The 230686-nt window shown below is 69.9% G+C and carries 200 protein-coding genes, 1 tRNA gene and 4 pseudogenes (1 of these 205 cut by a window edge); 82 read left to right on the top strand and 123 right to left on the bottom strand.

Translation table 11 applies throughout. From position 1 onward, the window contains the following. The 3 genes from CAP_RS44035 to CAP_RS44030 form a co-directional block, all read right to left on the bottom strand. On the bottom strand, positions 1-516 hold the start of the coding sequence (locus CAP_RS44035) for a protein kinase domain-containing protein (protein ID WP_081864688.1). It extends 969 nt beyond the left edge of the window; 516 of the gene's 1485 nt are visible here — the first part of the coding sequence; its start codon is at positions 514-516; the stop codon falls past the left edge of the window. Positions 517-617: 101 nt separating this feature from the next. After that, positions 618-1424, bottom strand: coding sequence for a hypothetical protein (locus CAP_RS08815; RefSeq protein ID WP_044238432.1), 807 nt, complete (start codon positions 1422-1424; stop codon positions 618-620). A 123-nt stretch (positions 1425-1547) separates the two neighbouring features. Further along, positions 1548-4322 carry a serine/threonine-protein kinase gene (locus CAP_RS44030; protein WP_197041081.1) on the bottom strand — a complete coding sequence of 925 codons (2775 nt, stop codon included), beginning with the start codon at positions 4320-4322 and terminating at the stop codon, positions 1548-1550. Positions 4323-4531: 209 nt separating this feature from the next. On the opposite strand from CAP_RS44030, the gene CAP_RS08805 reads away from it, so the two are divergent. Further along, on the top strand, positions 4532-5167 hold the full coding sequence (locus tag CAP_RS08805; protein WP_197041080.1) for an RNA polymerase sigma factor: 636 nt from the start codon (positions 4532-4534) through the stop codon (positions 5165-5167). Positions 5168-5227: 60 nt separating this feature from the next. Here CAP_RS08805 and CAP_RS08800 read toward each other — a convergent pair whose 3' ends face one another. Beyond that, positions 5228-7573: an FG-GAP repeat domain-containing protein gene (locus CAP_RS08800; protein WP_197041079.1), complete on the bottom strand. Its 2346-nt coding sequence runs from the start codon at positions 7571-7573 to the stop codon at positions 5228-5230. Between the two features lie 288 nt (positions 7574-7861). Between CAP_RS08800 and CAP_RS08795 the strand changes: the two genes are divergently transcribed. Both CAP_RS08795 and CAP_RS08790 read left to right on the top strand, forming a co-directional pair. Continuing rightward, positions 7862-9100 (top strand): hypothetical protein, encoded by a 1239-nt coding sequence (locus CAP_RS08795; protein ID WP_044238427.1) that lies wholly within the window; start codon positions 7862-7864, stop codon positions 9098-9100. Between the two features lie 55 nt (positions 9101-9155). Then, positions 9156-9734: a HutD/Ves family protein gene (locus tag CAP_RS08790; protein ID WP_044238424.1), complete on the top strand. Its 579-nt coding sequence runs from the start codon at positions 9156-9158 to the stop codon at positions 9732-9734. A 9-nt stretch (positions 9735-9743) separates the two neighbouring features. On the opposite strand, the gene CAP_RS08785 is transcribed toward CAP_RS08790, so the two are convergent. From CAP_RS08785 to CAP_RS08755, 7 genes are all read right to left on the bottom strand, one after another. Further along, a complete protein-coding gene (locus CAP_RS08785; protein WP_044238422.1) occupies positions 9744-11375 on the bottom strand; it encodes a PPC domain-containing protein in 1632 nt (543 codons plus the stop codon). A gap of 141 nt (positions 11376-11516) precedes the next feature. Continuing rightward, positions 11517-12752 (bottom strand): glycoside hydrolase 5 family protein, encoded by a 1236-nt coding sequence (locus CAP_RS08780; protein ID WP_044238420.1) that lies wholly within the window; start codon positions 12750-12752, stop codon positions 11517-11519. 35 nt (positions 12753-12787) lie between these two features. After that, positions 12788-13756: a hypothetical protein gene (locus tag CAP_RS08775; protein ID WP_044238418.1), complete on the bottom strand. Its 969-nt coding sequence runs from the start codon at positions 13754-13756 to the stop codon at positions 12788-12790. Between the two features lies 1 nt (position 13757). Then, positions 13758-15281: a carboxypeptidase-like regulatory domain-containing protein gene (locus CAP_RS08770; protein WP_156040617.1), complete on the bottom strand. Its 1524-nt coding sequence runs from the start codon at positions 15279-15281 to the stop codon at positions 13758-13760. Positions 15282-15331: 50 nt separating this feature from the next. After that, positions 15332-17020 (bottom strand): serine/threonine-protein kinase, encoded by a 1689-nt coding sequence (locus CAP_RS54900; RefSeq protein WP_044238414.1) that lies wholly within the window; start codon positions 17018-17020, stop codon positions 15332-15334. Positions 17021-17220: 200 nt separating this feature from the next. Beyond that, entirely contained in the window at positions 17221-17592 is a 372-nt protein-coding gene (locus CAP_RS08760; protein WP_044238411.1) for a response regulator, read from the bottom strand. Then, positions 17589-19250 carry a DUF7125 family protein gene (locus CAP_RS08755; RefSeq protein WP_081864686.1) on the bottom strand — a complete coding sequence of 554 codons (1662 nt, stop codon included), beginning with the start codon at positions 19248-19250 and terminating at the stop codon, positions 17589-17591. Before CAP_RS08755 ends, CAP_RS08760 begins: the two co-directional genes overlap by 4 nt. 246 nt (positions 19251-19496) lie before the next feature. Here CAP_RS08755 and CAP_RS08750 point away from each other — a divergent pair, with 246 nt between their 5' ends. Beyond that, entirely contained in the window at positions 19497-20072 is a 576-nt protein-coding gene (locus CAP_RS08750) for a class I SAM-dependent methyltransferase (protein ID WP_044238408.1), read from the top strand. 18 nt (positions 20073-20090) lie between these two features. Next, on the top strand, positions 20091-20990 hold the full coding sequence (locus CAP_RS08745; protein ID WP_044238405.1) for a pirin family protein: 900 nt from the start codon (positions 20091-20093) through the stop codon (positions 20988-20990). 9 nt (positions 20991-20999) lie between these two features. Here CAP_RS08745 and CAP_RS08740 read toward each other — a convergent pair whose 3' ends face one another. Beyond that, positions 21000-21395, bottom strand: coding sequence for a hypothetical protein (locus CAP_RS08740; protein WP_156040616.1), 396 nt, complete (start codon positions 21393-21395; stop codon positions 21000-21002). Positions 21396-21498: 103 nt separating this feature from the next. After that, positions 21499-21591: pseudogene (locus CAP_RS47760) on the bottom strand (VOC family protein); the annotation flags it as partial. 303 nt (positions 21592-21894) lie between these two features. On the opposite strand from CAP_RS47760, the gene CAP_RS08735 reads away from it, so the two are divergent. The 3 genes from CAP_RS08735 to CAP_RS08725 all read left to right on the top strand — a co-directional run bounded on the left by CAP_RS08735 (position 21895) and on the right by CAP_RS08725 (position 24193). Then, the gene (locus CAP_RS08735; RefSeq protein ID WP_156040615.1) at positions 21895-22647 is read left to right on the top strand and encodes a hypothetical protein; all 753 of its coding nucleotides are present in this window, start codon (positions 21895-21897) and stop codon (positions 22645-22647) included. A gap of 119 nt (positions 22648-22766) precedes the next feature. Next, positions 22767-23369, top strand: a complete 603-nt coding sequence (locus tag CAP_RS08730; protein ID WP_044238396.1) for an ArsR/SmtB family transcription factor — start codon at positions 22767-22769, stop codon at positions 23367-23369. Continuing rightward, positions 23366-24193, top strand: coding sequence for an SRPBCC family protein (locus tag CAP_RS08725; RefSeq protein WP_044238393.1), 828 nt, complete (start codon positions 23366-23368; stop codon positions 24191-24193). Before CAP_RS08730 ends, CAP_RS08725 begins: the two co-directional genes overlap by 4 nt. Positions 24194-24211: 18 nt before the next feature. Here CAP_RS08725 and CAP_RS08720 read toward each other — a convergent pair whose 3' ends face one another. After that, complete coding sequence (locus CAP_RS08720; protein ID WP_044238390.1) at positions 24212-25144, bottom strand: aldo/keto reductase; 933 nt, start codon at positions 25142-25144, stop codon at positions 24212-24214. Beyond that, on the bottom strand, positions 25141-26058 hold the full coding sequence (locus tag CAP_RS44025) for a helix-turn-helix domain-containing protein (protein ID WP_052374523.1): 918 nt from the start codon (positions 26056-26058) through the stop codon (positions 25141-25143). Before CAP_RS44025 ends, CAP_RS08720 begins: the two co-directional genes overlap by 4 nt. A gap of 374 nt (positions 26059-26432) precedes the next feature. Here CAP_RS44025 and CAP_RS08710 point away from each other — a divergent pair, with 374 nt between their 5' ends. Further along, positions 26433-26870, top strand: coding sequence for a GFA family protein (locus CAP_RS08710; RefSeq protein WP_044238387.1), 438 nt, complete (start codon positions 26433-26435; stop codon positions 26868-26870). Positions 26871-26875: 5 nt separating this feature from the next. Here CAP_RS08710 and CAP_RS08705 read toward each other — a convergent pair whose 3' ends face one another. Then, positions 26876-27361, bottom strand: a complete 486-nt coding sequence (locus tag CAP_RS08705; RefSeq protein ID WP_044238384.1) for an outer membrane protein assembly factor BamB family protein — start codon at positions 27359-27361, stop codon at positions 26876-26878. Positions 27362-27504: 143 nt separating this feature from the next. Here CAP_RS08705 and CAP_RS08700 point away from each other — a divergent pair, with 143 nt between their 5' ends. Beyond that, on the top strand, positions 27505-27942 hold the full coding sequence (locus tag CAP_RS08700; protein ID WP_044238382.1) for a GFA family protein: 438 nt from the start codon (positions 27505-27507) through the stop codon (positions 27940-27942). A gap of 91 nt (positions 27943-28033) precedes the next feature. Then, entirely contained in the window at positions 28034-28483 is a 450-nt protein-coding gene (locus tag CAP_RS08695; RefSeq protein WP_044238379.1) for a GFA family protein, read from the top strand. Positions 28484-28511: 28 nt separating this feature from the next. On the opposite strand, the gene CAP_RS08690 is transcribed toward CAP_RS08695, so the two are convergent. From CAP_RS08690 to CAP_RS08680, 3 genes are all read right to left on the bottom strand, one after another. Beyond that, positions 28512-29012, bottom strand: coding sequence for an HNH endonuclease family protein (locus tag CAP_RS08690; RefSeq protein WP_231511228.1), 501 nt, complete (start codon positions 29010-29012; stop codon positions 28512-28514). Positions 29013-29179: 167 nt separating this feature from the next. Beyond that, positions 29180-30445 carry an AAA family ATPase gene (locus tag CAP_RS08685; RefSeq protein WP_044238373.1) on the bottom strand — a complete coding sequence of 422 codons (1266 nt, stop codon included), beginning with the start codon at positions 30443-30445 and terminating at the stop codon, positions 29180-29182. A 67-nt stretch (positions 30446-30512) separates the two neighbouring features. Then, entirely contained in the window at positions 30513-30854 is a 342-nt protein-coding gene (locus tag CAP_RS08680; protein ID WP_044238370.1) for a zinc-binding dehydrogenase, read from the bottom strand. Between the two features lie 115 nt (positions 30855-30969). Here CAP_RS08680 and CAP_RS08675 point away from each other — a divergent pair, with 115 nt between their 5' ends. Both CAP_RS08675 and CAP_RS08670 read left to right on the top strand, forming a co-directional pair. Beyond that, positions 30970-31683, top strand: coding sequence for a hypothetical protein (locus CAP_RS08675; RefSeq protein WP_044238367.1), 714 nt, complete (start codon positions 30970-30972; stop codon positions 31681-31683). Then, a complete protein-coding gene (locus CAP_RS08670) occupies positions 31680-32147 on the top strand; it encodes a hypothetical protein (RefSeq protein WP_156040614.1) in 468 nt (155 codons plus the stop codon). Before CAP_RS08675 ends, CAP_RS08670 begins: the two co-directional genes overlap by 4 nt. Before the next feature lie 237 nt (positions 32148-32384). On the opposite strand, the gene CAP_RS08665 is transcribed toward CAP_RS08670, so the two are convergent. Continuing rightward, positions 32385-33032, bottom strand: a complete 648-nt coding sequence (locus CAP_RS08665; RefSeq protein ID WP_044238361.1) for an NHL repeat-containing protein — start codon at positions 33030-33032, stop codon at positions 32385-32387. 278 nt (positions 33033-33310) lie between these two features. Next, positions 33311-34270 carry a LysR family transcriptional regulator gene (locus tag CAP_RS08660; protein WP_044238356.1) on the bottom strand — a complete coding sequence of 320 codons (960 nt, stop codon included), beginning with the start codon at positions 34268-34270 and terminating at the stop codon, positions 33311-33313. 126 nt (positions 34271-34396) lie between these two features. Between CAP_RS08660 and CAP_RS08655 the strand changes: the two genes are divergently transcribed. Continuing rightward, positions 34397-35092 carry an O-methyltransferase gene (locus tag CAP_RS08655; RefSeq protein ID WP_044238354.1) on the top strand — a complete coding sequence of 232 codons (696 nt, stop codon included), beginning with the start codon at positions 34397-34399 and terminating at the stop codon, positions 35090-35092. 70 nt (positions 35093-35162) lie between these two features. Here CAP_RS08655 and CAP_RS47755 read toward each other — a convergent pair whose 3' ends face one another. Both CAP_RS47755 and CAP_RS08645 read right to left on the bottom strand, forming a co-directional pair. Next, the gene (locus CAP_RS47755) at positions 35163-36998 is read right to left on the bottom strand and encodes a GMC oxidoreductase (protein WP_081864684.1); all 1836 of its coding nucleotides are present in this window, start codon (positions 36996-36998) and stop codon (positions 35163-35165) included. Positions 36999-37191: 193 nt separating this feature from the next. Further along, positions 37192-37854, bottom strand: coding sequence for a LysR family transcriptional regulator (locus CAP_RS08645; protein WP_044238351.1), 663 nt, complete (start codon positions 37852-37854; stop codon positions 37192-37194). A gap of 137 nt (positions 37855-37991) precedes the next feature. On the opposite strand from CAP_RS08645, the gene CAP_RS08640 reads away from it, so the two are divergent. The 9 genes from CAP_RS08640 (at position 37992) to CAP_RS08600 (ending at position 47175) form a co-directional block, all read left to right on the top strand. Beyond that, entirely contained in the window at positions 37992-38609 is a 618-nt protein-coding gene (locus CAP_RS08640; RefSeq protein ID WP_044238349.1) for an isochorismatase family protein, read from the top strand. 289 nt (positions 38610-38898) lie between these two features. Continuing rightward, positions 38899-39501: a TetR/AcrR family transcriptional regulator gene (locus CAP_RS08635; RefSeq protein ID WP_044238346.1), complete on the top strand. Its 603-nt coding sequence runs from the start codon at positions 38899-38901 to the stop codon at positions 39499-39501. Between the two features lie 100 nt (positions 39502-39601). Continuing rightward, positions 39602-39778: a hypothetical protein gene (locus CAP_RS50060; RefSeq protein ID WP_156040613.1), complete on the top strand. Its 177-nt coding sequence runs from the start codon at positions 39602-39604 to the stop codon at positions 39776-39778. Positions 39779-39782: 4 nt separating this feature from the next. Next, positions 39783-42284 (top strand): PEP/pyruvate-binding domain-containing protein, encoded by a 2502-nt coding sequence (locus CAP_RS08630; protein ID WP_231511220.1) that lies wholly within the window; start codon positions 39783-39785, stop codon positions 42282-42284. Next, positions 42277-43680, top strand: a complete 1404-nt coding sequence (locus CAP_RS08625) for an MFS transporter (protein ID WP_044238344.1) — start codon at positions 42277-42279, stop codon at positions 43678-43680. The genes CAP_RS08630 and CAP_RS08625 overlap by 8 nt, the downstream gene beginning before the upstream one ends. A gap of 63 nt (positions 43681-43743) precedes the next feature. Beyond that, positions 43744-44382 carry an NAD(P)-dependent oxidoreductase gene (locus CAP_RS08620; RefSeq protein WP_044238340.1) on the top strand — a complete coding sequence of 213 codons (639 nt, stop codon included), beginning with the start codon at positions 43744-43746 and terminating at the stop codon, positions 44380-44382. A 1109-nt stretch (positions 44383-45491) separates the two neighbouring features. Then, on the top strand, positions 45492-45842 hold the full coding sequence (locus CAP_RS08610; RefSeq protein ID WP_044238334.1) for a hypothetical protein: 351 nt from the start codon (positions 45492-45494) through the stop codon (positions 45840-45842). Then, the gene (locus CAP_RS08605; protein ID WP_052374520.1) at positions 45839-46417 is read left to right on the top strand and encodes an RNA polymerase sigma factor; all 579 of its coding nucleotides are present in this window, start codon (positions 45839-45841) and stop codon (positions 46415-46417) included. The genes CAP_RS08610 and CAP_RS08605 overlap by 4 nt, the downstream gene beginning before the upstream one ends. Next, positions 46414-47175, top strand: a complete 762-nt coding sequence (locus CAP_RS08600) for a ribonuclease H-like domain-containing protein (RefSeq protein WP_052374518.1) — start codon at positions 46414-46416, stop codon at positions 47173-47175. Before CAP_RS08605 ends, CAP_RS08600 begins: the two co-directional genes overlap by 4 nt. A gap of 865 nt (positions 47176-48040) precedes the next feature. Here the strand turns inward: CAP_RS08600 and CAP_RS50055 are convergent. Further along, positions 48041-48886 carry a hypothetical protein gene (locus CAP_RS50055; protein ID WP_156040612.1) on the bottom strand — a complete coding sequence of 282 codons (846 nt, stop codon included), beginning with the start codon at positions 48884-48886 and terminating at the stop codon, positions 48041-48043. Positions 48887-50268: 1382 nt separating this feature from the next. Between CAP_RS50055 and CAP_RS08590 the strand changes: the two genes are divergently transcribed. From CAP_RS08590 to CAP_RS08570, 7 genes are all read left to right on the top strand, one after another. Next, positions 50269-51282, top strand: coding sequence for an IS1 family transposase (locus CAP_RS08590; protein ID WP_269324148.1), 1014 nt, complete (start codon positions 50269-50271; stop codon positions 51280-51282). Between the two features lie 270 nt (positions 51283-51552). Beyond that, entirely contained in the window at positions 51553-52290 is a 738-nt protein-coding gene (locus tag CAP_RS50050; RefSeq protein WP_156040610.1) for a PIN-like domain-containing protein, read from the top strand. Between the two features lie 50 nt (positions 52291-52340). Beyond that, on the top strand, positions 52341-52781 hold the full coding sequence (locus tag CAP_RS53430; RefSeq protein ID WP_231511218.1) for a hypothetical protein: 441 nt from the start codon (positions 52341-52343) through the stop codon (positions 52779-52781). Positions 52782-53345: 564 nt separating this feature from the next. After that, positions 53346-53519: a hypothetical protein gene (locus CAP_RS50045; RefSeq protein WP_156040609.1), complete on the top strand. Its 174-nt coding sequence runs from the start codon at positions 53346-53348 to the stop codon at positions 53517-53519. Between the two features lie 222 nt (positions 53520-53741). Beyond that, positions 53742-54275, top strand: coding sequence for a hypothetical protein (locus tag CAP_RS08580; RefSeq protein WP_044238326.1), 534 nt, complete (start codon positions 53742-53744; stop codon positions 54273-54275). 403 nt (positions 54276-54678) lie between these two features. Beyond that, positions 54679-56184, top strand: coding sequence for a hypothetical protein (locus tag CAP_RS08575; RefSeq protein ID WP_052374513.1), 1506 nt, complete (start codon positions 54679-54681; stop codon positions 56182-56184). A 127-nt stretch (positions 56185-56311) separates the two neighbouring features. Further along, on the top strand, positions 56312-57745 hold the full coding sequence (locus CAP_RS08570) for an MFS transporter (RefSeq protein WP_044238324.1): 1434 nt from the start codon (positions 56312-56314) through the stop codon (positions 57743-57745). A 20-nt stretch (positions 57746-57765) separates the two neighbouring features. Here CAP_RS08570 and CAP_RS08565 read toward each other — a convergent pair whose 3' ends face one another. The 3 genes from CAP_RS08565 to CAP_RS08555 form a co-directional block, all read right to left on the bottom strand. After that, on the bottom strand, positions 57766-58740 hold the full coding sequence (locus tag CAP_RS08565; RefSeq protein WP_044238323.1) for a hypothetical protein: 975 nt from the start codon (positions 58738-58740) through the stop codon (positions 57766-57768). Between the two features lie 175 nt (positions 58741-58915). Further along, positions 58916-59740, bottom strand: a complete 825-nt coding sequence (locus tag CAP_RS08560) for a hypothetical protein (RefSeq protein WP_156040608.1) — start codon at positions 59738-59740, stop codon at positions 58916-58918. 167 nt (positions 59741-59907) lie between these two features. After that, positions 59908-60837 (bottom strand): fibro-slime domain-containing protein, encoded by a 930-nt coding sequence (locus tag CAP_RS08555; protein WP_081864682.1) that lies wholly within the window; start codon positions 60835-60837, stop codon positions 59908-59910. 542 nt (positions 60838-61379) lie between these two features. Here CAP_RS08555 and CAP_RS08550 point away from each other — a divergent pair. The 7 genes from CAP_RS08550 (at position 61380) to CAP_RS44020 (ending at position 70113) form a co-directional block, all read left to right on the top strand. Continuing rightward, positions 61380-62798 (top strand): family 2B encapsulin nanocompartment shell protein, encoded by a 1419-nt coding sequence (locus tag CAP_RS08550; protein WP_044238320.1) that lies wholly within the window; start codon positions 61380-61382, stop codon positions 62796-62798. A 129-nt stretch (positions 62799-62927) separates the two neighbouring features. Continuing rightward, positions 62928-64283: a family 2B encapsulin nanocompartment shell protein gene (locus CAP_RS08545; protein WP_044238541.1), complete on the top strand. Its 1356-nt coding sequence runs from the start codon at positions 62928-62930 to the stop codon at positions 64281-64283. Positions 64284-64464: 181 nt separating this feature from the next. Next, on the top strand, positions 64465-65649 hold the full coding sequence (locus CAP_RS08540) for a thiolase family protein (RefSeq protein WP_044238319.1): 1185 nt from the start codon (positions 64465-64467) through the stop codon (positions 65647-65649). 13 nt (positions 65650-65662) lie between these two features. Further along, positions 65663-66526, top strand: coding sequence for an MBL fold metallo-hydrolase (locus CAP_RS08535; RefSeq protein ID WP_044238537.1), 864 nt, complete (start codon positions 65663-65665; stop codon positions 66524-66526). Positions 66527-66551: 25 nt separating this feature from the next. Beyond that, positions 66552-67001, top strand: a complete 450-nt coding sequence (locus tag CAP_RS08530) for a hypothetical protein (protein ID WP_044238318.1) — start codon at positions 66552-66554, stop codon at positions 66999-67001. Then, the gene (locus tag CAP_RS08525; RefSeq protein WP_156040607.1) at positions 66998-68464 is read left to right on the top strand and encodes a hypothetical protein; all 1467 of its coding nucleotides are present in this window, start codon (positions 66998-67000) and stop codon (positions 68462-68464) included. The genes CAP_RS08530 and CAP_RS08525 overlap by 4 nt, the downstream gene beginning before the upstream one ends. 191 nt (positions 68465-68655) lie before the next feature. Then, positions 68656-70113 (top strand): Kelch repeat-containing protein, encoded by a 1458-nt coding sequence (locus CAP_RS44020; protein WP_052374511.1) that lies wholly within the window; start codon positions 68656-68658, stop codon positions 70111-70113. A 73-nt stretch (positions 70114-70186) separates the two neighbouring features. Here CAP_RS44020 and CAP_RS08515 read toward each other — a convergent pair whose 3' ends face one another. Next, complete coding sequence (locus CAP_RS08515) at positions 70187-71830, bottom strand: AMP-binding protein (RefSeq protein WP_044238316.1); 1644 nt, start codon at positions 71828-71830, stop codon at positions 70187-70189. A 144-nt stretch (positions 71831-71974) separates the two neighbouring features. Beyond that, complete coding sequence (locus CAP_RS08510) at positions 71975-73612, bottom strand: AbgT family transporter (protein WP_044238314.1); 1638 nt, start codon at positions 73610-73612, stop codon at positions 71975-71977. 185 nt (positions 73613-73797) lie between these two features. Between CAP_RS08510 and CAP_RS08505 the strand changes: the two genes are divergently transcribed. The 3 genes from CAP_RS08505 (at position 73798) to CAP_RS08495 (ending at position 76262) form a co-directional block, all read left to right on the top strand. Further along, a tRNA-Cys gene (locus tag CAP_RS08505) sits at positions 73798-73872 on the top strand. A 99-nt stretch (positions 73873-73971) separates the two neighbouring features. Beyond that, positions 73972-75606, top strand: coding sequence for a glycosyl hydrolase family 28-related protein (locus tag CAP_RS08500; protein WP_044238312.1), 1635 nt, complete (start codon positions 73972-73974; stop codon positions 75604-75606). A 194-nt stretch (positions 75607-75800) separates the two neighbouring features. Beyond that, entirely contained in the window at positions 75801-76262 is a 462-nt protein-coding gene (locus CAP_RS08495; protein ID WP_044238310.1) for a hypothetical protein, read from the top strand. A 48-nt stretch (positions 76263-76310) separates the two neighbouring features. On the opposite strand, the gene CAP_RS08490 is transcribed toward CAP_RS08495, so the two are convergent. After that, positions 76311-77201: an FHA domain-containing protein gene (locus CAP_RS08490; RefSeq protein ID WP_197041074.1), complete on the bottom strand. Its 891-nt coding sequence runs from the start codon at positions 77199-77201 to the stop codon at positions 76311-76313. 281 nt (positions 77202-77482) lie between these two features. On the opposite strand from CAP_RS08490, the gene CAP_RS08485 reads away from it, so the two are divergent. Next, the gene (locus CAP_RS08485) at positions 77483-80083 is read left to right on the top strand and encodes an SUMF1/EgtB/PvdO family nonheme iron enzyme (RefSeq protein ID WP_231511217.1); all 2601 of its coding nucleotides are present in this window, start codon (positions 77483-77485) and stop codon (positions 80081-80083) included. Here CAP_RS08485 and CAP_RS44015 read toward each other — a convergent pair whose 3' ends face one another. Both CAP_RS44015 and CAP_RS08475 read right to left on the bottom strand, forming a co-directional pair. Next, positions 80084-80731 carry a sugar phosphate isomerase family gene (locus tag CAP_RS44015; protein ID WP_052374507.1) on the bottom strand — a complete coding sequence of 216 codons (648 nt, stop codon included), beginning with the start codon at positions 80729-80731 and terminating at the stop codon, positions 80084-80086. It lies immediately after the preceding gene. Positions 80732-80965: 234 nt separating this feature from the next. Continuing rightward, positions 80966-81994, bottom strand: coding sequence for a hypothetical protein (locus CAP_RS08475; RefSeq protein WP_156040605.1), 1029 nt, complete (start codon positions 81992-81994; stop codon positions 80966-80968). A 96-nt stretch (positions 81995-82090) separates the two neighbouring features. On the opposite strand from CAP_RS08475, the gene CAP_RS08470 reads away from it, so the two are divergent. Next, the gene (locus tag CAP_RS08470) at positions 82091-83380 is read left to right on the top strand and encodes a class I SAM-dependent rRNA methyltransferase (RefSeq protein ID WP_044238303.1); all 1290 of its coding nucleotides are present in this window, start codon (positions 82091-82093) and stop codon (positions 83378-83380) included. A gap of 55 nt (positions 83381-83435) precedes the next feature. On the opposite strand, the gene CAP_RS08465 is transcribed toward CAP_RS08470, so the two are convergent. The 3 genes from CAP_RS08465 to rd form a co-directional block, all read right to left on the bottom strand. Beyond that, entirely contained in the window at positions 83436-84188 is a 753-nt protein-coding gene (locus CAP_RS08465) for an SDR family oxidoreductase (protein WP_044238300.1), read from the bottom strand. Positions 84189-84268: 80 nt separating this feature from the next. Further along, positions 84269-84847 (bottom strand): TetR/AcrR family transcriptional regulator, encoded by a 579-nt coding sequence (locus CAP_RS08460; RefSeq protein ID WP_044238295.1) that lies wholly within the window; start codon positions 84845-84847, stop codon positions 84269-84271. Between the two features lie 56 nt (positions 84848-84903). Then, positions 84904-85071, bottom strand: coding sequence for a rubredoxin (gene rd, locus CAP_RS47000; RefSeq protein WP_063748658.1), 168 nt, complete (start codon positions 85069-85071; stop codon positions 84904-84906). Positions 85072-85188: 117 nt separating this feature from the next. On the opposite strand from rd, the gene CAP_RS08455 reads away from it, so the two are divergent. Both CAP_RS08455 and CAP_RS08450 read left to right on the top strand, forming a co-directional pair. Further along, positions 85189-86202, top strand: coding sequence for a hypothetical protein (locus CAP_RS08455; protein WP_231511213.1), 1014 nt, complete (start codon positions 85189-85191; stop codon positions 86200-86202). A gap of 63 nt (positions 86203-86265) precedes the next feature. Next, positions 86266-87667, top strand: a pseudogene (locus CAP_RS08450) (MFS transporter). Positions 87668-87695: 28 nt separating this feature from the next. On the opposite strand, the gene CAP_RS08445 reads toward CAP_RS08450, so the two are convergent. Beyond that, positions 87696-88235: an MgtC/SapB family protein gene (locus CAP_RS08445; protein WP_044238529.1), complete on the bottom strand. Its 540-nt coding sequence runs from the start codon at positions 88233-88235 to the stop codon at positions 87696-87698. Between the two features lie 256 nt (positions 88236-88491). Here CAP_RS08445 and CAP_RS08440 point away from each other — a divergent pair, with 256 nt between their 5' ends. Next, the gene (locus CAP_RS08440; RefSeq protein ID WP_044238288.1) at positions 88492-88671 is read left to right on the top strand and encodes a DUF1328 family protein; all 180 of its coding nucleotides are present in this window, start codon (positions 88492-88494) and stop codon (positions 88669-88671) included. 76 nt (positions 88672-88747) lie between these two features. Here CAP_RS08440 and CAP_RS08435 read toward each other — a convergent pair whose 3' ends face one another. Beyond that, positions 88748-89782 carry an aldo/keto reductase gene (locus tag CAP_RS08435; RefSeq protein ID WP_044238285.1) on the bottom strand — a complete coding sequence of 345 codons (1035 nt, stop codon included), beginning with the start codon at positions 89780-89782 and terminating at the stop codon, positions 88748-88750. A gap of 141 nt (positions 89783-89923) precedes the next feature. Between CAP_RS08435 and CAP_RS08430 the strand changes: the two genes are divergently transcribed. From CAP_RS08430 to CAP_RS47750, 3 genes are all read left to right on the top strand, one after another. Continuing rightward, complete coding sequence (locus CAP_RS08430) at positions 89924-90430, top strand: DUF1993 domain-containing protein (protein ID WP_044238282.1); 507 nt, start codon at positions 89924-89926, stop codon at positions 90428-90430. Between the two features lie 116 nt (positions 90431-90546). Continuing rightward, a complete protein-coding gene (locus CAP_RS08425) occupies positions 90547-91059 on the top strand; it encodes a DUF1993 domain-containing protein (RefSeq protein WP_044238279.1) in 513 nt (170 codons plus the stop codon). A gap of 37 nt (positions 91060-91096) precedes the next feature. Continuing rightward, a complete protein-coding gene (locus CAP_RS47750; RefSeq protein ID WP_231511211.1) occupies positions 91097-91375 on the top strand; it encodes a hypothetical protein in 279 nt (92 codons plus the stop codon). Between the two features lie 103 nt (positions 91376-91478). Here the strand turns inward: CAP_RS47750 and CAP_RS08420 are convergent, their stop codons facing one another. From CAP_RS08420 to CAP_RS08400, 5 genes are all read right to left on the bottom strand, one after another. Further along, positions 91479-92285, bottom strand: coding sequence for a hypothetical protein (locus tag CAP_RS08420; RefSeq protein WP_044238276.1), 807 nt, complete (start codon positions 92283-92285; stop codon positions 91479-91481). A gap of 458 nt (positions 92286-92743) precedes the next feature. Further along, positions 92744-93085 carry a GFA family protein gene (locus CAP_RS08415; protein WP_044238273.1) on the bottom strand — a complete coding sequence of 114 codons (342 nt, stop codon included), beginning with the start codon at positions 93083-93085 and terminating at the stop codon, positions 92744-92746. Positions 93086-93167: 82 nt separating this feature from the next. Continuing rightward, positions 93168-94130, bottom strand: a complete 963-nt coding sequence (locus CAP_RS08410) for a hypothetical protein (RefSeq protein ID WP_156040604.1) — start codon at positions 94128-94130, stop codon at positions 93168-93170. A gap of 65 nt (positions 94131-94195) precedes the next feature. Beyond that, positions 94196-95662 (bottom strand): C39 family peptidase, encoded by a 1467-nt coding sequence (locus CAP_RS08405; RefSeq protein WP_044238267.1) that lies wholly within the window; start codon positions 95660-95662, stop codon positions 94196-94198. A 37-nt stretch (positions 95663-95699) separates the two neighbouring features. Next, positions 95700-96449 (bottom strand): hypothetical protein, encoded by a 750-nt coding sequence (locus CAP_RS08400; protein WP_044238264.1) that lies wholly within the window; start codon positions 96447-96449, stop codon positions 95700-95702. A gap of 252 nt (positions 96450-96701) precedes the next feature. Between CAP_RS08400 and CAP_RS44010 the strand changes: the two genes are divergently transcribed. Genes CAP_RS44010 through CAP_RS08380 form a run of 4 tightly spaced genes read left to right on the top strand, consistent with a single transcriptional unit; the run spans position 96702 to position 101119 of the window. Next, on the top strand, positions 96702-97298 hold the full coding sequence (locus CAP_RS44010) for a hypothetical protein (RefSeq protein ID WP_052374505.1): 597 nt from the start codon (positions 96702-96704) through the stop codon (positions 97296-97298). Positions 97299-97344: 46 nt separating this feature from the next. Next, complete coding sequence (locus CAP_RS08390; protein ID WP_044238261.1) at positions 97345-97986, top strand: LysM peptidoglycan-binding domain-containing protein; 642 nt, start codon at positions 97345-97347, stop codon at positions 97984-97986. Between the two features lie 18 nt (positions 97987-98004). Beyond that, positions 98005-98352: a hypothetical protein gene (locus CAP_RS50040; protein ID WP_044238259.1), complete on the top strand. Its 348-nt coding sequence runs from the start codon at positions 98005-98007 to the stop codon at positions 98350-98352. Between the two features lie 25 nt (positions 98353-98377). After that, positions 98378-101119, top strand: coding sequence for an N-acetylmuramoyl-L-alanine amidase (locus tag CAP_RS08380; protein WP_044238255.1), 2742 nt, complete (start codon positions 98378-98380; stop codon positions 101117-101119). Between the two features lie 109 nt (positions 101120-101228). Here CAP_RS08380 and CAP_RS08375 read toward each other — a convergent pair whose 3' ends face one another. From CAP_RS08375 to CAP_RS08365, 3 genes are all read right to left on the bottom strand, one after another. Continuing rightward, positions 101229-102761 (bottom strand): alpha/beta hydrolase, encoded by a 1533-nt coding sequence (locus tag CAP_RS08375; protein ID WP_081864678.1) that lies wholly within the window; start codon positions 102759-102761, stop codon positions 101229-101231. Between the two features lie 3 nt (positions 102762-102764). Continuing rightward, a complete protein-coding gene (locus tag CAP_RS08370; protein ID WP_044238253.1) occupies positions 102765-103367 on the bottom strand; it encodes a Uma2 family endonuclease in 603 nt (200 codons plus the stop codon). Positions 103368-103636: 269 nt separating this feature from the next. Next, the gene (locus CAP_RS08365) at positions 103637-103816 is read right to left on the bottom strand and encodes a hypothetical protein (protein ID WP_044238251.1); all 180 of its coding nucleotides are present in this window, start codon (positions 103814-103816) and stop codon (positions 103637-103639) included. Positions 103817-104365: 549 nt separating this feature from the next. On the opposite strand from CAP_RS08365, the gene CAP_RS08360 reads away from it, so the two are divergent. Further along, the gene (locus CAP_RS08360) at positions 104366-105205 is read left to right on the top strand and encodes a hypothetical protein (protein ID WP_044238249.1); all 840 of its coding nucleotides are present in this window, start codon (positions 104366-104368) and stop codon (positions 105203-105205) included. Positions 105206-105475: 270 nt separating this feature from the next. Here CAP_RS08360 and CAP_RS08355 read toward each other — a convergent pair whose 3' ends face one another. Continuing rightward, positions 105476-106510 carry a hypothetical protein gene (locus CAP_RS08355; protein WP_044238247.1) on the bottom strand — a complete coding sequence of 345 codons (1035 nt, stop codon included), beginning with the start codon at positions 106508-106510 and terminating at the stop codon, positions 105476-105478. Positions 106511-106627: 117 nt separating this feature from the next. Between CAP_RS08355 and CAP_RS08350 the strand changes: the two genes are divergently transcribed. The 7 genes from CAP_RS08350 (at position 106628) to CAP_RS44005 (ending at position 113142) form a co-directional block, all read left to right on the top strand. Continuing rightward, on the top strand, positions 106628-108220 hold the full coding sequence (locus CAP_RS08350; RefSeq protein ID WP_156040602.1) for a hypothetical protein: 1593 nt from the start codon (positions 106628-106630) through the stop codon (positions 108218-108220). 14 nt (positions 108221-108234) lie between these two features. Next, complete coding sequence (locus tag CAP_RS08345; RefSeq protein ID WP_044238243.1) at positions 108235-109095, top strand: hypothetical protein; 861 nt, start codon at positions 108235-108237, stop codon at positions 109093-109095. Continuing rightward, positions 109073-109804: a hypothetical protein gene (locus CAP_RS08340; RefSeq protein WP_044238242.1), complete on the top strand. Its 732-nt coding sequence runs from the start codon at positions 109073-109075 to the stop codon at positions 109802-109804. Before CAP_RS08345 ends, CAP_RS08340 begins: the two co-directional genes overlap by 23 nt. Positions 109805-109892: 88 nt before the next feature. After that, complete coding sequence (locus CAP_RS08335; RefSeq protein ID WP_044238240.1) at positions 109893-110879, top strand: hypothetical protein; 987 nt, start codon at positions 109893-109895, stop codon at positions 110877-110879. A 187-nt stretch (positions 110880-111066) separates the two neighbouring features. Continuing rightward, positions 111067-111579 carry a DUF1993 domain-containing protein gene (locus CAP_RS08330; protein WP_044238238.1) on the top strand — a complete coding sequence of 171 codons (513 nt, stop codon included), beginning with the start codon at positions 111067-111069 and terminating at the stop codon, positions 111577-111579. A 98-nt stretch (positions 111580-111677) separates the two neighbouring features. Continuing rightward, positions 111678-112190, top strand: coding sequence for a DUF1993 domain-containing protein (locus CAP_RS08325; protein WP_044238236.1), 513 nt, complete (start codon positions 111678-111680; stop codon positions 112188-112190). A 169-nt stretch (positions 112191-112359) separates the two neighbouring features. Then, positions 112360-113142, top strand: coding sequence for a hypothetical protein (locus CAP_RS44005; RefSeq protein ID WP_052374503.1), 783 nt, complete (start codon positions 112360-112362; stop codon positions 113140-113142). Positions 113143-113214: 72 nt separating this feature from the next. Here CAP_RS44005 and CAP_RS08315 read toward each other — a convergent pair whose 3' ends face one another. From CAP_RS08315 to CAP_RS08295, 5 genes are read right to left on the bottom strand one after another with little or no spacing between them, the layout of a single operon-like run. After that, positions 113215-114477, bottom strand: coding sequence for a hypothetical protein (locus CAP_RS08315; RefSeq protein ID WP_044238235.1), 1263 nt, complete (start codon positions 114475-114477; stop codon positions 113215-113217). Continuing rightward, positions 114474-115400, bottom strand: a complete 927-nt coding sequence (locus CAP_RS08310; RefSeq protein ID WP_052374501.1) for a hypothetical protein — start codon at positions 115398-115400, stop codon at positions 114474-114476. Before CAP_RS08310 ends, CAP_RS08315 begins: the two co-directional genes overlap by 4 nt. Then, positions 115397-116224 (bottom strand): hypothetical protein, encoded by an 828-nt coding sequence (locus CAP_RS08305; RefSeq protein ID WP_044238231.1) that lies wholly within the window; start codon positions 116222-116224, stop codon positions 115397-115399. The genes CAP_RS08310 and CAP_RS08305 overlap by 4 nt, the downstream gene beginning before the upstream one ends. Beyond that, positions 116199-117011 (bottom strand): ParA family protein, encoded by an 813-nt coding sequence (locus CAP_RS08300; RefSeq protein ID WP_044238227.1) that lies wholly within the window; start codon positions 117009-117011, stop codon positions 116199-116201. Before CAP_RS08300 ends, CAP_RS08305 begins: the two co-directional genes overlap by 26 nt. A gap of 12 nt (positions 117012-117023) precedes the next feature. Then, positions 117024-117440, bottom strand: coding sequence for a hypothetical protein (locus tag CAP_RS08295; protein WP_044238224.1), 417 nt, complete (start codon positions 117438-117440; stop codon positions 117024-117026). Positions 117441-117687: 247 nt separating this feature from the next. On the opposite strand from CAP_RS08295, the gene CAP_RS08290 reads away from it, so the two are divergent. Continuing rightward, positions 117688-120261 (top strand): CehA/McbA family metallohydrolase, encoded by a 2574-nt coding sequence (locus CAP_RS08290; protein ID WP_197041071.1) that lies wholly within the window; start codon positions 117688-117690, stop codon positions 120259-120261. Positions 120262-120326: 65 nt separating this feature from the next. Here the strand turns inward: CAP_RS08290 and CAP_RS08285 are convergent, their stop codons facing one another. Then, positions 120327-122246 (bottom strand): serine/threonine-protein kinase, encoded by a 1920-nt coding sequence (locus CAP_RS08285; protein WP_044238220.1) that lies wholly within the window; start codon positions 122244-122246, stop codon positions 120327-120329. 111 nt (positions 122247-122357) lie between these two features. On the opposite strand from CAP_RS08285, the gene CAP_RS08280 reads away from it, so the two are divergent. Further along, complete coding sequence (locus CAP_RS08280; protein WP_044238218.1) at positions 122358-123098, top strand: hypothetical protein; 741 nt, start codon at positions 122358-122360, stop codon at positions 123096-123098. Here the strand turns inward: CAP_RS08280 and CAP_RS08275 are convergent. Both CAP_RS08275 and CAP_RS08270 read right to left on the bottom strand, forming a co-directional pair. Beyond that, positions 123095-124372 carry an NHL repeat-containing protein gene (locus CAP_RS08275; RefSeq protein WP_044238216.1) on the bottom strand — a complete coding sequence of 426 codons (1278 nt, stop codon included), beginning with the start codon at positions 124370-124372 and terminating at the stop codon, positions 123095-123097. The two genes, CAP_RS08280 and CAP_RS08275, sit on opposite strands and share 4 nt — an antisense overlap. An 89-nt stretch (positions 124373-124461) precedes the next feature. Further along, positions 124462-125127, bottom strand: a complete 666-nt coding sequence (locus CAP_RS08270; RefSeq protein WP_052374495.1) for a TetR/AcrR family transcriptional regulator — start codon at positions 125125-125127, stop codon at positions 124462-124464. Between the two features lie 156 nt (positions 125128-125283). Between CAP_RS08270 and CAP_RS08265 the strand changes: the two genes are divergently transcribed. Both CAP_RS08265 and CAP_RS44000 read left to right on the top strand, forming a co-directional pair. Further along, a complete protein-coding gene (locus CAP_RS08265; protein WP_044238214.1) occupies positions 125284-126114 on the top strand; it encodes a metal-dependent hydrolase in 831 nt (276 codons plus the stop codon). An 88-nt stretch (positions 126115-126202) separates the two neighbouring features. Next, a complete protein-coding gene (locus CAP_RS44000; protein ID WP_197041070.1) occupies positions 126203-127231 on the top strand; it encodes a hypothetical protein in 1029 nt (342 codons plus the stop codon). Positions 127232-127344: 113 nt separating this feature from the next. On the opposite strand, the gene CAP_RS08255 is transcribed toward CAP_RS44000, so the two are convergent. From CAP_RS08255 to glgC, 5 genes are all read right to left on the bottom strand, one after another. Continuing rightward, complete coding sequence (locus tag CAP_RS08255) at positions 127345-127980, bottom strand: hypothetical protein (RefSeq protein ID WP_156040600.1); 636 nt, start codon at positions 127978-127980, stop codon at positions 127345-127347. 24 nt (positions 127981-128004) lie between these two features. Further along, on the bottom strand, positions 128005-128742 hold the full coding sequence (locus CAP_RS08250; protein WP_044238210.1) for an RsmE family RNA methyltransferase: 738 nt from the start codon (positions 128740-128742) through the stop codon (positions 128005-128007). Positions 128743-128755: 13 nt separating this feature from the next. Beyond that, on the bottom strand, positions 128756-129664 hold the full coding sequence (locus tag CAP_RS08245) for a 50S ribosomal protein L11 methyltransferase (RefSeq protein WP_044238206.1): 909 nt from the start codon (positions 129662-129664) through the stop codon (positions 128756-128758). 23 nt (positions 129665-129687) lie between these two features. Beyond that, the gene (locus CAP_RS08240) at positions 129688-130386 is read right to left on the bottom strand and encodes a metallophosphoesterase family protein (protein WP_044238204.1); all 699 of its coding nucleotides are present in this window, start codon (positions 130384-130386) and stop codon (positions 129688-129690) included. Positions 130387-130497: 111 nt separating this feature from the next. After that, a complete protein-coding gene (glgC, locus tag CAP_RS08235) occupies positions 130498-131760 on the bottom strand; it encodes a glucose-1-phosphate adenylyltransferase (protein ID WP_044238201.1) in 1263 nt (420 codons plus the stop codon). 348 nt (positions 131761-132108) lie between these two features. Here glgC and CAP_RS08230 point away from each other — a divergent pair, with 348 nt between their 5' ends. Then, on the top strand, positions 132109-132810 hold the full coding sequence (locus tag CAP_RS08230) for an NfeD family protein (RefSeq protein WP_044238198.1): 702 nt from the start codon (positions 132109-132111) through the stop codon (positions 132808-132810). 96 nt (positions 132811-132906) lie between these two features. Here the strand turns inward: CAP_RS08230 and CAP_RS08225 are convergent, their stop codons facing one another. Further along, complete coding sequence (locus tag CAP_RS08225) at positions 132907-133257, bottom strand: hypothetical protein (RefSeq protein WP_052374490.1); 351 nt, start codon at positions 133255-133257, stop codon at positions 132907-132909. Positions 133258-133363: 106 nt separating this feature from the next. After that, positions 133364-133708, bottom strand: coding sequence for a hypothetical protein (locus CAP_RS08220; protein WP_156040599.1), 345 nt, complete (start codon positions 133706-133708; stop codon positions 133364-133366). A gap of 233 nt (positions 133709-133941) precedes the next feature. On the opposite strand from CAP_RS08220, the gene CAP_RS08215 reads away from it, so the two are divergent. From CAP_RS08215 to CAP_RS08205, 3 genes are all read left to right on the top strand, one after another. After that, complete coding sequence (locus CAP_RS08215) at positions 133942-135843, top strand: chloride channel protein (protein ID WP_044238193.1); 1902 nt, start codon at positions 133942-133944, stop codon at positions 135841-135843. A 195-nt stretch (positions 135844-136038) separates the two neighbouring features. Beyond that, positions 136039-137451, top strand: coding sequence for a circularly permuted type 2 ATP-grasp protein (locus CAP_RS08210; protein ID WP_231511232.1), 1413 nt, complete (start codon positions 136039-136041; stop codon positions 137449-137451). Next, a complete protein-coding gene (locus tag CAP_RS08205) occupies positions 137448-138557 on the top strand; it encodes an alpha-E domain-containing protein (protein WP_063748657.1) in 1110 nt (369 codons plus the stop codon). The genes CAP_RS08210 and CAP_RS08205 overlap by 4 nt, the downstream gene beginning before the upstream one ends. Here the strand turns inward: CAP_RS08205 and CAP_RS08200 are convergent. Beyond that, a complete protein-coding gene (locus CAP_RS08200) occupies positions 138554-139042 on the bottom strand; it encodes a potassium channel family protein (protein ID WP_156040598.1) in 489 nt (162 codons plus the stop codon). The genes CAP_RS08205 and CAP_RS08200 overlap by 4 nt on opposite strands. Before the next feature lie 181 nt (positions 139043-139223). Here CAP_RS08200 and CAP_RS08195 point away from each other — a divergent pair, with 181 nt between their 5' ends. After that, positions 139224-142052, top strand: a complete 2829-nt coding sequence (locus tag CAP_RS08195) for a penicillin acylase family protein (protein ID WP_044238186.1) — start codon at positions 139224-139226, stop codon at positions 142050-142052. Between the two features lie 42 nt (positions 142053-142094). Here the strand turns inward: CAP_RS08195 and CAP_RS08190 are convergent, their stop codons facing one another. From CAP_RS08190 to CAP_RS08170, 5 genes are all read right to left on the bottom strand, one after another. After that, complete coding sequence (locus tag CAP_RS08190) at positions 142095-142937, bottom strand: AMP-binding protein (RefSeq protein WP_044238183.1); 843 nt, start codon at positions 142935-142937, stop codon at positions 142095-142097. Between the two features lie 205 nt (positions 142938-143142). Next, positions 143143-144456, bottom strand: a complete 1314-nt coding sequence (locus CAP_RS08185; protein ID WP_044238181.1) for an aminotransferase class V-fold PLP-dependent enzyme — start codon at positions 144454-144456, stop codon at positions 143143-143145. A 67-nt stretch (positions 144457-144523) separates the two neighbouring features. Next, entirely contained in the window at positions 144524-145783 is a 1260-nt protein-coding gene (locus CAP_RS08180; protein ID WP_044238180.1) for a putative porin, read from the bottom strand. A gap of 606 nt (positions 145784-146389) precedes the next feature. Then, positions 146390-148348 carry a D-arabinono-1,4-lactone oxidase gene (locus CAP_RS08175; protein WP_044238178.1) on the bottom strand — a complete coding sequence of 653 codons (1959 nt, stop codon included), beginning with the start codon at positions 148346-148348 and terminating at the stop codon, positions 146390-146392. A gap of 105 nt (positions 148349-148453) precedes the next feature. Next, positions 148454-149440 (bottom strand): hypothetical protein, encoded by a 987-nt coding sequence (locus tag CAP_RS08170; RefSeq protein ID WP_044238176.1) that lies wholly within the window; start codon positions 149438-149440, stop codon positions 148454-148456. Between the two features lie 541 nt (positions 149441-149981). On the opposite strand from CAP_RS08170, the gene CAP_RS08165 reads away from it, so the two are divergent. Further along, entirely contained in the window at positions 149982-150569 is a 588-nt protein-coding gene (locus CAP_RS08165) for a hypothetical protein (RefSeq protein WP_044238174.1), read from the top strand. Positions 150570-150799: 230 nt separating this feature from the next. On the opposite strand, the gene CAP_RS08160 is transcribed toward CAP_RS08165, so the two are convergent. The 13 genes from CAP_RS08160 to mdcA form a co-directional block, all read right to left on the bottom strand. Next, a complete protein-coding gene (locus CAP_RS08160; RefSeq protein ID WP_197041069.1) occupies positions 150800-151258 on the bottom strand; it encodes a hypothetical protein in 459 nt (152 codons plus the stop codon). A gap of 212 nt (positions 151259-151470) precedes the next feature. Then, a complete protein-coding gene (locus tag CAP_RS08155; RefSeq protein ID WP_156040596.1) occupies positions 151471-151983 on the bottom strand; it encodes a hypothetical protein in 513 nt (170 codons plus the stop codon). A 22-nt stretch (positions 151984-152005) separates the two neighbouring features. After that, positions 152006-152935, bottom strand: coding sequence for an RpnC/YadD family protein (locus CAP_RS08150; protein ID WP_044238168.1), 930 nt, complete (start codon positions 152933-152935; stop codon positions 152006-152008). 147 nt (positions 152936-153082) lie between these two features. Continuing rightward, the gene (locus CAP_RS08145) at positions 153083-153778 is read right to left on the bottom strand and encodes a hypothetical protein (RefSeq protein ID WP_044238166.1); all 696 of its coding nucleotides are present in this window, start codon (positions 153776-153778) and stop codon (positions 153083-153085) included. A gap of 47 nt (positions 153779-153825) precedes the next feature. Beyond that, entirely contained in the window at positions 153826-154296 is a 471-nt protein-coding gene (locus CAP_RS08140) for a hypothetical protein (protein ID WP_044238163.1), read from the bottom strand. A gap of 1104 nt (positions 154297-155400) precedes the next feature. Beyond that, a complete protein-coding gene (locus tag CAP_RS43995; RefSeq protein ID WP_052374488.1) occupies positions 155401-155823 on the bottom strand; it encodes a VOC family protein in 423 nt (140 codons plus the stop codon). A 10-nt stretch (positions 155824-155833) separates the two neighbouring features. Then, positions 155834-157399, bottom strand: coding sequence for a hypothetical protein (locus CAP_RS08130; protein WP_044238160.1), 1566 nt, complete (start codon positions 157397-157399; stop codon positions 155834-155836). Positions 157400-158201: 802 nt separating this feature from the next. After that, positions 158202-159002, bottom strand: coding sequence for a malonate decarboxylase holo-ACP synthase (locus CAP_RS08125; RefSeq protein WP_052374486.1), 801 nt, complete (start codon positions 159000-159002; stop codon positions 158202-158204). Continuing rightward, positions 158992-159909, bottom strand: coding sequence for a biotin-independent malonate decarboxylase subunit gamma (mdcE, locus tag CAP_RS08120; RefSeq protein ID WP_052374485.1), 918 nt, complete (start codon positions 159907-159909; stop codon positions 158992-158994). The genes CAP_RS08125 and mdcE overlap by 11 nt, the downstream gene beginning before the upstream one ends. Beyond that, positions 159899-160732: a biotin-independent malonate decarboxylase subunit beta gene (locus CAP_RS08115; protein ID WP_044238505.1), complete on the bottom strand. Its 834-nt coding sequence runs from the start codon at positions 160730-160732 to the stop codon at positions 159899-159901. Before CAP_RS08115 ends, mdcE begins: the two co-directional genes overlap by 11 nt. Positions 160733-160806: 74 nt before the next feature. Continuing rightward, positions 160807-161100, bottom strand: coding sequence for a malonate decarboxylase subunit delta (locus CAP_RS08110; protein ID WP_044238156.1), 294 nt, complete (start codon positions 161098-161100; stop codon positions 160807-160809). 29 nt (positions 161101-161129) lie between these two features. Further along, positions 161130-162047 carry a triphosphoribosyl-dephospho-CoA synthase gene (locus CAP_RS08105; protein WP_081864694.1) on the bottom strand — a complete coding sequence of 306 codons (918 nt, stop codon included), beginning with the start codon at positions 162045-162047 and terminating at the stop codon, positions 161130-161132. Positions 162048-162066: 19 nt separating this feature from the next. Next, entirely contained in the window at positions 162067-163707 is a 1641-nt protein-coding gene (gene mdcA / locus CAP_RS08100; protein ID WP_044238501.1) for a malonate decarboxylase subunit alpha, read from the bottom strand. 298 nt (positions 163708-164005) lie between these two features. Between mdcA and CAP_RS08095 the strand changes: the two genes are divergently transcribed. Continuing rightward, entirely contained in the window at positions 164006-164245 is a 240-nt protein-coding gene (locus CAP_RS08095) for a hypothetical protein (protein WP_044238153.1), read from the top strand. An 83-nt stretch (positions 164246-164328) separates the two neighbouring features. Here the strand turns inward: CAP_RS08095 and CAP_RS08090 are convergent, their stop codons facing one another. Next, positions 164329-165201, bottom strand: a complete 873-nt coding sequence (locus CAP_RS08090; protein WP_044238150.1) for an NmrA family NAD(P)-binding protein — start codon at positions 165199-165201, stop codon at positions 164329-164331. 157 nt (positions 165202-165358) lie between these two features. On the opposite strand from CAP_RS08090, the gene CAP_RS08085 reads away from it, so the two are divergent. Further along, a complete protein-coding gene (locus tag CAP_RS08085) occupies positions 165359-166396 on the top strand; it encodes an AraC family transcriptional regulator (protein ID WP_044238147.1) in 1038 nt (345 codons plus the stop codon). A gap of 37 nt (positions 166397-166433) precedes the next feature. Here the strand turns inward: CAP_RS08085 and CAP_RS08080 are convergent, their stop codons facing one another. From CAP_RS08080 to CAP_RS50025, 4 genes are read right to left on the bottom strand one after another with little or no spacing between them, the layout of a single operon-like run. Further along, positions 166434-166943 (bottom strand): hypothetical protein, encoded by a 510-nt coding sequence (locus tag CAP_RS08080; protein ID WP_044238145.1) that lies wholly within the window; start codon positions 166941-166943, stop codon positions 166434-166436. A 32-nt stretch (positions 166944-166975) separates the two neighbouring features. Beyond that, positions 166976-168784 carry a hypothetical protein gene (locus tag CAP_RS52065; protein WP_044238142.1) on the bottom strand — a complete coding sequence of 603 codons (1809 nt, stop codon included), beginning with the start codon at positions 168782-168784 and terminating at the stop codon, positions 166976-166978. 10 nt (positions 168785-168794) lie between these two features. Continuing rightward, entirely contained in the window at positions 168795-169328 is a 534-nt protein-coding gene (locus CAP_RS08070; protein WP_156040594.1) for a hypothetical protein, read from the bottom strand. 10 nt (positions 169329-169338) lie between these two features. Further along, positions 169339-170277: a hypothetical protein gene (locus CAP_RS50025; RefSeq protein ID WP_156040593.1), complete on the bottom strand. Its 939-nt coding sequence runs from the start codon at positions 170275-170277 to the stop codon at positions 169339-169341. A gap of 252 nt (positions 170278-170529) precedes the next feature. Between CAP_RS50025 and CAP_RS08055 the strand changes: the two genes are divergently transcribed. Next, complete coding sequence (locus CAP_RS08055) at positions 170530-171153, top strand: cytochrome P450 family protein (RefSeq protein ID WP_044238127.1); 624 nt, start codon at positions 170530-170532, stop codon at positions 171151-171153. 30 nt (positions 171154-171183) lie between these two features. Then, positions 171184-171369, top strand: a pseudogene (locus CAP_RS53420) (cytochrome P450); the annotation flags it as partial. A 7-nt stretch (positions 171370-171376) separates the two neighbouring features. Here CAP_RS53420 and CAP_RS08050 read toward each other — a convergent pair. Together CAP_RS08050 and CAP_RS08045 are read right to left on the bottom strand one after the other, a co-directional pair. Beyond that, on the bottom strand, positions 171377-172504 hold the full coding sequence (locus CAP_RS08050; protein ID WP_156040592.1) for an NHL repeat-containing protein: 1128 nt from the start codon (positions 172502-172504) through the stop codon (positions 171377-171379). Continuing rightward, positions 172501-173493 carry a hypothetical protein gene (locus tag CAP_RS08045; RefSeq protein ID WP_052374484.1) on the bottom strand — a complete coding sequence of 331 codons (993 nt, stop codon included), beginning with the start codon at positions 173491-173493 and terminating at the stop codon, positions 172501-172503. Before CAP_RS08045 ends, CAP_RS08050 begins: the two co-directional genes overlap by 4 nt. A 459-nt stretch (positions 173494-173952) precedes the next feature. Between CAP_RS08045 and CAP_RS08040 the strand changes: the two genes are divergently transcribed. Beyond that, positions 173953-176193 carry an autotransporter assembly complex protein TamA gene (locus CAP_RS08040; RefSeq protein ID WP_044238122.1) on the top strand — a complete coding sequence of 747 codons (2241 nt, stop codon included), beginning with the start codon at positions 173953-173955 and terminating at the stop codon, positions 176191-176193. 31 nt (positions 176194-176224) lie between these two features. Here the strand turns inward: CAP_RS08040 and CAP_RS08035 are convergent, their stop codons facing one another. The 27 genes from CAP_RS08035 to CAP_RS07905 form a co-directional block, all read right to left on the bottom strand. Continuing rightward, entirely contained in the window at positions 176225-177370 is a 1146-nt protein-coding gene (locus tag CAP_RS08035) for a hypothetical protein (protein ID WP_156040590.1), read from the bottom strand. A gap of 92 nt (positions 177371-177462) precedes the next feature. Beyond that, positions 177463-177762: a hypothetical protein gene (locus tag CAP_RS08030; RefSeq protein WP_197041067.1), complete on the bottom strand. Its 300-nt coding sequence runs from the start codon at positions 177760-177762 to the stop codon at positions 177463-177465. Between the two features lie 256 nt (positions 177763-178018). Beyond that, positions 178019-180376 (bottom strand): (Fe-S)-binding protein, encoded by a 2358-nt coding sequence (locus tag CAP_RS08025; protein ID WP_081864677.1) that lies wholly within the window; start codon positions 180374-180376, stop codon positions 178019-178021. 70 nt (positions 180377-180446) lie between these two features. After that, positions 180447-181013: a hypothetical protein gene (locus CAP_RS08020; RefSeq protein WP_197041066.1), complete on the bottom strand. Its 567-nt coding sequence runs from the start codon at positions 181011-181013 to the stop codon at positions 180447-180449. Positions 181014-181096: 83 nt separating this feature from the next. Beyond that, positions 181097-182230, bottom strand: a complete 1134-nt coding sequence (locus tag CAP_RS08015; RefSeq protein WP_231511208.1) for a PEGA domain-containing protein — start codon at positions 182228-182230, stop codon at positions 181097-181099. Positions 182231-182238: 8 nt separating this feature from the next. Next, entirely contained in the window at positions 182239-184452 is a 2214-nt protein-coding gene (locus tag CAP_RS08010; RefSeq protein WP_156040587.1) for a serine/threonine-protein kinase, read from the bottom strand. 355 nt (positions 184453-184807) lie between these two features. After that, positions 184808-188188, bottom strand: a complete 3381-nt coding sequence (locus CAP_RS08005) for a GAF domain-containing protein (RefSeq protein ID WP_044238106.1) — start codon at positions 188186-188188, stop codon at positions 184808-184810. 179 nt (positions 188189-188367) lie between these two features. Further along, positions 188368-189165 (bottom strand): lysophospholipid acyltransferase family protein, encoded by a 798-nt coding sequence (locus CAP_RS43990; RefSeq protein WP_052374481.1) that lies wholly within the window; start codon positions 189163-189165, stop codon positions 188368-188370. Between the two features lie 23 nt (positions 189166-189188). Further along, positions 189189-190088 (bottom strand): hypothetical protein, encoded by a 900-nt coding sequence (locus tag CAP_RS50020; RefSeq protein ID WP_156040586.1) that lies wholly within the window; start codon positions 190086-190088, stop codon positions 189189-189191. 128 nt (positions 190089-190216) lie between these two features. Beyond that, positions 190217-191662, bottom strand: coding sequence for an Asp-tRNA(Asn)/Glu-tRNA(Gln) amidotransferase subunit GatB (gene gatB, locus CAP_RS07985; protein WP_044238100.1), 1446 nt, complete (start codon positions 191660-191662; stop codon positions 190217-190219). An 11-nt stretch (positions 191663-191673) separates the two neighbouring features. Next, a complete protein-coding gene (locus CAP_RS07980; protein WP_052374478.1) occupies positions 191674-192348 on the bottom strand; it encodes a NuoI/complex I 23 kDa subunit family protein in 675 nt (224 codons plus the stop codon). 9 nt (positions 192349-192357) lie between these two features. Then, positions 192358-194124 (bottom strand): complex I subunit 1/NuoH family protein, encoded by a 1767-nt coding sequence (locus CAP_RS07975; protein WP_044238098.1) that lies wholly within the window; start codon positions 194122-194124, stop codon positions 192358-192360. Then, positions 194121-195794, bottom strand: coding sequence for an NADH-quinone oxidoreductase subunit G (locus CAP_RS07970; protein WP_052374477.1), 1674 nt, complete (start codon positions 195792-195794; stop codon positions 194121-194123). The genes CAP_RS07975 and CAP_RS07970 overlap by 4 nt, the downstream gene beginning before the upstream one ends. 22 nt (positions 195795-195816) lie before the next feature. After that, the gene (locus CAP_RS07965; RefSeq protein WP_044238095.1) at positions 195817-197031 is read right to left on the bottom strand and encodes an NADH-quinone oxidoreductase subunit D; all 1215 of its coding nucleotides are present in this window, start codon (positions 197029-197031) and stop codon (positions 195817-195819) included. Between the two features lie 3 nt (positions 197032-197034). Next, a complete protein-coding gene (locus CAP_RS07960; protein WP_044238092.1) occupies positions 197035-197643 on the bottom strand; it encodes an NADH-quinone oxidoreductase subunit C in 609 nt (202 codons plus the stop codon). Between the two features lie 4 nt (positions 197644-197647). Next, positions 197648-198226, bottom strand: a complete 579-nt coding sequence (locus CAP_RS07955) for an NADH-quinone oxidoreductase subunit B (RefSeq protein WP_044238090.1) — start codon at positions 198224-198226, stop codon at positions 197648-197650. Continuing rightward, positions 198214-198570 (bottom strand): NADH-quinone oxidoreductase subunit A, encoded by a 357-nt coding sequence (locus tag CAP_RS07950; protein WP_044238088.1) that lies wholly within the window; start codon positions 198568-198570, stop codon positions 198214-198216. The genes CAP_RS07955 and CAP_RS07950 overlap by 13 nt, the downstream gene beginning before the upstream one ends. Positions 198571-198731: 161 nt before the next feature. Next, positions 198732-199853, bottom strand: a complete 1122-nt coding sequence (locus tag CAP_RS07945; protein ID WP_044238086.1) for a tetratricopeptide repeat protein — start codon at positions 199851-199853, stop codon at positions 198732-198734. Positions 199854-200027: 174 nt separating this feature from the next. Then, positions 200028-202409: an AAA family ATPase gene (locus tag CAP_RS54895; RefSeq protein ID WP_044238084.1), complete on the bottom strand. Its 2382-nt coding sequence runs from the start codon at positions 202407-202409 to the stop codon at positions 200028-200030. Further along, positions 202406-202963 carry a hypothetical protein gene (locus tag CAP_RS07935; RefSeq protein ID WP_156040585.1) on the bottom strand — a complete coding sequence of 186 codons (558 nt, stop codon included), beginning with the start codon at positions 202961-202963 and terminating at the stop codon, positions 202406-202408. Before CAP_RS07935 ends, CAP_RS54895 begins: the two co-directional genes overlap by 4 nt. A gap of 2 nt (positions 202964-202965) precedes the next feature. Further along, positions 202966-204261 carry an AAA family ATPase gene (locus tag CAP_RS47740; RefSeq protein ID WP_081864676.1) on the bottom strand — a complete coding sequence of 432 codons (1296 nt, stop codon included), beginning with the start codon at positions 204259-204261 and terminating at the stop codon, positions 202966-202968. Between the two features lie 40 nt (positions 204262-204301). Next, on the bottom strand, positions 204302-207871 hold the full coding sequence (locus CAP_RS54890) for an AAA family ATPase (RefSeq protein ID WP_052374476.1): 3570 nt from the start codon (positions 207869-207871) through the stop codon (positions 204302-204304). 2 nt (positions 207872-207873) lie between these two features. Then, positions 207874-211650: an AAA family ATPase gene (locus CAP_RS54885; RefSeq protein WP_052374475.1), complete on the bottom strand. Its 3777-nt coding sequence runs from the start codon at positions 211648-211650 to the stop codon at positions 207874-207876. Positions 211651-211779: 129 nt separating this feature from the next. Beyond that, the gene (locus tag CAP_RS50015; protein WP_044238076.1) at positions 211780-211974 is read right to left on the bottom strand and encodes a hypothetical protein; all 195 of its coding nucleotides are present in this window, start codon (positions 211972-211974) and stop codon (positions 211780-211782) included. Next, on the bottom strand, positions 211926-212105 hold the full coding sequence (locus CAP_RS55665; RefSeq protein WP_370865971.1) for a polymorphic toxin type 44 domain-containing protein: 180 nt from the start codon (positions 212103-212105) through the stop codon (positions 211926-211928). The genes CAP_RS50015 and CAP_RS55665 overlap by 49 nt, the downstream gene beginning before the upstream one ends. Before the next feature lie 67 nt (positions 212106-212172). Continuing rightward, positions 212173-212523, bottom strand: coding sequence for a hypothetical protein (locus CAP_RS07910; protein ID WP_044238074.1), 351 nt, complete (start codon positions 212521-212523; stop codon positions 212173-212175). Positions 212524-212608: 85 nt separating this feature from the next. After that, on the bottom strand, positions 212609-213607 hold the full coding sequence (locus CAP_RS07905; RefSeq protein WP_044238073.1) for a polymorphic toxin type 44 domain-containing protein: 999 nt from the start codon (positions 213605-213607) through the stop codon (positions 212609-212611). A 312-nt stretch (positions 213608-213919) separates the two neighbouring features. On the opposite strand from CAP_RS07905, the gene CAP_RS07900 reads away from it, so the two are divergent. Both CAP_RS07900 and CAP_RS07895 read left to right on the top strand, forming a co-directional pair. Beyond that, on the top strand, positions 213920-214852 hold the full coding sequence (locus CAP_RS07900) for an ACP S-malonyltransferase (protein WP_081864674.1): 933 nt from the start codon (positions 213920-213922) through the stop codon (positions 214850-214852). Between the two features lie 261 nt (positions 214853-215113). Beyond that, on the top strand, positions 215114-215710 hold the full coding sequence (locus CAP_RS07895) for a superoxide dismutase (protein WP_044238069.1): 597 nt from the start codon (positions 215114-215116) through the stop codon (positions 215708-215710). 231 nt (positions 215711-215941) lie between these two features. Here the strand turns inward: CAP_RS07895 and CAP_RS07890 are convergent, their stop codons facing one another. From CAP_RS07890 to CAP_RS07880, 3 genes are read right to left on the bottom strand one after another with little or no spacing between them, the layout of a single operon-like run. Further along, positions 215942-216835 carry a LysR family transcriptional regulator gene (locus CAP_RS07890; RefSeq protein ID WP_044238067.1) on the bottom strand — a complete coding sequence of 298 codons (894 nt, stop codon included), beginning with the start codon at positions 216833-216835 and terminating at the stop codon, positions 215942-215944. A gap of 21 nt (positions 216836-216856) precedes the next feature. Next, a complete protein-coding gene (locus CAP_RS07885) occupies positions 216857-217651 on the bottom strand; it encodes a ferritin-like domain-containing protein (protein WP_063748656.1) in 795 nt (264 codons plus the stop codon). Beyond that, the gene (locus CAP_RS07880; protein WP_044238065.1) at positions 217651-217953 is read right to left on the bottom strand and encodes a hypothetical protein; all 303 of its coding nucleotides are present in this window, start codon (positions 217951-217953) and stop codon (positions 217651-217653) included. Before CAP_RS07880 ends, CAP_RS07885 begins: the two co-directional genes overlap by 1 nt. Positions 217954-218177: 224 nt before the next feature. On the opposite strand from CAP_RS07880, the gene CAP_RS07875 reads away from it, so the two are divergent. The 3 genes from CAP_RS07875 (at position 218178) to CAP_RS43975 (ending at position 221484) form a co-directional block, all read left to right on the top strand. After that, a complete protein-coding gene (locus CAP_RS07875) occupies positions 218178-219086 on the top strand; it encodes an ATP-grasp domain-containing protein (RefSeq protein ID WP_052374474.1) in 909 nt (302 codons plus the stop codon). A 143-nt stretch (positions 219087-219229) separates the two neighbouring features. Then, on the top strand, positions 219230-220255 hold the full coding sequence (locus CAP_RS07870; RefSeq protein ID WP_044238063.1) for a Yae1 family protein: 1026 nt from the start codon (positions 219230-219232) through the stop codon (positions 220253-220255). 119 nt (positions 220256-220374) lie between these two features. Continuing rightward, positions 220375-221484: a PP2C family protein-serine/threonine phosphatase gene (locus CAP_RS43975; protein ID WP_052374473.1), complete on the top strand. Its 1110-nt coding sequence runs from the start codon at positions 220375-220377 to the stop codon at positions 221482-221484. Positions 221485-221724: 240 nt separating this feature from the next. Here the strand turns inward: CAP_RS43975 and CAP_RS07860 are convergent, their stop codons facing one another. Together CAP_RS07860 and CAP_RS07855 are read right to left on the bottom strand one after the other, a co-directional pair. Next, positions 221725-222723 (bottom strand): alpha/beta hydrolase, encoded by a 999-nt coding sequence (locus tag CAP_RS07860; protein ID WP_044238061.1) that lies wholly within the window; start codon positions 222721-222723, stop codon positions 221725-221727. Then, a complete protein-coding gene (locus CAP_RS07855; RefSeq protein ID WP_044238059.1) occupies positions 222720-222917 on the bottom strand; it encodes a hypothetical protein in 198 nt (65 codons plus the stop codon). The genes CAP_RS07860 and CAP_RS07855 overlap by 4 nt, the downstream gene beginning before the upstream one ends. A 424-nt stretch (positions 222918-223341) precedes the next feature. Here CAP_RS07855 and CAP_RS07850 point away from each other — a divergent pair, with 424 nt between their 5' ends. Continuing rightward, positions 223342-223860, top strand: coding sequence for a hypothetical protein (locus tag CAP_RS07850; protein WP_044238057.1), 519 nt, complete (start codon positions 223342-223344; stop codon positions 223858-223860). A gap of 339 nt (positions 223861-224199) precedes the next feature. On the opposite strand, the gene CAP_RS07845 is transcribed toward CAP_RS07850, so the two are convergent. Further along, positions 224200-224577: a hypothetical protein gene (locus CAP_RS07845; protein WP_044238055.1), complete on the bottom strand. Its 378-nt coding sequence runs from the start codon at positions 224575-224577 to the stop codon at positions 224200-224202. A 235-nt stretch (positions 224578-224812) separates the two neighbouring features. Next, positions 224813-225220, bottom strand: a complete 408-nt coding sequence (locus CAP_RS07840; RefSeq protein WP_044238053.1) for a hypothetical protein — start codon at positions 225218-225220, stop codon at positions 224813-224815. A gap of 21 nt (positions 225221-225241) precedes the next feature. Between CAP_RS07840 and CAP_RS07835 the strand changes: the two genes are divergently transcribed. Next, entirely contained in the window at positions 225242-226498 is a 1257-nt protein-coding gene (locus tag CAP_RS07835; RefSeq protein ID WP_052374471.1) for an AAA family ATPase, read from the top strand. A gap of 312 nt (positions 226499-226810) precedes the next feature. On the opposite strand, the gene CAP_RS43970 is transcribed toward CAP_RS07835, so the two are convergent. Together CAP_RS43970 and CAP_RS52060 are read right to left on the bottom strand one after the other, a co-directional pair. Further along, entirely contained in the window at positions 226811-229327 is a 2517-nt protein-coding gene (locus CAP_RS43970) for a serine/threonine-protein kinase (protein ID WP_052374469.1), read from the bottom strand. A gap of 42 nt (positions 229328-229369) precedes the next feature. Further along, a pseudogene (locus tag CAP_RS52060) lies at positions 229370-230686 on the bottom strand (hypothetical protein); the annotation flags it as partial.

Raw genomic sequence — 230686 nt, 5'->3', positions numbered from 1 at the left:
GCCCGTCTCGTGCACGGCATCGAGCCCGGCGGCGAGCCGGCTGATGATGGTGAGCGCCCGGTGGAGCGGGATCTGGGCGCGGTGCAGCCAGTGCTCGGCCAGGATGTCGCGCACCGTCTGGCCGCGGACGTACTCCATCACGAAGAAGCACGCGCCTTCGTGCCTGCCGAAGGCATGGACCTGAACCACATGCGGGCTCCGGATCGAGGCGAGCGCGGCCGCCTCTTTGCGCAGCGCCTTGACCCACTCCAGATCGTTGCCCAGCTCGGGCGAGACGACCTTCAGCGCCACCTTGCGCCCGAGGCCCTCGTCCGAGGCGAGGTAGACGATGCCCATCCCCCCTCGGCCTATCTCGGCTTCCACGTGGTATCGCCCGTCGATGACGACCTTCGCGCCTTCAGCGCGACGGCCACGACAGCGCGGGCAAAAAGAACCCTCCAGCGGCCACGCCGGGATACTCGCGATGGCATCCAGCCCATGCACGGTGAACCCGCACCAGGTGCATTCGATCGTCATGGTTTACCCCCCCTTGGGCTACCATTCTGGTTTCACTGATGTAACGGAGCCAGTTCGGCACGGCAAGGGCGGCGGGCAAAACTCGGTTCACCCGGGTGTGCTCAGAGCATGAGCCGGTTCCCCGGCTGGACACGAACCAGCGTCACGGGCGGATCGCTCAGCCGGATTTCTTCGATGAAACTTCCGGAGACGTCTGCACCGTGGGATCCGACCACCACGGTAACGCCGCGCTCGTGAGGCACGACAACCTGGTCCTGCGGGACGAGCGCACCTTCGCCTCGGTTGGCCTCGATCTGCCGCACCCAGGCCTTCGTCGCTCCGCCGCGCAGCGTCACCCACGCCGACACCGGCGTGGCGAAGGTGGTGCCGTGCCCCGCCAGCACGTGCAGGGGAGCCCCTGCCACATGCGCCCCTCCTCCTTCGGACAGGTCTGCGCCTCCGTCCCAGGGGGGAGTGTAGATCCACGGCGCATCCGTCGGCGGGTGGTGCTCCACCGTGCCCTCGGGCGTCGAGACCCGCACCGTCCCGTGCGTAGGATCGAGCTGAAGGCGCGTCACCAGGACCTCGTTCGAGAGGAGCGAGATCGCGGCGCTGACCAGCCTGCCTTTTCCGTCGAGCGTGACCTGCTCCTCCACCCGTCGGCGCGCGCCGTTCTCCTCCTCGACCACGGTCTCACCCTGCAGCGACTCTCCGCCATCGGCGGCGACGACGCGCGTCATGCGCGCGGTGACGCCCGGCCCGGTGAAGTGCAGCACCTCGGACTGACCTCCGGTGACCTCCCCGGTGATGCTCTCATCGGCCACGGCCTCGGCGCAGCCCGCGAGCAGCAAGGAGGACGCTGCCAGGATCGCGGGCCTGCGGAGGCGCGCCCAGACGGAGACAGACGTGGACTTGAGGGAGGGGTCCATGGCGGTGGTTCCTTTCGCAGTCGGCTCCGCGGCGCGCCCCCCGGGGCGGTGTCGGGCCTCTCGATCGGATAGCTCCCGCGCGCGCTGGATGTGACAGACCCCAGCGCGATTTTTCGACGCGCTCTATCCCCTGCAGCCGAGCGCCCTGGAACGCCCGCGCGCCGCCTCTGCGGTGATGCTCCGCGGTCGCGCCGCTCCCCACCGGTGGAGCACCACACCGTAAGCTGCGCAGGCGCCCTCGCGGTCCCCCGTCTCTTCACGAAGCTGACCGAGCCACAGGTGCGTGCGCGTGTGCTCCACGGGGAAGTCGAGCGCCATGCAGCTCCGCGAAGCGCCCTCGAGCCAGCGGCTCGCCTCGGCGCTCTGCCCCCCGAGCCGGAACGTCCGACCCACCGCGGCGTCGATGGCCGTCTGGGGCCTGAACGGAGGGAGGGGCTCGAAGCGCGGCAGCGCCTTCAGCGCCTCGCGCGCGTCGGCCTCGTCCTCGACGAGCCCCGCGTAGCCGTGCAACCAGAGAAAGCTGCGCGACACCGGCGTGAGCCGCTCGGTCCAGCTACTGAGCCACGGCTCACGACGCGCGACGACGCCGCGTCGGTCGAGGAGGCCAGCGCGGCGCGCGATAAGGAGCAAGGGTGGGGTGGCGTCGCTCGCGAGGGCAGAGTCCTCGGCGCCCGGCGCGGGCTCCCAGGCGTCACGCCGATCCAGGAACCCGAGCGCGACCTCGCCGGCCTCCGCGGCACGCCCGCTCTCTTCGAGCGCGAGCGCGCGGAGCAGCGCGGCCCCACCACGCACGACCTGCTGCCGGCTCGACGAAGCCACCGCCCGTTCGAGCCCCCGGGCCGCGCTTTCCGCCGCCTCGAACTCACCCCCGAGCAGATCGGCGCGGATCCTGGCGATGAGCAGCATCTGCTGGAGGTCCGTGGCGATCGGGGCTGGCAGGCCCGCGAGCGCCTCCTCCCCCTGCCGCAGCGCCTCGCGCACGGTGGGGAGCGGTTGCCCACGAGAGGCCAGCGCGTTCGCGAACGAGGGGTACGTCGCGGCAGGCACCACGGAGGACGCGAGCAACCTCCGCGCCGAGCGCTCCGCTCCCTCGCAGTCTCCCAGGCTGGAGCGCACGAGGAGCTGGGTCTGCAGGCAGAGCGTGGCCCGCGGCGACTCTCCGATGCAGCGGTCGAGCACCGCCTGCGCCTCCTGGAACCGCCCCCGGTAGGCGTGGTAGGTGGCGATCGCCGCGAGCGCGCGCGCGAAGGCCGGATCGATCTGGAGCGCGTGCTCCAGGAAGCCGATCGCCTTGTCGAAGTCGGAGTAGTTGGCGGTCGCCGAGCCGAGCAGGAACCAGATCTGGGCGTCGCCTGGAGAGCGGTCCGCGAGCCGCTGGAGCCGCCGGATGGCGACTGCCCAGTCCGCGGGCTGGTTGCGCACCACCGGCTCCACCGCGTTCAGGAGCGCCTTCTCGCGCTCGCTGAGCGTGTGCGCCATCGCCTCCGCCCGGCGAAAATGCTCGCGCGGCCGCTCCACGTCCTTGGCCAGGATGAACGCGCTCAGGGCGAACTGCACGTGCACCGCCGTGAACGAGGGATCCAGCTCCAGCGCCCGGTGCAGCGACACGAACCAGCCTCCGCCGTTGCGAAACGCCGCGAGCGCTTCCCGGTACTGGGCAGCAGCCTCCGGCTTGACCGAGGCTGGAACCGGCAGGTCCGTCACCGCCGTCAACGCCGCCCCCGCGAGGGAGGTGGCGGGCGTGGTGGGACCAGGCGCCAGGGAGGGAGGCGCGGTGAGCGCGAGCGAGGCACCCTCGCGCGAGGAGCCGAGGTCGCGCAGGCCGAACGCCACCACCCCCGCGACCGCAGCCGCCCCGACGGCAGCCGCGACGATGCCCGCGAGCCCTCCCCAGCGCCTCGCTGCCGGCGTGGCGTCGAGGGCCCGCAGCACCGCTCCCGCGTCGGCGTAGCGCGCCGCGGCCTCCTTGCGCAGGCAGCGCAGCGCGACCCTCTCCAGGTCACGCTCCACCCCGGAGCGGATCGACGAGGGCGACGGGGGCTCGTCACGGTCGATGGCGATGATCAGCTCCACCAGGGTCGCCCCCACGAACGGCCGCCGCCCCGTGAGCAGCTCGTACAGCAGCACGCCGAACGAGAACACGTCGCTCCGGGCGTCCACCGGCCAGCCCTTGGCCTGCTCCGGCGACATGTACCCGGGTGTACCGAGGATGCGCCCCTCCGCCGTCTCGGTGGTGGAGAGCCCTCCAGGCATGGACTCGGCGCGGGCCACCTTGGCCAGCCCGAAATCCAGCAGCTTCACCTGCCCGTCGTCGGCGATCATCACGTTCTCGGGCTTCAGGTCCCGATGCACGACGCCCGCCGCGTGCGCCTTGGCGAGCGCCCTGGCGATCGCCCGGGCCACGCGCCGCACCTCCTCCCCTGGCAGGGCGCGACCTCTCACCGGCCGGCGCTCCAGCACCGCGCGCAGCGTCTCGCCCCGGATCAGCTCCATGGCGATGAACACCCAGCCATCCGCCTCGCCCACGTCGAAGATGGTGGCGATCCCCGGATCGCTCAGCGCTGCCGCCGAGCGCGCCTCCCGCAGGAAGCGCCGGCGCCGCCCTTCGTCCCCCGACCACGGGAGCACCTTGAGGGCGACGTCGCGACCCAGGGTCACGTCCTCGGCCGCGAACACCACCCCCATGCCGCCGCGCCCGAGCTCTCTCCGGAGCACGAAGCGACCCAGGGTCTCCCCCGGGCGAGGCATGTCCTCCGGTTGCTCGGGCCGCGTGGAGATCCGGGCCACCTCGGCCAGGAAGGGGTCGGGCGTGATCGAGCCTTCACTGTCGAGGTCCGACAGGTCTTCCTCGCCACTGTCTTCCGCTTCACCCCTGCGTGCCCGGGAGCCCTGGTCCATGAACGCTCGCAGCATATCGCGGTCGCCAGCGTCGGTCGGCAGAGAGCGCGGTGCCCTCGCCCGACCTGCCGTCGTTCTCCTGACATCCCGCGGGGATAGATGCCGCCCGGGGACCATGTGAACCCGACAGGTGGCGATCTGCGCGGCGGCCGGCCAAGATGGCCGGGCATCCACCCAGACGGACGCGGTTGACCGACTGACCTATGAACGTGCAGCAGAGGGAAGAGCTGGAGGCGGCCATCCGCGAGCGCGCCGAGCGCGGCGACACGACCGGCGCCACAGAGGTCGCGCTCCGCGGCTACGGCCGGGAGATCTTCGAGTTCCTGGCCGCCCTGCACCACAACGAGGACGACGCCTCGGAGGTCTTCTCCCTCTTCGCCGAGGGTGTCTGGCGCGGCCTGCCCCGCTTCGGCTGGCGCTCGTCCTTCCGCACGTGGGCTTACAGCGTCGCGCGCAAAGCCTCGCTGCGGTTCCGCCGCGATGCCCGGCGGCGCGCCGCGCGCCTGGGCCCCCTGCCGGAGTCCGCGCACCTCGAAGCGATCGTCGCCGAGGTGCGCACCCAGACCCAGTCGTGGCTCCAGACCGAGCGGAAGAACCGCTTCGCTGCCCTGCGAGAGTCGCTGCCGCCCGAGGACCAGACGCTGCTCCTCCTCCGCGTGGACCGCCAGCTCTCCTGGATCGATCTGGCGCGGGTCCTGCACGAGGACGACACCGCCCTGCTGGAGGGTGAGGACCTGAAGCGCGAGGCAGCCCGCCTCCGGAAGCGCTTCCAGCTCCTCAAGGAGAAGCTCTACGAGATGGGGCGCCGCGAGGGCCTCGTGCGCCGCGACGACGAGGAGCGTTGAAGACGCTCACGCCCGGCGGCGCTCAGGCCGGGTAGCGCGGACGAGGGGCGCCGACAGGGCTCACTCGGGGCAGATCTGCAGCGTGCCGGCGCCCTGGTTGTTCCCGGGGTGGCAGTCGGCAATGGTGCCGCTCGGGTCGACGACCACGAAGATGTTCCCGGTCCCGCTCACGGTGCCCGTGCACGAGACTTCCTCGCAGTCGCCCGGCATGAGGAGCGCCTGCGTCTCCGCGCTGCAGAGCACCGTCGTCGTCCCGGAGCCGTCGTTCGACTGCAGCTCCACGGTGACCCCGTCCTGCACCGGGTTGGTCCCGCGGTTGCACACCCGGGTCCTCAGCGTCAGGTCCCCGGCGCTACCGCTGCAGAGCGAGCCGGTGTCGGTGATCACCGCCGTCAGGTCGGCGACGTTGAGCACCCCGAGGTCCCCCTGCGTGTTCTGCCGGAAGTTGTTCATCCCGGGCTGCGTCCAGTTCGGCGCGACCTGGCTGGAGGAGGGGATGCGCGCGTCGTCGGTCACGTGCGTGACCGAGTAGGCGTGCTGGTTCCAGATGGGCCGCGAGGAAGCCCAGGCATCCTCGGGGTCGCGCAGGATCATGAACCCACCGCTCTGCGTCGCCGGCCCCGAGTTCGGGAAGAGCGGGTCCGTCGCCGGGCAGCCTGGCCCCGGGGAGCGCGCCACCACGATCTCCGTGGCGAAGTCGCCGTCCACGTCAGCGATGACGGGCAGCTCGAAGCCTGTCGAGTTGGAGGCCGGCGCGCTGAAGATCACGTTGCCGGTCTTGCCCTCGTAGACGCGGATGTAGCACTCGTCGCCGTACACGGCCTCGGCGTTGCCATCGCCGTTGAAGTCGAAGACCGACGACCCTGTGCCGCTCGATGAGAAGTCCTGCGAGAGCTGGGCCCAGAGCACCCCGTCGGGGAGCGACTCCATCCCCGGCGGCCGCTCGCACTTCCCTCCTGGCCGCTCTGCCGGGCTCTGGCCCCCGAGCGCCGCCACGCAATCGGGATCGTAGACCGCGTAGTACTGGTTCGCCGCCGCCGCGAACTCCACCTGCCCGTCGCCATCGAAGTCGCTCGCCGTGGGCGGGCCGCCATGCCCCCCGGGCTGACCTGCATCGTGGTGCAGCGCCACGGGACCCCACACCACCGTGCCGTCGATCGTCTGCACCCGGATCGTCCCCGAGCTGTTGGGGTTGAAGGTGGTGGTCTCGGCCGACACCACCACCACCTCGGGCAGCTCGTTCGGGAACGGGTGCCCCGCGATCTGCGAGTACTGACCGAGGTCGGCGATGGCCACGTGCCCGGCCTTCTGCGCCGTCGCATCGGGGACGAAGAAGCCCTTGGTCACCCACGCCGAAGCGCCCTGGTCCCAGCCAGCGACCCGATCGAAGCGCACCAGCTCCGGCATCCCGTCGAGGTCGACGTCGGCGATCGACGACATCACCCCGTGGCTCAGGTAGGCGAAGTCGCTGAAGGTGTTGAGCAAGCAGCCATCGGCGTCGAACACCATCTCATCGACGATGATCTCGGGCGACCCGTCGTCATTGATGTCCCAGATCCCGGGCCCGTAGTTCGCCTGGTTCGAGCTGAAGTTGACGAGGGTGTCGCCACCTGCGCTGCAGACCCTCCCGTACCAGCGCCGCGACAGCGTCGGCGTGCCACTTGCCGTATCGATCTCCAGCGCGTACAGGTTCAGGGGGACACCATTCCCCGAACCGCTGGTCCGGTGCATGCCCACGATCTCGGGGTGCCCACCCGTCGGCACGTCGCCGTCGAGGTCCCCGATGGCCCACTGCGTCCCGTACGCTGGCCGGTTCTCGTCCGTGGCGTCGTCCGCGCCGCCGATCCGCATCTGCTCCTCGCAGGTGCGGCCGTCGAAGACCCGGACCGTACCGATACGCGCCGACGCGATGTTCTGGAACGTCGTCATCACGATCGACGGCTGGAGCTTGCCGGGATCGTCGTCGAGGTTCAGGTCCGCCACGATCGGGGCCGTGTAGACGTAGATGGATTGCGCGGTCGGATCGCTGGGATCACTCGGCGCCATCCACTCGCATTGTACCGTCGGGCTCACGCCCTCGGGCACCTCCTGCCGCTGGCAGTCGGGATCGTTGATCACGTCCGGAGGAACGCCATAGGGGATGCAGTCCCCGTTCGCGTCGCAGTACGAGTCCCCGGGGCAGTCGTCGTAGGTCGCGCAGGTGCCCAGATCGGGGATGCAGGTGTCGTAGCGGCAGATGAAGGGCTGCGGACAGTTCTCACTGCTGCACGCGCCAGCCGCGCCGCTCCCTCCGTCGCCTCCTCCCTGCCCACCCTGGCCGGCCCCCCCGGTCCCACCCGTGCCGTCAGGCTGGGCGCCAGGAGAGGCGCTCCCCCCACCGTCCGAGCACGCGCCGTGAAGCAGCACGGCCAAGGGAAGGAACAGCACGGCCGTGGAACGAGCGCGAAGGTGGCGAGATAGCATCACTTTCAGCCTATCGAGAGGGCGCGCGTTGCGTCAACCAACCCCCCCCCGCGCGGGGCATCCCTGTCCGGTATGGCCGCGTGCGCCGCGTGTTGCATTTCGCGTCAACCGAACACCGTCACCGGGATGTCACCAAAGAACCCACCGTTTACACATAACGGCGTGATAATGCTGTTCGTAATGCATCGCGCTCGGTTCTTCGCTCTGCTGGTGCCTGCGCTCTTTACTGGGATGTATGCCTGCGCCGCAGCGACCGGCGGGACCGCGACCGGCGAACCCGGCAGTCCCCCGGGAGACGGCGGCGCCGGTGGCAACGACGGCTTCAGCGGGACGGGCGCAGGGACGACCACCACCGTGGAAGACGATGGCGGGATCCAGATCGACACCGACGCCGACTCCGGCGACCCGCCCCTCGAACCGGACTCCGCGTGTGCGGCCGCGGCAGAAGAAGCGACAGCGACCGCGCTCCCCGTCGACATCATCTGGATGGTCGACAACTCGTCGAGCATGGCGACTTCCGTCCAGCAGGTGCGGCTCGGCCTCAACGCCTTCGCTAACCTCATCGCCGCCAAGTCCCTCGACTACCGGGTCATCATGCTCTCGCTCCGCGGCAAGACGCAGCAAGGTAACCTGCACCCGATCTGCATCCCCCAGCCGCTCGCCGGGGATGACAACTGCGGCAACAGCCCGCGGTTCTTCCACTCGAACATGAACATCTACAGCACCCAGCCGCTCGAACAGTTCCTGGGTACGCTCGCGCAGACCAACGGCTACCAGCTCGGCCAGCAGCGCGGCGGTGAGCCCTGGGCCAGCCAGCTCAGGCCCGAGGCGACGAAGACCATCGTCGTCGTCACCGACGACAACGCCCGCCTCTCGGCCACGCAGTTCGAGAACTTCCCCGGCGGCCAGAACCCCTACAACAGCCTGACCCTGCCGCCCGGCATCCTCCATCCCTCCTGGAACGGCCTCTTCAACGACTACGTCTTCAGCGCCCTCTACGGCTGGGGCTCCGACAACGACCCCAGCGAGAGGTGTCACTTCCCGGATGCGTCGCAGCCTGCCAGCTCCGGGCCGACGTACACCACCCTGGTCAACAGCAGGCACGGCGTGCGCGCCAAGATCTGCGACGGCCAGGCCGCGTGGCAGCCCTTCTTCGATGCCGTCGCCCAGGCCGTGATCCAGACGGCGCAGCTCTCCTGCAACGTCACCATCCCCACGCCGAGCAGCGGCACCATCGACCCGACCAAGGTCAACGTGGCCTTCAGCGACGGCGACACGCAGACGGTGCTCAACCACGTGCCGAACGCTGCCGCCTGCGGGACGGGCGCCTCCTGGTACTACGACGACCCCGTGAACCCCACCCAGGTGATCCTCTGCCCCCAGGCCTGCGACGACGCCCAGCTCTCCATCGGCCCTGGCAAGACCGGCAAGATCGAGGTCCTGTTCGGCTGCGCCACGATCATCGAGTGACGTCTCCCTCGCCGCTAACCTCCGGCAGCGGTGGCGCACCCCCTCACGGGCCCCCATGAAGCTCACCTCGCTGCCTCAGGCCGCCTACCGCCGCATGCGCTGGAAGAACGGCCTCGGCTGGACCACCGAGCTTGCCGTGCACCCTGCTGGAGGCGCCCCCTTCGACTGGCGGGTGAGCATCGCCGAGGTCGACTCCGACTGTGACTTCTCGCCCTTTCCGGACCACGACCGCACGCTCCTCGTGCTGGACGGCGAGGGCATGGAGCTGCACTTCGACCAGGCTGCGCCGAGCTTGCTGCGCGGCAGAGGCAGCGCTGCCACGTTCTCCGGCGACTGGAGCGCCCGCTGCCGGCTCCTCGGGGGCCCCACCCGCGACTTCAACGTCATCACCCGGCGCGCTGTGTACACCCACGAGGCCGCCTTCCACCGCGAAGGAGACGCCGTCGCCCTCCTCCCGGCGCACGGGGACCTGTGGCTGATCCACGCGCTCGGTGGTGCCCTGCAGCTCGACGGCGCTCAGGCCATCGCGCCCGGCGACAGCCTCCTCCTGGAAGCCGACGCCGGTGAGGCGCGCCCCGTCTCCGTGCACGGAGGCGACCTCGTGCTCGTGCGCGTCTCCCGCACCGAGCGGTGACGCTCGCGCTCAGTCGACGGCGGCGGTGAGCGTGAACTCGCCTCCGGTATCGAAGCTGTATGCCGAGTCGATCACCAGGAAGTAGGTCCCTCCCGCCTGCGCCGTGAACACCAGGTGCTCTCCCACGTTCACGTTGGCCTCACCCGCCACGCAGCCGGCCAGCGTCGCGTTGCACACCGACGCGTCGCCCGGCCCGAACAGGTACACGTTGACGTCGAACGTCTCGGCCTCGGCCATCACGTCGAGCGTCTGCCCCGCCGCGAGGTCCACCTGGTAGACCACGTCGGGCCCTCCCTGCACCGCGAACCCCAGGCAGTCACCGTCCACCGGATCGGTCCCGTAGTCGTCCACCCCGCCCAGCGAGGTGCTGCTGCTCGTCCCGAGCGGCAAGGGCAGCGCCGTCGCGCAGGTGTCGTTCGGAGCCGGCATCGCGCACAGCGCAGGCTGCACGCACACCTCCCCTGCCGCACAGCCCGTCACCGGCAAGGACCTATCGACGCAATCGGGGTCCACGGCGCCGCACTCGCACGCGCACCCGGCGCCGTCGCCGTACCCTGCACCGCTGCACGTCCACTCCGGCGGAAAGATGGGCGCGCACACCCCCTTGGTCGACAGCCCGAAGAAGACCTCGTAACAGCGCTCGTACTGCGCGGCGTCGCAGTCTGCGTCCGAAAGGCAGAGCCCGCGGCACACCTCGTCGAAGCGCCCGTACCTGTCGCAGAGACCGTTCGCGAAGCTCCCGTCCACCGCGCAGAAGGCCGTGTTCGGGGGGCACGCCTCGCCGATGCCGACCGACGCCACCGCGCTCGGATCCTCGTAGCAGAGGTCGTCGGGATACCCCACGCTGCACACCCCTTCGGCGCACCCTTCCCGGGGATCGAAGGCGCTGCATGTGTCGAAGCACATCCCGCCGACGCACACCTGCTCGGCCTCGCACCCCTCGATGGGCAGCCCCCCGTCGGGCGCGCAATCGGCGTCGGGCGCCCCGCACATGCAATCGCAGACCGCGCCGTCCTCGTAGCGCTCCGCCGCGCACGTCCACCCGGGCGGCACGAACTTGTAGTCGATGCGCAGCTCGGGCACCGATAGGCATGCCCCGCCCGGCACCGGCGTCGACGCCAGCGTCTCATCGAGCGTCACCTCGACGAGCCGGAGCCCCGTCACTGTGGCCGCGAGGTCGAGCTCCGCGATGGGATCCCGGTCCAGGGTCAGCGTGCCTTCTGACTGGAAGAAGAACCGCTGCGACGTCTGCCCGTCGAAGTCCTCGGTGATGAGGATGCAGTTTGCGCACGTCCCGAAGTTGTCGTCCGGAGGGGCCGACAGATCGAAGGTCCCCGTCCGCGGTCCCATGAAATCGCTCGAGTTGTAGAACTGGAAGAAGAACTGGTCGGGCAGGTCGCCGCCAATCGAGGGGTCGACCGCCCCGAGGTAACCGGTCACCACGTCGTCCTGCAGGTCGAAGCGCAGATCCTTCACCGTGACGACCACGCAGCCGTCACCGCCGCCCGCCCCGCCCGCGCCTGCTTCGCCCCCCTGCCCTCCCTCGCCGTTCCCGTCGGACGGCTCGCCATCCCCACAGGCCAGTGCAGCCAGCGGCAGGAGACCCACCGCCACCCATCGAAACCAGGCCAGCTCGATCATACCGGGGTGTACCCATTCCCCGGTGGGCTGTAAAGCCAGCCAGGGACGCGGGGGTGCCCTGCCGCCATGCGACTCCGCACCCGGAGCGCGCCTCGGTGCCTCGACGCCCTCGACGCCCTCGACGCCCTCGACGCCTCGCGCTCAGTACCTGGTCTCGCAGGCGTGGGTGCTCGCGAACGCCTTCATGGCGTCGAGCTGCTCGGGCGTCGCCTCCTCGTAGTGCCACCCGAGCGCGCCGGCGTAACCATTGCCGTACCAGTCCCCGACCAGCTCCCCGTAAGAGACGCCCGACAGCCCCTGGAGCGGGAACTCCCCCATCACCACCGGCCTGTCGTCCACCCCGAACTCGGCTGGCGAATCCATGTACGGCCAGTAGGCATTGATCCAGTCGTACATGTGGAACTGATAGAAATCGACGTCCACGGCCGACCAGGCCTTCGCCCATTTCATCGCCGCGCCCCCGACTGTCACGAGCGCGCTGCTCTCCTCGCGCAGCACACCGATCACCTCGGCGACGAACGTCTCCATCTGCGCGTGCGTGACCACCGCGAGTTCCCCCATCGGATCGTACGTGTCGTCGCCGTAGGGGCTCGGACCCGTCATCGCCCACTCGGGCTCGTTGATGACATCCCAGGCCAGCAGCCGCTCGCTATGCGGGCTCGACGCGGCGGCACGGGCCAGCGGCCTCACCACATTCTCCAGGAGCATGGCGCGCTTCTGGGCGTCGACGACCATCGGCGTGATCCCGGGCACCCAGATCCCCGCCACGTCCCCGCTGGGCCGGAAGGCATCGAACGAGAAGAGGCAGGGCATCAGGTACACGTCAGCCTGCGCCGCGAGCTCCAGCGCCTTGTGGAGGTCGGCCACCGCGGTTCCGCCGAGCCCCGTGGGGTTGTCGCTGGCGTCGAAGGCGATCCCGTCGCCGCGGAAGTCGGGGAACACCCACCACCGGACCACGCTCCCGCCGTGATCGTGGATGTCCGCGAGCCGCGCCGCGTGCGATGCAGCGTCCGCGCTGACTCCCGCCTGCTGCCAGGCCGCGATGCCCCCGAAGTCGCCCCCGAAATACTGCCAGGCGTAGTTCACGCCGTACATGAAGCGGTGCTTGCACGCGAACGTGACCCCACCCCCGGGCGCCGGGCACGTGTCCTCGCAGACCTCGGCCTCGCCGCCCCCCTCACCGCCGTCACCACCGTGGCCACTGGACGGGGCGCCCGTGCCCACGCCCCCTGCGCCTCCCTCGCCCGTGCCCAACCCGTGCGTCCCCTCCCCCTCCCCCGAGGTGCACGCCACCAGGGCTGCGGCGACCGTCATGACAGCGCTGACGCGCAGCGCGCCGTGGTGCTTCGTCTCTCGGCTCTCTCCGCGCACGCTCATGGGCCCAGCGTAGCCCGGGTCCGCAGGCCGCGCCGTCAGAAGCTGCCGCGCATCAGCACCGCGCCACCACCTGGCAGCGGTGTGGCCCCGAAGCTCATGCGGCCCTGCTTCGGCGCTTCCTTCCCGCGGCTCAGGATCAGCAGCACCGTGCCCGTCGCCACGCCGGCGATGCCGACGCCCCAGCCCACGTAGTTCGCCACGAACAGCCCGCCGCTGTTGTCACGGATGTCGACGCCTTCCGGCGTACACACGTTGTTCGGGCACTCGTCCTTCAAGGTCGCGTTGCGCGAGAGCAGCAGGCCCCCCGTCACGCCGGCGACCACGGCCCCCGCCGCGCCCACGCCGAGCGCGATGAACCCAGCCGTGCGCATGCCGCTCGACCCCTCTCCCTCGCTGCTCCCGGGGGGCGCGACGGGCGGCAGGACCTCTCCGGGCGCGACCTCCAGCTCCTTCTTCTCGCTCTCCTTCAGCTCGACCACGAACTGCTGCTCCTTGCGCCCCGGCGCGCGCACCGTGAGGGTGTGGCGGCCTGGATCGATGGGCAGCGCTAGCCCCAGCGCGCTCTTCGCGAGCGTCACCCCGTCTCTCAGCACCTCCAGGTCGCCCGGAGCGCCGGCCGCCGCGCGGAGGGTCAGGTACGGCACCCGGGGCGCGATCGCCTCGATGCGCTCCCGCACCAGCGGGCGGCGCTCGTCGTCGGGCCCGAGGCGCTGCTCCACCTCCACGTAGAGCGCCCACGCCGTCGCGATGCGCGTGCGCTGCTCCTCGCACTCCGCCAGCCGGAACGCCGTCCCGGGGGCCGGGTCGAGGTCCTGGCTCTGCCGGAGCTTCGCGCAGGCGCTGTCCCAGTCTCCCTTGGCGGCGTCGGCCTTGGCGGCCTGGAACAGGGCCTCGGCGGCCGCCGGATCCCGCGGTGACTGGGCCGCCGCCGGGGTGACGGCGAGGGCACACGCCGCAGCGAAGCTCAGCGCGAACGCGCGCACGTGGCTCGAATGCAGGCGCATCTCACTCGACCACACGGAACTGGCCCTTGTAGAGCTCACTCATCGTGAAGAGGTGCCCATCCGTGTTTCGCTGGTGGATCACGTAGCTGTAACTCTGACCGACGTTGAGCTTCTCCGCGGTCCACATGGGTGAGGTGATGTCGGTCTCCGAGAACGCCTTCTTCTCGAGCAGCTCGCCATTGGCGCCGAACAGGTAGGCATCGCAGCTCGCCGCGGACGCCTCGAAGTACAGGGGGAACATGGGCGAGCCCTTGCTCAACGTGTCGACGCTCGTCGTCGGAAAGAGGAGGTCCCAGTCACTCGCGAGCCCGACCCCCTCGGCCAAGTTCACGTTCTTGTCCTTCACGGCGACCGTCGGGACACCGTTCCCTGGCACCGGCGCGCTGTCGTCGTCGTCGAAGGGGTACGTGACGATCGCGTACTCGCCCTGGGGCACCCGCTCGAACCTGAACGACTCATCCCCCGTGACGATGAGCTGCATCCCGGGCGGCACCGGGCCCACCAGCGCGGCGGGCTGCAGGATGCTCGTCGGGACCAAGGCCACGACCTGGGCCACGTTCGGGGCTCCCACGAGGAACGAATTCACCCGGAACGTCGGCGCATCCGACTCCGTGAAGTTCAGGACGATCCCGTCGCCGGGCGGTGCGGTGACCGTCAGGTCATCCACCGTGAGCCCCGTCGCATAGGCCTTGAGGAGCAGGTTCTCGGCGGGCAGATCGCGAAGGACGTAGTTCCCCTCCGCGTCTGCGATCGACATCCCCACGGCAGGTTTCCCGGCGCTCGCTCCTCCATCGGCGAGGAGCGCCACGACGATGGCGCCGGCCGCCCCCGACTTCGCCACGTTCCCGCTCACCATCCCTCCCTGGCGAACCTCCGTGGGGCGCTGCAGGGTGACCTCCGGGAACTGGATTTCACCCTGCTGCGTGGTCGTGAGCAGGTTCGCGCGGCTCGGGGGCTGAATCCAGGAGGGGTAGGGCAGGAACTCCGACGCCTCGACCACCACGTGGACGAACCCCTTGAGCGGTCTGCCCGTGGTCGCGTTGCGCTCGGCAGGTATCTGCGCGCGATAGAGGCCGCCGGGCTCCTCCGAAGCCTTCAGGGTGAGCGCGCGGTGGTTGCCCTCGGCGACGAACAGCACCCGAGCCCCCGAGACCGGGAGCTTGGCGCCGTTCGCCACGCCCGGGTACGTGGTCACGACCACGGTGGCCATCACCGGCTCGAAGCAGCCGAACGACCCATCTTCCACGGCCTCGCATACCTCGCCTTCGGGGCATGCCACCTCGCAGTTTCCCCCACCGCTTGCGGCTGTCACCACGCCGCTGCTGCCGCCGCTGCCTCCGCTGCCTCCCTCCCCGCTGCCCCCGTCCTCGTAGCCGCTCCAGTCGAGGACGAGCCCGCAACCGCCCAGCGCGAGCGTGCTCCCCACGACGAACGCCGTCAGCGCGCGGCGGGACGGGAAGGTCGACCTCGGGCCGGCAGTGAACCGCCGAGACATGGAGTGCACGGGACGTTCAGGGAGACGCATGGATTCTTCCTCGTGAAGCTCGCCCACCCAGGGCGTCCCTCGTGGAGACCTCAGAAGCGGCCATCGAACCCTGCTTTCGGCCTGGTGGTGGTCGCTGGCGGCGGCTCTGCCGGCTTCGACGTCGTCGGCGGCCGCGCCGTGGTCCCGGGAGCTGCAGGCCGCGGCTCGGGCGGCTTCCCCGACGCCTTCACGCTGGGCGCCACGCTGCCCGGCGTCGTCCCCTCGGGTGTCGCGGCGGCGCTCACCGTGCTCTCGGGCGGAGGGCTCCCCACCAGGGCGGCGCCTGCGGGTGACACGCTCACCGACGTCGCAGGCTCGCCCACCGGCGTCACTGCTCCCCCGGGAGCCCCGGGCGCAGTCTCGGACACCGGCGCGACGGAGCCGGACTGCGACGTCTCCTCGCCCCCGTCGCTGCTACCCAGCATCCGCGTCCCGAAGACGGCCGCCAGCGCCAGGCAGGACAGCGCACCGACCACGATCCCCACCGCGATCGCGCTCCTGCCGCGCCGCGGCGACGTCGTCCCCCCGAGATCGTTCGACCTCGCCGAGATCCCCACGGCGGCGATGGACGCCCCCTGCAGTGGCCGCAGCGCACCGGGTCCCTGCACCACCCCCGCAACGAGCGGCGCGGGCGTCGAGGACCCCGGCATGAGCGGCCCTGGGACCGACGGCAAGGCGGCCCGGTCTCCGGGCCCCGACGGCGTGCGCACCAGCTCCCCGGGCGACGACTGCATCGGCCCCGACTGCATCGGCCCCGACGGCGCAGGCACTGATGCCGACGGCACCGACGGCGACGGCATCACCCCGAACTGCGGCACGGACAGCACCGGACTCGACGCCCGCGCCCGCACCTCTCGCGCATGCCGCACGGCCTGCTGCATCGCGCTCGCGTCGGGCCAGCGCTGGTCGCGCGCGAAGGCGAGCGCCCTGTCGACCACCGCGCACACCTCGAGGGGCATCCCCGGCGCCACCTGCCCGAGCGGCGGCGCTTGCTTCGTCATCGACGCGAGCAGGAGCTTCTGCGCCGTGTCGCCGTCGTGTACCAGCCTCCCCGTGAGCAGCGAGAACATCGTCGCCCCTGCGGCCCAGAGATCGGTGCGCCCGTCGACCTCGCTCCAGCTCCCCATCGCCTGCTCCGGCGGCATGAACGCTGGCGTCCCCATCAGCGACCCCTCGCGCGTCTCTCGTCCCGACGCCTGCACCTCGCGGACCCGCGCGATGCCGAAGTCGAGCACCTTCAGCTCCCCGGCCATGGTGAGGAACAGGTTCTCGGGCTTCAGATCGCGGTGCACGATCCCCTTGCTGTGCGCCACGACGAGCAGTCCGAGGAGCGCGTCGGACATGGTCAGCACCTCGTCCACGCCGAGCCGCCCCTCCTGGCGCATCATCGCCATCCGGTCGAGCGTCGCCCCTTCCAGCAGCTCCATCACCAGGAAGACCGAGCCGTCCTCCGCCACGTCATCGTCGAGCACCCGCACCGCGCCCGGGTGGTCCACCCGGTTCGCCACGTAGCCCTCGCGCAGGAAGCGCTGGCGCACGTCGTCGTTCGCGCTGAACTCGAGGTGCAGCATCTTCACCGCGCCGCGCATGCCGTTGCGGTGACTCGCCTTGTACACGGCCGCCATCCCGCCGACGCCGATCAGCGAATCGAGCCGCCACTTCTCGCGCAAGATCTGGCCGACCCGAGCCTGCGCTCGTCTCGCGACCGACGTCTCCAGCTCCGGCGAGCTGCTCGTCATCGACGCACAGCCCCCTTCTCGGCGTGCAAGCAACCCATGGAACCGCAGATATAAACGGGGCCGCCGCTCCTGTCATCGCGCATGCAGGGAAGTCCCTACAGCCTCCCCGGAAACTCCCTCCCCGAGGGTTCCAGACCACAGACTGCCGCCGATCCCGCTCCCTCCGCGTTGAAAGCCTGCTCCGGCGCGCCGGCCGGTCGTCAGGCGCTCTCTGCTTCCGTGGGGCTGCCGATGAGCTTGTGGACGCCCTGGAGGAGCGCCGAGATGTTGAACGGCTTCTGGATGAACATCTGCCAGCCGGGGTTGGCCTCCCTCGGTTTGACGGCGCTCATCATGATCACCGGCAGGTGGCTGTAGCGCGCGTCGCCCCGGATCCTGCGCAGCAGCTCCAATCCGTCCATCACGGGCATCATGATGTCGAGCAGCATCAGGTCTGGCAGCCCCTGGGCCAGCTCCTTGAGGCACTCCGCGCCGTTGCTGCAGAGGCGCACCGCGTAGCCCTCCACCTCGAAGATGGCGGAGAGCGCATCGGCGATGTCGAACTCATCATCGACGATGAGAACCGTCTTCACGATCGCCTCCCGGCCACGCCGCGCGTCGGCCCCTTGCGCCCCCCCTTCGTCACCTTGCGCACGCTGGCGCTCTCCCTGCTGCCTTTCCGGGTGCGGCTCCGCGCGGGGCTCGCCTGCCGCCCGCGTTCCCTGCCCCTCGTGGCCCGCACCTCCTGCCCCGAGAGGATCGCCTCGGCGCTCTCGAACGACGGCGCCACCTCGATCCCTCGCGAGGTGATGTGGAACTCGCGCGCCGCGGCGTCGTAGTCGCTCTCCCGCATCTTGCGGATCGAGAGGATCCGGTGGAGCTGCGAGCGGACCTCCACGTTCCTGAGCACGAGGATGTTCTCCACCACCGCCGCGAGGTCCTCGTCGGGGAGCTTGATCTCGGTGCGGAACAGATCGGCCTCTTCGGCGAAGATGGTGGTCACGTCCAGGTTCCGCAGCTCGTGGGTGAGCGCCGCGAAGAAGCGCGGCAGTCGCTCAGGGTAGAATAGCGCGCTCTTGAAGCCTGCGAACCCATCGATGAACACCCGGAGCCTCTCGACCTTGCGCTCCCGGATGCGCTCGAGCAAACGTTCGGCCAGCTCATCGACGTAGTGCTCCAGGGGTGGCTGCCACTGCACCTCGATGAGCCCCTCCTGACAGTAGGATTCGAGGTCGATCCCCACGTCCCGAGCCTTCTCAAGGAGCCGCGGAGGCGTCTCGAAGAACCCGAAATACACCCCTGGCTGCCCCTGGCTGGCGCCGTGCGCCAGGAACTGCAACCCCAGGATGGTCTTCCCCACCCCTGGCGGCCCGAGCACCATCGTCGTGGAACCAGAGACGATGCCGCCGTGCGTCATCTCGTCGAGCTCGGGGATCCCGAACGGCATCCGGATCCGCTGCTCCCCGGCGCGGGACGGTGGCCTGTTGAACTGCACCTCGGTGCGCGGGTGGATGATCATCCCGTCGCGCCCGATCTCCATCTCGTGCCGCCCCGCCAGGCTCTCGCTCCCGCGGAACTTGTGCACCGTCAGCTCCCGGACCGCGCGCGGGCCCAGCAGTGAGTGGCTCAGCTCCAGCACCCCGTCGACCATGGTGTTCTCCGCCTGCGTCCGGCTCGGGCTCGTCGGCGTGAGCAAGAGCACTGTGCAATCGAGCAACCCGGTGAAGGCCTGCAGCTCCCGCAGGAACTTCTGGAAGCCGAGCGGCTTCTCTGCGTGCGCCTCCACGGCCTGGGTGCCGTCGATCACGGCGAGGGTCGCCTTGCTCTCCCGGATGAAGCGGCGCAGGAGATCCTGCAGCCCGTCCAGCCCCTGCTGCTCCAGCACCGAGAACGCGTTCACGAACTGGATCGAGGTCCCCACCCGGTCCGGCGCGAAGAAGCTCATCGGGCGGATGTGCAGGAGCATCCGCGCGTGCGACTCCGCGAGCAGCGTCACGTAGATCGCGCGCCCTCCCGTGCTCGCGTGGTGGAAGCAGAGCTGGTTGCCGAGCAGCGTCTTGCCCGACCCTGGCGGCCCCATCACGCTGTAGATCCCCCCCCGCAGGAAACCGCCGCAGAGGATGCTGTCCAGCCGATGGATCCCCGTGCTCAGGCGCGGCACGCCGTCCTCCTGCACCTCGCCTTCCCCGTCCCACCTCGCGCGCCGGCTCTCCTCGGTGCGCGGCTCCAGGTCCATGCTCGGTTCAACCATGGAACCACCTGCACGGCCGTCTCGACTGATTCACGCCTCTCTGACTCGATTGCCTTCGTCTCATCGTCGTGCTCGGGAGAGTCCTCTCCGCGGTTCACGCCTTCAGTCAGGTCGCGTCGCGGAGCGGGTCACGGGAGGACTGCGGTTGTGTGTGGGACGCTTTCGCAAGCGTTATGCCACCACACCGCACGGTACCTGTGAATCGACGTGACAGCACGCCAGCTCACCCTCCAACATCCCGCGCCCATGGATGACGACCGTATCCGGTGGAACGCGCGCTGGCGCGAGCGCGGCCAGGGGCACCCCGAGCCCGACCCCCCTTCGTCGCTGGTCACCGCGCGCGCCGACCTCCTGCCCACCCGCGGGCGCGCGCTGGACATCGCCGGTGGCGCAGGTCGGCACGCCTTGTGGCTCGCCCGGCGCGGCCTCGACGTCACCCTCGTGGACATCTCCGAGGTCGCCCTCGACCTCGCGCAGCGCGCCGCAGGGCAAGCCGGGCTACCGCTCCACACCCTCCAGCGTGACCTCGAACGCGAGCCGCTCCCCGAGGGCCCCTGGGATCTCATCCTCTGCTTCCATTACCTGCAACGATCCCTGTTCCCGCGGATCCCCGCCCTCCTCGCCCCGGGTGGCGTGTTCCTGATCGTGCACCAGACGCACGGAAACCTCCTCCGCCACGAGCGCCCCAGCGCGCGTTTCCTGCTCGCTGACGGCGAGCTCCCCACCCTCGTCGGGCTCGCCCTCCGGGAAGTGCACTACGAGGAGGGCTGGCTCGCCGAGGGCCGCCACGAGGCCGTGCTCCTCGCCACCAACCCGCCGTGACATCATGCCCGGCCCACCATGCTCCAGCAGGTCATCAACCCCCGAAACGCCGACATCGGCAACGGCTTCGCGGTCCGCCGCATCCTCCCCTTCCGCGCCCGCCGCATGGTCGGCCCCTTCATCTTCCTCGACCACGGCGGCCCCATCGACCTCCCACCCGACCGCCTCCGCGCCCTCGACGTCCTCCCCCACCCCCACATCGGCCTCTCCACCGTCAGCTACCTGTTCCGGGGAAAAATTACCCACCGCGACAGCACCGGCGTCGAGAAGGTCATCCGCCCTGGTGACGTGAACTGGATGACCGCGGCCCGCGGCATCTCCCACTCCGAGCGCTTCGAGGACCCCGACCCTGGCGACACCGGCACCTTCGAGATGGTCCAGAGCTGGTGCGCCATGCCCGAGGCCGACGAGGAGAACGCACCCAGCTTCTTCAACGTCCAGGCCTCCGACCTGCCGTTGGTCGAGGAGCGCGGCCTGTGGATGCGCCTCATCGCGGGCCACGCCTTCGGCCTCAAGAGCTCCGTCCCCGTCCTCTCGCCCACCTTCTACCTCCACGCCGAGGTCCAGCCAGGCGCCAAGGTCCCCCTTCCCCACGAGCACAGCGAGCGCGCCGTCTACATCGTCAAGGGCAGCGTCGAGACCGGAGGCCACACCTACACCGAGGGCCAGCTCCTCATCTTCGCTCCTGGCATCGCCTCGCGCGACACCCCCGCCCTCACTGCCACCGCCCCGAGCACCCTGATGCTCCTCGGCGGCGAGCCGCTCGGCGAGCGCTTCATCTGGTGGAACTTCGTCTCCTCGCGCAAGGAGCGCCTCGACCAGGCGAAGGCCGACTGGAGCCAGGGCCGCATCCCCCTCCCCCTCCACGACGACGCCGAGTTCATCCCCCTGCCCGAGGACCGGCTTCCCCCCCGCTGAAGCGCAGGCTCACGAGCCCCAGCGAATCTTCCAGCTCCCGTCCTCCTGCTGGCGGATCCCCTCGAAGAAGGTGTGGTGCGTGTCGATGCCCTCGAACCACTCGCTCTGGTGGCGCGTCTTCAGCTCCGTCGCCTCGATGGCAGCGATGAGGTCGCGCACCGTGAAGCGCTTGCCATCGGGGGCGCGGTGGCGCACCTCGTCGCCATAGCCACGCAGCCGGATCTCGGGCTCGTCGAAGGCCACCTGGTCCATCTCCTCCGGCGTGAGATCCCGGAGGTCGTCGTTCTCGAAGACCGAGGGGTGCAGCTTCAGAGACTTGATGGTCGCCGTGGGCGAGGCTTTCTGGTTCATGAGCCCCTCGGCGATCTGCTCCGTGGGCTCGCTCAGCCTGATGCGCAGGCTCATCGAGAGCCTGTTAAAGAACTCCAGAGACATCCGGACGGCTCCTCTCGCTCACTTCAGGAGGGAATGCTCAGGTCTGATAGATCTGGATGAAATTGCCGCAGGTGTCGTCCTTCTTCACGAAGCCGAGGACCTCCGTATAGAACTTCAGCGCCTTCTCCTGGTCGCTCACGAGAATGCTGCACAACTGGATCTTCATGGTCCCTCGCTGCTCGTGTGGCTCGCTTCGAGACCTGCGGCTCGACACCCCGCATCCCGCCAGTACGCTGCCCACCCCACGCGCACCGCACAGGACGGCCAGACCGCGGCGCCACCTTACTCGTTCTTGCGAGCCACGCAATCCAGTCTGAGCTGGCCGCAGAAGACCCGTCTACTTTCCAAGCAGTTTCAACCACCTGGAGGCTGATGTCTCGTTCGTCGACAGCGCCACCCTCCATGGGCACACTCCTCACGCACAGGACGCCGCGGCAGCTGCATTGCCACCGCAAAGGAGTTATCCATCATGAAATCATCCCTGAGTTCGGCAATCACCGGCATTGTTACTCTTGGCGTGAACCTGCTGTTCACCGCGGGTTGCGGCGGAGAAGCCCCGCGCGACACCGCGGAGGGCGTGGACATGCAAGCGTTCGCCTACCGCTACCTTCACGAAGAAGTGGACGACGCGACCTCGCAGCGCATCATGCAGCAGATTCGCGCCTTCTCGCCTGACGAATACAACGAGTTCCAGGATGCATTGCGAGAACTCCAGCCCCAAGTCGACGATGGCCTCGACTGGCTCGTGGATGAACTCCGCTACGAGGCTGACCTGCGGGGCATGAAGACCATCGACCTGACCCACGCCGACGCGCCAGAGGTCATGACAGCGATCAAGGCGCGCAGAGCGCTGGCGCAACCCGCGCAGGACTCTCTCGCTTGCGGTCCTCTTCAGGTATCTTGCCAGAGCGTCAAGTTCGGGGGCCACGCGCCGGGTGGCTCGTGCGGCTGGGGCTGCGTCAGCGCGTCCGGGAGTGACCGGACGTCCAACTCCCCCTGCGAGGATTTCGCCTGCGATCACAGGATCTGGTTCAACGGCCTCTCCCAGGTCGTGGATGGGAAGACCGCGGCCGCAGACTGCGTCATCCTGCATTACGGCGGCTTCGCCAGCCGTTATGCGAACGGACGCACGGAAGTCGTGGTCGGCGTGGAGGGTCCGCTCGTGTGCGGCATCCTCTTCGACGTGACCGGTGTGCTCCAGCGGGAGTTGCAAGTCTGGTGACCACGATCCGTTCGCGTCCCTCCCCCCCTCGACCCGCCTGAACCAGGACCCGTCGCCTTCCCCGGGGAACCCCGCGCGTCGTCCTTGACAATAAAAGTTGTCAACCTCAGGATGCCCCCGTGCTCGACGTCGAAGTCATCGAGGATCCAGCGGCGGCGACCGTCGCCCTCGACCCCGTCCGGAGCCGCTTGCTCTCCGAGCTGGCGACGCCGGCCTCCGCGGCCACGCTGGCCACGCGCCTCGGCATTGCGCGCCAGAAGATCAATTACCACCTGCGCACCCTCGAAGCGCATGGCCTGGTCAAGGTGGCCGACAAGCGCCAGTGGGGCGGACTCACCGAGCGCTTGCTGGTCGCCACCGCGGCGTCCTACGTCGTGTCCCCGGGCGCGCTCGGCCCTGCCGCCACCGACCCGGAGCGCACCGCAGACCGCCTCTCTGCGGGTTACCTCATCGCCCTCGCCGCCCGCGTCGTCCGCGAGGTGAGCGCCCTCTTCCGCGTCTCGCGGGCCGTCGACAAACGCTTGCCCACCCTCTCGCTGGACACCGAGATCCGCTTCCGCTCCCCCGCGGAGCGCGCCGCGTTCACCCGCGATCTCACCAGCGCCATCACCACCCTCGTCGCGCGCTACCACGACGACGCGGCCCCTGGTGGCCGGGCGCATCGCCTGGTCATCGTCGCTCACCCCTTGCCCACGAAACCCACCACCCAGGAACCCTCATGAGCGTGAAGAAAGAAGCGTCCGGACGCCGATCGGTCAAGGTCGAAGTCGAGGTCCCCGGCACCCCCGAGCAAGTCTGGCAAGCCATTGCCACAGGGCCCGGCATCTCCGCCTGGTTCGTCCCCACCGAGCTCGAAGAGCGCGAAGGCGGCGCCACCACCTCCCATTTCGGCCCCGGCATGGACTCCCACGCGGTCATCAAGACCTGGGAGCCCCCCCACCGCTTCACCGCCGAGGAGCGCGACATCGGCCCCGAGTCTCCTGTCGTGGCGACCGAGTGGATCGTCGAAGCGCGCTCCGGCAGCACCTGCGTCGTCCGCGTCGTGCATAGCCTCTTCACCGACACCGACGACTGGGACCGCCAGCTCGAGGGCTGGGAGTCCGGCTGGCCGGGCTTCTTCAAGATCCTCCGGCTCTACCTCACCCACTTCCGGGGCCAGCCGAACGCCACCTTCTACGTCCGCGGCGCCGCCTCCGGGCCTGCCCCCGAGGCCTGGCGCCACCTCCTCGAGCCCCTCGGCCTCGCGGGCGCCACCGCCGGCCAGCACTGGCGCGCCCCCGCGGGCGTCCCCCCGCTCGGCGGCACCATCGAGGAGGTCGTCGAAGGCGATCACAACATTCTCCTCCTCCGGCTCGACGCGCCCACCTCCGGTATCGGCTACTTCTTCGCCCACCCCATGGGCGGCCAGGTCTACATGGTGCTCGGCTTCTACCTCTACGGCGCCGACGCCGCCGCCACCGCCGCCCGCGACGAGCCCGCATGGAACGCCTGGCTGACCGAGCGCTTCAAGCCCGCCGCCGACGCCAACCTCTCCCCCACGGCCTGAGCCTCCCCGGGCCGCCGCTCAACCGCCCGCCCGCGCCTCGCGCGCCATGGCCTCCACCTCGTCCCGCGTCAGCCCGATCGCGCGCGCCGCCCAGTTCTCCTCCAGGTGCGCGATCGAGCTGGTCCCCGGGATCGGCAGCATCACCGGCGAGCGCGCCAGCAGCCACGCGAGCGCGATCTGCGCCGGCGTCGCCCCATGCCTCGCCGCGGCCCCATCGAGCGCCGGGTGCGCCTTGCCGAGGTTGCCAATCGCCAGCGGAAAGAAGGGCAGGTACGCGATGCCGCGCGCCTCGCAAGCGTCGAGCACCGCATCCGGCGCATCCACCTCCGCGTGCGTCGCCTGGGCCAGAGCCCCGAGCCCACCCCCCACATTGTAGAGGTTCTGCACCGCCACGATGGGTGTCCGCTCGAGCGCCTCCAGGAGCTCCGCCGTGCCCACGTTGCTGAGCGCGATGTGCCGGATCTTGCCCTCCTTCTGCAGCGCGATCATCCCGTCGAGCGACTCCCGGAAAGGCACGCCCGCGCCGGGCATGTAGCGGAAATGCACCACGTCGCACCGCTCCAGCCGCAGCGTGCGCAGGTCCTCCTCGCACCCCTCCCGCAGCTCCTCCGGCCGCGCGAACGGCACCCAGGACCTGTCCGGCAAGCGCTTGCCGCCGAGCTTCGTGGCGATGACCAGGTCCTCCGGATACGGATGCAGCGCCTCGGCGATGAGCCGGTTGGCCACGTGGGGACCGTAGAACCAGGCGGTGTCGATGAAATTGATGCCCAGCGCCACCACCCGCCGCAGCAGAGCGCGCGCGTGCTCGAGATCCTCGGGCTCGCCCCACACGTCCTTGCCGGGCAAGCGCATGGCCCCGTAGCCGAGGCGAACGACGTCGAGATCGCCGAGACGGACGGTGGCGGGCAGGGTGGCGAAACCGTGGTTCTTCTTCGAGAGATCGTCGCTCATGCCCGGGAAGGTAGCTGCGGCGCCCGGGCGCCACTTGGGCGATCCTGGCGCCGCATCGCGCGCGCGAACTTGCCGGGCGTCGTGCCGAGGATGCGGCGAAAGTGGCGGTAGAGCTGGCTCTCGTCATAGAGGCCCACCGCCTGCGCGGCGCTGGCGCCCGTCATCCCCGTCGAGAGCAGCTCCGCCGCGCGCGCCACGCGCAGGTGCGTCAGGTACTCGTACGGAGGCACCCCCAGCTCGGCGCGGAAGGCGCGCATCAGGTGGAACTTGTCGGCGCCCGCGTGGGCGGCGAGCGCGTCGAGGGTGACGGGCTCGGAGACGTGCGCGCGCAGGTAATCGCGGGCCAGGCGCACCGCCCGCGGGGCCCTCTCGCGCACCCGCACCTCGCCGCGCTCCGTGCACGTGGCGAGCACCTCCGTGAGCGTCTCCGTCACCAGCGCCTCCAGCTCCAGCGTGGCAGGCCCGCGCGCCGCCAGCGCCCCGTGCATGGCCATGGCGAGCGCCGTGGCCCTGGGCGCGCGCCCAGGCTCGACGGGCACGAAGTGCACCGGGCGACGGATACCGAGCAGGCCCGCGGCTTCCTCCACCATCTCCGACGTGAACCCGGCGCCCTGAAGCGTGACAGGGGCGTGCAAGCGCACGTCGCGGTGCACTTCACCGGGCTCCTTGAGCTTGAGAGCGCCGGCCGTGAACGTGCGCACGCCGCCCTGGTACCAGCCGTCGAAGGCGCCCTGCAGGATCACCACGACGCCGTAACGCTCCGAGTACGTGGTCAGCGGGCGTGACGCGTCCTCGAGGCGGAACATGCTGAGCCCCTCGATGCCCTCGGGCTGCCAGCGCTCGATGCGCGGCCCCTCGTCCCGCGAGCGCCGCCGCGCCGTCCCCACGACAGCCTGGGCAGAGCCGTGTCCCATGGCCTGACCATAGCCGACACCGGCCCCATCGACTTGGGCGATGTTGGCGGAAAGGCGCAGCGCTCCCCCGGCCACCGATCGATCCAGGCGGCCTGCGTGTGCGACGCATCGAAGCGCCAGACACACCTGCCCGACGTGCGTTCGTAGGCCACCACCACACCGCCCACGGCTGCGATCACCAGCGGGCTCACCACAGGAGGATTCCGGTACATGCGCGCCACCGTAGCCCGCCCCTCGTCCCCACGGACAGATCGCGGCCCTGACAATCCTGACATATCGCTGTCATCGACAGTCGTTAGCCTCCTTCTCCAGACTGCACGACGCACCAACGCGACCCACCAACGCGATTCACCAACGCACGAGGATCACCCCCCATGGAACAGCACACCGACGCCCCCCGCGCTGACAAGAAGAAGCACACCGGAAGCTGCCATTGCGGCAACCTCCGCTACGAGGCCATGATCGACCTGAGCGCGGGCGGCAGCGGCTGCAACTGCTCCATCTGCACCAAGCTGAACGGCATGTGGGCCTACATGAAGCCCCACGAGTTCACCCTGCTCTCCGGCGAAGACAGCCTCGGCGCCTACGCGTGGGGCAGCAAGGTCGGGGCGCGGCACTTCTGCAAGAACTGCGGCGTCCAGTGCTTCAGCCGCTGCAACCTGGAGTTCATGGGCGGCGACTTCGTGTCGGTCAACATGAACACCCTCGACGACATCGACCCGAGCACCGTGAAGCCCCACTTCTGGGACGGCCGCCACGACAACTGGCAAGCCGGCTCCCGCGACACCCCCTGGCCCATCTTCACCCCCTGACCCCGTCAGCGCCGGTCCGCCTGCGTCGCGCGCCCCGGCACCGCGACGGAGACCGGCATCGTTATCCCTGCCGCATGCGCCCCGTCGATGGGCTGCTGCCACATGAACGCGCCATTCTCCAGCACGAACGCGAAGAGCACCGTGTTGTGCGCGATCAGCACCTGCCCCGCCTCGATCAGCACCGTGGCCGTGTAGTACCCCACGTTCGCCCCGGTGGTCACCTCCTGCTGCCAGAGGTGCCGCCCCGTCAGGTAGTCGAGGCAATTGATCTCGGCGAGCCCGTCCGCGGCCCACATGCTGTCCACCATCTTCGCGCTCACGCAGATCACCCGCTGGTCCTCCACGTGGCACAGCGTCACCCCGTGATTGGCCCCCCTGCGCGTGGCCTCGAACGTCCATACCCGCCTCCCCGACGTGCGCTCGTAAGCCGTGACAAGACCGCCCACGGCCGTGATCACCAGCAGGCTTGCAGCAGGAGGATTCCGGTACATGCGCGCCACATTACCCCGCCCCCATCCTCCCCGGATAGACTCCCGCCGCCCCGACGACCCCGAGACCTCCCTGTCATCGGCGGTCGTCAGCATCCCTGAGCCGCACCACGCAACCACGCACGAACGCACGAGGACCGAACACCATGGCCCAGCACGCCGACGCCCCCCCCGCCGACAAGAAGAAGCACACCGGAAGCTGCCATTGCGGCAAAGTCCGCTTCGAGGTCCTCGCCGACCTGAGCGGCGGCGGCAACCGGTGTAACTGCACCCTCTGCACGAAGCTGAACGGCACCTGGGTCTACACCGCCCCCGCCGAGTTCACCCTCCTCAGCGACGAAGACACCTGCAGCACCTACGCGCAGCCTGGCCGCGCCGCGAAGCGCTACTTCTGCAAAGCGTGCGGCGTCCACCTCTTCGGCCGCGACCACCTCGAAGAGCTGGGCGGCGACTTCGTGGCCGTGAACCTGAACTGCTTCGACGACCTCGACCCGAGCACCGTGACCCCCCACCACTGGGACGGCCGCCACGACAACTGGGAGGGCGGCACCCGCGACACCCCCTGGCCCATCTTCACCACCTGACCCCCGCCCACTGACAATCCTGACACATCGCTGTCAGACCGAGCCGTTAAGCTCCTCCTCGTAACCCACGCACGAACGAGGAGCGCACCCCATGGACCAGCACGGCGACACCCCCCAGCCCACCGCCCCCGCAGCCAGGACCAAGCACCGCGGAAGCTGTCACTGCGGCAGCCTCCGCTACGAGGCCCTGATCGACGTGAGCGAGGGCGGCAGCCGCTGCAACTGCTCCATCTGCACCAAGCTGAACGGCATGTGGGCCTACGTGAAGCCCGACGAGCTCACCCTGCTCTCCAGCGAAGACACCCTGGGCACCTACGCATGGGGCGGCAAGACCGCGACGCGCTACTTCTGCAAGCAGTGCGGCATCCACTGCTTCGGCCGCGGCCACCTGGAGGAGATGGGCGGCGACTACGCCTCGGTCAACATGAACACCCTCGACGACCTCGAAGTCAGCACCGTGAAGCCTTACTTCTGGGACGGCCGCCACGACAACTGGCACGCTGGCTCCCGCGACACCCCCTGGCCCATCTTCACCACCTGACCCCCTCCCCACCCGGCGCCAGCCCTCGTTACAACTTCGCCTCTATCACCCCGAGCATCTCAGGGAGCTGCACGCTCCATTGTTTCATCCACGCCTGGAAGAACTCAGCACGCGCGGAGCGCCCGTACTGGTTCGGTGCCGCTTTCCGCTGACGATCACAAAAGGCCTTCCAGGCAAGCTCCCGCAGTTCGGGAAGGTCTCCTGAATTCAGACCGAGCGTCTTCTCGACATCCTCTTGCAACTTGGGATCATCGGACGTGATGAAGAGGCCCTTACGGGAGCCGCGGCGCTCGTACCGCAGGCGAGCGCAGGAGGCATTCACGGTCGGGTCGACGGTCAGCGCCGTCGACCCCTGGGCTGCGTCGCAGCTCGTCGTCCACCACCCCGAGCGCTGCCCACCGTCGCACGAGCCAAGGAGATTCTTCCACAAGAGGGCCTCCGAAGGCTTCGCCTTGATCGGCGTACGATGGGCAATTTTCATCGTGGGCTCACCAATCGCGTCACGGGTATCGGGGTCGATGCGACGCATGCAGAAGGCGCAAAGTCGCCCCTGCTCTCTCGCGAGAGCGGCGCGCACGCGACCTTTGTCGATCTGATCGAAAGCGGCCCGCGCACGCGCAGTCGTGGAGAGGTCTGTCGTGGGCGCGGCCCGCGTCTCCGTGACCGTCGCTGGCTCCGCAGCCTTCACGAGGTGCCTCACGGAGACACCTCAGGGGCGTCCTCCGGAGGCACGAGCTGCTGATAGAAAAAGACGTCAGGGTCCTCCCCCTCGATCATGGTGGATAGCTCGTGAATGAGACGGCGCGCCTCTTCGTGGCGGTCCGCATCGACGGCATCACGCAGCAGGTTCAACTTCGCCGCGATCTCGGGAGGCCGCCCCGGATCCGCGAAGGCCGCCTCCAGGATGCGGTTGGTGTCGCGTCGCCAGGTCCCGCGGTCCAGCGTCCGTAGCTCGAAACGCTCCAGAATGCGGACGTCCGCCGCGTGCAGCGAAGAGAGCACCTGGGGTGAGTGCGTGCTGACGATGAACTGGACCTGGGGGAACACCCGCCGCAGGCGCGGCATGATCTCACGCTGGAGACCTGGATGGAGATGTAGCTCGACCTCGTCGATCAAGACGACCGCAGGGCGCTCGAACGGCCTGGCCTCCTTCGGTGCCGCGAGCGCCATCCGCCGTGCGAGATCCCCTGCCAGCGCCAGCAGGCACTTCTCACCGTCCGAGAGCTGGGCGACGTCGAGCCGCACGCCGTTCACCTCGACGCTCATGCGCTGCGGCCGCCGCTCGATGCGGATCTTGCGGGCGTGGGGCAGGAGCGCCTCGATCGCCTCGCGCACGGCCGGCAGCGGTGACGGCGTGGCCACTTCTTCCCCGGAGACCTCCTGCTCATTGAGGATGTCTTCTTCTTCGCGAAACCATTCGAAGAAACCCCGGAAATTGCTCGCCCCGCCTTCGAGCGCGCCCTCGTAGGCGCTCAGGGCGTCGAACTCGTGGGGGGTGCGAATCCGGGCGGGGATGTCGAGTGCGCTCCGGTTCGTCGGGAAGTAAACGACGACCGGCAGGACGGGTGAGCCGCTCGCGATCGAGGCCTGCGCGGCCGCCACATGCGCCTGCAGCGCGTCGAGTGTTGTCGGCGCCCCGGGCGGGTGCCCTTGCAACGTCCTCGCCACGCTCCACTGGACCTCCTGCCCGCCGAGTTCCGCCGTCAGCGATAGGTGCGCTGTCGAGGCTCCGATCCTGACGTCGCGGTCCCGCAGCGCGATCTCTCTGGGCTCTTCGGGCTCTTCGGGCTTTCCCGAGCGGATACCCTCCACGAGGCAGGAGAGCAGAAGCGCAAGTGCATCGAGGAGCGAGGTCTTGCCGGCCCCGTTGACGCCAACGAGCGCGATGACATCCGACGAGAGGTCGAGATCGAGGCTCTTGAAGCCTCGATAATCTCGGATGGAGAGGCTGGTGAGCTTCATGGCGTTGCCGGCGTGAGCATATACATGAAGGGGTTCCGCAGGTCGTGGACGTACTCTCGGACAGCCCTCACGTCAGCACCACGATCTTCCCCCCCGCCCTGTTCTCCTCCATGCACCGGTGCGCCTCCGCGATCTCATCGAGCCGGAACGTCCTCCCGATCTGCACCCGCAGCGCCCCCTCCGCGACCTGCTGCACCAGCGCATCGAACGGCATCCTCATGAAATCCTCCACGTCCCCCGAGTAACTCGAATGCTCCTGGCGCGTGAACAGCTCCGACCGGTTCACCCCGAAGGCCTTCACCCGGATCAGCGCCTCCCCCACCCGCGGCACGGGCACCGGCACCTCCTCGATCTTCAGCACCTCCGGCCCGCCCGGCGCGCGAATCACCGCCGCTTTCATCGTCGCCATGACGCGAAGCCTAGCCTCGCCCGCGACCCTGCGGCCATTCCCATCCGGGCTCGCGCCCCCTGCCAGCCCAAGCCGCCTTTCATCCACCCCTGCACCTTCGGCTACGCTCCCCTCCATGACCTTCTGGCGCAGGTGGTTCGGCAAGCGCGACGCAGCCTCCTCGTCCCCTCCCGGCGCACGCCCTGCTCCCACGCCGCTCCAACCTCCACCCCTTCCGCGCCCCACCGTCCTCGACCCCGAGCCTCGCCTCGTCACCACCATCGTCGAGGGCCCTGGCGGCACCTCCGGCTTCTTCGAGCGCGCCTTCGACCCTGCCACCGGCACCGTCGAGCTGCGCTACGCCCACCGCGAAGACCTCCCCGCCTGGATGGACGGCGTCCCCGTCCCGCTCGTCCCGGGCAAGGGCATCCCCACCCACACCTACGTCACCCTGCGCGCCATGAAGCAGCTCGGCATCGGCATCGGCCAGGCACGCGCCTTCCGGCTCCGCGCCATCCACGAGGTCGCCTCCATCGTCCACCTCGACTGGCTCACCGCCCGTCATCCCGGCGTGCCCCTCGGCGAACTCGCCAGGCAAACCCACTCCTTCGCCTACGCGGAGACCCCGATCATCCAGTCCGGCCACCGCATCGTCTCCGCCCACGTCGACACCTCCCGCGCCACCCGCCGCCCCATCGGTGACCTCATGACCCACGACGAACGCATGGCCGCCGACCCCGCCGCCCTCCGCACCACCCACGACGCGGTCCTGGCCCGCCACCAGCGCACCCGCGACGACGTGATGCTCATCGGCTACGACCTCTACCTCGCCGTGGAGCCGCAACCGTGAGCCCCAGCGCCCCCCGCATGCTCCACCTCGTCTCGGCCGGCACCTTCTCCAGCCAGGCCGTGCAAGCGTTCCTCGACGACCTCCAGGACGACCTCCAGACCCGCGCCGACCTCCCCGAACTCACCCTCGTCGACGGCCGTACCGCGCTCGACGGCATCGACCTCACCGCCGCCCCCACCGTCCTCCTCAACGCCGACCGCGCCGAGGTCATGGATCTCCTCGCCCTCCACCCCCTCGCCGCCGCCGTCGAGAAGTACGCCCTCTTCGCCTGGTGGAAGCACCGCGGCACGCGCCCCGGCGCCTTCTGGCTCCATGGCCACCTCCCCGTGGCCCGGCGCCTCGGCCCCGACATCGTCGAGAGCCCGCTCTACCGCACCGATGCCCACGGCGCCTTCGGCTCCGAGCAGAGCCCCGGCCTCCCTGACCTCCTCGCCCGCTACCTCGCCGCCTTCACGCGCCCCTGACCGCCTCTGGCGACGACGTCAGTGGCGCTCTGCCTGCGCAGCCCGCCCTGGCACAGGCTCGCGCCCCACGTGGCCTCTCGCTGCGGCGGCGCTCCGCGTTTGCTCCCTGGGCCATTGGCCTCCCCGCTCTGCACGTCCTCTCCGAGGACCGCGTGCACCGGCGACACCGAAGCGGTGTTCGTCGGTGGTGCGCCATTGCGGGTATCGGCGGTGCCCTGAAGGCCGTTGCCGATGGCATCACTTGGCCACGCGCATCACCCTGCCGCCGCCGCTCTCGGTCCAGTAGATGTGGGTGTCGTCCTGCTCGATGGCACTGGTGATCCGCTGGCCGCTTTTGAGAACGATGGGGGGGTCGCCTCCGGTCTTGCTCTGCATGGCGGTGATGCCCCCTTCGCCCTCGGTCCAGTACACGTTCTCCTCGTCGACCACGATGTCGATCGGATCTTCCGCGTCGGCGATGGCGAAGGCGGCGCCGCCGCCTTCGCGGGGCGCCCGGGTGATCGCCCAGCCTTCGGCGTCTGCCGAGTAGATGTGGGATTCGTCGAGGGCGATGCCCAGAGGGCCCATCTGGTGGGCCACCTGCTGGGCAGGCATGCCGTTCAGGGGGATCCGGAACACGTGGCCCGCGAACTGGTCGGCGACGTAGACGGCACCATCCTCGACCACGATCTTCCAGGGCGCGAGGAAGCCGGTGTAGAGGGTCTCGGCAGGGCCGCCCGCGAGCGGTGCCCTGCGGAGGCTGCCGTCGGGGGCCTGGGAGGCCCAGTAGACGTGGGTGCCATCCACGGCGATGCCGACCGGCAGGTCCTCACCATCGTGGAGCACCTCGAGCACCTCGCTCTGCTTGGCGAAGCGGACCACCTGGCCTCCATCGTAGGTGGCCATGTAGACGTGAGGTGTCTTGGTCGACGACCACGTTGCCGCCACAGGCGGCGAGCACCAGCAGGGGCCACGTGGCGAGGTGCGCGAAATCAGCCTTGTTCATCCTGGTCTCTCCATGGTTCCAGGGCCACCGGTGCCGCTGGGTGGATTGGGAGCAGCGAACAGGATACCCGGTCCGCTCACTTGAAGGCGCGCATCACCCGGTGGCCGTCGGCCTCGGTCCAGTACCCGAGCGGACTTCCTTCACCCCCACGAGGGGCAGGGCGTTGTCCTGAGACACCTCAGCGCTTGTGGCGACGGTTTCGGTGGGTGGTCGAGGAGGAGCGCGGGCGGCCAGCGGCGGGCTGTAGTCTCGGGCCTACCTCTCGTGCGCTCTCGATCAGCGCTCGCACCACGGGCGCGTCGGCTTCCTTCGCGCGCCACGTGACGAATTCACTCAGGTTGATGTGGAGATCTTCGACAGGCCGCCACACCGCCGAGGTTGGCGGAACCAGGTCCGAGGCCTTCTCCGCGAGGAAGGTGACCGCGTCGCCGATCACGACCAGAGCCAGGAGCGCCTCCAGATCGAGCACCTCCGCCGTCCCGCGCAGCGTGACGCCTTGCGCGCGCGCAGCCGTGATGATGTCCGCGTGGAGGCTCGGGTAGAGCTGACGTGGCTGGAGCAGCACGCGCTCGCTCTCGAGATCTCGGAGCCGGATCTTCGCGAGCCGTGAGAGTCGATGCTCGCGGGAGAGAAGCAGCCCGAGTCGGTCACGGCTCATCTCCAGGTAGCTCAGGGCGTCGTCGCTGGGTGCGTAGGCACCGTAGCCGAAGGCAATCGTCCCCTGCCGCAACGCCGTCCACTGCTCGACGCTGCTCAGGGGGACGAGTTGCAGGCCCACACGGGGCGTTCGCTTTCGAAACGCCGCGACGAGGGAGGACAACACCCCCATGAAGGTCGCTCCCGTTTCAAAGCCGATGACCACGGTGCCGAGCTTGCCTTCGGCGACCCCCTTGGCTTCGTCGACGGCCGCGTCGACGCTCGCGAGGATTCCCTGAGCTCTCTCGGCAAAGAGCCGACCTGCGGCGGTGAGCTTGATCCCACGCCCCGCGGGCTCGAAGAGCGCGACGCCCATCTCCTCCTCGAGGTCCTTCATCTGCCGGCTCAGCGGAGACTGCGAGACGTGGAGCCTGGTGGCGGCCCGGCGGAAGCTCTGCTCCTCGGCGATCGTCACGAAGTAGCGCAGGTGTCGGAGTTCCATGGGCTCGAGACCGTTGCTATGAAGGTATCATAGGAGAGCAATCTAGGTCTTGGACGAATCGATGCGGGACACGTACCGTGGGCTTCCATGAACGCCATGAATTCGAATTCCCCGCGCCTGGTGGCAATGAATTCCCTCGAGCAAGGTCCTGTAGCCGACACGCTGCGCCGCCTTTTTCAGGAGGCGGAGGCCGCGGACGGCAAATTGATGGAGGAGCATTCGGCGCGGGGCGGCGCGCCTGAGGATTATGTGGGAGAGCTTGTGGAATCCGAGAAGAAGGATCTGCGAGGAACATACCGCGCATTCGCGGATCATTTCCTGAATGTGTCCCCGGAGTTCGGCCGCATGCTCTATCTCTGTGCCCGGGCCCGAAATGCTCAGCGTATCGTCGAATTCGGAACATCCATGGGCATCTCCGCAATCCATCTCGCCGCGGCGCTTCAGGACATGGGGCGCGGCGGAACGCTGATCGGCACGGAGCTCGAGCCTGGCAAGGTGCAACGCGCGCGCGCCAACATCGAGGCGGCAGGCCTGGGGGAACGCGTCGAGATCCGCGAAGGCGATGCCCGCGATACCTTGACCCAGCTTCCCGGCGAGGTCGACATGGTGCATCTGGATGGCGCCTTCACGCTCTACATGCCGATCCTCAAGCTCATCGAGCCTCACCTCAAGATCGGCGCCATGATCCTGGCGGAAAATGCGTACGAGCAGGCCGGCGACTACCTCGCCTACGTCCGAGATCCCTCCAGCGGCTATGGCTCCTTGCCTCTGCCCTTCGAACAGTGGCGTGGAAACGAGTTCACCGTCTATCTCGGGCGATAGGCGGCTCGTGCCAGCCATCTCCAGGGTCCATTACCCCCTCAGGTCTCGCTCGTTGGTTGCCGTGAAGGGTTCAAAGTCGCTGGGCGATGGCCTCCGCAATCATGATTGTCGTCACATTCGTCGGCGCCGAGACGATATCCGGCATGATCGAAGCATCGACGACGTGGAGGCGTTCCACGCCGCGCACCGCGCCATTCCTGTCCACCACCGCGGTCGGATCGCTGTCACTGCCCATGGGAACGGTGGAGGTCGGGTGGGAATAGCCGTCCACCTGCGCGAGGATCGCCTTCTCGAGCGCAGCGTCATCCTCCACGTCGACACCCGGCGCTATCTCGAACGCGATCGTATCGCTGAACGGCGCGGTGCGACCGATGCGGCGCGACAGCCGCACGGCCTCCTTCATGCGCCGAAGGTCGCTGGGATCGTCGAAGAAGTTGAATCGGATGAGCGGCATGACCCGCGGATCCCTGCTCGCGAGGCGGATCGACCCGTTCGACCTGGGCAGCGTCACGGCGCAGGCCAGCACGATCGCGCCGCCGGTCGGGCTTTGCGCCGGATCGAAGATGTGCGTGCCAGAGAGTTGCAGATCCAGCTCGTCGGGGCCGGCCTCGCTGGAGTTCGTCCAGATGATCGCGCCAGCAACTGGGGTCATGGCCCCGGCCTCGGGCTTCAGCGCGTAGACGTTGTAATAAAAGGGATGCTCCTTGAGCCGCTCGCCCACGGGAGCATCCACGACGACGGGGACACCAAGCGCCCGCAGGTGCGCTGACGGTCCGATGCCCGACCGCATGAGGATCGCGGGGCTGCCGTACGCGCCGGCAGAGAGGATCACCTGCCCGGCCGCAATGGTCTCCCCGCTCGCGAGGCGAATGCCGGTCGCGCGCCGTCCGTCATGCAGGACGGTGTCGACCTCTGCGCCACCCATGATCGTCAGGTTCGGCCGGCGCCGAACCTCTTCCGTCAAATACGCGATGCCGGTGTTGACCCGCTTCTCGTCGACGACGTTCAGCGGATAGGGCGAAACGCCGTCCTGCTCGGCGCCATTGAAGTCACTCACCCGCTTGAGGCCAACGGTTTCAGAAGCCAGCACGAAGGCGAATTGCCGGGAGTCATCGAGCAGGCGCTCGTCCGCCCCGACCTGCACGAACAACGGCGGCAGGCCGGTGAGATCACCGTGGAGCGGCGAAGCCATGGAATCGGTCGCGGCGAGGGCTCCCCTGTACTTGAGGGCGCAATCCTGCAGGTAGTCGTGGCCGATCAGCGGATCGACGACGGCTGGATCGGTCATCGAACGACCGGTGAAGGCAAGATCTACCCAGGGCGAGAAGACCACGCCCGCGATCGGCTTCGGGCCGCGCGACGCCTTCGTCAGCGCGGAAAGCGTGACGAGCGAGAGGCCGCCGCCCGCGGAATCGCCGACGATCGCGATCCGGTCGCAGCCGCTCTGGACCATGTAGCCCCATGCCCTCAGCGCCGCAGCCGGCGCGGCTGGCAGGGTCGCTTCAGGTGCCAGCGGATAGTCGATGACGAAGGCAGGGACGCCCCTGCGACTGACGATCTGGCTGACGAAACCGCGATAGGCCCTGGCATTGCCCTGCACATAGCCGCCGCCATGGATATAGAGAATCGCCTCGCCGGGGGTCGCCTCGCGCGGCCGCACCCACCAGCCATGAACGGCGTCGGTATCGACCTCTTCGAGCGTCACATCGTCCGTCAGCGGGCTGCCCGCGACGAAGGTGTCATAGACATCTCTCGGCGCGCCGGTGGCTCTCGCCCAGAAGGTGGCGAGCTGCTCGCGCAATGCCTTCTCACGTTCGCGCTCGATCGGTGAGACCCAGCTCACGGCCGCTTCGGTGAACTCATTTTGCAGCAATCCAGCGTTCTCGATCTTCGCGATGTTGCCCATTTCAGTGACTCCGGCACCGGCTTTATCGATCGGTACTCTCAAGGATCGCCGCCCGGCCGAGAAGTCACCGTGTTCTGGACTCAGCGTCCAGCAGGACGAACGCTGACGGGCCCTCCGCGGACGACTGTGCGCAGAGGCTCATCCTGGTTCGGCGTCCCGCGATGACACCCATCGGCTGCGACGCGCGCAGTCGCTACATCAGTACCGTCTTCGGAAGCTCGGCCGCCAGATGGTCGAGGAAGGCGCGAACCGATGGAAGCAATCCTTGCCTGTAAGGGATGAGCGCGGTGAGGGTGGAGTCTCCGGCGATCCAGCCAGGAAGCACGCGCTCCAGATGGCCCGACCGAACAGCGGATCGGCAGATGTAGCCGGGCAAAGCGACGATGCCGAGGCCTTTGATCGCGGCCTGCTGGAGGCCGACCATGTCGTCGCTCAGCAATCTCGGCGTCAACGGAACGACGATCTCATCCCGCTTCTGCCGCGCATGACGCAGGCGCCACACCGGTTCGACGCCAGCTCGCATCATGAACAGCGAGGGGTGGTTCTGGAGATCCTGGGGGCTCTTCGTACAGCGGACGGTCCCGGTCGGCTCGGTCAGGCGGTTGCGAATCGTGGTCTCGGCGAGTTCCGCTTCGCGGAGCATCACCACCGCATGACGATAAAAGTCCTCGCCCGCGTCGGTCATGCCGAACCGGCGCGAGGTGCGGTTGAGCAGCCGCACCCCAAGTTCGGATTCGAGCTGCTGGATGCGGTGGCTCAGCGTCGATTTGGGCACGCGGAGGGTTCGACCGGCCGCCGTGAATCCCCCGCGATCGACCACCTGGACGAAAAAGTAGAAATCGTTCAGATCGCGCATTCACCACACCTCATCGTCCATCACATCGGACGATGCGTTGCGTTTTCAAGACTTTTCGGTCAGGCGTCCAGCCCTTAGGTATTCCCCCGACACGAACCGTGCTCGTGATCGGAATCTGAAACCTGCTGGAGAACACCATGACGACCCGCACCTATGAACCGCTGAACCAGGACAACGCCGCTGTCATCCTGGTCGATCACCAGGTCAATCTCATGACCGGCGTGCGCGATTACGAGACTGGCGAGTTGAAGCACAATGTCGTGGTGCTGGCGAAGGCCGCGAGAGCCCTGGGCCTACCGATCGTCGCCACCAGCACCGCGCGCGACAGCCTGTGGGGACCGACCTTCCCGGAGCTGGTCGCGGCGCTGGACGGCATCGCGATCCTCGATCGTTCTTCGGTCAATGCCTACGATGACGCGCGCGTCGCCGCGGCGATCGAGGCCACCGGCCGCAAGAAGCTGATCTTCGCCGGCATCTCGCTCGAAGTCTGCGCGGGCTTCCCGGCCATGACTGCCGCGGCGCGCGGCCACGACGCCTATGTGGCGGTCGACGCTTCGGGCACGTTCAGCAAGACCAAGCACGACGTCAACTTGCTCCGTCTGAGCCAGGCTGGCGTCATCCTCTCCGACTACGCGACCCTCATGGTCGAGATCCTCAAAGACAACGCCCGGCCGGAAGCGGGCCCCGTCTACGACGCCCTCGACATGCCCTGGGCCAAGCTCGTCGGGCAGATCGTGGCCAGCTACGCCAGGTAAGTGTCGCGCCGGCGCGACCTCGCCCCCCGAGGGAGCCCCCCGAGGTCGACGGGTGCCCGTGGGCCGTGTCAGGCAGGCGCGGCTCACCTCCATCCCAACGCAAGCGCCCGGTGGTCGCCATCGTGACTGGGCGCTGCCCGAGGCCGTAGGAGGTCTGCTCGCACGCACTCGGAGGTTGACGATGGCGACGCGAGCGGAGCATGTGAACACCCCAACATTTGCGAAGTGCACAGCGCCCCGCTGCGTTCGCACTTGACCTTCCTGATGATAAATATCAGGATAGTTATTAATGGCTCGGCAGCGCAACATCACGGACGAGCAGATCCTTGAGCAGGCGCGCGCATGTTTCCTGGAGCACGGTGCCGGCATCTCGACGACCGTGATTGCCGAGCAGCTCGGCATCTCCCACGGAGTGCTCTTTCAGCGTTTCGGCACCAAGGAGCAGCTCTTGCGGGCCGCCCTCTTGCCGAGCCCGGAGCAGCCATGGCTCGAGCGCGCGCGCTCAGGCCCGGACGACCGCGACGTGCAGACCCAGCTCCGCGAACTCGCCATGGAGATCTCGGCGCACCTCGAGCGCATGGTGCCGTGCCTGGCGGTGCTCCGCTCCGCGGGCGTGCATGTCGATCCCGGGGTCGAGCGACCCGAGGACCTGCCGCCCGTCCGCGCGCGGCGTGAGGTCGCCGCATGGTTCGAGCGCGCCTTCACACGGGGGCTTTTGCGCCCGGTGCCGGCGGAGCACGCTGCCGACCTTTTCCTCGGCGCGCTGCACTTCCGGCCGTTTCACCAGCACCTCTCGCGTCAGCGCTTCGAACCCGCCGAGAACCGCGCCTACGTCGAGTTTGCCGTCGAGGTGCTCTGTCGAATGTTCGCGCCCGAAGCGAAGACCAGGTGATTCCAGAGTAACGTACCGACAGCGCCCGGCCGCCGCCCGCGGCCGAATGACGCTGCTGCGCCGGGTTCGATGCCTTCTGCCAAAGCGAAGGAGGACGCCGATGAACATGGATGTGATGGATCTGTTTGCTGTGGCCTCCGTGGTCTCTGCGGCCCAGGAGACTGGGCTCCTGCGGGCCCTCCACTCCGGGTCGAAAACAGCGCTCGCGTACAAGGAGGCGTTCGGTGGGCCCGCCGTGCCGCCCGGCGCCATTGGTGCCCTGCTGGCAAGGAGGTGACCCGGTGTCGGTCACACTCATCCATCGCTTGAGCAGCCTGTCCCGCGCTGATCTCGCCACGGCAGGCGGCAAGGGCGCGAATCTCGGGGAATTGATGCGGCTCGGGCTCAGCGTGCCGCCCGGGTTCGTGGTGAGCGCGCGAGCCTATGCGGAGCAAGCGCGCGAATGGGGGCTGGCCGAGCGCATCTCGGCGCACCTCGCTGTGAATCGCTGGGAGGCAGCGGCCTCGGAGGTGGCGGCGCTCTTCGAAAAAGGCGAGATGCTGCCGACGATCGAGAGCGCGGTTCGTGATGCCCATCGCGAGCTCGGCGCGTCCCGCGTCGCGGTGCGCTCCTCGGCGACGGCCGAAGACCTCGCGGATGCCTCGTTCGCGGGCCAGCACGAGACGTTCCTCGACGTGGCGGGGGAAGACGATCTCCTCCTCGCGCTGCGGCGCTGCTGGGCGTCGCTCTGGAGCCCGCGAGCCCTGCGCTACCGGGCGGCGCGCCATATCGATCACCTGGAGGTGAACATCGCCGTCGTCGTGCAACGCATGGTGCCGGCCGATTTCGCCGGGGTTCTGTTCACCGTCGATCCAGTCGTCCAGCGCGCCGACCGCATGCTCCTGGAACTCGCACCGGGCCTCGGCGAGGCCGTGGTCTCGGGTCACACGACAGGCGATGTGTACCGCCTGCGGCGCGAGCCTCTCGCCGGCCCCACGGGCTCGGGTGGCGAGGATGTCGCGGAGGATGTCGCGATCGAGGACCGCGACCGCCGCGAGGCCTCCCGTCCTGCCCCGAGCGATGCAATGGTGCTCGCGCTGGCACGCCTCGGGCTCCGCCTCGAGAACCATTTCGGTTGCCCTCAGGACGTGGAGTTCGCCTTCGAGGGCAGCACCATTCACCTCCTCCAGTCACGCCCGATCACCACGCTCTACGAGGCCGAGATCGAGCCCCTCCCGCCATCGCCAAAGCTCAACCGCATGCAGCAGAGGATGGTCGCGGCGAACGATGACGACAGGTTCCCCGTCGCCCCCAAGCCGCTCGATCAATGGGGCTTCCGGATGGTGATCCCAGCGCTCATCCACACGATGCGCTTCCTCGGGGCCGAGGTGGACGCGACCGAGGAGCGCGCGATGCTGGACCAGGTCTGGCGGGAGATGCTGGTGATGCCGCAGCCGCATCCCACCCTGCGGCTGCTCGGGCTGCCCGGGAAGGTCGCGGCCAGCCTGCGCCACGACTGGATGGCGTGGTGGGAGGCCGAGGCGTTCAAGCGCATCCAGGAGGCGTGCGCGCGGGTTGATATCCGCGCCCTCGACGACGCCGCGCTCCTCGGCCGCGCCGATCGGATCGTGCAGGTGACGACAGAAGTCCTGAGCAAGCGCTTCGAGGGGATCGTCAGCCAGCTCGCCGCGGTCGCGCTGCGCATTCCCGTCACCGTCGCCGTGGGACGAAAGCGCGCAGGGACCGTCATGGGCGACCTCGTCTCGGGCCTGCACACCCGGACATCCGACGTCAATCTCGCGCTCTTCCAGCTCGCGCGCCGAGCGGCGAGCGCCGGGCCGGATGTTTCACGCCCGATTCGCGAGGGGCGGCCCGAGGATCTGAGAGCATCGGTGGTCGGCCGCGCCTACCTCGCCGAGGTCGAGGCTTTTCTGGACGAGCATGGGCACCGGGAGACCACGGGCTTTTACCTCTCGGCGCCGACCTGGCGACAGGATCCCACGCCCATGTGGGCGCTGCTCCGCGGCCTCCTCGACACGACCGAGCCGCCGTCCGAAGAAGCCAGCCTGAAACGTTACCGCGCGGCGCTCGAAGAGGTCACCCACAAGCTGCGCTTCGTGCCGGGGTTGCCCGGTTCATTCGAGCGCACCCTGGAGCAGCTGCGCAAAGCAATCATCTACCGGGAGCGCTCGCACTTCGATCTGGCCCGCTCATTCTCGGCGATGCAGGCGGTGGTGGCCGATATCGCCCGTCGCCTCCACGAGCGCGGGCAGTTGCCGACCCCTGACGATATCTTCTACCTGACGGAAGCCGAGGTCCGGGCGTGGCTCCGCGGGAGCGCGCCTCCGCTGGACGAGGTGAAGCGGCTCGTTCGACGCAGACGCGCGACGTACGGGGTGGTCAACGGGAGGTGGCAGAAGCGAGCGTTCCAGAACGCGGCAAGCGCATCGGGCAACGAGCTGCGCGGCACCGGGGCGTCGTCCGGTGTGGTACGCGGCATGGCGCGCATCGTGCGCAGCGAACACGAGTTCGAGCGCTTGAAGGCCGGGGAAATTCTGGTCTGCAGATACACGAACCCCTCGTGGACGCCGCTCTTCAACCTCGCCGCTGGCGTCGTGACGGACGTCGGCGGCGCGGCCTCCCATGCGGCGATCGTCGCACGCGAATACGGCGTCCCCGCCGTCCTGGGGGCCGCTGGGGCGACGACGCGCATCGTGGATGGCCAGGAGATCCTCGTCGACGGCACGGAAGGCCGCGTGACGCTCCTCGGCCCGGCCGCGACGGGCGAGGTGGATCATGGCTGAGGGTTCGTCCTCAGCCCCTCTGCCGGTGCGGCTCCTCGTCGCCATTGCCCTGTCGGCGGCGCTCGGGCCGCTCAACTCCACGATGGTGGCCGTGGCGCTTCCGGAGATGGCGCGCACCCTCCCGGCCGACTCCGGCGCGCTCCGGCAAGCGCTCGTGACGAGCTATCTCCTCACGAACATCGTCCTGCAAAGCCCCGGAGGAAAGCTCGGTGACCGGCTCGGCCACCGGAAGGCGCTCGGGCTGGGTCAGCTCCTTCTGGCGGCTGGCGCCGCGCTCGCTTATCTCTGGCCCGTGCTCCCGGCGCTCACGGCGGCGCGCATCGTGATGGCCGCGGGCGGCGCGATCATGGCCCCGAGCGCGATGGCCTTGCTCCGCACGGAGCTGCCGCCCGAGGTGCGCGGGCGGGCCTTCGGGGCGTTTGGCGCGGTCATGGGGATCGCGGCAGGCACAGGGCCGACGGTCGGCGCGCAGCTCGTGGCGCACTTCGGGTGGACCTCGATCTTCCTCGTGAACGTGCCGGTGCTGCTCGTCTCCGCCGCGCTCGCACACGCTGGCACGTCCCCTCCGCAGGCCGGGGCGGTCGTGGGGCCCGCGCTGCCCGCGCCACGGCGGCCGCGCTTCGACCTCCTGGGCTCGGTGCTGCTCGGCGCGTCGCTGGTGGGGCTGGTCCTCGGCCTGGAGCACACACACCTCCGCTGGGCTGCGGCGCTCGGGGTGCTCGGCTTCGTGCCCTTCGTGCTCTGGGAGCGGCGCGCCGCGGACCCGGTCATCGACTTCTCGCTGTTCCGGCTGCGCGCGTTCGTGGGAGGCAGCCTGATCATCGCGCTCCAGAACTTCGCGATGTACGCGACGATCTTCGAGCTGCCGCAGGTGGCGGGGCGGCTCTTCGCCGTGGGGCCCCGCGACGTGGGCAACACGCTGCTGACCCTGATGGGGACGATGGTGGTGGTCTCGCTCGTCGCGGGGCGCGCCTCCGACAGCTTCGGGCCGCGCGCGGTGACGCTCTCCGGCTGCGTGCTCGCCCTCTCCGGGATGGCCCTGCTCGCGACGCGGCCGCTCGGGGCGATGACGGACGCGATCCCGGCCCTGGTGATGCTCGGGGCCGGCATGGGCCTGTCGAGCGCGCCGTCGCAGGCCGCGGCCATGGGCGACGTGCCGCGGGAGAAGAGCGGGATGGCCGCCGGGCTGACCTCGACGATGCGTTACGTCGGGGGAGTCGCGGGGCTCACGGTGCTGGGTCTCGTCCTCACCGACCGTCCTGAAAACGAAGTGGTCATGCAGGAGCACGTCACGGCCATGACCGTGTTCTGCGTGGCGCTGGTCCTGACGATTGGCTGCGCCTTCCTGCTTCCCCGGCGCACCGCCGCGTCTGCATCAGCCGCACATGCACGTTGAAAGTCACGAAGTAGATCCGACGTACATCCATTCCGTCGTGCCTCCCGGTACAGGATACAACCCATGAAAATCGTCATTTTCGGCGCCAATGGTCCATCAGGAAAGATCCTCACGCAGCTCGCGCTACAGGCGGGCCATCAGGTGAGCGCGGTGACCCGCCACCCCGAAGCGTTCTCGATTCGCCACGAGAAGCTCCAGGTCACGCGGGGCGACGTGCTCGACGCGGCGGACGTCGCGCGCGCGGTGGACGGGCAGGAGGTCGTGCTGTCGCTCTTCGGCGCGCAGTACAGCTTCAAGCCGATCAGCGTTTACTCGCAGGGGATGAAGAGCATCCTGGCAGCGATGAAGGCGTCCGGGATCGACCGGCTGGTGTGCGTGACCTCTGGGGGAACGAGGCCAGAGTATTCTCCGGAAGAAGAGGGCTTCTTGTTCGGCCGGATCATCAAACCGCTGTTCGGGCGCACGCTCTACGAGGACATGCGACGCATGGAGGCGCTCGTGATGCAGAGCGATCGCAACTGGACGATCGTGCGGCCCGCGCGGCTGGAGGATATGCCCCCTGACACCCCTTACCGTGCGGTCGAAGGCTACATGGTGCCGGGGATGCACAAGACGTCACGAACTGCTCTCGCGCAATTCATGCTCGAGCAGGCGTCGAGCGATCGCTTTCTGCGCAAGGCGGTCGCCGTCGGGACGGCATGATCGTGAGGCTCCATCAGGGTTGATGCAGGCTGAGAGCTTCATTCAATCTCCGAAGAGTCGCTCGCAGACGCCGGGTTCGCCGTGCTCCCGCAGCCGGGAAACACACGCCTGGTTCGTTGTGCCTGCTCTACCGCAGCCGGTTCCTGTTCACGGGCGATCACCTCTCCTGTTCGCGTCGCCCGGGCCACAGGGTGGCGTTCCGGTTGCAATGCTGGAGGGATTGTCGCTCTGAAGAGCGCATCCGGGGTTACGCCACGTCGTCGCCGGCCAGCTCGTAGGCGTCGCGGTTCTCGTCGCCGCCAGCGCCACATGCGCACTCTTCGCGGCCTGTGGGCTCTGCGTCAGGGCGAATGAGAAGGCAACGCCGCGGAGGTCGCGTCGAGCCGCGCCCCGGCATACAGCACTCGAAAATGCTTGCCATCGCCGGAGTCACCGTGGCGAACGGCGGTGACAAGGAGCGAAGAACGCCGCTGCCTGATGTCCCATGGCCAGGCGAGCAGGCTCGCAAGCCACGAACTCGCGGCAGAGTCACCGTGTAGCCAGTCACACACTCAGGACACCTCTACTCTCGTGTCCTAGCTGAGGGGGCCTCGTGTCCTAGTTGGGACACTACCCCCACGAGGGTAGTGTCCTAGTTCACCCGTTTTTGTCCTAAGTGGGATGCGCGGGCCGCGGCGGAAGCTAGGTTCTGGGCCGAAGTAGTGCAGCCCGCGGGTGCTGGTAACACCCCGGGCTGCGTGGCCGAAACCTCTCTTACCGAGGTCCGACATGCTGAGACTCGTCCATCCGGCCCCCCATGGGAAGGGCCAAGGCCCCCGTCCGTCCAGGGGGCGCCGTGCAGCGATCCCTCTTACCCATACGGAGCAGCGGCAAATCAGGGCCGCCCTTCGCAATCTTAGAACCGCCTATGGATCGTGGAGTTGCCTCGCGGAAACCCTCGGCGTGGCCCGGGGCTTCTTGGAGAAGGTTGCCTATGGGGCGAGGCCCGTATCCGCCGCCATGGCTCTTCGGGCGGCGAAGGCTGCGGGCACCACGCTAGAAGCGCTCATGGGCGGCCCGAAGCTCGCGAGCACCTGCGCGCACTGCGGGGCGGCGTGGGAGGTGCGGTCATGATCACCCGCGGCCCCTTCCGGGAGTCGTCGATGGAGGTCTCGCTGGACGAGCAGGAGAGCGCCAGCCTGCGCGAGATCCTCCACACCATCAAGGGCCTCTGCGGCGGCTCTTGGTCCGCAGTCGACACGCTCCTCGTGCTCGGCAAGGGCGACGCCGAGAAGATCTGGAACGGCACCTACGACGCGACCGCGGAGATCGCCTACCGCATCTCGAAGTCCACGAACCTCACGATGGATGACGTGGTGATCGGCAACCGCAACGGCAGGTGCGCGCACTGCAAGCGCCCGCAGCCTGACCCGTTCACCCCGCAGTCCCCCGATGACGCTCCGCCGGAGGCGAAGGCGTGACGCCCCGGCGGCGCCGCGATGGTGCCGCCCACGCTCCAGCCAGCTTCTACGTGGACGAGATGCCCATCGTCCGGATGGCGCCCTACGTGCGCGCGCTCCTGCGCGCCATGAAGGTGCCTCCGCAAGACATGGAGGATGTCGTCCAAGAAGTCACGGCTGGGGCGTGGGTGGCCATGAGAGAGGGCCGCTTCCAGCCCTCGCCCGGGCAACCGCTTGGCGATGCCTTGAAGCTCTGGCTCACGGGCATCACGTGGCGACAGGTCTCGCATTACCGCGAGAAGGCGTCGAGGCGGCGCGAGGTCCCGAGCGCTTCGCCGTGGGCGGTGCCCGGCGCTGACTCTTGGCTGCCGCATCTGCCTGCAGTGCAGAGCACGGTGGAGGCGCGCGACATCCTCCGCGCCTTCGACCTGATGCCTCCGCACTCCGTTGAGGTGCTCATGCTGCGGTACGCGGCGCAGTGCGAAATCAAAGAGATCGCCGAGACCCTCGGCGTCTCTCACTACATCGCCACGATGCGCCTCCGCTCGGCACATCGTGAATTCAGCCTGATTCTTCGTCGTTGGAGGTGCTCATGAATTCCTTTCTTGTTCTCGATCTGGAGACGGTGCTCGACACTTCACTCCCGCCTCCACCCAAGAAAAAGAGCGGAGGGGACGTGTTCCCCGCTCCGCCGTACCACAAGATCGTCGCGATGGGCGCCGCGTTGCTCGACGCCTCCTACCGGCTGCGTCGTACCTGGATCGTCAGCGAGGGCCGCGACGAGTTTACCGTGCTCGCGGCGCTCGTCGCCTTCCTGAACGCGAAGCTTGCCGAAGGGATCGGCGTAACGCTCGTATCCTGGAACGGGCGCGGCTTCGATCTGCCGGTGCTCGTTGCACGGTGCCTGCACCACGGTCTCGCCTGGCCCTGGTACTACGAGACCGAAGCGCGTCGCCGCTACTCAGACTACGGACACATCGATCTGATGGACCTGCTGGTTGATCACGGCGCGGCCCGCCCGTACGGCCTCAGCCTCGCCGCAAAGCTCATCGGCATGCCGGGGAAGCTCGATGTCAACGGTAGCAACGTCCAAGCGATGATCGATGCAGGCGAGGTCGAGCAGGTGCGTGCCTACTGCCTCCAAGACGTCGTGCAGACCGCTGCATTGTTCCTCCGGGTGCAGCTCCTACGTGGGGAGCTGCCGCCAGCCATCTACGCCGTCGCAGCCGCACATCTGCTCGGGGTCATAGAGCGCGAGCGCCGCCTCGCTCCCCTGCTACCTCTGATCGACCGCGACAGGTTCCTGAGCACAGGAGGCGTGGCAGAGCTGGTTCATGAGGGTAGGGCCGCATAGCCCCCAGACATTCGACTCCCTACCGCGACCAGCACAACGGACGAGACGCACTGCACCATAGGTGGTGCGAGTGCTGTTGACTGCTACCGCACCTCCTCGTCACCACCAGCGTGGCTCTCTAGGCTCAGCACCGCGAAGCAGCGCTTCCTCGAAGCCGTCGCGCGTTGGCAGCGCGTCAGATCGTAGGCAATACATATCAGTTCAGAGAGATCTTACAAAATGCCGGCACCAGGTAAATCACCCGGCGCCGGCATTCACCGACTAGCGACGCGCTGTCCGACGTGACGGACGACGACGCGAGACAGACTTCGACGAATTACCTTTAGACCGCTTCGGACTACGGTCCGGAGGAACTCGGCGCGGTCCACTCTCCCGCACCTCCAACCGGAATGACTTCATCCCGTACTCGCGCGCGTACACTCGACGTCTAAGCCCCCAATGCCAATAACTGGAGACATAGATGATCTTAAAGCCCGGTCTGGGCTCTCTGTAGGCCATAGGGCCCTCCAAATCAGACGAACATAACTATCCGTGGCAGTCATCAGATCTGTCCGCTGACTGCGCCCATGCGGAAGAGAAGGGGCGGTCGAACATCAGAGCCGCATCTGAGTCCGACCCGCCCCCCTCATTCTGTTCGCGCCGACATGGCACACCTCACCTGCTGCGGTCTTTCTCCGCGAAGGGGGCTTGCGCACGCACCCTTCCAGGGGGTAGCATAGGGACCGTGGGCGGTAACCTACGCTGCCCCACATAGGGGCCGGTTGGTGCTGCGCAAGCCGGTTTTCACGAGCCGGCCCGGGCCTCTCGATGTTTCAGCATCGAGGGGCCCGAAACTTTTGTAGGTTCAGCACTGCCTGCTGCACCCTCAGTGCTGCATCAAGACCTCCCACTTTCCATCGGTACGTCGCAGCTTTCCTCTGCTTTTCAGGTAGTAGAGTTTGTCACGTACCTTTTTGCGGGATTCCTCCGCATCGTCGCCGAACACGATCGTTGCTAGACGCCCGTAGTCTCCCGAGGGCTCCTGACTCAGCGCTTCATACAGGCGAACATGGATCTCGCTGTCCGATCCGCGGGAGCCGCCTCGTGTGCCCGCCTCCGTCTCTTCCGTGCCGTCATCGGAGAGTGAGGTTTTCAGGGCATAGCGAAACTTTCCTTTGATCCCCTTCCGTATCAATGGAGAGTTCTTGCTCCTGCTTATGCGACTGAGCGTTTCCGCGATGGTGTGACGAGTCAACGCCGGCTCGATTTTGGTGGCTTCATCGACCACCTGAGCAAACAAGAGAGGCTTTGCCGCAGTCCGAAGCACCCTGAGAACGACCCCTGTCGGTCCGGTCTGCCCCTCAGCAGAGCCCGACGTCGCCTGAGGCCGTTTTGGCTCTCCTGCCGCTACTCTCCCCGTTAGCCGCGGCGATGGCGCATCGCCCAAATTCACCTCCTCCCCTGTCGTTGCTGGGTGGCTGTTGGCCGGCGTGTTGACTGACGTCGTGAGAGGTGGTTGGTCGGTCGGAGCAGTCGGCCCCGAGTCGACTGCTGTGCCCACCGACCCTGAAACTGAGACGACCGCCGTCGGCTCCTCTTCGACCGAGAGGATGGCGTCAGTCAGCGCTTCGAGCTTAGTCGCACGGTCAAACCCATCAACCACAGTGAGGAGGGCTCGAGTGAGGCTCCTGATCGTGACACGTCGTTCGACGGTTCGGTTGTAGTCCGCCATGGTTCAGGTACGAGGATACCCATCAGCACTCTAGGCACGCAACAGCCAACACTCTGGACGCGCAACAGTCAGCAATTGCAGAGTCTCGATTCAGCGCAAAAAACATAATGATTACATATGTTTTAGCGAACTCTGTGGTGCTGCAGTTACCATGCTGAGTTGGAGGGTGGGAAGGTTCATCTTTCGTGAAAGTGTTCGCGCTTGTTTTGCAATTCACATTCTTGCGGTCTTGTCAAGAAGTTTGACGAAGCATGCAACCATGATTCCTAACGCGCGCGGCAGCCAGCATGTAAGTGATATTGAATGCTCTTAATAGGACATAAATTGTCCTAAAAGGCTTGCGTTGACTCCGAACTCTCAAGCGGTTCGGTAAGCACGTGCGGACCTTACGCCAGGAGCGTGGGAGGACTCAGGAGGAGGCCGCAGAGCGTGCGGCGCTCAACGCGAAGCACTCTCAGGCGATCCAGGGTGGTTGCACGAATGTGACGATGGCGTCGCTCATAGGGATCGCGCGAGCCCTCGGCGTGCGCCTCGCAGAGTTGTTCGATGGGGTCTAGCTCCCAGCGCACAGCCCCCCCCCTGTCAGGAGTAGCGAGTGCACAGCGCACCGTTCATGGGACTGAATGTCGGTATGACATTCGTGTCATACTCTCAGACGCAAAGAAAATATAGCACCTACGTATGACTTGAATGTCATGCCACCTAGAAGCTGGAAAGCCGATAGCTTAAAATTGAATGTGACTCGAATGTCGGCTGAGACTTGGCCCGTAATCTGCTTCAAGAAAACTGAGTCGTCATTCCGTAAGACACTCAAATCAGCCTGATTAGGCCGTAGTTCTACTGGACTACTCACTTCTCGCACCGTCGCTCGCTACCCGCTGGCACCTGAATGGGCCCCGAACGCGTTGGCATCGTGCGTGCTCCGCACTCCACACAGCTCAGGTTGAGCTGCGGTGGCGTGGCCTTCGCCGCCCTCTTCGGAGGAAAAAGAAAGGCCCGCGGTGGTCCAGACCGCGAGCCCTCTCCACTGGTTTCCAGTGGCCGACCGATGAGCGAGAACCTCACCGGGCGGTACACGTGTGCTCTGCACGCGCCGTGCCCGCTTGGATGACGATCCTCGCTCGTCGCTTCCGCGAGAAGGAGGCTGAGATGAGCAAGCTCCGTTCGTCAGTACCCGGGTTATCTCGACGCTTCCGCAAGCAGAGCGCATGCTGACGTCTCGCTCCCGCTGACAGAACGCGGCCCTTTCGGCGCGCTCTGGTGTGGGCGTGAGACGCTCTCAGGTGGAGCGGTGCGCCCTCGGGCTGCGTAGCTGCACCGTAGTCATCGCGGCGCTTCGGCGCTGCAGGGTTCTCGTCGCGACCCTCTGGGCCGTGAACGATATGGGTGTTCTTTGTCCTGATCGCGGCCTTATGGCCTGCGTTGCTTTGGATTGGGTGGTTTATATGAGTAATCTCGACGATGTTACGCGCCTGTCAGTGCTCAACGCACTGGTTAACGGCAACAGCCTTCGCGACACCGAGCGCCTGAATGAGGTGCACCGAGACACCATCATGCGCTTCGCGCTCCGCATCGGTGAAGGATGCCAGCGGCTCCACGACCGCCTCGTGCGGGACCTCGCGTGCGCTCTGGTGGACTTCGACGAGCAGCACTCCTGGTGCGGCAAGAAGCAGAAACGCATCGACCCCGAGAAGGATGATGAGTCGACCGTTGGCGAACAGTGGACGTGGGCCTCGCTCGACCGCACGTCGAAGCTGATCATCGCGTGGCACGTTGGTAAGCGTGATGCCGCGAATGCGGACAGGATCGTGGCAGACACACGCGCGCGCCTCGTGGTGATGCCGCAGATCACCACCGACGGGTGCCCCCTCTACGAGAAGCCGATCCTCTACTACTTCGGCTACAGCGTGCCCTACGCGCAGATGATCAAGCGCTTTGGGAACAGCGGTGGGAAGCCGGGCACCGACGCGGAGAAATACGGCGTGCCCAAGGGCGTCGACTTCATCCAGAAGCGCGCCGTCTTTGGCAGCCCCGACCTAGCCAAGGCCACCACTTACGCTATCGAGCGAAGCAACCTCACCAACCGGCAGTGGAACTCTCGGCTGGCTCGGCGCACGCTCTGCTTCTCCAAGAAGTTGGAGAATCACAAGGCCGCCATCGCGCTCCAGTACGTCTACCGCAATCTCTGCGTGATCTCGCGAAACATGCGAATAACCCCGGCCATGGCGGCGGGGGTGACCGACCATGTTTGGACCCTGAGCGAGTTGATGGTCACGGCGCTCGCCGAGCCAGAGGGAGAGAAGCCGAGGATCAGCGAACTCTTCATCCCGAAGCCGCCAGGCACGTCACGCGAACTGCCCAACGGCCGCGGGTGGCTCCGCAGCGTCACGGGGTAGAAGCCTCGACCAGTTCCGGCGGCCTCATGGCCTGCCCCATTCCGAGCGGCGTCGAACCGATCGAGCACTGGCCCGATGATGTGAAGGTGAGCCGAGCAGCGCGCCCGTGAGGCGTGCTTGCGGTGCTCAAAATTTTCCTTCTGTTACGCAGGGTGCGGTTCTGGTAAACATGCCAAGCATAAAATTTAGGCAGATCTGCGCGGCAAGGGGGAGGTTACGTTGGCGAAAACGAGCGACAAGGTAGACCTTAGCGGATTGACGGAGGAGACAGTGTTCCTCGTCGATACGCTTTTGCCTGACGCTGGGGCGGCCTTCAGCGCCCCACGTCTCTCGGTGGCTGAAGCGCTACCTCTGGCGGACCTTGTTCTCGATACCAACGTTCTCCTGCTGCCATACAACACTGGTACGAGCAGCCTGCATCAGATCGAGGCTGCGCTTACGCCTATCCGCGACAACGGCCGGTTGTTCGTTCCGGGGCGAGTGGCGCGCGAATTCACCCGTCTGCGGCCGTTCAAGTTGACAGACCTACTTCATGCGATTTCGAATCAATCAAATAACATCAAGATACCGGACGATCTAGACTACCCGCTACTACGGGATCTCCCAGAGTATCAATCTCTCTCGACCGCTCTGAAGGCATTTAGAGAGGCAAGAAGAACTTTTCTCAAGGCGGTAACTGGGCTCTGCGACAGCATAATAGCTTGGGATGGCAACGATCCAGTGAGCGCAACATACTCGCGGTTGTTCACTCAGCCCTGCATACGAGACCCCGGATTCGACAAGGCTGAGGTACTGAAAGATCTCCGCCGACGCGTGGAGCACAAGATTCCCCCAGGCTACAAGGATGCCGACAAATCCGATGGTGGCGTTGGGGACCTCCTGATCTGGTGGACCATTCTCGATCTTGCCCGAGAGCACAACCGGCCACTCATCTTCGTGACGGGAGATCGGAAGGCCGACTGGCAGCACCGATCTGACAAAAAGGGATTCTCCCTCGGTGCGAATTGATCGATGAGTACAGGCGAGCCTCGAAAGGAGCGAATTTCTACATCATCGAGATGAGCGAGTTGCTTGAACTGCTTAAAGTGAAAGAGTCTGCAGTCGAGGAGATTAAGCAGGAGGAGCAGCGCAACCGTGAGATGATTTTGGAATCGGTCCCGTGTCCCAACTGCGAGAGCGCCGTCGCCGTCGAGCTGGTGCAGAGCATCGGTTCAAGTGCAATGCCCGTATGTGATACTTGCTATGAGCGCTTCCACGTTCACCGAGGTAGTGAAGGCGTATTCACACGTGCAAGAGGAGTTACCCCACGCATCGACGGCACGGAGCATGTTGACGTGGCGTGCCCGTACTGCGAGACCACAGTCTCGGTACTCATCGGCCGAAACCACAAAGACAGCGCCATGCCACAATGCATCTCATGTGGACATGTATTCCATGCTCATCGAGCCAGGGATGCATCGGTGTTCGCGCGCCAGCGTGGCATTTCACCTCTAGTCTAGTTCCTGTCCCAAAAGTCCTCGCGCTGAGGAACTAACCCCTGTGATCGTCGGCCATTTGGCGGGCTAAGACGTCACGGCGGGGCGTTTCGGGGATGGGAACTTGTCTAAATCCCAGAGAACATTCTGGGGAACGCGGTCGCGTGGCGTTGGCCGCTCTATCTAATTCTTACGCCCACGTGTTGCCTGTCGTCCAAGAGCCTATCCCGGTAGGGCTCCCGTCGCTGCCCGACCGAGCTGCGACCCGTTGCATCGTTGCTCCTCGTCGGCCTACTGAAGTAGGACCCGGCTCGGTCCACCCTACCAAGACAGGCACGTAGGACACCTCTGCTCATGTGTCCTAGGTGAGGGGGCCTCGTGTCCTAGACAGGACACCACCCCACGAGGACTCCCTTCTCGTCCACGAGGACTCCCTTCTCGCTCACGAGGACTCTCTTCTCTCCCGAGTGATGCATCCTTCTCTCCCGAGTGATGCACCCTTCACGCCCGCGTCGCTCGCCTCCCCTGGCACGCATCCTGCGCTCCCGCATTCGCAGGGGTGCTCACTCTGCCAGGACGGAATGCACCATGCACCGCGACCCTGCCTACGTGCAGGTGATGGGGACCGCTGCAAGGTTCGGGGCCACGACCACGGACCACGGAATGCGGTTCTGCGGCGGAGCCTTCATCTCATGGCTGGGGGACACGACGGCCTCGGTGACGGGTGCCTTCGGTCCAGCGACCACCATGCCCACCCTGTAGAAGAAGAGGAGGCACAGGTCAGGGCGTGGCGACGATGTGGGAGAAATCGAAAGGGGAGCGCGACGAAATGCAACGACACCCCTTAAGCGTTCAACGGATTGTCCGCATTTACTGAGCGACAGGAGCACACCGTCTTTTCACGGCGCGCCCCTGGGTTGATTGGGTACTGACCGCGCGCCCCTCACCGGGGTGCAGCATGCAACACAGACAAGGAGACACGTCATGGCGAACAGCATGGTTCAGCCCTTCGAGGGCCCGTATGAGCTCGATTACCAGCCGCTCCAGGGGACCCTGGTGTATGTGGCCCACGGCGCGATGCGGGGTGTGCGGCGCGAGAAGGCCGGATGGCCGAAGGTGGAGCTGGAGCTGGCGGCGAAGCTGCCCCTGCACGCGCAGGCGCTCCACGTCTCGCCCACGCTCTACACGGAGATCAGCACGCTCACGGGCAAGCTCACGGAGGTGCGCGTGCTCAAGGAGCAGGTCGAGAGGTTGCTCGAGGTGCTGGACGATACGGAGGTGCACCTGGAGGACACGCGCGAGTCGCTGGTGGGGCACGTGGTCGAGTCGGCGCGCAGGACGGCGAAGCGCTCGGATCCGGGGATGGTGGTCGCATTCGAGGAGGCCATTCGCTACCACGGCCAGGTCGGGAGGCTGGCGGCGAAGAGGCGGCTCCTGAACGAGGAGGCCGCAGCCGCAGCCGCAGCCGCAGCCGCAGCCGAGGCAGAGGCAGAGGCAGAGGCGGAGAACACCCAGTGATCCTGGCGGCGCCCTCCGCGTGATGCGCACGGGCTCCGCGCCGGACGGTGGCGCGGAGCCTCCCACCTTCGAGACGGCGCATCTCGTCCTCATGCAGCGGTGAGCCTCCTGGATAGGGCGCACCGCTGCCCTTTCCCTGCACCTCTCCGTGCATCTTTCTCTGCACCTCACCGCTGCACGTTTCATCCCGAACGACACCTTCATGCGGCTCGGCGTGGCACCGGCATGGTGGCGCGGTGCAGGGACGCGTTCCTGCGCAGACGCGGTGGTGCTCGGTGGTAGCGTGCACGATTGCGCGTTTCTCGCCTCTGGCCCGGGGAAGGGCGGCGATGTGTCGGGGTGGGTCCTCGGGGCGTCGTGGAGGCAGGGGCGCGCGGGGACTGCGCGAGGACAAGGAGACGTCATGGTCATTGCTGCTCTCGTCGAGCGTTTCCAGGGATCACGGGTCGGCTCGGGTGGTGCTGTCGCGGCGGCTCTCGCCATCTCGCTCGCGGGGTGTGGGCAGGGGGCGGGGGAGGTCGGGGAGGTCGGAGAGGAGGCGCTGGGGGAGGTGGAGCAGTCGCTGGTGACGAAGTGCTCTTACCTGGACCCCGGGGTCACGCCGCCGCTGCCGGTGCTGGTCGATTTCGCGCGGGAGCTGGTGATCACGGACCTCAAGGTGGTGGAGGATCCTTGCCGGACCACGTGGACGACGGGGTGCGCGAGCGCGGGGGCGTGGACGTTCGGCAGGCTGATGATGGACATGGCGGGGACGACGGCGCCGGCGACGTTCGTGGCGGAGTGGCTCCATCAGTGGGAGACGACGAGCTTCACGCCCACGGGGGTGGCGGTGCCGCCGCGGCCGGGGATCAGGCCGCTGGTGATCGATCCGTGGCTCACGGCGAGCGGGTGCGCGCCGGGGACGCCGCTCACGGGGGCGGGGGCGACGTGCACGCTCGATCTGAAGCAGGCGCCGTTCCGGCTGCTGGCCATCGTGAACCGCATCGATCAGTCAGGGGCGTCGGCGTCGGGGGTGAAGCACTCGGGGGAGGCGCGGTTCGTGTTCGGGTTCCTCGACGCGCCGAAGGGGAATCCCCTGCAGGCGACGGTGATCCTCGAATACAAGGTGCCGCCGCGGCGGAAGGGGGTCTCGTTCTCGTCGTTCGACTGGGCGAAGGAGTGGCATGTGCTCAGCAATCCGAGCCTGGGTCCGATCGGGGCGCCGCCGTACCTGAAGCACCTGGAGGGGATCCTCAAGGACATCACCTCGCCCGGGGTGATGCCGGGGGCGCGGAACCTGGGCAGCGCCATCGGGCAGGTGCGCACGAACGAGATCGACTTCGCGGGTGGGCCCTGGAAGCTGCGCGAGCACACGCTGCAGAACGTGGGGCTCGGGCCGAATGCGGCGCTGCTGAAGGTCGACACGCTGAAGCTCACCCCGGACGATGGGCTGCTCTTCAGCACGGCGCTCGACACCCACCTGCAAGGGCTGTCGCTCGGCGCGGGCAGCACGGTGCTCACGGACTACCTGCACACGGAGGCGCCCGATGACGTGCCGGCGGGGATGCTGGCGGGGGAGTCGTCGGCGCCGTTCCTGTGGGATCACTCGGCGGCGGGGACGCTGACGGTCGACGAGCGGCACCATTTCGGGCTGGCGACCTGCAATGGGTGCCACCTGGACGAGACGAGCACGCCGTTCGTGCACATCGCGCCGAGGCCCGCCGGGGTGCCGTCGGCGCTGTCGCCGTTCCTGAGCACGTCGACGGTGCCGGCAGGCGGCGGGGCCCCGTTGTTCGCGCAGTCGGTGTTCGATCCGGCCGGGAGCGGGACGACCTTCATGTACAACGAGCCGTGGCGGCGGCTGTGCGAGGTGACCCGGATCCTGAACGGGGATCCGATGATGTACACCCGCGAGAACGGGGCCCACTGACCTCTGCCGCGCCTCTGGGTCGGCCCGGGGTGCCCGGGTCGTCCAGGGGCAGGTTTCGCTCGCCAGGGCACAACGCGCGCCGCGGCACCTCAATCAGAGCCCTCCGGGTGCACGAGGGGGGTTGAGCATGGTGGGCGGGGGGCGGACGGCAGGAGGGGGGCGGACGGCGGACGTGGGGCGGCTCCTGGATGAGGGGCGGTGGAGCGGGTTCCAGAAGCGGGTGCTGCTGTGCGCGGCGCTGGCCGTGGTGCTGGACGGGTTCGACAACCAAGCGCTGGGGTTCGCGCTGCCGCTGCTCATCGAGGAGTGGGGGGTGGCGCGGTCGGACTTCGCGTCGGTGCTGGCGCTGGGGCTCGGGGGAATGGCGGTCGGGACGGCGCTCGGCGGGGTCGCGGGGGACCGGGTGGGGCGGCGGCGGGCGCTCCTCGGGAGCATGGTGCTGTTCGGGGTGATGACGGCGGCGATTGCGGTGGTGAATGGGCTCGGGGGGCTGATGGCGCTGCGGTTCCTGGCGGCGCTGGGGCTCGGGGGGTGCATTCCCAACGCGACGACGCTGGCGGCGGAGGTCACGCCGGCAAAGCGGCGGCCGTGGGCGGTGACGCTGACCATTCTGTGCGTGCCGCTCGGGGGGATGGTGGGCGGGCTGCTGGCCGGGCAGGTGCTGCCGACGCTGGGGTGGCGGGCGCTGTTCGCGCTGGGCGGGGTGATGCCGCTCGTGCTGGCAGGGGTGTTCGTCGCGGTGGTGCCGGAGTCGCCGCGGTACCTGGTGCGGTTCCCGGAGCGGCACGGGGAGCTGCGGGAGATGCTGGGGAGGATGGGGCGGGCGGTAGAGGCGGGGGCAGCGCTGGTGGACCGGGCGGAGACGCAGGGGAAGCGGGTGAGGCCGGGGGCGCTGTTCGGGCGGGCGTACCTGCGCGACACGCTGGCGCTGTGGGCGGCGTTCTTCTTCTGCTACGTGGCGGTGTACGTGGTCTTTAGCTGGGTGCCGACGCTGCTCACCAGCCGGGGGCTGGGGATCGAGACGGCGAGCGCGGGGCTGACGGCGTACAACCTGGGCGGGGTGCTGGGGGCGGTGGCGGGCGGCTGGGCGATCGGGCGGGTGGGGTCGCGGGCGGCGATGGTGGTGATGGCGGCTGGGGGCGTGGCGAGCGCGGTGGTGCTGCGGTTCGTGGCGTTCGGGGAGGCCGGCGGGGGGGCCAGCGGGGAGGCGGGGCTCGCGGCGGGATCGATGACCCTGATCCTGTGGCTCGCGGTGAACGGGGCGTTCGTGAACGCGGCGCAGTCGACGCTGTTCGCGCTGGCGGCGCACGTGTACCCGACGGACGTGCGGGCGACGGGGGCGGGGTGCGCGATCGGGGTGGGGCGGCTCGGCGCGGTGCTGAGCGCGTACGCGGGGGCGGCGGTGCTGGAGGTGGACGGGGGGAAGGCGTACTTCACGCTGATCGCAGGGACGATGGCGGTGACGTGCGTGGCGCTCGCGGCGATCGGGCGGCACATCCGGCCGGCGAAGGCGGAGACGAAGGGAGGGCTGGCGGTGGCCGCGCCGGAGGCGTCGCCCTGAAGCGGTTCAGGCGGGGGTGATCACGCGAGGCCCAGGCGCTGGCGCAGGATCCTGCCCTCGTGGAGGAGCACGAACAGGAGCACCACGGCGCCGATCGCCACGAAGATGCCCGAGACGACGCTCTTTCCGAAGATCAGGTAAAGGATCGTCATGCCGAGGTGCCCCGAGACCTCCACGTCGTTCTCCTCGGCCAGGGTGAGGACGAACTGCAACCCCATGCCGAAGGCGACGAGGGCGGGGCCGGCGCAGAGGGTGAGCATGTCGCGCGGCGTGGCCAGGGAGTCGCGGTCCCACCCGAACAGCGGTGACCTCGCGGCGGAGGCAGCGGAAGCGGCGGGGGCAGCGGGGGCAGCGGGGGCAGCGGGAACAACGTGGGCGACGGGGGCGCTGGGGGTGGCCTGGGTGGCGGCGTGGGCAGCGATGAAGTGGAGGGAGCGCGCGTAGAGGACCTCCTCTCCGTCGCTGGTGGAGAGGAAGACGAGGGGGTCGTGGGCGTCGCAGTGGGGCACGTTGAGGTCAGCGCGGCCCTTGCGGCGCGTCATGAGGTGGTGGCGGGTAGAGGGGGCGCCGCAGGCGGCGCAGAGGGCGGGGAAGGCGAGGGGACCGGCGCCGACGGCGATGCCGAACACGGCGGAGGGCGCGACCCGGGCCTCGGGGGTGAGCGTGAGGAGGCCGGCCTCGACCTCGACGAGCGCCAGGCAGTGCCGGCACTGGCTGCCCACGCTGGCGCCGGGGAGGGAGAGGTTCCACACCCGCTCACCGCAGCGCGGACAGGCCGCAACGCCGGCGCGACGGAGCGAGGGCCAGAGCTCGGCGAGGGCGGTCAGCGCGAGGGCGGCGGCTGCCGTCCAGGAGAACCAGGAGGGCAGGAGCAGGGGGGGGAGGGCGGCGACGGCCAGGAGCACCGCCGTCCAGGCCACGCCGAAGGTCATCCGCGCCCAGGAGCAGCGCACGCGGCGCGCGGCAGGGTCGGTGGGGAGGGGACGCCAGGGCATGCAATGCCAGGATACGTGAGGGAGCGCGGGAGGTGGGAGGCGCGAGGCCCTTGTGATCGAACTCGGTGTGGATCTCGTCGGTGAGGTGATCGTTGCGGATGTTGCCTTCGTTGCGGAGAAGGAAGGGCTCGTGGTGGCCGCGCCGGAAGCCTTGCCCTGAGCTGGGCGGGAGCGGTCACGCGAGGCCCAGGTGGTGGCGCAAGGCGCGTCCCTCGCGGAGGACCGCGAACAGGAGGATGGTGGCGCCTATCGACAGGAAGATGCCGGACAGGGCGCTCTTTCCGAAGAGGAGGTACAGGGCCAGCATGGCGGTGTGGCCCGAGACGTCGACGTCGTTCGCCTCGGCGAGGACGAGGACCCCGTACAACCCCATGCCGAAGGCGATGAACCCGAGGCCACCGTAGAGGGCGAGGGAGTCGCGGTGGGCGGCCTCGGTATCGCGGTGCAAGCCACGCGGGGGCTGCTCCTTGCGGGCGGCAAGGGCCTGGGCGAAGCGGAGCGAGCGCGCGTAGAGCACGTCCTCCGGGTCGCTGGTGAGGAGGAGGGTGACGGGGGGGTGGGCGTCGCAGTGGGGGACGTCGAGGGGAGGGCGGTCCTTGTGGCGCTTCCTGGTGCGGCGGCGGGTGGAGGGGGCGCCGCAGGTGACGCACAGGGCCGGGATGTCGACGGGGCCGGAGGGGAGCACGGCGCCGAACACGGTGTTCGGTGCGTTGCGGGCCTCGGGGGTGAGGGTGAGGATGCCAGCGTCGGTCTCCACGAGCGCGTGGCAGTGGCGGCACTGGCTGCCCACGCTGTCGCCAGAGAGGGCGAGGTTCCACACCCGAGCGCCGCAGCGGGGGCAGGCGGCGACCCCGGAGCGGCGGAGCACGGCCCACAAGGTGTCGAGGGCGCAGAGCGCGAGCAGGGTGGTGGAGGTCCAGGTGAGCCAGCAGGGGAGGAGCAGGGCCGGGATGGCGGCGACGCCCGCGAGCACCACCGCCCAGCCGATGCCGTGAGCCATCCTCGGCCAGGAGCGGCGCACGCGGCGTCCGGGAGGGTCAGCGGGGATGGCGCTCCAGGGCATGCGTCGGGAGGGTCAGGGGAGGGTCATCGCGGCGTGCGGCGTGCGGCGTGCGGCGTGCGGCGTGCGGCGTGCGGCGTGCGGCGTGCGGCCTGCAGCCTGCGGTGTCACTGGGGCGGCTCGACCGGGGTGAAGCATTCGATGCTGGTCTCGATGCGGAAGTTCGACTGCGAGGTGTGTCGCTCGGCGAAGAAGAAGTCGAGGGTGTAGCGGTTGCCGGGGGCGATGCCGAACTCCTCGGAGCGCGCGTCGAGGTCGACGCTGGCGCTCTGGGGGCCGTGGACGCCGCCGAGGTCGATGGCGAGGTGGCCATTGATGAAGGTGAACACGTCGTCGTCGCCGCGGAAGTTGAAGACCTCGCCGCCCTTGTAATCGAACTCGGTGTGGATCTCGTAGGTGAAGTGATAGTTGTGGATGTTGCCTTCGTTGCCGAATCCCTGGTCGTCGATGGGGAAGAAGGCGGAGTTGTCGTAGGCGTAGAGGCCGTCGCCGGCAGGTTCGAGGGTGATGCTGACAGGGATGGCCTGGTTCACGCCGGGCTCGTCGCGATACCACTGGTCGAAGGCCTCTCTGCCGCTCGTGGTGGGCGTGGCCGGGTCGCCGGCGTAGACGGGCTTGCCGTCGTCGCCGAGGAGGGGTTCGACGATGCCCAGGTCGGTCCCGAGGTCGTCCTCGAAGTCGGGGTGGCTGACCTGGAAGTCGCGGACGATGCCCTGAAGGGCGGTGCCGCACTCCCCGCCAGCGCCGCCGCTGCCGCCGATGCCGCCGCCGCCGCTGCCGCTGGTGAGGCCCAGGCCGCCGCCCTGGCCCGCGCCTCCCATGCCGTTGCCCGCGCCGCTGCCAGCGCCGTTGCCCTGGGTGGCGCCGCCGGTGTCGGTGGAGCCGCCGCTGTCTCCGCCGCAGGCGGCAGCGGCGAGGCTGCTCGCGAGGGCGCCGGTGGCGGCAAAGAGCAGCCAGGAGGGGGTCACCTTCAGGCGCTGCGGGGGGGTGGAAGGGACAGGGGTGACGCGGGGCGGTGCCTCGGGGGGGGTCTTCATGCAAGCAAGACTACCTTGGACGGTGCCAGGCTGCCACGCCGGGCCATGGGTCCGACGAAGGGACGTCGAGAACGGTCGGACCCAGCCTTGTAGCGTCGAGGGGGCGGGGTGCGCCGACCTCTGGAGACGTCGGCGTCGGCGTAAGGTCAACCCATACTTAGAAAGATGGATCACCAAACATCGCTCCGAATCGATCACTTGATCGATGTTCGATCACTTGATGCATTTTCCGAGGACGCCCTGTGGGTCGGTGACGGAGCGAAGGGTGCCGGGTGACGGTTTTCGCGCCGCGATTTCGGGACCGAGACCGTGGAAGCGCGCTGTGGAAACACTGTAAACGCGCTTGATGGCCGTGGAGAAACGACGTAAGGCTCTGCCCTAGAAGTCGGTAAACGGCGAGCAGGCCACATGGGGGGTGGTCGAGGTGGATGACTGTCGTCAATCACCTCTGAGAATGGGCGCTGCCGCCGGTGCGCATGCCGGTTCATTCGATGTTCTGGCTGGTTTTTGTGCGTGGTTGCGAGTCACTGGAAAGGTGAATCATGGCGAAGTCGGTGCAGTCCAGTTTCGGCGGTGAGGATCTCAAGCCGCAGTTGAGCCTGAGCACGGAAGCGGCACGGAACCTGGCGACGACGACCAAGTCCGAGCCGCAAATGCAGGGGATCAGCTCGCGATCCCTGCTGAAGATGCTCCCGTGGGTGCAGGTGAACGGCGGCACGTACCGCGTGAACCGCCGCCTGAGCTACGCCGTGGGCGACGGGCGGGTGAGCTTCATCAGCACCGGGAGCAAGGTGCAGGTCATCCCCCAGGAGCTGACCGAGCTGCCGCTCCTGCGCGGGTTCGACGACGGCGAGATGCTCAACGCGCTGGCCGGTCAGTTCACCCAGAAGGAGTACAAGGCCGGGGATGTGCTCGTGGAGAAGGGGACGCCCGCCGAGCACGTGTTCATCCTCGCCCACGGCAAGGTGAACAAGATCGGCGCCGGCAAGTTCGGTGACGAGGGCGTGCTGGCCACCCTGGCCGACGGCGATTACTTCGGTGAACAGGGCCTGGTGGAGTCGGAGGACACCTGGGGGTACACGATCAAGGCGATCACCCCGGTCATCGCGCTGGTGCTGCCGCAGCGGGCCCTGGAGGAGATGATCGAGCGCTCCGACGCGCTGCGGAAGCACGTGGACGCCTACAAGGTGAGCCTGAGCAAGCCGCAGAGCGAGGAGGGCGAGGCCGCGATCGAGATCGCCGCCGGTCACCACGGAGAGCCCACCCTGCCGGGGACGTTCGTCGACTACGAGCTGGAGCCGCGCGAGTACGAGCTGAGCGTCGCGCAGACGGTGCTGCAGGTGCACTCCCGGGTGGCGGACCTCTACAACGACCCGATGAACCAGGTCCAGCAGCAGCTCCGGCTCACCATCGAGGCGCTGCGGGAGCGGCAGGAGCACGAGATCGTCAACAACCGCGAGTTCGGTCTGCTGCACAACGCGGCCGTCGAGCAGCGCATCAACACCCGGAGCGGGCCGCCCACGCCCGACGATTTCGACAGCCTGCTGGCCACGGTGTGGAAGCAGCCTTCGTTCTTCCTGGCCCACCCCAAGGTGATCGCGGCGTTCGCGCAGGAGTGCAACCGCCGTGGGGTCTACCCGCAGGGCATCGACATGGGCGGGGCGTCAGTGCCGGCGTGGCGCGGGGTGCCGATCTTCTCCTGCAACAAGATCCCCATCACCAGCGCGCGTTCGAGCTCGGTGGTGCTGATGCGCGTCGGCGAGAAGGATCAGGGCGTGATCGGTCTGCACCAGGCGGGGATCCCCGACGAGGTCCAGCCGAGCCTCTCGGTGAGGTTCATGGGGCTCAACGAGAAGGCGGTCATGTCCTACCTGGTCAGCCTCTATTACTCGGCGGCAGTCCTGGTCCCGGATGCGCTCGGCATCCTGGAGAACGTCGAGATCGGGCGGGTGAATGGGTAAGCGCGCACGACAGGGCGCAGCGTCCCTGGTTCGGTCGGTGGGTTTCATTGGGTTGACGACAGTGAAGAGAGGTGAGTCGTGACGAGCATCGTGAAGCCGGGTGAAGGGGTCAGTGGTTTGCCGCAGCAGATGAGCCTGAGCACGGCGGCGGCGCGCAATCTTGCGACGACCACCAAGTCCGAGCCGCAAATGCAGGGGATCACCCCGCGGTGGCTCCTCAAGATGCTGCCGTGGATCCAGGTCTCGGGCGGCACGTTCCGCGTGAACCGCCGGCTCACCTACGCCGTCGGCGACGGGCGGGTGTCGTTCACCAGCACCGGGGCCAAGGTCCAGGTCATCCCCATGGAGCTGACCGAGCTGCCGCTCCTGCGGGGCTTCGAGGAGGCCAGCCTGCTCAACACGCTCGCGGAGCGGTTCGTGCAGCGCCAGTACAAGGCCGGTGAGCTGATCGTCGAGGCGGGTCACTCCGCCGACAAGGTGGTCCTCATCGCCCACGGCAAGGTGAACAAGATCGGCAAGGGCAAGTTCGGCGACGAGACGGTGCTCGACGTGCTGGCCGACGGGGATCACTTCGGCGACCAGTCGCTCGTGGAGTCCAACGACACCTGGGGCTACACGGTGAAGGCCGTGACCCCGGTGATCGCCATGGAGCTGCCGCAGCGGGTGCTGGAGGAGCTGGTCGCGCAGTCGTCGGCGCTGAAGGCGCACGTGGATCAGTTCGTGGAGAGCCTGAAGCGGCCCCAGGACAAGCAGGGCCAGGCCGCGATCGAGCTGTCCGCCGGTCACCACGGGGAGCCCACCCTGCCGGGGACCTTCGTCGATTACGAGCTGTCCCCCCGGGAGTACCCGCTGAGCGTCGCGCAGACGGTGCTGCAGGTGCACACCCGCGTGGCCGACCTCTACAACGATCCGATGAACCAGCTCCAGCAGCAGCTCCGCCTCACCATCGAGGCGCTCCGCGAGCGGCAGGAGTACGAGATGCTCAACAACCGCGAGTTCGGTCTGCTCAACAACGCCGATCTCAAGCAGCGCATCCACACCCGGAGCGGGCCGCCCACGCCCGACGACCTGGACGAGCTCCTCAGCCGCCGCAAGAAGACGCAGTTCTTCCTGGCCCACCCCCGCACCATCGCGGCCTTCGGTCGGGAGCTGAACAGCCGGGGGCTCTACCCGCCGTCGATCGACATGAACGGCCACAAGATCCTGACCTGGCGCGGGCTGCCGGTGCTGCCCAGCGACAAGATCCCGATCAGCCCCGAGCGCACCAGCTCCATCCTGGCGATGCGCGTGGGCGCCGAGGATCAGGGCGTGATCGCGCTGCACCAGACCGGCATCCCCGATGAGGTGGAGCCGAGCCTCTCGGTGCGCTTCATGGGGATCAACGAGAAGGCGATCCTGTCCTACCTGGTCAGCGCGTACTACTCGGTGGCGGTCCTCGTCCCCGACGCGCTGGGCATCCTGGAAAACGTCGAGATCGAGCGCTGAAGGCCGCTCCGGCGAGCCCGGGGTCTCCCCTCCGGGCTCGTGGGAACGCGCGCAGACACGGCGCAGACACGGCGCAGACGCGTGCAGACGGCGCGTCCGCTTGCCTCGGACGCGCGGCGGGATTACCTCCAACGACCGAACGCCAGATCGCTGGCGGTCCAACCTTCGTCGGAGCATCACCATGACCCTGCCCGTCCCCGTGTACATCGTCGCTGCCACCCGTACGCCCATCGGCGCGTTCCAGGGGGCGCTCTCCTCGCTGACGGCGCCCCGCCTCGGTGCGGCGGCGATCGAGGCCGCGCTGCAGCGCGCCAGCATCCCCGCGGACGCCATCGAGGAGGTGTTCATGGGGAACGTGCTCTCGGCAGGGATCGGGCAGGCGCCGGCGCGCCAGGCGGCGATCTACGCGGGGATCCCCAACAAGGTGCCGGCGACGACCGTGAACAAGGTGTGCGGCTCGGGGCTGCAGGCGGTCGTCTTCGGGGCGAAGACCATCGCGCTCGGCGACGCCGACCTGGTGGTGGCAGGCGGCATGGAGTCGATGTCGAACGTGCCGTACTACCTGCCGCAGGCGCGCACGGGCTACCGGATGGGGAACAACCAGGTCGTGGACGGGATGATCCACGACGGCCTCTGGGACCCCTACGGCAACTTCCACATGGGCGTGGCCGGCGACAAGTGCGCGAAGGAGCACGGGTTCAGCCGGGAGGCGCAGGACGAGTACGCGAAGGAGAGCTTCCGGCGGGCGCTCGCGGCGCAGAAGGAGGGGCTGTTCGACGCGGAGATCGTGCCGGTGAGCGTGCCCCAGAAGAAGGGCGACGCGGTGACGGTGACGCTCGACGAGGGCCCCCCCGGCGGCAAGCCGGAGAAGTTCGCGTCGCTGAAGCCTGCGTTCCAGAAGGAGGGCACCGTGACGGCGGCGAATGCGTCGTCGATCAACGACGGCGCGAGCGCGCTGATCCTGGCGAGCGAGAAGGCGGTGAAGGAGCGGGGCCTGACGCCGCTCGGGCGGATCGTGGGCTACGCAGGGGCAGCGCAGGCGCCCGAGTGGTTCACCACGGCGCCGGCCGCGGCGATCGCCAACACCACGAAGAAGCTCGGGATCACCACCGACCAGATCGACCTCTACGAGATCAACGAGGCGTTCGCGGTGGTGGCGATGGCGGTGAACAAGCTGAGCAACCTCGACCCGCAGAAGGTGAACGTGCGCGGCGGGGCCGTGGCGCTCGGTCACCCCATCGGGGCGAGCGGGGCGCGGGTGCTCACGACCCTGCTCTACACGATGAAGGACCAGAACAAGAAGCGGGGCCTGGCGACGCTGTGCATCGGCGGCGGCGAGGCGCTGGCGCTGGTCGTCGAGCGCTGAGACGATGGGCGCGGTGAACCGGCCGCGCCCCGTGGCGCGCGGGGTGGACCTCTTCCCCGCGCGCACCCCCACCCTGCCCCCCGCGACCCACACCAACAGCTACGCGCTCGGCGAGCGCGAGGTGCTCCTCGTGGAGCCCGCGACGCCCCACGAGGACGAGCAGCGGGAGTGGCTCGCCTGGGCGCGCGGGATGGCGTCCGCCGGGCGGAAGCTCGTGGCGATCGCGCTGACGCACCACCACGTGGACCACGTGGGCGGGGCGGCGTTCTTCGCGGAGGCGCTGGGGCTGCCGGTGTGGGCGCACGCGGAGACGGCGGCGCGCTTGCCGGAGATCCCGGTGACGCGGTACCTGGTCGACGGCGAGGCGCTGACGCTGGCGGGGCCCGAGCCACAGCGGCTGCAGGTGCTGCACACGCCGGGGCACGCGCCGGGTCACGTGTGCCTGTTCGACGAGGACGGGGGGGCGCTGGTGGCCGGAGACATGGTGGCCAGCGTGGGGACCATCCTCATCGCGCCCGGGGAGGGGGACATGAAGGAGTACCTGGCGCAGCTCGAACGGCTCGCGGGGCTCGGGGCGAGGGTGGCGCTGCCCGCGCACGGGGATCCGATCGAGGCCCCCGAGGCGCTGTTCAAGCACTACGTGGCGCACCGGCTCCTCCGGGAGGCGCGGGTGGTGGCAGCGCTCGCGGGGCGGGGCGGGGTGGCGGCAGGCCTGGACGCGCTGGTGGCCGAGGTCTACGCGGACACGCCACGCGAGGTGTGGCCCCTGGCGCGGCTCAGCCTGGAGGCGCACCTGCTCAAGCTGGAGCAGGACGGGAAGGCGCGCCGGGACGCGGAGGGGCAGTGGATGCTGGCAGGACCGCGGCTGGTGACGTGAGCGGGCGCCGTGAGAGGATGGGGCGGTGCCCGTCGCACGTCCGACAGTCTGGCTCTCGGTCTGCGTCCTGCTCGGCTACGCGGTGACGAGCCGGGTGGTCGAGGATCTGTATCCCTTCTCGACGTTCTCGATGTACGCGCAGCACGGGGGCACGGCGGTGTCGCGGATCGTGGCGCGCACGGCGGATGGGCGGGTCCACCCCGTCCGGGCGTTCGTGGACTGGTCGTGCGACGGGGCGCTGGATCTCTCGCCTGCGCGCTGCGGGGAGCCAGGGTCGTTCGACTACACCGGCTATCTGGATGCGGAGGACGCGGCCCACCTGGAGGCCGCCCACCTGGAGGCCCACCACGCGCCAGGCGTCGGTGAGCCGGTGGAGATCGTGCGGCGCGTCTGGAAGCTCGGGGAGGTCGCGGGGCCACCGGGTATCGAGGATTGTCCGCTCCACCGCTGCCGCGCGAGGCTGGCGTCGCCGTGAGCGGGAGCCCGGACCGGGGCAGGAGCGAAAGCCCCTATCAAGGCTGCTCGCGGGCGCCGCTGCGGGTGGTGCTCGGCCTGGTGGGCATGATGGATGCGGTGGTGCTCGGCGGCACCGTGGCGCGGGCGGGTGGGCTGTCGGAGGAGGCGCCGCGGCTGCTGCGCTGGCTCGCGGGGGCGCCGGCCGCAGCGCTGGGGGTCGCGGGGGTCGCGGTGCTCGCGCTGGTGGCCTTCGTGCGGGGGGTCCGTCCTCTGCTGGCGGGGGCGGTGGCCCTGGTGGCGCTGGGGTGGCTCGTGGAGACGGTGGCGGCGCTCGAAGAAGGGCCGAAGCGGAACTTCTTCCTGAGCGGGGCGATGCTCCTCGGCTGGCTCGCGGGGCTCGTGTACGCGCGGGGCCTCGGTCCGGAGATGGGCCGGCCGGTGAGGCGGGTGCTGCCCGAGGAGATCTTCGCGGAAGCCGGCGCCGCCGCGGCGCTCGCGGCGACGTACGTGAACGGGGCGCTGAGCAAGCTGCTCACGGGCGGGTGGGGCTGGACGGACGGGGTGGCCCTGCGCGCGCTGGTGGTCACCTCCACGCTGCACGCGGAGGGCGAGGGCTGGCTCGCGGCGTACGGGCGGGTGGTGGTGGAGCAGCCCCTGCTGGCGCAGGCGCTGGCCGGGGCGGCGTTGCTCATCCAGCTCGGGAGCGTGTTCCTGCTGGTAAACGCCCGGATGCGGGTGCTCTGGGGGACGCTGCTCCTCGGCTTTCACCTCAACGTGCTGCTGCTGACGGGCATCCATTACGGGTCGGCGATGGTGCTGCTCCTGGCGTGGTCGTATCCCTGGCCGCGGCTCGTAGGCTGGCTCGGGGGGCGGCGCAGGCGAGGGGCGGGTAACGGCGCAGGCGACGACGCGGGCGACGACGCAGGCAATGGCGCGGGCAACGGCGCGGGCAACGGCGCGGGCGAGGAGGCCGGGGATCCGCCGCTCGTGGGTGTGGAGCCGGCCCGGCAGCGGCGGGTGCGGCTGGGCATGGTTGGGGCTGCGCTGGTGGTGCTGGGCGGGCTGGGGGCGATGAGGATGGCGGGAGGGCTCGGGGGGCAGCTCCGCGCGGCGGAAGGAGGGACAGCGGGGCACGCGCGCGGGGAAGCACTGAACCGGGTAGGGCCGCTCGCCGTGGGCGATGCGCTGCCTGGAGGGTTCCGGATTGCCCGGCTGGAGCGCGGGCCGGAGGACATCGCGATCCACCTGGTGCAGGCCTCCGATGGGCACGCGGCGGCGACGTTGCGGCTGAAGCCTTCACCCACAGGCGTGGATCGCGGTCCCTTCGATGCAGGCACCGCCGAGCTGCTCTACGACCGTGGAGCGCAGGTCTCGCTGGAGGCGCTGCTCCCGGCAGGGCGAGACGTCGCGCGCAGGGTGCGAGAGGCGGCCGGAGGGCCCGACACGGCGCCGATGGTGGCGACGTGGATGGCCACGCGGTGATCCGGTCCGGGGCCTTTCGGCGGAAGACCGGCATACGCGTTTCGTGATTTTCTTTTCAGGATTCTCCTTTTTTGTGATGGTCCTAACGCGTCCCGTCACGCCTTCGCCACGGCGATCGCCCCGCATGCCGGCGGGGTGAAGCCGAGGCGCTGGGTTCATCGAGGATCCTGGATCACCCGAGGAGAGGCACGATGCGTAACATCCATCCGCGCGCGCTGGTTCTGTCGTTCACGTGGTCGCTCGCAGCGTCCGCGCTGGCCGCACCGGCGCTGGCCGCGTGGGAGACCCTGCAGCTCCCCACGCTGCACGCCCACCACATGGCGGCGGCGCTGCCCGACGGGGAGGCGCTGTTCTTCGGGGGCCTCGATGCGAACGGCAGCGACATCGGGACGCAGGCCACGCGCTTCACGCCGTCCACGCAGGCCTGGACCTCGCTCGCGCCCTCGGCCGCGGTGCACTGGGACGAGCCCTCCACGGTCCTCGCCGACGGGCGGGTGCTGCTCGTGGGGGCCTACGGGGAGAGCGAGATCTACGATCCCGCGACAGACACCTGGACGCCCGTGCCCGCGCTGATGGCCGAGTTCAGGGGCAATGGGACGGCCACCACGCTGCCGGATGGCGACGTACTCATCGCCGGTGGCTCCGCCGACTTTGACATGAGCACCACCGCCATCCGGCTGGACCTGGAGACCCTCACCCTCGTGAGCACCCTGCCTGCCGCGACGAGGGCCGGCCACACCGCGACGTCCTTGAACGATGGGCGGGTGCTCATCGCGGGCGGGAGGCGCTGGGAGGGTGACAACCAGGCTCCCCAGACGGATGCGGAGATCTACGACCCCGCCGCGGGCACCCTGACCCCTGTGGCCGCGATGCACGGCGCGCGCGAGCGGCACAACGCAGCGCGCCTGCCGGATGGTCGGGTGCTCGTCGTCGGCGGGGTGGGCCCGAATGCGGACGGCTCCATCACGGAGGAGGAGGCGGAGATCTACGATCCCGCGACGGACACCTGGACGCTGGCCGCGGCGCCGCATGTCTCGTTCCAGGCGGCGGTGTCGACGGTGCTCCCGAGCGGGCGCGTGCTGATCGCGGGCGGCGAGGGATCCGATGGGAGCGGGGCCGGCGCCGCGCCTCAGGCAAGCGCGGAGGTCTACGATCCCGCGACGGACACCTGGACGTCACTCCCGCCCATGTCGTCGCCGCGGGTGTACCACACGGCGACGTACCTGGCCGGCGCCGGCCACGGGGTGCTGATCACGGGCGGCGAGGAGGCCTCGTTCAACGGCGGCGCGGCCATCGGGACGGCAGACTTCCTCGCGCTCGGGGTGGCGCCCAACGGGGAAGCCTGCGCCATTGGCGATGAGTGCGTGAGCGGCGCCTGCGAGGATGGGGTGTGCGTCACGCCGGATCCTGGCGGCGAGGGCGGCGGGGGCAGCGGCGCAGGTGGAAACGGCGCGGGCGGAGAGGGTGCTGGCGGAGGCGGCGAGGGCGGCAACGCGACAGGTGCTGGCGACGGCGGTGGGACCTCGGACGACGACGAGGGCTGCGGATGCACCGCGGTGGGCACCGGGGCGGGTGCAGGCGCTGGCTGGCTCGGCGTCGCAGCCGTGGCGCTGCTCGGCCTGTGGCGGCGCCGGCGCGCGGTGGGCTGAGCCGGGGCCGAGCCTGGGGACAGGTGCCGGCGGGGTGGGGTGGGACAGCGCGAACCCCCGCCGGGCCAGGCTCTCAGGCCATCTTGATCTGCGCGGCCTTGCCGAGGCCCAGCTCGGCGGTGGACAGCTCGCGCATCCGGTACTTCTGCACCTTGCCGGTGACCGTCATCGGGAACTCGTCGACGAGCTTCCAGTGGCGGGGGATCTTGTAGGTCGCGATCTTCCCCGCGCAGAAGGAGGTCAGCTCCTCGGGCGTGACGGTGGCGCCGGCGCGGACGCGGATCCAGGCCATGACTTCCTCGCCGTACTTCTCGCTGGGGACGCCGATGACCTGGGCTTCGCTGACGGCGGGGTGGGTGTGGAGGAACTCCTCGACCTCGCGGGGTGAGATGTTCTCGCCGCCGCGGATGATGGTGTCCTTGATGCGTCCGACGATGTTCACGTAGCTCTCGGCGTCCATGGTGGCGAGGTCGCCGGTGTGCATCCAGCCGGCAGCGTCGATGGCGGCCTTCGTCGCCGCCTCGTCGTCCCAGTAGCCGAGCATCACGCTGTAGCCCCGGGTGCACAGCTCTCCCGAGGTGCCCCTGGGGACGACGGCGCCCGTGGCAGGGTCGACGACCTTGACCTCGACGTGGGGCTCGACGCGGCCCACCGTGGAGACGCGACGCTCGATGGAGTCGGTGCGCGCGCTCTGGGTGGAGCCGGGCGAGGTCTCGGTCATGCCGTAGACGATGGTGACCTCGCGCATGTGCATCTGGCTGATCACGCGGCGCATGATCTCCACGGGACACGGGGAGCCCGCCATGATGCCGGTGCGGAGCGAGCTGACGTCGAACTCGGCGAAGCGGGGGTGGTCCAGCTCGGCGATGAACATGGTGGGCACGCCGTAGAGCGAGGTGCAGCGCTCGGCCTGCACGGTCTCGAGCACGGCGATGGGGTCGAACGCCTCGCCCGGGATCACCATGGTGGCGCCGTGGGTGGTGCAGGCCAGGTTGCCGAGGACCATGCCGAAGCAATGGTAGAAGGGGACGGGGATGCACACCCGGTCGTCGGGGCCGTAGCCCAGGGCCTCGCCGGTGAAGTAGCCGTTGTTGAGGATGTTGTGGTGCGAGAGGGTGGCGCCCTTGGGGAAGCCGGTGGTGCCCGAGGTGTACTGGATGTTCACCGGATCGTCGAACTGGAGGGAGCGCTCCCGCTCGGCGAGGACGGCCTCGTCGACGCCCCGACCGGCGTCGAGCAGCGCCGCCCAGTCGTCCTCGAAGGTGAGGGCGAGGCGGAGGTCGGGCAGGTTCGGGCGGACCTCGGCGAGCATGGCGACGTAGTTCGCCTGGCGAAAGCCGCGCGCGAGGAAGAGCACGCCGACGCCGCACTTGCGGAGGGCGTAATCGAGCTCGGTGGTCCTGTAGGCGGGGTTGATGTTGACCAGGATCGCGCCCGCGCGCGCCGCCGCGTACTGGAGGACGACCCACTCGTGGCGGTTGGGAGACCAGACGCCGACGCGGTCGCCGCGCTTGACCCCGGAGGCGATGAGGCCCCGGGCGACGTCGGTCGTGGCCTGCCACAGCTCACGCCAGGTGGCGCGGTAGCCCTGGGAGCGGACCACGAGCGCCTCGCGGTCGCCATGGGCCTCCACCGTGCGGCGCAGGTTGTCGCCGATGGTCTCGCCGAGCAGGGGGGTCGCGCTCGTGCCGTGGGCGTAGGAGAGGGACGCGGTCATGAACCGCAGGGTGCCATATCCGGCCGCGCGCGGGGGGCGCCACGCAGGAGCGAAGGTGACGCGGCTGCGCGGCGCGCGACCTCCGTGCGGGGTCCGAGGCGCACGCTGACCGTGCCGTGGTGAGCGTGCCCGGGGGCAGGCGGCTCACGGTCCGGGGGCGAGGAGGGCGGGGGGAGGACGCGCCGGCGTGTAATGGATCGGCGCTCCCGGGCCCCAGGGGAGGTCGAGGACGATCCAGACCACCATCATGGCCGTCCAGGCAATGCCGAAGGCAATGCTGTAGGGGACGGTGGCCGAGAGAATGGTGCCGAGGCGGCAGCGCGGGTCGTAGCGCTGGGCGTAGGCGAGGATGAGCGGGAAGTACGGCATGAGGGGCGTGACCGCATTGGTGAAGGCGTCGCCCACGCGGTATGCAGCCTGGGCCGTCTCGGGGGAATAGCCGAGCAGCATGAGCATGGGGACGAAGACCGCCGCCATGACCGCCCACTTCGCCGAGGCGCTGGCGAGAAACAGGTTGAGGATGGCGCTGAGGAGCACGAAGCCCACGAGGAGGGGGATGTCGGTGAGCCCCAGGCGGGACAGCGCGCCGGCTCCCTTCACGGCGAGGATGAGGCCGAGGTTCGACCAGGAGAAGTAGGCGACGAACTGCGCCGCGACGAAGGCGAGGGCCACGTACCCGCCCATGGTGCCCAGGGTGGCCGCGATCATGCTGGCGACGTCGCGGTCCGAGCGGATGGTCCCGGTGGTCACGCCGTGGGCGAGGCCAGGGAGGAAGAAGGCGAGGGTGATGAGCAGGACGATGCTGTCGAAGAAGGGCTTGAAGCCACCCTGCGGGTCGCGAAGGAAGCCATGCGCGGGAATCACCAGGGCGGCGAGGATGGCGAGGTAGGCGAGGAGCACAGCGCCAGCGACGAGGAGGCCGCGACGCTCGCGGGGAGCGAGGCGGGCGAGGGCCGGGGGGTCGGTGGAGGGCGCGGGCGGCGCTGGCGGCGAGGCCGTGTCGGGCGCGGGCGGCGGCGTGAAGGCTCCGAAGCGCGGCTCGACCCAGCGGGCATTGACGAAGGTCCCCACGGCGGTGAGCAGGAAGGTGGACGCGTTCATGAAGTAATAGCTGGCGGTGGCCTCGACGCGGTAATGGGGGTCGACGAGCTGGGCTGCCGATTCGGTGAGGCCGGCGAGCAGCGGGTCGAGCGATGTGATGAGCACGTTGGCGCCGAAGCCTCCGCAGACGCCCGCGAAGGCTGCGGTGAGGCCCGCGAGGGGATGCCGGCCGAGGCCCGCGAAGAGCATGGCGCCGAGGGGAGGCAGGACCACGATGCCCGCGTCGGCGGCGGCGCTGCTGTTGACGCCCGCGAAGAGGAGGGTGGCGGTGAGCGCCCAGGGAGGGACGACGGTGACGAGCTGACGAAGGGCGGCGTCGAAGAGGCCGCTGCGCTCGGCGACGCCAACGCCGATGACCGTGACGAGGACGGTGCCGAGCGGGGGGAAGGCGGTGAAGTTCTTGACGGCCTCGGTGAGCATGCGGCGGAGGCCGTCGGGGCTGGTGAGGTCGACCGCGCCGATGGCCGCGCCGGTGCTGGGGTGGGTGACGACGACACCGGCCCGGGCAGCGAGGGCCGACGCCACCACGACGAGCGCGGCGAGGAGGAGGAAGAGGGTGAGGGGGTCGGGCAGGGCGTTGCCGATCCGCTCGACGGCGTCGAGGGCCCGGTCGGCGAGGCGGCGGCGCGGCGGGGGGACCGGGGGCCCGGGGGACGCGGCCTCGGAGGCGTGGGGCTGCACGGGGCGAGCATGCCGGGGAGCGCCGCGGAAGTCAGGCGTCGGTGCGCGAAGGATCGGGGGGCTGGCGTCCTTCCGCAGCCTCCACGCAGCCTCCGCAGGCGACGTCGCCGGCCGCGAGGATTCTCGACCAAGGGGGCGTTGACAAGGGAAGCGAGATGGGGCAGAAACGCGCTCGATTTCCGCTCGGTGAGGTAGCCAAGTGGTTAGGCAACGGTTTGCAAAACCGTTATACGCGGGTTCGAATCCCGTCCTCACCTCCAGCCTTTCTGGCGTTGCTCACGATGCCCCCGCGGCCTCGTGAAGGACCACGCCGAAACCACGGCCTGAAGCACCACCTGGTGTACGCTGGCAGCCTTCCCATGCGTACGCTCCTGGCTGGGCTGCTGCTCACGCTCGCGATGACCGGCTGTGCCTCCGAGGACACGCCGGACTCGATCGTCAAAACCGACGAGGAACCCGGGAAGACTCCGGAGCTGCCCTGGCGCAGCGCGCTCTACGCCGAGGACTGGACGCCCTCGGCCACGGATGCCGAGGGCCACTTCCTCCACGACTTCTCCTACGCAGGCTACCGGCAAGGCACCGTCGCGCCGGGCGCCCCCGCGGATGCGGCGGTGTTCGACGTGGTGGGCACGTACGGCGCCGACCCCGCGGGTGCCACCGACGTGACGGCCGCCGTGCAGCAGGCCATCGACGACGCCTCCGCGCAGGGCGGCGGTGTCGTCCATTTCCCCGCGGGGCTCTACCGCGTGGAAGGCGTGCTCTCGGTGATCGCCTCGGGCGTGGTCCTGCGCGGCGAGGGCCCCGAGGTCTCGCGCCTGTACTTCACGCGCAGCGAGGGGATGAGCGACACGGCCCACCTCACCTTCGCCGGAGCCCCCACGAGCGATCTCGACGTGCCCCTCCGGCGCGACGGCGCCCCCCGCGAGGACGTGGTGGAGGTGGACGACGCAGGGGACCTCGCGAAGGGCGACGATCTCGAGCTGGGCTGGGTCATCTCCCCGGCGTTCATCGACGAACACGGGATGGCTGGCACGTGGGAAGCCTTCAACGACACCTGGCAGCCCTTCTTCCGGCGCACGGTCATCGACGTGGATCGCTCGGCCTCACCGCACCGCGTGGTCCTGGACGTGCCCCTGCGGTATCCGGCCAAGGTGCGGGACCTCGCGAGCCTGCGGCGCGTCAGGGGCCTCGTGCGCGCGTGCGGCGTGGAGTCGCTCGGCGTGTCCACCGCCGTCGGCTGGGACGCGGCGTGGACCGCAGCGCGCACCCACGCCATCGCCCTGCGCAACGTGGCCGACTGCTGGATCCGCGACGTCGCCTCGTTCCCCTCTCCCGCCGCCCCCGAGAGCGGCCCCGGAGCCGGAGCGCACCTGATGTCCGGCGGCGTGCTCCTCGCCGACGCGAAGCAGGTCACCGTGGCCGACACCCACCTCGGCTTCGCGCAGAACCGCGGCGTCGGCGGCAACGGCTACCTCTTCGAGGTGCAGCGCGGCGGCGAGATCCTGATCCGCGACAGCCAGGGCGAGGCCGGGCGCCACAACTTCATCCAGAACTGGGGGTTCGGAACCACCGGCTGCGTGCTCCTGCGGGTGGAGAGCCGCGGCGGCGCGGCGATGCTCGACAAGGACGAGTCGCTCGACCTCACCGGCATGTCCGAGTTCCATCACTCCCTGGCCATGGCGAACCTCGTGGATGCCTCGCTCTTCGACGACGGCTTCTCCATCGTGAACCGCAACGAGGAGAGCACCGGCGCCGGGCACACCGGCACCCAGAACGTGCTCTGGGGGCTGCGCGGCGAAGGGGTGGTGCGCTCGCTCCAGTTCGGGGTGGGTTACCTCATCGGGACCCAGGGTCTGAGCACGGTGCTCGAATCGCCCTTGCCCATGGGCCAGGGGACGGAGCCCGTCGACTGGTCCGAGGGGCTGGATCAGGGAGCGCTGCTCGAACCCGCCTCGCTCTACGAGGACCAGCTCCGGCGGCGCCTCGACCGCTGAGACGCTGAGACGCTGAGACCGCCGAGGTGCGGAGCGCCTGCCGCACCCGCGGCTCCGCAGGTGGGGGGTGCGGCAGCCGGTCCGCGGCCCATTTCCCCGCAGATCACGGGCTTCCTGGGGGCCGGAGGCGTGGCACGCTCCCTGCTTTACCCTCACCCGAACACGCAGCGAAGACCGCTGCAAGGAGCGTCATCATGTCGAGCATCCGCGCTGTCGTCCGTTCTCTCGCCGTCGCCCTGACCTTCGCCGTGGCCGCAGCGCCGGCCGTCGCGATGGCCGAAGGCAAGAGCGCTCCGGCCGGTGAGAAGGGCGGAGAGCACGGCAAGCACAAGGGGGACAGGAAGCGCGAGGAGATCCAGTTCCCCGTCACGGCCCAGAAGTTCCAGGAGATGGTCGAGAAGCGCCTCACGAAATCGCGCGACCGCCTGAACCACATGATGGAGAAGCGCAACGTCCCCGAGGCGACCCGCGCTCAGGTGCGCAAGGAGCTGGACGCTGGCGCCGCCGCGATCCGCGAGGCCGCCAAGAAGGCCGGCGCCGATGGGACGGTGACCCGCGAGGAGGCCAAGCAGGTGAAGGACCTGGCCAAGGACCTGAAGAACAAGGCCAAGGCGAAGCTCGGCATCTCCAAGGAGAAGCGCGGCACCCAGGCCTGAGCACGGGCCGTCTGGACACGGCGGGGGCGCGGGCCCCTGCCGCATGCCTCATAGCGGTCGGATCTCCACCCGGTCCGTCGCGAGGCGGATCTGCCGGGTGGTCGGGCGCCGCTCGAAAAGCGCGCCAGCGTTGAGCACCCCGGACTCCGCGAACTGCTGACGGGAGCGGTAGATGGCCATGTTGACCCGGTCGGGCTCCACCCCCAGCATGGCCGCCACATCGTCCACGTAGAGCCACCCCTTCTCGGCCTCGGGCGTGCTGGCGTCCTCCTTCGCCGAGAGCCGCGCCCGCGCGAGCGTCAGCAAGAACTCGTGATGCACGCGCGCGCTCATGTCGATGGTCTCCGCCCCGTGCACCAGCGCGAGCTTCACGTACTCGCCGTCCCGGCTCACGTGAAAGAGCAGCGTCAGCAGCCCGATGAGGCGCGGTGAGCCGAGATCACGGTGCGTGGTGGGCACGACGCCGCCCGGAAAAGGTGGCGGCACGCTGAGGATCCAGGTGCTCCCCGAGCAGGTGAGCGTCTCGCCGTCGACCGCGGGCCGCGCAGGACCACCCGCCTCCACCAGCCAGCGCCCCTTCTCGGCCTCGAAGATGGAGATCTCCGGATCGTCCGCGCCCGGCAGCGCCAGCAGGCCTTTCTCGGCCACCTGCACCGCCTCGCCACCCACCCGCCCCACCCGTCTCGCGCTCGCCACCGGCGGCAGCGCGTCCACCAGCACCCAGCGATCCGCGTCGCTCCCGAAGGACATCCGGACGCCCTCCTTGAGGAGGATCCGCTCACCATGCGCCGCGCGCCGGCCCTCCACGAACGTCCCGTTGCTGCTGCCGAGGTCGCGCAGCTCCCACCGTTCCCCGCTCCAGAAGACCGCTGCGTGCTCGGCAGACACGCGCGGATCCTCCAGCCTCAGCAGACAACCAGGAGCCCGTCCGACGACCACCCGGGCGGAAAGCGTCCGGCTTTCCTGGGTCGCTTCACGCTTCAGGACGCCCACACTTCCAGGGTAGGATCCCTGCCAGAGGGTGACAATGGGCGCCCTTCCGGGGCAGGCGAGAGTGGGTCATGAGCTCGACAGCTCGGGGAACGGCGGACACGCCAACATTACCGGCAGACCGGGATCGACGCCCCGATCCGCCGAGAGCCCCCGACCGCCCGCCGCTACCTGGAACGTCTGCAGCGCGTGCAGCGCCGCGAACGCCCGAACCGCGGGCCGCCGACAGCGTGACTAGCGCAGCGCGTCCTCGCGGCGTCCCGCTCAGCGATCGCTACGAGGATCTCGGACGCATCGCCCGCGGCGGCATGGGCGACGTGCGCCGCGTGCATGACCACATCATGCAGCGCACCCTGGCGATGAAGATCCTCCCCTGGGAGATGCTCGACTCCCCGCGCGACCGCGCCAGGTTCCTGAACGAAGCGCGCATGACCGCCGCGCTCCAGCACCCCGGCGTCATCCCCGTGCACGACTGCGGCGAGCTCCCGGATGGTCGCGTCTGGTTCACCATGAAGGAGGTCCGTGGCCGCACCCTGCGCCAGGTCCTTGAGGACCTGCACGGCCCTTCGAACGCCGCCCTCCAGATCACCGCGCGCGCGTCCCCCCTCGACCCGCGGGCCCCACGAGCCCCGCGAGCCCCTTCGGAGAGCGCCCCGCCTCCCCAGCCAAACGGCCCCTCCGCCCCTGCGCTCCGCCGGGTCGTCGACCTGTTCCTGCGCGCCTGCGAGGCGGTCGCGTACGCGCACAGCGTGGGCATCGTGCACCGCGACCTCAAGCCCGACAACATCATGATCGGCGAGTTCGGCGAGGTCCTCGTGCTGGACTGGGGCCTCGCCAAGCGCGTCGGAGACGGCCACTCCGACCACCCCGCGCCGCCCTCCGCGGAGCAACCTGCGGCCATCACCTCCCGCGACGGCCAGCCCCGCGACGGCCAGCTCACCATGCTCGCGCCCATGTGCCAGGACGACGCCGGCGACGACTACGCCCAGCTCACCCTCCCTGGCGAGATCATGGGCACCCTCGCGTACATGCCCCCCGAGCAAGCGCGCGGCGAGCTGCGGCGCATCTGCGCGGCCACGGATGTCTACGCCCTCGGGGCCGTGCTCTACGAGCTGCTCGCCGGCCGCCCCCCCTTCACCGGCAGCTCCGCCGCCATCTGGGCAGCGCTCCTCTCGGGCCCGCCCCCGCCCCTCGAAGAGGTCACCTCCGCCCCGCCCTCGCTCGAGCTCTCCGCCGTCTGCGCCCGCGCCCTCTCCCGGGAGCCCCATGACCGCTTCCCCACCGCTGGCGCCCTCGCCGCCGAGATCCGGAGCTGGCTCGACGGCGCCCACCGCCGCGAGCGCGCCCTCACCATCGTCGCCGAGGCCCAGGCCGAGACGCCGCGCATCGCCGCGCTCCGCGCCCGCGCAGAGACCCTGCGTGCCGAGGCCAGGACCCTGCTCGGACAGCTCCGCCCCTACGATCCCTCCTCCGCCAAGGCCACGGGCTGGCGCGCCGAGGACGAAGCCGAGCGCCTCGAAAGTGAGGCCTCCGTCGCGGAGCTGGCCTGGCTCCAGACCCTCCGCGCCGCGCTCAACGAGGCCCCCGACCTCCCCGAGGCCCACGAGGTCCTGGCCGACCACTACCACCTCCGCCTCCTCGCCGCCGAGGAGGCCCGCGACGCGCGCGCCGCCGCCGGCTACGAGGCCCTCCTGCGCCTCCACGACCGCGGCCGCCACGCCTCCGTGCTCGCCGGCGACGGCGCCCTCACCCTGCTCACCGACGCTGCGGGCGCCGAGGTCACCGCCCACCGCTACGTCGAGCGCGACCGCATCCTCACCCCGGAGCCCGCGCACGCGCTCGGGCGCACCCCCCTCCGAGCGGCCTCCCTCCCGCGCGGCAGCTACCTCCTGTGCATCCGCGCCCCCGGCCGCGAGGAGGTGCGCTACCCCGTGCTCATCGGCCGCGGCGAGCACTGGGACGGCACCCGCCCTGGCGACACCGCCCCGCACCCCGTCCACCTGCCCCGCACCGGGGACATCGAGGCCGACAGCGTCTACGTGCCCGCCGGCTGGTTCGTCTCCGGCGGCGACCCCGAAGCGGGCGAGAGCCTCCCCCGGCGCCGCCTCTGGGTCGACGCCCTGATCGTGCAGCGGCACCCCGTCACCAACGCCCAGTACCTCGACTTCCTGAACGACCTCCTCGCCCGCGGCGCCGAGTCTGAAGCCCTCGCCGCCTGCCCCCGCGCCCCCATGGGCCGCGTCAGCCATGGCGAGGACGCCCTCGCCTACGAGCGCGACGCCGACGGCCGCTTCCACCTCCCCGCCCACGCCTCCCCCGCCGAGCGGCGCTGGCCCGTGGCGTTCGTCGACTGGCGCAGCGCCACCCGCTACGCGCGCTGGATGGCCGAGCGCACCGGCAAACCGTGGCGCCTCCTCGGCGAGCTGGAGTGGGAGAAAGCCGCGCGCGGCGTGGATGGCAGGTGCATGCCCTGGGGCGACCACATGGAGCCCACCTGGGCCTGCATCATCGGCAGCCATGAGGGCGTCGCGGGCCGCGCCCCGGTGGACGAGTACCCCATCGACGCCAGCCCCTACGGCGTGCGCGGCGTGACCGGCAACGTGCGCGACTGGTGCGCCAACGTCTGGCGCCACGAAGGACCGGTGGTGGAGGGTGGGGTGGTGCTGCCGGACGTCGCCGCGCTGGGCGACACCGACCTGCGCGCGGTGCGGGGAGGGGCCTGGATGAGCCCCCCCCCGCTATGCCGCCTCGCAGGGCGCTTCGCGACCCCTCCAGGGGACCGCTACGGCGGCATCGGCTTCAGGCTCGCGCGATCGCTCGTGGGCGCCTGATCAGGCCCCGCCGTGCGCGTAGTACCAGTCGCCTTCCTCGATGTCGTTGGGGTCGACGCTGGGCCCCTCCTCCGCGTTCGTCACCAGCGAGAAGGAGAGGCGCTCCGGCGTCACGTCGAAGATCGTGCCGGTGTTGCTCTGCTTGTACCAGGTGATCGCGCGCAGGTTGTCGTCCTCGTCCTGCTCGATGAGCAGGCCGATCTGCTTGTTGTCGTCGTCCGGGTCCGTCGCCTTGTAGAGCCGGGCCTGGACCTCCGTCGGCGTGTAGGTCCCCGACGTCCACCCGCCGGTCCCGATGGCCTGCGTCCAGGAGAACGCCAGGTCGAGGCTACCGACGAACGACGCGATCTGCATGCTCCCGAAGCTGCCGGACTCGGAGCCCATGTCCAGGCTCGTCACGTCGCCGAGCGACACCAGCGACGACGCGTACCAGTACTCGGTGTTGCTCGCGTAACTACCCACCGCCAGGTTGTTGGTGATGACCACCTTGATGAACACCGACACCCCGACGTCGAGCCAGACCTCGGTGATCTTGTTCGCGTCGACCGGGATCTGCCGGGCGTACACCCGCTTGCTGGGTGTCTGCCCGTCGCCCTGGATGGAGCGGAAGGAGCTGGAAGGGGTGGGCGTGGAAGAAGGGCTGATCATTGGGACACACCTCTCGTGATGCGCCTCGTGGGCGCGAGGATGGTTGCGTGAACCCCGCCTCGGCGCTGCCGGCCGCGCCGCCGCGTGAACACTCCCAACTCGTAGTTCGCGAAAACGCGCTACGCAATTTCACGCTCTTTCACGCCATAACAGCCTCTAACACCGGGCCATACACATATGGTCACGGCCCCCCGTCTCCCCTCCCCTTTCCCCCTCTCCCAGCGCTTCACGACCTCACGGATCTGCACGAATCAACACGTAATTCAGCGCGTGCCAGAAAGGCCCGTCCGGCAATCCGGGCGCGGCGCCCACCGCCACCAGCACTGCCGCGCCCCCGTTGTCGAGCACCTCTGGACCGAGCCCGCTCCGGTCCCGCACCTCGCTCAGCGGCACCGACGAGGTGGCGTTCGAGGTCTGCCCCGGCGTGTGGGTCCTGATCTGCGCCGTCGTGTCCAGGTCCGTCACCGTCAGGGTGGTCGTCGGCGGAAAAGGCTCCGCCGCCCCGAAGGTCAGCCCCGGCGCGAGGAGAAAGCCCGACAGGTCCGCGGGACCGCTGGCGAGCCGCACGTCCACCTTCGGCATGGCCACGCTCGCGTGCACCACCTGGAACGAGACCCTGTCCGGCCTCGTCAGCCGCGACATCGGCGCCGCCACCAGGCTCACCGTCGGGTTGTCCTCCGTGTACGCCGACCCGCAGGCCAGCACCTCCGCCGGATCGGTCTGCCCTGCCCCCCCGAGACACCCTGCGGGCACCAGTACCAGGCTCCGCTCCGCCTCGAACACCGCCCCCGGCACCACCGGCAGCGCCGCCACCTGCACCACCGCCTGATCCTCCCCGGCGAGCGCCAGGATCTCCGCGCAGTCTCGCCCCACCGTCGCCCCGAGATCCCCCGCCACCACGTGCACCTGCACATCGACCCCGGGCGTCACCACCCCCTCGTCCGCGCCGATCACCACCCCCTTGCCGAACGCGAGCCCCGCCGCCCCGCTCGGCCACGGCAGCACCCCCACCCCATCCCCCGGGTACGGCACGAAGCACAACCGGATCGCCTCCCGGTCGTTCACCCCGTTCACCACCGTCAGCGCAGGCGGCCCCGGCGGCTCCACCACCCCGCCTCCCTCCCCTGCCCCACCGGCGCCCCCCTCCCCGCCAGCGCCCCCGGCGCCGCCCGTCGACGACGTCGTGCTCGTCGTCGTCTCGCCCGGCGCGAGGTAGCTGCCATCGTCACAGCCGGCCGCCCCGGCGAGCACGAGCGCGCTCACCGCGGCGCCCATCACCGTCAGGACAACCGAACCCAGCGAGCAAGAACGGGGGAAGCCACGCGCCACGCCCTCAGCTTACCGTGCTACGCGGGCCCCATGCTGATCCAACTCACCCCGCCCGCCGCCGCCGCCGTGCGCCGCGGCCACCCGTGGGTGTTCCGCGAAGGCATCGCCTCCCGCGAGGGCCGCGGCCCGCAAGCCTCCCAGCGCGCGCGGCAGGACACCCCCGACACCCGCAACACGGGCGACACCCGCAACACAGGCGACGTCGTCGACCTTGGCGAGGGCAAGACCTTCATCGCCCGCGGCCTGTGGGACGCCGACTCCCCCATCGCCGTGCGCATCTTCGATCGCACCCCCGGCCGCGCCCTCAACGCCGCCGCCATCGCCGCCCGCATCGAGCGCGCCATCACCCTGCGCGACACCTGGTTCCCGGACGACACCACCACCGCCTACCGCCTCTGCAACGGCGAAGGCGACCACGTCCCCAGCCTGGTCATCGACCGCTACGCCCACGTCGCCGTCCTCCGCCTCGATGGCGGCCTCCTCGTCCCCTGGCTCGACCGCCTCGTCCCCCGCATCGCCAGCGTCCTCGGCCGCCGCGGCGTCCGCACCCTCGGCCTGCGCGCCCTCAGCGACGACGCCTCGCGCACCTCGGGCACCTCGACCACCTCCAGCGCCGCCGCCGCCTCCTCCGAGGCCGGCAAGAAGCTCACCCACCTCCACGGCCCGCCCCTCCCCGACCGCATCGTCGTCCGCGAGTCCGGCATGGCCATGGAGGTCGACCTCGCCCGCGGCCAGAAGACCGGCGCCTTCCTCGACCAGCGCGACAACCGGGCCCGTGTCCGCGCCCTCGCCCGCGGCCGCGCCCGCGCCCTCAACCTCTTCAGCTACGCGGGCGGCTTCTCCCTCGCCGCGGCCCTCGGTGGTGCCGGCCGCGTCACCTCCGTCGACTCCGCCGCCGCCGCCCACGCCACCGCCCAGCGCAGCTTCCGCGAGAACGGCCTCGACCCTGCCGCCCACGAGTTCGTCACCGCCGACGCCTTCGACTTCCTCGACAAGGCCCACGCCCGCGGCGACCGCTGGGACCTCATCGTCTCCGACCCCCCGAGCTTCGCCCCCAGCGAGCGCGCCAAGCCCCGCGCCCTCGCCGCCTACCGCAAGCTCCACGGCGCCATCGCCCGCGTCCTCGAAGGCGGCGGCGTCTTCTGCGCCGCCTCCTGCTCCAGCCACATCACCGCCGAGGACTTCGCGACCACCCTCGACCACGCCGCCCTCGCCCGCGACGACCTCCGCCTCTGCGCCCTCCACGGCCAGCCCCCCGACCACCCCACGCTCCCCGCGTGGCCCGAGGGCCGCTACCTCAAGATGGCCGTCCTCGCCTGAGTCTCCACGAGGGGACTCGCGTCCCCTCGCCCCGCCGGCCTGACCTTCTCCCGCATCACACCCGCGTCATCCCCCCGTCGACCACGATCTCCTCGCCCGTCATGTACGAGGCATCGTCCGACGCCAGGAACAGCACCGCCCGCGCGATCTCCTCCGACGCCCCCAGCCGCTTCTGCGGGCTCCTCTCCCTGAGCCGCTGCTTCGTCCCCGCGATCACGTCCGCCGCCCCCCCCGACTTCTCGATGATCCCCGTGTCTGTCGGCCCCGGGCTGATGACGTTCACCCGCACCCCCTGGTCGGCAAGCTCGCTCGCCGCCGTGCGCCCCAGCGACCGGAGCGCTGCCTTCGACGCCCCGTAGGCGCCGGAGCCGGGTGTGCCCATCGCGTTGGTGATCGACGAGTTGAGCACCACCGCGCCCCCCGCCCTGAGCAGCGGCGTCGCGGCCTTCAGCGCGAGCCACGCCCCCTTCACGTTCACCCTGAACGCCTCGTCGAACTGCGCCTCGTCGAGCGTGGCCAGCGTCCCGTGGACGAGGATGCCCGCGTTCAGAAACAGCACGTCCAGCCCCCCCAGATCCTTCTGCACCCGATCGAACAGCGCCTCGATCTGCGCCCTGTCCCCTGCGTCCGACTGCACCACCTCCGCGATCCCCTCGAGCTCCGTGCGCGCCGCCTCCAGCGTGCGCGGGTTCGACCCCGTCACCAGCACCCGCGCCCCTTCCTCGTGGAACAGCTTCGCCGTCGCGAGGCCGATCCCGCTCGTCCCGCCCGTGATGACCGCAACCTTGCCTTCCAGCCTCTTCGCCATGACGCACCTCTTTCCGGACCATTTGGTCCAATTTAGAGCAACCAAACGGCCCCTCTCCGGTGGAGAGAGGCCCGAGCCTCTCAGTCGAGCGCTTGCAGCGTGATGCGCACCATGTCGCGCAGCGCCTGCGAGCTGGGATCTACCGTGGCAGACACCCTGAGCCCGATGAGCGCCGACGTCAGGAAGCGCGCGAGCGCCCGCGTGTCTTTCGAGGCCGCGATCTCGCCTTGCGTCCGCGCCCGCTCCAGCGCGCGGTAGAACGTCTCCTCGAGGCCGCGCTGCCGCGCCACGAGGAACCTCGCGACCTCCGGGTCGTGCGGCGCGAGCTCCACCGAGGCGCTCACGCCCAGGCACCCCCGCCGCTTGTCTCCCTCGCTCTGATCGACGATCGCCTCGAACATGTCGCGGATCGCCCGCCGCACGGAGGGCGCCGTGTCCAGGCAGGAGTGCACCGCCCCGACGCCCTGCTCCGAGTACCGCTTCAGCGCCTCCAGGAACAGCGCGTGCTTGTCGCCGAAGGTGTCGTAGAGGCTCTGCCGCGCGATCCCCATCGCCCCGAGCAGGTCACCGAGCGAGGTCGCCTCGTACCCCTTGGTCCAGAACACGTGCATGGCCCGGTCGAGCGCCTGCTCCCGGTCGAACTCTTTCGTGCGGGCCATGCAGGCACTCTAGCAATCCAGACCGAACAGTCAAGAAAGCTCTCTCGCCCCCCCGCTCAGTCGTCGATCGCCTCGAAGTCTTGCTTCGTCGCCCCGCACGCCGGGCAATACCAGTCCTCCGGAATGTCCTCGAACCGGGTCCCCGGCGCGATCCCCGAGTCTGCGTCCCCGATCGCCGGGTCATAGATGAACTCACACACCGTGCAGCGATACTTCTTCGACATGCGGGGGACCCTCCTGTGCCCCTGACGGCCGCGACGGTACCACGATGCCGCTCCCCCATCCCACCGCCCTCCGCTCGGTGATAGGCTCCCCCGCGAGTGCTTCTATCCCGCGTTCGCTTGGTCCACGTCGGCCCCTTCGAAGACCTCACCCTCTCGCTGGAGGACGACTCCGGCGCGCCACGACGCCTCGTGGTCCTCTTCGGCGGCGAGGGCGTCGGCAAGACCTCGGTCCTCGGCGCCGTCGCCTCCACCCGACCTGGCCACGCCACCGCCCAGCTCAAGCCCCGCGCCGACGAGGGCCAGCTCTCCTACGTGGTCACCGACTGGTTCCTCGGCCTCGACGACCCGGCCCGCCTCCATCCCCTGCGCATCACCAGCCCCAACGCCCGCCTCGACGAAGCCGAGGACGCCGCCCTCCTCCGCCGCCGCGAGCAGGCCCACTTCGAGCGCCGCGCCCAGGAAGGCGGCTACGTCCTCGTCTCCTTCTCCGGCGCCCGCTGGTTCTCCCGCTCCGGCGTGGTCCTCTCCACCCCCGAGCGCACCATCCTCCGCTACGACGTCCGCGCCACCGCGAGCTTCGACGACGCGACGCGCACCGACCTCACCCGCGAGACCAAGCAGGTCCTCGCCTACACCGCCATCGCCGCCGCCCTCGCCTCCGGCAGCCGCTACGAGCTGGTCGACACCGCCTTGCGCGAGGTCCTCACCGTCCTCCTCGACGGCTCCGGCGTCACCTACCTCGGCCTCGACCCTGCCCGCCTCGAACCCATCTTCACCATCGCCGGTGGCCGCCGCGTCGAGTTCGAAGACCTCGGCCGCAGCGACCGCACCCTGATCGCCATCGGCGCCCTCACCCTCCGCGCCCTCGCCGCCGCGCACCCCACCGTCTCGCCCCGCGACGCCGAGGGCGTCGCCCTCATCGACGACATCGACGCCCACCAGCCCCTCCACCGCCAGCGCAGCCTCGCGAACCGCCTCCGCCACGCCCTCCCGCGCGTGCAGTGGGTCCTCACCACCGCCTCCCCCGCCGTCGTCTATGGCTGCGACCTCGCCGACGTCATCGCCCTCCGCCGCGAGCCCGACTCCGGCCGCGTCGAGCTGCACGAGGGCCCCGACGCCGTCATCCACTGACGCACCGCTCCGCCACGCGACGCTGGCAGCGGACCCGCGCCCTCGTTAAGGTCGCGCACCCGCATGCCGCCCTGGCTGAAGCAACTCCTGCCCATCCTCATCCTGCTGGCCGCGATCGCCGTCGTCGTCCAGCGCCTCCCCAAGGTCGACCTCGGCCACTCCGAGGCCTTCCAGCGCCGCCGCCGCTGGAACTGGCTCCCCCTCGGCCTCACCTACGCCTTCCTGTACATGGCGAGGTACAACCTCTCGGCCAACGTCCCCGTCCTGCAGAACCTCAACCTCCTCAGCAAGGAGGAGTTCGGCAGCATCGACGGCATTGGCTCGGTCGCCTACGGCGTCGCCTTCCTCATCAACGGCCCCCTCACCGACCGCTGGGGAGGCCGCGCCACCATCCTCATCGCCGCGGCCGGCTCGGCCCTCATGAACGTCCTCATGGGCGTCACCATGCGCGTCGGCGGCGCGGGCGGCATGGAGCACGAGTCCTTCATCGGCGCGATGACCTTCCTCAACGCCGCCAACATGTACTTCCAGAGCTTCGGCGCCGTCTCCATCGTCAAGGTCAACGCCCCCTGGTTCCACGTCCGCGAGCGCGGCGTCCTCGGCGGCGTCTTCGGCATCCTCATCTCCCTCGGCCTCTACTTCGCCTACGACTGGACCCGCTTCATCGGCAAGGCCCTCCCCATCCAGTGGGCCTTCCACATCCCCGCCGCGATCCTCGTCGGCTTCTTCGTCATCGACTACTTCCTCATCCGCGACACCCCGGGCCAGGCCGGCTTCAAGGACTTCGACACCGCCGACGCCTCCTCCGGCGACGACGGCCCTCCCCTCGGCGTCGTCACGGTCGCGCGGCGCATGTTCTCCCAGCCCGTCATCTGGATCATCGTCGCCATCGAGTTCTGCAGCGGCTTCCTGCGCAACGCGATCATGAAGTGGTACCTCGTCTTCGCCGACAAGACCGGCGAGAAGCTCGCCTTCGTCGCCACCAACTGGGGCGTCCTCCTCTGCGTCGCCGGCATCCTCGGCGGCGTCTTCGCGGGCTTCATCTCCGACCACGTCTTCGACTCCCGCCGCGGCCCCGTCGCCACCGTCCTCTACGCCGGCATGGTCGTCGGCGCCTTCATCGTCACCTTCACCCTCGGCACCCCCCCTCGTCGGCTGGACCGTCGTCTTCATGTCCCTCTGCGTCATCGGCGTCCACGGCATGCTCTCCGGCACGGCCAGCATGGACTTCGGCGGCAGGAAGAACGCCGGCGTCGCCACCGGCATCATCGACGGCTTCGTCTACCTCGGCACCGGCGCCCAGGCCTTCCTCTACGGCCGCATCCTCCCCTCCGGCGACGCCGCCAAGGACCCCCGGAACTGGTCCCAGTGGCCCCTCGGCATGCTCCCCCTCGCCATCCTCGGCCTCCTCCTCGCCACCCGCGTCTGGAACGCCCGCCCCCAGCGCGCCGCCGCCGCTCACTGAGCCTTCACGAGGCGACTCGCCCCCCTGCTCACGCCTCGCGCGGCGGGTCCTCACCGTCGTGCCCGTCGTGCTCCCGGCCCTTCTTCTTGCCCAGGTAGCGCTTCTCGATCTGGCGCACCCCCGACAGCACGAACACCGTCAGCACCGTGCTCACGATCGCCGTCAGCTCCCGCCCCATCCCCGCCGTGATCCCGATCGCCGCCGTCGCCCAGATGCTCGCCGCCGTGGTCAACCCGAGCACCTTCCCCTTGTCATCCATCTTGAGGATCGCCCCCGCCCCCAGGAACCCGATCCCCGCGATCACCCCCTGCATCACCCGCCCGATGTCCTCCGACTCCATCCCCGCCATCTGGGGCGTCAGCACGAACAGCGCGGCCCCCAGCGCCACCAGCATGTGCGTCCGCAGCCCCGCCGGGCTCCGGTGCGCCTCGCGCTCGAACCCCACCACCCCCGCCAGCGCCACCGCCATCGTCAGCCGCACGCAGATGCGCGTGAGCTGCCCGGCATCGGGCATGTCCGAGAACTCGCTCCGCAGCACCTCCACCACCGACTGTCCGGGACCGTCCATCGCGATGACCTTTTCTTGAATCCCCCGCCGTGACCCCGCCAGCCCTGCTGCACGCGCCATCCGCGCCATCCGCGCCATCCGCGCCATCCGCCATCCATGCGCACGACGCGCTCAGACCTCCGTCCCCTCACCTCTCATACCATCCGTGATCCGGGCAGATCGAGCAGCCTCGCCCCGCCTCCTCGCCGGCACACCCCCTGCAATATCCCCCCGCAACACCGGGCAACGCCCGGCAACCCAGCAGAGGAGGTTTCCGATGGGCATCTTGAAGTGGGCACTGCTGTTCGCGATCGCCGCCATCTTCGCCGCCGCCATGGGCTTCGGCGGCCTCTCCGAGGGCTTCGCCGACATCGCACAGCTCCTGTTTGTGGTGTTCCTGGTCGCCGCGCTCGCCATCGGCGTCCTCGGCTTCCGCGCCTACAAGCGCCTGTCTTGAGGCGCTGACGGACAAAGCTGCTGCGCGCCCCGGGGACGATCCCGGAGCGCGCACCCAGCGCACACCCCTCCCCGGCTCAGCCAGCCGGGAACGGGTTCCGCTCCGCGAACCCGCGCTGGTGCCAGTAGGGGTACGCCATGGTCACGTTGCTCGCCGCGTCGAGCTTCGCCACCTGCTCCGCTGTCAGGTTCCAGCCGACCGCGCCGAGGTTCTGGCGGAGCTGCTCCTCGTTGCGCGCCCCGATGATCACCGACGACACCGTGGGCCGCTGGAGCAGCCAGTTGAGAGCGATCTGCGGCACCGTCTTGCCCGTCTCCGCCGCGACCACGTCGAGCGCATCCACCACCGTGTAGAGGTACTCGTCCGGGATCGGCGGCGCCGTCACCTGGTTCGTCTTCTCGTTCATCCGCGAGTCCTTCGGCACCGGCTGCCCCCGCCGAAACTTCCCGGTGAGCCGCGCCCACCCGAGGGGGCTCCACACCACCGCGCCCACCTTCTGGTCGATGCCGAGCGGCATCAGCTCCCACTCGTAGTCGCGCCCCACGAGCGCGTAGTACGCCTGGTGCGCCACGTAGCGCGAAAGGCCGTACTTCTCGGACACCGCCAGCGACTTCATGAGGTGCCACCCCGAGAAGTTCGACGCCCCGATGTAGCGAATCTTCCCCGCCCGCACGAGGTCGTCCAGGGTGCCGAGCGCCTCCTCCACCGGCGTGTGCGCGTCGAAGCCGTGGAGCTGGTAGAGGTCGATGTAGTCCGTACCGAGCCGCCGCAGGCTCGCCTCCACCGCGCGCGTCAGGTGGAACCGCGACGACCCCACGTCATTCGGCCCCTCGCCGTTGCGGAACGTCCCCTTCGTGGAGATCAGCACCTTGTCCCGGCGCCCCTGGATGGCCTTGCCGAGCACCTCCTCCGCGAGCCCACCCGAGTAGATGTCCGCGCTGTCGAACATGGTCAGCCCCGCATCGAGGCACACGTCCACGAGCCGCGTCGCCTCCTCGACCCCGCTGCCCCCCCACGCCTTGAAGAACTGGCCGCTCCCCCCGAACGTGCCCGTCCCCAGGGTCAACACCGGCACCTTGAAGCCCGATCCACCGAGATGTCTGTAGTCCACGCCTTGGCCTCTCCGCAGGCCAAGTCACGGCGCCGCTTCACCCAGCGGACCGCGCCAGCGCCCGGGAAGCACGGCCCTAGCCCACCGTGGACGACCCGGCCAAGAATCCCTAGCCTCCCCGCCTCACCAAGGAGCAACCCCATGTCCCTCTCGATGTACGACGTCTCCATCCCCATCTTCATCCGCGCCTTCGAGAACCTCTCGTCCATCCTCAAGAAGGCCGAGGCCCACGCCGTGGCGAACAACCTCGATCTCGCCAGCCTCACCGAGGCCCGCCTCACCGACGACATGCTCCCCTTCACCGCCCAGGTGCAGATCGCGACCGACAGCGCCAAGGGGTGTGCCGCCCGCCTCGCCGGCATCGAGGTCCCGAGCTTCCCCGACACCGAGAAGACCTTCCCCGAGCTTCAAGCCCGCATCGAGAAGACCCTCGATTTCCTGCGCAGCATCGACGCCGCCAAGGTTAAGGACAGCGAGGCCCGCGAGATCACCCTCACCTTCCCCAGCGGCAAGATGGACTTCACCGGCCAGAGCTTCCTCCTGACCTTCGCCCTCCCGAACTTCTTCTTCCACATCACCACCGCCTACGCCCTCCTCCGCCAGAAGGGCGTCCCGATCGGCAAAATGGACTTCCTCGGCGGCCGCTAAGGTACTGCGTACCCTGGAGCAGGGGCCTCTCGGCCCCTACGCTCCCGTTGGTCGCTACCCCCGATGCTGCGCGCAGGGCGACACGATCTCCCCGCACCCCCCAAGGAACCACCACCATGTCCCTCTCGATGCACGAGCTCTCCATCCCCATCTTCATTCAGGGCCTGGAGGGCCTCGCGTCCGTCCTCAAGAAGGGCGTCGCGCACGCCGAGTCCCAGAACATCGATCCCGCCAAGCTGACCCAGGCCCGCCTCGCCCCCGACATGCACCCCCTCACCCGCCAGGTGCAGATCGCCAGCGACGGCGCCAAGAAGTGTGTCGCCCGCCTCGCCGACATCGAGGCCCCCGTCTTCCCCGACACCGAGGAGACCTTCCCCGAGCTCCTGGAGCGCATCCAGAAGACCATCGACTTCCTCCGCAGCGTCGACGGCAGCAAGCTCGAAGGCAGCGAGACGCGCGAGATCAAGCTCCCCTTCCCCAACGGCACGTCGCTCGAGTTCACCGGCAAGAACTACCTGCTCACCTTCGCCACGCCGAACTTCTACTTCCACGTCACCACGGCCTACGACATCCTCCGCAACAGCGGCGTCCCCCTCACCAAGGCCGACTTCCTCGGCGCCAGCCGCTGAGACTCGCCCCCGACCGGCCTTGGCGATAGGCTCCCCGATGGGCCACCCCGCTCAGGCCGCCCCCAGCTTCGACGATCTCTACGCCCAGATCCGCGCCCTGCCCGAGCACCTCACCGGCGAGATCCTCGAGCCCGGCGTCCCGCGCACGGCGCGCGACGACGTGGCGCTCAAGCTCCCGCTCCGGCGTCCCCTGGATCTGGCTCGTGGACCCGGTGCGCCGTTTCGTGGAGGTCTTCGAGACCATCGGCACGCGACCCGCGCTGACCGCGACCGCGCAGGACGACAATTGCGCCACCCTGCCGCCATTCTCTGGTGAAATCGCGTTCGGCCCCTGGTGGGTGCCTGGCGAGGTCGAGGAGTGAGCCTCACCGCTTGAACGGCGGAGCCGCGCCCGGGAGCGCGGCCCTCACCTTAAGGCCTCACGCCCGCGGCGCGTCCACCGTCTTGCCCGGCGTCGTGGGCTCGCCGGCCGGGGGCTTCTCCTCCTTGTCCCGCCGCGTCTTCCGCGCGGCTGCCTCGGCGCGCATCCGCCGCAGCACCTTGTCGAGGGGATCCATCAGCTCCTCCCCCTCGGTCTGCCGCACCGCCTCGTACCGACCGGCGCGGTTGTCCATGTAGCTGCGCAGCCGCCCCACCACGTCCACCCACTCCTCTTCCACGTTGCGCCCGAGGCCCACATGCTTGCGCTTGTCGAACCGCACGCCGTCGAGCTCCTTCTGCGCCGCCTCGCTCTCGTCGAGCGCCTCCTCCAGCCTGTCGAGCCATGCCATCGGCATCTCGATGCCCGCGAGGATCCCGGCATTCACCGGGTTCCGCAGCGTCTCGAGCATCCTGCGACAGTACGCATTCTCCTCCGGGACACGCGCATTGACGAGCGCCATCCCATCGGGCGACGCCGCCGCGCGCAATGCCTTGGCCCCGAGGGACAGCTCCCCCCGCTGCACGCTCCCCTCCACCGCCAGGTAGCTGTCGATGTGCCGGTAGAGGGTATCGACCTTGCCATCGGCCGCCTCCGCGCGCGCCAGCAGCGTCTGGTGCTCGGCCGAGGCGGCCGTCTTCCCCTCGACATGGCTGGAAAGCCCGCTGATCAGGCTCGCGAGCAGCGGGATGTAGGCATCGAGCCCAGGCTCCGCAGGGCCACTGCTCTGCCGGGCCAAGAGGTTCTCATGCAGGCTACGGGCCACCGTCAACTTCTCGGGGCGCGGGATGGTCTTGAGCTGACTCACAATGTTCTCCTTGCGGCAGCCATTGCGCTGCCGTGCTCATAAAGACGGACACGCGAAGAAAAACATTCGTGTCTTTCGAAAAAAAACTTTAGTAGCGGACCTCACGCAGAGGGTACCGCGCTCACCATCCCCCCACCTGCCGTATGCGCGGCCACCACCGCAGCCAGCATCACCCCCACCGACAGCACGGGAAGGAGGTGGGCCATGCTCCGACCTCACCTCCTTTCAGCAGAATGGCAGCAGGGAACGCTCCGACCTCTCGTCCTTCCAGAAGAACGACGACCCGGAACGCTCCGACCTCTCGTCCTTCCAGAAGGTCGACGACCCGGAACGCTCCGACCTCCTTGCCTGCGCTCAAGCCCCCCGACCGGGCCTGCTGGCATGGAGGATGCGTGCCCGGCCCGCATCCCCGGGTGTCAGCCTGGTCCCTACCTGACAGCCCTTCGTCGCCTCCCCTGTCAGGAAGACGGCCCCGCGTGCTGCCGGACCGGCACGTCGGCGATGTCTGCGGGCTCCATGAGGCGCGTGTTGATGCCCATGCGCTTCTGGTTCGGGTCGAGGTCCTTCCAGTGGGTCACGCACCCGCAAGCGCGACAGCGGTGAAACGCGATCATCCTGTCACCCCAGATGTAGGTCTCCGTGGCGCCGGGCTCGCACCGGATGCGCACCTGGTCCTCCTGGTAATAGGCCCAGCGCACGGCATACCGCCTGCAAATGGAGCAGTGGCACTCGTTCAGATACTCCGGCGTGGACGCGACCTCGACACGCACCAGCCCGCAATGACAGGACGCGACCAGCATCGCGGGAACCTCGTACGTGCGGCGCGAGGGGTCAAGTGTCGCGCCGTCCCGTGAAGCCCACGGTGCGACCCGGGCGCGCGCCTCACCAGGTGCTGGAGTAGAGCTTCACGGCGGGCAGGTTGTCGCCCATGTCGGCCGGGGAGGTGCCGCGATTGAGTTCACCGCCGACGCCGAGCTGGCTGTATTCGTTGGTGCCCCAGCACTTGATGTTGCCCGCCGCGAGACGGGCGCAGGAGTAGCCCAGGCTCGCGCCGACCAGGGTGGCGCTCGCAGCCGTGCCCAGATTCACCGCGGGCAAGCTGTCGCCCATCTCTCCTGGACCGTCCCCGCGATCCAGGGTGTCGCCGAGGCCGAGCCGGCCAGAGCCATTGTAGCCCCAGCATTTCACCCGGCCATCATGCAGGATCGCACAGGCATGACTGCCCCCGAGCGACATCACGAGCACCTCCTCCTTGAGGCACGTCGAGGTGCAGCCGTCGTCGTTGCTCGTGTTGCCGTCGTCGCAGGCCTCGTCCGCTGCCGTGCAGCCGTCGCCGCACACGGCCGGGGAGGCCTCCTCGTCGACGAGGCCATCGCAGTCGTCGTCCACGCCGCCGGCAGCGCAGCTCTCGACCGCCGGGAGCACCTCGCCCTCGCAGCCCCCCACCGGCTGTCCCGCTGCGTCGCACTGCTGCACCCCTGCCTGGCAGCGCCCCACCCCCTCGGTCCCCTCCGCCCCCGAGTAGCAGGCCACCTCGGTCTGGGCCGTGTGCTGCGGCGTCGTCCCCGCGCAGGTGTCCACCGTGCAGGGGTTCCCGTCATCCGGCGTGTCGCTCTCCAGCGCCGCCAGCATCCGTCTGCCAGCGCCGTCGCACACCAGCGACGCACAGTCGCCCTGCACCTGCTCCGGCAGCAGCGTGCCCTCCAGCGCCCCCTCGCAGAACGCGTCCGGCTCCCCCGGCCCCGGCGCGCCCTCGTCGCCACACCCCCCACGGCCACCACGAACCCCGCCACTCCCACCAGCAACCACCGCTGTCGACGACGCATCTGGCTCTCTTCCGTTCACGCGGAGGTGTGCGCCCCCTCGTGCTGGAACCCTCGCTGACGCATCCGCGGGCGGTCAATGACCTGTCATTCCTGGGGCACCACGCCGTCGGTGAGGTGGGGGGCGACCTCCTCGGGGGTGAGGGAGGGGCTGTGGTTCAGGATCATCAGCCTGGAGCTGGCATTGAAGCGCAGGTGCGAGGGGTTGTTCTGGGCGTCTCTGCTCTCGGTGTCGCCGTTGTAATAGACGTGCTTGCCGCGCGCGGAGCCGTCGCCGGAGGCCGTGTTGCGCTCGCCCTCGGCGTCGGTGTACCAGGACTTGTTCCCCTCGCCGACCTCGCTGTTCAGCCGGCCCTCGGTGCCGCCGCCGGGGTCGACGCGGCCGTCGCCACCTCGGCCCTGGAAGTCGCGGATGGCGTCGATGGTGGCGTCGTCGGCGATGCCGCTGGTGGGGCCGTCGTACTTGCCCAGCGCGCGGAGGACGTCCTGCACCGCCGAGACGTCGGCGGGGTCGTTCACGCCGCCGGCGCCGACGGACTGGCCGATGTCGAGGGTGTCGTAGACCGAGTTGGGGCTGTTCAGGTTGCCGTAGGGGTCGTTGGCGATGACCCACTGCACCTCGTCGTCGTGCTTCACCACGACGCCGCGGATGCACATGATGTGGCCTCCCACGATGCTCACGATGAAGGGCTCGCCGAGCGCCAGCTGGTCGCGCATGCCGTTCGCGGTGGCGCTCGGCACGTCGGCGCCATCGGCGCCGCTCGGGATCGAGGAGCCGACGGAGAGGGGGTCGCTCACCACGGTGCCCGTCCAGGCGCGCAGTTCGTCCCAGCGCTGCCACGGGGTGGGGTAGGTCGTGGACGGGTTGGACGAGGCGTCGTAGGTGCCTTGCATGACGTCGTTCCGGGTGAGGCCGGCGCCCTCCGCGTCCTGCACGCCCCAGTAGGAGAGGAGCATCTCGGTCGAGGTGGGCATGCACAGGATGTCTCCGCTGAGCACCGCGCCGTTCTGGAGGGTCTCGGTGCCCTCCCGCTGGCTGCGGTACGGGACGGCGAGCGAGAGGGTGGCCATCTTGACGAGCACCGTGAAGCGCTTCGTCGCGGCGTCGAAGGTGATCATGTCGTCGTCGGGGGGATAGGTGTCCACGAAGTCCTCGTCGCCGGAGAGCGCCGCGGTGCCGGTGCCGAGGACGTCGCGGATCTTGAGGATGGTGTTGGTGCAGTCGCCGGGGGTGTAGGTGCCGGCCTGGCCGTCGACGGCGTCGAGGCGGAGCTCGAAGGTCTCGCGCTTGAGGTTCTCGGCGGCGTTGACGTAGACGGCCTCGATGGCGACGCTGCGCTGCTCGCGCGGCTCGCTGGTACCGGCGATGCCCTCGGCGTTGGTGTTGCCGAGGAAGGCGCCGTCGAGCTTCACCTGCGCGCCCTCGATGGGGATCAGGCCGGCGCGGGTGACGACCTTGACCTCCACGGTGTAGTCGCAGGGGCAGGCGCTGGTGGCCTCGTACGTGCTGGCGGCCTGGTTGGCGGCGTCGAGGTTGGTGTCGGTCTCGGCCATGGTGGGTCTCCGGGAGGGGCGCGGGGAGAGCGGGAGGTCAGGTCATCCAGGCGTCGAGGAAGGGCAGGGCCGCTTCGTGCAGGTGGGCGAGGCGGTGGGCCTCGCTCCGGCTGCGGTCGGCGAGGATGGCGGTGGCCCACGCGGCCTGCGGGTCCTCGGTGAAGCCGCTGCCGAGGAGGAAGGCGAGGAGGGCGACGAGCGCGGCGCCATGGGCGGTGGTGAGGCCGTGGGCGCCGGCCGTGGCGAGGGCGTGGGCGAGCAGGGCGCGCATGGGCTGCTCGCCAGCGAGGTCGACCTTCCTGGGGTGGAGGGCGCGGAGCCAGGGGAGGGCGAAGGCCGCGAAGGCCGCGGCGTCCGCGCCGGCGCTGACGCGAGGAGGGTCGCGCTGGAGGGCGGGGAGGGCGTCGAGGACCCGCGCGCGCGCCCTGGCCACGTACGCGCCGCCCGGGCCCCGGAGGCGCTGGAGGTGGTCCATGGCGCGGGCGACGAGCCTGTCGGCGCGCGCAGAGGGCGTGCGGGGCTCGGGGTCGCTCAGCGCGGCAGCCGCCCACGGCAACTGGACGTCGACGTCGAAGCCGCTGCCGAGGCTGAGCATGAGGTTGAAGTACAGGCAGGCGTCGCGCTTCCTGGTGAAGCCGTGCCGCGCCGCGCGGGCAGCGCCGAGGCGGGCCACCTCGCGGAGCGTGGGCTCGCCGAGGACGCGGTGGTGGCGCGGGAAGAAGCGCCTCGCGTGCGCGGCCATGTCGTCCTCGAACGCGTCCACGGAGACCTGATCGAAGACGGCCATCTGTTCTCTCCGGACGAGGAGCATGGTCGAGGGTCTCCCGGGGGGGCGTTGGCGGAGCAGGATCAGCGTCAGGCGCGCGTCAGCGTGGGACGCAGGGTAGCTCCATGGGCGGAGGCATGGAGGCGCCAGTTGCGCACGCCTCTGCCCGTGGGGCGTGGGTGTGAGCCTTGCCAGACGCGCTGGCGTGCGCTTAGCATCGATGATCAGGCGCGTGTTCACGCGCGTGTTCCGGCGCGGAGGCGGTGGACACCCATGGCGGTGCGCAGGTGGCGGATCGAAGAAGCCCACGAGAGCCTCTGGCTCTTGCAGCGGAGCCGCTGGGATGGCGCGCCGGGGGATGGCCTCGACCACGAAGGCACGGTCCTGAACGCCAGTGCCGCAGCGTTCCAGGTCGACGCGTGGTTCCCGGATGGGTGGGGGGATGCGGCAGGCGCGGCGACGCTCGCCGACATCGCCGCGGCGCTGGGGGAGGAGCGGCCGTGGCACCACGACATCGAGGCGCGGCAGAAGCTCAAGGGCATCGTGCGGCAGGCGCTGCGCGAGGGGCGGCTCGTGGCGGTGCAGGGGGCGCGGCTGGTGCCGCGGGCCGGCAGCGTGGACGAGGAGGAGGCGGCGGCGGACACGGGGCCGCGGCGCGAGGAGAGCGCGTGGATCGAGATCGTGCTGACCACGGATGACGATCCGCAGCGCCCGGTGGCGTTCAGGAGGTACAGGGTCGAGCTGCCCGACGGGTCGGTGCGGGAGGGGCGGCTCGATGCGCGCGGGGCGGCGCGGCTCGCAGGGATCGATCCTGGCACGTGTCAGGTGTCGTTCCCCGACTTCGACGGCAAGCGCTGGCGCCGGGCCTAGAGGGGTCCGCGCGTCCCAGGGTGGCTTCAACTTCACGGGATACGCCATGCATCACCGCGTCCAGCAAGGAGAGTGTCTCGCGACCATCGCCGCGAAGCACGGGCATCTCTGGAAGGACATCTGGAGCCACCCGGAGAACGCGACGCTGCGCGACAAGCGCAAGGATCCGAACGTGCTCTTGCCGGGGGACACGCTCTTCATCCCCGACAAGGAGCCCGGAGGGGCGGCGGCGGCGACGAACAAGCGGCATCACTTCAAGATCCACCTGGAGAAGGTGGCGCTCCACCTCCGGCTCACGGGCGCGCTGGAGCCGCTGAAGAACGAGCCGTACGAGCTGCAGATCGGGCGCGAGAGCGTCACCGGGGAGACCGACAGCGAGGGGAAGCTGGAGGCGGAGGTGCCCGCGGACCTCGCGGAGGTGACCTTGTTCCTGCCGCGCCAGAAGCAGTCGTACACGCTGGCGCTCGGGAAGCTCGATCCTCCGGACAGCGCGGGCGGCGCGGAGGCGCGGCTCAGGAACCTGCGGCTGCTGCGGGAGGCGCGGGGGGAGGCGCGGGGGGAGGCGCGGGGGGAGGCGGCGGACCTCGCGGAGGCGCTCGCGGCGTTCCAGCGGGTGAAGGAGATCGAGGAGACGGGGACGCTCGACGAGGCGACGGCATCGGCGCTCTTCGACGAGCATGGCTGCTGAGCGTGGGGTGAGGAGACGATGAGCCACCTATCCCTCTTGCGCGAGTACTTCGGGGACGTCGACGAGGAGGCGTTCATCGAGGGGAGCGCGCTGGTCGGCAACGGCGAGGGCGACGGAGAGCCGCCCGATGCGCCCGACGACGACGGCAGCGGCGGGGGGCACCCGGAGTGGGAGCCCCTCGAACCAGAGCCCGAGGAGCAGCGCGCCGCCGAGCCGGAGCCCGAGGATCCTCCGCCCGAGCCCGTGCCCAGGGCGAAGCGGGCCGAGGTCGTGCACATGGGCACCCGGCAGGTGGCGCGGTCGGCGGAGGGGGTCGTCGCGCTCAATACGCTCGAAGTGCTGCCGCCCTTCGAGTTCTCCGTCTGAACGTGACCCGCGCGAGGCAAGGAACATGAGCACCCTCGTCGACAAGATCACCAAGAACGAGAAGACTTTCTTCCAGACGTCGGGGAGCGGTGGCTACAAGCTCACCCCGAAGACGCTGAGCGGCGGGGGCACCTCGGTCGACGTCGTCGATTGCGTGCGGGCCGACGGGAACACGTCGTACTACTACGATACCGAGGTCGAGAAGAGCCTCGTCGTCCTGCATTACACGGCCGGCCAGCTCACGGGCGACATCCCCACGCTCACCAAGAAGGACTACAAGGTCAGCGTCTCGTACGTGCTCGCGCGAGACGGCACGCTCTACCGCCTCTTCGACGACGCGCGCTGGTCGTATCACCTGGGCGGCAGCGACGCGGACCCTTGCATCGGGGGCAATGAATTCAACTCCAAGCGCTCGGTGGCCATCGAGATCTCCAATTTCGGGTGGCTCAAGGAGAGCGGCAATGGGCTGATCACGTACTCGGGGACGAGCTACTGCACCAAGGAGGACACCCACCTCTTCCACACCCTGACGGGCCCGTGGCGCGGGCAGCGGTACTTCGCGACGTTCACGGAGGCGCAGTACGCGAGCCTGAAGAAGCTGCTCAAGTACCTCACCGGCAAGCACAACATCCCCTACAAGTTCCTGAGCGCCGAGGGGGCGCAGGACAAGGCCGCGCGCCACGTCCTGTTCACGTCCAAGGAGGAGGCGCGCGCCTTCAAGGGGATCGCGTCGCACATCAATTTCCGGCAGGGGAAATGGGACATCGGCCCCGCGTTCGACTGGCACCGCCTCGAAGAGGACGGCGGCAGCGAGCTGCACCTGCCCGTGAACCTGGGCCTGGGGACGCGGGGGACGAAGCAGGTCGTCGAGAGCTACTACACCCACACCGAGGCCACGATCCGCAGCGGCTACTTCCCGATGGGCACCAACACCGTCTGGCACGGCGGGGTGCACGTCCACAAGGACCCGCGCACGGCCGTGCACGCGGTGGCGCCCGGGCGGGTGATCGCGGCGCGCCTCCCGCAGGCCACGGACAAGGCGGTGGGCGCCTACGGGAGCACGAGCTTCGTGATCACCCGCCACACCATCGAGCGAGAGAAGGCGAAGAAGCACTTCTTCGCGCTGTACATGCACCTCCACCACGAGGAGCTGACCCAGAAGAACACGCAGCTCCACGCGGTGCCGTGGCTGAAGGCCGCCGCGCCGGCGACGAGCAACCGGTACAAGGTGAAGATCGCCGACCTGAACTTCCGCTCGTCACCCTCCAGCGCCTCGAAGACCAACCTGATCGGCCCGCTCACGAAGGGCGAGGTGCTGGTGGTCACGGACAAGACGACCTCCGACCCGTGGTGGAAGGCGACCCGCGCCAGCGGCGGGGCGGGGTGGGTGCGCTACAGCCCGGACTGGCTCGAACCCGAGGCGGCCACGGTGGACCCGGCGGCGCCGCTCGACGCAGGGCTGCTCTCCAAGCTCCTGGCGGGCGACGTGGTGATGGTGGACCGGCCGGTGAAGGCCGGCGACCTGCTCTGGACCATGGGGCAGTACGGGTCGCGCGGCTACCGGGCGAACATGATCCACTGGGAGATCTTCTCGGAGGAGAACCTCTTCGCGGACACCAAGCGCTACCCGGACTGGACCGCGGTGGAGGACACGAACGAGGACTACAACATCGACAACCGGGCCATCGTGGGGATGGTGGATCAGGAGAGTGGCTTCTTCGAGAGCGACGAGATCCTCACCTCCGAGGAGCTGCAGAAGTTCTACGCGTCGCGGAACAAGAACGTGAAGCAGGTGCGCCGCATCGCCTGCCGCTTCGTGAGCGAGTGGGGCATCGATCTCGACAAGGCCATCCCCAAGATGAAGGGCCGCTGGTCGACGTTCGGGCTCAAGGACGATCTGTCGCCGTACGTCTTCTGGAAGGATGCGGCGGCCGCCAAGGTGCCGCTCCCGGCGAAGCCGCTGGTCTGGCACTACAACCCGGTGGCCTTCGTGGAGAGCCTCGTCGACGCGGTGCTGCCGGAGCAGGAGGCCGCGCCGCCGCCGCCGCGCCCGGAGCCCTCGTCGATCGCGACCACGTCGACGGGCAGGGTCACCTGCACGTGCGGCTCGACCGACGACGACCTCTTCGTCGACCCGGTGACCACGCCCTCGGGAGAGCGGGACCTCTACCTCGCCGTGAAGAGCTTCTGGATCTCGTCCTTCGGGGCGTCGGACCCGGCGTACCTGCACGAGGACGTGGCCATGGTGTTCGTGGGGCACATCGCCGGCGAGGTCGGCTGGGAAGCCAAGTCGATGAAGAACTACAACGTCGGCAACCACAAGCGCGCCAAGGGGAAGATGTTCACGGCCTTCCGCACCTGGGAGGAGTACACCACCGAGGCCAAGGCCAAGGCGGCCTGCAATTGCGCGAGCCACACCGAATACGTGGGCCGCGTCGAGAAGAAGAACGGGAAGATCATGTACGCGGTGCGGTTCTTCCCGCCCCACAAGCAGAGCCACTTCGGGGCGTTCAAGACATTGAACGACGGAATGGCGGCCCACATCGGGCTGCTACAGCGGCGCTACAGCGGCTGCACCGACGCGCTCTCGAAGCACGCGAAGGGCACCGCGGCATCGGCCAAGTTCACCGCCCGCGTCGACCGCATCCAGTCGCTGGCGACGGCTTATGCGGGCTCGCTCGAGGGCTACGCCACGGCCGGGAGCTACGACGCGTTCATCATCGCCTGCGCCCAGACGGCGCGAAAGAAGTTCGAGAAGAACCCCTGAGGGTGGGTGCTCGCGGAGACGTGCGGCGCTGCGTCGGGCTCACGCGGCGCTGCAGGATTCGCACGTGCATTCGCGGTGTGGGCGGGCGGTGCGCGATTTGCGCGTGCATTCACGGCGCAGGAGGATCGCGGCGCGCTGGCGGTGGGAAGGGGGGCAGCGCGAACTCGGGCACCGGCAAGGTCACCTCGACGGGAAGATCCTTCATCTCGCCCGTTTTGAGGAACTCGTAGACCGCTTGCTTCACCGCGGGCTCGCCGCGGAGCTGGTAGAAGGTGCCGTCGTGGCCGGCGCGGTGGACGAGGATGGCGTGGCCATTGCGGAAGTACGGGAGCAGGCCCAGGGTGTTGTCGATGGGGGTGGAGGTGTCCCAGTCGCCGTGCACGAACAGGGTGGGGATGGTGCATTCGACCGGCTTGCGCAGGTCGTCGCCCATGTCGGGGCTGGGCCAGTCGGGGGCCGAGGCGATGTTGGTGGCGAAGTTCCAGGTGCCGAGGAGGGCGACCGCGGGGTCGGTGCGCAGGCGGTGCTCGCGCGCAGGGCTCACGCCGAGGCTGGAGTCGACCAGGGGGCCGATGAGCTTGATGGTGCCCGGCTTGCGCTCGTCGATGACCTCGCGGGCCCAGGCGTCGTAATGCGCGTGGTACAGCGAGAGGATGAAGGCGGGCCACTGCGCGCCTTCCTGGGTGTGGGAGAGAAGCGCGAGCTGGAGGTCCTCGGCGCCGAGGGTGACGGTCTGCGCCTCACCGGCCTCGTCGCGGACCTCGACGCGCACCGGACCCGCGGCGAAGCGCTGGTGCAGGGCGCGCACGGCCTCCATGATGCCGCCCGGGGGCAGGTAGGGGGCGAGCCGGGGGTCGCGGTCGGCGTCGTAGGCGATGCGCTGGAGGGCGGCGAGGACGTGCGAGGGCATGTCGTAGCCATTGTCGAGCGGCTCGACGCCCGAGAGGACGGCGCGGGCGACGGTGTCAGGGTAGAGCCGCATCACCGCCAGGCTCCACTGCGAGCCGAAGCTGCCGCCGAAGAGGCTGATCTTGTCGTAGCCGAGGGCGCGGCGGAGGGCGTCGACGTCGGCCGCGAACGCGGCGATGGTGTAGCCGGAGAGGTCCTTGTCCGGGTGCGCGGCGACAGCGGCGCGGGCGAGCGCGCGCATGGCCTCGGCGTCGGCCTGCACCGAGGCGGGCTTGTCGAGGGGGAAGGCCTCGGACTTGATGTCGAGGATCTCGCCGCGCCGGGTGTAGCCGCGCTGTTCGAGGATCACCAGGTCGGCCGCAGCGCCGAAGGTGAGCCATGATTTGAGGCGGCCCTGGGAAGCGGGGTCGCTGTCGGTGAAGGCGCCGAGCACGGTCAGACCAGGGCCGCCGGGGAGCCAGAAGACGGGCGGGGCGCCAGTGGGACGCGGGGCCTTGATGCGCGCGAAGCCGATGCTGATGGTGCGGCTGCCGGGGACCTGGCGGTTCTCGGGAACGAGCAGGGTGCCGATCTCGTAGGAGACGGTGGCGCCCTGGGGGTCGCGCACGGTGCCGTTCTCGATGACGAGGTCAGCGTCGGCGCGGGCGCCGGTGGGGCTCACGAGGGCGGCGAGGAGGAGGACGAGGAAGGCGCGGGGCCAGAGGGAGGGGGAGGGCGGAGAGGAGAAGGTCACGCTCTACCTCTGCCCTGCCGGCTCCTCGTCCGCGAGGCCTTCCCACAGGGCTGACAGCTCCAGCTCGATGGCGTCGAACGGAACGGCGCGCACGAGGTCGTCGTGGGAGAAGACCTGCTCGCGCTCCCAGAGCTTGCGCGCGTTGAGGTGGAAGACCTCCAGCAAGCGCTCCGTGGGGTTGATCAGCCAGAGCCAGGTCACACCAGCGGCGGCGTAGACCGGCATCTTGAGCTTGCGGTCATGCGTGGCTGTCGACGGGGAGAGAACCTCACACACCCAGTCGGGCGTGAGGGTGATGAAGGCCGCGCGGGGCATCTGGGGCACACGCTCACGGCGCCAGCCGGCGAGGTCCGGGACGAGCACGTCCTCGCCGAGGTGCAGCTCGGGCTCGTCGAAGATGTGCCAGCCGCCGGGGCCGCCGCGGCCGCGGTGGAAGGGACCGCCGAGGTCCATCCCCAGGACCGACGCCGCGGTCGCGTGCGGGGTGGCAGGACGGGGGAAGGTGTGGAGCACGCCGTGGATGATCTCCGCGACGAGGTGCGCGGGGACGGCCTCGAGATCGGCGTAGGTCGCGGGTCGCGGCTGTTTCTCGGCTGGCTGCCCCATCGTGGGCGCCAGGATAGCGCGGGCAGGTGCCGAGCGCAGCCTCACCTGGGTGGGCTGGAGGCGACTCGGACGCGTCGTCTTGATCCGCGGTGCTTGGAGCCTCGATGTGAAGTCTGACTTTAGAGCCTATCCCAGTAGGACGAACCGAGCTGGTCGTGCGAGCTGCAAGCACCGCTAAACGCGACGAGGAGGCCTACTGAAGTAGGCCGGCGAAGCGCAACGAAGCGATGCGCCGCAGGTCGGCCGGGCAGCGACGGGCGCCCTACTGGTTAGGCTCCTAAGTGTTCGCCGATGGGGTACCAGTAGTGCCGCGTCTTCTCGCGAATGAACTCGATGCACTTCGCGCGCTGCATGGCGCAGGACGCGAGCGCAGGATCGTCGCCCGCATGCTCGACCGACTGCCGCGTGTAGATCGCGCAACGCACGAAGCGGGTGTCGTCGGCCTCCAAGTCCAAGACCGTGAAGATATCGCCGCAAGCGATGAGAGGACTAATCGAACGAGATGGTTCACGAGGTGGCAAATGCGGTCAGCGCCCGCGTTGTGGGACATCCGCGGTAGCGAATCTGGGGTGAGCGAACGTGGCCCGTGCCGTGCCATCCGGACGCGCTGTCGTGCCACGCAAAGTGCATCCATCGCTCAAGCGATGGTACAGTGCGGTCGATGGCGCAGACGAAGAAGAGCCCCACGGCCACGCCGCAGCCCAACGACAGCACGGCTACGCCAAAGGTACGGGCCAAGGCGCAAGCCGATGAGGGAATGGCGAGCGCCAACCTATCGACAAAGGACTACAAGCTGCTGTGGGGGCGCGCAGCAGCGCGCTGCGCATTTCCGGGCTGTCGTCAAAAGCTGACCGAAGCCAAGGGGACCGCCACGTACGGCGAACGTGTGTCACATCGTTGCCGAGAGCGGGGCGGGGCCTCGCGGGGGCAGCCCCCTTTCAAAGGCTGAACGAGATTCGTACGCTAACGTCCTGCTGCTCTGCTCGCATCATCACGACGTGATCGATGCGGTCCCCAGCGGGCCGAAGAACTACCCCGTCGAGGTGTTGCACCGCATCAAAAGCGAGCATGAACTGTGGGTCGAGGAAACGTTGGCGCCCAAGGCCGATGTGAGTTCGCTCGTATACGCCCGGGTGATCGACGACATCTCGACGGTGCTGCTGCTCAATAGGTGGGTGTGGTTCGTTGACAACGCGGTCCGCAACATCCTGCCGATGGAGGTATCCGAGACTCTCGAGTACCTACGGCAGCGAGTTCTGCAGATCATCTGGCCCGGGAAGCACCCGCGCCTTGAGGCGGCAGCGAAGGCGACCATGGACTCCTTCATCCGCTTCGTCGACCACTTCGAGTCGTTCTGCGAGCCGACCTACGGAGGCACGGCGCTGCAGGCAAATGTCTCGTGGAAGCGCATCCATCCAAACCCGAACTACGTCTACTGGGCCTCACGACGTAACATCTGGTCGCACTTGAACAACGCCTACCTCTGCGACACGGTCCTGCATCTGAATGACTTCGCGGAGCAAGTGAGGGCGACAACAAACCCCGGCTACTTCGCGGCCCAGGGCCGCTTCCTTATGCATGACAGCATGGGTTACCGCGGGCGCGGCGCAGCCTTTCTACCGGACCGTGTGGAAGTCAATGAGTGGCTCACGTCGTGGAAAAAAATTGGTAACGCTCGGGGAGCCGCCCGGATCGCCGCAGCAAGCCTTCGCGTCAGCAGGCTTGAGCGGCGCCGTGACGTAGGGGGGCTCGACGCGCTCATTTGCTGTGGCGCTTGGCCGCTGCTCGCAAACGCGGGCTCGGTACGGGCGCAGGCTCGGTCAACGCCTGCATCCTAACTTAGCCCTGCACGATGCACTCTTCCTCTGCCACGCCTCCCGAAGCGCATGCTCCCTGCTCTTGCGTGGGACGCCGCCTCGTGGCTCCGCGAGCCGAGGAACCCAGGAGATGCGAATGCGTGCGTCGCGTTCTCTATCGCCTGACCGGACTACGCACCCACAGATCGGTCAGAAGAGCCAGATATTCTTCCTGTACAAGGTGCGCATGATGTCGCCCCGTGACCCTCATCGCGATGAGCCAGATCCCATAGTGCAGCGGGGCGCTCGCTATCAGCGCTTCGTCAATGCGCCGTGCAGAGAAATGGCCTGGCTCAGGGTGGCTTCGAGGGAGGTGCTGGAGCGGATGGCGTTGGCGAGCTGGGGGCCGAGGCATTCGGCGAGGACGGCGCCGATGACGATGCGGCGGGCGGTGGAGGTCTTGCTGTCGGTGAGGGCGGTGATGGTGGAGGCGAGGTCGTCGACGAGGCCGGCGACGTCCTTGCCGAGCTGGATGGAGCGGGGGCCGATGGAGGCGCCGAGGCCGGCGAGGCGGGGGATGTCGCGGCGGAGGCCCTCGGCGATGGCGGTGAAGCGGGGGTCGGAGGTGGGGGCGTTGCTGCCGCCGGAGCCAGGGTCGGTGGTGGTGCCGAGGCGGACGTCGACCTGGGCCGAGCAGCGGACGTCGCGGAGGGCGCGGACGGCGCATTGGGTGGCGCACTGGGGGGAGGCGTCAGGGAGGGAGAAGTCGAGGCGGCAGGAGGCGTCGGTGAGGGCGCAATCGACGGCGCTGGTGACGCCGGTCTGGCCGGTGAGGCATTCGCCGGCGCAGGTGGCCACGGCGTCGCGGGGGAGGGTGCAGCTCACGTCGGATACGGAGACGGAGAGCTGGGCGGTGCCGAGGGTCTGACGCAGGGTGGCGAGGTGGTTGGCGGCGATGACGCAGGGGTGAGGGGCGTCGGCGCTGGAGGAGGCGGCGGGGGCGCCGGAGAGCTCCTGGGGGGTGGCGCCGAGGTCGGTGGCGAGGGCGCTACAGGTGGCGCGGGTCTCGGTGTCGAGGGCGGTGGCGGTGCGCTCCAGCTCGGAGACGAGGCGGACCATGCGGGTGAGGCGCGCGGACATGGCCTGGTCGACGCCGAAGGCACCGGCGAAGTCGAAGGCGGCGTCACCTTCGAGGGAAGGACAGGTGAGGGAGGCGGGCTTCGCGGTGGCGGCGGCCGCGGTGCCGGCAGGCTTGGTCTGGCTCGCGCCGCCGCAGCCGAGGAGGGACGCCGCGATGAGGGCGGCGAGGGTGGCGAGGGCGCCGACGCGGAGGGTACGGAGGGGCACGGCAGAATGAGGCGGTGCGACCTGGGCCGCTCGGACGACGCGCATGATCCGCCATTAGACCTGAACGGAATTGCCTTGCAAACGCGAAATGAATCGTCGATTCATGGTGGGATCGCGATGAACCGGGTTCTCTCGTCGTTGCTGGCGTTGATGGTCGTGGCCTATCCCGGGATGGGGTGGTCGCAGGAGGACAGCAATAGCCTGTCGCGACCGCCGACCGGGAGTCCAGCGGGGCCACCAGGGCAGGCGGGGGGGCCTGGGCTGCCGTCGGGCGGGGGTGCGGCGGGGGGGCCTGGGCTGCCTGGGGCCGGAGGTGTCGCGCAGCCTGGGCAGGCGGGTGGACCCGCGGCGGGGGGGGCGTCGAACGGGGCGTTCCAGGGGCTGGAGCTGGTGGATGGGAGGACCGTTCCGGGGAAGGTCACGGAGAGCAAGCCGGGGGCGTACGCCATCGTGGAGCGGGCCGACGGGAAGCGGGAGGCGGTGGAGTGGAGCCGCATCAAGCGCATCGACGGGAAGGAGCCGCCGCCGGTGCCGCCGCCGGGGGACGCGGGCCTGATCCCGGAAGGGTTCTCGCCGGAGAAGATCACGAAGCTCGCGGATGCGGGGAAGAAGGCGTCGGAGCTTCTGCCAGGGCTGTTCGCACCGAAGAGCAGCGGGCAGATGATCGGGTCGATCAAGGGGGCGCAGGATCTGCTGGAGGCCGTGGGGCTGAAGCGGGGGCCGCCGTCGCCGTTCTTCGCCGCCTATCCGATGTTCATGATGCCGCTCTGCTTCGAGATGAGCCGCGGGACGGTGGGGCGGGTGGATGGGACCGGGGCGTTCGGGGCAGGATGCACGTACTTTCTCGTGCCGCTCTCGCTTGGTCTGCTGGTGGCGGGGCCGTTCCTGTCGCTGCTCGACGAGACCGAGGAGCTGAAGGGGACCACCACGCACCACCTGGATCTGTCGGTGTACGCGCTCGATTATCAGAAGAAGTCGGCGCTGACGGGGAGCTTCGCGCGGGAGCCTTCGGGAGGGATCCTGGGGAACAACCTGGGGTACGACCTGGGGTACACGTACATCCATCCGAGGTGGGGGGTGATGGGGTACGGGCACTTCACGCTGCAGCAGACGAGCATCGCGAGGTCGGATTACCTGCAGGTCTCCAGCGCGTTCGTGAAGGCGGACGCGCAGGTGGGGCTCGATGCGGTGCGGCTGCTGAGCGGGGGGAAGAAAGACAGCTACTGGTCGCAGCACACGGCGTTTTTCCGGATCGGGCCGAGCTTCTTTCACAACTGGATCCTGTCGCGGGACGTGAGCGCGCCAGGGGCCGGGGCGTCGGTGGACAACCCGCTCAACAACTCGATCCCGCTGGTGACAGGGGGTGGGTACGAGCTGGCGGCGGAGGTGGACTTCCGGTTCCCGGAGCTCTTCGGGTGGTCGCTCGGTGGGGTGCACTTCAAGTTCGAGCGGGGGTCGTACCCGGGGCTGTCGTTCCCGGATCTGAACCCGCGGGAAGGTGCGTTCATCGCCGTGATCGGGTTCGACGATCTGCGGCAAGGCGACTCGTACACCTGGCAGCGGCTGAAGCTGGAGCTGGAGCTGCCGATCAACTACTCGCGCTCCGGGGGGCTGTACCTGGGCGGGCAGCTCGTGAGCTACGAGAACAACTTCGGGAGCGGCGTGGACAACCGCGGGCTTTCGCTCGATTATCGCTACAGGTGGCAATGAAAGCGGGGTTTTGCATGGGGTCACGCCCGGCGAGGGTCGGGCGCGGGGCGCTGCGGGCGCTGCGGGCGCCGACAAGGCTGGCGACGCGGGCGACGGGGGCGACGCTGACCGTGCTCTCGGCGCTTTTGACGGGGGCGGCGGGGTGCAGCGAGGTGCCGCTGCCGACCGACTGCGGGGATGCGACGATGTCGATCGTCACCTTTCAGGGGAGCAAGTCGCCGGAGGAGGAGGATCAGATCCGGTCGTGCGTCGACATCCACGCGGCGTCGCGGCGGGACGCGACGGCGATGTCGGCGGGGCGCGATGAGTCGTTCGCGACGACCCAGCCCGGGGTCATTCCCTGGACGAACCTGACCTTCGGGGAAGCGATCGAGGCGTGCGGGCGCGCGGGGAAGTTCCTGTGCAACTCGGAGGAGCTGCAGGCCGTCGGTCCCGAGGCCGGGCTGCAGGGCGGGAGCGGGGCGCTGATCTTCGACGAGACGGCGATCACGGCGCTGTCGCCGACAGGGCCGGAGACGGAGGTGGCCCACCGGTTCGATCTGCTGAACCCGTACGACATGATCATCCGGGGTGAGACCGGGAAGCCTGCGTTCCCCGAGACATCGGGGTCGGTGGTGTACTGGACATCGTCGCCGGAGCGGTTCGACAACGATCAGGATCCGTCGATCCCGCTCATCCTGGGCAGGCTGTCGGAGGACAGGGCCGTGAGCGGGTACCTGCTGACGTCGCCGGTGCTGGACGAGAACTACCGTCATCCGCTGCTCGGGTTCCGGTGCTGCATCAACGCGAAGATGCGGGAGGCGTTCGAGCCTGTGCCGGCAGATCCGGGGCGCATCCGGGAGGAGGAGGACGATGTTCCGATCGAGGAGCCCTGAGCAGACGCGGTGGCGGTTCGCGCTGGCGTGCGCGGTGGGCGCAGCCGGGGGTGCGCTGCTCCTGACGGCGTGCGGGTCGGGGGACAAGGAGTGGGAAGAGCTGCCGGGGACGCTGGAACTCTTCGCGTATCCGATGCCGCCGGCCGCGGGGCAGGAGCTGGTGCTCGGGCTCCTGGCGACGAACGTGGGGCCGGTGGACGTGTTCCAGGGGGAGCAGCGGCTGGCGACGTTCGTGAGGGTGGATCTGGCAGAGCGGGTCGACTTCCGGGTGACGGCGGTGTCCGCGGAGCTGCCGCGGGCAGTGGCGGTGGCGTACGATTACGAGAGGCTGGAGGTCGGAGCGGTGCCGTACGAGGGGGCGACCCCCGAGCCGGAGCCGGAGCCCGAGCCGGGGCCGTTCGCGGAGAACTGTCCCGGGGTGGTCGATCTAAGCGCGCAGGAGTGCTCGGTGGAGGGGGGCGCGGCGGTGCACGTGCGCGTGAGGAACGACGGGCCGAACCCGGTGTCGGTGTACAACCGGCCGGTGTCGATCGGGGATCCGAGCCAGTGCATCCTCGACATCAAGGCGCTCACGGCGTCAGGGGCGGTGTCGGAGTTCGAGGCCACGGCCGGGGCGGTGATCCGGGTGCTCGACGACGTGACCATCCAGGTGGTGCGCGAGGTGCGGCTGCCGGAGGTGGCGGCGTGCGATCTCGTGCTCGGGCCGTGACGCGAGGCGGCGCGCGGCGGCGCACACGGAGCGCAGGATCCCGCGGCCGGTGCGCTGGCTGCGGGGTGGATGGATGTTACCCTCATCCATGGCCTGGCGTTTCCTCCCCACCGTCGATCTGGAGTCCGCGTCGATCTCGTTCACGCTGCCGGCGCGCACGAAGCTGCAGCGCGGGGGGCCAGGGGGGCTGGCGAGCGTCACCACCTCGGAGAAGGCGCACGCGACGACGATCCGGCTGACGCTGGGGCCGGCGCTGTTCCGGATGACGTTCGAGCCGCACCTGGTGGTGGACCTGCCGCTGCCGCTCGGGGACATGGGGCTGCAAGGGATGGACCTCGACTTCCGGACCGGGACGATCACCGCGAACGTGTGGCACGTGGGCGGGGGGATCCCGGTGGGGAAGGACCAGGCGGTGGACGAGGCGCGGGCGTGGATGCGGAAGCTGGTGACGTCGACGCCGCTGGCGATCGCACCGTACGATCCGAGCCAGGACCGGGACCTGGTGCTGTCGTTCCAGCAGGTGCTCGCGAACCTGGAAGGTGACGGGGGGTCGACGACGGCGCTGGCGAAGGACGTGAGCCTGTCGGCGACGCTGACGGTGCAGGAGGAGATGGCCGCCGATGTGGGGCCAGGAGGCTTCCGGGTGCCCGCGGGGGCGAAGGTGACGCTGCGGGTGGACCTGGCCGGGAAGCCCGCAGAGGTGCAGAAGGCGCCGAAGCTCACGCAGGCGGTGGTGGAGTGCACGTCGGTGGTGCTGCGGAAGGATGGGGCGGACCAGGCGGAGGTGGGGCGGTTCAGGCTGCGGCCCGGCGGCGCGATCACGGTGGAGCAGGTGAAGGCGCTGGGGGAGGCGGGGCAGATCGCGGGGGTGGAGAGCCTGATCCGGCTGATCGGCGCGCTGGGGAGCCACGGGGCGCTCGGGATGGATCCGGCGAAGATCGCGCCGAGCGCGGTGGAGGGGCTGGTGAAGCAGGAGATCGAGGCGACGCTGCGGCCGGCGCTGCTGCAGTGGGTGCGCGACAATGCGGGGATGGTGGCGGGGATCGATCTGAAGGCGGCGCTCGGGATCGCGTGAGGGCCGCGCCTGGCGCAGCAGCCCGCGGCCGACGACGGGTGCACCGACGGGAACGACCCCATCGTGACGGCACCGGCCTGCACCATCACCAGGCTCCCCAACCAGCAGTGCCTCGCCCGGCCGCAGCCTCTGAACCCGCTGTGGTAATGGGCTCCTCGCACGAGGAAGCTCGTGCGAGGAGGAAGGCATGAATCTCTACCATAGCTGTATCCCGCAGATGACGAACACGCTCCGGCAGGCGCGCACCTGGCTGGACAAGGCGCAGGCGTTCGCCGAGCAGAAGAAGATCGATCCCGAGGTGCTGCTCGGGTCGCGGCTCGCGCCGGATCAGTGGGCGCTCTGGCGGCAGCTCCAGTCGTTCGCCATGGCGTCGGAGCGGGTCGGCGCGATGCTGACCGGGGCGGCGCCTCCGCAGCAGGAGATGAAGCAGGAGAACCTCGCCGAGCTGCGGGCGCGCCTCGACAGGACGCTGGAGGCGCTGCAGGCGCTGAAGCCGGAGCAGTTCGAGGGGGCGGAGGAGCGCATGATCGGGCTGCCGTTCATGCCGGGCAAGGGGATGACGGGGAGCAACATGGTGCTCCAGTTCGCCCTGCCGAACTTCTACTTCCACGCCTCGATGGCCTACGCGATCCTGCGGCACAACGGCGTCGAGCTGGGGAAGATAGACTTCCTCGGGCAGCTCGACATCCGCGACATCTGAGCCACGCGCGCTGACGGTGACCGTCCGGTGGGGCTTGGCGAGGTTGTCGGGTCCCGCCGGGTGGCCTTTCTGCCATTCCCTCGCAAGCAAAGGACTGCATGAAGCTCCACGACAGACTCGTTCCCCCCATGGCCCTCATGGTCCGCCAGGTGCGCGGCTGGCTCGACAAGGCCGAAGCGTTCGCGGCGCAGAAGAAGATCGATCCCGAGGTGCTGCTCTCGGCGCGGCTCGCGCCCGATCAATGGCACCTGCGGCGGCAGATCCAGATGGTCGCCTGGTTCCCGACGCAGCTCCGTACGATGCTCGCGGGCGAGGAGTTGAAGCAGTTCACGCTGGTCGAGGAGCCGCTCGGAGACCTGCGGGCGAGCCTCGATCGGGCGCTCGTGGCGCTGGAGGCGCTGACGCCGGAGCTGCTCGACAGCGCGGCGGACCGGACGTTCGCCATGCCCGCCACCCCGGGCAAAGGGATGCTGGGGACCGATCTGGTGGGGCAGATGATCCTGCCGAACTTCTATTTCCACGCCGCGATGACGTACGCGATCCTGCGGCACAACGGCGTCGAGCTGGGGAAGATGGACTTCCTCGGACCGATCGACATCCGCGACCTGTGAGCGCGTAGCGCCGAAGAAGGCAGACCGACGCGGTGCGGCATTCCAGAGTGTGGCCGGCATGGGATGGGCGAAAAAGCAGGAGTCGGAAGGCGCGGGCACTCCGGCCACGTATAATGGCGCCCTGAACGGCGCGGTCCGCGGCTGCGTCCATGGAGGCTTGAAGAGTTCTATGAAGAAGCTGTTGATCCTGGGCGGACTGACCTTCTCGGCGCTGGCGATGATCGGCGTCGGTTGTGGCGGTGACGAGAACACCAACGGGAACTCCGAGGGCACTGGCGCGGGGACGACGACCAGCACCAACGAAGGCGGCAGCGGCGGCACCGGAGGCATCGGCGGCGGCGGGAGCGGCGGGAGCGGCGGGAGCGGCGGGAGCGGAGAGGGCGGGAGCGTCAGCTACCCGGACACGCCCTGCGGGAACTACTGCGAGCACATGGACGACATCAACGTGTGCCCCGAGGGCTCCGGGAACTGCGTCACGAGCTGCCAGCTCACGGAGGGCCTCGCGCCCTGGTGCGATGACATCCTGGCGACGTACTACCAGTGTGGCGCCGAGGCGCCCGAGGCGAGCTTCGTGTGCAGCCAGGGGGAGCCGGGGCTCGCGGAGGGCGCGTGCTCGGCCGAGCAGGCTGACTTGCGGGGCTGCTACTTCGAGGGGCCCGCGGGCGGGCTGCCCGACATGACGGCCGATTGCCAGGCGTACTGCGATGCGTCGGCGGCGCTCGCGTGCGCGCCCGTGGACTGCCTGCAAACCTGCCTCGACAGCATGGCCGACGCAGAGAACTGCAATGGGGCCAAGGCCATCCAGGTTCACTGCCTGGCGCAGCAGCCCGCGGCGCAGTACCAGTGCACCAACGGAGACAATCCCGTGCCCACGGCGACGGGATGCTTCCTCAGCGGCATCCTCTACGACGGCTGCATCGCGGAAGCGCCGGCCCCGAGCCCGCTGTGGTGATGGGCCACTGGCACGAGGTGCTCGACATCCGCGACCTGTGACGGGAGCGCCGCGGCGCTTCCGGGCCGCGGCTCACTCGTTGGAGGCGTCGACGCGGACCTCGCAGACGGGGTCGCCGCGCAGGGGGGAGCGGACCTCTTCGACGGTGAGCCGCGGGCCGCTGCGGAAGAGCGCGGGGTAGGTGTCGGGGCGGATGGGCTCGGGGGCAAGGTAGTCGACGCGCGTGAGGAGCTGCATCAGGCCGAGGGCGGTGCCCTGGAGGAAGAGCAGGCGGCGGCGCAGCGTGGCGCCGTGGCGGATGCTGTAATAGGCGCCCTCGGGGGTGAGGGGGCACTGGAGGGTGAGGGAGCGGCCAGGGAGGTACTCGGCGGCGGAGAGCGCGCCCCAGCCGAGCGCGCGGCAGAGGCCGAGGAGCTGGTCGAGGCGCTCGCGGGGGTCGCTCCGGGGGGTGACGGTGCCGTGGGCGGGAGAGGCGAGGAGGCCGCCGACGAGGTGGAAGGTGCCGAGCTGGGCGGCCTCGCGCACCAGCGCTTCGAAGACGGGGGCGAGGTCGGGGGAGCGGCGCTCGATGAGGTGCAGGGTGTCGAAGGTGATCTGGGCGGCGTAGCTGACGGGGACCAGGGCGAGGTAGGCGCCGCAGGCGCTGATGAGGCCGCGGGTGTCGGCGGTGAGGGTGTCGAGGAGCGGGGCGGCGGGTGGGGCGAGGACCGCGGCGGGAGGGACGCTCCAGCCGTCACTGCCCGAGGGCAAGGGGTCGATGGCCTCGACGAGGGCGCGGGTGATGACCACGCCGAAGCGCGGTAGCTCGGCGCGGCGGGTGAGGGTGAAGGTGCAGGTCTTGTCGCCGCGGGCGGCGCAGCGGACCTCCTCGGCCTCGAAGCGGCCCCAGTCGGAGGGGAAGGCGAGGCTCGCGGCGGCGGAGCAGTAGCCGGCGGCGAAGGTGTCGACGGGGACGCGGGTGGGGGCGCGGCCGCCATGGCGGAGGAGGGAGCCGGCAGCGTGGTGGAGGGCGTCGGCGTGCACGGAGCCTCCTTCAGGGCCGAGGTCGAAGCGGAGGTGGCCATGGCCCAGGGCGGCGAAGAGCTCCTCGGCGGCGGTGAGCTTGTCCCTGGGGGCGAAGGCGCGGCGCTCGGTGAAGCGGGGGCCGAGGATGGCGTGCGCGGCCTCGAAGGCGGCCTGGCGGCGCAGGGCGAGGCTCTCGCCGCCGAGGGCGTCGACGAGGGTCTGTTCGAGGAAGAGGGTGTGGTGGTGGGAGAGGGCGAGGACGAGCTGGTCGCCGAGGCCAAGCAGGCCGCGGGGTCGTAGCTCGCGGGCGAGGGCGCCGAGAGAGGTCACAGGAGCCTCCGGAGGGCTGCGCGGTCGAGGCCGAGGATTTCCTCGACGGCCGTTTCGAGGCGCGGTACGGCTTCGGGACCTATAGAAGTGGGGTGCTCCAGCGCGGCGGGCGGGATGCCAGCGCGCAGGGAGACGCGGAGGCGCGCGACGTGGGGCTCAGGGGCGAGGGCGCTCACCAGCTCCAGGAGGCGGCGGGCGCGGTCGCCCTCCCCGACGACGGAGCGGGGGGCGCTGTCGGCGGTCGAGGTGGGCTCTCCCACGTCGCTGACCTCGCCCCGAGGTAGCTCCGGGGAGAGGGTGGAGGTCAGCCGGCTTGCAAGGAGGCGCGCCATGCCGAGGGGCAGGGCAGCATCGAAGAGGCAGACCACCAGGTAAGCGCGGACACGGCGAAGCAGGACGATGCAGCCGCTTTCCTCCAGGGTGATGAGGGGCTCGGAGGGCTCCCGGGGGGGTCGGGAGGAGAGGACCGCAGGGCTGGTGCGGAAGGGAAGAGGGGTGCCGCCAGGTGTCCCCGGAGACCCGGAGGCGGTGGCGAGAGATCGCTGGGAAAACGTCTCTGTGGGGGTCGTGTGCGCGAGGCGCGGGTCTCCGGGAGAGGTGGTGTGAGTCCCAGCAGACCCGAGGGGGGCGCGGGCGCCCGAGGTGCCGCGGGCCACATCGGTGAGGGAGGGTGCGGAGCTGCTGCGGCGCAGTCGGGCAGGGAGGGCGAGGGCTGCTCCCTGGGAGGCGCGGTAGGCAGCGCAGAGGGCAGGGGCGAGTTCGGTGAGGGGCAGGAGTGTGCCCTCGCGCACGAAGGCTGCGTGGATGTGGGCGTCGCCGAGGTGGATGGCGAGGAAGGCTTCGAGGCCCTGGGTCCCGTAGGCGATGCCTTCGAGGGGGATGGGTCCGGAGGGGGGGTCGGGCGGTGCGACGCCGGAGGTCACGCGGGTCCTCCGAGGGCGTCGCCGAGGGTCTGGAGGCAGGCGAGGCGGATGGCGCCGGCTTGCCGGGGGGTGAGCGGTGAGGGGCAGACCATGCCGACGAGGTAGCCGTTGCCGCGCACCTGGAAGCCGATGAGCTGGAAGTAGGGGCCCTCGCCGAGGTGCAGCTCGAAGGCGCCGGAAGGGGGGGCGCCCGGGAGGGACTTGGCGAGGGCGGCGGCGGCGGCGGCGATCCAGCCGGAGGCGGCGAGGCGGGTCTCGTCGTGGATGGGGCCGACGACGGGCAGGCCCGCGGCGTCGGCGAGAAAGACGTCGGTGGCCTGGGTGACGCGGGCGATCCACTCGGCGACCTTCTCGCAGCGCTGGAGGGGGCTCTGGATGGCGGAGAGATCGGGCAGCGGGGGGTCGGGGATGGCCGCCGGGAGGTGGGCCGCGTGCGCGGGAAGGTCTGGCTGCGCTGGCCGGGCCATGGAGGGCGGCGGGGGAGGAACGGCGATGCGGGAGAGGGGGGCGCTGCGCGCCGAGGGGAGGCCCGGGTCGTCGTCGCGCACCGAGGGAGGCAGCGCGCTGCGGAGGCTGGGCCCGCTGCCGGTGTCGGCGGTGGACGAGGGGGGAAGATCGCTGTGGGTGGCGATGCGGGCCATGCCGTCGAGGGAGGACGGGGGGGCCGAAGGGGGGCGCGGGGGTGCTTCGTCGAGGTTGAAGGAGACGAGAGGCTGGTCGCTGCCAGGGCGGTGGGGCTCGGGCTTCGCGGCAGGCTCGGTGACCAGCGCCGTGGCGGCGACGACCGCCTGGTCGAGGTCAAAGGAGGAGCGGGATCGGGCCATCGTCGTCGTCCTCCTCGGGGCGTGGCTGGATCCTGTCGAGCACGTCGCTGGCGAGCTGGTCGAACAGTCGGGAGAGGGGCGGAGGGCGCTTCTGCATGAGCAGGAGCGGCGCGCCGCGGAGCGAGGCTTCGAGGAAGGTCTCGTCGCGCGGGATGATCGTGTCGAGGATGATGCCGCCCGGGAACTTGGTCCACAGCGTCTCGGCGACCTCCAGGGAGGCAGGGGTCTGCCTGTCGAACATGGAGAGGATGACGCCGAGGAGCGTGAGCTTGGGGTTCTTCTCGGCGCGCACGCGGTCGACGAGGGCGAGCATCTGGCCGAGGGAGCGGAGGGCGAGGGGCTCTGCCTGGAGCGGGGTGAGGACGTGGGTGCCCGCTTCGAGGGCGCGCGTCGTGACGCGGCCGAGGCCCGCAGGGCAGTCGAGGACGACGAGGTCGAAGTCGCCGCGGAGCTGGCCGACGATGCCGGGGAGCACCGGGCCGCGGGTGAGGGCCTCCTCGAAGCCGCCGACGGTGGCGGGGTCGACGCGGCCGACCAGAAGGACCTGGAGCTGGGGGTCGCGGGTCTTGAGGATGACGTCGGGGAGCGCTTCGGCGCCGGTCATCACCTCGGCGAGGCCAGGGCGGGCGCGGTCGGCGAGGCCGAGTGAGAGGCCGACGCTTCCCTGCGCGTCGAGCTCCATGATGAGGGTGCGCTGACCCGTCCGCGCCAGGGCGAGTCCCAGGTTGAGCGAGATCGTCGTTTTTCCCACCCCACCCTTCTGGCTCGCGACCACGACAATGTGCATGGGTGCCGCCGATCAGAGCGCGGCGATGCGCTTCATGAACGCGCCACAGAGGTCGCTGCCGGCGTTGCGCTGGCGCTCGATGGTGAGCCCATCGCGGAAGATGCGGTCGGCGCTCTCGTTGTTGCCAAGCTCGACGTGGCAGATGCCGAGCAGCTCGTAGTCGGATGGCTCGCCGTGGCGGCTGACCAGCTCGGTGAGCGGCTGGAGGGCGCTGCGGAAGGCGTCGGTCATGGCCTCGGTGAGCTTCGGGGGGACGCCCTTGGCGAAGACCATGAGCCGGAGCGCCTGGCGCTGATCCTCGGGCTTGCACTCGCCGAACCACGCGCTCGAGAACAGCTCACGGTAGCCCGCGTAGGCGTCGTCGAGGTTGCCCGCGCGGGCTTGCGTGTGGATTGTTTTGACCGCGTTGACCAGCGCATCTTTCGACATGATGCCGGCACCATACACGGGCGGCGAGCGGTCGGGGAGGGAGGGTGACGGGTGGTGGACGGCTCGGACGGCGTGTCCAACGTGGTGCTTTGTGTCCTCGTGGTGGCAGACGACCCCTCAGGGCACGACTCTGTCTCCCCCTCCCTGCCCTCCCCCCTCCCATGCCCGGCCCGAGGAATGGCGATCCTTGCCGGGGTAAGGTCGGGTAGTCTCGGCACCTATGATCCGGCGGTACCGTCTCGGCCTGGTGTCCTTCGCGCTTCTCGCTGTGCTGCCCGCTTGCTCCGGCGACGACGAGAAGAAACCCCCGACCAACCCCGAGGCCTGCGTTCCACCCGAAGGTGGCGAGGTGTTCGAAGCCGGGAGCGCCGAGGGGCACCCGGATCCCCTGGGCGCGAAGGAGGCTGGTCAGGCGCGGGCCGGGCGCATCAAGGACGCGGCGAACTTCCCGCAGCCAGCACACGGGCGGCAGGGGATCACGAACGGGGACATCGTCCTCATCAACGACAAGATCTCGGTGGTGATCGAGGACCTCGGGCTGAGCGACGGGTACAGCCGGTTCGGCGGGGAGATCATCGCCGTCGACAGGGTGGGCGACGACGGCAAGCCGCTCGGGCTGTCGTACTACCAGGAGACGCTCGCCGGGATCGGGACGGAGTCGATCCTGCCGGACTCGCTGACCATCATCAACGATGGCTCGAACGGCGAGGCGGCGGTGGTGAGGGCGTCGGGCGTGCTCGCCCCGATCCCGTTCATCGCGGACTCGCTCGGGGCGATCTTCGCGAGCTACGGGCTGCGGGCCACGCACGACTTCGTGCTGGAGCCCGGGGCGGAGTACGTGCGGGTGCGGATGAGCGTCATCAACGACCGCAACCAGCCCATCGACTTCGGGGTGGAGCGCGACGGCAGCGACGAGCTGGTGGGGTTCTTCCACGGCAGCCAGGCGCAGACGGTGACGCCGGAGTTCGGGTACGGGGATCCGACGAGCTCGGTCTCGTGGGTGGGCTTCGACTCCGGCAAGTCGAGCTTCGCGTGGCGCGCGCCGCGGGGTCCGATGGACTTCGCGCTGACCCAGTCGGGCTTCGCCCTGTTCCTGGGGCCCGCCTTCATCGCGGAGGCGTGCGCCGTGACCACCGTCGAGCACGCGGACATCATCGCGGGCGGTCCTGGCTACGATGGGCTGCGCGAGGCGGTCCGGCGGGTGGACGGCGAGGAGGCCTGGCGCGAGGTGCGCGGGCGGGTCACGAACGCGGCGGGCGACGGGGTGGCGGGGGCGTGGGTCCACGCGGAGAACGCGGCGGGCGAGTACCTGTCACGCACGACCACGGCCGATGACGGGACCTTCTCGATCCACGCGCCCCCGGGCGACGACGTGGTGCTGGTGCCGCAAAGCCAGGGCTACCCCATGCACGAGGGCATGACGGTGCCGCCCGGGGAGAGCGAGGCGGACCTGGCCTTCGCGGCGAACGGGACGCTGCACGTGGTGGCGACCGACGACTCGGGGCAGGTGCGGCTCCCGGTGCGGATCCAGGTGGTGCCGACCGAACCCATCGCCGCGTGGCCGTCCGCGTACGGCGTGAAGGACGAGGTGAACGGGCGGCTCTACCAGGAGTTCGCGGTGACCGGCGAGGCGACGCTGGTGGTGCCGCCCGGCGAGCACCAGGTGATCGTCACCCGCGGGTTCGAGTACGAGCAGGTCACCAGCGCGATCAACGTGGACGCCGGGGACATGGTGGAAGTCCCCGCGACGCTGGAGCAGACCGTGGACACCACCAACGTGTTCTGCGCCGACTTCCACATCCACTCGTGGTACTCGGCCGACTCCAGCGACCCCATCGACTACAAGCTGAAGGGCGCGGTGGCCGACGGGCTTGATATCCCCGTCTCCAGCGAGCACGAGTGGGTGGCCGATTTCCAGCCGATCATCGAGCGCATGGAGCTCGAGGCCTGGGCCTTCGGCATCCCCGCCGAGGAGCTCACCACCTTCAAGTTCGGTCACTTCGGCGTCTTCCCGCTCCAGCCCAAGCCGGGGATGCTCAACAACGGCGCGGTCGACTGGATCGGCATGACCCCCGGGGGGCTCTTCGACGCGGCGCACAGCCAGCCCGAGAGCCCGATGGTGATCGTCAACCACCCGAGCGACAGCTCGATCATGGGCTACTTCCGCATGGCCGGCTACGATCGCGAGACGGGCCGCGGCCTCGACGACACGTGGAGCGACCACTTCGACGCGATCGAGGTGTTCAACGACTCCGACTTCGAGGGCAGCCGCGAGAACTCGGTGGGCGACTGGTTCTCGCTGCTCAACGCCGGGTATCGCTTCTGGGCGACGGGCGCCTCGGACTCGCACCACCTGCGCACCAGCGCCGTCGGCTACCCGCGCACCTGCCTCACCTTCGATCACGACGACATCGGGATGCTGACGGCGACGTCGGTGCAGGAGGCGATGGCGAAGGGCGCGGCGACGATCAGCGGTGGGCTGTTCATGACCGTGGAGGGTCCCGGAGGCGTGGGCCCCGGCGGGACGGTGACGACGGCGGCGAACGGGTCGGCGACCTTCACCGTGACCGTGCAGGCGCCGAGCTGGGTGGATGCCAGGACGCTGGAGACCATCGTCAACGGCGTGTCGGTCTCGGTGGAGGATCTGATGCCCATCGGCCCCGGCCCCGGGAAGCGGTTCATGGTGCAGGTACCGGTGGAGCGGGACGCCGCCCGCGACGTGAACTGGGTGGTGTTCCACGCGAAGGGCGAGGGAGACCTCGCGCCGATGCTCCCCGGCAAGCGGCCCTTCGCCGTCTCCAACCCGATCTTCCTGGAGTGATTTGAGCCGCGGGGGGGGCGCGCAGGACCTGTCTACCCCAGCCGCCCCCAGCCGCCCCGCCGTGACTACGGTCTGCTGGAGGGCTGCATCACCAGGGTGGTGGCGCCCTGGCAGGTGACGTTGACGGTCTGTCCCTTGGTCAGCCACTCGGGGTACTTGCTCTTGCCAGGGCGGGCGAGCCGTACAAACCACTGCCCGCAGCGCACCTGCAAGGGCGCGTTCGCCTCGCCGAGGTAGCGGCCGCTGATGTAGACGCCGGCCTCCTCCGGGAAGGTGATGGTCAGGAGGCCGGAGCCTGCGGGGAGCGTGGCGGCGTCAGGAGCCGGTCGCGCGGCGGGCTGCGTGGACGGGAGGGTCTGGGGCGGGAGCGCGGGAGGGAGCGGGTTCCCCGTCGGGCGGACGCTCGCGGTGGGCGCGGTCGGCGTCGGGGGCTGGTCGGTCGCGGGGCGCGGGGTGCGGTAGGCGATGACGATCCAGACCACGGCCACCAGCGTGGCGGTCGCCGCCGAGACGATGACAGTGCCGATCACCGAGCGGGAGGAGGGGACGAAGGAGCGCGATTGCGTGACCTCGGTGGCGACGTTGGACGGCGTCCCCGACCCGAGCGAAGGTGGCGCACCGAAGGCGGGCGTCCCGCTCGGGAGCGTGGGCGGGGGGCCGAACTGGGTGGGCGGGGGGCCGAACTGGATCGGGCCTGGCGTGGGCGTCAGGGCGGGATCAGACGCGGAGGTCACCGTCACGGCAGCGGCAGGCAACGGGGTGCCGATGGCTGGCGCGAGGACGACCGCCCCTGGCAGTGGCGTGCCTGCGGCAGGGAGCCGGGGGGGAGGGCCGAACTGGATCTGCGACGGCGACTCCACCGTGTTGCGGGCCACGGGAGGCTTGCCTGCGGCCACAGCCGGGGGCGCCGGCGGCTGATCGTCGGCGGGCTCCACGTCGTCGGCCGACAGCTCGGTCGCGCCATCCTCGCTGCTCTCGATGCTCTCCGCAGGGAGCCGCGCCGTGCCGGGCACCTTCATGAAGAAGCCGCCCTTGGCCTTCACGGGGATGGTCGGGCGCCGCACGTCTTCACCGTCGGCGTCCTCGATCTCGATGGTGGCGTGCACCGACTGGATGCAGCGGATCAGCTCGCCCTTGCCGACCTCGGGGCGCAGCACGCGCGTCAGGGTCTTCTCGATGATCCCGCAGTCGGTCTTGCGCTCCTCGGGCTTCGGCGAGAGCGCGGCCTCGATCATGGCCATCACCGGCTGCGGCACGTCGGGCCTGAGCGTGGAGATCTGCGCGGGCCGCGAGCCGTCGACGGGCGGTCTGCGGCCGGCGAGCATCGCCCATAGCAGGAGGCCCACCGTGTACACGTCGGCCTTGCTCGTGGCGCGCTCGCCGCGGGACTGCTCGGGGGCCATGTAGCCGGGCGTCCCCTTGACCATGCCGACCACGGTGTCGGGCGTGCGGCCGAGGATCTTGCCGAGCCCGAAGCCGGTGACCCGCACCTGACCATCCCACCCGATGACGATGTTGCCGGGGTGGATGTTGCGGTGGATGACGGGCGCGGGCTCCCCCTGCTGGTCGAGGGCAGAGTGCGCGTGCGCGAGGGCGCCCGAGACCTGCTGCATGATGTAGTAGATGGAGGCATCGCCGAGCTTCTGCTGGCGGCTCACCAGGTGGCGCAGGAAGCGGTCGAGGTGCACGCCTTCCACGTGCTCCAGGACGAGCACGAGCTTCTCCTCGTGCTCGAAGAAGTCGTACATCCGGACGATGGCCGGGTGGTTGAGGCGCGAGCAGATCCACGCTTCGCGGGCCAGCTCCTCGGCGAAGCGGCTGTCGCCCTCGACGGTGTTCGGGACCAGCTTCAGCTCGCAGTTGCGCTGGAAACCGAGGGGCCCGTCGACGCGGGCCAGGTAAACGCTGGTCGATCCGGCCCCGCTAAGGCGCTTGAGGACCTTGTAGGTCCCAAGTGTCTCGGGGACGGGCTCCGCGGGGAACATCGGTTGGGATCCTACAGCACCGTCCACCCGCTACCCAAACTCGTGGCCTGTTACCTGCACATCTCCCCCGAGATTGCCCCCTTTCCCGGGTGTGGCGTACGCTGTGGCCGCATGCGGCAGTGGGGCGTCTGGCTCATGGTGGCGGTACTCCTGGCCATGCCATCCGCCTGCGGGGCGCCCGCCAGACCGGCACGGGGCGAGCCTGTGGTGACCGTCGCCCTCCCCGGGCTGCCGGTCGACGCCCAGGCCAGCGCCGAAGAGGCCCAGCCCTCTCCGAGCGCCGAGCCTACCGGGGGCAGACAGAAGCGTATCATCCAGGCGCTGGGCGAGATCCATGTGGGGCAGTCCGTGAACGAGGTCCGGAGCCTGCTCGGGCGCGAGGCGCGCCTGGTGCCCGAGAGGGAGGAGCGGGATCTGTGGCAACACAGCGGGTATGACCCGGACCGGGAGCTGGTCTTCGTCCTCGGCTTCGACGAGGTGCTCGTCTACGAGAGCGTCCCCCCAGGGTGGCCGCCATTCTGGAAGATCTACGTCCAGGAGGGGCGCGTGGTGCTCTTCAAGGTCACCGCGTACCAGGAGGGCGCGGAGGGGCTCGCTTCGGTGGGGTTCCCGCCGTCATGCTTCCTGACGCGCTCCCCGGCCGGCGTGAAGCAGACCTTCGGGCAGCCCGACGTCTGGGTGCGGGAGCGTCATGGCTCGCAGCAGGTGTTCCACTATCTGGGGCAGGGGATCAGCGTGGTCGTGGTGGAAGACGCCATCCAGGTGTTCGACATCTTCGGAGAACTCCCGCTGGCGCGGCGAGAGCGGGTGCATCACGCACTCTCGCCAGATCCGCAGCGGTCTGGAGACTAGGGCGTGACGATCAGCGGCTTGGGCGTGCTCTGGATGGTGCCGTTCGTGCCGAGCTGGTTGGTCCAGTACACGTGGGTGTCGTCGAGCGCGAGGCCGTAGGGCGACTGGAGCCCCGCGGCCAGGGCGTAGACCAAGCCGTCCGGCGAAGCGCGCATCACAGTGCCACTCGCGGCGTTGGCCCAGTACAGGCCGGTCGCGTCGACGCCGATGACCCTCGGGTTGCCCTGGCCCACCGCGACCGTTTCGACGGTGCCGCCGGCCTTGAGGACCCGATTCACGGTGCCGGTCGCGCTCGTCGTCCAGTAGACGTGGGTCGCGTCGACGGCGATCTCGCGCACCTCGCCCTGGTTGGTGGCGAGCGTGGTCGGCTGCCCTCCCAGGCCATCCTTCTGCACGCTCAGCACGGCGCCCGTGTCGCGCAGGACCCAGTAGGCGTGGGTGTCGTCGACGGCGATGCCGTTGGGCACGCCGCCCGTGGCCAGGGTCTCGATGGTACCCGTGCCCATGGATCCCCTCAGGACGCGCCTCACGCCGCCGCTGCCCTCGTGGAACGTCCAGTAGACGTGGGTGTCGTCGAGCGCGATCCCGAACGGGTAGGGCTGGGGTTCGGCGAGGGTGATGGGCGGCATGCTGCCATCGGCCGGTGCCTCGCGGATGGACCCGTTGTTGTTGCCTGACAGGCCGCGGTTGACCCAGTAGACGTGGGTCGCGTCGGCGACGATGCCGGCGGGGTTCAACTCCGCGGCAGCGACCACGGTCAGGCCCGTGCCGTCGAGCAGCGAGGTGGCCACGGAGTCGTCGCCGAAGTTGGTCCAGAAGAGTGAGCCGCCACCGATGGTGAGGTAGCTCGGCTCGTCCTGCATGGTGATGAGGGTCGAGACTGCGGTGAGGACGCAGTTGCCCGCCTCACAGGTGCCGCCGTTGCAGTCGTTGTCGCACGTACCGCAGTGGAGCGCGTCCACCGCGAGCGACACCTCGCAGCCGTTGGCCGCGTTGCCGTCGCAGTTCTCGTAGCCCGGATCGCAGACGAGCGCGCCACCCTGGCCGCCAGCACCGCCGAGGCCACCGGCACCGCCCGCGCCACCGAGGCCCCCTGCGCCGCCGAGGCCCCCTGCACCTCCTGCGCCTCCCGCGCCGCCCGTACCCCCCGCGCCGCCTTGCGCTCCGCTCGTCGAGGTGGGCTGTGAGGAGCCGTCGTCGCCGGAGCAAGCGGGGACCGCGCCCACCAGAAGGAGCGCGAGGATCAAGCCAAAGCGGTGCGAGATAGCATGCACGGAGACCTCCTTAAACTTACCGAGGCAGCATACACGAACCCGCGTCGGAGGCGGGCAGATGCGCGAGCGTGAAGCGGGATTCCGACGCTTCAGGGCGGCGCTGACAGCGCCCCGGACGCGCGCAGCGTGGCGAGGAGCATCTCCAGGAGGAAGTCGCGCAGGGCCGCGAGAGGCAGCTCGCGCCGCTCCACCCAGTCGAGGCTCGTGGCCTCCGCGAGGCCGATCCAGCCGCGCAGCGCCAGGCGCAGGGCCGCAGCGTTTCCCAGCACGGGCGCGAACGGTGAGTCGTCCACGCCCTGGAGCAGGTGTTCGAGGAAGGTGACCCGGGTCTGCTCGATGATGGCCGCCACGTCGGGATCGGAGCCGATGCTCCCGCGGAAGAGGGTGGTGTAGGCGCGCGCGTGGCGCGCTACGTAATCGAGGTAGGCCTCGACGCCGTGCCGGACGCGTTCGAGAGGCGGGACGTCTTCCCCCACGCGCACCGTCTGTTCGAGGAGCTGCCGCGCCGCCTCGCTCAAGCAGGCCGCGTAGAAGTCACGCTTGGTGGGGAAGTAGTGATAGAGGAGCCCCTTGGAGACGCTGGCGGCGCGCGCCACGTCGTCGACGGACACCTCGTCGTAGGAGCGCTCGTAAAAGGCGGCCAGCCCGAGCGCGACGAGCTGGGCGCGGCGCTCGTCGAGCTCGAGGCGCACCCGGGTGCCACGCGCGGAGGCGTTCTTCCTCGGAGATGAGGTCGAGCGGCGGACGGCGCACATGAGGGGAGGCCTTAGTACAGCGTTCGACCGCGCAGCGGTGGACCAACCGCCCCGTCATTCAGGGAAACTGTGCTTTCGAGGCAAGGACAGTCTGTTGACCTTCGTTCAACAACGCGCTACTTCTCGGTGAGAGTTATTGAACGGAGGTCAGTACGTATGGAGAACCAGCATCCCATCAGGCCTCGCAAGGTCGATCTGGACTTCGAGGCCATCCCCCGAGCCTGGTTCGCGGGGTGCGCAGCGGCGACCGGCATCGCCAACGGGGTGAACCTCCTGTTCCCCATCGGCGAGCGCTTCTTCGTGCGCAGCGTGCTCCGCCACCAGGAGCGGCTCGACCCGGCGCTCATGGAGCAGGTGCGCGGCTTCTTCAGCCAGGAGGGGCGCCACGCGGGCGCCCACGAGCGGTTCTTCGGGGCGATGCGCGCGCAGGGGTACGAGTTCGACCGCTTCCTGGAGGTCTTCGAGGCCACCATCCGTTACCTGGAGAAGCACACGCCCTCCGTGCTCTCCCTCTCGGCGACGGCCGCCGCCGAGCACTACACCGCGATGCTCGCCGAGGCGGTGCTGAGGCGACGCGCGCTCGAGCACGCCCACCCTTCGCTGCGCGACCTCCTCCTGTGGCACGCGGCCGAAGAGATCGAGCACAAGGCCGTGGCGTTCGACGCGCTCCAGCAGGTGAACCCCAGCTACGCCGTGCGCATGGCGGGGCTCCTCGTGGCGTCGGCGATCCTCTTCGGCTTCTGGTGCGCCGCGACGTGGATGCTCTGGAAGCAGGACGGCCTCACGCCCATCGACGCACTGCGGGAGCTGCGCGCGCTGCGCGCGAGGGCCCGCGCGGCGGGCATCGGCGATCAGCGCTCCCTCGTGCGAGGCACGATGATGCGGGGGCTGCTCCAGTACATCCGGCCGAGCTTCCACCCATCGGACAACGACAACGACGAACTCGCCCGCGCCTACCTGGTCGGCGCGGGTCTCGAGCCGGCCTGAGACAGCGCGCCCCACCCCTGTCGGCATCCATGTGTGCGGCAGGGTCGCCGTGTTGACTTCACCTGGACCCTTCACTAGTCCGGCGGAGGTGAACCCCCTCTTTGCTGATACGGGTGTGAAGCGTGGTGGGCGCAGCGTGCTCCTCGCAGCCCTCTGCGCCCTGTCTGCCTGCGGTGCGCCGGCCCCCGAGCCGAGCGTCCCTCAGGAGCCCTCGGCCGCCGTGCCTGCGACGCCTGCTGCGCCTGCGGCGGCCGAGACGACCGCGCCCGCGGCGCAGCCGGCTCCGAGCCCAGCCCCGGCCGCAGCCGTGGACGATGCACTGGGCGGACGCCTCTTCGACCGCTGGTACACGGGCAAGGACTTCACGCCTGACAGCGCGAAGACCCCCGACGCCATCGACGGCCGCGGAGGCCCCTTCGGCAACGGCTCGCTGCCGCGCGCCGACGGCGCCCCCTGGTCCAACGCCAGTGGCCACGACTACCGGCTGAAGAACCTCTTCGGGTGGGATCTGCGCGGCAGCGAGGGGATCGCCGGGCCGAAGTACCAGAACAAGAAGCAGGTCCTCGCGAAGAACCTGCTCGCGGGCAAGGAGTCGTTCGACGAGCTGCTCGCGTGGTTCGACAAGGGCAGCACCGACTCCCCTGGCCTCGGCAAGGTGCTCTCTCAGGACGAGCTGCGCTCGCTCACCTCGTTCGTCATCGGCGTGCGCGACGGCAAGCTCCCGCACCCGGACCAGGTCTGGACCCTGTCCACCACCTCCCCGGGGCGCTACACGCTGAACGCAGGCGGCGACGCCACGCGCGGGGCGCGCCTCATCGGCGAGCGGTGCGCCCGCTGCCACGGGGCAGACGGGACGGCGATGCTCTTCGACGACGACGAGTTCTCGCTCGGCACGCACACGCGGCAGAAGGCGTACGAGGACTGGGCCAAGATCCTGAACGGCCAGCCGGGGACCAAGATGGGCCGGCAGGTGAAGAGCACCACCGGCAAGGAGATGGCGCAGGAGATCCTCGACATCTTCGCGGCGCTCTGCGATCGCAAGGCGTTCCCCAAGGGAGCCGCCAAGGCAGCCGACGTTCCCGACAAGGATGTGCGCTGCGGCGCGTACCTGCGCTGATCCCCGCCCGGACGCCCGGCCCGCGTCCATGCACCGCTGCCACGGGAAGCATGGGCGCGAGGCGGTCACGCGAGGCGGCCACGCGAGACGGTATGCCTCGCCGCGGCTCCTGCTCAGGGTAGCTGGAGCAGGGGGCGCGGTGGCCCGAGCGGCTCCATCTTCACGTCGACCCAGTTCGCCGCTTCACGCAGGTGCGCGGTCGTCTCCACGAGCGCCGACCAGCCGTTCATGCAGCGGATCAGGCACGCCGGGGAAGGCGTCGAGGGCGCCTTGCCCGCTTCCGCCTTGCTGCACGCCTCGATGCCGTCCCGGTAGCGCCCTGCGGCGCGCTTCACGGCCTCTGCGACCTCGAACGGCTCGCCCTTCTCGTCGGGTGGCAGCGTGGCCGCTGCGAGCGCTGCCGCGTGGGGGGCTGCTTCACGGCAGGCCTCCCAGCGCGCGTCGAGCCACACCGCGTCGGAGCCGGAGGCAGCGGCGATGCGCTCGTGAAAGGGCTGGAGCTTCGCGATGGGGCCGCCGATGGCCGCGGCCAGGCCCTCGAAGGCGCGCCTGCGTCGGCCGATCCATCCTTCCTTCTGCGCGCACGCCAGCCCGGAGAGCGCCGTCACCGCGAGGAGGGCGAGCATGAGCCAGCGTCGGCGACCGGTGCCTCCCTCCGCAGCGCCCCCACGCCCGGCCCGAGGCGCCTCCCCGGAGGAGCCGTGCTCCGCTCCGTCACGCGCCACCACGCTCTGTCCAACCTTGCTCACGCGCACCACCCTCTGTCGCTTGGCTCAGGCATCGGTGAGGGCCAGGAGCGCTCCGAGCGCCGCAGCGCAGACCGTCTCGGTCCTGAGCGTCATGGAACCGAGCTTCACCCGAGCGAACCCCGCGTCTTCGCAGGCCGCGGTCTCCTCGTCCGTGAAGCCGCCTTCCGGGCCGACGACGAGCGCCACCTCCCGCATCACCTCACCGACCCGCGTCACCTCGCCGACCCACCGCCCGAAGGACAGCGCGCCGCGCGGATCCAGGCATGCCCCCGCGGCCCCGTGGACGGCGTGGAGGGCATCGACGAGGGGTAGCGGCCCCTCCACGCGCGGCACGTCCCCTCGACCGCATTGCCGCGCCGCCTCCACGGCGATCCGCCGCCACCGCGCGCCCCGATCGGCCTGTGGCCGCGCCACGCAGCGCGCGCTCAGGGCAGCGATCACCCGCGAGGCCCCCAGCTCGGTCGCGTCGCGGATCACCGCGTCCACCTTGTCTCCCTTGCCCACGCACTGGATCAGCGTCACGGGTCGGCGCGGCACCAGCGAGGCTGGATGAACGGACGCAATGCGCGCCGCCAGCGCCCCCTTGCCGACCTCGACCAGCGTCGCCTCGCCCTCCAGGGCCTGCGCCGGATCGAAGGCCAGGAACCGCTCGCCTTCCCGCAAGCGGTGCACGCGGCTCACGTAGCGCGCCGTCTCCGGAGAGAGCGGCACGACCCCCGCGAAGAGCGGGGCGAGCGGTACGCGCAGCAGGGCCTGCTTCATCCGGAGCGCCAGCTCATCCTGCGAAGAGGATCGCCACCCAGGCCGTATCGGCCGACGCAGCGTCACCCCGGCGCCGGGTCTCCACATGCCGGAGGCCTCGCGGCAGCTCTCCGTAGCGCGCCACGATCTCGTCGTGCTCGCTCTCCAGGATCCCTGACAGGATCAGCCACCCCCCCGGTGCGACCAGCCGTCCCAGATCCTCCGCCATGGGGCGCAGCACCCGCGCTTCGATGTTCGCGACGACCCAGGGGAACGCCTCCTTCACGCCCTCGCTCGTTGCCTCACGCGCCTCGACGCGCGCTTCGAGGCCGTTCCGCGCGGCGTTCTCCTGCACCACCTCGATCACGTCGGGATCGTTGTCCACGGCCACGGCGCGCGACGCTCCGAGCAGGAGCGCCACGAAGGCGAGGATGCCGCTCCCCGTCCCCACGTCCAGCAGCGGCTTGCCCGCGAGCTGCTCCGCGTGCGCGTCGAGCAGCTCCGCCACGAGCGAGGTCGTCGCGTGCAGCCCCGTGCCGAAGGCCCGCCCGGGCTCCAGCCACAGCACGTGTCCTCCCTCCGGCGCCTGCGGCGCCTCGACCCAGGGCGGCGCCACGGTGATCCGGGGCGTCAGCGCGAACGGCGCGAAGTGCTCCTTCCAGGCATCGCGCCACGCATCGCCCACCACCTCCTCGATGCGCGGCGCGAGCGCGGCGTCGATCTCGCGCAGCCCCTCCACGGCAGCCTCGGCCTCGGCGCGGTCGGAGAAGCTCGCCACGAGGGTCACCCGACCTGCCCCTGCCCCGCGCAGCAGCGTCTGGTCATCGCGCTCCTCCACGCCCGACGCTCCCAGCTCGAACAGCGTGGCAGCCAGCTCGTCCGACTCCTCGGCGGACACATCAACGATCACGAAGGGATACCGCGGCTCCGACTCGACGCTCATGCGGCGCGTAGCCTAGATACACATCATATTTTGCCGCAATACCGGCGGCGCGACGGCACCGAGACGAGCACGTCGAGCCGGGACGCAGGCGGCGGAACAGGCTCACCCTCGCGCAGCACCATCGCGGTCAACCGGCCCCCGTACACGGCGCCCGTGTCGACGCCTGTCGCCCACGGGTGAAGCTGCGGCTCGGGCTTCGCATTGTGGCCAAACACCAGGTGCGGCGGCCCCATGTAGGCCTCTCCCCAGAGCTGCTTCCCACCCCGACGCTCCACCGGCTCGCCGTAGCGGCCCAGGCAGCGCACGTACATCAAGGTGTGCGGATCCTGGCGCTCGATGGGCAGCCCGGGCACCACGCCGGCGTGAACCACCCGGATGCCCTGCTCGGGGAGGTCGATCCAGTAGGGCAGCGTTTCGAGCCACGCCCAGTCGCGCTTGCGCAGGAGCCGCGCCGTCACCTTCGACATCTCACCGAGAGGCTCGCCCCGAGGGTCTCCCTTGCCAGCGTGCCACCGGAGCAGCCGGTCCTCGTGGTTGCCGCGCACCGAGATGGCCCCTACCTCCCGGAGCAGATCGAGCGTGCCGCACGGGTCAGGTCCCCTCACCACCAGGTCGCCGACCATCACCACCCGGTCGGATGTGACCAGCCCGATGTGCTCGAGCAGCGCGGCCAGCTCGTCCCGACAGCCGTGGACGTCTCCGACGATGATGGTGCGTGGCATCTTTGCACATGGGGGCTTACGCCCTTGCTCTCCCCTTGATCGCTACCCCTTCACCGGGACCTCGTCCCGAAATGCGGCTCACGCCATCGTAGAGGCATTTCTCCGCAGACACTACGGCGACTCGATCTTCGCCCGCTTGGGGATGACCACGATGCCACCGTCGCTCACGTACCACTTCTTCTTGTCCTCCTCGAGGTTGAAGCCGATCTCCGTTCCAGGCGGGATCTCCACGTCCTTGTCGACGATGCAGCGCCGGAGCTTCACGTGGCGGCCAATCTTCACGTCCTCGAACAGGACGCACTCCTCGATGTGAGAGAACGAGTTCACCCTGACCCGGTTCGACAGCACACTCCGATGGATGCGCCCACCGGAGATGATGCACCCGAGCGACACCAGGCTCTCGGTCGCGATGCCGACGCGCGCATTGGCCTCGTCGCGGAACACGAACTTGGCGGGCGCGTCGTGGCTGATGCCGGTCCGGATGGGCCAGTCCTTGTTGTAGAAGTTGAACGCCGGCTGGATGCTCACGAGGTCCATCTGCGCGGCCCAGTAGGCGTCGATGGTCCCGATGTCGCGCCAGTAGCCGAGCCCTTCCTCCCCGGGCACGCGGTTCTTGTGGAAGTCGTAGACGAACACCCGACCACCGCTCACCAGGCGCGGGATGACGTCCTTGCCGAAGTCGTGGGCGCTCGTCTCGCTCGCCGCGTCGGCTTCGAGCACGTCGAGCAGCGCGCGGGTCCGGAAGATGTAGTTGCCCATCGAGGCGAGGCACATCCCCGGCCTGCCGGGGATTTCCGGCGGGTCCTGGACCTTCTCGTGGAACGCGACGATGCGCCCCTGCTCGTCGACCTCGATCACCCCGAACGACCGGGCCTCCTCCTTGGTCACCGGGATCGCGGCCACCGTCACCTCGGCGTTCCGCGCCAGGTGCGCCTGGAGCATCTGCCGCACATCCATCTTGTAGACGTGGTCACCGCCGAAGATGCACACCTGCTCCGGCGACTCGTCGGTGACGACGTTCTGCGTCTGGTAGACCGCGTCGGCGGAGCCCTTGAACCAGCTCTTCCCCGTCCGCTGCTGCGCCGGGACCGTCTCGATGAACGCATCGAGGATCGACGACAGTCGCCACGAGCGCGCGATGTGCTCGTCGAGCGACGAACTCTTGTACTGGGTCAGCACCTTGATCCTGTGCAGACCCGAGTTGACGAAGTTCGACAGCACGATGTCGATGATCCGGTATCGACCGCCGAACGGAACTGCAGGCTTGGCGCGCTCGTAGGTGAGCGGACCGAGCCGACGCCCCTCGCCACCTGCCAGGATCATCACGAGGACTTTGGTGAGATCGTAATCTGCGCGCAGGACGTTCTCCGCCATGGGGTCGTGAGGGTAACGCATCGAACGGCCGTTCGCGAAGAGCGGACCTGTTCATCTGCACTGCTTTTGGTGCTCGGGCGGCCCATGTAGACGAACGTCCGGTGATGCCCGAGCGGCAACCCCTGATGCCTCACGACGACCGCCGCGGCCTCTCGGCGAGCCCCCCGCGTCGTTCCTTCCTCGACTGAGCGCGTTCTCCACCCTGGACGCAGATTCATCAGGGGCTGCCGAGTTCTGGACGACAGCCTTCCCTTGCCGGTAAACCATCCCCTCTTTACGCCCTGCACGACCCCGTGTTAGCCGTGGGCCGGATCCAGGGCCCGCCCTTTTGCCGCTCAGGGAGATGTGATGAAGCTCCGTATCGGTCGACTCCTCACCGCCGCCGTTATCGTCGCAGGCCTCACCGGATGCGGAGGGGAGGACGAGCCGTACACCGCGAAACCTGCCCACAGCGGCCGCAAGCCGACGCTGCCGGCAGTCCCCACGCTGCCCACGAAGAAGAAGAAGGAAGGGGACGCCTACACCATCTACGGCGCGACCCACGACCTCCGGAGCCGCGTCCACAACGAGGACGTCAACGGCAAGAAGATCTCGCTGGTCGGCTACATCGTGAAGACCAACTTCGCGGAGGCCCCTGCCTGCTCCATCCACAAGACCGGCAAGGCCGATCCGCCGGACTGCAAGGCCGCGGTCCCCATGTTCGCCATCGCCGACGAGAAGGGCGAGACCAAGGACATGATCCAGGTCATGGGCTTCGCCTCGAACTTCGCCCAGCTCTTCACGATCATCGAGGCGATCGACCGCGCGCCCAGCGGCAAGGAGGGCGAGGTCGCCGTGGACGACGAGTTCTGGGGCGTGAAGGTCCCGAACCCCGTGCCGAACATCGGCGCCAAGGTGAAGGTCACCGGCAACTACGGCGTGACGTTCAGCAAATCGTCGAGCGGTGCAGCCGCCGATCCCAAGTACGGGATCATGACGGCCGAGACCATCGAGTACCTCGAGCCGCCGCCCGAGAAGGCTTACCTGCCCGGCATGAAGCGGAAGCCCTGAGGCCACCGGGCGAGCCCCGGGCGCAGCCATGCCGCCCGGGGTCCGCCGCTCAGCCCGGCAAATACCGCCAGCCGGCTCAGCTTCACCAGGCGCGCTTCAGCCCGGCAACGACGCCGTGGCTCCGGGCGCCGTCATCTCGTACGCCGCCTGCAGCACTGCCTCTGCGAGGAGCTGCTGGTCTTCCTGCCGGATCAGATCCCCATCTTCGAGCCGCACGAGTGACGTCGGTCCCTCGCGGGTGAGTGCATCGAACGCCGTGGGCTCGGCGCGGTAACGGTCATCCATCACCACCACGGCGAAGGGGCGCCGCAGGGCCCCCGTACGGAGCGTCCCGGGCTCCCACTCCTGCACGGCGACCGACAGGCGCCCTCCTGCCTCGCGCCACATGGCGACGAGACCCTCGGAGCACCCCACGAGGAGCACGAGCGGATCCGCCCGGTCAATCATCCCCGGGACTGCACTCCCCGCACCCATGACGAACGAGCGTAGCCCAGAATCATCGAGCGCAACCAGGAGAATCGCGGCGCCTACAGCGCGCTTCTCAGGGGGGTGATCAGGGGCCCGAATCAGCGCGCGAGATGCACCAGCCGAGCCCGTCGTCCGACGAAATGAAGCGCACGTATCCGAGCGCTTCCAGAGCGTCGACAAGCTCCTCCGCCTCGATCTCGGAGAGCTCGAACTTGCCGCAGAGCACGTCGCGGAAGCCCGTCTTGCCTGGCAGGTAATCCGCATCGACGAGCGCTCCGAACGACTCTTGCAGCGCGTCGGCAGCGACCTCGGGTGTCACCACGGCCTGCACCATCTCGCGCGTCGAGACCACCACATCGTCGGTCGTCTCGACGGACTCGTCGCTCATCTCGACCATGTCGTCGCCGATCACGACCCTCGCTTCGCCCATGGTGTGCATGCCTCTACCACTCCCCTGCCCGGCTCAACCGGTGATGCCCCGAGGATCCCCGATGGTTCCGGATCCTCCGGTGGGGTTCTGGAGCCCGCACTTCGAGTTCGCAAGGGGCTTGCCGGTGGAAATGGCCCATCGACCTCTGCTTCCGTCTGCCCTGCGTCGCCTTTCCGCGCTACGGATCGGGATCACCGCGCCAGGCCGGCGCCGACCTTCACGATCTGCTTCCAATGACGACGCCGCGCGAGGCACCTCCAGCACGACGCGCCCTGCGCACCCCGCTCCCCGCCACGCCCATCCCGAGACCCCGAGGCATCCTCGCGTTCCAGGACCTCGGGCGCGTGCTCCTGCACGCCGGCCTCGTCGGCGCCGCTGCCGGCCTTGCTGGTTCCCTCTTCTTCGCCGCGCTCGAGCTGGGCGAACGCCACATCCTGGAAGGCCTCACCGGCTACCAACCGCTCCGCGCGCATGGCGAAGCCGTGCTCCCCGGCTACCACCGCACCGAGCTGCGCCCCTGGCTCATCTGCCTCATCCCTGCCATCGGCGCGCTCATCGGCGGCCTGCTCACCAGCAAGCTCGCCCCCGAGGCCCGCGGCGGCGGCGCCGACGCCCTCATCGACGCTTTCCACCACCGCGGCGGCGTCTTCCGGCGCAGGGTGCCCCTCGTCAAAGCCCTCGCCTCGTTCTTCACGCTCGCCTCGGGCGGCTCGGGAGGACGCGAGGGCCCCACCATGCAGATCGGCGGTGGCATCGGCTCCCTGCTCGCGCGCGCCCTCCGCGTCGGCCCCCGCGAGCGCCGCATCCTGCTCATCGCCGGCGCCGCGGCCGGAATGTCGGCCATGTTCCGCACTCCCCTCGGCGCTGCCTTGCTCGTGGTGGAGGTGCTCCACCGCGACGACTTCGAGTCGGACGCGCTCGTCCCGTCCATCCTCGCGAGCGTCGTCTCCTACTCGGTCTTCATCTATTTCTTCGGCGAATCCACCCTCTTCACCCACGCCCCGCGCTACCCGTTCATCCCCTCGCACCTGCCGCTCTACGCCCTGTTCGCCGTGCTCCTCTCGGTCATCGCCGTGGCGTACGTGTCGGTCCTCCACAACACCGAGCGCCTCTTCCAGCGCATCCGCCTCCCGCCCTGGGCCAAGCCGGCGCTCGGCGGCCTCGCCCTCGGCCTCTTCGTCACCCCGATCCTCATCCTGCTCGGATCGAGCTCCGGGCACCCCGGTCAGGGCTTCGGCCTGCTCGGCGCCGGCTACGGAGCCGCGCAGGTGGCGATCAGCGGCGCGAGCTGGTTGCCCGCGGGCTGGGCAGGCGTCGAGCTCCTGCTCCTCCTGCTCGGCATGAAGATCCTCGCCACCTCGCTCACCGTCGGCTCCGGCGGCAGCGCGGGCGACTTCGGCCCCTCCCTGGTGATCGGCGCGCTCGCTGGCGGCGCCTTCGGCCGCGCTGCCGAGATCCTCATCCAGGACCCCCGCATCGACCCCGGCGCCTTCGCCCTGGTGGGCATGGGCGCCCTCTACGGCGGCATCGCCCACGTCCCCATCGCGGCGCTGGTCATGGTCTGCGAGCTCGCCGGCAGCTACGACCTGCTCGTCCCCCTCATGCTCTGCGAAGGCATCGCCTTCGCCGCCCTCCGGCACCGCTCGCTCTACCGCGCCCAGGTCCCCACCCGCCGGGACTCGCCGGCCCACCGCGACGACCTCATCAACGACGTGCTCCGCGGCATCCGCGTCGGCGAGATCGTCGTGAAGAACCGCCCCTTCGTGGTGTTCGACGCCCGCACCAAGGGCGCCAGCATCGTCTCGCGGATCGCGGCTTGCGAGTGGCAGGACACCTTCCCGGTGCTCGACGAGGCCGGCAAGGTGATCGGCACCATCGACGCCGACATCCTGCGCACCGCCGCGATGAGCCCCGAGATCAGCGACGTCGCCATCGCCCACGACATGATGGACGCCCCCGCCGCCGTCGCCGACACCGAGGACCTTCACCGCGCCCTGCAAGCGCTGCTCGAGCATGAAGTGCGTGAGCTCGTCGTCCTCGACGCCGAGGGCCGCATCGTCGGCTTCCTCGACGAGGCGGACGTGGCCCGCGCCTACCACGAGGCCACCACCGGGGCGCGCCGCGAGCCGTCGTGAGGCACGGCACGTGGGGCACTAGCTATGGACCTCGGGCCGCTGTCGGCGTTACTTTGACGCACAGTGTCTACGGAGGCTTCTGAAGTCGGCTTGTTCCAGGGCTACAACGCGCTCCCCGGCGCCTATGACGAGCTGTTCCTGAGCGACGGGACACCGCGCCCCGAGTTCCGCCGGGTCGTCGAGATCCTCGCCGCCATGAGCGGGAAGGAGTTCGCCCACGCCCAGCAGCTCGCCGAGCTGGCCCTCCTGAACCAGGGGGTCACCTTCTCGGTCTACGCCGACGGCCGCGGCAAGAGCGCCAGCGGCGTCGCTGACGACACGCGCGGCGATGGAGGCAAGGGCGGCCAGCTCGAGAAGATCTTCCCCTTCTGCCTCATCCCCCGCCTCATCGCGGCCTCCGACTGGAACCACCTCGACCGCGGCATCACCCAGCGCGTGCGCGCCCTCAGCCTGTTCCTCGACGACGTCTACGGCGACCAGCGCATCCTCGCCGAGGGCCTCATCCCCCGCGAGCTGGTCCTCGGCGCTGCCCACTACCTCCCCCGCCTCCAGGGCCTCCGCCCCCCGGGCGGCGTGCGCATCCACATCGCGGGCATCGATCTCATCCGCGATCCCCAGGGCGGCTTCCGCGTCCTCGAAGACAACCTGCGCACCCCTTCGGGCGTCTCCTACGTGCTGGAGAACCGCCTCATCACCAAGCGCGCCGTCCCCCACCTGCTCGACCAGTCCCGCGTCCACCGCGTCGACGACTACCCGAGCCGCCTCGCCGAGACCCTCCGCTCCGTCTCCCCTGCCCCGGCGAGCACCACCTCCGCCGTCCTGCTCACCCCGGGCCCGTACAACTCTGCCTACTTCGAGCACAGCTTCCTCGCGCGCACCATGGGCCTCGAGCTGGTCCAGGCCGCGGACCTCTTCGTCGACCAGGACTGCGTCTTCGTGCGCACCACGCGAGGCCCCCGCCGCGTCCACGTCATCTACCGCCGCACCGACGAGGCCTTCCTCGACCCCGAGGTCTTCCGGCCCGACAGCATGCTCGGCGTCCCCGGCCTCATGCGCGCCTACGCCGCCGGCAACGTCACCCTCGCCAACGCCCCCGGCAACGGCGTCGCCGACGACAAGGCCGTCTACGCCTTCGTCCCCGCCATGGTCCGCTACTACCTCGGCGAGGAGCCCATCCTCCAGCAGGTCCCCACCTGGGTCTGCGCCCGCGACGACGACCGCCGCTACGTCCTCGACCACCTCCACGAACTCGTCGTGAAGGCCGTCGACGAGGCGGGCGGCTACGGCATGCTCATGGGCCCCGAGAGCACCGCCATCGAGCGCGACGAGTTCCGCGCCCGCATCGAGCAGGCCCCGCGCCGCTACATCGCCCAGCCCCGCATCGAGCTCAGCGCCGCCCCCACCTGGGACCCTGCCGGCGCGCAGACCTCCCCGCGCCGCGTCGACCTCCGCCCCTACGTGCTCACCGGCCGTGACGGCCCCTGGGTGCTCCCCGGCGGCCTCACCCGCGTGGCGCTCCGCCCTGGCTCGTACGTCGTCAACTCCAGCCAGGGTGGGGGATCCAAGGACACCTGGGTGCTCAAAGACGCCCCGGAGGGACGCCCATGATCTCGCGCGTTGCCGATCACTGCTTCTGGTTCGGGCGCTACCTCGAACGCGCCGAGAGCATGGCCCGTGTCCTCGCGGTCACCCAGCACCTCGTCCTCGACGCCGAGCTCACCCCCCCCGAGCACTGGCGCCCCGTCCTCGCCGCCTTCGGACAGGAGCCGAACTTCGTCGGCCAGCACGGCAAGGCGGCCGCAGGGGACGGCGAGATCGTCCAGCGCTACCTCTGCTTCGACGACGACAACATCGCCAGCCTGCGCCGCTCCATCGCCGCCGCCCGCGACAATGCCCGCTCCATCCGCGAGGTCGTCAGCCTCGAGGTCTGGGAGACCGTCAACGAGCTGCACCTCTGGATCGCGAGCGACGCGGCCGTCACCGGGTGGTCCGTGCATCGCCACGGCTTCTACCGCCGCGTCCGTCAACTCGTGCAGCTCGCGCTCGGCCTCACCCAGAGCACCATGCTCCACGACACCCCCCTCGACTTCATCTGGCTCGGCGTCCTCCTCGAACGCATGGGCCAGACCGCGCGCACCCTCGACGTGCACCACCTCGCCTTCGCCGAGGCCGCCGCTACCGCCCGCAACGCGCTCCCCGCCATCGCTGCCGGCCACCAGGTCGTCGAGACGGCGCTCTGGCTCTCCCTCCTCCGCGCCTGCTCCGGCGTCGAGCCCTTCATGAAGGTGAACCAGGGCCGCGTCGCTGGCGAGGCCGTCGCGAGCTTCCTCATGTTCGAGCCGCGCTTCCCGCGCTCCCTCCGCCACTGCGCCCACGCCTCGTACATGCGGCTCGCCGACATCCGCCCCCCGGAGCACCAGACCCTCCCGGGCGGCGCCACCCTCGACCGCCTCCAGGGCCTCGTGCAGTGGGTCACCGACAAGGCGCTCGGCCACCTCGACCTCACCCGGCTCCACGGCATGCTCACCTACGTCGTCGAGGAGACCGCCATCATCTGCGACGGCATCGGCCGCGACCTCCTCGGCCACGTCGCCCGCCCCTCCCCTCCCGCGAGCCCCGCCCAGCCCCGCAGCGACGCCTACGCCCTGCGCCTCTCACAGCCGCAGCCGCAGTCGCAACCGTCGCAGTCGCAGTCCTGGCCGAAGGGCTCCTAGCGCCCCTCGGGCCGGTTCTTCAGCGCTTCCAGGATCGCGTCGAGCCGCGCCAGCATCGCCCGGTTCACCTCCCGGTCCTCCTGGACCCGCAGCTCTGCGTTCGGCGGCTGCAGCGCCGCGGCGGCCAGCGACGGCCCGAACACCTGCACGAACGACCCCACCGCCTTCCCCACGTCCGTCACCGGGAACTTGTTGTCGTATCCCACCGACAGGCTGGTCGTGACGAACGTCAGCGCGTCCATGAACGTCCGGCAACGCGGGTTGTGGTCCTTCTCCGCCGCGTGCATCAGCGTCGCCCCGATCAGCGCCATCGCCAGCAGCGAATCGATCGGATCCTTCGCCGCCGCCTGACGCGCCTTCTGCTTGAACGCCTGCAGCCGGTCCAGCGTCACCTGCCCCAGCTCGTCCTCGTATGTCGCATAGAGCCCCAGCGCGATCGGCAGGAGCGCCCGCACGTCCACCCCACGAGGAAGAACATCCGCCATGACCCGATCAGATGTCGCACAAAGCAGCCGCCTCCGGAACCTCGATCCACGCCCCTCTCACCGCAGGCCTGCTCCATCTCCGACGCTGCGCGCCATGCAGTACACCCCCGCGCCACCGTGCTCGACCGCTCCCATGCCTGGAGCCCCGTGTTAGGGTCACCGCCGTTTTCACGGAGGTTCCATGCGCCGCGTCCCGCTCCTCGCTTCCCTCGGCCTCATCGCCCTCGGCCTCCTCGCCGCCCCTGGCTGCGACGGCGACGATGATCCCGGCCCCTCGGCATCCACCACCAACCAGACAGACACCAACACCGAGGAGGGCGACATGTCCCTCCCGGGCCTCGAAGCGCAGGTGGACGTCACCGTGGACGACCGCGGCATGCCGCACATCTACGGCGCCTCGCTCCACGACGTGGCCATGGTCGAGGGCTACCTCATGGCCCGCGACCGCTTCCCGATGATGGAGTTCGTCCGCCGCAACGTCACCGGACGTCTCGCCGAGTTCCTCGGCACCCTCTCCCCCGACGCGCTCGAAGCCGACATCGCCGCCCGCGTCATCGGCTACCAGCGCGTCGCCAACCGCATCTACGACGGCATGGAGCCCACCGAGCCCACCCGCGTCGCCCTCGACGCCTTCGCCGCCGGTGTGAACGTGTACATCCAGGAGCTCCGCGACGGCACCACCAAGCTCCCCAGGGGCGCCGGCCTCCTCGACCTCTTCCTCCTCCCCAACAAGGAGGCCTTCACCGACTGGACCCCGCAGGACTCCCTGGCCATCGGTCGCTACCTCTCCAGCTCCCTCTCGTACGAGGGCGACACCGACATCGCGATCACCGCCGCTGCCGCCGCTGCGGCTGCCGCCTACCCTGCGGGTGACCCCCGTGAAGGCATCTTCCGCGACTTCTGGTCCATGGATCCGGCCCGCGACGTCTTCACCCGCGACGGCTTCCCCAACGTCGGCACCGACGGCGGCACCAGCGCCAAGCCCTCACCCCCGCCCGGACCTTCCCCTGCCCCGCAGCCCGTCTCTCTCGGCGCCCTCCAGCGCTCCCTCGGCTTCGCGAACGCTGCCAAGCGCCACCTCGAACGGTTCGGCGACGAGACCCGCGGCTCCAACAACTGGATCGTCTCCGGCGCGAAGACCGCCTCCGGCTTCCCCATCATCGCCAACGACCCCCACCTCAGCCTCCCGAGCCCGCCCCTCTTCTGGTACGCGCACCTCAACACCACGCGCGCAGGCGGCGACCTCAACGTGCAGGGCCTCTCCCTCGTCGGCGTCCCTGGCGTCATCATCGGCTACAACGACCACGTCGCCTGGGGCGTCACCACGGCCGGCCACGACGTCACCGACGTCTACTCCGAGACCATCACCCCCGGCGCGGGCGACGACCCCGACACCGTGCTCTTCAACGGCAACCAGGTCCCCATCCAGATCATCACCGAGACCATCAAGGTCTCCGGCGAAGACGACGTCGTCCTCCACCTGGAGAACGTCCCCCACCACGGCGTCATCGTCCCCCAGATCGTCGACGGAAAGGTCGTCCCTCGCACCGAGGACACCGCGCTCAGCGTCCGCTGGACCGGCGACGAACCCTCCTACGAGGTCCGCGCCTTCTTCGGCCTCAACGTCGCCAAGGACCTCGACGACGCCAAGGCCGCCATCGACCACTTCGAGGTCGGCGCCCAGAGCTTCGTCATCACCACCACCCAGGGCGAGATCTTCTGGTCCACCCAGGCCCGCGTCCCGGTGCGCCCCGCCGAGGCGATGACCTACGACCCCGAGACCCAGACCGGCGTCGCCCCCTTCATGGTCCTGCCGGGCGACGGCAGCGCCGAGTGGACCGGCGACCTCGATGACAGCCACCTCCCCCACGACCTCAACCCTGCGCGCGGCTTCATCGCCACCGCCAACAACGACCTCGTCGGCGCCACCCTCGACGGCAACCCCTTCAACGACCCCTATTATGTCGGCTGGGACTACGACATCGGCCACCGCGTCGCCCGCATCACCGAGCGCCTCGACCAGCTCACCACTGCGGGCGGCGTCACCCCCGAGGACATGATGTCCATCCAGGCCGACCACCAGTCCCCCCTCGGCCGCCACCTCACCCCGGCCCTCATCGCCAGCCTCGAACGCGTCGCCGAAGAGCGGGCCACCCCGGGCACCCACGCCGACCTCGCCGACCTCGTCGCCGCCACCCCCGCCGCCGACCTCGACCTCCTCGACGACGTCGTGGCCCGCCTCGGCGCCTGGTCGTTCGAGACCGCGACCGGCGTCGACATCGGCGACGGCGCCCCGGGGGCCGCCGAGGTGAACGACGCCATCGCCACCTCCCTCTTCAACGCCACCATCACCCAGCTCGCCCAGCTCGCCTTCGGCGACGAGTCCACCGCCATCGGCTCCCGACCTGGCTCTGGCGCCATCGCCAAGACCCTCCAGTGGGCCCTCCTCACCCCCGAGCGCCTCGTCACCTATGACGGCGTGAGCGACACCGTCCTCTGGGACGACGTCTCCACCGCCGGCGTCACCGAGACCCGCCACGAGCGCATCGCCCGCGCCGCCCTCCAGGGCATCGCCACCCTCCGCGGCACCCTCGGCGACGACGCCTCTCAGTGGACCTGGGGCAAGCTCCACACCGTGCGCCTCACCTCCCTGGTCCCGGACATCTCCGGCACGAGCGCCGTCGACGTCCCCCCTGCCGACGACCCCGCCTTCCCCGGCGGCTTCCCCCGGCCCGGCGACAACTTCGGCGTCGACGCCTCGAACTTCGGCATGTGGACCAACGGCAACTTCACCTTCGGCAGCGGCCCCGTGCAGCGCATGGTCGTGGAGATGACCCCCGACGGCCCGCGCGCCTGGAACGCCATCCCCGGCGGCCAGGCCTTCGACCCCGAGAGCCCCCACCACGCCGACGAAGTCGAGCACTGGCGCCGCAACAACGCCCCCCCGCTCTACTTCACCGACGACGACGTCGACGCCCACATGGAGTCGCGCGCGACCTTCACGCCCTGACCCCGCGCCCTGCACGGCGGGGGCACACGCCCCCCGTCCGATTCAGGCCGCGCTCGACCCGGCGCGCCCCTTCCCCGGGGGCGCCGGGGGCGCCGCCGACGCCAGCCCCGGCCTCCCCCCGAGCATCCCGCCATCTTGCAGCGCCGGCAGCCACCCCGCCGTCGTCCGCGAGAGCCCGAGCGCTGCCGGCCCACCCAGCAGCCGCCCGTGCGTCACCACCGCCGTGTCACCGGCCCCTGGGGGCAACATCGCCGGCGTCTCCGGCCCGATCTCCACCTCGCTCCACCCCCCCGCGCTCGCTGGCGACACCGCTTCCGTCACCAGCCACGGCACGTCTTCGAGCCCCTGCACCCCCACGAACGCCGCCCGCGACGCCGGCAACGCTCCCACCCCACTCAGAACGATCGCCGGCTTGCACGCCGCGATCATCGACACCAGCCACTGCGAAGGCCCCGCCAGCGGCGACCGCCCCTCCACCCCCGGCAGCGGCGCCGGCACCGCCACCACCCCCGCGTAGAGGCACCCGAACAGCGCGGGCACCAGCGACACCCCGGTCGGGAACAGCAAGACCGCGCGCTCTCCGGGCGCCACCCCGGCCTTCTGCAGCGCCGCCGCGATCGCGCGCGCCGTCAGATCCAGCTCCCCGAACGTCACTGCGCCGGGCGTCACCGACCCCTGGGGCAGCAAGGACACGTCGCCCCCGAGCACACTGAAAACCTTCTCATCCGGCCGCTCCGCGGCCATCCGGCGAAGCAGCTCCACCAGCGTGACGGCGGCGGTGTCCTCGTGCCCGAGTGATGTCATGGTGTCTCTCCAGTCGTACGCAAACCCGAGCACCACCTGCGCGCCCCTCGCGCAGGTGCTCTCGATGATGGAACGCGGCATCCCCCCGAGGCATTCACCGACCTCGTCGACGCGCCGCCGCTCTGAAGAAACCCTATGTCAAAGACCTGCACAGGCGTCCACCGCCCTCGCGCGCCGCGCGGACGCCAAATGTCCCATCCGCGTCATGCGCGCGGATCGCGCGACGCGGCGCGCAGCGTCATCCCTCCTTCAGCGTCATCCCTCCTTCGCCGAAGAGAGACGCCGCTCAGCCGAGATCGTGGATCGCTCGCAGCGTCGCCTCCACCTCGGCTTCCGACGTGAGCAGGCTCGGCGCCACCCGCGCGTAGGTGGTCACGTAGGGCGACGTCGAGGCGATGATCTTCTTCTCCCGCAGCCGCTCCACGATCTCCTTCGGCTTCATCCCCTCCGACTCGAAGCAGATGATCCCCGCCGAGATCGCGTCATCCACCGGCGTGTGCAGGGTCACGTGCTTCATCTTCTTCAGCCCCTCCTTGCACTGCCGGTTCAAGGCGTGGATGCGCGCCGCCACCTTCGCCTTGCCCAGGCGCTGGTGCAGCTCGAACGCGGCAGGCAGCGCCCACCGATGTTCGAACGAGTGGAACCCCCCGGGGCTCATCATGTTCGCGGTCGTCTTCGGCATGCTCTCCCCGCTCTTGCCCATCCACCAGCCACCCAGCTCGGCGCTGAACGACGGGATGCTCGGCTTGAGGAGCGGCCAGAGGTCTGCCTTGCCCCAGATCACCCCCGTACCTCGCGGACCGAAGATCCACTTGTGACACCCGGCCACGAAGAAATCGCAGCCGAGATCCCCCATGGTCACGTCGTCGACCCCGAAGCCGTGCACCCCGTCCACGCAAAGGATCACCCGGTCCTTCGGCGCGCGCCCCTGGTTCGCCTTCGCCACGGCCTCGGCGATGCCTTTCACCGGCGTCTTCACCCCCGTCGCGGAGTGCACCCAGGTGATCGCCACCACCCGCGTCGCCGGCGTGATCCCCTTCGCGATGGCGTCCACCATCCCCGCCGCCGTCGCCTCGAAAGGCCGCCCGTACATCGGCACCTTCACGAGCTTCGCGCCCGCGCGCTCCGTCGCGTAGAGCAGCGCGGCGTGCGTCGACATGTGGTCGTGCGTCGAGGTCAGCACCTCGTCCCCGGCGGCGAGCGGCAAGCCGGTGTACAGCGTCCCGAGGCCCATCGTGGTGCTGTCGGTGAGCGCGATCTCCTCGGCGCGCGCGCCCATGTACGTCGCCGCCGCCTCCTGCGCGTGGGTGCCGTGCCCGTGCTCCTCGACGGCATACGCCGGGTTCTCGTCGAGCTTCCGGCGCCACCCCTCGATGGCCTCCCGCACCGCGCGCGGGTGCGAGACCAGGAGGAAGCCCGTCATGTGGATCCACGCCGGGGACAGCTCGAACTCGGCACGGAAGCGGCTCCACGCGTCGCCCGCGGGCTGCGGTGGATCGGCGGCGGGTGCCGGCGGCGGGTCGGCCTTCGCGCAGCTCGCCGCCCCCACGGCCAGGAGTCCTTGGAGCAGGTGTCGCCTGGGTAGCTTGTCCGGGTTCATGGAACCCTTGTGCGCGACTCTCACCCCCGGCGGAAGCCCCTCGTGAGCCCTCCCTCCAGAAGCGCGCTCAGATCCAGAGCTGGACCTGGAACAGCGCGCGGTGGTTCGTGCCGGCCTGGTAGCCATCCGACGACGCCGCATCCAGGTGCAGGAGCTGGTAGCGCAGCCCCATCTTCAGGTGGTTGCCCACCGCATACCCGTTCACCTGCCCCTCGAAGCTCGTCTCCTCGTCGTCCGCGTTCCCCGACGACGGATCCATCCACCCCACCCGCGCCGCCACCTCCACCCGCTGCGGCACCACGAAGTACCCCGCCTGCCCGAACACCCCCACCCCGTGCACCGCGTCGCCCGTGTCCGGCGTCGCCTGCCGCAGGTAGCCCTCGCCGAAGAACGTGAACCCGCCCCACGCCACCGCCAGATCCACCCCGCCCGTCAGCCGCGTCTCCGCGGGCAGCGCCACCGTCGTGGTCTGCCCCGTCGTCGCGTCCGTCACCTGCTGCGTCGGGTGCGCCCTGTCCGCGATCCCGTTCACGCCCACCGAGAACCCGAACGGCACCGGCCCGCGCAGCGACGGCGTCTCGTCGTACGGCATCGCCCGCACCGGGCTCACCGCCAGCCGCCCGATCCCCATCACCGACGTATCGTCGTTGCCTCCCTTGTCGATCCCGTTCCCGTTGAACGCACCCGCGTAGTACTCTAGGAACCCCTGCCCTGCCGACCCGAGCAGCATCGCGCCCGTGTCGCGCCCGGCCCGGAACCTCTCCTCGACCCGCGAGAAGTCCTGGAACTGCAGGAGCGGCACCGGCGTCATGAACGCCCTGCTGAACGGCGTCAGAAACTGCCCAGCCTTGATCCCGATCTCCGGGATCGGCTGCCACGTCGCCTCCAGGTCCAGCAGCCGCGGCGTCGCCCCTGCCAGCTCCGGCTGCACCAGGAACTTCATCCGATCCTGGAACGCCCGCGCCCGCAGGTAAGGTCGCGTGACCGGCACGTTGAACCCTCCGGACGTCAGCTCCCCTCCGTTGAACACCGTCTCGCCGCGGATCTGCGACAGCACCCCGATGTCCACCGCGAACAGGTTCTCCGACGTCTTGAAGCCGAGCCCCTCGCTGAGCGAGGCGTGGAAGTTGAACGTCTCCGGCGGCGTCGCTTCACCTCCGCCGACCTTCACCGTGCCTGGCGGCGGCGGTGGCGCCTTCTCCGAGGGAGCCGCCGGGGGAGCCACCGGGCCGGGCGCTGCCACGGGGGCCGTCGCCATCACGGGCGCGACCACGGGCGAGGCGGGCGCTGCCGCGGCCTCGGTCCCGGGCGCGGACGCCGGTGCCACCCCCGCCGTCTGTGCAGCGCCCGCCGACGCGCTCGATGCAGCCGACGCAGCCGATCCAGAGGCGTTCGCGGGCGCCTGCGCGGAAGCTCCCGCAGACGGAGCAGCTCCCCCTGGAGACGCAGCCCCGGCCCCCGGCGCCGCCGCCGGAGCCGGTGCGATCGGAGCCGGTGCGGGATGCGGCTGTCCCTGCGCGGCCACCGGAGAGGTCGCACAGAGAACGAGCGCGAGCGGAACGAGCCCACCTGCGAGCGCACGCGAGAGACGGATCATCGGATTTCTCGTGGTCGGTGTGTGGAGGCACGCACGCCACGGCGCACACCGGCTGCCGTGTGTGATCGCTGGCCTCCCCCGGACGACGCGGTCCTCGCGCCGCCGGGTGGTCTTGCGTGACCGGGAGATGGCACCACCGCCCCCCCGGTTCCCGACCTCGACGAAGATCCCCTCCCCCCCTCCGTCTCCGCGCGTACGCCGCGTACACCGTGACGCGGAGGCCCGGGACTGGCTCCCGGGGGCTGGCTCAGACCGTTGGAACGCTGCCCTCCCGCACGCCGCGCGCACGTCGCTCGCTCACGCGACGCCCCCCGCACGTGCTCTCTTCACTTCAGCTCACTCCATCACGGTGAAGCCGGCCCGGTCCGTGAACGCGCTGTTGAACGTCCCCCGGCCGTTGAACTGCCTGTACACCGCGAGCCACGTCTCCAGCTCCGAGTACAGCTTGCCGAGCAGCCCGTTGCTCCCGTTCAGGAAGTCGAACTCCAGCCCCCAGTGCGGCCTTCCCCCGAGCGAATACATGTTCGTCTCGTAGCGGTACATGATCTCCGTCCCCGCGTAGGTCCCGGTCACCATGTCCATCTCGATCATGCCCGTGTTCCTCCCGTGCATCATCGACAGGAGCGCCCCCGAGGCCTTCACGAATCTGAGCGAGAATGCCGACGTCTGGTACTGCTCCCCCTGCACCCGCGCCACCTGCGCGATGCGGTGGATCCTGTTCACCGCCGCGATGAGATGATCCGGCGTGTAGTTGCCGTCGTCGTCCTCCAGCGAGAACCCGATCTCCGCCGCGAAGCCCGAGTCCTGGTTCAGCCCCAGGTTGTAGATCTCGTACGACTTGTTGATGTAACTCGAGTCCACCAGCGCGTCCTCCGACGCGGAGATCGCGAACGGCACCAGCTCCGGGAACAGGTTCAGGAACGCGATCATCAGCTCGAAGCTGAGGCGGAACAGGCTTATCATCTGCGAGATGATGTTCCGGTGCCCCGACCGCCCGAGGATGTCGTGCGGCCGCTCCACGATGTTGCGCGCCGAGACCAGGCAACGGAAGTACGGGTAGTACGTCTCCGGCGGCTTGGTCAGGTCCATCTCCACGACCTTGAGGCCATCCATCGGGTACGGGTGCACGTACACCTCGAAGTTCCGCGTGTTCACCAGCACGTCCGGGAAGTGCCCCGGGTTCGCCGGGTTCGGCTGCAGCGCCTGCACCAGCTTGTCGAACGTCGTCTCCGAGCGGTTCTCCTCCAGCCAGTACATCTGCATCACCTCGAACACCACCGAGTAGATGACGCCGAAGCACCCCATGCTGCAGATCGTGGCATTGAAGCAATCGTCGTCCTGGATGAGCTGAATCAGCGGGTCGGCATACTTCGCCGGATCCGTGATCCCGTCCGTGGGCTCGATCCGGTAGTAGTAAACGCCATTCCCCGGGTCCTTTCCCCCCACCGTCTTGCCATTCCACTTCCCGGTCGTCGCGATCACCAGCGACCGCACCATGTCCGGGAATGGCCCCAGCGTGATCCCCGACCCGTGCGTCGACGTCGAGGTCGCCCCGATGATCGTCTGCCCGTCGTACCCACCCATGTTCATGAGCCCCAGGTTCCGCTGCTCCAGCACCTGGTTCATGTCGTGGATGGTGATGCCCGCCTCGGTCTCGAACAGCGCGCGATTGACGTCCGGATGGTAGCCATTCCAGTGAATGGCCCCCACCCCGAGCTTCAGCGGGCTACGCAGCATCGCCTGCGAGAGCTGTCCCGTGATCGGGTTCTTCGCATCGGAGGGCCGGTTCAGCCCGTGGGTGTCGATCAGGAAATCCGGGCTTGTCGCCACGTCCGAGTACGAGTGCCCCGACCCCGCCGCCTTCACCGCCGTGCCATTCTGGAGCGCCCTCACCAGGATCGCCTCGATCGACGTACAGTCCGAGGCGCCCGTCGACGCATCCAGCAGCGACGTCGGCCGGAAGAGCTGCAGCGGCTGCGCCACCTGGTTCGCGAGCTGGTTCTTCCACTCCTTCCGCGGCCCCGTCTCGGGCCCGAAGATCGCCTCGTTCGACGGCACCGCCGCCCGCCTCCCCTCCGGGCTCGTCTTCACGAGCTGCTCGACGACCCGCGGAATCAGCTCCTGCTTGTCCGCGCCCTGCTGCACCGCCCCGAGGATCTGCTCCAGCGTGTGGTGGACGGTGAGCGGCACCGTCACCTTCTTCCCCACGGCCATCGCCACCCCCACGTGGGGCTGCACGTGCTGGAAGCTGTGGACCATCTCCTCGACCATTGAAAAGAGCTTCTCTGCGAACATCGGTGACGACCTCTCTCGGCTTTCTGTCAAAGGTTGTTGCAATGGCAGCGCTCCCCCGCGACCCCCGGGAGCTCTCTTGCTCGGCCCTGATCGGGGGACACGTGCTCAGCCGAAGCCTGGCACCTCCATCCATTGCCGCTTCAGCCCCAGCGCCCCCAGCACCTCCTGCAGCGGAATCCCCGTGGGCACCTTCATCGCATCCCCGATCGCGCACACCCGCTCCATCGCCTCCCACGTGAGGTCCGCCGGCCATTCCCTGTCCGGTGTCGACACCTTCTCGTACTTCACCGTCACCTGGATGTAGAACGACCGACTCGGCTCATTCGCTTGCACGACGAGCTGCACCGGCTCGTCCCCATCCATCGTCACCCACCCCGTGTACGTGTTGTTCGGCGACGCGAACGGCGTCGGCAGATACCCGCTCCGCGCGACGATGACCGAATCGATCGCCTGCCCGAGATACAGCATGGCCGCCTGCCCCGTCGCCATCCCTGCCTCGAGCAGGTAGAACGACGGCGTCGCGTCCGACGCCTCCTTGTAGCCGAGGTACAGCGCGACCGCCGCGAACCGCACCCCCCAGAGCCGCGCCGGCGTGATCAGATCCACCCGCGCCGGCCGGTAGCCCAGTTGCCCCCCGTATTTCTGCGTGACCAGAGCGATCGACCCCACCAGGTGATCCCGCTTCAGATCCACCTCCCCGATCGCCGTCGACACCCGCTCGTCCCCGAGGTGCAGCGATTGCGGCAGCCGCACCCGCACGAGCGGCAGCGTCCCCACGAACTCCGAATGAAACGGCTCGTTCGAATTCATCGCCAGCACCCGCTGGTGCTGCGCGTTCCCCAGGTACAGCGGATACGACGGCGCCGACGCCAGCGCAGCCAGCTCCTCCGCGCTCGGCTCTGCCGCGGTCGCCTCCTCCGGCGACGGCACCGGCACCCCCAGCGCCTTCAGCGCTTCCAGGCGCACCCGCCATGCTGCCCGGATCGCGCCATCCACGATGGCATCGGTCACCTCACCACCCGGGAACGCCTTCTGGAGCACCTCCCGAACACGCTCGTACCCCTCATTCCCCACGGTTTCCTTGACGCTCATAGGATCTCCTGACCTCGCGGCGCGGCTCCGTCGTCGCGCTGTCGCGGCGCTGTCGCGGCTCCGGCGCAGTTCTGGCGCGGCTCACCGCAGCTCGTCGCGGCCACTTCGCAACCCCCACGCCAACGCCTGCACGGAAACCCTCCGACCCGCCCCACACCCCGCACCGGCCCACCCCTCCCAGGCCCGACCCACACCCTGCACCGGCCCACCTCCCGGCACCGACCGGCACCGATCCACGGCGCGATCTCCCGAGGCCCTCGCATCAGACGCCCTCCCTCCGGTCCTCACCTGAGGCGCCCAGGCATCACTTGACTGCGGCCCTTCGTCCTCAAAAGAATCTGGACACGTCGGGCCAGGGCCATTGCTACCATGGGCGGAGCATTCCACCCGGTGGCCGAGCAATTCGCCCCGCTCTGGTTGCACGCATTGCGTGTCGCTTCACCACCACTATGCTTCCGCCGCTGAACGTTCAGCGCGGCAAGGATCGCGAGCCCCGATCGCCCGATCCGCCCCTCACCTCATTCCAACAGGAGACGCGGAAATGGCCATCGAGACGCCGAATTCTACCCTCACGACCTACGTCACCGACATGCACGCCCTGATCACGCATGGCCTTGGCGCCATCGACCGTCAGGCCGAGAACCTCAAGAAAGAGCAACACCCCGACGCCCTCGCTGCCGTGAACGAGTTTCAGCGCACCCTGCGCACGCACCTCTCCATGCTCGACGCCCGCGCGAAGGGCCTCGGCGGCAGCACCAGCAAGCCCGTCAAGGATGCAGTCTCCGCCGTCACCGGCTTCGCCGCAGGCCTCATGAATGCCGTGCGCCCCGAGGAAGCCGCCAAATCGATCCGCGACGATTACACCTTCCTGAGCCACGTCACCATTGGCTACTACATGCTCCACACCACCGCCTGCGGCCTCGGCGACCGCGAGACCGCCGCCCTCGCCGAGACCGGCTACCGCGACACCGCCCGCCTCATCATGCACATCGACCGGGTCATGCCCGCCATCGTCCTCCAGGAGCTCCGCCAGGACGGCCTCACCGTCACCGACACCACCTCGGAGTGTCACGCCCTGGTGAAGAACGCCTGGAACCGCGAGGCCGCCGCCGCCGGCTTCAAGGGCTGAGCCGGCGCTCATTCCCACGGCAGGGGCTCGCGCCCCCGCCTCCCGCCGAGCAAAGCGCGTCGGGGCCCCTTACTCCGCGATCGACCCGCAGTTTCCAGAGCGCTTTGCCGCTTCGGGCCTGACGCCCGTCGCCTCGGGAAGCGGGCAATGTCCCCGGCCGTATGGTTCAGGAGAGGCGGCGAAGGCGGGAGCCCTCACCGTGTGACGTAGAGCCTATCCCCCCAGGGCTCTCAGGACGCCTTCGTGTACGGCTGCAGCGTGGTCCTCCCGCGAAACATCGCAGGCCGAAACGGCGGCGCCTGGCCGACCTTCTGCAGCACCCACCCTGTGAAGAGCCCGAGAATGGGGTCCTCGCTGTACTCCCCTTCCGGATCCCGCCGCTTGATGAACGACGGATCATCCACCACGTGGAGCGCCGTCCCTTCCACGCGCTTGCCTACCGCGGCATGCACCGGGTGGGTGCCGTCTGGCTCGACCACCCGGAAGGACCCGATCGGGCGAGCATCCCGCCCCTTCTGCCCGAAGTAGACATGGACCGTATCCCCGACGTCGACCTGACGCACGTTGTCGGCCCAGGTCTTCGTCGCCGCCTCGTAGGCGGAGCGGCAGAGAAAGCCATCTCTGTCCACCATCAACATCGTCCCCATGTGGTCCAGCTTCGAGTTCGTCGCTTTGTAAACCCACTCCACGCGCACCTCCGTGCCGAGATTTCACCCTGACGCGACACGCTTCGAGCAGCTCGGTGCTCGACGTCGTCGCCGGGTGTCACACCCACGCCATGCGGCTCCGCGAACGTTTCTTGATCTCCTCCGCTTTGCCCCCTTCATGGATGTAGCACGAAGCGCCCTGAGCGCCTCCTGACCCGATCGACCCGTCGCTCCCGCGCCCCTCTTCCCTCCGCTCAGGCGAGGTCACGCATCATCCGTCGCTCGTGGTCCACTGGCCCCCTGAAGAGCCCCGGCGCCCACGTCACGCCGACGCCGACGCGAAACACCATCTTGTGATACCGCGTCGCGCGCCATCCATCCTCGATCACATCCTCGGTGCCGTTGTAGATGACGACCCCCGTCTCCCCCTCACTGGCAACGAAGCAGCGCCTTCCGAACACCGCGACCGCAGCGCCTTCCCCTGTCCACGCCACGTCCACCCCGTGGAACTGGCCCGAACGCGCCGGGAGTACCACGTAGCGCCCTCGCGGCGTGAACCCCCAGGCCTCGTCGCACACCACGTCGTGCCACGCGATCCCCGCGCTCACGGCGCTCTCTGGCCTCGCCGCCTCCAGGTCGAGCACCTCCGGCGTCGCATTGCGCGCGTCCGCCTGCGGCTGCCCCCGCGACTGCTTCGTCCACCGCGTGTGGATCGTCTGCACCACGACCCCCGTGCGCTCACCCATGCCGCGAATTGCCGTCGGCACGTGCGCAGCTTCCTGGTGCCCCTCAGAAGAGCACGTCGCTCACGCTCTTCGCGCCGAGAACGTTCTCGCTCCAGCGGTCGAGCGTCGCGGTGTCCATGCACTCCTGGATGCGCGCTCGCTCGCCCTCTGTAAGCGCAAGCCCTGCCCGCGCCAGCAACCGGAACAGCACGCTCCGCTTCCCTTCCAGCTCCCCCTCGCGCTTGCCTTCCTGCAGGCCCTCGCGCTTGCCTTCCTGCAGGCCCTCGCGCTTGCCGCGGTCGATGAGCTGCTGCGCGAATGCCGGGAACGTCGCCTTGCCTTCGGTCTGTCGTTGCATGATCAGCGCCTCCAGGGCCCTTCGCATGGGCTCACGCAATGCATTGTAGACGATCTGGAAGTACACCGCAGCGTGCTCATGGTCGTACCGCCCGAGCGCCCCGAGCGCCGCGAGGGCCACGTCCAGCCCGTGCGGGCCGTTGCCGTGCGCCGCTGCCGAGAGGATGGCCAGCTCCGTCTCCTTCTCCGCGACGGCCTGGTCCGTCACCACCGGCACGACCGCTGGGCCCACCACCAGCGGGTCGATGCTGCCGCGGCCGAGACCCAGGTCGATCTTCTCTCCGGCCCAGGAGGCCACCTCCGCGTCAGGGGCGACCACGAGGACGATGGTCGGGCACCGCTTCTGGGCCCGCGCTACCACCACGTACACCGGCCACGAGTACTTCTTGCGAGGGTCCTTGTCGCGCTGCACTTCCAGCACGATCGAGAGCACCAGCGCCCCCTTGGCGTCACGCAGCTCCAGGGCCAGGTCGGCGCGGAACTCCACCGGCGTGAGCTGGTCGAGCGAGGCTTCGACCACCGCCACCGTCGCGTACGGCGGCAGGTCCAGGTGGAAGAGAAGCTCCAGCAAGTGAGGCGCGAGCGCAGGGTTCTCGCGGAACATGTCGACGAGGCCATGGTGTTCGAGCGTCGGCATCGCGCGCACGCTACCCCTCGCCACCGGGGACCAGCAACCCGCACGTGCAGACCCGCAGCCATGGGCATGCGTCCGCGGAGGTGTTCGTGCAGCGCGGCGGCCGCCGCTCGGCGCTCGACGCGCGGCTCGCCAGGAGCGCCGCCACGCTCAGCGTTGCGACGTCTCTGCGGCCGCCTGGGCTCCGTCGTTGCGCGTCATGTAGAGCACGACGGTCCTGTGGCCATTGCCATTGTTGATGTGGTCGGCCTGCATGCTTGGCAGGCTGTCGCCGAACTGCTGGACGAAGATCGGGATCTCCTTCGCCATCTTCCCGCTGCCGTCGTCGTCGAGCTCGACCCGGCAGGTCTGCGATCTGCACTCGACGCTGCGCATGGTGTCGCGCAAGGCCTCGCTGGCAGTGAGCTGGCTCTGCAGGGCCGAGGTCGTGCTGCGGGCCCAGGCGGCGTTCGTCGCCTCTTTCTGGAAGTCCGAAGCGATGACCGCCATGTGCTCGTGCCACGCTCTCTCCTGCTGCTCACGCTGTGCCGGGCCCCGGCGCGCAGGCTCGGGGTCCGCGGGTGCAGCGTCGGCCTGGGCCTCGTCCTCCAGCGTGGCCACCTGCTCACGGAGCTGTGACATCTCCGCCTCGAGGCGCGCCATCCGGGCCCTTGTCGCTGCCCTGTCGTTCCCCGCGTCGTTCCTTGCGCCAGGGGACCTGTCGCGGCTTTGCTGAGGGGAAGTGGTGACCACGGCGCGCGCGCTCGGAGCCGCGTGCTCGGGCGGGTGGGCCAGGTCTTTGAAGGCGACGTAGGATCCGAGTCCCGCCACGGCCACGCTTGTCAGAATGATGATCGTGCGTTTCATGCCGGCTCTCGACTTTCCTCCGCAATGTCACGCAGCGCAGGTCGTCCTCAGGAGGCGGCCACCCCGAGAAGGACGCCTGCTCCGTTCGCCGGGAGCAGGCAGAGCACCGAGAAGTAGGCCCAGTTCGTCGACTGCGCGGGGGTGAAGCGAACCGACCGCTCCCAGGCACCGCTCACGGCCGTGGCATTCACCGACTGGGAGCTGAGGATCGTGCCGTTGTAGTTGTAGGAGAGCACCGAGCAGGTCGTCGTCTGCGAACCGGAGTGGGTGCCATCGATGAAGACCGTCTGTCCGCTGGTGGACGGGTTGTGGTCCACGGAGGCGACGACGTAGGTGGGCGTCGAGGCGATCGTCCTCACGCCCGTCCCGAAGTAGTCGATGACGGTGGCTTGCGACGCATTGTACGGCTGGAAGGCCGAGCCGTTGCTATTGAGCTGTGTTGCGCCGACGTTGGTCGCGACGGCGGTCGCGGCGAGCGCCAGCGCGGTCAGGACCAGGTTGGCTTTCATGATCTTCATGTGCTGTCTCCGTGAGGACATGGTTTCGAGCACCGCCATTGAAGCAACATTTGCACCATTGGGTGTGCTCCGCCAATGCCCACGGCCCACCCCGGGTGCGGCTGGGCGGCGCCCTCGCAACACCAGCACCCCCTGGATCGTCGGCAAACAATCGGCAAACCATCAACAACGGCGAATAGAAACGTAAAATGAGCGGTGCGCAGCGACCAGATTGTGGTCAGGATGCTGAATAAAGGTAGAATGCCGGTGCGCGGCGCGCCAATCGCAGCCAGGCTACCGATTAGGGAAGCAGACTACGCGCTCCATCCCGAGGGCGCCGCAGCGGATCGATCAGGCACACGCGCGCTGCGGGGCGATGCTCGGGTCCGGGCTTCCGGTGAGGCGCAGCCTCGCGGGCCACGGAAGAGGCTGCAACAAGCCGGCGATCATGGCGCTGAAGGAGCAGCCACTCTCTCGTCCGCCATGAGCGCGATCCCTGCCCGGGCCAGCAACCGGAGCAACATGTCCACACGAACCTCGTTCCCGTGGACACGAGTTTCCAGGCGCGGGCACGAAGAGCGGGCACGTCTACGGGGATGCGCTTCCCGTGGACACGAAGCGCCCTCGTCTGGGCACGAGTTTCTGGACGTGGACACGGAGGCGCTCCGTGCCGACACGGACCTCGTCCCCGTGGACGCGAAGGTCCTTCCCGTGGACACGAAGCTCCTTGGCGTGGACGCGGGTTTCCCGGCGCGGACACGAACACGCTCCGTGTGGACATGAACCCGGTCTCCGTCGGCGCGTCTCGCGAGCCCGTAGACTGGAAGACTCCTTACCGTCGACGCGACGATCGTTCACGTCGACAGGAACGATCCTTCCTGTCGACGTGAAGATCGTTCGTGTCCACGGAGCCATGGTTCGCGTCCGCAGGAGGCTGGTTCGCGCTGGCGGGGGGCGAAACCGTGTCCGGGGGGCTTTCACGTTGCCTGGCATGCGATCTCCTCGGGCTGGGGCAGACGCTGCCATCCTTGCCGTGGTCACCGGCGAGCGACAACCGTCAGGTGACGGGGACGCGGCAGGAGGTGCCGGGGTCGCGGGTGTGCGCAGGGTCAGGGTGAAGGGGCTTCAGAGCAACACGGCGAAGTAGTGGGGATCGTGATGCACGATCTCGATCATGATCCGGTCTGGATCCTCGAACGCGATGGTGCAGTAGCCCCGCCGGTAGTCCGAGCTGATCTTGCCCTCACCGAGGAGGGGGATGCCGAGCTGGGCGAGGTGGGCGATCATCTCGTCGACCCGCTCGTGCGACTCGACCCCGAACGCGAGGTGCGACAATCCCACCGCCTTGCGGTGGTACGGTCTGTCGCGGTACGCCTCTGCGACAGGGCAGAGGATGAGCACTGCGTCGCGGCCATTGGTCAGCCGCGCATACTGCCCTCTCTCGGAGTCCGCCAGCACGAAGCCGAGTGGGCTCAGCGCGGACAGGTAGAAATCAATCGAACGGTCCAGGTCGGTGACGTTCAATTCGAGGTGACTGAAAGAGGGCATATGCGTGCCGCTATGCGACGAGCGCCTCACCATAGTGACGGTGGAAGATGGTGTTGACCTCGAAGATCAGGGTCGTGCCTTTCAGGTTGGCCCGATCGGTGTCGACGATGGCGGTCCGCAGGCCGGTGACCTTCACGTCGAGCACGTTGATGGAGGGATCGCTGAAGCGGAAGTTGACCTTTCCTGGCTCCAGGTCCGCGTCGCTGATCACCGAGAGCTCCACCCGGGAGCCGTCGCTCTTCGCCGTGGCCTTCGGGATGGGGAGGGGCATGTCCCAGGTTTCGAGGTGCGCTGTCGCGGAGACTGGCTCTCCACGCGCATCGGCCTCGATGTAGATGTAGTCCATGCTCACGAAGTTCGGCTTCAGGCCGCTGCCGTAGCACTCGGTCGCTCCGAAGGCGGCCACGAGGGGCATCTCGTGGTTGAGCTGCGTGCTGCGCGGGAAGAAGATGCCGCCCGCCGAAGAGTTGCTCGTGAAGAGCTGCCCTTCGGTCCCGAGCACCATGATCAGGCCGAAGCCGTCGGTCGTGCCGTCGCCATGAGCGCCAGGGTGACCGACGGTCGCCGGAAACACCTCCAGTGAGCCCGTGGGCGATGTCCCTGTGACCCGGATGGCCTCGACCAGGGCCCCCTCGTTGATCAGGTAATTGAGCGCGACGGACTCCTTGCCATTGCTGGCAAGGATGGGGGCGTGGAAATTGCCGCCGATGTCCACGACCGGCCTGGTGTAGCCGGGGGCCACTTCGAATCCCGCGTCGTAGCTCGACATGTCGATCTGGGAAGGGGGGCCGAAGCTCTCGCCAGCGTCGGTCGACTTGAGGAGCACCGGGATGATCTTTCCGTCGACGAGCAGATCCGCCCTGGCGACCACGTCGTCCTTGTAGGCGCTGAAGCTCAGTCCACCCAGCACCTGGCCGAGCTTGAGCTCCCTCTCGGGGCCGACCTCGCCGTCCGCCACGCGCCTCCAGAAGAGCCGACCGCTCTTGCGGCACTTGTAGCTCAGCAGGCCGAAGGCCGGCTTGTCGGCGACGACATGGCCGATGGGCGGCTGGCTGAACGCGAAGAAGGGGAAATCGGGCATTTCAGCCTCGGTCTCGATCGCCTTGCCGTTGTGCCAGATCTGCTGCTTGTCCTCCGAGCGGGTGATCCATGTCACGGAGACCTCGCCGCTCGCCTTGTCGAGGGCGATGTGGTGCCGGAACAGGGGCCCTTCGGCGATCACCTGGCGCTCCATCTTGGGGGGTGTGGGGGTCGCAGGCCGGTTTCCCGAGAGCTTGCAGAGGACGAGTTGACGTTGCTCGACGGCGCCGTCCATGACCTCGGCGACCGCAGCCCAGGTGACGAGGCGGTTGTCGTCCCGGAGGATCGAGACCTGCGGTCCGCAGAAGTACCTGGTGCTGTCGAGGTTGTCGGCGAGGACCCGCGTCCGGTGAACGCTCCCCTCGGACTTCCAGTTGCGGGCAGTGAGCTCGCGAGGGAGTGGGTTCCCGTCGAACACGGCGTCCGACAGCTCGCCCTTCCTGAGAGAACCGCGCGTGGTCAGACGATCCTGATCGGCTCTTCGAATGATCTTCATGGTCGTACCCTGTCCTGCTGATGGCGACGACGACTCGTTCGCTCCACGAGGTTGCAGTGCTGCCTGTCGCGCCACTTCCGATTGTTTTGGTTCTGCGGTGCAATGAACACTTCGCCGCGGCTCGCAACCGATTGAGGTCGGATTGACGGAGTTGCAGGCGAATGGGTGATATCGGCTCATCCGGACGCTTGCTTCGGCGGCATGACTTTCTTGCAAGTCCAGTCGACCACCCGGGCCTCCCCGCAGGCGTGATCGACATACACCACCAGCAGCGACTGGAGTATGCACCTTGCCGACTGGCACCGGTAGCGGCAGCAGAATGAAATCGATCATTTATCTCTGGAGTCAATGGAAGGCTGAAACACTGGAGGGAAGCATCCGTCCTGCGCGGCGTCGCCCCGTACGTCTGGCGTCATCCAGGGTCGAGGGCCAGCGCCTCTCCGCGCGTAAGCAAGGCCCTGATCTGGCGAGGTTCCTCGGAGCGTTGACTCCTCGGGGTATTCTCCTGGACGGGTATGCGGTTCACCAGGGATGGGACAGTCGCTATCGGCGCTGCCGTATTCGCTGACGCGGGACAATCGTCAGCGCGCGGAGAAGCGATAACGTGGAACGCGGACCCGCCGCGTACGGAGAGGACCGTGGCGAGGGGTCGGGGCGTCTCCGCGATCAGCACGGCACCGAGCGGGTCACGGGGCGTAGCCATCCCATGTTTCCGGTGGAAGAGGTCCGGTCGCCGACATCCCACTTGCCACGATGGAAAGGGGTCGTCCGGTCGCCGACGTCCCGCGTGCAACGGTGGTCTTCACGGCAGGGCGGGTGGGACAGCGACCTCCCCGCTCGACGCCCAGGCGTCCGCCACGAGACGTGGGCCCCACGGGGTGCGCAGCAGGACCTCTCCGGAGGGGCGGGCCAGCTCCGGGAGCAGGACGGCGCCGAGCGGGGTCTCCACCTGGAGGTCGAGGCGGAGGCGAAGGTCCGCGGCAGGGCGTTCGAGGCGAGCGAGGAGGTCCACGGTCTCCGCTCGGGAGAGGCGTCCGCGGGGGCGCAGGAGGAGGTCGAGGTCACTGCGCTCGGTGGCCGCTGGCCACCCGCTCGCAAGCTCGAAGCCGACGCTCCCCGTGGGGCCCCAGGGGAGGCCCGTGGCATCGAGGACGGCGGCCACGCGGGCGAGCGCGTGGAAGACGGGGAGGTGCGTGCGCTGCCGGGTGCGGACATGGCGCTCACGGAGCGCTGCGTGCGCGAGGTCCTCGGGGGAGAGGGCGATGGGGACGCGCGCGGGGGCGAGGAGGGCGGCGCATCGCTCGGCGCGGGTCGCGCCGCGGACGCCGACCGGGATCAGGGGCCCGAGCGGCAGGGCGCGGCGCACGACGACCCACGGCGCGCGCGCGAGGGCGGCAGGGACCCAGGGAGGGAGCGTGGGAGGGAGCGTGGGAGGGAGCGTGGGAGGGAGCGTGGGAGGGAGCGTGGAAGAGGCGAGGTCGACGCTCCGGGGCGCGGCGTGGCCGGGCGCGTTGCCGCCAGGCGTGGTGTCACCGGGCACCACGAAGCAGGTCTCGTCGGCCAGCCGGAGCAGGTCGTGGGGGCGCGGCGCGTCAGCGCTCATCCCACTGCTCGGCGAGGCGGCGGCGTACCTCCAGGGAGGCGGCGCGGGCGTGCATGGCCTCGGGGGAGGCGAGGCGGTTCGAGAGGTCGCGGGGGCCGCGGCGCGCATCGTCGATGGCCTGCGCGACGGCGCTCCGGACGCGGGAGACCTGCGCAGGGGTGGGGGCGTCGGCGTCGATGCCGTCGAGGAGCGCGTGGAGGAAGCCGAGCTTCCGGTAGCTGCGGATGTCGTAGGCCATGGGCAGGTTGGCCTCGACGAGGCGGTGGAGGTCGTCGACGGTGCGGCGGGTGACGCGCGCTGCGGCCTCAGGTCCCATGGCATGGACGACGACGCCGGGCGCATCGAGGGCGAGGATGCGGTTCGCCTGGTAGCCATGGGCGAGGAAGGCGCCCGACATGGCCTTGCCGACGAGGAGGGCGATCACGGGGTGGCCGGCGAGGCGTGCCGCGGCATAGGCATCGGCGGCGGCTGCACAGGCGAGGTGGATGCCGAGCATCTCTTCGCGACGGCCGTAGGCCTGGCTGGTGACGTCGACGATGGCGAGGAGGGGACGGCGAGGGCCAGGGGGCTCGGTCTCGTCAGCAGTGTCGGCGTCGATGGCCGCGCGGACGTGGCGCGCGAGCGTCCACCCTTCGAGGAGGCCCACCTCGCCGCCGCGGGCCCGCGGAAAGGGGTTGTGAGGGTCGGGCACCACGGCGAGGACGCGCGCGGTCGTGCCGGTCAGGGGCGCGTCGGGCAGGGGCGCGTCGGGCAGGGGCGCGTCGGGCAGGGGCGCGTCGGGCAGGGGCGCGTCGGGCAGGGGCGCGTCGGCGACGAGGACCGAGGCGGCGCCGCTCGGGACCACGGTGCCACCCTGGGCGAAGATCTCGAACCAGACGCGGCCGCGCGAGGTGGGCTCAGCGGTCATCGGTGTGCTCCCGGGGCCAGGCGGCGCGGAGATCGTCGGGGGTCAGGGAGGCTACCGCGTCGCCGTCGGCGGTACGCGCGAGGTCGTGGAGGCGGGCGAGGTATCGGTCGACGTCCGCGCTGCGGTGGCGCGGGGGCGTGCCGCGGGCGAAGGCTTCGCGGAGGGCGCGCCCGACGTCGGGGAGGTGGTCGTCGACGAGCACGTCGGCGAAGCCGGTGGCGTGGCGCTGGGCACCGCCGATGAGGCTCCAGACGAGGCGGCGGTCGGCGGCGTCCAGTTCGGTGATGCCGGCCTCCTGCTCGATGACCTCGGGGCCGTTCATGCCGAGGCGGGCCTCGCGGGTGACGATGAGGGTGGTGCACAGGGCGGCGGCGAGGGACATGCCGCCGAAGCAGCCCACGGGGCCGGCGATGACGCCGACCACGGGCGTGAGGCGGCGGAGGGCGACGAGGGCGGCGTGGATCTCGGCGATGGCGCCGAGGCCGAGGTTGGCCTCCTGGAGACGCACGCCGCCGCTTTCGAGGAAGAGGATGGGGCGGACGGTGTTGCCCGCGTTGCAGTCACGGCGCGCGAGGTCGAGGGCGCAGGCGATCTTGGTGGCGGAGACCTCGCCCATGCTACCGCCCTGGAAGGCGCTCTCGATGGCGGCGACCACGGCCCGGTCGCCGTCGAAGGTGCCGCGGGCGATGACGACGCCGTCGTCCGACTGCGGGACGATGCCCTGGCGCGGGAGCCAGGGGGATTCGAGGCGGTCGAAGGGGCCGAGGAGCTCGCGGAAGGAGCCCTCGTCGAGGACGGCGCGGGCGCGCTCGCGGGCGGTCATCTCGGCGACGCTCTGGCGGGAGAGGAGGCCCTGGGGGCGGGGAGGGCGCGGTAGGCGAGATGGCGGCGAGGAGGTCACGCGCGGATCCTCTCTGCCGCTTGTTCGAGGCGGAGCATGACGGTGCCAGGGGTGGCGCCGAAGTCGTTGATCTCGATGGTGGCCGCGCCCTCGAAGCGGGTGGCGAAGCGGTCGATGACGTTCTTCCAGACCTGGCCGTAGCCGTCGACGCTGGTCCGGACGCGGACGTGGAGGGCGCCGTCGGGAGAGGGTTCGAGGAGGACCTCCAGATCGCCCGAGCCGACGACGCCGGCGTGGGCGCGGCGGTCGATGGGCTTGCGGTCGGGGTACTCGAAGAGGAGCTGTTCCATGGGCGGCTCTCGCGGGGCGGGTGAAGGCGTCAGGGGTGGAGGGCGTCGAGGAAGAGGGTGGCGGCGAGGAGGTCGGCGGAGCCACCGGGGGACGCGTCGAGGGCGAGGAGCTGCGCGTCGAGGCGGTGCAGCGCGCGGGAGCCAGCCGGGGTGGAGGTGCCTCCGAGGGCGAGGACGGTGCTGGCGCCGACCTGAGCGGTGAGGAGGGCGTCGCGGCCGCCGCGGTGGAGGAGGCAGGTGTCGTCGAGGTGGCTCATGATGGCGAGCAAGGCGTCGAGGCGGGCGCTGTCCTCGGGCAGGCCGCGGGCGCGGGCAGCGCGGAGGGTGGGGAGGCCGTGGTGGAGGACGTGGGGGAAGCCGGCGCAGGCCTCGCCCCGGGCGCCGGAGACGCCGTAGCGCGCGCAGACGGCAGCGCCGTGGCTGGGGTTGGGCGGGGCGAGGCGATCAGGGTGGCGCGCAATGGCGCCTGCGGTGTGGGCGATGGTGTCGGCGGTGACGGCAGCGAGGTGGGCGGCGGTGTCCCCGACGGCGAGACGAGGAAGCGACGACGGGGGGACCTCGGGGGAGGCGACGGCGCCAGCGAGGAGCAGGCCGAGCGCCCAGATGGCGCCGCGGTGGGTGTTGGCGCCGGCGCTCGCGGCGAGCATGGCGACTTCGGCGTCGCGGCCGAGCTGGGCGAGGCGCTCGCGGAGCTGCGGCGAGGGGCGCTGGCCGGCGGCGCAGAGGGCCATGGCCTCGAAGCCTGACTGGAGGGCGCGCGCGGAGCGGCGCATGAGGTCGAGGTCGAGGTCGGTGTGCGCGCCCCTGCCGCGGCGGTCGACGAGGGCTGGCTTGGGGGTCAGCTCGGCCTCGGCGATGAGCACGGCGGTGGCCAGGGCGCCGAGACGGCGGGCGCGGGCGCGCGCGGTGGGGCAGGCCGGCAGGAGGTGGCGGGATGCGGGAAGCACGGTGGGGAGCACGGCGGGGTCACCAGCTCTTGAAGCGCGCGGGGGGCTGGTAGAGGTCGCCGGACCAGGCCACCAGGTCCTCGATGCTGCGCGCGGCGAGCAGGGAGCGGCTGGCGTCGAGGCGGGCGACGCCGAGGTCCTCGGGGAAGGCGACGACGCTGCGGGCGCGGAGGGAGGCGGTCCTCGCGGGGTCGGCGCGGAGGCCGATGGGGGTGGCGCCGGCGATGGCGGCGAGGGCGGCGCGGCGCTCCTCGGCGCCCTCGGCGCGGTAGAGGTAGGCGATGCCTTCCTCGGTGACGACGTGCGTCACGTCATCGCCGTAGATCATCACGGGGGCGAGGGGCATGCCGCTCTTCTTGCCGACGGCGATGGCGTCGAGGGTGTCGACGATGGCCGGCTCGCCGCCCTTGCGAAAGGTCTCCACGAGCTGGACCACGAGCTTGTGGCCGCGGGCGAGGGGGGAAGGGTCGGTGCGGAGGTCGAGCCAGGGTGGGCTCGGGTGGCGGCGGCCGCGGGGGTCGTGGCCCATGTTGGGGGCGCCGCCGAAGCCGGCGAGGCGGCCGAGGGTAACGGTGGAGGCGTTGGCGTCGGCGTCGAGCTGGAGGGTGGAGCCGATGAAGAGGTCGACGCCGTACTGGCCGGCGAGCTGGCAGAGGACGCGGTTCGAGCGGAGGCTGCCGTCGGGGCCGGTGAAGAAGACGTCGGAGCGGGCCCGGATGTAGCGCTCCATGCCGACCTCGGAGCCGAAGCAGTGCACGCTCTCCACCCAGCCGCTCTCGATGGCGGGGATGAGGGTGGGGTGGGGGTTCAGGGCCCAGTTGCGGCAGATCTTGCCGCGCAGGCCGAGGCGCTCGCCGTAGGTGGGGAGGAGCAGCTCGATGGCCGCGGTGTCGAAGCCGATGCCGTGGTTGAGGGAGGTGACGCCGTGGCGCTCGTAGATGCCGCGGATGACCATCATCGCCATGAGCACCTGCAGCTCGTCGATGTGGCGCGGGTCGCGGGTGAAGAGGGGCTCGACGGCGAAGGGGCGGTCGGCGACGACCACGAGGTCGATCCAGGAGCCGGGGATGTCCACGCGCGGCAGCTCGCCTACGATCTCGTTCACCTGGGCGATGACGATGCCCTGCCGGAAGGCGGTGGCCTCGACGATGGTGGGCGTGTCCTCGGTGTTGGGGCCCGTGTAGAGGTTGCCGGCGGCGTCGGCCTTCTCCGCGCAGACGAGCGCCACGTGCGGGGTGAGGTCCACGAACATGCGGGCGTAGAGCTCGACGTAGGTGTGGATGGCGCCGATCTCGAGCTTGCCGTCCTCGAGGAGCTGGGCGACCCGCAGGCTCTGCGGGCCGGCGAAGGCGAAGTCGACCCGGCGGGCGATGCCCTCCTCGAAGAGGGTGAGGTGCTCCGGGCGGCTGATGCTGGAGATGAGCAGGTGCAGGTCGCGGACGCGCGCCGGATCGACCCGCGCGAGGGCGCGCGAGAGGAAGTCGGCCTGCTTCTGGTTGTTGCCTTCGAGGGCGACGCGATCGCCCGGTTGGAGGACGCCTTCGAGGGCCTCGACGATGCGCTCGGTGGCGATCACGCGGCCACGGGAGAGAGAGGCGATGCGCTCCAGCCTGCGCACCTTCTCCGCCCTGCGTCTGGACCAGAACCCTTCGACCGACATGATCACTCCCGCAATCGTACGGTAGTAGCAGACCGGCCTCGGCGTCGACCGGACGTGCGCGCTCCATCAGGCATTTCCTGCGCGGCTCTTGCTCTGGTCTCCACGGACGAATGCGGGTGAGGTGCAATCGACAGTGCGGGCGCGGAGGACACCGTCAGGCGACAGCATCGGAGCGCGTCGAAGCCTCTGGTTTCATTGCGTTGAGCGCCTATAGTCTCGCCGTGGTTTGCGGTCGGCGGAGTCGCCACGGCATCGCTGCGGCACAGCCAGGTCCAGAGGCACTGCAAAGGAGTTCGACATGAAGAAGAAGATTCAACGCGCGCTGGTTTCCACGATGCTGCTGGCCGGGATTGGCTTCTGGGTGGGCGCTGCCGGTTCGCCGGCCGTGGCCGCAGAAGGGCCGGTGACCACGCCGGACGCGGAGCCCCAGGCTTGCTGGGAGTGCGTACGCGACGTGGACTGCGATGCGAAGTGTGACGGGCCGGGCTCGGGCTACTGCAAGTGGTCCGGCTGTACCACCTGCCTCTGCACACGCTGAGTCCCGGCCTGGATGCGGGGGCGGGTCGCCTGCGGAGGTGAGGAGCGCGGGGGTGAGAGGCGCGGGGCCCGCGGAGGAGCCAGTCAGCGCTGAAGGCTGGCTCTGACGAGGGCCTGGAACGACCTCGGAGGGCGGCCCGTCACGCGTTCGACGGTGGGCGTCAGGCGGGCCTCGGCGCCGTGCGCGATGGCATCCTCCATCCGCGCGAGGAGCGCGGCATAGCGCTCGGGGATGCCCCCCTCCACCATGAGGCGGGCCGAGTCGTCGCGGCTCACGCGCACGTGGCGCTTCGGCTGGCCGGTCGCGCGGGTGAGGATGCTGGCGATGTCGTCGTAGCTCAGCGCCTCGGGTCCGGTGAGGTGGTGCGCGGTGTCGTGCGGCTGCGCGTCGGCGAGGGCCCGGGCGGCGACCTCGGCGATGTCGAGGACGTCGACGAACCCGACGCGCCCGTCGCCCGTGGCGGTGGTGACCGTCCCGTGCTCCTCCAGGCTCTTGCCGTGCAGGTGGTGCGTGCCGAGGAGGTTCTGCATGAACCAGGAAGGCTGGAGCACCGTCCATTCGGGGGCGCGCTCGCGCAGGGCCTGGTGGACCGTCCCCAGCCCCGGCGCGCCCTCGGGAATCGCGGAGGAGCTGAGCAGGACGACGCGGCGCACCCCGCGCGCGAGCGCCTCGTCGATGAAGGGCAGCATGATGGAGTCCGGGTCTTCGACCGCAGCCGGAGCGATGAGGTACATGCGGTCCACCCCCTGGAGCGCCGGCCCGTGGGTCGAGGCGTCGCTCCAGTCGAAGCGCACCTGCTCGGCGGCGCCCTCCGGGGCCTGACGGCTGCGCGTGGCCGCGCGGACGAGGACGCCGGACGCCGCGAGGCGCTCCGAGATGCGGCGGCCCGTGTTGCCAGAGGCGCCGATGACGAGGACGCGCGGGGTGGGGCGGTCGTGGGATGTGGTCGGCGTCATCGGGCATGCTCCGCGCTGGGCTGGGAGAGGACGCGGGCGCGGGGCGCGCGGGGTGGGGTGGTTCCGTGGCGAGGGTGGTTCATGGGGGTGCTCCGTGGCGAGGGTGGTTCATGGGCGTGAGGTGGACGGAGCATGGCGCGGGCGCTATCGAGGCTCCATGTCGGTGCGTCCAGCGTTCTTGTCCGAGCGTCCCTCCGGCTCTCCCGGGTACCCCGACGTGCTGTCGGACGTGCTGGAGACGCTGCGCTTCACGACGCTCCTGTTCGGGCGCTTCGAGCTGAGCGCTCCCTGGGCGCTGCGCGTTCCGCAGAAGGCGACGTCGTCGTTCTACGTGCTGGCCCGGGGACGGGTGCGGTTGCAGGTCGACGGGATGGAGCAGCCCCTGCGGCTCGCCGCTGGCGATGTGGCGCTCGTGCCGCACGGGGCGGCGCACACGATCGACGATGGCGCGCGGAGCGGGCAGAACACCCTGAGCCCCGGAGAGCTGCTCTCCGTGGGGCACGTGGGCGGTCCTCTGTCGCCGCCGGTGCGGCTGGGGGGCGGGGGCGCGGAGAGCACGGTGGTGTCGGGGTGCTTCCGCTTCGCCGCGGCAGGGCGGAGCCCGCTGCTCGCGGCGTTTCCACCTGCCGTGCGCGTGGCTTCCGAGCACGTCCAGGCATCCCCTTCGCTCGCGGCGACGGTGCAGCTCCTCCTGGCGGAGAGCGCATCTCCCGGGCAGGGGACGGCGCTCGTCCTGGGGCGCCTCGCCGATGTGCTGCTCGTCCAGGTGCTGCGCCTGCGCGCGCTCGACGAGGAGAAGGAGCCGGGCGGGTGGCGGGCGCTGGCCGATCCGGCCATTGGCGCGGCGCTGGGGATGATCCACGCGCGTCCGGGGGAGGCGTGGAGCGTGGAGCGCCTCGCGGCGGCCGTGGGGCTCTCACGCTCGGGGTTCGCGGCGAGGTTCCACGAGCTGGTCGGGGCGCCGCCCATGCATTACCTCGCAGAATGGCGGATGGCGAAGGGGGCGCAATGGCTCCGGGAGACGAACGACTCCATCTCCCTCATCGCGGAGCGCGCGGGCTACGAGAGCGACGCCGCCTTCAGCAAGGCCTTCAAGCGGTGGATGGGCATGGGGCCCGGCGCTTACCGGCGCACCCAGGGGCCCGGGCGAGGCGCCGCGGAGGAGATGCTGGTCCGCGGCTCCGGTGCCGCGTGAGGACTGGCGGGTAGGCGCGGCGCGGGCGCGGAGGGCGTCACTCGGTGCGGAGGCCGGTGCAGCTCCGGTCGACGATGACGCGATTCGTGTCGGGGCTGACGCGGACACTGGTGATGCCGTTGTCCTTCGCGTCGAGGAGCCAGACGGTCAGCGTGCCGTCGGACTTCCGCCCCTGGGAGCTGATGGAGTTGCCGCTGACGCTGGAGCGCGTGCCGCTGCTGAAGCCGGGCTTCTCGCCGTAGAAGACCGGGACCGTCTTCGAGCATTCGCTGCGGATCTGGACGCTGATGGGAATCGGCTTCGAGGGCGGGGGCGGGGGGCTGTCCTGCTTCGGGGGGCTCTGGAAGCCGCCGCCCGAGGAGGAGGCTTCAGGCTCGCTGGGGCCGCTGGACGGCGGAGGGCCGTTGGGATCCGAAGCCTGCGCATTCTGGAAGCGGGGGTCGGCGGGGTCGTACGGCTGGGTGGGGACGAGGAAGTAGCAGCCGGCGAGGCAGGGAGTGAGGACCGTGAGCGCCGACAGCGTGAGCGCGCGGAGGGGGAAAGACATGGCGGGGACCGTGTGGGACCGGCCAGAGCGCGTCAAGGCGCAAGGCGCGTCGCCGCGCGACAGCTTGCGCTGTCCTTCCCGGTGCCGATGTGGCTCAGCTCGAGGAGGTAGGTGCCTGCCTCGGCGCCCTCAGCGATGCCCGCGCAGAAGCTCAGGTCGAGGTTCTGCAGGCGCAGCGGGCCGGTCGTGGTGAAGAGGACGTGGATGCCGTCGCGAAAGTCGTGAACGATCCGCGCGAGGGCGCGACCGTTGGAGTCTAGGGCGATGGGGCCGAGGGTCGCCTGCCACTCCGGAGTTCCGTCGCCGCGGAGGGACATCAGGGCGAGTTGTTCGGTCAAGCTCGGGGTGAGAGGGATGCTCGTGAGCGAGGCCTCGCAGGCGGCCCCGGTGGTGCAGCGGTGCACGTCCACGGAGAGCGCCCCGCCCAAGGCGAGCACCGCCGCGGTAGCAGCGTCGCTGCAGCGCCGGGCCTCCACGAGGGCGCCCACCGCGGTCGCGCCCGGCGCTGAAGAAGCGAGGCGCAGGCTCCACATGGCCCCGTCGGGTGTGCCGCACCCGGAGCCGCGGTTTCTGTCGAGGCGGACGATGAACCCGTCCTGCGTGGTGCCGCCGGCGTCGTAGAGGGTGGTCGAGGGGTCGCTGGCGCTGAAGGGCCAGCGTTCACGGCCGGCGCGGCCAGCCCAGTAGCCGTTGCAGGTGGGCGTCGTCATCATGGAGAGCGCCAGGCCTTGCTGCGCGTCCGCATCACCCAGCCGGTCCGAGCCCACGAAGGAGAGCTGATTGCAGGAGCCAGTGGGGCTGGGGCTCCAGATGAAGGCGTTGTCGCTGTCCGGAAGCGCCCCTCCCGCGCCACCTCCGCCAGGTCCGCCTCCTCCGCCCCCCGCGCCGCCAGCACCGCCCGCGCCGCCAGCGCCGCTGCCTCCGGCGCCCTCGCCTGGAGGGCACACGCCCGCGGCGTCCACGACCGCGGTGGTCCCAATGCAGCCGTGACATGCCGGCGTCTCGGCGCGCGCGGTTCCTGTCACGAACCAGGTGCCCTGGCCCTTTGCGAGGGCGAGCGCGGCGTCTTGCGCACCAGGAGCTCCGGGCAGGGCGGTGGCCACTTCCAGGACACCTCCTGCCGCGTAGCTGGCGAAGAAGGTGTGCCCGCGCGCCTCGACCGGCGAGGACGCGGGGCTCTCGAAGCGCGTGAGGGCGCCACCCAGCGAGCCCGCGATGGCCACGCGGCCCTCCTCATCCGCGTCCACCGCATTCACGCGCAGCACGCCCGCGGCGCCTGGGTCCTGCGTCGAGGCGCGGCGCGCCCACGCCGTGCAGAACCGGTCGCCGCGGATCTGGAGCGCGGCAACGAACAGGGTGTCGGTGGCGCCGTTCTCCTCCTCGAGGATGACGCTCCCGCTCTGGTCGCAACCCATGGGTAGGGAGAGCGGGCCGCCGCGGAACGTGCCCGCGACGAAGGCCGAGGTCCCCGCCGTGTGCCGCGCGTGCATCGGACCGGTGAGGGCGACGCCGCTTGCCTTGGTGATCCTCGTCCGCGCCCCACACGTGCCCGCCCAGGGAGCGTAGGCGATGACATCGATGCCGGGATCCATGTTCCCGGGCAATGCACACGGGCCACTCTCTGCGCTGGCTGATGACGCCGGCGCAGGAGGCAGCACGACGAAGAGGTTACCCTCGCTGGGTGGCGCACAGAACGTCGGCGAGGGCCCGGCGTCGGGGCTGCCACCACCACCGCCCTGGCCCTCCACGAGCGTGTACTCGTCGAGCCCGAGGCACCCCTCGCAGCCGCTCAGCGTGAAGCCCCCGAGCACTGCCAGCGTCAGCAGACCGCGTCGTCGCATGGCGTCTCCTTCAAAAGGTCACCCGGAGCGTGCCCCCGGCGAAGCTCGGACCGACGACGGGCGCGGCGTTCACCGCCGTCCCGCTGCGCCGGAAAGCCGTCGAAAAGAGCGACATCACCAGGCCGCCCGCGAGGAGTGGCGTGCCCACCCCGACGAGCACCACGGAGGCGCGCTCGGCGCCCCGCGCCCTGACGAGGTGCTCGCCGCCAGGGCTGTCCTCGTAGCAGATCTTGCTGGGGCACTCCTCGTCGAGTTTGGCGGCGTCGTTCGCGGCGACCAGCCACGAGATCCCGGCGGCCATGAACGCCACGACGCCCAGGCCACCGAGCACGCTCGCGCCCGTGACGAGCGCCGTGTGCGGGTTGCTCCCCCCGGGCGCCGGGGGCGGGGTCGGGATCTCCACCGGGCGAGGGTCCACCTCCGGCGGCGTGGCCTCGGCCTCGGCCGCCGTCGGGTGGGAGACCTGCGCGCGCGCCGCGGTCGGGGCGAGCGCGACGGCGGTGACCATCAGCAGTGCGCCCAGCGGGTATCGAGGCATTCCCATCGTCTCCTCCTCAGAACCGGCCCAGCGCCGACAACCCTCGAAATGACGGCCCCGCGACCGGGGTGACGTGCACGAGGCCCTGCCGCTCACGCACCACCTTGTAGCGGCGGTTCAGGGCGCCCCAGAGGATGCCTATCGCACCTCCCGCCTGGATCACGCCGTCGGCGATGAGGAGTCCCGCCGCCGCGGGATCTGGCTCCAGGGTGCCGAGCGCGATGAAGGGGCCGACGACCGGAAAGTAGAGGGGCGTCCAGTCTGCCGCGGAGTGGCCCCCCAGATCCGCGTCCGTGGCGTCCGAGGCGAGGCTCCCCACCAGCGCCGAGGTCAACCACCCGGCCGTGAGCAGCCCCAAGCCCACGCCGATGAGGTAAGCGTTGACGTTCGAGTCCAGCGCATAGCCGTCGGGCGGGGGGACGTCCGGGTCCCAACCGTAGATCACGAGCGGTGGCTGGGGACGGGCCGGCGCCGCGGGAGCTGGCGCGCCGTATCCAGGGGGCGGGTACCCATAGGGTGGTGGTGGATAGCCAGGCTGTGCATAGCCAGGCGGTGGATAGCCAGGCGGTGGATAGCCGGGCGGTGGGTAGCCGGGCGGCGGATAGCCAGGCTGTGCATAGCCAGGCGGCGGATAGCCGGGTGGTGGGTATGCAGACGGCGGTGATTGCGGATAGCCAGGCGGCGGATACCCAGGTTGGCCCCGGCCAGGCGGCGGCGGATACCCAGGGGGCGGATACCCAGGCTGCCGGGGGTTTCGGGGCTGCCCATCGCCAGGCGGCGGCGGAACTGCAGGCTGCGCGTAGCCAGGTTGCTGCGGGTCGTCAGGCGACGGGGTGGAGGCGGCAGGTGCAGGCGGAGTCCTCGCCGAGGGCGGTGTGGGCGTCTGCGCATGGGCCGCCACGTTCGCGAGCGCGGCAGCGAACGAGAACGACACGGTGAGCGCGATCTGCCTCATGAAGAAAATCCCTGCGTCCCCATCTTCATACGCGCTCCCCCCTCGGGTGCAGGACAGCGAACGCCCTGGTTGGTGTCAAGCCGCCAGCATCGCGGCATGCGCTGCACGCGCTGCAGAAGTACGCGGGCGCCCATGACCTGGAGGGATTTGACGCAGGGCTCCGTGACATCTGCGCCAGCGCGGTGAGGTCGCGCGGATACGGGCCTGACGCGCATGAGGTGAGGTGCCGTGACACCTGCCCAGGAACACCCCGTGACATCCCGCATCGACCTGCTGTCCCCCGCGCTGAAGCAAGACCCCTACCCCGTCTACGCGGAGATGCGTCGCAGCGCGCCCGTGTGCCAGGTGGATCCGGGCGGGATGTGGGCGGTCGCGCGGCATGACGATGTGGTGCACGTCCTCAAGAACCCGCAGGTGTTCTCGTCGCGAGGCTTCCGGGTGGCGACCAACCCGCCGTGGCTCGGGGGCAACCCGCTCTCCGAGTCGATGCTCACGATGGATCCTCCCGAGCACGGGCGGCAGCGGGCGCTCATCAACCGCGCATTCCTCGGCCCGGCCATGGCCCGGCTGGAGCCGCGGGTGCGCGCGTTCGCCGAGCAGACCGTGGCCGCGCTGCCCCTCGGAGAGCCCTTCGACATCATGCCGCCTTATGCGCTGCGCATCCCGGCCTACGCCATCGGCGAGACGCTGGGGCTCGACCCCGCCATGCACGCGCAGCTCAAGCGCTGGGCAGACCTCATCACCGGCGGGGTCACGACAGTGCGTCCGGACGACGAGGTGCGCAAGCAGATCGCGCGCGACGCCGTGCGGGAGTTGCGGGCCCACTTCAGCGATCTCCTGGAGCAGCGCCGGCGCAGGTGGCACCGCGCATCGTGATGGAGGACGTGGAGCTCGGCGGCGTGCACCTTCGGGCACGGCATCCACTTCTGTCTCGGGGCGCAGCTCGCGCGCATGGAGGGGCGGCTCGCGCTGGAAGCGCTGCTCGATCGGTGTGCGCAGATCACGCGGGGCCCCGAGCCCATGACCTGGCACCGCACCCTTGTCGTGCGCGGACCCGGCGTGCTGCCGGTGGTGCTGCACCCGGCTGGGTGAGCGTCCTTCAGCGTGACGGTTTGGTGAGCCGCATGAGCTGCCCGCCCACGAAGTTGGTCCAGTAGACGGCATCGCCGTCCACGGCGATGGCTTCGGGATCGTTCTGGCCCTCGGCGAGCACCTGGGGCTCGACCATCACGCCGTCCTTGGGCGCGCGCAGGATCCGCCCCTCGGTGGCCTCGGTCCAGTACACGTAGGCGTCGTCGATGGCGATGGCCGGGAACACGCCGTTCCCGGTCGCGATGTCCCGGATGCCCCCCTCGCCGCCGCTACCGCCAGCGCCACCGCTGCCGCCAGCGCCGCCCTCGCCGGAGGTGACCCCGGGCTTGGTCACCGCCCGCACCCGGCCGTCGTCGACCCAGTAGACGGTGCGCTCGTCCACGGCGAGGCCATTGGGGCGGCGCGCGAGCTGGTTCTCGGCGGTGAAGAGGGTCTCCGGGGCCACGTCCGTCGCGCTCTTGGAGGCCCACCGGATGTAGCCCTCGCTGGCGTTGTCGTTGCGCACGATCCAGTAGACGTTGGTCTGGTCCACGACGACGTGGGTCGGGTCGTACTGGTTGGAAGAGATGGTGGCGGTGGTGAGCGTTCCCTTGCGGATGCGGGTGATGCGGCGATCGCCCGGGAGAGACACGAAGACGTGCTGGCCATCCACCGCGATGCCGTAGGGCCGGTTGTAGGCGCACACTTCCAGGAGCGGGGTCGGATCTCCACCCGCCTTGAGCAGGCTCAGCACCCGATCCGGCGCGTAGTCGGGGGCCGAGGGGCTGTCACAGGGGCCGTCGATCTGGGCCTGCGTCCAGTAGATGGTGTCGAGGTCCATGGCGAGGCCGATCTCGACCTCGGCAGGCGTCGGGGTGTTGGGATCCGAGAGGGTGGCGAAAGGCTCGGTGTCGCCGCCGCGCTTGGGGATCTTCCAGACGCCGCGCGCTCCCGCAGCCTCGGTCACCCAGTAGACGGAGGTGTCGTCCACGACGAGGGCGTGCGGCAGGGCGCCAGCTTGTTCGGACAGCACGACGAGCCCTCCTGGCTCACCGCCCGGCCAGAGCTCGTGATCGTCCAGCCCCGCGATGACCGCGCATCCCCCCGACATCGCGGCGATGCCGAGGAGCCACGCCGCTGCCCGACGCCGGCTCACCACCTGCCCCCGAGCCCGAGCGCTGCATGCCCCGGGGCGACGTTCGGCGAGACCCAGAGGGTGGCGCCCTGACGGTGGCGCGCACTGGCCGCGCTCTTCGTCGGTGGTGAGGTGTCCTTCGCCGGTTTCGCGGTCAGGTAGAGCACCGCGCCTCCCGCCAGGAACACGCCTCCGGCGATGAAGGCGACGGTCGACAGCCCCGCAGAGGTGTGGGCGTCGTCGCTGGCGTCGAGCCCCTCCTGATCGCAGTACCTCCCCGTGCAGTGCTCGGAGATGGTGCCTTTCTGCACGAAGGTGCGCACGCCGAGGTAGGTGCCGAGGCCGACCCCGACGACGCCGACGCCCATCGCCACGAGGCCCATGGTGCGCCGGGTGGGGGGCGTGAAGATCGCCGCGAGCCCGCCGTCGTCCGGCGCCGCGGAGGATGCGTCCTCAAGCGCCGGGATGGATACGTCGAGGCTCGCAGGGCCGGCCGGCACCTGGATTTGCGTCGCCCAGCGCTGCTTGCCGGGCGCTGTCACCTCGACCTGGTAGGGGCCAGGATCGAGGGGAATTTTGGAGCCCAGGGTGGCGGCGCCGAGCTGCTTGTCGCCGATGCGGATGGTCATCTCCGGAGCTGCGCCTCCCGCCGCCTGGAAGACGACCCGGGAGAGCTTCGTCTCCAGCTCCGCGGCGCGCGTGCGGGCAAAGTCGGCGCGCGCCTCCTGCTTCGCGGTGGTGGCCAGGCCTGCCGCCTGGTTGAACTCCGCCCACGCCGAGGCCATCTTCCCCTCCTCCTCGTGGCAGCTCGCGAGGTTGAGCAGCGTCCCGAGCTTGGGCTCGAGGCGCTGGCTCTCGGCGAACTTGGCGCACGCTTCGCTGGTCTTCCCCTCTTCCAGCAGGGCGCGCGCCTCCCGGAACAGCGCCTCGGCCGCCGCCTTCTCGACCGCGCCCTGCGCGCGCGCGACACCTGGGCTGCACAGCGCGAGCAGCACCGGAGCAAGGCGCATTGCTACCGCAGGAGCGCGCTCTCTCATGGCTTCTGTCCGTACCTGTACACCCACGCCCCCGGAATTCTATGCGTCATCGCGCGCTCCGAGGCAGGCATGTGCACGCTGGGGAACCTCGATCAACCCGGGAGGTGAGGGGGGCCGGGATCGAACACCGCTGCTGGCGTGATTGGGGATGACCCTGACGGAGTCTGACGAACGATCCTGAGCCTCTGGCAAGGCTTAGCCCGGAGGCCGGGAAACCCAGTGCAGGCGCTACGCTCGTTCTTCGCGCAGCAGGAGGATGCTGGCCAACGGTGCTACCGCCAGCAGCTTCCTTTTGCGTCGCTTCTGTCATCCCGTACGCTCACTTTCTCGCGCCCCCGGCATCCAAGCAGGGGCACGTCAGCATAACCACAGCCAAGCGGTCCGTTGAACCCTCGCTTCCTGCCGAAACATCTTGAACCTTCCCGCCTGCGTGTGCTGGGAACCCTCTGCAGCGCCCTCGCGCTGTTCTTCCTCGGCATCGGCTGCCGCGATATCTCGCGGCCACCCTGCTCACGCCCCGATCTCAGTGGCTGCCCCATCGATGCGGTCTATGTGGACGGCAACGCGAAGGTCGGCGGGGGCGACATCGAGGGCGCCATCGCCACAGCCGAGTCGTCGCGCCTCCTCGGGGGCGCGCTCGAGAATGTGCCCATCCTCCGCATCCTGGATGTGGTGAGCGTGAAGTACGAGCGCTTCGACCGCTTCGTGCTGGAGCGGGACCTCGCCCGGGTCGAGCGCTACTACCAGGCGCGCGGGTATTACAGCGCCAGGGCGCGCGCAGGCCGGGTGCACCGGATCGAGGACCGCGAGGGCGGGCGCGTCGCCGTGGAGATCGTGGTCGAGGAGGGGGTCCCGGTGGTGGTGGGGGCCATTGAGACGCCGATGGCGGATCGGCCGCGGCTCTTCAAGGACAAGCCGGCATGCCAGCGAGATCTGGGCAAGCATCCCGTGCGGCTGGAGTGGTCCGACGCGATCGCCAACGACATGCGCAGGGTGCTCGGTGCGGTGGTCGAGGCGCGCAACAACGTGGAGGCGGGCGAACCTTTCGACGAGAGCACCTACGAGGACACCAAGGGGCTGATCCTCCGCGCCCTCACGGAGCGCGGCTTCCCCTACGCCAAGATCGAGGGCTACGTCTGCGTGGACCTCGTCGCGCGCAAGGCGCAGGTGACCTACCAGATCAAGATGGGGCCGCGCTCCAGGTTCGGGCCCGTGAAGATCGAGGGGCTCGACGAGATCCCCGAGCGGCCCATTCGCGCTGCGATCAAGGCCATCGAGGGAGAGCCGTTCTCCACTGACAAGCTGGACGATTCGCAGCGGGCGCTGTCGGAGTTCGGCGTGTTCGGGGCCATCGACATCGAGATCGGGCGCTCACCCGAGGGTGAGCCGGAGAACCCCGTCGTTCCGATCACCTTCAAGCTGCAGCCGGCGAGGCTGCGCTCGGTGAAGCTCGGGGGCGGCGGCGAACTCGGTGGCCGCACCGAGGTCCATCTCGTCGCTGGCTGGGAAGACCGGAACTTCCTCGGCGGGCTGCGCCGCTTCACGGTCGAGGCCCGCCCCGGTCTGGTCTTCTATCCGACCACCATCTCCACCCTCTTCGACGATCTCCCCTCGGACGTGCTGTTCGAGGCGCAGCTCAAGGCCGAACTCCGCCAGCCAGACGTCATCGATCCGCGCACCACGGCGGTGTTCCGCGGCGCGCTGCGCCGTTACCGGCTGCAGAGCAGCCAGTTCAACCGCGAGGACGTGGTCGTCGAGGGCAAGGAGAAGGTCGTCGGTTACTACGAGTACTCCGGCGCCGTCGGCCTGGAGCGCCCCTTCCTCAGGAACGACATCCTCACGGCGGCTCTCTACTACAACCTGCAGCTCAACCAGCCGTTCGCATACATCAACGGCCCGCCCCCCGCCGGTTTCCGGACCCTGCTCCTTCCCTACCTGCAGAGCGTCGTCACCCTCGACCTGCGCCGGGACTCGGACGGCAAGCTCACCCGCATCGCGCCCCACAAGGGCTTCTGGGCGAGCGTCGACGCCGAGCTCGCGGGGTACATCTTCGGGGACGCCAACGACGTGCGGCTGCAGCCCGAGATCCGCGGCTACCTCCCGGTCACCAAGAAGACCACCCTCGCGCTGCGCTTGATGGTGGGCATGCTGTTCCCCACCAACTACGGCACGGCCTTCACGGACCCGGACTCGACCGAGATCCAGCGCGCGAGAGACCTGCAGGTCCTGCAGTTCCGCGCGTTCTTCAGCGGTGGGCCCAACAGCAACCGCGGCTATCCCTACAACCAGGTGGGCCCACACGACAACGTGCCGAGCCTGACCGGCCTGACCAACGGGCTGGTGCCCACCGGCGGCCTCTCGCTGTGGGAGGCGAGCGTCGAGCTGCGGACCCCGATCGTGGGCGACCTCGGCGCCGCGTTCTTCCTCGACGCCAGCGACGTGACCCGCACCGAGGTCACCTACCGCCTGACGCACCCGCACCTGAGCACTGGCCTCGGCCTGCGCTACGCGACGCCCATCGGTCCACTGCGCGTCGATCTCGGCTTCCGCATCCCCTGCGTCCAGGTGGCGGGTGTCTGCCCGAACGAGCCCCTCCCCGTCGGCGAAGGCAAGCCCGACGAGCTGCTCGGTCTCCCCCTCGCCTTCAACCTGGGCATCGGAGAGGCGTTCTAGCGAGAGCCTCTCCCCGGCGCTCCGCAGGGAGTCAGGGAAGCGGGCTCTGTTCCATGACCTGTGGGATCAGCGAGCCGCGGGCCTTCACGAACAGGCGCGCCATGCCCTCGATGTAGGGCGCCTCGGGGCCAGTGAAGTAGCCGATCTCGGCGAGGCGCTGCGCAGCTCCCCGAGGGTCTGCCACGTCGCAGCGGGCGAGGACCGAGTAGTAGCTGTTCGCAAGCAGGCGCCAGTAGGCCTCGGCTCCCTCCTGGGGCGTCTCGAAGACCCGGAACCACATGTCGACGCGCGCCCATCGGTCGGGTCCCTTCATCAGGCGCTCGCTCATGCGCCTCACGCAGACCCGGCCCGGAGGCCTCGGCTTCGGCACGTTGGGCGGGATGGAGAACGTCAGGTGGCCGAGGTTGTTGCCGTAGATCGCGTCGCCCCGGTCTTGCTCGAAGGCGCAGTGCGCCCAGGCGCAAGCCCAGCGATCTGCGTGCGGCGCCCTCCCGAAGTGGCGGATGTGGCCCTCGCGAAGGACCTCGGCGAGCTGGAACGAGGTGAGCGGCGTGGGCTCGCAATCGGGCAGGGCGGGCTGGAGCCCCGCGAGCGTTTCCGGGAGCTGGACCTGCTGCGGTGGCCGCAATGCAGGTTCAGGGGCCGGCGCACGCGCTGATGTCGAGACCGCCGGTACCGCTGCGGACACCGCAGACGCCACGGGTGATGCGGGCAGCGGCGCGGGGGCCCACGCAACCGGCGCCAAAGCCGTTGCCACCGCCATCGACGAGGCGGGTGGAGAGGACTGGCCGAGCACCGCGCTTGCCTCAAGGGTCGACGCACCCGAGGACAGGGTGGCTGCCTCTGTCTCCGGCGCCGTGGTCGGCTCCTGCGGCTCCTGCTTCTCGCAGAGGAGGGACGCGGACTCCGGCCCGCGCGCAGGTGTGGCGGCCGTGACCGCCGCGATGCCCGGAGCTGCCGTGGCTGCTGGTGGGGAGGGTGCGTCCGGGAGAGGCATCGCCTCCGGAGAGGGCGTCTGGGTCGTCTCCGCCAGGAGGGCGTGCGCTCTCGCCGCCTCCATGCCTCGAACCACGGCGAAACCGAGGACGGCGGGCACGGCGACGAACAGGAGCCAGCGCACCGGCTGACGCACCGGGCCCACCACGGGCTCTTCACTCGGAGCTGAGCTATCCGCCATCCGTCGCTGGAACGTTAGACCAGCTCCAGCCCGAGGCCACGTTCTTGCGTCGCGTTTCGGTTATTTGGCCGGAACACCCGATCTCGGGGTGCTCAGCCTTCCTCTTCCTCGATGCTCCAGGCCTGCAGCGCGGTGATCCCGATCGCCGTGGCGCAGCAGGCGCAGAGCGGCGGCTCTTCGCGGCGCACCTCGTCGCCCCGGACCCACACGTAGAGGCCATGGCCCGCCGCCTCGCCCTCGATCACCTCGTCGCAGGCGTCGCAACGAAGCTCATGGGTCACGGCCTCCGCCTCGCGTGCGCGCAGCGCCGCATCAGCGACGGCGTCAATCGCGATGGCGACCAGACGCGGAGTGCTCACCGCAGCGCTCTTGGCTGCGTTCCTCGCGGTCATCTCGGCAGCGCTTTCGATCACCCTGCTCACCTCCACCGACACTCCTGAATCTAACTCAGGCCATGGCGGGACGCACGCATGGGATTGAAACGTACGGCCGTTCAGGCCTGGCCTTCCTGGAGTATGACGAGAGAACAGAGCGCCAGGGCAGGCTCGACCCGGACGAGAGTTCCCACAGAGGCGCACCTGAAAGCTCCGCAACGGCCCGGTCGTACGCGGGACCACCAGGCCAGGACGTCCGCGGTGCGTCGCGGGCTCAGGCAGCGCTCGCCGCGTCGCCCTCGGAGGTGCTCTGCTCCGGTTCCTTGGGGCGGACCGGCCGTTCCAGCGCGCTCTCTTCGAGCAGCTCGGCGATGTCGAGCTGGCGCACGTCTTCTTCCTTCCCGTGCGCCTTCAGGCCGTCAGAGATCATCGTCTGGCAGAAGGGGCACGCCGTGGCGATGGTCTTCGCTTCGGTCTGGAGGAGCTGCAGCGTGCGCTTCACGTTCACGCGATCTTTGTTCTGCTCCTCCATCCAGAACTGCGCGCCGCCAGCCCCGCAGCACAGGCCCTTCTGACGGCTCCAGCCCTCGACCTCCACCAGCTCCAGCCCCGGGATGGCCTGCAGCACGTCGCGAGGCTGCTCGTAGATCTCGTTGTAGCGGCCGAGATAGCAGGAGTCGTGGAACACCACCTTCTGATCGAGCCGCTTCTTCGGGGCGATCTTCTTCTCGGCCACCAGCTTGAGCAGGTAGTCCGTGTGGTGCACGACCTCGAACTTCGCGCCGAAGTCCGGGTACTCGCGCGCCAGGGCGTTGAAGCAGTGGGGGCAGGTGGTGATGATCTGCTTCACGCCGCCCTGCTCCTTGTAGCCGTTCAGGGTCGTGGTGTTCTGCTCGGCCAGCATCGCGAACAGGTACTCGTTCCCCGCCCGCCGCGCGGGGTCGCCCGTGCAGGTCTCCTCCTGCCCGAGGATCGCGAACTCCACGCCCGCCATCTGCAGGAGCCGCGCCGTGGCGCGCGCAATCTTCTTCGCGCGATCGTCGTAGCTCGCCGCGCACCCCACCCAGAACAGCACCTTGGTGTCGGGCTTGTCGGACATCATGGGGATGTCGAGCCCCTCGGCCCAGTTGGCGCGATCGAGGCGGGCCATGTTCCAGGGGTTGCCGTTCACCTCCATGGCCTGGAAGGGGCCGTTGAGATCGTTCGGAATCTCCCCCTTCACCAGCACCAGGTTCCGCCGCATCGACACGATCTTGTCGACGTAGCTGATCATCACCGGGCACTGCTCCTCGCACGCCCTGCAGGTGGTGCAGGCCCAGAGCACGTCCGGGTGCACGACGTCGCCGATCAGGTTCAGGGCGCGTTTACCGTTCGCGCCGTTCGCGCCTTCTGCGCCGTCAGCAGCCGCCTCTGCCGGCGCCTCGGCCTCGGCCGACGCTTCGCTGCCCTCGCCTTCCTTCTTCTCCCCGTCCGCGGCGCCGCTCTTCTTCGCGGCGTCCTTCTTCGCCTTCTCCGCGACCAGCTCGGCCTCGCTGCCGTACAGGTGATCCCGCAGGTTGAGGGTGAGCTGCTTGGGGCTCAGCATCTTGCCCGTCTTGTGCGCGGGGCAGTTGTCCGTACAGCGCCCGCACTCGGTGCAGGTGTAGAAGTCGAGGATCGCCTTCCAGGTGAAGTCCTCGATCCTGGCGATGCCCACCGGCTCCGCCTTCTCGGGCTCCTCCGCGGCCTTCATCACCATCTCGCCGAGCGCCTCGGCATTGTCGGCGACCTTCGGCAGGCGCCCGCGAGGCGCCATGTCGCGCGTGAGCACGTTCGGGATCGCGGTGATGATGTGGAAGTGCTTCGAAAACGGCAGGATGTTCAGGAACACCAGGACCAGCGTCGCGTGCGTCCAGAACCCTGCGTGCGCCACGATCACCAGCGGCAGCGGTCCGAGGCCCGAGAGCAGGACCGCCGCGAGCGACCCCGCAGGGCTCGGGAAGGGAGCCCAGTGGGGCCCCGTCGGATCGGCGGGCACGCCCGACATGGGCGCGATCACCTTGGCGATGCTTCCGCACAACCCGTCGTCCCCCGCTGCACACTTCATCGTGCCGTAGCTGTGGTGGAGGGCGGTGAGGGCGCCGTCGTAGACGATGTCCGCCCCCATCATGGTGATGATGATGCAGAGGATGAGCAGCCCCTCGCCCGAGAGGGTCATGCGGGGGAGCTTCTTCACCGCCCGGAAGTAGATGAACACCAGGGCGCCGAAGATGACCATCAGCGCCACGACATCCTTCACGAAGTCGTAGAGGTGGCCGAGGGGCAGCTCGAGCCCGCCGATGTGAAGCGGCTCGGGCCCCAGGATGAACATGTTGAACGAGGGAACGAAGCCGCGTCCCCAGAGCATGACGGAGCGCAGCAGGAGCACGATGAAGCCGATGAAGATGAGCTTGTGAGCGAGCCCGGCGAGCGGGTAGTAGCTCATCTTCTTCTGGGCGAAGGCGTAGACCCAGACGCCCTTGAGCCGCTCTCCGAGCCGGTCGAATCGCCCCTCCGGGCGCCCCACCATGAGAAGCTTCAAGCGACGGTTGGCGCTCCACGCGAAGAACGCGACGAGGCCGACGATGGTGATGGCCATCCAGATGGGATTCATGGGCTCTTCCAGAGTGGTGTAGGGCGGGAACGCACCAGCCGTCAACCTGCAGCGCCGGTGATCCGCGCCGTCACAGCGTGAACTCGAACGTCTTCTCCTCGGTCGACGCCCCGGGCGACAGCTCCAGCCGCATCGCGAACGCCCGCTGCCCCACGCGCGCGCTGAGCTGTACCCCCACGGGCGCGGTGGCACCGTTCAGCTTGTCGAGCCGCACCACCACCCGGTATCTCCCGCGCGCCGGCTCACCCTCGGCCAGGAACACGTTCTCCACGTTCTGCCCCTGGCATTCACCGCTCACCCGCGGGCAATCGCGGTCCTTCATCAGCCCCGAGGCGGTCGGCTCCCCGATGCGGGAGAGCTCCCCCGAAGGGTCGTAGACGTTCAGGTCCACGTCGGCTTCGGCGGCCTCCCACGCCACCGTGAACTGCAGGACCCCAGTGTGGAGGCCGCACCCCTCGTCGATGATCCCGTTGCAGTTGTTGTCCCGCGCGTCGAAGCAAAGCTCGACCCCCGTCGGGGTGCACGCCGTCTCCAGGCCCACTCCCTGGGACACGGTGACGTCGCGCACCTCCAGCGCGTTGCGGGGCCGGCGCGATGGCACGTCGATGCACCCCACCGCGACGAGGGTCGAGAGCAACGAAGCCGCTCCCACGGCAGCGCGCACACCTCGCGGCATCTGCGCAGGCAGCCCAGCCCTCGAGAGCGCCGTCCGGGAGCTGGTCAGAAGGCGCCCGCGCACGAGACTCCACCCACGAGCGGCCCGCACCGGAGCCCGACGTGGGCCGGCTTCTTCGCCAGCGGTCCGTCCGGCGCGAGCAGGAACAGCGTCGTCCCCACGGCGAACAGCGCCCCGCCCGAGATCCCGAGCCACATGCTCGTGTCCCGCAGCGTGTCCGCCCGGTCGGCGTCGTTGTTGATGACCGCGCGATCGAACGTGCACAGTCGGTAGTCACCCTGCGCGCAGTTCGGGCCGTAGCTCTGCTCGTGCGCCGCCACGTCGCCCTCCACGGTGCGCCGCAGATCCGCGCCCGCGAGCGCCGTCACCAGCGCGGCCGCCCCGAGCGCCACCCCCGTCCCCGCGGCGGCGATCCCGATCTCCCGCTGCGCCGGGAAGATCTTCACGCCCTGGAAGCCCGGGTCCGGCGGGGGCGCCACCGGCTTCGACTTCGGTGGCGGCGGTGGCGGCGCGGCGGTCGGCCGAGGATCGAGGGTGATCTCCTCCTCCTTGCCGCCCTCCACGACGATGTCGTCCTTCGCGTCGAGGTGTCCGGGCGCCCTCACCACCACCGAATGCCCGCCCTCCGGCAGGCGGATCGGCCCCGACAACGGGAGTGGGCGCGGCGGATCGTCGTCGATCACCACCGTCGCGCCCTTCACCGAGGTGGTCACCGTCACCCGGCCGAAGTGCGTCAGCGCCTTGGCGAGCTGGTCCTCCACGTCGTTGCGGTCGTCCTCGGAGAGCGGCCCGAGCTGCGAGGCGAGCGCTGCCTCCAGCGCTTCCACCGCCTCGGCCCAGTGCTGCACGGCGAGGTGCGAGTAGCCCGTCATCCGCACGATCTGGGCGCTCGGGTAGAGTCCCCGCGCCTTCTCGAAGAGGGTCAGCGCCTTCGTGTAGTCGCTGATCTTGTACGCCGCGAGGCCGTCGCGCGCGGTCTGGCGCGCCAGATCGATCTCCTCTTCGGTCGCCTCGCGCCTGGGGATCCCCTGGTCCCCGCCAGCCGCGTCGGCCGGAGCCGGCGTCGCGTCTGCAGGTGATGCGTCCTGGGCCTGTGCCGTGAGGGTGCCACCAAGAGGAGAGACGCCAGAGGTCCACGCAGCAGCGCAGAGGGCAAGGGAGATCCGGGAAATGCGCATCGCAAGCATCAGAAATTGATGTCTTTCACCTTGGGTGCGGCAGGCACCCCGGGGACAGGCGGGAGCCAGCTACCCGGTTTGGCAGACTGAGTCGACGAGGTCTTCGTGGCGCTGCCTCCGCCAGGAGAGGCCGCGACGGGCGTCGCAGAGCCTGCGGGCCCTGCCTCGACCTCCGCGGAGGCCTCCGGCGCTGCGGCGGGGTCGGCCGAGGCAGCAGGGTCCGGCTGCGCTGCCGGGTCGGCCGGAGCCGCCGACTCCGCGGGAGGTGCGGCGGCCGGCGCTGCGCTCTCCACCGGCGCTGCAGGCGCTGTGATCTGTGCCTCACCCTCGGGGGCTGCCGCCATCGTGGTCGGCGCGGCCTCGGGCTGCTTGGGCTTGAGGAGCACCCACGCCCCCGCAGCGCCGCCCGCGAGCGCCAGCGCGATGCCCAGCCCCGCGAGCACCGGCCCCGCGAGGCCTTGCCGCTTGGCGGTCCCCGGTGGCTGGGTAGCCGAGTAGGGCGTGTTGGTCGTGCCCGGTCCCGACATGGGCGCCGCAGGCGCGCTCGCCGGCTGCACGGTGATCGGGGCATGGGACTGCGACAACAGGCCGAGCTGCGAGGTCCCCATCGCCGGTTGCGACGCGCCCGCGCCTCCTGGCTGCGACCCGCTCATCATGCCGGGGTGCGACATGCCAGGGTGCGACGCGCCGGGGTGTGACGGCTGCGAGCCCCCCATCGCCGCGTGCACCCCCGTCTGCCCCGGGTGCCCCGTCTGACCCGGGTAGCCAGGCTGCGAGGGCTGCGAGACGTTCATCGAGGGGTACGAGGCACCGAACGACGAGTGCGTCGCGTGGCCCGTCGCCGACACGCCGAGCGCGTCGGCGAGCTCCGCGATCATCACCGAGGAGTTCTCGTAGCGCTGCTCGACCTCACGGTTGCAGGCGCGCGCGAACCACGCATCGAAGCGGGGCCCAAGATGGGGCGCGAGCTGACTCGGGAGCTGCATCGGCTCGTAGAGGATCTCACCGATGAGCGCCGCCATGCTGTCGCTCTTCCAGTAGTTCCTGCCGGTGAGCAGCCGGAACGCGATGAGCCCGAGGGCCCAGCGGTCCGCCGGCGGTCCCACCTTCGTCGCGTGGCCACGGGCCTGCTCCGGCGACATGAACCAGGGCGTCCCGAAGATGGTGCCGTCCTGGGTAAGCTCCGCCGACGCGCCGTCCGCGAGCTTGGCGATGCCGAAGTCGAGGATCTTCACGCACGGCGACCCGTCCTCGCGGAAGGTGAGGAACAGGTTTGCCGGCTTCATGTCGCGGTGGACGATGCCCATGTTGTGGGCCTTGTCGAGCGCCCGCGCGATCTGCTGGAGGTAGACCACCACCTCGCCGGCGGGCAGCGCCCCGCGCCGCTTCAGCTCCGTGCCGAGATCACGCCCTTTGAGCTGCTCCATGACCAGGAAGGGCACGCCCAGCTCCTGGCTGATGTCCGCGTCCACGACGCGCACCACGTGCTCGCTCCCGATGCGCACCGGCGCCCGCGCCTCGGTGCGGAACCGCTCCACCGCCTGCGCGTTCTGCGACATGGACGGGTGGAGCAGCTTGAGCGCCAGCAGCTCGCTGGTGTTCACGTGACGAACACCGTACACGGCGCCCATGCCGCCCTGCCCGAGCAGGCGCTGCACCTGGTAGCGCCCGGCGATCATCGTCCCCGGCGCCAGCTCCTGGATCCCGCCGATGTGCCTCGGCTGCGCCGCCGCCACCTGCGCCGCGTGCCCCTGCGGCGCCGGCTGCCCCGCTGCAGGACGCGGCGGAGGCGGGGGCGGGATGGAGCCGCTCATCGTCGGCCGTCGCACGCCCTGCGCCGCGGCCCCGGGCGGGAGCGGGGGCGGGATGGAGCCGCTCAACGTCGGCCTTCGGATGCCCTGCGCTGCCCCGTTGGCGGGCGGCACGGGCGGGGGGATGGAGCCGCTCAACGTCGGCCTTCGGATGCCCTGCGCCGCAGCCCCGGGGAGCGGCATGGTGGGGGCGACCGGAGGCCCTCCTGCCAGCGATGCCGCGCCGCTCATCGAGGGCGCATAGGCAGGGCTCGGAGGTGCAGGCGGCTGCTGCACGGCGTGCATGCCGGTCGTCGAGGGCGTGGGCGCGGGGGCCTGCACGGCGCGCATGCCGGTCGTCGAGGGCGTGGGAGGCATCGCAGGCTGCTGCTGCGCTGCCGGCATCGCAGCCGTGAAGCTGGCCCTCGGCACGGCGGGCGGAGGCACGGAAGCCGGTCGCGGCGGCGACGATGGCCCACCCTCGGGCCGAGGTGGCGGCGGTGGGCGGTGCTGCGGGCTGTTGGGGACGTCGGGCACAGGCTACTCCGCCTACCAGACTAAGCGATCGTCGGGTTCACGCGCCAGCTTCCATACTACCTGTGGACACCAGGCAGGCGCGGCCTGCACGCAGCCCCAGAAACCTGCGGTCTGCCCGTGAATCCAAGGGTTCGAGGGCGAAACCGTCGAGGTGGTTCGTCGGAGCCGTCCGTTTCGACGAACGTTACGCCCTATCAGCGACCACCGCATTGGCGAGGCGGTGCTGGTGGCGAGTACCGACAGCGCGCCCTCATTCCGGCCAGGGGATCGGCCCCGTGGCCAGGGACTTCACGGCGGCCGCTAGCTCCATCGGCTCGATCGGCTTCTGCACGTGCATCTGGTAGCCGTGGGAGAGCGCCTTCACGCGGTCCTCCACGCGGCCGTAGGCCGTCAGCGCCAGGGCCGGGGTGCGGCCGACCTTGCGGGGGAGCATCTCGCGGACGCGGCGGATGAGGGTGTAGCCGTCCTCGCCCGGCATCGCGATGTCGGAGACCAGCAGAGAAGGCTCCCAGCCGCCTTGCAGGATGTCGAGGGCGGCGCGGGCCGAGCTGGCGGTGCGGACGTCGGCGCCGCAGCGGCGGAGCACGGCGGAGAGCATCTCCTGGGTGTCCTCGTCGTCGTCGACGATGAGCACGCGCACGCCGGTCAGGCGGGGGAAGAGGTTGCGCGGCTCGGGGGGGACGCCAAGGCTCCCGAGCGCCGTCGCCGCGGCGCCGCGGGAGAGGGGGAGGCGGACGATGAACGTGGAGCCGCGGTCGTTGCCGCCGCTCGCGGCCTCCACGGTGCCGCCGTGCAGCTCGACGACGTGCTTCACGATGGACAGGCCGAGGCCGAGGCCCCCGTGGCGGCGGCCGGCGACGTTGTCGCCCTGGCGGAAGCGGTCGAAGACGTAGGGGAGCAGCTCGGCCACGATGCCCTCGCCGGTGTCGACGACGGCGATCTCGGCACACTTGTCGTCCTGGGTGAGGCGCACCGAGACCACGCCGCCGGCGCGGGTGAATTTCACGGCGTTCGACAGCAGGTGCCAGACCACCTGCTGGAGACGCCCGGGGTCGCCCTCGACGAAGACGCCGGTCGGGTCGAGGGCCATCTGGATGGCCACACCGCGGCCCGCCGCCGAGGGGAGGATGGCGTCGATGGCGGCCTGGATGGGGAGCGAGCACTCCATGGTCAACCGGTCGATCTTCATGGTGCCGGTGATGATGCGGGAGGCGTCGAGCAGCTCGTCGATGAGCGTGGTCTGCATCTCGGCGTTGCGCTCGATCGCGGCGACGGCGCGCTGCTCGGAGGAGGCGTCGAGGGAGCGGGAGTGGATCATCCGGGCCCAGCCGAGGATGGCGTTGAGCGGGGTGCGCAGCTCGTAGGAGACAGTGCCGAGGAACTCGTCCTTCAGGCGGTTGGCGTCCTGGAGCTCGCGGTAGAGGCGGGCATTGTCGAGCGCGATGGCGGCGCGGTAGGCGACCTCTTCGGCGAGGGAAACGGCCGCGGCATCGAGGTGGCGCCGCGACTCCGCCATGCCGAGGGCGAGGGCGCCGACGATGCGCCCGCGCGCGCGCAGCGCCACCACGAGGTACGCTGTGGGGGCGAGCTGGCGGATGGCGGTGACCTGCTCGGGGAGCATGTCGGGGGTGATCACCGAACTCTCGGTGAGGCTCGGGTAGATCTCGGAGCGGCCGGTCTTGAGCACCCGCAGCACGGGGGGGAGCGAGGCACCGACAGGGCCGCCGGGGACGTGGACGCGCACCGAGGAGGGGGCGGCGCGCGGGGAGCGCGGGTCGCCGTCGAGGCCATCGAGGCCGCTCGGGAGGAACTGCGCGAGGAGCGGCTCCTTGGTCGGGTCGGTGTGGGTCGAGGCGACGACGCGAGAGCCGTCGCCCTCGGGGACCTCGACGACGCAGAAGTCGGCCATGGTCGGGACGCAGAGGTGCGCCAGCGTCTTCAGCGTGGTGGCGAAGTCGAGCGAGGCGGTGAGCGAGGTGGAGACCTCGGCCAGGAAGGAGAAGCGCCGCGCCGCCTCCTCGGCCTCGGCGCGCGCGGCCTGGGCGCGGATGAGGCGGGCCCGCTCTTCCTCGGCGCGCTTGCGGTCGGTGATGTCGCGGTGGATGCCCACCAGGAACAGGGGGCGGCCTTCCTGGTCATGGACGGGGTAGGCGGTGACCTCGATGGGGACCTCGGAGCCGTCGCGCCGCGCGCAGGGGATCTCGCCCACGAAGGTGCGCATGGACTCGATGGCCTGCAGGATGCGCGGGGTGGACTCTTCGCGGATGTCCTCGCGGTGGAGGAGGGACATGTGCTTGCCCACGATCTCCTCGGCGAGGTAGCCGAAGATGGACTCGGCCTCGCCGAGCCACTGGCGGATGTTGCCGTCGAGGTCGGTGATGAGGATGGCCTCGGGCATCTGCCGCAGCACCTCGTGCGAGAGGTGCATGGCCTCCTCCGTCTGGAGCGCGGAGAGACGCGCGCGCTCCAGCGCCTGAGCGCCCTGCTGGACGAGCGAGAGCATGAAGGCACGCTCGTCGTCGGAGAAGGTGCGCGGCTCGGTGAAGGCGAAGCCCACGGCGCCGAGGACGCGGCCCTCCAGGAAGAGGGGGATGGCGGCGTAGGCGTGCTCGCCGGCCTCGCGGCAGGCCTCGACGAAGGCGGGGCTGAACTGGGCGAGCTGGGCGTCGGATTCGAGGAAGAGCGGTTGACGATCGCGGACGGCCCGGGCGAGGGGCAGGATGGCATCGACGTCGAACTGGCGCAGCGAGGTGGCGTCGGTGTCGAGGTAGCCCGTGTTGCGCACCACCTCGAGCTCGGTGCCCCCCGTGCGGATGGCGACGGCACCCGCCACACCACCCGCCGCGGCGACGATCTCGCTGGCGAGGACGCGCAGCACGGCGGCCGGGGTGATCGCGTCGGAAAGCGCGGCGGTCACCGCGAAGAGCCAGGCGGCGCGGTCGGCGCTCTTCTCGGCGGCCTTCCGGGCCTCCTCGGCCTTTCGGTAGAGGTAGGCGTTGTCGAGCGCGAGCGCGGCGCGGTGGGCGAGCTCGGAGGCGAGGACGAGATCGTCGGTGGAGTAGACGCGATCCGAGGCGGTGACGCCGAAGGAGAGGACTCCGAGCCGCCGGCCCCGCGCCATCATCGGGACGGCCATCACCGAGCGCGCGCCGAGCACGGCGAGCTGCGCCGAGAGGCCTTCCACGGCCTCTGCGCCGCCCTCGGCAGGCCCCTGGAAGACCTGCGGCTGACCGCTCTTCAGCACCCTGGCAATGCCGAGCGGGCCCTCGGCCTCGGGGACCACCTCGCGCAGGGGCTTCTCTTTTTCGGGGTCGACGTGCGCCGCGGTCACCCGGCGGAAGGGAGACTTCTGGCTCTTCTCGTCCTCCTTCTCGCCGGAGGGCGGACGCAGATCGAACTCTCCTTTGTTGCCGTCGACGCGCTTGGCGAGATCGACCGTGCAGAAGTCGGCGAGGTAGGGGACCGCGAGCCTGGCGAGGCGCTCCAGGATGGTCTGGGGGTTGAGAGAGCCCGTGAGCTGTTCGCTCGCATCGGCGAGGAACATCAGGTCCTTGTGCATCTCCGCTCCCTGGGCGGGATCCGAGGCCTTGCGCTGTCCGGTGGTGTGCGGGGGCGTCCCTTCGGTGGCCATGGGCGGTTCGACGAGGCTCCAGTGCTGCGTTCTCTAAAATCAGGGTCCTACGGGCCCCTACGCTCCCGGTGGTCGAGACCCCTCATCTCTTCGCAGATCGTTGCACGATGGACCAGGGACGAGGTTGGGACGGACACGGTAGCCGACCAGCACCGCCAGGGGAAACGGCTCGATGTGCGTCAGCGCTCGTCGAGGGTGGCGCGGGCCCGGTGGACCAGCGCCTGCACAGCGTCGTGGGCGGCGAGGCGGAGAGCGTCCTTTTCGGGACCAGGGGCGATGGGTTCGCCGACCTCAATGGAGGCGACCGTCCGCCGCGCCCGGCTCACGCGCTTCATGTGATCGACGAAACTCTCGTCGAGGTAGGCCGCGTCCCCGCCGCCGTAGGCGATGCCCACCGGCACGATCTCCGCGCCCGCGCGGTGGGCTGCGGCGAAGGCGCCCTGGCGGAAAGGTCGCACCTCGTCGCCGGCGTAGGTGGTGCCCTCGGGGTAGACCATCACCGCGCGCCCACCCTCCAGGGCCGAGGCCATGGCGTTGACGGAGGCCGCCCCGCTGCGCTTGTCGCTCCGGTCCACGAAGAGCACCCCGGCGCGGCGCGCAGCGACGCCGATCACCGGCCAGCGCGCGAGATCGGCGCGGCTGAGGATGGTGCACTCGAAGTGGGCGAGGGTCACCGGGACATCGAGGCCGGAGCGGTGGTTCATGACGAAGAGGCGTCCGCGCCCCCGCGCATCGGTGCCGGGGTACTGCGCGCCCGCGCCGACGTGGGGACCGCCGGCCCGCACGTCGATGCCGTAGAGCTTCACCAGCGCCTGGCCGTAGCGGTGCATCCAGGTGTGGAGGAGCTGCTCGCGCGCGGACGCGGGAGAGCGCGCGCAGTCCACCTCCAGCAGGCCGTACATGCCGAAGGTGACGCCGGCGAATGCGGCGGTGCGGAGGGGGAAACGGACGTCGTCGACGAGGCGGGAAGGGTCCATCGAGAAGCGCGGCGGGCGCCAGGCTACTGTGCCAGCCGGTCCTTGAAGAAGAGCTGCATCGAGAGGAAGCCGCCGAGGGCACCCATGCCCCCGTAGAGGATGGCGCTCAGCGGAATGCTGACGAACAGGCCGAGGCCACCCCCCGCCAGGTTGGCGGCGAAGCTCGGCATCGAGCGCGTCATGCCCCCCAGCATGGCAAGCGCTGCCCCGCCGAAGATCAGACCGACGATGTACTGCAAGATGGCTGAGAGGACGCCGGACACGACGCCCACGAGACCGCCGCACATGGCCGCATCGGTGGTGTTGAGCCGCTCGTGGGGGTTCTCTTTCAGGTGCATGGAGACCGCGAGCGCCGCGCCGCCGAGGGTGGGCAGGCAGAAGCAGCAGACGAGCAGGCCGCCAATCAAGGGGATCGCCGAGACGACCCCGCCGACACCACCGCCGATCAAGGCGGGCTTCAAGAACCGGTTCACGCCGCCTGCACCGCCGACGGGCGGAGGTCCATAGGGGGGCATGCCGCCCGAAGGCTGGCCATAGCCGCCAGGAGGACCGAAGGCGCCGCCGCCGGGAGGACCGAACGCACCGCCTCCGGGGGGCGCGCCATAGCCACCCGGGGGCTGCCCGGGCGGCGGTCCCCAGGACCCGCCAGGAGGGGGCTGTCCAGGGGGCTGGCCGTAGCCCGCGGGGGGCTGGTTGTAGCCACCGCCGCCGCCAGGGGGAGGCGCGCCGTAGCTACCGCCAGCGGGTTGGCCGAACGCGCCCGGGGAGCCTTGCCCAGGGGGTTGCCCGTAGCCGCCTTGAGGAGGCTGGCCCGGAGGCTGTCCCCCTGCGCCGCCAGGTTGGCCGGGAGGCTGACCGAAACCACCACCACCACCCGGCGGCTGTCCCCAGCCCCCACCCCCGCCGTAGCCACCCTGGCTCATGCTCGCTCCTGAGGTTGTTGAACGGTCGTCGACGTGCGGCTTGCTTCCTGCTCGCAGGGCCGCAGCGCGTGCGCGGGGCTAAGCGTATTTCACCGAGGCCCGCACGCAAAGACTTCGTTGCAGAGAGATCACGTCGGCGCGGCGAGGAGACGCATGAGCACCTCGTTGACCACTGCAGGGTTCGCGCTACCGCCCGTCTGTTTCATGACCTGGCCGACGAAGAACCCGAGCAGGGCGGTCTTGCCGCTGCGGTACGCGCCGACCTGCTTGGGGTTCGCCGCGATGATGCTGGCGGCGAGCTGCTCGATGGCCGAGGTGTCGCTGAGGACTGCCATGCCCTTCTCACGGACGATGTCGCCAGGATCATGGCCGCTCTCCGCCATGGCGGTGAACACCTCCTTGGCTTGCTTGCCGCTGATGGTGCCTTCATCCACCAGCCGGAGGAGGGCTGCGACCTGCTTCGGGGTCACCGTGAAGGTCGCCGAGAGGCCGGAGGTGCGGGCGTCGCGGAGCACCTCGCTCTGCACGAAGTTCGCGACCTTCACGGGGTCGCCGTGGAGGAGACACGTCTCCTCGAAGAATCCGGCGACGCGGGGGTGCGCGGTCATCACGCTGGCCGCGTAGGGAGAGAGGCCCAGCTCCTCGGTGAAGCGGCGCCGCTTCGGGGAGGGGAGCTCCGGCAAGGCGGAGCGCACGCCGTCGATGAACGCCTCGTCGAGCGTGAGCGGTGGCAGATCGGGATCGGGGAAGTAGCGGTAATCGGCCTCGCTCTCCTTGTCCCGCAGAAGGTAGGTCTCGCGGCGCTCGGGGTGGTATCCGCGCGTCTGCTGGCGGACCCGCTCTCCGCCCTCCAGGAGGGCGATCTGGCGCCGGATCTCCACGTCGATGGCGTCGGCCACGAACTTGAAGGAGTTGATGTTCTTCAGCTCCGTCCGCGTGCCGAGCCGCGCCTCACCCACCTTGCGCACCGACACGTTGGCGTCGCACCGGAAGCTGCCCTGCTCGAGGTTGCCGTCGTTCACACCGACGAACATCAGGATCTCGCGCAACCGCTTCAGGTACTCGGCGGCCTCCAGCCCGGAGCGGAGATCGGGCTCGCCCACGATCTCCACGAGCGGAGTGCCGGCGCGGTTCAGGTCGACCACCGAAGCGCCGCCCATGCCGTGCAGGTTCTTGCCGGCGTCCTCCTCCATGTGCACCCGGAGGATGCGCGCGCGGCGCGTCTCACCCTCCACCTCGATCTCCAGCACGCCGGTGCGGGCCAGGGGCAGCTCGTACTGGCTGAGCTGATAGCCCTTGGGCAGGTCCGGGTAGAAGTAGTTCTTCCGCGCGAAGACGCTGTGGTGCTGGACGGTGCACCCCAGCGCCAGCGACGCGGCCACCGCCATGCGCACCGCCTCGCCGTTCAGCACGGGCAGCGCGCCCGGCAGTCCCAGGCATGCCGGGCAGGTATGGGTGTTGGGAGGGTCGCCGAAGCTCGTCGCGCAGCCGCAGAACGCCTTGGTGCGGGTGAGAAGCTGCGCGTGGACCTCGAGGCCGATCACCGCCTCGTAGGGGCCGAGGGAGGTGGCCATGGCCTGGCCCGTCAGTGCTCCATGTGCTCACGCGTGACGCCCGGGTGCGTCTCGTCACCCGGCTCGTGGCGCGGGTTCGCGGTCTCCCGCGACCCGTCCCGGCCCGTGAAGCTCATGAGCAGCTCGCGCTTGTAGATGAACTGCTCGCGAGAGTCGTAGGCCGTGGCGTGCATCCCGGTATCCATGCGGATGGCGTCACACGGGCACGCCTCCACGCAGAAGCCGCAGAAGATGCAGCGCAGCTCGTCGATCACGAACGACGACGGGTAGCGCTCGTACCCGCGCCGGGTGTCGCCCTCGGGGTACTCGGCCGCCACGATGTGGATGCACTGCGCGGGGCACGCAGTCGAGCAGCACAGGCACGCCACGCACCGCGGCGAGTCGTCCTGCCGCAGCGTGAGCCGGTGCAGCCCGCGGAAGCGCTCCGGGTAGGGGCGCTTCTCCTCCGGGTAGTTGATGGTGGTGATGCCCTCTTCCAGGCCCTCCAGCACCGGGTCCGGCTTCTGCCCGAGCACCATCTCCTTCGTGTTCTTGAAGAAGTGGCGCATCGTGATCGACATCCCCTTGAGGAAGGCGGGGACGTAGGACTGCACCTCGGCGGTGCGCTGGGGCCGCGGGATGACCTTCAGCTTGATGGCTTCGCCGCGGGGCTTGGTCCAGGGATTGGGGGCGGGGGCCTTGGCCATGGTCTTCTCCTACGCCTGCTGGGGCGACGACTTGGTGCCACCCGCAGCCGCCGCAAAGCGCGCCGCGGAAGATTGGAGGAACTGCCTGCGCTTCACGGGCTCCAGGAGGCCCGCGACGATGGCCACGAAGGCGGCGAGCCCGCCGAAGACCAGGATGCCGTGGGTTACCTGGCCCGCGATCGCGAGACCCTCGTGGAACCCTGCCGGCGCCGAGTCGATGGCCAGCACGATGATGCAGGTCACCAGCATGTTGCCGATGGCCGCCGGCAAGAGCTTCGTCCAGCCGAGCTTCATGATCTGGTCGTAGCGGAAGCGCGGCAACGTCCACCGGAAGAAGATCTGCACCCAGCTGATGACGATCGTCTTCCCGAAGAAGACCAGCACCTGGAGGATCGACACCGACAGGTGCGTCATCTTGTACTGGAACACCGTGGTGTCGCCGAAGGCCACGGTGATGCCGTCGCGGAACAGAAACGGGAGCGTGTAACCGCCGAAGAAGAGCGTCGCGAGCAGCGCGCTCGACACGAGCAGCTCCACGTACTCACCGGCCATGAACATGCCCCACTTCATCCCCGAGTACTCGACGAAGTACCCGGCGACGATCTCGCTCTCGCCCTCGGGGGCGTCGAAGGGGACGCGCTTCAGCTCCGCGTTCTGCGCGGCGAGGAACAGGAAGAACGCGACCGGCTGGACGAAGATGCCCCAGGCGTTCTGGCGCTGCCACTCGACCATCGGGCCGAGCTGGAGGCTGCCGTAGATCACGAAGAGCCCGACCAGGCTGAGGCCGAGCGCGACCTCGTAGCTCACCATCTGGCTCGACGCGCGGAGGCCGCCGAGGAGGGAGAACTTGTTGTCGCTCGCCCACCCCGCGATCGCGGCGCCGACCACCCCAGTGCCCGCCATCGCGAACAGGTAGAGGATGCCGACGTTCAGGTTGGCGACCTGCAGGTTCACCACGTGCCCGTTGCACTGGAACGAGTCGGTCACCGTCCGCTGCAGGAGCCCGAGGTCCGCGAAGCCGAAGACCTTGTCGCCGTCGTCGCCGAAGCAGAGCTTGTCGCCAAAGGGGATGATGGCGAAGGTGATGAAGGCAGGGAGGATCGCGAGGATCGGTCCGAGCGCGTGCAGGAGCTTATCGCCGTTCGGGGGGACGAAGTCCTCCTTCAGGATCAGCTTCAGGGCGTCGGCCGCGGGGTGCAGCGTACCCGCGAGGCGGATCGCGACCTTCCCGTCCGGCACCCGCGAGGCGCCGTAACCGCCTACTGCGAGGAGCAGGACCGTCAGCGCGAGGAGCACGACGCGCACCGACACGGGCGCCGCATCACGCGGGATGGAGCGGGCCAGGAACAGGCCGACCAGGTGCGCCGCGAGCCCGGCGTAGAAGATGTTCCGCGGGTCCATCCCGCCGATCAGCCTCTCGAAGCCGTTGATCGCGCCGCTCCCCCGGATCACCCGCCACAGGATGAGCAGGCTGAACCACGCCACCACGATCCCGAGCTGGATCCCGATGATGGTTCCCTCGTAGGCCGCTCGATCCGACAGCTTCTGCAAGGCCGTGAAGCCCGCCACGGCCGCGAACAAGACGGCAGGGCCAGCCACGAGGCCGCGCGCCGCGATGGAGGGGATGTACACCGCCGCCCGGTTGGGGCCTGGCCTGTGCTGCAACATCGCGCTCTGCCGGCGGTCCGCCCAGATGGCGATGGGCGCCAGCCCGAGCAGGAAGGCGATCATGATAATGATCTTGACGAGCGCGAGGACGATTTCTACGCCGGTCATACCGATGCCCCAGACTCTTCGGTGGTGGTGACGGGGGCCTGCACTGCGTGGGACGCCGCCGTGGCGCCCGCCCAGGTGCCGGCCGGCATGGCCCTGCGCACCTCGGCCAGTGTCTTCCACCCGGTGGCGTAGCCGAGCTTCCGCCCGAGTTCCGCGACGAGCTCCCATGCCGGACGCGCGTCACCGCGCGCGTTGAGGGCGCGCTCGCTGCGCTGCACGAGGCCCTTCTTGTTCACGTAGGAGCCCTCGGCCTCGGCCCAGGCGCTCGCCGGCAGGGCCACGTGTGCGGCCTTGGCGAGCGGCCCGTCGTGCGCCGCGATGGTCACCACGCCCTTGAGCCGCGAGAGCGCCTTCTGCGCCTCTGCCGGGTCGACCTCCAGGTCCGAGCCCAGCGCGATGACGTACGAGTACTTCCCGGCGGCGATCCCCTCGAGCAGGTCCGCCAGGGGCCGCGGCTGCGTCGCGCTCCCGGAGCCCCCGCCCGCCGCCTCCACGATCTCCATCACCCCGCGGGTGTTGGGGTTCTTGTCGGCGCTCATCAGGATGTCGTCCGCCTTGCCGAGCGGCTTGCCCGACACGAAGAAGTCCGTCGCCCCGATGAACGTGCGGCCGAGCTGGTAGAGCGCGAAGTTGTCCTCTGTAGGGTGCTGCGCGGAGAGCACGATCGCCACCCGCCCGGGGCTCTCCTTGATGCCCGCGAGCTGCTCCTTCGCCGCCGCGAGCGCGTCGGTCAGCGTCGCGTCGTCACCGCCCACCAGCGCGGAGAGCAACCGCCCTTCCACGGCGCGCTTGTACGAGAGCATGCCGGTGTCGCACATCCAGTAGGTATTGACGGCCATGTTTTCGCGCGGCCGGTGGCGGTACGGCGTGTTGTTGCGCGGATCGTAGTCGAGGAAGGCGTTGCAGCCCGTCGCGCATCCCTGGCACACGGTGCGCGCGCTCCGGAGGAACCACACCCGGGCCTTGAAGCGGAAGTCGATCGACGTGAGCGCACCGACCGGGCACACGTGCTCCGTCATCAGCGTGTAATCGTGGTCGAGCTGCCGCCCCGGCGAGACGGTGATCTCGTTCAGGTTGCCGCGCTCGCGCACGTCGAGCACCGGGTCCTTCGCCACCTCGTCGGAGAAGCGCACGCAGCGCGTGCAGATGATGCAGCGCTCCGCGTCGTAGACGATGGTCGGACCGAACACGACGGCCTTGGGCTTGTGCACCACCTCCTGGCGCATGCGCTTGCCCTTGCGCTGATGCTCCAGCCAGTAGTCCTGCAGGCGGCACTCCCCGGCCTGATCGCAGATGGGGCAGTCCACCGGGTGGTTCAGGAGCAAGAGTTCCTGCACCGCCGAGCGGGCCTCGGCCACGTGCTCGCTCGACTCGCTGAGCACCTCCATGCCCGGCGCGCAGGCCACCTGGCACGCCGGCTGGAGCTTCGGCTTCCGAGCCGGCACGTAGTCCTGCTTCGCCTCGTCCCACCGCAGGATGTCGAGCTGCATCGCCGGGCGCCCTGGAGGCGGCGGCAGCTCCACGAGGCACATCCGGCAGTTCGCTGCGACGGACAGGCCCGGGTGCCAGCAGTAATGGGGGATGTCGATGCCCGCCCGGTGCGCGGCCCGGATGACCGTGTCACCGGGCTCGAAGGGGATCTCTCTGCCGTCGATCTTGATGGTCGTCATCGGAAGCGTCGACTCCGTGAGCCTAGTGGTCGCACTCTCCACCGATCATGTTCAACGACCCGAACGTCGGAACCACATCGGGGATCATGAGCCCTGTGATCATCTGCTCGAGACCCTGCGTCACCGCGAAGCAGGGGGGCCGGATGCGCAACCGGTAGGGCGTACCGCTGCCATCGGAGACCATGTAGAAGCCGAGTTCTCCGTTGCCACCCTCGGTGTACGAGTAGCACTCGCCGGCCGGGACCTTGATGCCCTCCATCACGATCTTGAAGTGCTGGATGGTGGCCTCGATGGTCGTGTAGACCTCGCCCTTCGGGGGCAGCATGATCCGCGGGTCATCGATGTTGATCGGGCCCTCGTCGGGCATCTGTTCGAGCGCCTGGTCGATGATCCGCATCGACTGCCGGATCTCCTCCATGCGGCACATGAACCGGTCGTAGTTGTCGCCCGTGGTCCCCACCGGCACGTCGAACTCCATGCGGTCGTAGACCAGGTACGGGTGTGCCCTCCGCACGTCGTACGCCGCGCCCGTCGAGCGCAGCGTCGGCCCCGTCCACCCGAGGGCGAGCGCGTCCTCCTTGCTGATCCTCCCGACGCCCTCCAGGCGATCGAGAAAGATGCGGTTCTTCACGAGGAGCCGCTCCGAGTCGGAGAGGAATTTCTGCACCCGGGGCAAGCCCGCCCGGATCATCTCCTTGAAGTACTGCGTGGGGGGCGCGGCCATGCCGCCGACGCGGCCGAAGCTGTGCGTCACCCGCGCGCCGGTCTCTTCCTCGAAGATGTCCCAGATGATGTCGCGGGCGCGCGCGTGGTAGAGGAACGGCGTGAACGCGCCGAGTTCCATGCACATGGCGCCGTTGCAGATCATGTGGTCGCAGATCCGCGCCAGCTCGCCGAGCACCACGCGGTAGTACTGGCAGCGCTCGGGCACGGTCACGCCCATCATCTTCTCGACCGCCAGCGCGAACCCGACGTTGTTCAGCATCGGCGAGACGTAGTTGCAGCGGTCCACGTAGGGGAACACCTGCGTCCACGTGCCGCGCTCGCACATCTTCTCGAAGCCGCGGTGCAGGTAACCGATCTGCACGTCAGCCTTGGTGATCAGCTCTCCCGAGAGCTCGACCACGATCCGGATGGTGCCGTGCATCGCGGGATGCGACGGCCCCATGTTGAGCATCATCGGCTCGCTCGGGAGCTCGAGCTCGCCCTCACTGATATCGAGATCCAGCGGTTCCATGGGCTACGCCTCGGGGGGTTTCGGGGCTTCCTCGTTCGCGTATCCGGCGTGCTGATCGTGGATCTGCCGGCCGAAGCTCATCCCCTCGTCGGGGCCGAACGGCGGCAGCTTGTCGGGGACGTCGCGGAACGGAATGAGGGGTTGGTACTTCTGCGCCGGGTAGTCCTTCCGGAGCGGGTGCCCCTGGAACTCCGGGTACATCAGGATGCGTCGCAGGTCGGGATGCCCGCGGAAGACGACCCCGAACATGTCGAAGCACTCGCGCTCGAACCAGTTCGCGCCCTTCCAGATGGGCTGGAGCGAGTCGATGTCCGCCCCCGAGCCGTCCTCCTCGCCGATGCGCGCCTTGATGCGGATGCGGTGCCCGTACTGCAGCGAGCGCAGGTGACAGACCACCTCGAAGCGCGGGTACGCGCCCTGCCACAGGTAGTCGACCGCAGTGAGGTCGACGAACATGTCCATGTCGATGCGCGGGTCTTCCCGGAGGAACCGGGCAACCTCGCGCCAGACCGCGGGATCGACCACCGCGGTGTCATCGCCGAACTGCGAGTGCGTCTCCAGAATGGCGCCGGGGAACCGGGCCTGGAGCAGCTCCAGGATCTGCTTGCTCATGGACTCAGCCGTTCCCCTTGCGGTGGAGCTGCAAGAGTTCCTCGCCCTTCTTCACGGGGTCGATGCGCGGCTTCACCACGGCCGGGGTGCGGTCACCGCGCGCGATCTTGTCCTGCAGGAGAAGGAGGCCATCGATCACCGCCTCGGGGCGCGGAGGGCAGCCCGGCACGTAGATGTCACAGGGGACGACTTTGTCGATCCCGGGCAGCGTCGTGTAGTTGTCGTAGAAGCCGCCGCACGACGCGCAGGTCCCGAACGCGAGCACGTACTTCGGATCGGCCATCTGCTCGTAGATGCGCTTCAGCACCGGGGCCTGGCGCTGGCTGATGGTGCCCACCACCCAGAGCAGGTCCGCCTGGCGCGGCGAGAAGCGCGGCGCCTCGGCGCCGAACCGCGCCATGTCGAAGCGCGGCCCCGAGAAGGACATGAACTCCATCGCGCAGCAGGCCGTGATGAAGGGGTACTGAAAGAGCGAGTACTTCCTCGCCCAGCCGAGCAGCGCGTCGATGCGCGTCGTGGCGAACCCTGTCTCGGATCCCTCCAGGACCCGGACGGTGGTCGCGTCGTTTTTCATCTCTCCCATTCGAGGGCTCCCTTCTTCCACACGTAAAGCAGGCCGACGACGAGCAGCGCGATGAACGAGCCCATCGTAGCCAGGCCGACCCATCCGAGCGATCGGAACTGAATCGTCCAGGGGTAGATGAGCACCGCTTCCAGGTCGAACACCACGAACAGGATCGCCGTCAGGTAGAACTTGACGCTCGGCTTGACGAAGCGCCCGCCGGTCGACTCGCTCCCGCACTCGAACGGGATCATCTTCTCCGGCGTCGGGTTCTTCGGACCGATGTACGTGGAGAGCAGGAACATCGCGATCGCGATGATCGCGGCGATGAGGAACAGCAGCAGGAGCGGGATATAGGTGGCCATCGGGTACCTAGTTCGCTTCGCCCCCGGACAGAGGCTTCGAGAGGTGGGTATGTTGCTGGGCTTCGGGCGGCAGAAAGTCCAGCGTATCCCGGGGAATGGGGCCGGGATCTAGCCGGCACCCCCTGGGGTGTCAATGATGCCGCTCCAGGTGTCGCTCCGTGTCAGGAGCGGCTGGACGCCAGGATGAGCCCCCGCCAGGCCGTCAGCGCAGGGCCGAGCGTGGCCTCGACCTCCTGGATCTCGGCACGAAGCTCCGCGTCTCCCACGCCGGCGTTTCGCGCTTCCCGGATGCAGGCCAGCGCTGCCAGGTACTTCTTGCGGGCCACGAAGGCCTTGGCGAGCAGGGGCCAGATCGTCTTGGCCGGTGATCCGAGGTTCGCCGCGCGCCGGAGCGGCCCGAGCGCCTCGCCCGGTCGACCGTCCTCCAGCATCGCCTCGCCGAGCCTCCGGAAGATGTCGGCGGCCGCCACCCCGTCCTGCGCATACTGGACGGCGAGCCGCATCACCTCTTCCCCTTGCTGCTCCTCGCCCAGCTTGACGCAGGCCGTGCCCAGCATCCCGAGCCCCTTGGCGATGAGCCCGCGGGCCTCCGGTGTGAGCATCTGCCCCTCGGGCGTGCGCAGGAAGATGGCGAGCGGCGCCGGCCACGAGCCCAGGATCTGGATCACCCGACCCCACTCCCCGCGCTGCGCCGCCACCTCGGCCTCGGCCACCTTCGTCAGATCGATGGCCGACTTGTTGCGGTCCGAGGCGCGGTCGAGCTCCTCGCGGACATGGGCGCGGATGCGCGCCCGGTACTCGTTCAGCTCGTGGGTCTCCTCCACGCCATCGCGCAGGAGCAGGAGCCGCGACACGCGCCCCTCCACGATCAGCTTGCGCAGGCTGTAGCCGTACAGCGGCGCGAGCAGGAGGTAGCGAACACCGATGTGGAGCTGCAGCCCTTCGAGATCGGTGTCGCGCTCCGGCGCCTGAGGCATCGCCTCCTCGGTGAGCAGCGCTGCCACGAGGCGGTGCCGGAAATCCGCGAGGGTGAGCCGCTGGACGTCCCCCACGTCCTCCTCCTCACCTGGGGGCGCGATCACGAAATCGACGAGGGTGTTGTCGGGGTTCCTGCGGTCCACGGTCAGCGCCGTGATGCGCGCGCCCGTGATCATCGAGAACGCGAAGAACGCCTCGCCGACGATGTCACAGAGCGCATGGAAGCTGCCGATGCCCTCACCGATGCGCTCGAACCAACCATCGGTACGGACCGCATCAAGGGAGAAGACGCGCTCTTTGGCCATGCCGATCGACCTGATCAACGTACGAAGTGCGCCCGGTTTGCCGGGAATGGCGACGGGTTGCAGGGGCCGAGGGTCGCATGTGTTGCGTTTGTCCTCAACCCTTCCAGTGGCCCTGACATCACATTGCTGCGGCGCGGCAACACCCACATCCGGAATGCACGAGCGTGGGCAGTCCTACCCGACCACAAGCTGACCACTTTCAACCCGGATCGGCACCTCGCGCTCCCGGTAGCCCGGGTCCGCTGCCATGCGGGCAGCGATGGGCGTGATCACCTGCTCCTCGATCACCCGCTTCAGCGGTCGGGCCCCTCGCCTGGGGTCGAAGCCCAGCTCCGAGAGCCTCGCCCTCGCCTCCTCCGTCGCCCGGAGCCGGAGCCCCCGCCGCACCAGGCCCGTCCGCGCCTGCGCCTGGTTCAGCTCCAGATCCACGATGCGGAGCACGCTGTCCCTGTCCAGGGCCGAGAAGGTCACCACGTGGTCGATGCGGTTGAACAGCTCCGGCCGGAAGTGCTCCCGCACCGCGGCCGGCACCACCCCCCGCCCTCCTCCCTGCGCCTCCGCCTCTCTCCCCTCGCCTCCCCCTCGCTCTCCACCCCCCCCGAACCCCACCGCTGCCCGATCCGACACCCCCAGGTTCGACGTCATCACGATCAGCGTCATCCGGAAGTCCACGAGCCGCCCCTCGTCATCGCTCAGCCGCCCCTCCCCGAGCACCCCGAGCAGGAGGTCGAACACCTCCCGGTGGGCCTTCTCCAGCTCGTCGAGCAGCACCAGGCTGAGCGGCTCCTGGCGCACCCGCTGCGCCAGGCTCACCACCCCTGGCCCCGTCGCGAGCAGCCTCGCCGACGCGCCGGGCAGCATGTACTCGCTCATGTCGAGCCGGATCATCCGACCCTCGTCCCCGAACATCGTCCGCGCGAGCTGCTTCGCCAGCTCCGTCTTCCCCACCCCTGTCGGCCCCACGAACAGCAGCGTCCCCGAGGGCCGCTCCGGATCGTTCATCCCCGCCTTGAACCGCGCGAGCACCCGCGCCGCCACCGCGCACGCCGCGTCCTGCCCCACCACCCGCTGCCGGAGCCCCTTCGCGATCGCCTCCGCCCCCGCCGGCACCTCATCGGCGATGAGCTCCATCGGCAGCCCTGAGTACCGCGCGTAGGCCGCCGACACATCCCTCGGGTAGAGGAGCCGTGCCTCCCCCGCGCTCCCCTTGGCCCCCCCTTTCGTCGCGGAAGCCGCAGACGGCCCCGCCCCTGCCTGCCCCTCCTGCGCGAGCCAGTCCAGGAACCGCAGCGCCTTCCCCGGGAACCGCACATCCCGCCGGAACATCGCCAGGTGCTGCACCAGCCGCTTCTTCCCCGCCGGATGCAGCCGCACCTTGAGGTCTCGCCGCACCTCGTACTCCGCGAGCAACCCTGGCACCGCCGCCGCCTCCATCTCCCGCAGCCGCACCACCTGGAAGCAGGAGACCACGGTCGCCGCCCGCCGCTGCGCCACCTCCAGCTCCTCCTCGGTGCACTCCCCGATGAGGCTCACCTCTCCCGCGCGCAGCGCCGGCAGGAACAGGTCCGCGATCGACGCCCCGTCCGGCTGCGGCCTGAGGAGCGGCAAGAGCGCCCCCACGTGCAGGAAATCCCCCTCATGTGACAGCTCCTCCACGAGCTTCAGGCACCGCGCCTGCCACATCCCCAGGTACTTCATCCCCGACAGGATCCGGTCCCCCGACGTGCTGTAGAGCCGCGGCACCCGCCTCCGCCCCGGCTCTCGCCGCCACGCCGCGAACCTCCGCGCCAGCCGGTACACCCACGTCGTCTTCCCGACCCCCGCCCCCCCCACGAGCAGGATCGACGCTGGAGCTGCCCGGTCCACGAGCCGCATCGCCGCGTCCAGCTCCGCCGACTCCCCCACCACCGGCGGAAGCTTCTGCCGCACCGCCCGGTCCACCAGCTCCTCCGCCACCGCCTCCAGCGTCGGCCGCTCCTCCTTCCTCGGCGCGCTGTGCCCCTTCCTGCCGGCCAGCCCTCTCTCGTGGGCCTGCGCCAGCCGCGGCGACCACGCCCGCACGTACTCCTCCCCCTCCATCCGGAAATCGTAGAGCGACCGCGGGTTCTCCCCGAGCAGCGCGGTCGTCACCATCTGCCGCAGCACCTCCGGCGCGCTCGCCAGCTCCTCCACGATGAACCAGTGGCTGAACCGCGGCAGCATCACCCGGAACCCCCCTTCCCGCAGCTTGCTCCACAGGTACGAGAGCCGGATCGGAATGCGCCGCTTGCCGATCACCACCCGCTTCTTCACCGTCGTCTGCGGGTGCACCTCCACCGTGATGGTGCGGACCTCGAACGCATCGTCCCAGAGGTAGCGCTCCAGCGCGTCCTCCTTCGTCGCCACCATCCCGTGCAGCTCCGCTTCGAGCTGCGCCAGCACGTCCTCCTCCGACACCCCGTACGCCGCCGGCGAGGGCCTGTCGAAGAACCAGTCCCAGGTCCGCAGCAAGATCCCCGTCAGCCGCCCATCCGGATGCGCCGTGAAGTAGACGCGGAACGATCGCTTCGGTGTCACAGGGCTTCGTCCTTCTCGTCGTGATGAGCGACATCGGGAAGGCTTTGCAGCCAGGAAAAGGCTTCCTCCCAGCCGAGAGCACGGCGGGGCTCCGCTTCTCGCAAGAAGCGCCACTCTTCCTTCCGGTCCTCGGTGACCGCGCGCGATGAGGGTTCATGCTCCACGAGCAGAGAGATCAACCAGTCGGTCGTTATGGGCATGCTGCCTGGAAGGACGGCGAATGCTTTCTGAAGCTGCCCACCGAGGGTGCCTTTCTTCGCCGCTTCCCAGGCTTTGTCTGACGGGTATCGCTCGGAGAGCGCGTCTGCCCAGGCACTGGCACGAGGTTGATCCAGCGTGAACACCGGCACCTGGATGCCCTGGCGCGCCAGGAACCCGTCGAAGAGCGCTCCATCGAAATTCGCCCCCTCCTGAGCACGCATCTGGCGGCGGCGCTCCAGGTAGACCTGGGGATGGATCACGACCTCGACGCCTTTCTGTGTGGCCAGCCGGCAGAGCTGTGCGATGCGCTTTGCGCTGCGGGCCACGTTGGTGTCGAGCCAGAGCCGAGGCACGCTCACTTCTCCTGCTCTTCATCCTTCCAGCCGAACCTCCCGTCGAGCTGATCGGCGGTCCAGGCTTCCCACTGTCGTTCAGGCGTTGGTCGCAGGAACCACAGGTAGCCCCCTGTCTGGAGCCCCAGATCGCTCCTCATCTCCTTTGGAAGTCGCGTGTAGCCGTCGCTGGTGACCCACTCTTTCTTGGCGCCAGCTTCGCGCGCTTGTGCGCTCAGGTCCGCGTCCTTTGGCCTGCTGGGCTCCCGGCTCACCTCTGTAGCCCCCTGTTCGGAGCGACGGAACCGGATGACTTCCGGCCCATCGAAGACAGGAACGTGGCTCTCAAGAAGGATCTGGTCGACGAGACCGCTGCGAACCTGTTCGAGCAGGACGTCGCGCATCAGCTCCTGGTTGTCGGGGTGCAGGCTGATCTCCGGTTCCTCAAGAGCGACGATGGATGCCCGTGACGTGACGATGGCGGCGCACATCGCGAGAAATTGCTGCTCACCCGAACTGAGTTCCGTGTAACGCAGGATCTGGCGGCCTCGGATCTCGAAACGCAGATCGACGCCTTGCTCCGTCCGCATGACGTACATCTCTCGACCACGGAGTGATCCAAGACGCCCACCCAGTTCGACGAACGCTCGCCACCGTTCTGTGTCCTGAGGATTCAATGAAGTCGAAAGCTCCACAAGGCGCACAAGCAACGTCGAAGACAGTGGGCTTCCTGGCGCGCCATGAATCACGTTAGGATCCTCGCGGCGTCTTGCGTCCATGTGCGCAAGCGGCTGGCTTCCCGGTCCCCTCGGCGTTGCGAACCGACCTATAAGTCGGGCAATCTCCTTATAGTGATTGGTGCGTTCATCCTCGTACAGCACCTTCATCTGGCCATGGCTGTCGGGGACTTCCAAGCGCAGAACGACATCGTTTCCGGCTGGCATGAAAACCATCCTGAAGCAGCCGCCGTCCGCAAAACCTAGTTCGATGAACTGCGATTCGCGGATGTTCGGGGGCCAGTCGCGAGAGCGCACCCGAAAAGGCTGCGAACTGTCCCATGGGACGCGGATGTGCTGTGGCTGTCCTATGGAACCGGCTGTTTGGAGACGGGCGTTGAGCCAGTAGTGGGCTGCCTGAAAAAACAGCTCGATGGCCGCGATCGCGTTCGACTTCCCTGCTCCGTTCCCCCCGTGGAACACCGGCATCTCGTCCGCTACCCCGCCGGACGAAAGCAGGATCTCCGTGGGCCCGTGGAACGTCCGGAAGTTCGAGATCACGAGCCGCGCGATGCGCAGCGACGGGTAGGAACGCTCACTCACGCCGCCGAGGAGAGCAAGCCGCAGCCTGGCAGGTCAAGCCTCACCCCACCTCCTCCCGCGTCCTTCGCAGCAGCCACAGCGGCTCCAGCCCCTGCTGTATCGACTGCACCTCGGCCGTCTCCGCGTACCCCATCGCGTAATCCTCGATGTCGATCGCCGCCGTCCTCCCCTTCTGCTCCGGCGGATCGAAGCGGATCGACCGCACCACCGGCCCGAGCGCCCGCGGGTCCTCCGGCAGCTCCCCCCCGACCCGCGCCGCCTCGTCGAACACCGCTCGCCGCGCGAGGTGCGCCTCGACCGCGGACCTCGGCGTCTCCCCCGCGCCCGCGGCCCACACCCGCACCCGCACCAGCTCCGGCCCGCGCCCCAGCGACGTCCACACGTGCGTCCCGCTCTCCAGCTCGAAGAAATCGCGCACGCACAGCCCCACCACCCCCACCACCACCACCTCCAGCCTCCAGGCGAAGTACTCCTCCGGCCGGGGCAGCTCCGCCACGTTCGGGCTCGCCACCAGATCGCCTCGTTCCGTGTACGCCGCCCACCCCTCCACCTCGCCGCGCGCCTTCACGTACGCGTACACCAGCGCCTCCAGCAGGCCGGGTCCCGTCCCCGGCGACCTGCGCTCCCGCTCTCCTGCCGGCACCAGCTCGATCAAGATCGCGTGCTGCCCCGGCTCGTCCACCTTCACCAGCGCCCGCTCCAGCGCGTACCCCTCCGCCAGCGCCTCCAGCACCTCGTGCCGCGTCGGCGCCCGCTCCAGCGGTTCGAGCTGGCTCGTGTGGAACAGCCGCACCCGCGACCGCGAGTCCTCGTCCTCGCGCGCCAGATACCCGAAGCGCCGCGCCTCCAGGGTCATGTGCTCCGCCTCCACATCACCCTCGATCCGCCGCCGGTAACGCTCCACCTGCCCGTGGAACGCCGTCACTGCCGCCCGCATCGCGTCCAGGTTGAACACCGCCTCGGCGTGCTCCACGGCCGCCAGCGCGTGCGCCTCGGCTCCCCCATCGTCCCCGCCCCCTTCCTGCGCCCGCTCTCCCTGCGCCCGCTCCTCCAGCCCCTGCCGGTGCGCGCCCAGGTGGTGCTGGATCCGCGCCGACAGCCACCCGAGCGCCTTCCCTTGCACGAGCGCCTCCATCCGCCCCGACAGCGCCCCGAGCGCTCCTGCCAGCACCCCGAGCGGCGCCTTGAGCAACGGCTCGATTGCCCACCGCGCCGCTGCGGGCGGCGCCTCCTCCAGCACCTGCCGGTCCAGCGCGAACCCCTCGCCGCGCGTCTTCACCCGCAGGAGCTGCATCGCTGCCGCTGACGCCCCTGCGATCGCTTCCGACAGCAGACCCCCGATCCGGTCCTCGATGGCCCGCTTCACCGAGCGCGCCCCGTCCTCTGCCGAGAACGCCACCTCCGACAGCTTCTCGGGCACCCCGGCTGTCGCGCTCGCGAAGATGTTCCGCTCCGACAGCCCCCGCCGCCGGAGCAGCTTCTTCAGCTCCTTGTCGGCCACCGCCACCGCCACCTCCGCGCTCAGCGGCCGGAACGGCACCACCCGATCGATCCGGTTGAACAGCTCCGGCGCGAAGAACTCCCGCACGGCAGCCGCCACCTCCTTCATCCGCGCCTCCGCTGCCGCGGCCGAGCGCGTCGCCGACCCACCCTCCCCGAACCCCAGCGCGCCCCGCGTCCGCGCCCCCAGGTTCGAGGTCATCACGATCACCGCGTGGTTGAACCGCGCCGTCCTCCCTGCCGCGTCGGTGAGCCGCCCGTCCTCGAAGAGCTGCAGGAGCAGCGCGTGCACCGACCGGTGCGCCTTCTCGATCTCGTCGAGCAAGATCAGCGAGAACGGCTGCTCCTGCGCCCGCCGCGTCAGCAGCCCGTCCGGCTCCCACCGGTCCCCGATCAGCCGCGCCGGCGCGTCGGGCCCGCTCAGCTCGCTCATGTCGAAGCGCAGGAGCCGCGACGCGCTCCCGTAGAGAAGCGTCGCCAGCGCCTTCGCCATCTCCGTCTTCCCCGTCCCCGTCGGCCCCGTGAACAGGTACACCCCGTAAGGCCGGCGCGGATCGGTCATCCCCGCCTTCACCCGCGCCAGGAGGTCCACCGCCACCCGCACCGCCTCGGGCTGACCGATCACCTGCGCCGCGAGCTGCGCCTCCACCCCCTCCAGCGACAGCGCCGCGCTCTGATCGATCAGCGACTCGGGCACCCCCGTCTTCGCGGAGAGGAGCCGCATCACCTGGGCCGTCCCCACCTCCGCCCGCTTCGCCTCGCCCTCGCCCTTGTCCTCGCCCTCCACCTGCGCCGCCTCCAGGTCGCGCAGCAGGTCCATCGCCTTCCCGGGCAGCGCCCGCGACGAGATCAGCGCCCCGCCCACGTCGAGGATCGCCCGCAGCGCGTGGGGCGTCACCCGCACCGGCCGCCGCTGCTCCAGCGCCCGCGCCTCCCGCAGCATGAGCTGCAGCGACTCCGCGCGCGTCGCCTCCGGCACGTGGAGCTGGGTGAACAGCGCCGCGAACGACGGCGCCTCCTGCTCCAGCAAGCGCAGCCCCTCCAGCGTGCACTCCCCCACGATGGTCAGCTCTCGCCGCGCCAGCGGTCCCCGGAAGAACTCCGCCAGCGACCGCGTGCTCTCCCGCGACTGCCCGAGCCGCGCGAAGTGGTGCACGTCGTCCACCACCAGCACCAGGTTCCGCCCGATCGCGTCTTCGAGCAGCCCCACGCACCGCTTCTCCCACTCCCCGAGGTGGCTCATCCCTGCGAGGAGCCGCCGCCCCGCCACCTGCCACACCCCCCGCACCCGATCGAGGTTCCGGTGCGTGAAGTACCCATCGGCCTCCAGCAGATCGAGCACCGCCCGCTGGATGAGCGTCGACTTCCCGCTCCCCGGCGCCCCCACCACCAGCACCGGCTGCGGCCGCGCCGCCCCCAGCAAGTGCGCGAGCTGCTCCCGCAGCGGCGCCCGCGGCACCCCCACGTCCAGGCTCCCCGACGCCGCCCGCGCGGTCAGGTTCACCCCCACCCCCGGCAGCACCTCCAGCGACCGCTTCCGCTTGTGCCGCCATGCAGGATCCTGCCCCGGATCCTCCCGCAGGTTCCGGGGCAGATCGTCCAGCGCCGACCGCGGCGAGCACGTGAACCCCACCGCGGACACCCGCTCCTTTCCCCGGCTCATCAGGGCCCCCACCTCCTCCTCCCCGAGGCCTCCCCACGCGTGCTGGAACAGCGCCCGGAGCTGCCCCTCCAGCGGCGCCTCCATGTCCATCGCCACCGCCTCGTCCTGCCGCTCCGGGTGGTACGCCAGCATCACCTGCGCCTCGTCCGACGCCCACCGCGGCTCCAGCACCACCGGGAACACCCCCGACACCTTCCGACGATCCGCGCCCCCGACCTGAAGCTCCAGCCGCACCCGCTCCAGCCGGATCCCCGTCGCCATCTGCACCCGCGAAAGCTCCGCCGCCGGGTACTTCGCGAACGCTTCCTGCAGCGCCTCCACCAGCTTGCGCTGCACCCGGTGCGCGTTCGCCCCCTCGTGCGCGCGCGTCAGCGGCCCGAGCCCCAGCGTCGTGCACCCGTAGCCACCCGCCATCACCCGCTCGAACAGCGGCACCAGGAAGTGCATGGCTACCTCGTCCCCCTGGACCCGGCGTCCTCCGCCGTCGCGTTCGCCGTCGCGTTCCTGGACGGCAGGTACACCTCGTCACGATCGAGCCCGCTGTCTGGATCCTCCAGGAGCAGCAGATGCGTGAGCGCCACCTCCTCCAGCCGGTCCCATACCAGGTCCGTCACCATCGCCACCTGCCCGCGCTTGCCCGCGACCGACACCGTGCTCTCCGGCTGGTTCTGCTCCCGCACCGCGGCCCCTCTCCGCCGCCCCGCCGCCCCCCCCGGGGCCGGGGGCCTCAAGAGTCTGTGCTCCCACTCCGCCTCCCGGATGTCCGCCGCGAACCCCACGAGCTGCACGTTCACGTGCACCCGATCGTCCTCTGCCCCGTCCGGTGCCTCCCCCTGGGGCATCACCACCCGGTGCAGCCCCACCTCCAGCGCCAGGAACGCCGCCGCGTACGCCCCGCGGCAGCGGAACAGCACGTTCCTGAACGACCGCTTCGGCTGCGCCAGCGCCTCCAGCGCCTCCCCCACACTCCGCGGCGGCCCCCACCGCCGGGCCGGAGGCCACGGCGGGTCGTCCGGCCGCACCTTGTCCCCATCCAGGTGGAGCTGCGCGCTCCATCTCCGCTCCTCCAGCGCCTTCAGCAGCGGCACGAGCCACACGTTGAACGCCCCCGCGTCCAGCTCCTCGAACATCAGGGTGATCGCATCGCGCTGCGGCAGGAGCGCCGTCATCGCCCGCGGCAATACCCGCCGCATCTTCAACTGCGCCACCCGCGTCTCCCGCACGAAGGGCTGCAGCGGCTCCCCCTCGAAGAGCGCCATCATCGCCAGCTCCTCCACCGCGCGCACCTCGTCCTGCGCCTTCGTGAGCTGTTCCCACAGCACCTGCAGCCGGTGGTGCTCCGCGTGCATCGCCGCGATCTCCCCCGGCCGCGCCCGCGACGCCTCCTGCGCCTTCCCCTTCCGCCCCCGCGCCCGGCCCCGCTCCTCCAGGTTGAGCTGCGTCAGCAGAAAGTCCATCTGGTCCTTCAGCTCCATCACCGGACCGAGCGCCATCCACCCGTCCACCTCGCGCCGGATCTGGCTCACCTCCTCGAACCCGAACCCCTGCTGCGACCCCTTCGCCCGCCCCCGCCTCCGCACCACGACCTCGATCGCCCCCGACACCGCGCGGTGCACGACGTCCCCCCCGTGCCCCTCGCGCACCTCCCCCGCCTCCGTCACCTCCACGACCACGTCGCGCCCCGCGCTCCCCAGCCCCGCGAGCGCCCGCGCCACCGGCGCTACCAGGTGCTCCTCCAGGTGTCGCCGCAGCGCCCGCGCCCCGTACACCTCCGAGAACCCGTCCTCCGCCAGCTTCCCGAGCGCCTGCGCGCTCACCGACAGCCCCGCCCCGCTCTCCACCAGCCCCCGCCGCGCCCCCAGCCGCTCCGCGAGCACCCCCGCCACCTTCACCACCTCGCCCCGCGACAGCGGCCTGAAGGCCACGATCCGGTCGATGCGGTTCACCATCTCCGGCCTGAACGTCGCGTCCACCGCGCGCCGGTAGTGCCCCTCCAGATCCACCCCGCCCCCCAGGAACCCCGACGTCCCCCGCCGCTCCCCCGCCCCCAGGTTCGAGGTCATGATCACGATCGCGTTGTGGAAGTACGCCGTCCTCCCCCGCGCGTCCGAGAGCCTCCCCTCACCGCACACCTGCAGCAGCAGATCGAACACCGCCGGGTGTGCCTTCTCGATCTCGTCGAGCAAGATCACGCAGAATGGCTGCTCCCGCACCCGACTCGTGAGCAGCCCCGCGTCCCGGTCCGTCCCCCGGATCAACCGATCCGCCGCGTCCGGCGTCATGAACTCGCTCATGTCGAAGCGCGCCATCCGCTCCGCGGACCCGAACAGAAGCTCCGCCAGCGCCCGCCCGAGCTCCGTCTTCCCCACCCCCGTCGGCCCCACGAACAGGAACGTCGACAGCGGCTTCCCCGCCGGTTGCAGCCCCGCCTTCACCACCGCGATCGTCTCCGCCAGCGCCCGCACCGCCTGCTCCTGCCCGATCACCGACCGAGACAGCCGCGCGCCGATCTCCTCCACCCGCAGCGCCACGTCCTCGCGCAGGAGGAACGCTGGCACCCCGGTCCTCAGCGAGAACGCCTCGTACACGTCCTCCCGCCCCAGCGTGATCGCCGTCCCCCCCGGCCCCTGCTCCTTCTCGCGCAGCGCCTGCAGGTCCTCGTAGAGCCGCACCGCCTTCCCCGGAAACGCCGCGTACGGCAGGTACCGCTCGCACAGCTCGATCAGCGCCGGGATCGCCTCCACCGCGAGCTGCGGCTTCAGCGTATCCGCCCGAGCATCGTGCTCCACCCGCTTCACCAGCGCCTCCCGCGTCACCCCCGTCGAGAGCGCCGCCACCTGGATCCGGCTCAGCGCCGCGAAGAACGCCCAGTGCTTCGACTCCAGCGCGTCGAGCCTGTCCTCCCGCACCTCCGCCACGAACCGCACCTTCCCGTCCTCCAGGAACTGCCGCATCGCCCCCCCGAGGTCAGCCCCTCCCTCCTCTCCCCGCGTCGAGAGCAGGTCCTCCAGGTGCTCCACGTAGAGCACCGCATCCAGCTCCCGCGCCCCTTCCATCACCTCGAACACCCGCTCCTGCCACGCCCCGAACCCGCTCATCCCCGCGATGAGCTGCGCCCCGCTCGTCGCGAACACCGGCCGCCCCACCCGGTGCACTGCCTCCCGCATCAGCGCGCTCTTCCCCGATCCCTCCGGCCCCACGAGCAGCACCCCGAGCCGCTCCTTCCCCGACAGCAACGCCACGAGCCGCCCGAGCTCCGCCTCCCTCCCTGCGAGTGGCGGCGGCCCGAACCGCCCCTCCGCGTGCATTGCCGTCGCCGCCCCCTCCAGCGCCTGCACCGCCTTCAGCCGCCGCGCCCTCCGCGCGATCTCCTCCGCCCGCGTCCCCCCCTTGCCCACCTTCACTACGCTCTCCAGCGGGATCTCCACCGCTTCGAGCCGCGTCTCCCGGGCGGGCAAGAGCCCCCGCACCTCCCACGCCGACAGCTCCTGTGACGCCAGCAGCCGCCGCACCTCGTGCCGCGCCGCCTCTTCCAGCACCTCCCGCCGCTCCACGTAGAACGTGTGCCCCACGGCCGGCACCATCACCCACGCATCCCCTCCCGTCGCCGGCACCACCACGCACCCGAAATCCACGGGCGTCTCGTTCTGCAGCTTCCGCGGCAGCTCCTCCCGCGGCACCGGCACCCCCACCTCCACGAGCCGCGTCCCCTCTGGCAGCGACAGCCGCGACACCAGCTCCGGCCGCGCCCGGCGCAGGTACTCCCGCAGAAACAGCTCCTGCTCCGCCCGCGCCTCTTCCTCCGCCCCGAGGCTCGCCAGCCCCGGCGCCGCCGCCGGCGCCATCACGCACGTCCCATCGAACCGCTCCTGCACGAGCAAGAGCACCCGCGTCGTCCGCTGCGCCCCCCCTCTCTTCCCCTCGCCCTCATCCTCGCCCTCGTCCTCGCCCTCGTCCTCGCCGGCGCCTCTGCCCTTGCCCGCGTCGGCGTCTTTGCCGGCGTCGTCGTCCTCGCCGAGGACGTCATCGTCTTCGTCGAGGTCGTCATCGTCGTCGCTGCCAGCGTCCTCGCTGCCAGCGTCTTCTCTGCCAGCGTCGCCCTCGTCGCTGGCAGCGTCGCCCTCGTCGAGGACGTCGTCGTCGCTGGCAGCGTCGTCGCTGGCGGCGTCCTCTTCATCCTCGTCGCGCGCGCCCTTGGGAGCCTCGGCATCGTTCGGAGCAGGCATGAGCCGACGAGGACAGCCGAGATCCTTCCGAAGCGCAACGGCAAGCGCGGCCCTGGTGGCAACGTCGCCTCACCATCACTTCCCGGCGAGGCGACCAGCGGCAGCCGCGACCTCACCGATCCTCGCGCATCACCGCTTCTTGATGGAGGGCGGTGGACCGATCGCGCTCGCGTAGCTGTGGGGACGCCTGTCGAAGCCGGCGTTCGATTCGATCTCCCTGATCAGGCGCTCTGGCGTGATCTCCGCCCCATTGTCGTACAGATCCATTCCCGGGTTCATCGAGGCGTTGTCCTGAGCCTCGTCATTCCCCCGGTGTCCCGCCATGACGAGCGGTTCGACCCGTCGATCAACGTCTGCCTGTCGAATCCAGCGGCGCGGCCCACATAGCCGTAATGAATGTTGGACCAGACGTCGAAGCAGTACTCCCATTCCCCCCACGTATGCCACGAGCGCAGGTTGCCGATGCTGCCTTATGCCCGCCCCGACGCCGGCTCCCTGGCCCCCCGCGTCCTCCGCCATGGCTCACGCGCCTCCTTTCTGCGCCTTCCCATCCAGGTGAGCGAGCAGCACCTGCGCCTTCTCGTCAGCCGAGCACCCCTCGTCCGCGAGCGCCTCCCCGATCGCCGGGAACCTCTCCGCGAAGCCCTCCCCGAGCACCCACCACGCCGCCACGTAGGCCGCGATCTGCCGCTCCGTCGACAGCCCCAGCGCCCTCGCCTCGCCCACGTCCACCCGCACCCGCGCCTCGACCTCCGCCGCGCCTGCCGCCCGCGCGCGGGTCACCGTGCGCCGCAGGAACCCCACCAGCCTCTCCTCGTAGGCCTCCGACTCCATGCGCCCCAGCGCTTCGAGCTGCTCCTTGTGGACCTTCATCGGGCCTCTCGGCCCATCCTAGCCCATCCCGCGAGACCGCGCCCCGGCGCCCTGCCCCCGACGCCTGAACCGCCGCGTCGCTGCCTCAACGTTTCCGGAGCGTCGCCTGATCCCCGGCGCCGGTCGCGCTCTCGTAGCTGTGGGGGCGCCTGTCGAACTGCGGCGTCCGCACCACCTTCTCGATGAGCAGCTCCGGGGTGATGGTCGCCCCCTGATCGTACATGTCGCTGCCCATCTTGATGGCGAGCGCGTCCTGCTCGGGATCGCCTCCGGTGGTCCCCCCGCCGGTCACGCTGTGAACGAGCTGCTGCGCGTTGGCGCCGAGGAGCAGCGTGTCGCGCGAGAACCCCGCCGCGCGCCCCACGTAGCCGTAGTGAATGTTGGACCAGGCATCGAGGAAGTACTCCCATTCTCCCCACGTGTGCCAGCTCCCGGGCTTCGTCTCGCCGATCTTCTGCGACGTGAAGTGAGGCTTGTGGTCCCAGGGCCTCCCTGGCGCCACCCTCTCGGTCCAGTGGGCCAGCGCGGCACCCTTGTTCAGCGCACCGACCCCGGGCACCTGTCCTGCGGTGTTCTGCGCGCTCATGAACCAGGCGTGGCCGCTCGCCGCGTTGTTCTTCATCTCGGCGGCCATGTACTCCGCGACGGCCCGCAGCTCGTTGATGATGTCGAAGATGTGCACCATCCCCGTCTTGAGGTCCTTGAACTCGACCTTCTTCACGGTGACGTGGCTCGGCCAGTCCTTGCGCCAGAAAGCGCGCACGCCCGACCCGAAGCTCGGGAAGTCGATCTCGATCGAGCACGTCCCGCAGGGCAGATCGTCATAGCGGATCACGCTCCCCTTCCGCATGTCGAGCTTCCCGTCGCCGTGCTTCGACCCGTTCACCTTCAGCACCCAGAGATACCTGTCCTTGAAGGTCTGCTCCCCGCTCCCCGGCTCGGACGGTGCGGGCTCGGGCATCGGCTTCGGCACGAAGCGCAGCTCGATCCACGAGGGGCATGGCTGCACCGTGCTGCCTGCCGGGATGTCCGTGAAGCTCCCCTGTACCTCCGACTGCATGCGACTCAGCTCGGTCTCGGCCATCGCTCACCCTCCTGCGCGCGGCGCAGCGCCCGCGGCGGCGCTCCGCGATGCACACCCCAGCGCCCCTGACGCCTCGCCGCCCCCTCCATCTGCCCCCTGAGGACCCGTCATCCCTCTCCGTTCTGGATGCTAGTACACGGTTCCCCAGGCCCGCCCCTGGATCGGTGTAGCGCCAGGTGAAGAAGTCGGACTGGTCCATCCGTGCCAGAAGAGGCTAAAGGGGACATCGATGACTGACGGACCCCTCTCCTCCGCTGCAAACGGCCCGTTGGTGACCGACAGACCCCTTCCCCCGGCGATGAGAGTGCCGAAGTGACCGTTGCCTTTCTCTGCCCAGGCCAGGGCGTACAGACGCCCGGCATGCTCGACAAGCTCCCCGACCACCCGGCGGTCGCGGCGACCCTCGCCGAGGCCAGCGCGGTCCTCGGCCTGGACGTCCGCGGCCTTCCGCGCGCCTCGGACCTTCATCCCACCGTCGCCATGCAGCTCGGCACCGTCACGGCCGGCGTGGCAGCGGCGCGCGCGCTCGCGGCCGAGGGAGCCCTCCCCAACGCTGCGGCCGGGCTCTCGGTGGGCGCCTTCACGGCGGCCGTCATCTGCGGGGCGCTCGATTTCGGGGCGGCGCTCGTGGCCGTGAAGTACCGCGCCGAGCGCATGGCAGCCGCCTTCCCCACGGGCTACGGGCTCGCTTCGCTGCTCGGCCTGAACGAGCCCGAGGTCAAGGCGCTGACGGAAGCCATCGCCACGCCCGAGGCGCCGGTCTACCTGGCCATCGTCAATGCCCCGCGCCATATCGTCGTCGCCGGCTCCCACGCAGGGCTCGACCGCGCCGTCGCCGAGGCGCGCACGACCGGCGCACACCGCGCGGTGCGCCTCAGCGTCGGCGTACCCTCGCATTGTCCACTCCTCGCAGATGTTGCCACGGACCTCGGCAGCTTCCTCGCGCACACGACCGTGATGGCCCCTCGCGTCCCGTACGTCACCAACCGCGGGGGCCGCGGGACGCGCGACCCGGAGGTCATCCGGGCCGACCTCGCCACGAACCTCGCCTTCCCCGTGCGCTGGCACGATGCGGTGAACCTCCTCGTCGAGACGGGGGCGCGCCTCTTCGTCGAGGTGCCGCCGGGCCACGTCCTCCGTGACCTCGCAGTCGCCGCGTTCCCGATCGCGCGCGCCGTCTCCCTCGCCGACAGCTCCCTCGCCACCGCGGTCGCGCTCGTGCACCGGCACGGCGACCCGCCCTGAAGCTCACAGCATCGGAGTTTCCCGTACGCATCACTGCGGTTCGGCGAGGCTTCGGGGGCCGTCCAGCACAGCATTTCCAGGCACGACGCGCTCCGACGGCGACATTCGTCATGCCGAGGGCAACCGCGTTGGACTCCGGACAATCTATTGGCACGGAACCACCCACGACTGACGTAGTGATCTAGGGTCGTTTCGCTGGCACCAGCAGCTCATGCGCGTCCCGTGCGCGTTGTTGATACTCACTTTCAAGGAGACCATCCCATGCCGTTTACCCTTCCCGAGCTCCCCTACGCGAAGGACGCGCTCGCGCCCCACATCTCTGCCGAGACCCTCGAGTACCACCACGGCAAGCATCACCAGGCCTACGTCACCAACCTGAACAAGCTCCTCGAAGGCAAGCCTGACCATGGCTCGCTCGTGGAGATCATCAAGACGGCCGAGGGTGGCCTCTTCAACAACGCGGCCCAGGTCTGGAACCACACCTTCTACTGGCACTGCATGAAGCCCGGTGGCGGCGGGGAGCCCACGGGCGACATCGCCGACGCGATCAAGCGCGACTTCGGCGGCTTCGACAAGTTCCGCGAGGAGTTCGCGCAGGCGGCGACCACCCAGTTCGGCTCGGGCTGGGCGTGGCTCGTGCTCACCGGCGACAAGCTCTCCATCACCAAGACCGGCAACGCCGACCTGCCCCTCAAGCACGGCCAGAAGGCGCTGCTCACCATCGACGTGTGGGAGCACGCCTATTACATCGACTACCGGAACGCCCGCCCCAAGTACATCGACACCTTCCTGAACAGCCTCGTGAACTGGGACTTCGTCACCCAGAACCTGAAGGGCCTCGACTTCAAGGGGACCTGAGCCGCTCACGCGGAGTCGAGGGGCGCCACCACGGCACTGCGTGGTGGGCGCCCCTTTTCCTTTTGTGGACTGTCGAGAAGCGCTTCAGCCGCTCGGCTCCAGGGAAACCCAGGGCGCGACGCCTTGCCAAGGGCGCTGCGTGGCGGCTGGCAAGAGCGGTTCGAGGGGAGTGGGGCCCTGTCGGGATTCACTCCCGACGGGGCGAGGGGATGCGGGTCCCCTCGTGGAGACTCAGACGAGCGGCACTTCGAGGAACCGGGCCGCGAGCCCCTCGTACACGGAGCGCTTGCTGTCGTCGGCGCGGAAGACCAGCCGGAACCAGTCGTGAAGCGGCGTCACCTCGGGGAAGATGGGCCGGAGCGTGCGGGCCGCGAGGTCCCGCTCGACGAGGTACACCGGCAGCACGGCCACGCCCGCCCCGGAAAGGACCCGGGCGCGGATGGCACCGATGCCGCCGAGGCACACGATCTTCTTGAAGCGCAGGCGATCGCCGCCGCCGGGCGCGTCGCGCCAGTAGCGGAAGAGGGGAAGGTCGCGGCTGTCGTCGAGGAGGGTGTGGCCTTCCGCGTGGGCCTCGCGCGACAGAGGCCGCTCCTTGAGGAGGGCTCGGGACCCCACGAACACGTAGTCCTCGCGGTGGAGACGTGCGGCGTCGAGCTTGGGGTCCGTGATCCGCGAGGAGGTCACCGCGCAGTCGATCTCCAGGGACCGCACCCGCAGCAAGAGATCTGCGCCCGAGCCGAAGTAGAGGCTCACGTCGAGCGTGGGAAACGCCTCGGAGAGCTTGTCGAGCTGGGGGAGGATCCAGCTCATCCCCAGCTCGTGCCGGGTGCCGATGGTGATCTCCATGGGAGGCGGCCCCGTCTCCCCGCGCGCCGCCCGCACGCAGTCGCGCGCCGCCTCCAGGCAGCGCTCCGCCGCCGGGAGGAACGCCAGACCTGCCTGCGTCAGCGACACCGAGCGCGTCGACCGGCGGAAGAGGCTCGCCCCCATCCCCTCCTCCAGCTCGCGGATGCGCTGGCCGAGCGCCGCGGGGCTGAGCGCCACCGCGCGCGCCGCGGCCCGGAAGTTGAGCAGGCGCGCCGCGGCCACGAAGCAGCGCAGGCTGTCGAGGGAGGGCAGCATCCCCCGAGAATTATCAGAACCTCACGCCGCCTTGACGCTGCGCGCGCCAGACGCGCCGCGTGAGCGCCACGCCGCGAGGGCCCCGAGCCCGTGCGCTTCCAGCCGCGGCACGATCACCTCCCGCACGGTGTCGTAGAACAGATCCCGCGCCGCGCGCCCGTCGCAGAGGCCCAGCGCTGCCGCCTCTGGGGGGAACGCCGTCCCCGCCGGCAGGTGCGAAAGCTCATGGCGCTCCAGCGCCGCAAACGCCACCCGCAGATAGGCCCCCAGCCTGTCCCGCGCCGCGCCGTCGAGGCTCGGCCCCACCTCGGCGAGCCACCGCCACCCGAAGCGGGCGTGACCCACCTCGTCGGCGAGGATCTCCGTGAGCAGCCGCCGCAGCGCCCCCTCGGGCATCTCCAGCCGCTCCGCGCTGATCAGCGCCACCGCCACCGTCTCCGAGAGGCAGCACACGCTGAGCACGTTGCGGGTCACCGCCTCCAGCCGGTCCACGTCCGCGTGCTCGGGCAGGGGCGGCCCCGCAACCACCTTCGCCCTCGCCTCGCCCCCGAACGCCTCCACCACCGCCCCGCAGAGCACCCCGTGGCGCCGCTCCTCCGCGGCCATCACCGCGCACGCCGCCACGTCACCTTCCCTCGCTCCCGCCTGGCGGAGCTGCTGCGCGAGCCCCTCGAACACCGGCGCCGAGCCGTGCTCGTTCACCATCCGCCCCCGCCAGGTGCGTTGCACGGCCACGCGCAGCGCCGGGTCGATCTCCGCCACCTCGGGCCGCAGCCGCCGCGCCTCGTGCGCCAGATCCAGCACGTGAGCGTCCATCACGCCACCCCCATCTCTGGCGGCACCGGCGGCCCCCAGGCCTCGCACCCTGCCTCCCAGTCCCAGTTCACCTGGTCGCAGCACGCGCGGTACGCCTCCCAGTCCTCCGTCGGGTTGCCGCACGTGGTCCCCGCGTCGGCGACGCTGCCGTCCCCGGGCACCGCCGCGTCCTCCTGCGGTCCCGCGTCCTCCTCCGCCCCCGCGTCCGCGAGCGGACCCGCAGGCTCCTCCTCGCCGCCTTCCTCCTCGTCGTCCACGAGGACCGTACCGCCGCACCCGAACACCCCTGCGATCATCGACACGGCAGCCGCCGCATGGAGCGCACGCCGTCGTATGTCACTGCGCATCATAAGCACCTCGTCCCCTCACCGTACGCCCGCGCGGCGTGACGAGAATCGCGATGATGCAAACGGTATCGTATGGCGCTCGTTTACAGTCGCCGGTGGTGAGGCCCCCGCAGCGCCGCGTTCACGCGAGGGACTTGCCGTTGGACATCGCCCGAGAGGGCTGGCTACATCTCCCCCCCGTGAACCGAAGCATCGCCTTCCTCACGTCGGACCAGGATCCCGAGCTCACCCCCGACGACCAGCTCGCCGTCCAGGAGCTCGACCAGCTCGGCATCCGCGTCACCCCCCTCGTGTGGGACGCCCCCGAGGTGGACCTCGCCCACCTCCAGCAGTTCGACCTGCTGGTCCTCCGCTCCTGCTGGGACTACCACCACAAGACCGCCGGCTTCTGCGCCTGGCTCGACGCGGTGGAGCGCGCTGGCCTCCCCCTCCACAACCCGGTCCCCGTGGTGCGCTGGTGCCTCGACAAGAGCTACCTCGACGCCCTCGCGTCGCGCGGCATCGCCATCCCCACGACCCTCTGGATCGAGCCCGGCACCGACACCACCCTGAACGATCTCCTCCACCGCGGCGCCTTCCGCGACGACGCCGTGGTGGTGAAGCCAGCCATCTCCATGCTCGGCCAGGACACCTGGCGCGCCTCCCGCGCCGACCTCGCGGAGCACGAGGCCCCCTTCCAGGACCTGCTCCGCACCCGCAAGCTCATGGTCCAGGAGTTCTTGCCCGAGGTCCTCGACCACGGCGAGCTCTCCCTCATCTTCATCGCCAACCGCTTCAGCCACGCCGTGCGCAAGCTCCCGAAGCCCGGCGAGTTCCGCATCCACGCCGAGCACGGCGGCACCCGTGACCTCTTCGTGCCCTCCCCCGCCCTGGTCACCCAGGCCGAGGCCGTGCTCGAAGCAGCCCGCGCCCTCACCGGCGACCCCGCGCACCGCCTCCTCTACGCCCGCGTCGACGGCATCGACGTCGGCGGTCGGCTCACCCTCATCGAGCTGGAGCTGATCGACCCCTACCTGTTCCTGCGCTACGCCCCCGGCGCCCCCTACCGCTTCGCCCAGGCCATCGAAGACATCCTCGCGGGGTTCTGAGGCGACGCTCCGACGCCAGGCCAGCCGAGATACAAACGGTGGCCAGTGGCCCATGGTAATGAGGCCACGCGCTCGGAGGCATTGCCCATTGGTTTGCGCCCGTGACTTGCTGGTCGCTGCAGGTGGGGAGTAGCGTGCGCGCAATGCCGACGCTGGAGCACAACGGTCTCGTCGACATGTTCCGCGAGAACCCCGCGCTCGCGCCGCACCTCTTGGAACTGCTCTTCCACCTGGACCTGCCGCCGTACGCCACGGTGGCCGTGGTCGAGGCCTCGCTCGACCAGCTCACGCCGGTGGAGTTCCGCGCCGACCTGGCCCTGGAGCTGCGCGACGCGCGAGGGGCGCTGGTGCTCTCGATCGTGCTCGAAGTGCAGCGCGACAAGGACCCCCGCAAGAAGTACTCGTGGCCGGTGTACGTGGTGGTGGCGAGGGCGCAGAAGCAGTGCCCGACCATCGTGCTGGTCGTCGCACCCGATGCCGAGGTGGCCGCCTGGGCTTCGGAGAAGATCGATCTCGGCCTCGGCCGCGGGAGCGTCGAGCCGCTGGTGGTGGGCCCAGCCGTGGTGCCGGTGGTGACGGATCAGGCACTGGCGGAGCAGGAGACGGAGCTGGCTATCCTCTCGGCAGCGGCGCACGGCAACGGTCCGCACGGCCTGGAGGTGGCCCTGGCGGCGCTCGGCGCGCTCGGGCGGTACGACCATGAGCACGCTGCGGTGTACTTCCAGATCGTCTACAATGCGCTGCGTGAGCCCCTGCGAAGGGCCCTGGAGGCGCTGATCATGGAACGGCAGACCGAAGGCAAAGCGACGTTCCCCCCATTCGCGCAGCAGCTCATCGACCGCGGTAAGCGTGAGGGCCTCCAGGAGGGCAAGCGCGAGGGCCTCCAGGAGGGCAAGCGCGAGGGCCTCCAGGAGGGCAAGCGCGAGGGCCTCCAGGAGGGCAAGCGTGAGGGCCTCCAGGAGGGCAAGCGTGAGGGCCTCCAGGAAGGTGAGCGCAAGGGCAAGCTCGAAGGGAAGCAGGATGCGTTGCTCCGCCTGCTGGCCCGGGCTGGGATCGCGCTCACGGCGGACGAGAGAGCGCGCATCCAGGGGTGCACGGATGCGGCAACCCTCGACCGCTGGATCGAGAACGTGATCGGGGCGAAGAGCGCCAGCGACGTGCTCTCCTGACCTGCGCGGCTTCCAGGTCCACCACCCTCCCCCCAACCTCGCTCGCGGCTCGCCCTGTGTTGCCGTGAGGCCCGCCCGGCCTGCTTGACCCTCGTGTTCCTTGGCGCGTACCAGAGGCCATGGACTTCACCTGGAAAGAGCTGCAGACGGTGCTCATCGTCGTGGCGGTGGTCGTCGCCGTCCTCTGGATGCAACGCACCACCAGGAAAGCCGCCCAGAACGCGCACCTCTCCTCGCCCCCGCCCCCACCGGACGACGAGCCCCGCTCACGCGCTCCGGGCAAGGACGGCGACCACACCGGCGCCCGAAAACCCAGCGCGCCTGCGGAGGCCCCGAGGCTCTTCGAGACCGCCCGGGCGACGGCCGAGGCCCTCCCCCCTGGAGACGGCCCCCGCGAGGGTGGCATTCGCCTCGACCGCGGCGCCGAGGGTGACGCCAGCCCCGACGCCCCGCGCAGTCTCGTCGCCCACTTCATCGCCCGCGCCGAGGTGAACCGCCCGGACGGCATCGCCACCCAGCGGGTCGCCGTCGTCCCTCCCCTCGCCACGTTCACCCTCGTCACCGGCGCCGGCCCCATGCCCGGCGTCGCGGCCGCCTTTGCCGGTGACGGCGTGCGCGACGGCATCGCCGCCGCCCACCGCAGCGACGGAGCCGACCTCCTCCCCCCCTCCGCAGAGACCCTCGTCCGCGTCCTCCAGACCGCAAACGAGAAGCTCCACGCCTTCATCGCCACCCGCCCCGAGCTGGAAGGGAGCATCGCGAGCGCCGTGGCTGTCGCGTTCACGGCCGACACCGCCATCATCGCGCACGTGGGCGCCGAGCGCGTCTACCGCGGGCGCGACGGCCAGGCGGAGCCGCTCACCCGCGACCACTCCCTCGTGAACGACTTCATCCGGATGAAGAACATCACCGATGAAGCCGAGCAGCGCGACCTGCGCCGGAACGCGCCCCACCGCCACGTGATCGTCCGCGCCCTGGGACCCAAGGAGAGCGTCGACGTGGAGGTGACCGAGCACCCCCTGCGCGCTGGCGACCGCTTCCTCCTCGTGACGAAGTCCGTGGGCGACACGCTGGAGGACGCGTCGATCCCCGACGACGAGATGCGAAAGCTGCTCGATGCCGGTGCGCCGCTCGAGCCGCTCTGCGCGCGCCTGCTCGCGAAGGCCGCGCACCTGGACCCCCTGCAAAACCACGCCGCCATCGTGATTGCCATCGAGAATGGCGGCTAGCGCCGCGTACCGCGACCTACCCTCGGCCTGCGCCGGTGCGCGCTGCGCAAATCTACCGCATCTCGCGGGGAGCCGGGCTCCTCTAGGATGGGCTGCGAAGGAAGCCGGTTCGTGCCGGCGCAAGGGGTACGAATGCGCCATGGCACGCTGCGGGAGGATTTCACGGAGTGAGGGGAGAAGGTTCCCGCAAGGCCCTGTGCCGTTCACCGCCTGTCAGCCATTCCCCGCAAGCCCGACCCCTCACCCGCCGCCAGGTGCACCCTCTGGCTCCGGCGCCCCCCTGGGATGCAGCGCGCGCCGCAGCGCGTCCATCAGGTCCCGGTGATACGCCTGCGACACCTGCGCGCTGGCCAGCATGGAGAACCCGTGGAACGCGCCCGGGTAGACGTGCAGCTCCGTCGGCACTCCGGCGCGCATCAGCCGGCGCGCGTACTCCAGGTTCTCCTCCACGAAGAGGTCCAGCGCCCCCACGCTGATGAACGTCGCCGGCAGCCCCGCCACCGACTCGGCCCGCGCCGCGGCGGCATACGGCGACACCCCCTCGCCGCCGGGCGCCTTCCCGAGCAGCGCCGTCCAGCCCACCAGGTTCGCCTCGGGCGTCCACACGAACTCGCCGACGTGCGGATGCGGGTCGCCCGCGACCGCCGTGCGGTCGTCGAGCATCGGGTAGATGAGGAGCTGGAACACGAGCGGCACCTCGCCTCGGTCGCGCGTGAGCAGCCCCAGCCCCGCCGCGAGCCCGCCCCCCGCGCTCTTGCCGCCAATGGCAATCCGCGTCGTGTCGACCCCGAGCTGCGCGGCGTTCGCGTGCAGCCACGTCAGCGCCGCGTAGCAATCCTCCACGGGGCCCGGGTGCGGCGTCTCGGGCGCGAGGCGGTAATCGACGGAGACGGCGGCGCAACCGAGCAGCGAGACCATCTCCTTCACCTTCGCATCATCGCCATCGGCGCTCCCGAAGACGTAGCCGCCGCCGTGAATCCAGAGCAGCGCTGGCAACGGCCGCGGCGCGTCCTTCGGGAGGTAGATCAGCACCCGCACCTCGGGCGCGCCGTCGGGGCCCGGCACCCGCCGCTCCTCGACCTCGACATCCGGGAACGCAGGGGCTGCCGCCGCCATCTGGGCGTTCGCCTCGCGGCGCATGGCGCGGATCTGCGGCAGGGTCTCGGGCGTGATCTGGATCGGAGGGATCCTGTCGAGGAGCGGGAGAAGCTCGGGGTCCACGAGGTGCCTGGTCGTCACTGACGTCTCCTGTTCAGGGGATCCACGGGGTGATCTTGCCAGGAGCCGCCCGGCGCTGTCGATGCACGCCACAGGACGACGCTGACCTCTTCGAGGACGACGCTGACCTCTTCGAGGACGACGCTGACCTCTTCGAGGACGACGCTCATGTCGTCGAGGATGTCCAGGCATCTCGTCGAGGAGGTCTGCGACATCCGGCAGGGTGACCCTCGACCTCCTCGAAGAGATGGGGGTGACCTCCTCGAAGAGATGGGGGTGACCTCCTCGAAGAGATGGCTCAACTCCTCGAAATCACTTGGGCGTGACCCGTCGATGCGCGCGGCATGGCCATTGCGTTGCCTTGGCCAGTGGGCGCATCACGCATTCGCGCCAGCGACAACACCCTCCAGCTCCGAGGTGAGGTGGAAGAATACGCTGTGGGCGCACGTCTCACCAAAATCAACGGGCTCGGCTGGAAAGATGCGTCGGGGATTGACGGTACTCTCCGTCGAGGCCAGCTTTTCCCGCGCTCACCGTACCCGTCTGGTGCGGTGGGCGCTGGAACCCAACACGCGCCCCTCGGGGTGCACCTGTCGCCTCCCCGGTGGGGAGGCGACGATTCGCAATGAGGAAATCGTTATGGCGAAGGCTGCTCAGCCCTACGTCGGGCCTGTCACGCTCGACATCACTTCCATTGGTCCCCGGCTCAAGGATCTGCCCCCGGGCGCCCTGCGTGGTATGCGCAGGGCGCAGCCAGGGCTCGCCGAGGTGCTCGTGGAGCTTGCCACGAACATGTCCTCCCTCGGCGCCGCGGCCGGCATCGGCCCGGAACTCCAGAATGAGCTGGAGCAGTGTAACCAGACCCTGGAGGACATTCAGGCCGTGAAGGCCGTGGTCGACAAGTGGACCGAGGTGCTCGACGAGAGCCTCGCGTTCTACGAACACGAGAGGGAAGGAACCATCGGTCAGATCGCCGATGCGGTGAAGTCGTCGGCGCGGCGGAAGGACGAGTCGCTGCTGGCGCCGTTCGCGAAGACGGTCGCCTACAATGCGCAGGTGGGGCTGCGCGCGGTGAAGACGCGGCGCCGCAACGCGGAAGCCGCCGCGGAGGCCGAGGATCAGGCCTCCGAGACCAAGCCCACCAGCCCTCAGGCATAAGCCCGGCGATTGCGCCTGCGGGGCGCACGTCGCCCCGCAGGCCTGAGCCACGGGTGATTGCGTCAGCGATACCGGTGTGAGGTGGTCCTGGAGCTGGCCACTCAGGGTCCACCTCGAAGCCGGGTCGTCGAGGCGTCCACTTCGTGGTCCGCAATCGTCAGGTCCCCCTTCCCCCCGATGCTGGCGCCTCCTTCCTCCCAGGCGGAGGCGCCAGCTCTCCCTTCCCCGGCGCCCCTTTCCCGGCGCCCCTTTCCCGGCGCCCCTTTTCCGGCGTCCCTTCCCCAGCACCCCTTTTCCGGCGCCCCTCTCCCCCTGCACCGGAACGCCACGGCGGCAGCTTCACGCAGCGGTCACCGCAGCGCGCGCCATCTTGTCCTGGCGCAGCGTGCCGAAGGCGACCAGCAAGCAGGCCATGACGAGGAGCGCGCCGCCGAGGGCGCCGGGGCTCGTGCTCTCCTTGAGGCCGGCGAACAGGATCTGGCTCACCCTCGCAGGAGCGGCGCCTTCGAGGTCGCTCACGTAGGCCATCACCGAGCCGATGCAGAGCCAGGTGGCGTGGAAGGTGGTCACCGCCGTCAAGACGCCCGCCGTGCCGATGAAGCGGAGGTGCGCGCGCTCGGGGCTCTGCGCGAAGCGGGCAGCAGCGCCGATGGTGAGCATGCCGAAGACGAGGATCGGCCACATCGCCCAGCCACCCTCGTTGAAGAACTGGATCATGATTTCCCTCCGTGTGCGGTTCGTTGCCGAGACCAGGGCGCGACACGGCCTGTCCGCGAGCTGCCCTGAACCGGGGAGAAGGCGTCGTTCGTACCTTCCGATCACCCCAGCGCGCGCGGCGACGGGGTGTGACCGAAAATCTTTGTTGGTCACACCTGGCGGGGGCGCACGTTCTCCGGGAGGGGAAGAGCGGTCGCGCGGCGATGCGTTGTGCCCGTGAGGCGCTGGGGGCAGCTCAGGGGGTCTCTGACGCGGGCAACACCGGCACAGTGTCCTCGGTGTCGGTGAGCCAGCGGTAGGTGCAGTAGGCCGCGAACAGCAGGACCGCGAGGGCCAGCGTGGTCCGGATCCAGTCGTTCACCCTCTTCACCATGAGTTCCCGCGCTGGTCTTTCCCGCTCCGACTGGTCCCACTCTGCCCTGGTGCGGGCGATGGCTTGCTCCTCGGTCTCTCCGGGCTCGATCTCGATGGTGGCGAAGGCGAGGCCGGGGCTCCGGACGCGCGTGTCGTCGTCGAGCTTCTTGCCTTCGCCGTTCGGACCGAGGAGGTAGATGAGCACGCCGCAGGGGGCGCACGTCACCACCGCACCGACGTCGCCGAGCGGCAAAGGCGCACCGCAGTGGGGGCAGTCGATGTGGTCCATCGTTCGAGCTTATCGCTGCGCATGAAATCGCTGCGCGTGAAGAAGAGGGAGCGGCGCTCGGGAGCACCCGACAGAGGGTGCACTGGCCTGCACCTGAAGAACTTCCGCTGCTTCGAGGACCTCTCCCTCGATCCCTCGATGACCCTGCTCATCGGAGAGAACGGCGCTGGCAAAACGGCTGTCCTGGAGGGGCTCGCCGTGGCGCTCGGCGGTCTCTTCCTGGGTCTCCCCGGCGCGACCGCATGGAACCTCGGGAAGGATGACGCGCGCCAGGTGGTCTACGAGCATGAGGGGCTGCTCGATCTCCAGCCCCAGTGGCCGGTGCGGGTCGAGGCGAAAGGCCAGCTCGATGGCAAGCCCCTCGATTGGTCGCGCATGTTGCAGCACGCCGACGGGCGCACCACCCGGGTGGGCGCCACCTCGATCCGTAGCGCCGGGGAGAAGCTCGCGAGGGCGGTCCAGCGGGGCAAGGCCTGCGAGCTGCCCGTCATCGCCTACTACGGGGCGCAGCGGCTCTGGCTGCACAAGAAGGTCACCGAGGCGAAGCGCGCCGTTGGGTCCAGGTACGACGGCTACATCGATGCGCTGGATCCAGCGTCGAACCACCGCCTCCTCGCCGAGTGGATGTACCAGCAGACGCTGGTGGAGCTGCAGTCACGCAAGCCCGTGGCACAGCTCCGTGCCGTCGAGGAGGCGGTCTGCCAGTGCATCAAGGGCACGAAGCGCTTCTTCTTCGACGTGAGGAGCCAGGAGCTGATGATCGAGCGAGAGGACGGCGAGCGGAGGCCGTTCTGGTGGCTGAGCGACGGCTACCGGAACCTCGTGGCGCTCGTCGCGGACATGGCGTGGCGCGCCGCGGTGCTCAATCCGCACCACGGGGCGCACGCCGCCGAGCGCTCCGGGGGGGTCGTCCTGATTGACGAGATCGATCTCCACCTGCATCCACGCTGGCAGCGCAAGGTGCTGGGGGATCTACGGCGCACGTTTCCAGGTCTACAGTTCGTCACCACGACGCACTCTCCGCAGGTCGCCGCGAGCGCAGGTCGCGAGGAGATCCGCATCCTGGAGCGTGGCGCGCTGGTTTCCGAGAAGCCATTCGTCGAGGGGAGAGACACGAACAGCCTGCTGGAGGATGTGTGTCGAGCACTGGCACGCCCAGTCGAACGAGGAACAAAGAAAGGCCACCCTGCTCTGGCGCAACATGCTCGGCGTCTGCCTGGGCGACGAGGTCGCCGAGCTGCGCACGAAGGCCGGCGAGGTGCACCCGAAGACCGGTGAGCGGCACTGCGACACCGCGAAAGGGAACGCGAAGCTCTTCTTGCACCCCGTCGACGGGGTGGGCCCGAGCGCGCGAGAGCACCTGCGCTACAGCGCCGAGGGCGAGGTGCGACCGGCACAGGAGAAGACGGCGCTCGGGAAGTTTGCGCAGGATGACATCGACGCACTGAACTTGAATGCGAAGCGTCTGCGGCGCGCCAGCCTGGCGTCCACACCCCAGAGCAGTGCGAGTTCGTGCGCTACCACCTCGCGCGGTGGGCGCGGCAGCGGAACCTGGACCTCTCCGGCTGAGCAGCGGGGAACGCGCGCAGGTCAGCGGCCGCGGCGGACGACGCGCCAGAGCTTGCGGCCGAGGACGTCGGGGGTGACGGGGGCGCCGGTGACGTCGGCAGCGCCGGCGGCGACGAGGGCGGTCATGCGCTCGGCGCCCAGGCCGTCGACGCAGACGATGGCGCGGGTGCGGGGGGAGGCGGTGGCGAGGTCGCGGAGGAAGGCGCACGCGGCGTCGACGTTGGCGCCGGCGTCGAGGAGGAGCACGGGGAGCGGGGCGGCGGCGAGGGCGGCGAGGGTCGGGAAGGTGTGGGGGCGGAGGCCGAGGGCTTCGAGGCCGGTCGCGCAGGGGTCGTCGATGAGGCGGGGGGCGGCCGGGTCGAGGTGGAGGTAGGCGATGTCGGCCGCCTCGGGGCTGGCGGCAGGGGTACCGGCGGGGCGGCGGACGCTGGGGATGGTGGCGGCGTTGCCGAGGTTGCCGTCTGCCGCGGGGATGGCGGAGCCCGCGGGGTCGGTGGGTACGACGACGGGGGCGCCGGGCACAGGGGTGGGGTGTCCCGCGGCGGTCGAGGACTGGGCGGACCAGGCAGGGGCGCGGGCTTCGCGGGTGCCGGCGAGGGCGGCGTCCTTGCGGTCGGGGAGGCGGGAGGCGGTGGCTTCGGGGGACATGGCCTCGCGGAGGCGGGTGAGGGCCTCGGTGGCGGTCGCGGGGCGGCGGTCCGGGTGCTTGGCGAGGAGGTCGAGGCGGAGGCGCTCCAGGAGGGGAGGCACGGGCTCGGCGCCGAGAGGGCGCACGAGGGGGGGCGGGACGGAGAAGAGGTGCTTGGTGAAGATCTCGATGGGGGCGCCGCCGCTGAAGGGAGGGCGGCGCTGGAGGAGGACGGTGAGGATGCAGCCGGCGGCGTAGAGGTCGGCGCTCGGGCCGACCTGGAGGGAGCGGCACTGCTCGGGGCTCATGTACTCGGGCGTGCCGGCGACCATGTCGCGCTGGGTGAGGGTGGGGCCGGTGTCCTGGGGGTCGTCGACGTGGGCGAGGCCGAAGTCGGTGACCTTGGCGATGGGCTGCTCGCTGCCCTCGGTGATGGCGAGGAGGATGTTGTCGGGCTTGAGGTCGCGGTGGACGACGCCCTGGGCGTGGGCGGCGACGAGGGCGCTGAGGATCATGGTGAAGATCCTGGCGACCTCGGCGAGGGGCGGCGGGGCAGGGAGGGCGCGGAGCCAGTCGCCGAGGGTGCTGCCGTCGACGAACTCCATGACCAGGTAGGCGAGGCCGTTGTCCTCGTCGCTGTCGAGGACCTGGACGACGTTCGGGTGGCGCAGGAGCGAGGCGGCGCGGGCCTCGCGGAGGAAGCGGCGGCGGTCCTCGGGGCTCACCGCGAGGTGGGCGTGCATGGTCTTGATGGCGACCGGGGTGCCGATGCGGAGGTGCTCGCCGCGGAAGACCTGGCCCATGCCGCCGGTGCCGAGGACGTGGAAGAGGCGGTAGCGGCCCGAGAGGATGCGGCCTTCGGTCGGCGGCTGGGGCGCGGGCGCCGCGGAGCGAAGGGTCTGGGCAGGGCTGGAGCTGCCGTCCGCGTCGGGCGGCGGCGGGCGCGGGAGCGAGGGGGAGATGGAGAGGGAGACCGGGAGCTGGGGCGGGCGCGGGAGGGGGCGCGCGTGGATGGAGGTGGCCGGGGAGCCCTGGGGCGGGGGGTTCGAGGCGATGGTGGGGCCGAAGACGTCAGGGGGCTGGCTCGGCGAGACACGTTGCGAGGCGCTCGGTGGCGGGGTGTGAGAGGCCGCCGGCGGTGCGGCGTGAGGCGCGCTCGACGGCCAGCGCTGCAGCGTGCCCGGTGATGCGTGCTGGGGTGCGCGCGGCGGCATGCTCGAGGGGGCGCGCGGCGGCATGCTCGACGGGGTACGCGCTGCGCCCGGGGAAGCGTTGGGCGCACCTTCAGGGAGCGACTTCAGGGAGGGCCGCTCGGCGTCGTCGTCCTTCCAGGAGTCGGGGAGCGCGGGAGGCGCGCCGGAGCGGCCGCGGGGAACGACGAAGGGGCGGGTCGGGGTGTTGCGCTGGCCCGTGTCGTCGTCGGAGCTGTCGGCGATGCTCACCACGAACGATGCGTCGGGTGGGGGTGCGGCGACGGGCGCGTGCACGGGAGCGGGCGGGGGCGCGTCACCTGCCGCGGGGAGGCCGGCGCGCTGCACGCCGGACGCGAGGGGCGTGCCGGGACTCTGCGCGTCGCTCACCGGGGGGGTGCTGGGGCGTTGCGCGCCGTTCGCGAGGTCCTCGCTTCGCCACGAGCGGGGAAGGGCAGGAGGCGCCACGGTGGGGACGCGGGGCGCGGCGAAAGGCAAGGTGGGGGTGTTGCGCTGGCCCTCATCCTCTTCGTCGACGTACAGCTCGGCCACGACGGCCTGGTCGTTCCAGGCGACGGGAACGGCAGGTGGGGCCGCAGCGGGAAGCGGCGGGGGGACGGCCGGAGAGGCGGCGGGGCGGCCACGCGGAATCGCGAAGGGCACCGTCGGGGTGTTGCGCTGGCCGGAGCTGAAGTCGTCGTCGTTGTTTGCGCCGCTCATGGTGGGTCTGGCAGGGGCCGAAGGGGGCGGCGTCGAGGCCGGTCAGGGTGAGGGGTGAGAATGCGGGGCGCCGGGGGTGACGTGGCGCTGCGCTGCACGGGGTGCAGGCTGGGGGGCGCGGGGCGGAGGGGTGCGGATGCCGAGGGAGAGCTGGGCGGCGAAGAGGCCGTTGTCCAGGTCGTCGCTCTGGCCGAGGCGGACCGAGGCGGCGCCGAAGATCGCGCTGCCGGCTTCGGCGCCGAGGGCAACGCCGGCCCGGAGCGATTCGCCCGGGAGGAGGAGGTGGGTGTCGAGGGCGCCGTGGAGGCGGAGCCAGTGGAGGGGCTCGAAGGTGGCGCCCGCGAGGAGGAAGCCATGGCTCTCCGGGATGGCGGACGGGCCCGCGCTGTCCTGGAGGCGGAAGCGCATGCCCGCGCTGGCGAGCCAGGAGAAGCGGCCGAGGGCACCGGCAGCAGCGAGGGAGGGTTCGAGGCGCGTGGCAGGGCCGGTGTCGTCGAGGGGGAAGCCGAGGCGGAGAGAGGGCGCGAACTCCAGGGTGGAGTCCTGGAGGCGGAGGAGGCGGGCGCGGGCGCCGGCCCATCCGCTGCTGCCGAGGGCCGGGTCGGCGGTGGCGCTGGTGCGCAGGGCGGCGTCGAGGCCGATGGGGCCGAGGGAGCCGGTGACGCGGGCGTGGCCCTGGGCGATCCATCCTTCGCGGGTGCGGGTCATGGCGGCGCCGGCCGAGGCGCTGTCCGGGAGGGTGGGGGCGAGCCAGAGGGTGTCGAGGACTGGCGAGGGCGAGAGGTGGGGGACCCACGCGCCAAGGACCGGAGGGGGAGGCTCGTGAATCACCCGGGGTGGCGGGGGAGGCGGCTCCTCGGCGGGCTGGTAGGTGGTGGTGCCGAGCACGGCGCCGCGGTCGTCGACGATGTCGAGGCGCACGGACAGGGGAGGCGCGCCTGGAGACGGTGCAGGGAGCAGGACAGTGGCGCGGAAAGAGGCGGTGTCCGGCGTGGCGGCGGCGGCACCGGCAGCAGGGGCGGCGCCGGCGGCGGGGGCGCTGGAGGCTTGCGTGGGGGGGACTTGCGCGGGGGTGAGCGGGAGGTCGCGCACGCCTTCGGGGAGGTGGGCGCGGAGGCGCGGGGCAATGCGCGCGGGGACATCGACGCCAGCGACGCCGGTGAGCTGCACCTGGACCTGGAGGGGGGCGCCGGGTGGCGCTGGCGCTGGATTCACCAGGGCCTTCACGGAGTGATAGTCGATGCGAATGGCCGTGGCATTGTCCTGGGGCGCGCCGGAGGCAGCAGGGGCGGTCGGGCTGGCGGGGGGCGACGGCGTGGAGGGATTCGCGGCGGGCGTGGCGGGCGTGGCGGGCGTGGC

The organism is Chondromyces apiculatus DSM 436 (assembly GCF_000601485.1).
Classification (GTDB): domain Bacteria; phylum Myxococcota_A; class Polyangia; order Polyangiales; family Polyangiaceae; genus Chondromyces; species Chondromyces apiculatus.
Note: the sequence above shows the minus strand (reverse complement) of the source record. Positions and strands in the feature narration are given on the sequence as shown.

Coding starts and splice junctions, on each gene's coding strand:
- CAP_RS08130 (WP_044238160.1), bottom strand. CDS start 157,399: ATGAAGATCATTCGAAGAGCCGATCAGGATCGTCTGACCACGCGCGGT.
- CAP_RS08425 (WP_044238279.1), top strand. CDS start 90,547: ATGTCCCTCTCGATGCACGAGCTCTCCATCCCCATCTTCATTCAGGGC.
- CAP_RS08005 (WP_044238106.1), bottom strand. CDS start 188,188: ATGGCCACCGAAGGGACGCCCCCGCACACCACCGGACAGCGCAAGGCC.
- CAP_RS08285 (WP_044238220.1), bottom strand. CDS start 122,246: ATGTTCCCCGCGGAGCCCGTCCCCGAGACACTTGGGACCTACAAGGTC.
- CAP_RS08370 (WP_044238253.1), bottom strand. CDS start 103,367: ATGGGGCAGCCAGCCGAGAAACAGCCGCGACCCGCGACCTACGCCGAT.
- CAP_RS08390 (WP_044238261.1), top strand. CDS start 97,345: ATGCATCACCGCGTCCAGCAAGGAGAGTGTCTCGCGACCATCGCCGCG.
- CAP_RS08125 (WP_052374486.1), bottom strand. CDS start 159,002: ATGAGCGCTGACGCGCCGCGCCCCCACGACCTGCTCCGGCTGGCCGAC.
- CAP_RS08400 (WP_044238264.1), bottom strand. CDS start 96,449: ATGGCCGTCTTCGATCAGGTCTCCGTGGACGCGTTCGAGGACGACATG.
- CAP_RS08265 (WP_044238214.1), top strand. CDS start 125,284: ATGGAGAACCAGCATCCCATCAGGCCTCGCAAGGTCGATCTGGACTTC.
- mdcE (WP_052374485.1), bottom strand. CDS start 159,909: ATGACCGCTGAGCCCACCTCGCGCGGCCGCGTCTGGTTCGAGATCTTC.
- CAP_RS07975 (WP_044238098.1), bottom strand. CDS start 194,124: ATGACCGGCGTAGAAATCGTCCTCGCGCTCGTCAAGATCATTATCATG.
- CAP_RS08725 (WP_044238393.1), top strand. CDS start 23,366: ATGAGCGTGAAGAAAGAAGCGTCCGGACGCCGATCGGTCAAGGTCGAA.
- CAP_RS43975 (WP_052374473.1), top strand. CDS start 220,375: ATGGACTTCACCTGGAAAGAGCTGCAGACGGTGCTCATCGTCGTGGCG.
- CAP_RS08610 (WP_044238334.1), top strand. CDS start 45,492: ATGATCACCCGCGGCCCCTTCCGGGAGTCGTCGATGGAGGTCTCGCTG.
- CAP_RS08545 (WP_044238541.1), top strand. CDS start 62,928: ATGAGCCTGAGCACGGCGGCGGCGCGCAATCTTGCGACGACCACCAAG.
- CAP_RS50045 (WP_156040609.1), top strand. CDS start 53,346: ATGCACCGCGACCCTGCCTACGTGCAGGTGATGGGGACCGCTGCAAGG.
- CAP_RS08185 (WP_044238181.1), bottom strand. CDS start 144,456: ATGAACCCGGACAAGCTACCCAGGCGACACCTGCTCCAAGGACTCCTG.
- CAP_RS08335 (WP_044238240.1), top strand. CDS start 109,893: ATGGCCTGGCGTTTCCTCCCCACCGTCGATCTGGAGTCCGCGTCGATC.
- CAP_RS08700 (WP_044238382.1), top strand. CDS start 27,505: ATGGCCCAGCACGCCGACGCCCCCCCCGCCGACAAGAAGAAGCACACC.
- CAP_RS07955 (WP_044238090.1), bottom strand. CDS start 198,226: ATGGGAGAGATGAAAAACGACGCGACCACCGTCCGGGTCCTGGAGGGA.
- CAP_RS08745 (WP_044238405.1), top strand. CDS start 20,091: ATGCTCCAGCAGGTCATCAACCCCCGAAACGCCGACATCGGCAACGGC.
- CAP_RS08500 (WP_044238312.1), top strand. CDS start 73,972: ATGCGTACGCTCCTGGCTGGGCTGCTGCTCACGCTCGCGATGACCGGC.
- CAP_RS47755 (WP_081864684.1), bottom strand. CDS start 36,998: ATGGGCAACATCGCGAAGATCGAGAACGCTGGATTGCTGCAAAATGAG.
- CAP_RS08145 (WP_044238166.1), bottom strand. CDS start 153,778: ATGAAACGCACGATCATCATTCTGACAAGCGTGGCCGTGGCGGGACTC.
- CAP_RS08795 (WP_044238427.1), top strand. CDS start 7,862: ATGTATGCCTGCGCCGCAGCGACCGGCGGGACCGCGACCGGCGAACCC.
- CAP_RS07895 (WP_044238069.1), top strand. CDS start 215,114: ATGCCGTTTACCCTTCCCGAGCTCCCCTACGCGAAGGACGCGCTCGCG.
- CAP_RS08025 (WP_081864677.1), bottom strand. CDS start 180,376: ATGAATCCCATCTGGATGGCCATCACCATCGTCGGCCTCGTCGCGTTC.
- CAP_RS07980 (WP_052374478.1), bottom strand. CDS start 192,348: ATGGCCAAGGCCCCCGCCCCCAATCCCTGGACCAAGCCCCGCGGCGAA.
- CAP_RS08665 (WP_044238361.1), bottom strand. CDS start 33,032: ATGGCCACCTACGATGGAGGCCAGGTGGTCCGCTTCGCCAAGCAGAGC.
- CAP_RS08600 (WP_052374518.1), top strand. CDS start 46,414: ATGAATTCCTTTCTTGTTCTCGATCTGGAGACGGTGCTCGACACTTCA.
- CAP_RS08555 (WP_081864682.1), bottom strand. CDS start 60,837: ATGAAGACCCCCCCCGAGGCACCGCCCCGCGTCACCCCTGTCCCTTCC.
- CAP_RS54890 (WP_052374476.1), bottom strand. CDS start 207,871: ATGCACTTCCTGGTGCCGCTGTTCGAGCGGGTGATGGCGGGTGGCTAC.
- gatB (WP_044238100.1), bottom strand. CDS start 191,662: ATGGCCACCTCCCTCGGCCCCTACGAGGCGGTGATCGGCCTCGAGGTC.
- CAP_RS07970 (WP_052374477.1), bottom strand. CDS start 195,794: ATGACGACCATCAAGATCGACGGCAGAGAGATCCCCTTCGAGCCCGGT.
- CAP_RS08590 (WP_269324148.1), top strand. CDS start 50,269: ATGGGTGTTCTTTGTCCTGATCGCGGCCTTATGGCCTGCGTTGCTTTG.
- CAP_RS07890 (WP_044238067.1), bottom strand. CDS start 216,835: ATGCTGCCCTCCCTCGACAGCCTGCGCTGCTTCGTGGCCGCGGCGCGC.
- CAP_RS53430 (WP_231511218.1), top strand. CDS start 52,341: ATGAGCGAGTTGCTTGAACTGCTTAAAGTGAAAGAGTCTGCAGTCGAG.
- CAP_RS08080 (WP_044238145.1), bottom strand. CDS start 166,943: ATGTCTTTCCCCCTCCGCGCGCTCACGCTGTCGGCGCTCACGGTCCTC.
- CAP_RS08625 (WP_044238344.1), top strand. CDS start 42,277: ATGGCTGAGGGTTCGTCCTCAGCCCCTCTGCCGGTGCGGCTCCTCGTC.
- CAP_RS08640 (WP_044238349.1), top strand. CDS start 37,992: ATGACGACCCGCACCTATGAACCGCTGAACCAGGACAACGCCGCTGTC.
- CAP_RS08680 (WP_044238370.1), bottom strand. CDS start 30,854: ATGGCGACGATGAAAGCGGCGGTGATTCGCGCGCCGGGCGGGCCGGAG.
- CAP_RS50015 (WP_044238076.1), bottom strand. CDS start 211,974: ATGGCGGGACACCGGGGGAATGACGAGGCTCAGGACAACGCCTCGATG.
- CAP_RS50060 (WP_156040613.1), top strand. CDS start 39,602: ATGAACATGGATGTGATGGATCTGTTTGCTGTGGCCTCCGTGGTCTCT.
- CAP_RS07960 (WP_044238092.1), bottom strand. CDS start 197,643: ATGAGCAAGCAGATCCTGGAGCTGCTCCAGGCCCGGTTCCCCGGCGCC.
- CAP_RS08710 (WP_044238387.1), top strand. CDS start 26,433: ATGGAACAGCACACCGACGCCCCCCGCGCTGACAAGAAGAAGCACACC.
- rd (WP_063748658.1), bottom strand. CDS start 85,071: ATGTCGAAGAAGTATCGCTGCACGGTGTGTGAGTTCATCTATGACCCG.
- CAP_RS43995 (WP_052374488.1), bottom strand. CDS start 155,823: ATGCCCTCTTTCAGTCACCTCGAATTGAACGTCACCGACCTGGACCGT.
- CAP_RS08770 (WP_156040617.1), bottom strand. CDS start 15,281: ATGCGTCTCCCTGAACGTCCCGTGCACTCCATGTCTCGGCGGTTCACT.
- CAP_RS44020 (WP_052374511.1), top strand. CDS start 68,656: ATGCGTAACATCCATCCGCGCGCGCTGGTTCTGTCGTTCACGTGGTCG.
- CAP_RS08620 (WP_044238340.1), top strand. CDS start 43,744: ATGAAAATCGTCATTTTCGGCGCCAATGGTCCATCAGGAAAGATCCTC.
- CAP_RS08540 (WP_044238319.1), top strand. CDS start 64,465: ATGACCCTGCCCGTCCCCGTGTACATCGTCGCTGCCACCCGTACGCCC.
- CAP_RS08560 (WP_156040608.1), bottom strand. CDS start 59,740: ATGGCTCACGGCATCGGCTGGGCGGTGGTGCTCGCGGGCGTCGCCGCC.
- CAP_RS08170 (WP_044238176.1), bottom strand. CDS start 149,440: ATGAGCGTCAAGGAAACCGTGGGGAATGAGGGGTACGAGCGTGTTCGG.
- CAP_RS07885 (WP_063748656.1), bottom strand. CDS start 217,651: ATGGACGCTCACGTGCTGGATCTGGCGCACGAGGCGCGGCGGCTGCGG.
- CAP_RS08030 (WP_197041067.1), bottom strand. CDS start 177,762: ATGACCGCGAGGAACGCAGCCAAGAGCGCTGCGGTGAGCACTCCGCGT.
- CAP_RS43990 (WP_052374481.1), bottom strand. CDS start 189,165: ATGGACCCTTCCCGCCTCGTCGACGACGTCCGTTTCCCCCTCCGCACC.
- CAP_RS08350 (WP_156040602.1), top strand. CDS start 106,628: ATGAACCGGGTTCTCTCGTCGTTGCTGGCGTTGATGGTCGTGGCCTAT.
- CAP_RS08340 (WP_044238242.1), top strand. CDS start 109,073: ATGTTCCGATCGAGGAGCCCTGAGCAGACGCGGTGGCGGTTCGCGCTG.
- CAP_RS52065 (WP_044238142.1), bottom strand. CDS start 168,784: ATGCGACGACGCGGTCTGCTGACGCTGGCAGTGCTCGGGGGCTTCACG.
- CAP_RS08015 (WP_231511208.1), bottom strand. CDS start 182,230: ATGCGCATTTCCCGGATCTCCCTTGCCCTCTGCGCTGCTGCGTGGACC.
- CAP_RS07845 (WP_044238055.1), bottom strand. CDS start 224,577: ATGATCCAGTTCTTCAACGAGGGTGGCTGGGCGATGTGGCCGATCCTC.
- CAP_RS08245 (WP_044238206.1), bottom strand. CDS start 129,664: ATGAGCGTCGAGTCGGAGCCGCGGTATCCCTTCGTGATCGTTGATGTG.
- CAP_RS08195 (WP_044238186.1), top strand. CDS start 139,224: ATGCGCCGCGTCCCGCTCCTCGCTTCCCTCGGCCTCATCGCCCTCGGC.
- CAP_RS08685 (WP_044238373.1), bottom strand. CDS start 30,445: ATGAAGCTCACCAGCCTCTCCATCCGAGATTATCGAGGCTTCAAGAGC.
- CAP_RS07945 (WP_044238086.1), bottom strand. CDS start 199,853: ATGGCCAAAGAGCGCGTCTTCTCCCTTGATGCGGTCCGTACCGATGGT.
- CAP_RS08220 (WP_156040599.1), bottom strand. CDS start 133,708: ATGGGCGAAGCGAGGGTCGTGATCGGCGACGACATGGTCGAGATGAGC.
- CAP_RS08660 (WP_044238356.1), bottom strand. CDS start 34,270: ATGGAACTCCGACACCTGCGCTACTTCGTGACGATCGCCGAGGAGCAG.
- CAP_RS08460 (WP_044238295.1), bottom strand. CDS start 84,847: ATGGCCCGCACGAAAGAGTTCGACCGGGAGCAGGCGCTCGACCGGGCC.
- CAP_RS08790 (WP_044238424.1), top strand. CDS start 9,156: ATGAAGCTCACCTCGCTGCCTCAGGCCGCCTACCGCCGCATGCGCTGG.
- CAP_RS08695 (WP_044238379.1), top strand. CDS start 28,034: ATGGACCAGCACGGCGACACCCCCCAGCCCACCGCCCCCGCAGCCAGG.
- CAP_RS07840 (WP_044238053.1), bottom strand. CDS start 225,220: ATGGACCACATCGACTGCCCCCACTGCGGTGCGCCTTTGCCGCTCGGC.
- CAP_RS08405 (WP_044238267.1), bottom strand. CDS start 95,662: ATGGCCGAGACCGACACCAACCTCGACGCCGCCAACCAGGCCGCCAGC.
- CAP_RS44025 (WP_052374523.1), bottom strand. CDS start 26,058: ATGGGACACGGCTCTGCCCAGGCTGTCGTGGGGACGGCGCGGCGGCGC.
- CAP_RS50040 (WP_044238259.1), top strand. CDS start 98,005: ATGAGCCACCTATCCCTCTTGCGCGAGTACTTCGGGGACGTCGACGAG.
- CAP_RS44005 (WP_052374503.1), top strand. CDS start 112,360: ATGAAGAAGCTGTTGATCCTGGGCGGACTGACCTTCTCGGCGCTGGCG.
- CAP_RS08720 (WP_044238390.1), bottom strand. CDS start 25,144: ATGAGCGACGATCTCTCGAAGAAGAACCACGGTTTCGCCACCCTGCCC.
- CAP_RS08280 (WP_044238218.1), top strand. CDS start 122,358: ATGCGGCAGTGGGGCGTCTGGCTCATGGTGGCGGTACTCCTGGCCATG.
- CAP_RS08230 (WP_044238198.1), top strand. CDS start 132,109: ATGAAGCTCCGTATCGGTCGACTCCTCACCGCCGCCGTTATCGTCGCA.
- CAP_RS08440 (WP_044238288.1), top strand. CDS start 88,492: ATGGGCATCTTGAAGTGGGCACTGCTGTTCGCGATCGCCGCCATCTTC.
- CAP_RS08205 (WP_063748657.1), top strand. CDS start 137,448: ATGATCTCGCGCGTTGCCGATCACTGCTTCTGGTTCGGGCGCTACCTC.
- CAP_RS08570 (WP_044238324.1), top strand. CDS start 56,312: ATGGTGGGCGGGGGGCGGACGGCAGGAGGGGGGCGGACGGCGGACGTG.
- CAP_RS50025 (WP_156040593.1), bottom strand. CDS start 170,277: ATGAGGCAGATCGCGCTCACCGTGTCGTTCTCGTTCGCTGCCGCGCTC.
- CAP_RS08565 (WP_044238323.1), bottom strand. CDS start 58,740: ATGCCCTGGCGTCCCCTCCCCACCGACCCTGCCGCGCGCCGCGTGCGC.
- CAP_RS08035 (WP_156040590.1), bottom strand. CDS start 177,370: ATGGCGGATAGCTCAGCTCCGAGTGAAGAGCCCGTGGTGGGCCCGGTG.
- CAP_RS08250 (WP_044238210.1), bottom strand. CDS start 128,742: ATGAAGCAGGCCCTGCTGCGCGTACCGCTCGCCCCGCTCTTCGCGGGG.
- CAP_RS47750 (WP_231511211.1), top strand. CDS start 91,097: ATGGGCCACCCCGCTCAGGCCGCCCCCAGCTTCGACGATCTCTACGCC.
- CAP_RS44030 (WP_197041081.1), bottom strand. CDS start 4,322: ATGGACCAGGGCTCCCGGGCACGCAGGGGTGAAGCGGAAGACAGTGGC.
- CAP_RS08215 (WP_044238193.1), top strand. CDS start 133,942: ATGACGACGCCGCGCGAGGCACCTCCAGCACGACGCGCCCTGCGCACC.
- CAP_RS08575 (WP_052374513.1), top strand. CDS start 54,679: ATGGTCATTGCTGCTCTCGTCGAGCGTTTCCAGGGATCACGGGTCGGC.
- glgC (WP_044238201.1), bottom strand. CDS start 131,760: ATGGCGGAGAACGTCCTGCGCGCAGATTACGATCTCACCAAAGTCCTC.
- CAP_RS08430 (WP_044238282.1), top strand. CDS start 89,924: ATGTCCCTCTCGATGTACGACGTCTCCATCCCCATCTTCATCCGCGCC.
- CAP_RS08635 (WP_044238346.1), top strand. CDS start 38,899: ATGGCTCGGCAGCGCAACATCACGGACGAGCAGATCCTTGAGCAGGCG.
- CAP_RS08240 (WP_044238204.1), bottom strand. CDS start 130,386: ATGCCACGCACCATCATCGTCGGAGACGTCCACGGCTGTCGGGACGAG.
- CAP_RS08445 (WP_044238529.1), bottom strand. CDS start 88,235: ATGGACGGTCCCGGACAGTCGGTGGTGGAGGTGCTGCGGAGCGAGTTC.
- CAP_RS08705 (WP_044238384.1), bottom strand. CDS start 27,361: ATGTACCGGAATCCTCCTGCTGCAAGCCTGCTGGTGATCACGGCCGTG.
- CAP_RS08690 (WP_231511228.1), bottom strand. CDS start 29,012: ATGCGTCGCATCGACCCCGATACCCGTGACGCGATTGGTGAGCCCACG.
- CAP_RS44010 (WP_052374505.1), top strand. CDS start 96,702: ATGGCGGTGCGCAGGTGGCGGATCGAAGAAGCCCACGAGAGCCTCTGG.
- CAP_RS08550 (WP_044238320.1), top strand. CDS start 61,380: ATGGCGAAGTCGGTGCAGTCCAGTTTCGGCGGTGAGGATCTCAAGCCG.
- CAP_RS08085 (WP_044238147.1), top strand. CDS start 165,359: ATGTCGGTGCGTCCAGCGTTCTTGTCCGAGCGTCCCTCCGGCTCTCCC.
- CAP_RS08415 (WP_044238273.1), bottom strand. CDS start 93,085: ATGCTGGTCGCGTCCTGTCATTGCGGGCTGGTGCGTGTCGAGGTCGCG.
- CAP_RS07950 (WP_044238088.1), bottom strand. CDS start 198,570: ATGGCCACCTATATCCCGCTCCTGCTGCTGTTCCTCATCGCCGCGATC.
- CAP_RS08755 (WP_081864686.1), bottom strand. CDS start 19,250: ATGGTTGAACCGAGCATGGACCTGGAGCCGCGCACCGAGGAGAGCCGG.
- CAP_RS08780 (WP_044238420.1), bottom strand. CDS start 12,752: ATGAGCGTGCGCGGAGAGAGCCGAGAGACGAAGCACCACGGCGCGCTG.
- CAP_RS08735 (WP_156040615.1), top strand. CDS start 21,895: ATGAAATCATCCCTGAGTTCGGCAATCACCGGCATTGTTACTCTTGGC.
- CAP_RS08200 (WP_156040598.1), bottom strand. CDS start 139,042: ATGGCGGATGTTCTTCCTCGTGGGGTGGACGTGCGGGCGCTCCTGCCG.
- mdcA (WP_044238501.1), bottom strand. CDS start 163,707: ATGTCGGTCGAAGGGTTCTGGTCCAGACGCAGGGCGGAGAAGGTGCGC.
- CAP_RS08210 (WP_231511232.1), top strand. CDS start 136,039: ATGAGCGGGAAGGAGTTCGCCCACGCCCAGCAGCTCGCCGAGCTGGCC.
- CAP_RS08150 (WP_044238168.1), bottom strand. CDS start 152,935: ATGCCGACGCTCGAACACCATGGCCTCGTCGACATGTTCCGCGAGAAC.
- CAP_RS08045 (WP_052374484.1), bottom strand. CDS start 173,493: ATGCGCCTTGCTCCGGTGCTGCTCGCGCTGTGCAGCCCAGGTGTCGCG.
- CAP_RS08515 (WP_044238316.1), bottom strand. CDS start 71,830: ATGACCGCGTCCCTCTCCTACGCCCACGGCACGAGCGCGACCCCCCTG.
- CAP_RS08645 (WP_044238351.1), bottom strand. CDS start 37,854: ATGCGCGATCTGAACGATTTCTACTTTTTCGTCCAGGTGGTCGATCGC.
- CAP_RS08295 (WP_044238224.1), bottom strand. CDS start 117,440: ATGTCGAAAGATGCGCTGGTCAACGCGGTCAAAACAATCCACACGCAA.
- CAP_RS08070 (WP_156040594.1), bottom strand. CDS start 169,328: ATGGGAATGCCTCGATACCCGCTGGGCGCACTGCTGATGGTCACCGCC.
- CAP_RS07855 (WP_044238059.1), bottom strand. CDS start 222,917: ATGTCGCAGACCTCCTCGACGAGATGCCTGGACATCCTCGACGACATG.
- CAP_RS08110 (WP_044238156.1), bottom strand. CDS start 161,100: ATGGAACAGCTCCTCTTCGAGTACCCCGACCGCAAGCCCATCGACCGC.
- CAP_RS08090 (WP_044238150.1), bottom strand. CDS start 165,201: ATGACGCCGACCACATCCCACGACCGCCCCACCCCGCGCGTCCTCGTC.
- CAP_RS08470 (WP_044238303.1), top strand. CDS start 82,091: ATGCTGATCCAACTCACCCCGCCCGCCGCCGCCGCCGTGCGCCGCGGC.
- CAP_RS08175 (WP_044238178.1), bottom strand. CDS start 148,348: ATGTTCGCAGAGAAGCTCTTTTCAATGGTCGAGGAGATGGTCCACAGC.
- CAP_RS08775 (WP_044238418.1), bottom strand. CDS start 13,756: ATGCGCCTGCATTCGAGCCACGTGCGCGCGTTCGCGCTGAGCTTCGCT.
- CAP_RS07870 (WP_044238063.1), top strand. CDS start 219,230: ATGCCGACGCTGGAGCACAACGGTCTCGTCGACATGTTCCGCGAGAAC.
- CAP_RS08380 (WP_044238255.1), top strand. CDS start 98,378: ATGAGCACCCTCGTCGACAAGATCACCAAGAACGAGAAGACTTTCTTC.
- CAP_RS08740 (WP_156040616.1), bottom strand. CDS start 21,395: ATGAGCCTGCGCATCAGGCTGAGCGAGCCCACGGAGCAGATCGCCGAG.
- CAP_RS08580 (WP_044238326.1), top strand. CDS start 53,742: ATGGCGAACAGCATGGTTCAGCCCTTCGAGGGCCCGTATGAGCTCGAT.
- CAP_RS54885 (WP_052374475.1), bottom strand. CDS start 211,650: ATGCCTGCTCCGAACGATGCCGAGGCTCCCAAGGGCGCGCGCGACGAG.
- CAP_RS07965 (WP_044238095.1), bottom strand. CDS start 197,031: ATGGAACCGCTGGATCTCGATATCAGTGAGGGCGAGCTCGAGCTCCCG.
- CAP_RS08225 (WP_052374490.1), bottom strand. CDS start 133,257: ATGATTGACCGGGCGGATCCGCTCGTGCTCCTCGTGGGGTGCTCCGAG.
- CAP_RS08140 (WP_044238163.1), bottom strand. CDS start 154,296: ATGAAGATCATGAAAGCCAACCTGGTCCTGACCGCGCTGGCGCTCGCC.
- CAP_RS07835 (WP_052374471.1), top strand. CDS start 225,242: ATGAAATCGCTGCGCGTGAAGAAGAGGGAGCGGCGCTCGGGAGCACCC.
- CAP_RS08165 (WP_044238174.1), top strand. CDS start 149,982: ATGGCCATCGAGACGCCGAATTCTACCCTCACGACCTACGTCACCGAC.
- CAP_RS08655 (WP_044238354.1), top strand. CDS start 34,397: ATGAATTCCCTCGAGCAAGGTCCTGTAGCCGACACGCTGCGCCGCCTT.
- CAP_RS08300 (WP_044238227.1), bottom strand. CDS start 117,011: ATGCACATTGTCGTGGTCGCGAGCCAGAAGGGTGGGGTGGGAAAAACG.
- CAP_RS07905 (WP_044238073.1), bottom strand. CDS start 213,607: ATGGCCGAGACCGAGCTGAGTCGCATGCAGTCGGAGGTACAGGGGAGC.
- CAP_RS08345 (WP_044238243.1), top strand. CDS start 108,235: ATGGGGTCACGCCCGGCGAGGGTCGGGCGCGGGGCGCTGCGGGCGCTG.
- CAP_RS08495 (WP_044238310.1), top strand. CDS start 75,801: ATGTCGAGCATCCGCGCTGTCGTCCGTTCTCTCGCCGTCGCCCTGACC.
- CAP_RS54900 (WP_044238414.1), bottom strand. CDS start 17,020: ATGACGAGCAGCTCGCCGGAGCTGGAGACGTCGGTCGCGAGACGAGCG.
- CAP_RS50020 (WP_156040586.1), bottom strand. CDS start 190,088: ATGAGCCAGGGTGGCTACGGCGGGGGTGGGGGCTGGGGACAGCCGCCG.
- CAP_RS08785 (WP_044238422.1), bottom strand. CDS start 11,375: ATGATCGAGCTGGCCTGGTTTCGATGGGTGGCGGTGGGTCTCCTGCCG.
- CAP_RS08675 (WP_044238367.1), top strand. CDS start 30,970: ATGACCTTCTGGCGCAGGTGGTTCGGCAAGCGCGACGCAGCCTCCTCG.
- CAP_RS44015 (WP_052374507.1), bottom strand. CDS start 80,731: ATGATCAGCCCTTCTTCCACGCCCACCCCTTCCAGCTCCTTCCGCTCC.
- CAP_RS08750 (WP_044238408.1), top strand. CDS start 19,497: ATGGATGACGACCGTATCCGGTGGAACGCGCGCTGGCGCGAGCGCGGC.
- CAP_RS07850 (WP_044238057.1), top strand. CDS start 223,342: ATGGCGAAGGCTGCTCAGCCCTACGTCGGGCCTGTCACGCTCGACATC.
- CAP_RS50055 (WP_156040612.1), bottom strand. CDS start 48,886: ATGGCGGACTACAACCGAACCGTCGAACGACGTGTCACGATCAGGAGC.
- CAP_RS07910 (WP_044238074.1), bottom strand. CDS start 212,523: ATGAAGGTCCACAAGGAGCAGCTCGAAGCGCTGGGGCGCATGGAGTCG.
- CAP_RS08095 (WP_044238153.1), top strand. CDS start 164,006: ATGAAGAAGAAGATTCAACGCGCGCTGGTTTCCACGATGCTGCTGGCC.
- CAP_RS08330 (WP_044238238.1), top strand. CDS start 111,067: ATGAATCTCTACCATAGCTGTATCCCGCAGATGACGAACACGCTCCGG.
- CAP_RS08305 (WP_044238231.1), bottom strand. CDS start 116,224: ATGGCCCGATCCCGCTCCTCCTTTGACCTCGACCAGGCGGTCGTCGCC.
- CAP_RS08815 (WP_044238432.1), bottom strand. CDS start 1,424: ATGGACCCCTCCCTCAAGTCCACGTCTGTCTCCGTCTGGGCGCGCCTC.
- CAP_RS43970 (WP_052374469.1), bottom strand. CDS start 229,327: ATGAGCGGCGCAAACAACGACGACGACTTCAGCTCCGGCCAGCGCAAC.
- CAP_RS08190 (WP_044238183.1), bottom strand. CDS start 142,937: ATGCCGCGTTCCATCATCGAGAGCACCTGCGCGAGGGGCGCGCAGGTG.
- CAP_RS08270 (WP_052374495.1), bottom strand. CDS start 125,127: ATGTGCGCCGTCCGCCGCTCGACCTCATCTCCGAGGAAGAACGCCTCC.
- CAP_RS08465 (WP_044238300.1), bottom strand. CDS start 84,188: ATGGCGAAGAGGCTGGAAGGCAAGGTTGCGGTCATCACGGGCGGGACG.
- CAP_RS08115 (WP_044238505.1), bottom strand. CDS start 160,732: ATGACCGCCCGCGAGCGCGCCCGCGCCGTCCTCGACGAGGGCTCCTTC.
- CAP_RS08325 (WP_044238236.1), top strand. CDS start 111,678: ATGAAGCTCCACGACAGACTCGTTCCCCCCATGGCCCTCATGGTCCGC.